Annotated in this window: 152 protein-coding genes, 1 tRNA gene, 1 rRNA gene and 1 pseudogene; 47 read left to right on the top strand and 108 right to left on the bottom strand. The window is 36.7% G+C overall.

Translation table 11 applies throughout. The features are described 5' to 3' along the window. Positions 1-206: 206 nt before the first annotated feature. The 3 genes from DHU68_RS12005 to DHU68_RS11995 form a co-directional block, all read right to left on the bottom strand. Positions 207-623: a DUF5606 domain-containing protein gene (locus DHU68_RS12005; RefSeq protein ID WP_108823229.1), complete on the bottom strand. Its 417-nt coding sequence runs from the start codon at positions 621-623 to the stop codon at positions 207-209. A gap of 120 nt (positions 624-743) precedes the next feature. After that, positions 744-1,676, bottom strand: a complete 933-nt coding sequence (locus DHU68_RS12000) for a bifunctional methionine sulfoxide reductase B/A protein (RefSeq protein WP_108823228.1) — start codon at positions 1,674-1,676, stop codon at positions 744-746. Further along, positions 1,669-2,010: a hypothetical protein gene (locus DHU68_RS11995; protein WP_108823227.1), complete on the bottom strand. Its 342-nt coding sequence runs from the start codon at positions 2,008-2,010 to the stop codon at positions 1,669-1,671. The genes DHU68_RS12000 and DHU68_RS11995 overlap by 8 nt, the downstream gene beginning before the upstream one ends. 120 nt (positions 2,011-2,130) lie before the next feature. On the opposite strand from DHU68_RS11995, the gene DHU68_RS11990 reads away from it, so the two are divergent. Continuing rightward, positions 2,131-3,390, top strand: a complete 1,260-nt coding sequence (locus DHU68_RS11990) for a DNA recombination protein RmuC (RefSeq protein ID WP_108823226.1) — start codon at positions 2,131-2,133, stop codon at positions 3,388-3,390. Between the two features lie 202 nt (positions 3,391-3,592). Here the strand turns inward: DHU68_RS11990 and DHU68_RS11985 are convergent, their stop codons facing one another. Together DHU68_RS11985 and DHU68_RS11980 are read right to left on the bottom strand one after the other, a co-directional pair. Then, positions 3,593-4,138 (bottom strand): RsmD family RNA methyltransferase, encoded by a 546-nt coding sequence (locus DHU68_RS11985; protein ID WP_108823225.1) that lies wholly within the window; start codon positions 4,136-4,138, stop codon positions 3,593-3,595. Beyond that, complete coding sequence (locus tag DHU68_RS11980) at positions 4,135-4,944, bottom strand: DUF3822 family protein (RefSeq protein ID WP_108823224.1); 810 nt, start codon at positions 4,942-4,944, stop codon at positions 4,135-4,137. Before DHU68_RS11980 ends, DHU68_RS11985 begins: the two co-directional genes overlap by 4 nt. An 87-nt stretch (positions 4,945-5,031) precedes the next feature. Here DHU68_RS11980 and DHU68_RS11975 point away from each other — a divergent pair, with 87 nt between their 5' ends. Together DHU68_RS11975 and DHU68_RS11970 are read left to right on the top strand one after the other, a co-directional pair. Next, positions 5,032-6,444 (top strand): ATP-dependent RecD-like DNA helicase, encoded by a 1,413-nt coding sequence (locus tag DHU68_RS11975; protein WP_108823223.1) that lies wholly within the window; start codon positions 5,032-5,034, stop codon positions 6,442-6,444. A 174-nt stretch (positions 6,445-6,618) separates the two neighbouring features. Beyond that, a complete protein-coding gene (locus DHU68_RS11970; RefSeq protein WP_108823222.1) occupies positions 6,619-7,593 on the top strand; it encodes a family 43 glycosylhydrolase in 975 nt (324 codons plus the stop codon). Positions 7,594-7,700: 107 nt separating this feature from the next. On the opposite strand, the gene DHU68_RS11965 is transcribed toward DHU68_RS11970, so the two are convergent. The 8 genes from DHU68_RS11965 to tig form a co-directional block, all read right to left on the bottom strand. Next, the gene (locus tag DHU68_RS11965) at positions 7,701-8,723 is read right to left on the bottom strand and encodes a M20/M25/M40 family metallo-hydrolase (RefSeq protein ID WP_108823221.1); all 1,023 of its coding nucleotides are present in this window, start codon (positions 8,721-8,723) and stop codon (positions 7,701-7,703) included. Between the two features lie 135 nt (positions 8,724-8,858). Next, positions 8,859-10,460 carry a S41 family peptidase gene (locus DHU68_RS11960; RefSeq protein WP_108823220.1) on the bottom strand — a complete coding sequence of 534 codons (1,602 nt, stop codon included), beginning with the start codon at positions 10,458-10,460 and terminating at the stop codon, positions 8,859-8,861. A 53-nt stretch (positions 10,461-10,513) separates the two neighbouring features. Continuing rightward, on the bottom strand, positions 10,514-10,975 hold the full coding sequence (gene coaD, locus DHU68_RS11955) for a pantetheine-phosphate adenylyltransferase (protein WP_108823219.1): 462 nt from the start codon (positions 10,973-10,975) through the stop codon (positions 10,514-10,516). A gap of 2 nt (positions 10,976-10,977) precedes the next feature. Further along, complete coding sequence (gene recQ / locus DHU68_RS11950; RefSeq protein ID WP_108823218.1) at positions 10,978-13,173, bottom strand: DNA helicase RecQ; 2,196 nt, start codon at positions 13,171-13,173, stop codon at positions 10,978-10,980. A gap of 93 nt (positions 13,174-13,266) precedes the next feature. After that, positions 13,267-14,511 (bottom strand): ATP-dependent Clp protease ATP-binding subunit ClpX, encoded by a 1,245-nt coding sequence (gene clpX, locus DHU68_RS11945; protein ID WP_108823217.1) that lies wholly within the window; start codon positions 14,509-14,511, stop codon positions 13,267-13,269. A gap of 66 nt (positions 14,512-14,577) precedes the next feature. Beyond that, a complete protein-coding gene (gene clpP, locus DHU68_RS11940) occupies positions 14,578-15,246 on the bottom strand; it encodes an ATP-dependent Clp endopeptidase proteolytic subunit ClpP (protein WP_108823216.1) in 669 nt (222 codons plus the stop codon). A 205-nt stretch (positions 15,247-15,451) separates the two neighbouring features. After that, complete coding sequence (locus DHU68_RS11935) at positions 15,452-16,915, bottom strand: VWA domain-containing protein (protein WP_108823215.1); 1,464 nt, start codon at positions 16,913-16,915, stop codon at positions 15,452-15,454. 156 nt (positions 16,916-17,071) lie between these two features. Continuing rightward, positions 17,072-18,451: a trigger factor gene (tig, locus tag DHU68_RS11930; protein ID WP_108823214.1), complete on the bottom strand. Its 1,380-nt coding sequence runs from the start codon at positions 18,449-18,451 to the stop codon at positions 17,072-17,074. A 422-nt stretch (positions 18,452-18,873) separates the two neighbouring features. Here tig and DHU68_RS11925 point away from each other — a divergent pair, with 422 nt between their 5' ends. Then, complete coding sequence (locus DHU68_RS11925) at positions 18,874-19,575, top strand: Crp/Fnr family transcriptional regulator (protein ID WP_108823213.1); 702 nt, start codon at positions 18,874-18,876, stop codon at positions 19,573-19,575. Further along, positions 19,572-21,080 (top strand): GH3 auxin-responsive promoter family protein, encoded by a 1,509-nt coding sequence (locus tag DHU68_RS11920; protein ID WP_108823212.1) that lies wholly within the window; start codon positions 19,572-19,574, stop codon positions 21,078-21,080. Before DHU68_RS11925 ends, DHU68_RS11920 begins: the two co-directional genes overlap by 4 nt. 71 nt (positions 21,081-21,151) lie before the next feature. On the opposite strand, the gene DHU68_RS11915 is transcribed toward DHU68_RS11920, so the two are convergent. The 6 genes from DHU68_RS11915 to DHU68_RS11890 all read right to left on the bottom strand — a co-directional run bounded on the left by DHU68_RS11915 (position 21,152) and on the right by DHU68_RS11890 (position 30,634). After that, complete coding sequence (locus DHU68_RS11915; RefSeq protein WP_108823211.1) at positions 21,152-24,577, bottom strand: DUF1080 domain-containing protein; 3,426 nt, start codon at positions 24,575-24,577, stop codon at positions 21,152-21,154. Between the two features lie 20 nt (positions 24,578-24,597). Then, a complete protein-coding gene (locus DHU68_RS11910; protein WP_108823210.1) occupies positions 24,598-25,851 on the bottom strand; it encodes a Gfo/Idh/MocA family oxidoreductase in 1,254 nt (417 codons plus the stop codon). Between the two features lie 504 nt (positions 25,852-26,355). Then, positions 26,356-27,081 (bottom strand): 6-phosphogluconolactonase, encoded by a 726-nt coding sequence (pgl, locus tag DHU68_RS11905; RefSeq protein ID WP_108823209.1) that lies wholly within the window; start codon positions 27,079-27,081, stop codon positions 26,356-26,358. Next, complete coding sequence (gene zwf, locus DHU68_RS11900) at positions 27,078-28,610, bottom strand: glucose-6-phosphate dehydrogenase (RefSeq protein ID WP_108823208.1); 1,533 nt, start codon at positions 28,608-28,610, stop codon at positions 27,078-27,080. Before zwf ends, pgl begins: the two co-directional genes overlap by 4 nt. An 88-nt stretch (positions 28,611-28,698) precedes the next feature. After that, complete coding sequence (gnd, locus tag DHU68_RS11895; protein ID WP_108823207.1) at positions 28,699-29,595, bottom strand: phosphogluconate dehydrogenase (NAD(+)-dependent, decarboxylating); 897 nt, start codon at positions 29,593-29,595, stop codon at positions 28,699-28,701. A 256-nt stretch (positions 29,596-29,851) separates the two neighbouring features. Further along, positions 29,852-30,634, bottom strand: coding sequence for a hypothetical protein (locus DHU68_RS11890; RefSeq protein WP_160111127.1), 783 nt, complete (start codon positions 30,632-30,634; stop codon positions 29,852-29,854). Between the two features lie 150 nt (positions 30,635-30,784). Between DHU68_RS11890 and DHU68_RS11885 the strand changes: the two genes are divergently transcribed. Further along, the gene (locus tag DHU68_RS11885; RefSeq protein WP_108823205.1) at positions 30,785-32,164 is read left to right on the top strand and encodes an APC family permease; all 1,380 of its coding nucleotides are present in this window, start codon (positions 30,785-30,787) and stop codon (positions 32,162-32,164) included. A gap of 79 nt (positions 32,165-32,243) precedes the next feature. Here the strand turns inward: DHU68_RS11885 and rplI are convergent, their stop codons facing one another. Genes rplI through rpsF form a run of 3 tightly spaced genes read right to left on the bottom strand, consistent with a single transcriptional unit; the run spans position 32,244 to position 33,332 of the window. Further along, positions 32,244-32,687 carry a 50S ribosomal protein L9 gene (gene rplI, locus DHU68_RS11880; RefSeq protein ID WP_108823204.1) on the bottom strand — a complete coding sequence of 148 codons (444 nt, stop codon included), beginning with the start codon at positions 32,685-32,687 and terminating at the stop codon, positions 32,244-32,246. Between the two features lie 18 nt (positions 32,688-32,705). Continuing rightward, on the bottom strand, positions 32,706-32,972 hold the full coding sequence (gene rpsR / locus DHU68_RS11875) for a 30S ribosomal protein S18 (RefSeq protein WP_006798740.1): 267 nt from the start codon (positions 32,970-32,972) through the stop codon (positions 32,706-32,708). 3 nt (positions 32,973-32,975) lie between these two features. Continuing rightward, positions 32,976-33,332, bottom strand: a complete 357-nt coding sequence (gene rpsF / locus DHU68_RS11870; RefSeq protein ID WP_108823203.1) for a 30S ribosomal protein S6 — start codon at positions 33,330-33,332, stop codon at positions 32,976-32,978. A gap of 152 nt (positions 33,333-33,484) precedes the next feature. Between rpsF and DHU68_RS11865 the strand changes: the two genes are divergently transcribed. After that, positions 33,485-33,955 carry a MarR family winged helix-turn-helix transcriptional regulator gene (locus tag DHU68_RS11865; RefSeq protein ID WP_108823202.1) on the top strand — a complete coding sequence of 157 codons (471 nt, stop codon included), beginning with the start codon at positions 33,485-33,487 and terminating at the stop codon, positions 33,953-33,955. On the opposite strand, the gene DHU68_RS11860 is transcribed toward DHU68_RS11865, so the two are convergent. From DHU68_RS11860 to DHU68_RS11845, 4 genes are all read right to left on the bottom strand, one after another. Beyond that, positions 33,956-35,002: a hypothetical protein gene (locus tag DHU68_RS11860; RefSeq protein ID WP_255412497.1), complete on the bottom strand. Its 1,047-nt coding sequence runs from the start codon at positions 35,000-35,002 to the stop codon at positions 33,956-33,958. It abuts the gene before it with no gap. Then, positions 34,986-36,395: a choice-of-anchor Q domain-containing protein gene (locus DHU68_RS11855; protein ID WP_255412496.1), complete on the bottom strand. Its 1,410-nt coding sequence runs from the start codon at positions 36,393-36,395 to the stop codon at positions 34,986-34,988. Before DHU68_RS11855 ends, DHU68_RS11860 begins: the two co-directional genes overlap by 17 nt. An 11-nt stretch (positions 36,396-36,406) precedes the next feature. Continuing rightward, positions 36,407-37,138 (bottom strand): DsbA family protein, encoded by a 732-nt coding sequence (locus tag DHU68_RS11850; protein ID WP_108823201.1) that lies wholly within the window; start codon positions 37,136-37,138, stop codon positions 36,407-36,409. 148 nt (positions 37,139-37,286) lie between these two features. Continuing rightward, positions 37,287-38,744: an aminoacyl-histidine dipeptidase gene (locus DHU68_RS11845; RefSeq protein WP_108823200.1), complete on the bottom strand. Its 1,458-nt coding sequence runs from the start codon at positions 38,742-38,744 to the stop codon at positions 37,287-37,289. A gap of 215 nt (positions 38,745-38,959) precedes the next feature. Between DHU68_RS11845 and DHU68_RS11840 the strand changes: the two genes are divergently transcribed. The 3 genes from DHU68_RS11840 to upp all read left to right on the top strand — a co-directional run bounded on the left by DHU68_RS11840 (position 38,960) and on the right by upp (position 41,153). After that, the gene (locus tag DHU68_RS11840) at positions 38,960-39,577 is read left to right on the top strand and encodes an OmpH family outer membrane protein (RefSeq protein ID WP_108823199.1); all 618 of its coding nucleotides are present in this window, start codon (positions 38,960-38,962) and stop codon (positions 39,575-39,577) included. Between the two features lie 112 nt (positions 39,578-39,689). After that, positions 39,690-40,433 carry a shikimate dehydrogenase gene (locus DHU68_RS11835; RefSeq protein WP_108823198.1) on the top strand — a complete coding sequence of 248 codons (744 nt, stop codon included), beginning with the start codon at positions 39,690-39,692 and terminating at the stop codon, positions 40,431-40,433. Between the two features lie 63 nt (positions 40,434-40,496). Beyond that, a complete protein-coding gene (gene upp, locus DHU68_RS11830; RefSeq protein WP_108823197.1) occupies positions 40,497-41,153 on the top strand; it encodes a uracil phosphoribosyltransferase in 657 nt (218 codons plus the stop codon). A 75-nt stretch (positions 41,154-41,228) separates the two neighbouring features. Here the strand turns inward: upp and DHU68_RS11825 are convergent, their stop codons facing one another. From DHU68_RS11825 to lon, 6 genes are all read right to left on the bottom strand, one after another. Beyond that, on the bottom strand, positions 41,229-41,459 hold the full coding sequence (locus tag DHU68_RS11825) for a DUF4834 family protein (protein ID WP_108823196.1): 231 nt from the start codon (positions 41,457-41,459) through the stop codon (positions 41,229-41,231). A gap of 103 nt (positions 41,460-41,562) precedes the next feature. Continuing rightward, positions 41,563-42,147, bottom strand: coding sequence for a manganese efflux pump MntP family protein (locus DHU68_RS11820; RefSeq protein WP_108823195.1), 585 nt, complete (start codon positions 42,145-42,147; stop codon positions 41,563-41,565). After that, positions 42,138-42,656: a nitroreductase family protein gene (locus tag DHU68_RS11815; RefSeq protein ID WP_108823194.1), complete on the bottom strand. Its 519-nt coding sequence runs from the start codon at positions 42,654-42,656 to the stop codon at positions 42,138-42,140. Before DHU68_RS11815 ends, DHU68_RS11820 begins: the two co-directional genes overlap by 10 nt. Positions 42,657-42,716: 60 nt before the next feature. Continuing rightward, on the bottom strand, positions 42,717-43,670 hold the full coding sequence (locus DHU68_RS11810; protein ID WP_108823193.1) for a glycosyltransferase family 2 protein: 954 nt from the start codon (positions 43,668-43,670) through the stop codon (positions 42,717-42,719). Positions 43,671-43,673: 3 nt separating this feature from the next. Continuing rightward, positions 43,674-44,201 (bottom strand): DUF4199 domain-containing protein, encoded by a 528-nt coding sequence (locus DHU68_RS11805; protein WP_108823192.1) that lies wholly within the window; start codon positions 44,199-44,201, stop codon positions 43,674-43,676. A 76-nt stretch (positions 44,202-44,277) separates the two neighbouring features. Then, positions 44,278-46,758, bottom strand: coding sequence for an endopeptidase La (gene lon, locus DHU68_RS11800; protein ID WP_108823191.1), 2,481 nt, complete (start codon positions 46,756-46,758; stop codon positions 44,278-44,280). Between the two features lie 155 nt (positions 46,759-46,913). Here lon and DHU68_RS11795 point away from each other — a divergent pair, with 155 nt between their 5' ends. Then, positions 46,914-47,627, top strand: coding sequence for a tRNA1(Val) (adenine(37)-N6)-methyltransferase (locus DHU68_RS11795; protein WP_108823190.1), 714 nt, complete (start codon positions 46,914-46,916; stop codon positions 47,625-47,627). 98 nt (positions 47,628-47,725) lie between these two features. On the opposite strand, the gene DHU68_RS11790 is transcribed toward DHU68_RS11795, so the two are convergent. The 3 genes from DHU68_RS11790 to panC form a co-directional block, all read right to left on the bottom strand. Beyond that, on the bottom strand, positions 47,726-49,051 hold the full coding sequence (locus DHU68_RS11790; RefSeq protein WP_185117511.1) for an MATE family efflux transporter: 1,326 nt from the start codon (positions 49,049-49,051) through the stop codon (positions 47,726-47,728). Between the two features lie 61 nt (positions 49,052-49,112). Continuing rightward, positions 49,113-49,463, bottom strand: coding sequence for an aspartate 1-decarboxylase (gene panD / locus DHU68_RS11785; RefSeq protein ID WP_108823189.1), 351 nt, complete (start codon positions 49,461-49,463; stop codon positions 49,113-49,115). Positions 49,464-49,487: 24 nt separating this feature from the next. Then, on the bottom strand, positions 49,488-50,336 hold the full coding sequence (panC, locus tag DHU68_RS11780; protein WP_108823188.1) for a pantoate--beta-alanine ligase: 849 nt from the start codon (positions 50,334-50,336) through the stop codon (positions 49,488-49,490). 228 nt (positions 50,337-50,564) lie between these two features. Here panC and DHU68_RS11775 point away from each other — a divergent pair, with 228 nt between their 5' ends. The 5 genes from DHU68_RS11775 to DHU68_RS11755 all read left to right on the top strand — a co-directional run bounded on the left by DHU68_RS11775 (position 50,565) and on the right by DHU68_RS11755 (position 56,559). Then, on the top strand, positions 50,565-51,371 hold the full coding sequence (locus DHU68_RS11775) for a glycogen/starch synthase (RefSeq protein WP_108823187.1): 807 nt from the start codon (positions 50,565-50,567) through the stop codon (positions 51,369-51,371). 96 nt (positions 51,372-51,467) lie between these two features. Beyond that, positions 51,468-52,847, top strand: a complete 1,380-nt coding sequence (locus tag DHU68_RS11770) for a DUF4270 domain-containing protein (protein ID WP_108823186.1) — start codon at positions 51,468-51,470, stop codon at positions 52,845-52,847. Positions 52,848-52,856: 9 nt separating this feature from the next. Next, positions 52,857-53,237 carry a hypothetical protein gene (locus DHU68_RS11765; protein ID WP_108823185.1) on the top strand — a complete coding sequence of 127 codons (381 nt, stop codon included), beginning with the start codon at positions 52,857-52,859 and terminating at the stop codon, positions 53,235-53,237. A 214-nt stretch (positions 53,238-53,451) separates the two neighbouring features. Further along, positions 53,452-55,740 carry a TonB-dependent receptor gene (locus tag DHU68_RS11760; RefSeq protein ID WP_108823184.1) on the top strand — a complete coding sequence of 763 codons (2,289 nt, stop codon included), beginning with the start codon at positions 53,452-53,454 and terminating at the stop codon, positions 55,738-55,740. A 171-nt stretch (positions 55,741-55,911) separates the two neighbouring features. Beyond that, the gene (locus DHU68_RS11755) at positions 55,912-56,559 is read left to right on the top strand and encodes a LysE family translocator (protein WP_108823183.1); all 648 of its coding nucleotides are present in this window, start codon (positions 55,912-55,914) and stop codon (positions 56,557-56,559) included. 8 nt (positions 56,560-56,567) lie between these two features. Here DHU68_RS11755 and DHU68_RS11750 read toward each other — a convergent pair whose 3' ends face one another. The 32 genes and pseudogenes from DHU68_RS11750 to DHU68_RS11600 all read right to left on the bottom strand — a co-directional run bounded on the left by DHU68_RS11750 (position 56,568) and on the right by DHU68_RS11600 (position 92,694). Then, on the bottom strand, positions 56,568-57,935 hold the full coding sequence (locus DHU68_RS11750; RefSeq protein WP_255412495.1) for a DUF6056 family protein: 1,368 nt from the start codon (positions 57,933-57,935) through the stop codon (positions 56,568-56,570). 93 nt (positions 57,936-58,028) lie between these two features. Beyond that, a complete protein-coding gene (gene asnS, locus DHU68_RS11745) occupies positions 58,029-59,426 on the bottom strand; it encodes an asparagine--tRNA ligase (RefSeq protein WP_108823182.1) in 1,398 nt (465 codons plus the stop codon). Between the two features lie 74 nt (positions 59,427-59,500). Next, positions 59,501-60,859 carry a pseudouridine synthase gene (locus DHU68_RS11740; RefSeq protein ID WP_108823181.1) on the bottom strand — a complete coding sequence of 453 codons (1,359 nt, stop codon included), beginning with the start codon at positions 60,857-60,859 and terminating at the stop codon, positions 59,501-59,503. Positions 60,860-60,919: 60 nt separating this feature from the next. Further along, the gene (gene purB, locus DHU68_RS11735) at positions 60,920-62,263 is read right to left on the bottom strand and encodes an adenylosuccinate lyase (RefSeq protein WP_108823180.1); all 1,344 of its coding nucleotides are present in this window, start codon (positions 62,261-62,263) and stop codon (positions 60,920-60,922) included. Between the two features lie 150 nt (positions 62,264-62,413). Then, positions 62,414-63,520: a DegT/DnrJ/EryC1/StrS aminotransferase family protein gene (locus tag DHU68_RS11730; protein WP_108823179.1), complete on the bottom strand. Its 1,107-nt coding sequence runs from the start codon at positions 63,518-63,520 to the stop codon at positions 62,414-62,416. A 6-nt stretch (positions 63,521-63,526) separates the two neighbouring features. After that, positions 63,527-65,188, bottom strand: coding sequence for a DNA repair protein RecN (gene recN, locus DHU68_RS11725; RefSeq protein ID WP_108823178.1), 1,662 nt, complete (start codon positions 65,186-65,188; stop codon positions 63,527-63,529). 15 nt (positions 65,189-65,203) lie between these two features. After that, complete coding sequence (locus tag DHU68_RS11720) at positions 65,204-66,403, bottom strand: metallophosphoesterase (RefSeq protein ID WP_108823177.1); 1,200 nt, start codon at positions 66,401-66,403, stop codon at positions 65,204-65,206. A 2-nt stretch (positions 66,404-66,405) separates the two neighbouring features. After that, positions 66,406-67,542: a metallophosphoesterase gene (locus DHU68_RS11715; RefSeq protein WP_108823176.1), complete on the bottom strand. Its 1,137-nt coding sequence runs from the start codon at positions 67,540-67,542 to the stop codon at positions 66,406-66,408. Between the two features lie 127 nt (positions 67,543-67,669). Then, positions 67,670-68,353, bottom strand: coding sequence for a zinc metallopeptidase (locus DHU68_RS11710; RefSeq protein WP_108823175.1), 684 nt, complete (start codon positions 68,351-68,353; stop codon positions 67,670-67,672). Positions 68,354-68,446: 93 nt separating this feature from the next. Continuing rightward, positions 68,447-69,712 (bottom strand): adenylosuccinate synthase, encoded by a 1,266-nt coding sequence (locus DHU68_RS11705; protein WP_108823174.1) that lies wholly within the window; start codon positions 69,710-69,712, stop codon positions 68,447-68,449. Further along, complete coding sequence (locus DHU68_RS11700) at positions 69,709-70,218, bottom strand: Fur family transcriptional regulator (RefSeq protein WP_108823173.1); 510 nt, start codon at positions 70,216-70,218, stop codon at positions 69,709-69,711. Before DHU68_RS11700 ends, DHU68_RS11705 begins: the two co-directional genes overlap by 4 nt. Positions 70,219-70,348: 130 nt before the next feature. Next, positions 70,349-71,104, bottom strand: coding sequence for a NigD-like protein (locus DHU68_RS11695; RefSeq protein WP_108823172.1), 756 nt, complete (start codon positions 71,102-71,104; stop codon positions 70,349-70,351). A gap of 115 nt (positions 71,105-71,219) precedes the next feature. Continuing rightward, positions 71,220-71,654, bottom strand: coding sequence for a nucleoside deaminase (locus tag DHU68_RS11690; protein ID WP_185117513.1), 435 nt, complete (start codon positions 71,652-71,654; stop codon positions 71,220-71,222). A gap of 8 nt (positions 71,655-71,662) precedes the next feature. Then, on the bottom strand, positions 71,663-71,878 hold the full coding sequence (locus DHU68_RS11685; protein WP_108823170.1) for a hypothetical protein: 216 nt from the start codon (positions 71,876-71,878) through the stop codon (positions 71,663-71,665). A 70-nt stretch (positions 71,879-71,948) separates the two neighbouring features. After that, positions 71,949-73,028 carry a DNA polymerase IV gene (dinB, locus tag DHU68_RS11680; RefSeq protein WP_108823169.1) on the bottom strand — a complete coding sequence of 360 codons (1,080 nt, stop codon included), beginning with the start codon at positions 73,026-73,028 and terminating at the stop codon, positions 71,949-71,951. Between the two features lie 83 nt (positions 73,029-73,111). Then, positions 73,112-73,939 carry a glutamate racemase gene (murI, locus tag DHU68_RS11675; protein ID WP_108823240.1) on the bottom strand — a complete coding sequence of 276 codons (828 nt, stop codon included), beginning with the start codon at positions 73,937-73,939 and terminating at the stop codon, positions 73,112-73,114. A 69-nt stretch (positions 73,940-74,008) separates the two neighbouring features. Further along, positions 74,009-74,530, bottom strand: a complete 522-nt coding sequence (locus DHU68_RS11670) for an OmpH family outer membrane protein (RefSeq protein ID WP_108823168.1) — start codon at positions 74,528-74,530, stop codon at positions 74,009-74,011. Between the two features lie 203 nt (positions 74,531-74,733). Next, complete coding sequence (gene infB / locus DHU68_RS11665; RefSeq protein ID WP_108823167.1) at positions 74,734-77,601, bottom strand: translation initiation factor IF-2; 2,868 nt, start codon at positions 77,599-77,601, stop codon at positions 74,734-74,736. Between the two features lie 126 nt (positions 77,602-77,727). After that, positions 77,728-78,984, bottom strand: a complete 1,257-nt coding sequence (gene nusA, locus DHU68_RS11660) for a transcription termination factor NusA (protein WP_108823166.1) — start codon at positions 78,982-78,984, stop codon at positions 77,728-77,730. A gap of 5 nt (positions 78,985-78,989) precedes the next feature. Then, positions 78,990-79,457, bottom strand: coding sequence for a ribosome assembly cofactor RimP (gene rimP, locus DHU68_RS11655; RefSeq protein ID WP_108823165.1), 468 nt, complete (start codon positions 79,455-79,457; stop codon positions 78,990-78,992). Between the two features lie 147 nt (positions 79,458-79,604). Beyond that, on the bottom strand, positions 79,605-81,863 hold the full coding sequence (locus tag DHU68_RS11650) for a bifunctional (p)ppGpp synthetase/guanosine-3',5'-bis(diphosphate) 3'-pyrophosphohydrolase (RefSeq protein WP_108823164.1): 2,259 nt from the start codon (positions 81,861-81,863) through the stop codon (positions 79,605-79,607). A 93-nt stretch (positions 81,864-81,956) separates the two neighbouring features. Beyond that, positions 81,957-82,616, bottom strand: a complete 660-nt coding sequence (locus DHU68_RS14470) for a LysM peptidoglycan-binding domain-containing protein (protein ID WP_369831342.1) — start codon at positions 82,614-82,616, stop codon at positions 81,957-81,959. A 30-nt stretch (positions 82,617-82,646) separates the two neighbouring features. After that, a pseudogene (locus tag DHU68_RS14465) lies at positions 82,647-83,861 on the bottom strand (transglycosylase SLT domain-containing protein); the annotation flags it as partial. A gap of 40 nt (positions 83,862-83,901) precedes the next feature. Then, on the bottom strand, positions 83,902-84,618 hold the full coding sequence (locus tag DHU68_RS11640) for a DUF5683 domain-containing protein (RefSeq protein WP_108823163.1): 717 nt from the start codon (positions 84,616-84,618) through the stop codon (positions 83,902-83,904). Positions 84,619-84,645: 27 nt separating this feature from the next. Continuing rightward, positions 84,646-85,554, bottom strand: a complete 909-nt coding sequence (locus tag DHU68_RS11635; RefSeq protein WP_108823162.1) for a ParB/RepB/Spo0J family partition protein — start codon at positions 85,552-85,554, stop codon at positions 84,646-84,648. A 35-nt stretch (positions 85,555-85,589) separates the two neighbouring features. Further along, a complete protein-coding gene (locus tag DHU68_RS11630) occupies positions 85,590-86,354 on the bottom strand; it encodes a ParA family protein (RefSeq protein ID WP_108823161.1) in 765 nt (254 codons plus the stop codon). A 136-nt stretch (positions 86,355-86,490) separates the two neighbouring features. Further along, entirely contained in the window at positions 86,491-87,648 is a 1,158-nt protein-coding gene (locus DHU68_RS11625; RefSeq protein WP_108823160.1) for a glycosyltransferase, read from the bottom strand. A gap of 13 nt (positions 87,649-87,661) precedes the next feature. Continuing rightward, on the bottom strand, positions 87,662-88,621 hold the full coding sequence (gene hemH, locus DHU68_RS11620) for a ferrochelatase (RefSeq protein WP_108823159.1): 960 nt from the start codon (positions 88,619-88,621) through the stop codon (positions 87,662-87,664). A gap of 91 nt (positions 88,622-88,712) precedes the next feature. Continuing rightward, complete coding sequence (locus tag DHU68_RS11615; RefSeq protein ID WP_108823158.1) at positions 88,713-89,687, bottom strand: type I phosphomannose isomerase catalytic subunit; 975 nt, start codon at positions 89,685-89,687, stop codon at positions 88,713-88,715. Positions 89,688-89,805: 118 nt separating this feature from the next. Beyond that, on the bottom strand, positions 89,806-91,812 hold the full coding sequence (locus tag DHU68_RS11610; RefSeq protein ID WP_108823157.1) for an alpha amylase C-terminal domain-containing protein: 2,007 nt from the start codon (positions 91,810-91,812) through the stop codon (positions 89,806-89,808). A gap of 20 nt (positions 91,813-91,832) precedes the next feature. Next, entirely contained in the window at positions 91,833-92,282 is a 450-nt protein-coding gene (locus DHU68_RS11605) for a YhcH/YjgK/YiaL family protein (RefSeq protein WP_108823156.1), read from the bottom strand. A 1-nt stretch (position 92,283) separates the two neighbouring features. Then, positions 92,284-92,694, bottom strand: coding sequence for a hypothetical protein (locus tag DHU68_RS11600; RefSeq protein WP_160111126.1), 411 nt, complete (start codon positions 92,692-92,694; stop codon positions 92,284-92,286). Positions 92,695-92,847: 153 nt separating this feature from the next. Between DHU68_RS11600 and DHU68_RS11595 the strand changes: the two genes are divergently transcribed. From DHU68_RS11595 to DHU68_RS11575, 5 genes are all read left to right on the top strand, one after another. After that, on the top strand, positions 92,848-94,995 hold the full coding sequence (locus tag DHU68_RS11595) for a M3 family metallopeptidase (RefSeq protein WP_108823154.1): 2,148 nt from the start codon (positions 92,848-92,850) through the stop codon (positions 94,993-94,995). A 54-nt stretch (positions 94,996-95,049) separates the two neighbouring features. Next, positions 95,050-95,616 carry an elongation factor P gene (efp, locus tag DHU68_RS11590; RefSeq protein WP_108823153.1) on the top strand — a complete coding sequence of 189 codons (567 nt, stop codon included), beginning with the start codon at positions 95,050-95,052 and terminating at the stop codon, positions 95,614-95,616. A 58-nt stretch (positions 95,617-95,674) separates the two neighbouring features. Beyond that, complete coding sequence (gene radC, locus DHU68_RS11585; RefSeq protein ID WP_108823152.1) at positions 95,675-96,373, top strand: DNA repair protein RadC; 699 nt, start codon at positions 95,675-95,677, stop codon at positions 96,371-96,373. Positions 96,374-96,483: 110 nt separating this feature from the next. Next, a complete protein-coding gene (locus tag DHU68_RS11580) occupies positions 96,484-96,798 on the top strand; it encodes a metal-sulfur cluster assembly factor (protein WP_108823151.1) in 315 nt (104 codons plus the stop codon). Between the two features lie 15 nt (positions 96,799-96,813). After that, positions 96,814-97,623 (top strand): UDP-2,3-diacylglucosamine diphosphatase, encoded by an 810-nt coding sequence (locus tag DHU68_RS11575; protein ID WP_108823150.1) that lies wholly within the window; start codon positions 96,814-96,816, stop codon positions 97,621-97,623. A gap of 54 nt (positions 97,624-97,677) precedes the next feature. Here the strand turns inward: DHU68_RS11575 and DHU68_RS11570 are convergent, their stop codons facing one another. Further along, positions 97,678-98,169 (bottom strand): outer membrane protein, encoded by a 492-nt coding sequence (locus DHU68_RS11570; protein WP_108823149.1) that lies wholly within the window; start codon positions 98,167-98,169, stop codon positions 97,678-97,680. A gap of 192 nt (positions 98,170-98,361) precedes the next feature. Here DHU68_RS11570 and DHU68_RS11565 point away from each other — a divergent pair, with 192 nt between their 5' ends. From DHU68_RS11565 to DHU68_RS11550, 4 genes are all read left to right on the top strand, one after another. Continuing rightward, the gene (locus DHU68_RS11565; protein ID WP_185117512.1) at positions 98,362-98,703 is read left to right on the top strand and encodes a CidA/LrgA family protein; all 342 of its coding nucleotides are present in this window, start codon (positions 98,362-98,364) and stop codon (positions 98,701-98,703) included. After that, positions 98,700-99,401 carry an LrgB family protein gene (locus DHU68_RS11560; protein WP_108823148.1) on the top strand — a complete coding sequence of 234 codons (702 nt, stop codon included), beginning with the start codon at positions 98,700-98,702 and terminating at the stop codon, positions 99,399-99,401. The genes DHU68_RS11565 and DHU68_RS11560 overlap by 4 nt, the downstream gene beginning before the upstream one ends. A gap of 91 nt (positions 99,402-99,492) precedes the next feature. Beyond that, positions 99,493-101,370 carry an ABC-F family ATP-binding cassette domain-containing protein gene (locus tag DHU68_RS11555; RefSeq protein ID WP_108823147.1) on the top strand — a complete coding sequence of 626 codons (1,878 nt, stop codon included), beginning with the start codon at positions 99,493-99,495 and terminating at the stop codon, positions 101,368-101,370. 129 nt (positions 101,371-101,499) lie between these two features. Beyond that, positions 101,500-102,675: an MFS transporter gene (locus tag DHU68_RS11550; RefSeq protein WP_108823146.1), complete on the top strand. Its 1,176-nt coding sequence runs from the start codon at positions 101,500-101,502 to the stop codon at positions 102,673-102,675. 167 nt (positions 102,676-102,842) lie between these two features. Here the strand turns inward: DHU68_RS11550 and rplT are convergent, their stop codons facing one another. The 13 genes from rplT to DHU68_RS11485 form a co-directional block, all read right to left on the bottom strand. Further along, a complete protein-coding gene (gene rplT / locus DHU68_RS11545; RefSeq protein WP_101689799.1) occupies positions 102,843-103,187 on the bottom strand; it encodes a 50S ribosomal protein L20 in 345 nt (114 codons plus the stop codon). A 103-nt stretch (positions 103,188-103,290) separates the two neighbouring features. Further along, positions 103,291-103,488, bottom strand: a complete 198-nt coding sequence (rpmI, locus tag DHU68_RS11540) for a 50S ribosomal protein L35 (RefSeq protein WP_108823145.1) — start codon at positions 103,486-103,488, stop codon at positions 103,291-103,293. 51 nt (positions 103,489-103,539) lie between these two features. Beyond that, on the bottom strand, positions 103,540-104,166 hold the full coding sequence (gene infC, locus DHU68_RS11535; RefSeq protein WP_108823144.1) for a translation initiation factor IF-3: 627 nt from the start codon (positions 104,164-104,166) through the stop codon (positions 103,540-103,542). 83 nt (positions 104,167-104,249) lie between these two features. Further along, positions 104,250-106,196 carry a threonine--tRNA ligase gene (gene thrS / locus DHU68_RS11530; protein WP_108823143.1) on the bottom strand — a complete coding sequence of 649 codons (1,947 nt, stop codon included), beginning with the start codon at positions 106,194-106,196 and terminating at the stop codon, positions 104,250-104,252. A 190-nt stretch (positions 106,197-106,386) separates the two neighbouring features. Continuing rightward, positions 106,387-108,393: a tetratricopeptide repeat protein gene (locus tag DHU68_RS11525; RefSeq protein WP_108823142.1), complete on the bottom strand. Its 2,007-nt coding sequence runs from the start codon at positions 108,391-108,393 to the stop codon at positions 106,387-106,389. Positions 108,394-108,539: 146 nt separating this feature from the next. After that, positions 108,540-110,978 carry a tyrosine-protein kinase family protein gene (locus DHU68_RS11520; RefSeq protein WP_108823141.1) on the bottom strand — a complete coding sequence of 813 codons (2,439 nt, stop codon included), beginning with the start codon at positions 110,976-110,978 and terminating at the stop codon, positions 108,540-108,542. Positions 110,979-110,997: 19 nt separating this feature from the next. Then, positions 110,998-111,738: a polysaccharide biosynthesis/export family protein gene (locus tag DHU68_RS11515; protein WP_108823140.1), complete on the bottom strand. Its 741-nt coding sequence runs from the start codon at positions 111,736-111,738 to the stop codon at positions 110,998-111,000. A 2-nt stretch (positions 111,739-111,740) separates the two neighbouring features. Beyond that, positions 111,741-112,553, bottom strand: a complete 813-nt coding sequence (locus tag DHU68_RS11510) for a polysaccharide biosynthesis/export family protein (protein WP_108823237.1) — start codon at positions 112,551-112,553, stop codon at positions 111,741-111,743. Between the two features lie 16 nt (positions 112,554-112,569). Beyond that, positions 112,570-113,133: a peptide deformylase gene (gene def, locus DHU68_RS11505; protein ID WP_108823139.1), complete on the bottom strand. Its 564-nt coding sequence runs from the start codon at positions 113,131-113,133 to the stop codon at positions 112,570-112,572. Positions 113,134-113,141: 8 nt separating this feature from the next. Beyond that, positions 113,142-113,567, bottom strand: a complete 426-nt coding sequence (ruvX, locus tag DHU68_RS11500; protein ID WP_108823138.1) for a Holliday junction resolvase RuvX — start codon at positions 113,565-113,567, stop codon at positions 113,142-113,144. A 159-nt stretch (positions 113,568-113,726) separates the two neighbouring features. Further along, on the bottom strand, positions 113,727-114,503 hold the full coding sequence (gene lptB / locus DHU68_RS11495; RefSeq protein WP_369831341.1) for an LPS export ABC transporter ATP-binding protein: 777 nt from the start codon (positions 114,501-114,503) through the stop codon (positions 113,727-113,729). A gap of 27 nt (positions 114,504-114,530) precedes the next feature. Then, complete coding sequence (locus tag DHU68_RS11490; RefSeq protein ID WP_108823235.1) at positions 114,531-115,550, bottom strand: branched-chain amino acid aminotransferase; 1,020 nt, start codon at positions 115,548-115,550, stop codon at positions 114,531-114,533. A gap of 128 nt (positions 115,551-115,678) precedes the next feature. Further along, entirely contained in the window at positions 115,679-116,293 is a 615-nt protein-coding gene (locus tag DHU68_RS11485; RefSeq protein ID WP_255412494.1) for a peptide deformylase, read from the bottom strand. Between the two features lie 158 nt (positions 116,294-116,451). On the opposite strand from DHU68_RS11485, the gene DHU68_RS11480 reads away from it, so the two are divergent. Genes DHU68_RS11480 through DHU68_RS11470 form a run of 3 tightly spaced genes read left to right on the top strand, consistent with a single transcriptional unit; the run spans position 116,452 to position 118,462 of the window. Continuing rightward, positions 116,452-116,943 (top strand): RNA polymerase sigma factor, encoded by a 492-nt coding sequence (locus DHU68_RS11480; protein ID WP_108823233.1) that lies wholly within the window; start codon positions 116,452-116,454, stop codon positions 116,941-116,943. Positions 116,944-116,948: 5 nt separating this feature from the next. Further along, positions 116,949-117,512 carry a hypothetical protein gene (locus DHU68_RS11475; RefSeq protein WP_108823137.1) on the top strand — a complete coding sequence of 188 codons (564 nt, stop codon included), beginning with the start codon at positions 116,949-116,951 and terminating at the stop codon, positions 117,510-117,512. Between the two features lie 20 nt (positions 117,513-117,532). Then, positions 117,533-118,462: a TraB/GumN family protein gene (locus DHU68_RS11470; protein WP_108823136.1), complete on the top strand. Its 930-nt coding sequence runs from the start codon at positions 117,533-117,535 to the stop codon at positions 118,460-118,462. Positions 118,463-118,464: 2 nt separating this feature from the next. Here the strand turns inward: DHU68_RS11470 and DHU68_RS11465 are convergent, their stop codons facing one another. From DHU68_RS11465 to DHU68_RS11445, 5 genes are all read right to left on the bottom strand, one after another. Then, positions 118,465-118,854: a DUF2752 domain-containing protein gene (locus tag DHU68_RS11465; RefSeq protein ID WP_185117510.1), complete on the bottom strand. Its 390-nt coding sequence runs from the start codon at positions 118,852-118,854 to the stop codon at positions 118,465-118,467. A gap of 10 nt (positions 118,855-118,864) precedes the next feature. Beyond that, positions 118,865-119,404, bottom strand: coding sequence for a GYF domain-containing protein (locus DHU68_RS11460; protein WP_108823135.1), 540 nt, complete (start codon positions 119,402-119,404; stop codon positions 118,865-118,867). Between the two features lie 18 nt (positions 119,405-119,422). After that, positions 119,423-121,792 carry a transglycosylase domain-containing protein gene (locus tag DHU68_RS11455; RefSeq protein ID WP_108823134.1) on the bottom strand — a complete coding sequence of 790 codons (2,370 nt, stop codon included), beginning with the start codon at positions 121,790-121,792 and terminating at the stop codon, positions 119,423-119,425. 103 nt (positions 121,793-121,895) lie between these two features. Continuing rightward, entirely contained in the window at positions 121,896-124,337 is a 2,442-nt protein-coding gene (gene priA, locus DHU68_RS11450) for a primosomal protein N' (protein ID WP_108823133.1), read from the bottom strand. Positions 124,338-124,345: 8 nt separating this feature from the next. Beyond that, positions 124,346-124,957: a porin family protein gene (locus tag DHU68_RS11445; protein ID WP_108823132.1), complete on the bottom strand. Its 612-nt coding sequence runs from the start codon at positions 124,955-124,957 to the stop codon at positions 124,346-124,348. A 158-nt stretch (positions 124,958-125,115) separates the two neighbouring features. Between DHU68_RS11445 and DHU68_RS11440 the strand changes: the two genes are divergently transcribed. After that, positions 125,116-125,397, top strand: coding sequence for a hypothetical protein (locus DHU68_RS11440; protein ID WP_255412493.1), 282 nt, complete (start codon positions 125,116-125,118; stop codon positions 125,395-125,397). 253 nt (positions 125,398-125,650) lie between these two features. Here DHU68_RS11440 and DHU68_RS11435 read toward each other — a convergent pair whose 3' ends face one another. Beyond that, complete coding sequence (locus DHU68_RS11435; RefSeq protein WP_108823131.1) at positions 125,651-125,959, bottom strand: hypothetical protein; 309 nt, start codon at positions 125,957-125,959, stop codon at positions 125,651-125,653. A gap of 175 nt (positions 125,960-126,134) precedes the next feature. On the opposite strand from DHU68_RS11435, the gene DHU68_RS11430 reads away from it, so the two are divergent. Then, entirely contained in the window at positions 126,135-126,398 is a 264-nt protein-coding gene (locus DHU68_RS11430; protein ID WP_108823130.1) for a hypothetical protein, read from the top strand. Positions 126,399-126,854: 456 nt separating this feature from the next. Continuing rightward, on the top strand, positions 126,855-127,262 hold the full coding sequence (locus DHU68_RS11420; protein ID WP_108823128.1) for a hypothetical protein: 408 nt from the start codon (positions 126,855-126,857) through the stop codon (positions 127,260-127,262). Between the two features lie 236 nt (positions 127,263-127,498). On the opposite strand, the gene DHU68_RS11415 is transcribed toward DHU68_RS11420, so the two are convergent. Together DHU68_RS11415 and DHU68_RS11410 are read right to left on the bottom strand one after the other, a co-directional pair. Next, entirely contained in the window at positions 127,499-127,702 is a 204-nt protein-coding gene (locus DHU68_RS11415; protein ID WP_108823127.1) for a hypothetical protein, read from the bottom strand. 157 nt (positions 127,703-127,859) lie between these two features. Next, positions 127,860-127,931 (bottom strand) — tRNA-Arg (locus DHU68_RS11410). 220 nt (positions 127,932-128,151) lie between these two features. On the opposite strand from DHU68_RS11410, the gene DHU68_RS11405 reads away from it, so the two are divergent. The 5 genes from DHU68_RS11405 to DHU68_RS11385 all read left to right on the top strand — a co-directional run bounded on the left by DHU68_RS11405 (position 128,152) and on the right by DHU68_RS11385 (position 134,952). Beyond that, complete coding sequence (locus DHU68_RS11405; protein ID WP_108823126.1) at positions 128,152-128,733, top strand: DUF3109 family protein; 582 nt, start codon at positions 128,152-128,154, stop codon at positions 128,731-128,733. A 46-nt stretch (positions 128,734-128,779) separates the two neighbouring features. After that, positions 128,780-129,301 (top strand): NUDIX domain-containing protein, encoded by a 522-nt coding sequence (locus DHU68_RS11400; RefSeq protein WP_108823125.1) that lies wholly within the window; start codon positions 128,780-128,782, stop codon positions 129,299-129,301. Then, complete coding sequence (locus DHU68_RS11395) at positions 129,298-132,294, top strand: tetratricopeptide repeat protein (RefSeq protein WP_108823124.1); 2,997 nt, start codon at positions 129,298-129,300, stop codon at positions 132,292-132,294. The genes DHU68_RS11400 and DHU68_RS11395 overlap by 4 nt, the downstream gene beginning before the upstream one ends. Positions 132,295-132,326: 32 nt before the next feature. Then, a complete protein-coding gene (locus DHU68_RS11390) occupies positions 132,327-134,090 on the top strand; it encodes a hypothetical protein (RefSeq protein WP_255412492.1) in 1,764 nt (587 codons plus the stop codon). An 88-nt stretch (positions 134,091-134,178) separates the two neighbouring features. After that, complete coding sequence (locus DHU68_RS11385) at positions 134,179-134,952, top strand: 4Fe-4S binding protein (protein WP_108823122.1); 774 nt, start codon at positions 134,179-134,181, stop codon at positions 134,950-134,952. Between the two features lie 54 nt (positions 134,953-135,006). On the opposite strand, the gene DHU68_RS11380 is transcribed toward DHU68_RS11385, so the two are convergent. Both DHU68_RS11380 and DHU68_RS11375 read right to left on the bottom strand, forming a co-directional pair. Next, complete coding sequence (locus tag DHU68_RS11380) at positions 135,007-135,675, bottom strand: HD domain-containing protein (RefSeq protein WP_108823121.1); 669 nt, start codon at positions 135,673-135,675, stop codon at positions 135,007-135,009. Between the two features lie 96 nt (positions 135,676-135,771). Beyond that, positions 135,772-137,412: a fumarate hydratase gene (locus tag DHU68_RS11375; RefSeq protein ID WP_108823231.1), complete on the bottom strand. Its 1,641-nt coding sequence runs from the start codon at positions 137,410-137,412 to the stop codon at positions 135,772-135,774. A 215-nt stretch (positions 137,413-137,627) separates the two neighbouring features. On the opposite strand from DHU68_RS11375, the gene DHU68_RS11370 reads away from it, so the two are divergent. After that, the gene (locus tag DHU68_RS11370; protein ID WP_108823120.1) at positions 137,628-138,734 is read left to right on the top strand and encodes a hypothetical protein; all 1,107 of its coding nucleotides are present in this window, start codon (positions 137,628-137,630) and stop codon (positions 138,732-138,734) included. A 12-nt stretch (positions 138,735-138,746) separates the two neighbouring features. On the opposite strand, the gene purN is transcribed toward DHU68_RS11370, so the two are convergent. After that, positions 138,747-139,310 carry a phosphoribosylglycinamide formyltransferase gene (gene purN, locus DHU68_RS11365; protein WP_108823119.1) on the bottom strand — a complete coding sequence of 188 codons (564 nt, stop codon included), beginning with the start codon at positions 139,308-139,310 and terminating at the stop codon, positions 138,747-138,749. Between the two features lie 153 nt (positions 139,311-139,463). Here purN and DHU68_RS11360 point away from each other — a divergent pair, with 153 nt between their 5' ends. Genes DHU68_RS11360 through rnc form a run of 3 tightly spaced genes read left to right on the top strand, consistent with a single transcriptional unit; the run spans position 139,464 to position 141,850 of the window. Further along, entirely contained in the window at positions 139,464-139,700 is a 237-nt protein-coding gene (locus tag DHU68_RS11360; RefSeq protein WP_108823118.1) for an acyl carrier protein, read from the top strand. 21 nt (positions 139,701-139,721) lie between these two features. Continuing rightward, a complete protein-coding gene (fabF, locus tag DHU68_RS11355; protein WP_108823117.1) occupies positions 139,722-140,984 on the top strand; it encodes a beta-ketoacyl-ACP synthase II in 1,263 nt (420 codons plus the stop codon). An 8-nt stretch (positions 140,985-140,992) separates the two neighbouring features. Then, positions 140,993-141,850: a ribonuclease III gene (rnc, locus tag DHU68_RS11350; protein ID WP_108823116.1), complete on the top strand. Its 858-nt coding sequence runs from the start codon at positions 140,993-140,995 to the stop codon at positions 141,848-141,850. Positions 141,851-141,893: 43 nt separating this feature from the next. Here rnc and DHU68_RS11345 read toward each other — a convergent pair whose 3' ends face one another. The 12 genes from DHU68_RS11345 to DHU68_RS11290 form a co-directional block, all read right to left on the bottom strand. Continuing rightward, entirely contained in the window at positions 141,894-143,567 is a 1,674-nt protein-coding gene (locus DHU68_RS11345) for a nucleoside kinase (RefSeq protein ID WP_108823115.1), read from the bottom strand. 137 nt (positions 143,568-143,704) lie between these two features. Further along, complete coding sequence (gene asnA, locus DHU68_RS11340; protein ID WP_108823114.1) at positions 143,705-144,742, bottom strand: aspartate--ammonia ligase; 1,038 nt, start codon at positions 144,740-144,742, stop codon at positions 143,705-143,707. Between the two features lie 200 nt (positions 144,743-144,942). Further along, positions 144,943-145,404: a copper resistance protein NlpE gene (locus DHU68_RS11335; protein WP_108823113.1), complete on the bottom strand. Its 462-nt coding sequence runs from the start codon at positions 145,402-145,404 to the stop codon at positions 144,943-144,945. Next, on the bottom strand, positions 145,401-145,733 hold the full coding sequence (locus tag DHU68_RS11330; RefSeq protein ID WP_108823112.1) for a heavy-metal-associated domain-containing protein: 333 nt from the start codon (positions 145,731-145,733) through the stop codon (positions 145,401-145,403). Before DHU68_RS11330 ends, DHU68_RS11335 begins: the two co-directional genes overlap by 4 nt. A gap of 262 nt (positions 145,734-145,995) precedes the next feature. After that, positions 145,996-148,848: an aminomethyl-transferring glycine dehydrogenase gene (gcvP, locus tag DHU68_RS11325; protein WP_108823111.1), complete on the bottom strand. Its 2,853-nt coding sequence runs from the start codon at positions 148,846-148,848 to the stop codon at positions 145,996-145,998. Between the two features lie 15 nt (positions 148,849-148,863). Then, complete coding sequence (locus tag DHU68_RS11320; RefSeq protein WP_108823110.1) at positions 148,864-149,508, bottom strand: MBL fold metallo-hydrolase; 645 nt, start codon at positions 149,506-149,508, stop codon at positions 148,864-148,866. A 177-nt stretch (positions 149,509-149,685) separates the two neighbouring features. Continuing rightward, positions 149,686-150,327, bottom strand: a complete 642-nt coding sequence (locus DHU68_RS11315) for an NAD(P)-dependent oxidoreductase (protein ID WP_108823109.1) — start codon at positions 150,325-150,327, stop codon at positions 149,686-149,688. A gap of 53 nt (positions 150,328-150,380) precedes the next feature. Continuing rightward, positions 150,381-151,001 (bottom strand): 16S rRNA (guanine(527)-N(7))-methyltransferase RsmG, encoded by a 621-nt coding sequence (rsmG, locus tag DHU68_RS11310; RefSeq protein ID WP_108823108.1) that lies wholly within the window; start codon positions 150,999-151,001, stop codon positions 150,381-150,383. Position 151,002: 1 nt separating this feature from the next. Continuing rightward, positions 151,003-151,848 (bottom strand): RsiV family protein, encoded by an 846-nt coding sequence (locus DHU68_RS11305; RefSeq protein WP_108823107.1) that lies wholly within the window; start codon positions 151,846-151,848, stop codon positions 151,003-151,005. A gap of 184 nt (positions 151,849-152,032) precedes the next feature. Further along, complete coding sequence (fabG, locus tag DHU68_RS11300) at positions 152,033-152,779, bottom strand: 3-oxoacyl-[acyl-carrier-protein] reductase (protein WP_108823106.1); 747 nt, start codon at positions 152,777-152,779, stop codon at positions 152,033-152,035. 24 nt (positions 152,780-152,803) lie between these two features. Continuing rightward, complete coding sequence (locus tag DHU68_RS11295; protein ID WP_108823105.1) at positions 152,804-153,394, bottom strand: TetR/AcrR family transcriptional regulator; 591 nt, start codon at positions 153,392-153,394, stop codon at positions 152,804-152,806. Positions 153,395-153,507: 113 nt separating this feature from the next. Beyond that, complete coding sequence (locus tag DHU68_RS11290) at positions 153,508-154,494, bottom strand: family 43 glycosylhydrolase (RefSeq protein ID WP_108823104.1); 987 nt, start codon at positions 154,492-154,494, stop codon at positions 153,508-153,510. A 150-nt stretch (positions 154,495-154,644) separates the two neighbouring features. Between DHU68_RS11290 and DHU68_RS11285 the strand changes: the two genes are divergently transcribed. The 3 genes from DHU68_RS11285 to DHU68_RS11275 all read left to right on the top strand — a co-directional run bounded on the left by DHU68_RS11285 (position 154,645) and on the right by DHU68_RS11275 (position 159,190). Then, on the top strand, positions 154,645-156,255 hold the full coding sequence (locus DHU68_RS11285) for a CTP synthase (protein WP_108823103.1): 1,611 nt from the start codon (positions 154,645-154,647) through the stop codon (positions 156,253-156,255). Positions 156,256-156,297: 42 nt separating this feature from the next. Further along, positions 156,298-158,238 carry a membrane protein insertase YidC gene (yidC, locus tag DHU68_RS11280; RefSeq protein WP_108823102.1) on the top strand — a complete coding sequence of 647 codons (1,941 nt, stop codon included), beginning with the start codon at positions 156,298-156,300 and terminating at the stop codon, positions 158,236-158,238. Between the two features lie 91 nt (positions 158,239-158,329). Continuing rightward, positions 158,330-159,190 carry a beta-1,6-N-acetylglucosaminyltransferase gene (locus DHU68_RS11275; RefSeq protein ID WP_108823101.1) on the top strand — a complete coding sequence of 287 codons (861 nt, stop codon included), beginning with the start codon at positions 158,330-158,332 and terminating at the stop codon, positions 159,188-159,190. Here the strand turns inward: DHU68_RS11275 and DHU68_RS11270 are convergent. Together DHU68_RS11270 and DHU68_RS11265 are read right to left on the bottom strand one after the other, a co-directional pair. Continuing rightward, entirely contained in the window at positions 159,185-159,565 is a 381-nt protein-coding gene (locus DHU68_RS11270; protein ID WP_108823100.1) for a 2-amino-4-hydroxy-6-hydroxymethyldihydropteridine diphosphokinase, read from the bottom strand. The genes DHU68_RS11275 and DHU68_RS11270 overlap by 6 nt on opposite strands. 70 nt (positions 159,566-159,635) lie before the next feature. Beyond that, positions 159,636-160,748 carry a glycoside hydrolase family protein gene (locus tag DHU68_RS11265; protein ID WP_108823099.1) on the bottom strand — a complete coding sequence of 371 codons (1,113 nt, stop codon included), beginning with the start codon at positions 160,746-160,748 and terminating at the stop codon, positions 159,636-159,638. Between the two features lie 102 nt (positions 160,749-160,850). Between DHU68_RS11265 and kdsB the strand changes: the two genes are divergently transcribed. Then, positions 160,851-161,597 carry a 3-deoxy-manno-octulosonate cytidylyltransferase gene (gene kdsB / locus DHU68_RS11260; protein WP_108823098.1) on the top strand — a complete coding sequence of 249 codons (747 nt, stop codon included), beginning with the start codon at positions 160,851-160,853 and terminating at the stop codon, positions 161,595-161,597. 9 nt (positions 161,598-161,606) lie between these two features. Here the strand turns inward: kdsB and DHU68_RS11255 are convergent, their stop codons facing one another. Beyond that, positions 161,607-162,728: a glycosylase gene (locus DHU68_RS11255; protein ID WP_108823230.1), complete on the bottom strand. Its 1,122-nt coding sequence runs from the start codon at positions 162,726-162,728 to the stop codon at positions 161,607-161,609. Positions 162,729-162,911: 183 nt separating this feature from the next. Between DHU68_RS11255 and DHU68_RS11250 the strand changes: the two genes are divergently transcribed. The 3 genes from DHU68_RS11250 (at position 162,912) to DHU68_RS11240 (ending at position 169,165) form a co-directional block, all read left to right on the top strand. Continuing rightward, positions 162,912-163,559 carry a TetR/AcrR family transcriptional regulator gene (locus tag DHU68_RS11250; protein WP_108823097.1) on the top strand — a complete coding sequence of 216 codons (648 nt, stop codon included), beginning with the start codon at positions 162,912-162,914 and terminating at the stop codon, positions 163,557-163,559. A gap of 20 nt (positions 163,560-163,579) precedes the next feature. Then, positions 163,580-167,803 carry an acyl-CoA dehydratase activase-related protein gene (locus tag DHU68_RS11245; RefSeq protein WP_255412491.1) on the top strand — a complete coding sequence of 1,408 codons (4,224 nt, stop codon included), beginning with the start codon at positions 163,580-163,582 and terminating at the stop codon, positions 167,801-167,803. A gap of 171 nt (positions 167,804-167,974) precedes the next feature. Continuing rightward, on the top strand, positions 167,975-169,165 hold the full coding sequence (locus tag DHU68_RS11240) for an aspartyl protease family protein (RefSeq protein WP_108823095.1): 1,191 nt from the start codon (positions 167,975-167,977) through the stop codon (positions 169,163-169,165). Between the two features lie 249 nt (positions 169,166-169,414). Here DHU68_RS11240 and rrf read toward each other — a convergent pair. Beyond that, positions 169,415-169,525: ribosomal RNA gene (gene rrf / locus DHU68_RS11235) — 5S ribosomal RNA — on the bottom strand. Between the last annotated feature and the right edge of the window lie 14 nt (positions 169,526-169,539).

The following is a 169,539-nucleotide window of genomic DNA, read 5'->3' as shown; positions in this document are numbered from 1 at the left end:
TTGCAAACTTCCTGACAAACATGATCGCCGCTATTGCTGCATACAGTTTCCTCCCTAAGAAACCTTCGATCAAATACTACACGGAAAAGACAAATCAACTTGCTTTTTATTAATCGAACTCAGGTTAATAGAGTACAAATAAAAAGAGTGGAGACCTCCCCACTCTTCTATTATATATTTTAATTATTAATAAAGATTAATAACCTTTATTCAGCAGCTTGCTCCTCTTCTTTCAACTCTTGTTCAAAGTCGATAGCAGCATCTACTAAGAGATTGTACCAAGATATAATCTTTTTTATATCTGTAGGGTAAACACGCTCTTTATCAAAGTTCGGCAGAACCTCTTCAAAATATTTTCGATATTCATCAGGCTTTGCTGTTGTAGAAACAGATGCTTTTGCTCCATTTTCTTTTTGCTTCATTGCCACAAAAATATCTTTCAAAGGAGCATCATCCTCTTCTGTGTATATAGAAATATCACCAAGTGATACTACTTTATCTCTAGCATGAATAGGCATTTTCTTTTTATCTACTAAAGACTCCACTATTACCATATTTTTTCCGCTGGAAATTAACTTGTACAATCCAGGTTTACCAGAAACTGATAAGATTGTTTTTAACATAATAATCTTAATTTAATTTATATATCTTAATTTATATTAGTCAACCGACAAAAATAATGCTAAAGCCCCAAATATGATAATTTGAGGCTTTAAAAATTCTATATATTCTTACATAAATAATTAAAATATCTTTCGATATGCATGACAATATGGTTTAGTACCCTTATGCTCATAATATTGCTGATGATAATCCTCTGCTTTCCAAAATACAGATACCGGTTTCAATAGTGTAGCAACTTTGTAGCCTTTAACCTCTAATATGTCAATATACTTCGCTGCTACCTCTTTTTCTTGTTCATCCGAATAAAATATACAAGAAAGGTACTGCGGTCCTATATCTGGCCCTTGACCGTTTGTTTGAGTAAAATCATGAGTCTCAAAAAATAATTTCACCAGATCTTCATAAGTTGTTTTAGATGTGTCATACTCAACCTCTGTTGTTTCTAGATGTCCTGTATTTTTCTGACAAACCTGCTCATAAGTAGGAGAATCGACATGCCCTCCCATAAAACCGACTGCTGTGTGCTTAACACCATCGGCTTTCATAAAGAAATATTCTGTTCCCCAAAAACACCCAGAGGCGAAATATGCTTTTTTTATCATCTTATTCTGTTTTGGTATAAATTTTAAAGATATCGAGTTTACACAATGTCGGGTATTCTTCACAGTAAAACCTTCATTTAGGAATACATGTCCTAAATGAGCACCACAATTCGCACATACTATTTCAGTGCGGAGACCATCAGCATCTGGCAATCTTTTAACAGCACCTTCTATTTCATCATCAAAAGCTGGCCAACCGCAATGAGAATCGAATTTATCAGAGGAATTATATAGAGGAGTATCACATCTTTTACAGACATATATACCCTCTCGTTTATTATTCACATATTCCCCCTTGTAAGGAGTTTCTGTCCCTCTATGAAGAATAACAAATTCTTCTTCAGGAGTCAATTTATTATATTTCATATCTCCATTCTCTATTTTATTTTGTCCGTGTACACATGAAGTAGCACACAGAACGATTAATAATATGTATATAAATTTAGTCATTCTTCTTTTTGTAATAACGAACGAATGCAAATAATTTCCTTTTTCTCAGATAAGAAAGATTATACATATTTGCATATGCCTCACGCTCAAATGAGATATTTTCATATGCTCTTATTCTGTTTCGATATTGGACGAGCCTAATAAGCCATTCCAGAATATAGAACAGATAGAAGAGAATAATCAACATCTCCAGCATTTGACGGGTATGAATAATCTCGTGATTAATCTCCTCTTTGCTCAACACTCCATAATCTTTACGTACAATTATTACACCTAGCAGGTTAATTGCCGCAAAATCTTTAGGAGGGAAATATTTATTATATAAAATTTTCATAACTATATTCTTGAAACAAATTTATTCTCACAGCCGATTGTTCACAAGTATTTAAAGGCAAATTTTGTTAAAGCTTATATTTTAAATAACTTTCCACTATCTTTTTTAAAACAACTAAATATGGAATTAATATATGCTGTGGTAATCCTCATTCTAGCTATTATTGTCATTTTTGTTCTACAGAAAAACAGTAAAAAACAAGAATCGGACTTAAAAATTGAGATTAATAAATTAACGGAAGAAAAAGATCTATTACTGAAAGAACAGATTGAAAACATCCGCGAAATATCTCAAACTAAGGCCTTACTACAATCGAAGGAGGAACAGTTGCGCATTCAACAAGAGGAGTTACTAAACACACGTAATCAATTAAATAAAGATTTTCAGGTTTTGGCCAACCAGATACTCGAAGAGAAGACTCTACGCTTCACCGATGTCAACAGAGCTAATATGGAGGCAATCTTGAAACCTTTGAATGAAAAACTGGTCGAATTTAAAACCAAGGTTGAAGAAACCTACGATAAAGAGTCGAAACAACGCTTTTCTTTAGAAGAAAGAATCAAGGATCTGGTTGCTCTTAACAATCAGATTAGCGAAGATGCAAATAATCTGACCAAAGCTCTGAAAGGGAATAATAAAGTTCAAGGTAACTGGGGTGAAATGATCTTGGAATCAATACTCGAAAAGTCGGGACTAAAAAAAGGAGAAGAATATTTTGCACAAGAATTTATCACTGACGAAAATGGGAACCGTGTAAAGAATGAGCAGCAAAATTATATGCAACCCGATGTTGTTGTCGTCTATCCGGGAGGTAGAAAAATAGTAATCGACTCAAAGGTTTCTTTAAGCGCCTATGTAAAATATGTAGAATCGGAGACTGACGATATAAAAACAATTGCAGAGAAAGAACATATCACATCGATAAAACAGCACATCGATGAACTCAGCCGTAAGTCGTACCAAGACTATGTAGAATCTCTCGATTTCGTCATGATGTTTATCCCTAACGAACCTGCATATATACTAGCTATGCAATTGGACTCAACCCTCTGGGATTATGCTTACCGCAAGCGTATCCTCTTAATAAGTCCGACAAATCTTATTGCTTCACTTAAGGTAGTCGCCGATCTTTGGAAACGTGAGTATCAAAGTAGAAATGCAATAGAAATAGCTAAACGAGGTGCTGCCTTATACGACAAATTTGCAGGATTTGTAGAAACGCTTCAAGATGTAGGTAAGAATATAGAGAGAAGCCAGAAAGCATATGACAAAGCCTTTTCTCAATTGAAAGAGGGAAACGGGAACCTGATACGTCAAGCTGAAATGCTGAAAGAACTAGGGGTTAAAGCTCAAAAAGAATTACCAGAAAGTGATCTTTAGTTAAAAAATGCAAATTCACCAAAGAAAATCGCCAAAACATGTTTTATAACATAAAAATTTACTTATCTTTGTAGTGTGTTTTTCATGGTATTAGATTTAAGGTTAACAATGAAGATTGGTTGTCGGGATGACAACCTTTTCTTTTTTATAGACCTTCCTGTTTTATATAAGTCAGACATAAGACAAAAAAGTAGGACTATGCCTACTCTTCTCCATTTCTAAATATCGTAAAATTCACACTTCCATAAACTCGCTTGCTTTCAAATAATGGTAAATGCGAAAAATCATAATCCTTGGAATGTTCTAATATAAATATTGCTCCTTTGCTCAATAAATTTTTCTCAAAAACCAAACGAGGAACATCTTCGAAATTCTTTAAATCATAAGGAGGATCGGCAAAAATAAGATCAAAGCTATCTTTACTATTTTCCAGATATGTAAAAACATCCATTTTCAACAGACTCATTTCTGAGCCTATTTTCAGATCACCTTTAGTTTTTTCTATAAACTGAGTATGATTAAAATTCTTTTCCACACAAACTACACGAGGACATCCTCGTGATACTAACTCAAAGCTTATTCCGCCTGTACCCCCAAATATATCAAGAGCTGTAGTTTCTTCCCAGTCTATCATATTATTCAATACATTGAACAAGTTTTCTTTTGCAAAGTCGGTTGTAGGACGAGCCTTAAAGCTTTTAGGTGGGTCGAATCTTCTTCCCTTAAATTTTCCACTTACTATTCTCATAATGATAACGTCAACAAATCTAAAGGAGCTTTTTTAGCGTCATCGCTCCACGATGTTATTTCACCTGCCCATGTCAGGTTTTCTATTTTATTAATATATAATTGAGCCCTTGCCATAACCAACCTATTCGCCTCGCCAAGAATATACAACGTATCTTCTTGCTGGCTGAAACTGCATTGCTCCCACAGTTTCAGTAGAAAATAAACCTGATCGGCGGCATTCTCATTTTCGTAAGAAAGACTATGAATGAGTTTTGAGTCTGAAAAACAGAATACATCCATCATATTTTCGCGAAAAGAAACAAACATTCTTGATTTACTCTTCAAAAATTTCGCTCTCTTATCAATCCAGTTGATCAATAGATTGGAATGATGATAATAATTAGGAGCAAACAAACTTCTCGATAAAAAGTCTAGCAAATCTTTATCTACTTTGTAAGAGACCACAACATCTTGACTATCTATCAATCCTGACATTGTATAATCAGCTTTATTGAAATGAGTGAAATTATAAAGCTCTGTAGTTTCTTTTTTATCGAAAAGGGAAGCTGGTATTATATCGTGATCTTTGCTTACAAAGACAACATTTGTTTGTTTAAATTCCTGAGTAAGAAAATTCAACTCAAAAATAATTCGCTGTACATTACCAAGCAGATTGTCTTCTGAAGAAAAAGTTGTTTCTCGCAAACAGTAATTTTTCACATTCTCAGGATCGGTAATAGAAAACATAAAGCCATCCGATTTGATACGAATAGACAGTATATATTTTTCAGAATGTTCGAGATCTATACTTTCCGGTAGAAACATATTATCAATTTTATTTCTACAAAGTTAGAAAAAGATATTTTTATCCACTACTTTTGATATTCAATTCACCATTCTACCCTTTTTAGCATGATAAGTAATTTCTTTAGAGATAAAGTAAAAGACAATTTTCCTTTCGAACTGACACAAGAACAAGATTCTGCTTTAGAAAAGATTGTTGATTTTTTATTTCTACAAAAAGAAGAAACTATTTTTCTGCTTCGTGGATATGCTGGTACGGGAAAATCTTCTCTACTGGGAGCTTTGGTGAAAACAATGACCGAATTTAAACAGAAAACTGTTTTATTAGCTCCTACTGGACGAGCTGCTAAAGTTTTCTCTTCCTATGCCAATCATCCGGCTTATACCATTCATAAGAAAATATACAGACAACAGCGATATGTTGGAGACTTTGGCAGCTTTGGCATTATGGACAATCTACATAAGGATACTTTGTTTATTGTTGACGAAGCCTCCATGATCAGCAACAATGGCTACGATTCATCCATATTCGGTACAGGAAGATTGCTTGACGATTTGATTCATTATGTATACTCCGGCGAGAATTGCAGACTGTTGCTTATTGGTGATACAGCTCAGCTTCCGCCTGTGGGTGAAGAAGAAAGTCCGGCATTACAAACCTATACGCTCGAAGGCTATGGATTGGATGTCTGGGAGGCTATGCTATCTCAGATAGTTCGTCAAGCAGAAAGTTCAGGTATTCTGTATAATGCGACAAACATAAGGAATGCTCTAAAAAAAGGGAAAACAGAAGCCTATCCTAAATTGAAACTCAATAAATTTACAGATATAATCAGGATTACGGGCGAAGATCTCATTGATGAAATAAATTCAGCCTACAGTAACGATGGGCTTGAAAATACAATGATTATTTCTCGTTCCAACAAGCGTTCTAATCTTTATAATCAAGGTATACGTAACCGAATCCTTTATAGAGAAGAAGAACTTTCGAGTGGGGATATGCTAATGATCACCAAGAACAATTATTTCTGGACAGAAAACATTGAGGGTATCGACTTCCTTGCGAATGGTGAAATTGTTGAAGTCTTACGTGTAAGAGGTGAGCAAGAATTATACGGATTCAGATTTAGAGATGTATTGGTAAAAAGTATAGACTATGATATAGAGTTGGAAATCAAAATTCTCATGGATACACTTTATTCCGACACAACAGGTCTTAGCCGCGAACGATCCGAAGAATTATTCATGAATATCTTAGAAGACTATGCCGATATTTCGACTAAAGCGGGCAAGATGAAGAGAATGAAAGTCGATCCGTTTTACAACGCTGTACAGGTAAAATTTGCCTATGCCATCACATGTCATAAGGCGCAGGGCGGTGAGTGGCAGAATGTATTTCTTGATCTTGGTTATATATCAGAAGAACATTTAGGTATAAATTTTTACAGGTGGCTTTATACTGCTATCACTCGCGCAAGTGGAAAACTCTATCTGGTAAATCTACCTGATGAATTTGTTTAAAACGACCCTCTTACAATAAAAACTGGTCAACTAATAGTAATAAACAACCAATCGTAACAAAGTAGCCTTTCTTTATAAAAAGATATATAGCTATTTAACTTTTATCTATTAACTTTGAATTAATTAGAATTAATCATTGTTTTCTAAAACTGATAAAATTAGACTTTTAATATCATGAATCAATTAAAACTATTTATCTCTTTAGTGCTTCTTTGCTCATCTTTTTCTCTTCTGGCACAGAATTATAATAACCCTATAATCCCTAGAAGCCTACCAGACCCGACAATAATTAAAGCAAAAGGTGGATTCTTTTATCTGTATGCAACTGAGGATATAAGAAATACTCCCATTTACAAATCAAAGAATCTTGTAGATTGGGAATTTGTAGGAACTGCTTTTACGAACGAGACCCGTCCTACATTCGAGCCTAAGGGTGGACTTTGGGCTCCTGATATAAGTTATATCAATGGTAAATATGTATTACATTACTCCATGTCCGTTTGGGGTGGAGAATGGACATGTGGAATTGGGGCTGCCGTTGCAGACAAGCCGGAAGGTCCGTTTGTTGATAAAGGTAAATTATTTAATAGTACCGATATAGATGTACAGAACTCTATTGATCAATTTTATATAGAAGATAAAGGAAAGAAATATCTATTCTGGGGAAGCTTTCGCGGCATATACGCCATCGAGTTAAGCAAAGATGGCTTGTCGGTAAAACCTGAAGCCGAAAAAAAAAGAATTGCAGGTACAGCATTTGAGGGAACCTACATTCATAAGCGAGAAAAATATTACTACTTTTTTGCATCTGTCGGTAGCTGCTGCGAAGGTGTAAATAGTACTTATAAACTTGTTGTCGGTCGTTCTAAGTCTTTATTTGGACCTTATTACGATAAAGAAGGGAAAGACATGATGGACAATGGTTATTCGATTGTAATAGGACCTAACTCTCGTTTCGTTGGCAATGGACACTGTTCTGAAATTGTACAAGACAAAAAAGGCAACGATTGGATATTCTACCATGGAGTAGACGTAGAAAACCCTAAGGGGAGAGTATTGCTGATGGATCAGGTAAAATGGGACAAAGAGGGATGGCCATATGTAGAAGGTGATTCCCCTTCGCTGTCCACTCCAAAACCTGTATTTTAAATAATACCAATATTTAAAATAAAGCCACCTCTTAGATTTTTTAAGAGGTGGCTTTATTTATTATCAAAATTATTTGGTTTCAGTTCTAGAATTCAAGTTCAGATTGACTATTCTGAAACTGAATTACCTACTCCTATCTGTTGAACAATGATTGCTACTGCTTTTAAACAAGATTCTAAAATTCGTTTGTCAATATTATTAATGTCATCGCATGCTTGATGATAACAAGGCGCAAAACTTAAAATTTCCCCTCCGTCTCCCGTTGACTCTGTTGTTTCTTTAACAACGGTGATTCCTATTGTTGGTATTTGCGCAAAGAAAGGTCCTGTATCCGAATTCATAGCAAAAGTAAGATCTTCAACAACCTCAACATTTAATTGGGCAAAAGCGTCTTTGGTTAACTGTTCCAACTTTTCAGAACCTGGAGCAAACTTCATCGCTCCATAAAATGCCTTAAGCATATCTATCGACTCGGGCTCAACTCCATTTTTCACAGCCTCATCTAATACGCCTTGCACTGTGGAACCATCTGTGTCTGATATTTGAATTTCTCCATCTGTAGATGCAACCATATCTACATTCAGGTATGCAGCAATCTGCTTTCTTTCATCTTCACTCAATGCATTATAATAAGCTGCCGATCCCTCAACTCCTGTCTCTTCAGAGTCCCAAAAAGCGAATCTCAATGTTTTATCAGGTACTATCCCCGCCTTTTGTATCACTTCTATAATTTCGAGCAAAATTGCAACTCCACTCGCATTATCATTAATACCTGGTCCAAACACCACAGAGTCATAGTGAGCTCCAATCAACACTATATCTCCGTCGCGCTTACCCTTTATCTCTACAGTGAGATTACTTCCTTGAGCCCCTGACCTATTTGTGAAATTGTGTGCAACAGGAGACAAGCCTAGGTTTGTAAGAAATTCTACAATATAGTTCTTACTGGCAATTCCTCCAGGTGTACCTACAGCCCTATTTGAATTATTTTCTTTCCCTATTTTATCAAATGATTCTAAATGGTTCCAAACCGAATCATAATTAACAAGGTCTATTAATTTTTCTTGTTTTTTATTACAGGCCGTAAGGGATAATAAAATGATCGTAAAGAAAAGTATCTTTTTTATCATCGTTATATGTTTTTATTATTTGTTATATATATAACCTCATTCCTTTTATATTGTTCAGTCTGAACTAAAGGGTTTATTATTGCAACAAAAAAGGTGTACTTTAACTAGTACACCTTTTTTGTTATCTAATATTCTTTATTCGTTTTTTCTTTTGCTTAACAATCGTTCATAGAGCTTATCATCTTTTATTATTTCATAAGCTTTCTTAAACGCATCACTATCTTCGTTCAAAATACGAACAAGAGTTTCCATATCGTAAACATCTCGTGCAATAAGAGCTTTTAATTGAAGGTTTATATTCGGTTTTGACTTTTCAAATTCATCTTCCTTGTATTCCAGTTTCTCTTCTGCTATAGCCTCTTTTACCCTACTCAAAAGATCATCTGAAACAACAAAGTTCTTAAAGAACAATTCTTTGTCTGGATATTTAGCTAAAACTTCATCTCTGCGATTGTCTATTTCACTATAAGCAACCTTATTCAACACCCCTCTCATCACCATGTTTCTGAACAAAGGGGTATAAGATGAGGTATCTGCCGGAATAAAATAATCGGGCATTATACCACCCCCTCCATAAACAATTCTTTGTTTAACCATAGTTTTATATTTCAAAGAGTCTGGAAAATGAATACTGTCTGCATGCATCATTTCCCCTTTATTATATCTCTCTAAAACATCCATATTATAAGATTTGAGATCTCCATTTGTATAAGGCTTCTGGATAGAACGACCTGTCGGCGTATAATAACGTGCAACAGTCAAGCGAATCATCGATTCGTCTGGTAGTGGGACTGGTCTCTGAACAAGACCTTTTCCAAAGCTACGACGACCTACAATCACACCTCTATCCCAGTCTTGAACAGCTCCGGAAAGAATTTCGCTAGCCGATGCCGAACCTTCATTGATAAGAATAACAAGTTTTCCTTTCTCGAACAATCCTTTTTCTGTAGATCTCCATTCTTGCTTCGATTGTCGTCTTCCTTCTGTATAAACAATAAGCTTTCCTTTATCTAAGAATTCATCTGCAAGATCAATTGCCGGATCCATATAGCCACCACCATTGTACTCAAGATCTAATATAAGATTCTTCATTCCTGTTTTCTGTAACTTTAACAAAGCTTCTTTAAACTCCTTGGATGTTGTTGCTCCAAATCGTATCACTCTTATATAGCCAGTGTTAGCATCTACCATATAAGATGCATCTATACTATAAACTGGAATTTTTGCTCGTGTTATCCTAAAATCCAATAGATCGGAAACCCCTTTACGCAATACCTTTACATCAACTTTAGTTCCTTTCGGCCCTTTTAGCTGAGACATCACATATTTAGTGGATCTTTTCACTCCGGCAATCAAAGAGTCATTTACATAAATAATCTTATCTCCTGCCTTAAGTCCAACTTTTTCGGATGGTCCTCCTGCAATCGTCTCTATCACATAAAGTGTATCGGTTAGCATATTGAATGAAATACCAATCCCGTCGAAGTTGCCTTCTAAGGGTTCGTTCATTTCCCGAACTTCATCGGCACTTATATATGTAGAGTGTGGATCCAGTTTTTCTAACAAAGATTTCACAGCATCTTCAGCCAGCTTAGCATCATCCACTTTATCTACATAGAAGTTCTCAATTACAGCCATTGTTGTAGCTACTTTTTTCGACCCTTCACTCATTTTGAACTGAGCCGAAAGGGATAGTGCTACAAAAAAGCAGCAAAGGAGTATAATGTTCTTTTTCATCTTTACTTGGTTTCTTCTGTATATTTTATAAAGTTTTTGAAATGTTGATGAAGTTATTTCTTTAGTACCATTCCTTCAGGAACGAACTGACTAACATCATGTCCAAAACGCAAAAGCTCGCGCACAATAGTAGAACTAATATGTGTCAGTTCTGGTTCAGTAAATAGAATAAAAGTTTCTATCCCTGATATTTTTCTATTGATATCTGCTATCGTTTTTTCGTACTCAAAATCATTTACCGAACGAATACCTCTGACTATAAATTTAGCATCTACTGTTTTTGCAAAATCGACTGTGAGATTATCATAATATTTTACAGAAACACGAGGATCCTCTTTATATAGATTTTCAATCATCTCAATACGATCCTCTAATGAAAAATAACTCTTTTTAGCATCGTTCTTCCCAATTGCAATAACGATCTCATCAACTAATTCGAGAGATCGTTTTACCATTGAATGATGCCCTATTGTGAAGGGATCAAAAGTTCCTGGAAATATTGCTTTTCTATTCATCCTTAATTTGCCATATCAGAAATAAATTTAATACGTACTAAACGAATTTCATCTTCAGAGTATTCTCCTAATTCATTTATAGCCGCTTCTAAATCATCTGATTCTGCTTCTTGGAAATATTCAAAAATATCGTCTAGGTGATCTTCATCAATCACTTCGCGAAGGAAATAATCAATATTTATTTTTGTACCTGAAAATACAATTGCTTCAACTTCTGTCAATAGTTCATGGAATTCAATTCCTTTTGACTCTGCCAAATCATCAAGAGCGACCTTTCTATCAATAGCCTGAACAATAGCCACTTTCATCTTAGATTTATTGGCAACTGTACGAACTCTTAAGTCCTCAGGGCGTTCTATTTCATTTTCTTCTACGTGCTTCTTTATTATTTGCAGGAATTCTTCTCCATATCGTTTTGCTTTTCCTGCTCCTACACCTGGGATATTCTGCAATTCATCCATTGTGATAGGATAAATGGTAGCCATTGCTTCTAACGAAGGGTCTTGGAAGATTACATATGGCGGCACATTATTATGTTTGGCCATTTTTTTACGCAAATCTTTCATTATAGAGAATAAAACCGGATCTACCGCCGATCCACCTCCGCCACCTTTAACTACTACATCGTCTAAACCTTCGTCATCAGCCATGTCTTCATCATCACTTGTTGTGATTTTAAATGAAACTGGTTTTTTCAGAAAACTCTTGCCTTTCTTTGTAACTTTCAATAAACCATAGTTTTCTATGTCTTTATCAAAATAGCCTGCAATCAGAGCTTGACGGATAACAGCATTCCATGTTTCATCGTCAGCATCATCTCCTGAGCCAAACACTTCAAGATCCTGGTGTCCATAGGTCTCTATCTCAGATGTTTCTTTACCTCTTAGGACATTAATAACATAGTCTGTTTTAAATTTTTCTTTCAACGCAACGACAGCTTCAATCGCTGTCAACAATAATTCTTTAGCTTCCACTTGTTTCTTAGGGTTTACACAATTGTCACAGTTACCACAACTTTTCTCTTTATATTCTTCACCAAAATAGTGAAGTAGTACTTTCTTTCGGCATAGAGCTGTTTCAGCATACGCAGCTGTTTCCAGAAGCAATAATTTGCCAATTTCCTGCTCTGCTACCGGTTTGCCCTGCATGAATTTTTCTAACTTCTGAAGATCCTTAAAGGAATAGAAAGCAATACAGTTCCCTTCTCCCCCATCCCTTCCGGCACGTCCTGTTTCCTGATAGTAACCTTCAAGGCTTTTAGGCATGTCGTAATGGATAACGTATCTTACATCCGGTTTGTCAATTCCCATACCAAAGGCTATCGTTGCTACAATTACATCAACTTTTTCCATCAGGAAAGCATCCTGATTTGCTGAGCGTGTCGAAGCATCTAAACCTGCATGGTAAGGCAGTGCATTTATATTGTTAGTTTGCAATATTTCAGCAAATTCTTCTACTTTCTTACGACTTAGACAGTATATAATTCCCGACTTATGTCCTTGGGTTTTAATATATTTTATAATATCCTTATCTACATTGTTCGTTTTAGGACGAATCTCATAATATAGGTTCTCTCTATTAAATGAAGCCTTGAATACATCTGCATCTGTCATTCCCAAGTTCTTCTGTATATCTAGTTGAACTTTAGGTGTCGCTGTCGCAGTGAGTGCGATCAGAGGGTGTTTCCCTATTTCGGATACAATAGGGCGTATTCGTCTGTATTCTGGTCTAAAGTCATGTCCCCATTCGGATATACAATGAGCTTCATCTATTGCATAGAACGAAATCTTGATCTGACGCAGAAAATCTATATTCTCCACTTTTGTCAAAGATTCTGGTGCAACATAGAGCAATTTTGTTTTGCCAGACAAAATATCAGTTTTCACTTGTTCTATAGCGACTTTATTTAATGAAGAATTTAAGAAGTGAGCGACTCCATCATCTTCACTAAAATTACGCATAGCATCTACCTGATTTTTCATTAATGCTATAAGAGGAGAAACAACAACGGCTGTTCCCTCCATCAGTAATGCTGGTAGCTGATAACACAGAGATTTTCCTCCTCCTGTCGGCATAAGGACGAAGGTATCTCTACCATCCAAAACATTCTGAATTACAGCTTCTTGATTCCCCTTAAAGCCATCAAATCCAAAATGTTTTTTTAAAGCGGTTGTTAATATTTCGTTTTTATTAACCATATTAAAAATAGGTCTATTACTTGTTACGAAGATAAAATGCTAATTCTGAAACTCCAACTCAAAATAGACTATTTTTTATTAAAAAGCAAACTTTCATTGAGAATTTCTCAGTTTAATCACTTCTGATTTTTCAAGCTGCTCTACTGCATATGGTTTGGTAATATGCAATTTTTCTTGCTTTGTAGAAGGTATATTGAACATTGCATCCATCATTATAGTCTCTACAATAGAACGCAACCCTCTAGCTCCTAATTTATACTCTACTGCTTTATCTACAATATATTCATAGACGTCATCATCGAAAGTCAGATCAACATTATCCATCTTGAATAATTTTACATACTGCTTGATTATTGAGTTCTTAGGTTCCGTTAATATTCTTCTCAAAGCACTTGGGTCAAGTGCATCCAAATATGTCAAAATAGGTAAACGACCTATAATCTCAGGGATCAGTCCAAAAGACTTCAAGTCTTGAGGTGCCACATATTGTAGCAAATTGTTTTTATCTATTTTCGCTTTATTATTCGAAGAAGCATACCCAACGACTGTAGTATTCAAGCGCTGAGCTATTTTTCTCTCAATTCCATCAAACGCTCCGCCACATACAAAAAGTATATTTTTTGTATCTACTGCTATCATCTTCTGATCGGGATGTTTACGCCCTCCTTGAGGTGGAACATTTACAACCGATCCTTCGAGCAGCTTCAATAAGCCTTGCTGTACTCCTTCTCCACTTACATCGCGAGTTATAGATGGGTTATCACTCTTACGAGCAATTTTATCTATTTCATCAATAAAAACAATTCCTCTTTCGGCTGCTGCTACATCATAATCTGAAGCTTGCAGAAGTCTGGTCAGAATACTTTCAATATCCTCTCCTACATACCCAGCCTCGGTAAGAACAGTAGCATCAACAATAGCAAAAGGGACTTTTAATAGTTTTGCAATAGTACGAGCTAACAAGGTTTTACCTGTACCTGTAGGGCCTACTAATATAATATTGGACTTCTCTATTTCAATATCGTCTTCTTTCTCTTGCAATATACGCTTGTAGTGATTATAAACAGCTACAGATAGATAACGCTTTGCACTATCCTGCCCAATGATATAACCATCAAGGTATTCTTTTATTTGTCGGGGATCAGGCAACTGATTTCTATCAATACCTGCAACTGATTTCTTTTTAGCTTCGAAGCTTTCTTTTACAATTTGATATGCTTGTTCAGCACAGCTATCGCATATATCAGCAGACAATCCAGAGATAAGCATATTCACCTCTTTCTCATTTCGTCCACAGAAGCTGCAACTGCTACTTGAATTCGTTTCTTTCTTTGCCATAAACTTAGCGATGGGCTAACAGTTTAGATTTCACCATCTATACTTTAGCCCAATACTTATATATTCTTATTTATTTTTCACTAAAACTTCATCAACCATACCATATTCTTTTGCTTCGGCTGATGTCATCCAATAGTCGCGGTCAGAATCTAGAGCAACCTTGTCAAATGGCTGGCCAGAGTGTTCAGAGATTATCGTATAAAGTTCTTTCTTTACTTTACCAATTTCTCTTGCAGTAATTTCAATATCCGAAGCTTGACCTTGAGCACCTCCTAATGGTTGGTGAATCATCACACGCGAATGTTTCAATGCAAAACGCTTACCTTTTTCTCCAGCTACTAACAATACTGCAGCCATTGATGCTGCAATACCTGTACAGATAGTAGATACATCACTGTTTATGAATTGCATTGTATCATATATACCATACCCTGCATATACGGATCCTCCAGGGGAGTTAATATAGATTGATATATCTTTGCCCGAATCGGCTGAATCAAGGTACAGAAGTTGCGCTTGAATTACATTTGCAGTATAGTCATCCACTTGTGTTCCAAGAAAGATAATACGATCCATCATCAGACGAGAGAACACATCCATTTGCGCCACATTTAACTGACGTTCCTCTATAATAGTTGGCGATATATAGCTGCTGGTAATATCGATATACTTATCCAAAGCCAAACCATTCATTCCTAAATGTTTGGTTGCATATTTCTTAAATTCATTATTCATAACATTCCTCTTTTAGTTTAATAAAGTAATATCACTTTATAACAAACAATTATCGTGCCACTAAACTGGCATAAAAAAAAGGCTAATATAAGCCTCTTTTCTAACTGAACAAAGTTATAAATAAAAAACAAATAGAACAGTCAACATTTCTATTTATTTTTTATGAAATAAATCTATAACTCAGGTATTTTACTATTCCATGCCCTTATTTTAGTTTATTGACTAATTCAATAAAGCCTTTCCTATATCCATAGGGGTCGAAAGAAGTAGCTTGACCAGAAAGATCTAATACCATTTGCATATCGGCATTACCTTTATATTCGGACTCTCTCAGAATAAGACCATAGGCTGTTACTGCCGCAGCAAATCTCATATTTTCGCTCGACTTATCAATATCTAGCACATTCGAAGCTAACGTTGTTGATAACGGGCGACTAATCTCTTCATCGGCTTTCTTATAACGAGCATCATAGCTCCCCAAGGCTATTATCGTATTCTTTTCCAAGACTGTAGCAGGTATAATCTCATACATAGCTGTGATTGTTTGTCCTACACCAATCTCGCCTGCATCTTTTTCGTCATCTTCGAAATCTTGATTTTCTAAAAGTCTGTTCTCATAACCGATCAGTCGATAAGACTTTACCGCATCCTCATTAAACGTCAACTGAAGTTTCACATCTTTCGCTACAGCATAGAACTTCGACCTTTCGTTAACAAAGACTTTTTCTATTTGCTCAGCATTATCAATATATTCATATGTGCCATTTCCTTTATTTGCGATCTGCTCAGCCATATGATCATTCAAATTTCCTCCTCCTACACCTAATACAGTAATGAAGATCCCTTCATCTTTCTTACTTTCTACGAGCTCGATCAGCTCTTTCACAGAAGAAGGACCAGTATTAAAATCTCCATCAGAGCCCAATATTATTCTATTATTTCCTCCTTCTATAAAATTTTCTTTAGCAATTTCATAAGCTTTGGATATTCCATCATGACCAGCAGTGGAGCCACCTGCACCCAATTCATTAATAGCATTTTGAATTACTTCTTTCTGATCAGCAGAGGTTGAATTAAGCAAGACTCGTGCACGACCCGCATAAATCACTATAGCAACCTTATCATTATCTTTTAGGTTGTCGACCATAGTTTTGAAACCTGTCTTTAAAATTCCTAATTTATCAGGAGAGTTCATAGACCCGGACACATCTATAAGAAACACATAATTACTTGGCGGCAACAGATCTTCTATGATCGTTTTCCCTTTTACCCCTACGCGCAATAGTAGATGTTTGTCATTCCAAGGACACCTTGCCACTTCACTATTCAATGAAATAGATTCTTCTTGCGGCGGCTCCGCATAGTCGAATGTGAAGTAATTAATAAACTCTTCTATTCTTACTGATTCCTTTGGTGGACGTTGTCCTAAATTTACATATCTGCGCATATTAGCATACGCTGCACCATCTGCATCTATAGAAAATGTAGATATCGGTTTTTCAGAAACGTCCTGAAATGGATTTTCTTCATATTCCATATATTTTTCACCATAGACACCTGATTGAGGCATGGATTCCCACCCTCCGACATCATCCACACCTGTAGTACTACAGCCTACAATAACCCACACTAAAGGGATTATCCAAATAGCTTTAATCGTTTTTTTCATAGCTTGTAAGTTTTGTGATTTATAATTACTTAGGCTTATATAAATATAGATGCATATAGAATCAATAAAGTTGCAAAATACGAATAATTAACTGGTTGAAACAAAAAAAAGCAGAGGATTGTTCCTCTGCTTTCTCTATTTATTATATAGAATAAATTATTCTTCTACAGCCTCTCCTTCTTTTTCGAAGAATTTACGGAATTCGTCAAGAGACACTACTTTTTCTTCTAGTCCCATCTTAGACTTCAATGCATCAATAATCTTATTTTCCATTGCTCTATCTAATAGATTGCGAGCATTTTCTTTATTCTTAAGCATATCGTTTGCATAGTTCTCTACCATTTCGTCAGGAAGATTCATCATTCCATATTGAGCAAACTGAGCTTTTGCTGCTTGCATTGCGATAGTTTTCATATCTTCATTTTCAATTTGCAGCTCGAAATCTTTCGCAATTTGTTCTTTTATTAAATGGAATTTTAAATCTGCTATGATTTTTGGATACTCTGCGTCAAGAGTCTCTGCTGTTCTTTCTTCTCCGGTTGTCATCAACCATCTTTTCAAGAAAGCATCAGGGAACTGCAAGTCACCAACTTTATTTTCAAGAACTTCTTTTGCGTCCAACAAGAATTTATAATCACTATCAGGTGCAAACTGATCCTCGATAGTTTCTCTTACCCTTGCTTTGAATTCTCCTTCATCTTTCACATTTCCTTCTCCGAATACTTTGTCGAAAAGTTCTTGGTCTAGATCTGCTTCTTTATAGCGTGTGATCTCTGTAATCTCGAAGTTAAACTCAGGAGCAATAGCTTCTACCGCATCTTTTTCAATATGTAGCAATGATGCAATTTCAGCTTCATTTCCTTCATAGGCTTTTCCTGGGTTGAACACAATCACATCTCCAGCTTTAGCTCCTACAAATTTAGCTTGCTCTTCTTTATCTTTCATATATGAAGGCATTACAATCCCTGCTTCAACAGAGATGCCACCTTCTTTTACTTTGCCATCTTCAAGTTCAACTATAAGCCCTTTGATAAGATCTGTTTCTTTAGCTCCTTCTTCTACTTTTTCATACTTACCATAATTAGCTTTGTATGATTCGATTTGTTTATCAACAAGTTCTTCGTCAACATTTATTTTATAGTAGTCAACTTTATCTTTATCCGACAATTCTAATTTAATTTCCGGAGATAGTGCTATGTCAAAAAAGAAGTCATAATCTCCTTCGATCGTAAAATCTATCGGTTGTTGTTTTTCTTCGTTAGCAAGAGGTTCTCCAAGTACGTTCAATTTGTTTTCTTGAATATAATTGTAAAGACCTTCTCCTACCATTTTGTTTATCTCTTCTGCTAAGATGGATTTACCATACATTTTCTTCACCATTCCTACAGGCACTGTACCGGGACGAAATCCAGGAACATTAGCTTTCTTGCGAAAAGCTTTTATTGCATTGTCTAATTTTTCTTGATAGTCAGCCTTAGCAACTGAAATTTGTATAATAGCATTTACACTATCAACATTTGTAAGAGATATATTCATCTTAATGAATTTATATTAATTATTTACTAGTTCTATTTTTCGAAAAACATATTGTAAAAAATATGCTCCCAGTTTTGGTGGTGCAAAAATAGTCTTATTATTGCAATATTCAAAGGGAATTTTAAAAAGTTTACTCTTTAAACACATCAAAGCAACAACTCTTTAACACTTTAGCACAAGGCTTTATAAGATCTCTTATATTTCTTTACCATCAATACCAATTCAAAAAAACTAAATCCATTGAGTTTGTTTCAATTCAAACAATAATAGATAAATTCAGTTTCTAAAAATTGAATACTATATGGACAACAATCAATATTTGTGAATATTACATGTTACATAACATGTTTTATCCTTTTTTTTACTAACTTTGTTTTCAAATGAATTTAGAATAACACTGGTTACACAATCAAGTTTTTTAAATGGTAAAGAATAGCAGTAGTGTTGTAAACTTATCAGTAAGTATCCCCGAGATTTGGGAACTCTTAAATGATGAAGAGCGAGATATCATTTCTTCCAATACAAAAGTTCTTGATTTCAAAAAAAATGAGATCATATACAGTGAAGAAGAGACTTCGACGGAACTCATGTGTTTATTGAAAGGGAAAGTAAAAATCTACAAAGATGGAGTCGGAGGTCGCAGTCAAATTATAAGAATGATACGTCCTACTCAATATTTCGGCTATAGAGCTTACTTTGCTACAGAACCATATGTGACAGCAGCAGCAGCCTTTGAGTCTTCAACTGTATGTTTCATACCTATGGCTATTATTGAAAAAATAGTGAATCAGAATCCTAAATTAGGCATGTTTTTCATTCGTGAATTGTCCGTAGATCTCGGAATAGCCGATGAACGAGTGGTTAATCTAACCCAAAAACATATACGAGGTAGATTAGCAGAATCTCTTATATTCTTGATCGAAAACTACGGGTTAGAAGAAGATGGTGCTACAATTAGCATCTACTTATCGCGTGAAGATCTAGCCAACTTATCTAATATGACTACTTCTAATGCGATACGCACTTTATCAACCTTTGTTGATGAACATATCATAACTTTAGACGGACGAAAAATAAAAATCATTGACGAAGAAAAGCTACGAAGAATTAGCAAAATAGGATGATAACTAAGATTGCTCATAGATATCTAGACTTTAAATACAAAGAGGTAGACAAATTTATTCAACACCCAGTTGACTCACAAAAAAAAATCTTTGACTATTTAATCAAAAATGGCTCCAATACACTCATAGGCCAGGAATACAATTTTTCTGTCATTAAGAATTTTGACGATTTTAGAAAAAATGTTCCTGTTTTTCACTACGAAGACCTACGCTCTTATCTAGACAAAATCATTATAGATAAACAACAGAATGTACTTTGGAACAAACCTGTAAAATGGTTTGCCATGTCTTCCGGTACCACTGAAGATAAAAGTAAGTATATTCCTGTAACAGAAGAGTCTTTGACCCAAGGGCATTATAAATGTGGAGAGCAGATGCTTGCCATTTACGGAAGAACAAATGAAAGAGCAAAGTTCTTTTTCGGGAAAACGCTCGTCTTAGGAGGAAGTAAACAGATCAATAATATCGGAGATGGTGTATTTACGGGAGACATTTCAGCCATCCTTATCAAAAATTTATATTTCTGGGCAAAGTTCAGCCGTACACCAGAAAGCATTTCACTACTACCCGATTGGGAGGTAAAACTACAAGCCTTAACTGATTATGCTATCAAACATGATGTTCGAGCCTTTATGGGAGTGCCTTCTTGGTTATTAGTATTGTTGAAAAAGATAAAAAATGATACAGGTAAAGAGCTAACTGATATTTGGCCAAACTTAGAAGTCTTTTTTCATGGAGGGGTAAGCTTCACTCCCTTCGAAGAGCAATACAAAAGAATCATCCCAAAGTCTGATATGTGGTATTGGGAAACATACAATGCTTCAGAAGGATTCTTTGGCGTACAGTATTCTAACGAATCCAAAGACCTGCTATTAATGCTTGATAGTGGTATCTATTACGAGTTTATCCCGATGAGTGAGTGGGACAGCGAGAAGCCTCGAACACTAACTTTGGACGAAATAGAAACAAATCAGAACTATGCCATTGTAATTACTACAAATGGAGGTTTGTGGCGTTATGTGATTGGTGATACAATTGAATTTACATCTACAGCTCCATACCTCTTTAGAATAACGGGAAGGACTAAGAATTTCATTAATGCATTTGGCGAAGAACTGATCATAGACAATGCCGAAAAAGCTCTTGCCGAAGCTTGTAAAGAAACAGGTGCAATAATTGCCGAATACACTGCAGCTCCTGTATATTTTGGCGACAACAATACTGGTGCTCACGAATGGTTTATAGAATTCGTTACAGAGCCCGATAATTTAGAACACTTCGTTTCTGTACTAGATAACAACTTAAAGAAAGTCAATTCGGACTATGAAGCTAAACGTTCTTACAATTTATCTCTCGGACTTCCTATCATAAGAAATCTGCCGAAAGGAATATTTAATGAATGGATGAAATCTATTGGCAAACTCGGTGGGCAGAATAAAGTGCCTCGTTTGGCAAATAATAGAGATTATGTAAATAGGCTTTCTGATTTTCTTAAAGACAAATAAGCTTTCTAGAAACAATTCATAGGAATAAAAAAGGAGAACATTTAAATGTTCTCCTTTTTTTTAGCATTTATTTATTTTTTCAACTCTTTAATTCTAATGTTTTTGAATTTAACTGGAGATCCATGCCCCAAGAATCCAATATGTCCTTTTTCGTTGAACAATCCTGAATGTTCTCGTTTATCGCGAGTACCATTTTCAGTAGCTTCTCTGATGTTACCATCAAGAATAACAGTACCATTTAGAGTTATTTTGATATTATCTCCATTAGCAACTACTTCTTGATAATTCCATTCTCCTACTGGTTTCAGATATCCTCTTTTAGCAGGAATGATTCCATAAACCGAACCATGATATTGATGCTCTGCTAATTTTGAATATACAGGAGCTTCATTATCTAATATTTGTAATTCCATACCAACATAAGCAGCATCACCCTCCATTGGAGTTCTGATACCTAAACCGTTATTAGCTCCTGGTGTTAATTGGAATTCAAAACGAAGAACAAAGTTACCAAATTCGTCTTTAGTATAAAGGTTCCCTCCATGTCCTCCTTTTGGATCTAAAGAAATACAGCCATCTTCGATAGCATAGTCTACAGTATTTCCTGTCCAATGATGCATGTTAGTTCCATCAAAAAGAATTCTATAGCCTTCCTTTTTCTCCTCAGCAGACAACTCGAATGGTTCTACACTCTTCAGTTCTTTCACATAGATATTTCGATAATACACTTTGCTTCCATGAGCCTGTAACTCAATTTGCTCTTCGGCAAAGATAGGAAGAGAACGATCCCAGAAGTTTTCTAGAATAACATTATCAACTACCAATTCTCCATTTAGTTTAACAGTCACTCTATCTCCAATCATCTTGATGTAGAATGTATTCCATTCGCCCAGCTTATTATCTGCTACTTTCAGAGGCTTCGATGCATTCTTTGTATTATTATATAAACCTCCTGACCCAACTTGTGCTCCGACATCTACTCTAGATGTATCCCATATTTGCACCTGAGGTGTTCCTCTCAAATAAATACCGGCATCTGCTTCCGGTCCTGCAGGATCAAGATTCCAGTCTATATACATCTCAATATCTCTATATTTCTTATCAGTACAGATATTATCATATCCTTTGCCATCAAAAATAAGGTATCCGTTCTCTACTTTCCAGTCTTTTCCCATTTGAGCATCAGCAGCAACTTGTTTTTTTGCCAATTCTGAAGCTTTCATTTTAGATCTGGTTATTGGATTTTCTACCAATCCTTTCCAACCGGTAAGATCTTTCCCATTGAAAAGAGAAACAAATCCTTCTTCTTCAGGCATCTCATTTAAATGCTTACGGATAGCTTCTTTTTGATAAGATGCATCAGGATTATCTAAAACCTCTATCACCTTATTCAACAAAGTTCTTACATCACTACCTGTAAATTGCTTATTATTTAGAGCTATATTCATAACAGCTCCTGCTGCAGCCTGTTGAATCGCAGGTTGAGACAGATATTCTCCGGCAAGAACCATTCCCAAGAATGAATTTGTTTGACCCAAATGTTTCAATATCTCATTCTTTTGTTTGTCTGTTTTAGCAATTTCGATAGCATTGGTTAATAGCAATCTGCGATTTTCTCCAGTCAACTTAGTATTTGACGCTAATTGTATATAACGATCTAAAGCACGATCAAAATAAGCAGAAGACGATGAGTCTTTACAAAGCTTATATAAAATATCTGCAACTTCATTGCCATCCCACTCAAGCAGAGCCAGGAAGGCATCATCTTTCATCTTACCTGTAGTCTGACCAAATAGACCAGTTATAGCGTCTAATGCTTTTGGTGTTTTAGTTGATACTAATATTGAGTAATAAAGAGATTGCTTGTTTGCCGGAGCTTTACCCATTTGTTGGGTGATCATCGCAAATTGTGTATCTCTATCAACGTTTTTCATTGCTGATTTAATGGCTTGCTGAATAGCCGGAACATTTTCAGCTTGGGTATTTTCAAGCAGGTTATACAAAGTAGGTAGTTCGTTTTCAGACACTACATCTTTCAATGCTGTATATGCTGCTTTCTTAACCTCATTTGATCCTGATTTAGTTTGATCTATTACAAGCGAAACATTATCAGAAGATTTACGGTTTGCTAAAAGTTTTAAACTCGCAATTTTACCTGCATCTGATGCAGAAGAGATTGAAGCAACTACCGATGGTGCTATATTTCCCGCTGTTGTATATAGTAAATTTTCACCTAAAAGAATAGATTCTTCATCTGCTCTAGTCAATAAACCTGCCAAAGCAGAAATAGCTTGATCTCCACCTATTCTTGCTAACAAGCTAGCTGCTGAAGTTTTCAATTCGGCATTATTACTTGAAAGTTCAGGAATAAAATCACCAACATTCAGATTTTTTATTAAAGACAGTTTTACAATATCTGCACTTTCCTGACCTAACCAATTTAGTATATCTATTTTTACTTCCGGTTTTGCTTTTTGATATACCTTCATTAATCCTGCATAGAAAGATTCATTTGCATAATCAGAAGCATAGTTTAAAGCAGCATAACGATAGTCCTTATCTTTATCTTTTAATGCATTCTCTGTTAGCTTTAACACATCGGCAGGTTTAGCAGCCATTAAAATTTCTAAAGCCGCTTCTTTAACATTAACCCTTCCTGACTTATCTGCTTTCTTCATCAGGTCAGAAGCTGCTTTTTCTACTTTTTTAGTATTTCCCTGCAATAATACACGCTTCAAAAGAGCTATATACGCCTCTGTTATACCTGTTTTTTCCATTGTATAATCTACAGCCTTTGCTGCATTAGAAAGCTCTTTTATTGAATTTTTGCTTCCACAACGACTTAATGCATAAAATACAACTTTGCGCATATCTTCACTACCAGAAGTCAATAGAGGCTTCAGTAGATTTTCTGCTTCAGGAACTTGCATATCACCGATCGCTTCTATTATATCCATCTTCGATTTATCGTTAGATACTGAAGAAAGAGAACTCAAAAGAGCTTTAGCTGCATTATCTGTAGCAATAGCTGATAATGCACGAGCCGCAGGACCACTCAACGATTCATCATTCAGATAAGAAGATAATGCATCAACAGCTTCATTCTTAGCCACTATTTCGAGCTGGCGAATAATAAAGGCTTTAACCTCTCTATCCGACACTTGAGATAACGATTTTATATAAGCTTCTGATGTTGTAAGACGGTCACGTTCCATCCCATCAGCAGCCACAGTATACGACAATCCACTAAGAGCATATCGTATAGATGCCGTATTCCCTTGCTTCTGAGATTCAAACATATTTACAAGCTGCAAGACTCCTTCTTCTCCGGTAGAGATCAGATCTTTCATCATTGCATTATACTGCGTTTGCTTCTTTGACGGCATTTGAGCCAAAACATCGGCTACAATAGTTTTAGCTGTCCTATTTGCCGGAGATTGAGCATTGATAGCCAAGCAAAACAAAGAGGCTAAAATGACCAAATATATTTTTTTCATGAGATTTTCTTTTTAGATGATTAGATATTCCAAGGTGAACGCATCGGTTGATCCAACAAACGATTAGCTGCTTCATCATTAACAAATTCCAATTTCACAGGATCGAACTCGAGAGTTCTGTTTAAGCGTAAAGCAACAAGTCCCATATTTACAATAGTCGATGAGCGGAAGCCATTTTCTTCATTTAATGCAAATTTTCTACGAGTACGTACACTTTCCAAAAAGTCTGTTACTTGTGGTGCTGGTTCTGGATAATCTGCTAATTTCTTTTCCCAATCAGGAATATCACATACAAAGTTTTTATAAACATTACCTTTAGGTCCAGCAATGTAAGGTGTATTTGGATCGCCATAATCTTCTCCCCATAATACGATCTGACAACCATCATCATAAGTATATGTAATAGATCTCCATGTGCCTACAGCATCTGGATGTTGCTGAGGTGCATCAACTTCAACTTTCACTGGGCTTGTATTATCTTTGCCTAACATGTATTGAACCGGATCTATATAGTGTTGTCCCATATCTCCAAGTCCTCCTCCATCGTAATCCCAATATCCACGGAAATTTTGATGAACTCTGTGAGAATTGTATGGCTTATAAGGAGCTGGTCCTAACCACATATTATAATCTAATTCTTCAGGGATGGACTCTGTAGTTAGATTCTCTTTTCCTACCCAGAAGAATTTCCAATCGAAACCTGTATGTCTACTTATCGTTACCTTCAATGGCCAACCCAACATACCGCTATCCACTAATTTTTTCAAAGGTTTAACCGGAGTCCCCAATCCATAAAAGTTATCTGTAAAACGGAACCATGTATTCAATCTAAACATACGTCCATATTGTTTCACAGCTTCCATCACACGCTTTCCTTCACCTATAGTACGTGTCATAGGTTTTTCGCACCAGATATCTTTACCTGCTTTAGCTGCCTCTACTGACATTATTCCATGCCAATGTGGAGGAGTTGCTATATGCACAATGTCTACATTTTTATCTAAAATCAGATCGCGGAAATCATGATAAGCAGCTATCTTATCAGTAACTAAGCGTTTCCCTAATTCCAAGTGTTTCTTGTCGACATCACAAACTGCAACTAATCTTGTTCCTGCATAATTTAGATGTCCTCTTCCCATACCACCTGTACCTATTATACCCTTAGTCAATTGGTCACTTGGTGCCAAATAACCGTTTCCTAAGACATGGCGAGGGACAATTGTGAGAGCAGCTGCTCCTAGCACAGAACTTCTCAAAAATTTTCTTCTATTCATGATATATTATTTAAGATTTGGCATTATTTTTTATAGCAATAATAAGCATTGCTATTTGAAGTGTTAAAGTTAATACATAAAATGAAACAATAAGAGTATTGTCTATTCTTTTTTTTGAATAGTTATAGAAACGAGTTCGCTATATTAATATATAGATATTTATACCAAGTGAGTTATTGTAGATTAAAAGATATAGCGTCTAAAAGGAGAATAAAAACAGTTTTTTAACATTTCGACCGCTTAATACAAACTTAAAGGAAATTTATCTTTAATATAAAAAAGAAAAGGTTGTCATCCCGACAACCAATCTTCATTGTTAACCTTAAATCTAATACCATGAAAAACACAGTACAAAGATAAGCGAATTTTTATGTTATAAAACATATTTAGGTGGTTTTCTTTAATAAATTTACATTTTTTAACCAATAATTCCATTCAAAAAATAAATCTCTATAGTTTTTAACACTATAGAGATTTATTACAGCTAAATTATAATTAGATCCTTTATAGCATACTCGCTGCTTCTTTATCTAAAAACCAATATAAATATCCTTTCTTAGGATTTACTTTTGCAGCTGGATACTTGTCTAAGAATTCTTTTCTGTTCTTTATTATATCACGAACTTTCTCAGCTTTTCCTTTTCCTGTAACTAAGAAGACCACATGCTGCGAATTATTAACTACACGTCCACTAATACTTACTCGCTCCATATGTGAGTCGGGATGTTCTGCGACAATACAAGATTCCTTACTATCCCAAAGTTCTATTTGGTGAGGGAAAACAGAAACAGTATGCCCATCATCTCCAAGTCCAAGCATTACAATCTCGAAACTAGGAATTTCTTGACGTTGCATAAGCTTAACACTTAAAACCTTACTATACCATAGAGCTTCTTCCTCAGACTCATTTTCTCCATGAATACGATAGATGTTACGCTTCGTTATTTCCGGCACTTTATCAAACAGATGCTTTTTGGTCATACCGAAGTTACTCATTTCATCTTCAGGAGGAACACATCTTTCATCACCCCAAAAGAAAAACACCCTATCCCAATCGATTGATTCTCTACAGTTTTCAGCCCAATAGTCAAAAACAACCTTAGGTGTTGTGCCACCCGAAAGAGAAATATTCACCTGTGGGTAAACATCAAGTACTTTCTTTAAGAATGCAGTAAACCCTTCGCTTAATTCGTGCGTACTGTCGTAAACATTAATTTCTTCTTTTATCATAATTCACAGTATATTCCGTCATCCGATAAATTCTTGCAAGGATAACGCCATGTTAGATTTTTTTCTTCTATCAAAGCATCTGCTGATTCTGGCCCCCACGAACCTGCCGGATATCCATGTAGAGGTGCATCAGGATTATTATCCCAAAAGTCTAACAAAGGCTGTACAAACTTCCAAGTAGCCTCTAAAGCATCACCACGAATATATAAGGTAGAGTCACCGACCATACAGTCTAACAACAAACGCTCATAAGCCTCTGGAAGGTAAGTATCTTGCAGTTGCGAATAATGAAAATCCATATTTACATTTTTCACAACATAACCTCCACCCGGCACCTTCATCTTTGTCTTCAATAATATACCTTCATCAGGCTGTATACGAATCACCAATTGGTTTTCATCGTTCATATCCACAGTTTCAGGAAAAAGCTTTTGTGGAGCTGGTCTGAAGTGAATAACAACTTCAGAAACGCGTGTAGGAAGCCTTTTACCTGTACGTATATAGAATGGAACATCAGCCCAACGCCAGTTATCAACAAATAACTTCATAGCAACATAGGTCTCCGTTCTTGAATCCGGATCAACATCTTTCTCTTCACGATACCCCTTTATGTATTTGCCTTTAACATTAGAAGCAGTATATTGCCCACGAAGAACATTTTTAAATAGGTCTTCATTAGACATAGGTCGCAACGCTTGGAATACTTTCAGCTTCTCATTACGAATAGATTCTGAATCAATAGCCATTGGCGGCTCCATAGCAACTAACGCTAGCAACTGCAACAAATGATTTTGAAGCATATCGCGTAAAGCTCCGGAATGGTCATAATACCCTCCTCTATTTTCAACACCTATGCTTTCAGCTGCTGTAATCTCTACATGATGAACATAGTTCCGATTCCACAAAGGCTCGTATATCCCATTCGCAAAACGAGTTACCAATAAGTTCTGAACAGTTTCTTTTCCTAAATAGTGATCGATGCGATAAATTTGCTCCTCATCATAATCTTTCAGTAACGAGGCATTTAAATCTATAGCTGATTGCAAGTCTACGCCAAATGGTTTCTCGATAATAATTCGTTTAAAATTATCATTTTGAAAATTAAGACCTTGAGCTGCTAAATATTTAGGGATCACCGGATACATAGCCGGGGGTGTAGACAGGTAGAAAATATAATTCCTTTCTGTTCCCTCTTCTGCATCCATTTGCTTTAACCTTTCTGCTAATTTGCTATACTCTCCTTCCTGATCTGTATTCAATGACAGATAGTGTAGTTTCTTAGAAAATAGTTCTAGATCCTCATCTGATATATTCTTTGCAGTAGCAAATTGCTTTATGCCATCTATCATCTTTACACGAAAAGTTTCATCCGTAAAAGAACTGCGTGCAACACCCAAAACTGCGAAGTTATCAGGTAAAGAATTTTGTTTATACAGATTAAACACAGCAGGAATAAGCTTCCTGTATGTAAGATCACCAGAAGCTCCGAATATAATCAGAGCCTGGTTCTTTATTTTTTTTGATTTCATCAATTCCTCCTATCCTCTCCAAACAAAGGGAGGTTAATTGTTCAACTTCTATTTACTTTACTTATAACTAAATGTAAAACCCAGAAGTTTATCCTTTTTTAATTTCGTGACCACCAAATTGATTTCTCATAGCAGCCAATAATTTCATTGCATATGAACTTTCTTGTCTAGACTCGAAACGAGTAAATAATGATGCAGTAATAACGTGAGCAGGTACATCAAAGTCAATAGCAGTTTGCACTGTCCAACGACCTTCGCCACTATCTGCTACATAATCCTTAATACCATCAAGCTCTTCATTACCTTCAAGGGCGTTGCCGATTAATTCCAATAGCCATGAGCGCACAACCGATCCTTGCATCCAAACACGTGATATTTTTTCCAAATCAACGTTATAAGGTGAGCTTTTCATTATTTCAAAACCTTCGGCATAAGCTTGCATCATACCATATTCGATACCATTATGCACCATTTTCACCATATGACCAGCACCGCTTTCACCACAACGCATATAACCATCCTCTGGAGCTAAGCTTTTAAAGATTGGCTCAGCAAAGTCACAAGCTTCTTTATCTCCTCCATACATTAGGCAGTAGCCGTTTTGAAGTCCCCAAACTCCGCCACTAGTACCACAATCAAGATAATGAATTCCTTTTTCTTTAACTTTTTTACCCCTCTCTACAGTTTCTCTCCAATAACTATTACCTCCATCTACAATTATATCATCCGGATTAAGCAAAGTAAGAAGTTCCGCTATATTATCTTCCACTGGTTTACCTGCAGGAACCATTAACCAAACTAGCTTACGTCCCTCTAACTTAGATACTAGATCTTGCAAACTAGAAGCAGGAATAGCACCTTTAGCTGCTGCTTCATCAACTTCTTTTTGAGTCAAGTTATAAACTACTACTTCGTGACCGAAGTTTAAAAGGCGTTCTACCATTCTGCCGCCCATTTTACCTAATCCAACAAATCCGATTTTCATATTATTTTATTTTGTATTTATCTATTAAACAAGTTCGTCTCCGAAAAGATTTATTCCCCATCCTTTTCGCAACGACTAAGTTACAATTATTTTATCTTTTTAAGTTAAATTCGGGACAAAAACAACACATACAAAAGCTCTATACATTGATAAACAGCCTACTAATCCCCTATTATTAAATATAGATTTATTCTATACAAACAACAGATATATATTTATAATTTATACAAAGAAACGCTATAGTTTATTACATCTATCAAAAATCGTCTTTAGTTATATTTATTGTACAAATTTCAACACCATCCTGATCGTTGTATTTATAACTAAAAATAACACCTGCATCTAACATACTCATTATATCTCTATCACCTCTAACCCCATTAACCAATTCCTTTTTCATATTAGAAGTAAAATTGGAGTCAATATCTGATTTCTTCATCGATAACGTATATTCATAAAATAATGTTTTCGGGGAGACAAAACTACAATTCTGCAATGTCGTAATCTCATCTATCGACATTGGTAAAGCCTGCTGCACACCTGCAGCTGTACTTTTCAACAGCAGACCCAGATCCTCCTCACCCATAGAAGAAACGAGTTCTTTATTTTCCTCATTCACTTCCGCATTATAATCATCTGGAGTAATTTCAACATTACCAAAAAGCTTTCCTGATTCATCTCGGTACGAATACACAAATACCACTCCAGCCTTTCTCACAAGCTCCATCTCTTTATTCGCTTGAATTGCATATACCAAACTAGGTTTAGTCATACGTGTAAAATCATCCAGACTAAACATAGCACCATCAATAAAAGAAATGGTGACATACGTAACAAATCTCATCTTGTCTTCTACCTTGCAGCTATCTAAACGAGTTACTTGATCTAATTGTATAGGACATTGCTCGTTCAACTTCTTAGCTTCAGCTTCCAGCAACTTAGTTACGACAGTATCTTTCGCATCTTTACAATGTGTCAGGCTCAATAAGGTAATCAAAGAAACCAAAAGAATAAAAAAACTTTGTCTGTGAGTTTTCATAAAATCTATGTTTAAGTTATTAGTAAACGACCATTCTATATAGAGAATAAAATTAGTACAATAATTTACATCCTGAAACAACATCTCAATCTTTATTTATAATCTACAAAAGATTAGCTACTTTTGTCCGTCATTAAAAAAAACACAAAATTGAACTCAGAAAATTCATCTCTGAAACAAGATATCGGACTAATCACAGCTATCAGTATAGTTGTAGGAAACATGATAGGATCGGGCATATACGGTCTACCCTCAGCTTTAGCAAAAGTAGCAACACCATCTATTACAATCTTAGCTTGGATATCGGTCGCTATAGGAGCTATCATCATAGCCTTAAGCTATGGCAATTTAAGTCGAGCAATACCTAAAGCCGGTGGGCCGGTAGTATATGCAGAAGCCGCCTTGGGTAATTTCAGCGGCTATACCGTCAGCCTAATATGGTGGGTGGGTGCAGCAATAGGAAATGCTGCAATAGTCGATCTTATGTTTACAACACTCGCAGAACTGACACCTGGATTAAACACCCCTATTTACAGACTGGCAACGACATTACTCTTTTTATGGTTCTTTACCTACATCAATATAATAGGGGTGAAATTTGCAGGATGGGTAAGCATAACATCCAACATCCTTAAATTCATCGTCTTCGCATTGGTTATATTTGTTGCTATCCCCTATTTCAATCTAGACATACTAGTCAGCGATCAAATTCCTACTGCACTAGCAGACAAACAAGACGTCAGCTTCTTCACAATGTTTGCTGCTGCAATTGCTCTGTTATTTTGGGCATTCACCGGTCTGGAAAGTTCAACTATGGCGGGAGGCGAAATAAAGAATCCCGAAAAGAATATCCATCGCAGTATCATTTTTGGCTTATTGATTGTTGCTATCATATATATACTACTCAACATATCTCTTTTTGCTCTGGTTCCTCAATCAGAATTAGCACAATCTGATTCACCTTTTGCCGACGCCATCAATAATGGGCTAGGAGGTAACTATGGAAAGATCATTATCAACTTCATTATTATGGTATCATTAATCGGCACCCTTGCTGGTTGGATCCTAGTCACAGCACGAAGTGTATATGCCGCCAGCAAAGACAAATTCTTCATTCAGGCCTTTTCTAAATTACACCCAAAATATTCTACACCACATATAGCTCTTATTATTTCAGGGATTATCACCACTATATTCCTTATACTCAATTTTTACTCCGAGGTTTCGGGTAACCAAAAGATGTTATCTCACTTTGTTAATATCACCACTGTTGCAGCATTCATCAACTTACCCACCTATGTTATCACAGTAATAGCAGAATATATACTAGTAAGAAAAGGGAAATTAAAATCTTCTAAACTAAACAATATACGAATAATCCTTGCCCTTATAATTTCTCTTGTCTTTTTATATTTCGGATGGATAGGCTCTATTGTACCTTCAATCTATTGGATCATATCAGGAATACTTCTTGCTATAGGAATGCTTTGCTATCCTATGTTTATAAAGAAGCTAAAAGATAAAAAATAAAGAAATTCTTATATTCCGATATATAAAAAAGAGCCGCTAATCAGATTAGCGGCTCTTTCTATATTTCAACAGATGTTTCTTATTCTGAAACTACCTCAAATGGTATTTCAACTGAAACTTCTTTGTGAAGTTTAGCGATAGCTTTAAAGCTTCCTACTTCTTTTACAGCTTCTTTGATTACGATGATTTTTCTATCAACATTGTAACCTAATTTTTCAAGAGCTTCTGCTATTTGAATATTAGTTACAGAACCAAAGATTGTTCCTGTAGAACTTGTTTTTGCTCCAATAGTTAGAGAAACTCCTTCTAATTTAGCAGCCAATTCTTCAGCATCTTTCTTGATTTTTTCAAGTTTGTGAGCACGTTGTTTTAGGTTTTCTGCTAAAACTTTCTTTGCCGACTCAGACGCTATAATAGCTTTTCCTTGAGGGATAAGGTAGTTACGACCATAACCAGATTTAACTGTTACGATATCATCCTTATATCCTAAGTTTAATATATCTTCTTTTAATATAACTTGCATATCTTTTCCTCCTTGTTTTTATTTCATTAAGTCTGTTACATAAGGAAGCAAAGCCAAATGGCGTGCTCTTTTAACTGCTTGTGCAACACGACGTTGGAATTTAAGAGATGTTCCTGTGATACGACGAGGAAGAATTTTTCCTTGTTCGTTCAAGAATTTCTTCAAAAACTCAGGATCTTTATAATCGATATACTTAATACCATTCTTTTTGAAACGGCAGTATTTTTTCTTTTTGACATCAACTGAAGGCGGAGTCAAATATCTGATTTCTGATTGTTGTGCCATAGTCTAGTTCTCCTTTACTTCTTCTTTTTTAGATGATTTTAATTTTCTTCTCTTCTGCGCATACTCGTGAGCGAACTTATCTTGACGGAATGTCAAGAAACGGATTACACGCTCATCGCGGCGGAAGTTAAGCTCTAACTTAGCGATAACAGCCGGATCAGCTTCAAACTCTAAAAATGCATAAAAACCAGTAGATTTCTTCTGAATTGGGTAAGCCAATTTGCGAAGTCCCCAGTTCTCTTCATTCACTATTTGAGCACCTTCCGCAGTCAAAATAGCTTTGAATTTTTCTACCGCTTCCTTCATCTGAACATCAGATAAAACGGGAGTCAAAATGAAAACGGTTTCGTAATTGTTCATAAATAAATTAATTAAAAATTAAACATGTCATTTTTACAAATGAGCCGCAAAGATACACTTTTTTCATTATAGTACAAAAGCCAAAGCATTAAAAATCTTTGATAAAGAAACTTCTTTTTACTATTTTTGTAATAAAATACTATACTTGCAACATGAATACAGAAGAGATACTAAGCCTTGATTATGATCTGAATCTTATTTTCCCTATTATAAACGGAAAAGTTTCTATGGCTATTAACCGTATGATGTATCGAAATTTCAAAAAAGAAGGACTAGATATAACCCCCGAACAATGGACTGTATTAGCTTTTCTGTGGAAAGAAGACGGCGTTACACAACAAACGCTATGTAACTCTACCTTCAAGGACAAACCAAGTATGACTCGTCTGATAGACAATCTCTCGAAACAAAAATTAGTATACAGAAGTGCTTCGACTAGCGATAGACGTTCTAATTATGTACATCTTACGGAACTAGGAAGATCAATAAAAGACAAGGCAAATAAAGCTGTATCAGAAACAATGGAAGCCGCATTGAAAGGGATTGACGAGGAGGGGCTTAAACAAGTAAGAACTCTTCTGGCAGCTGTATTTGGGAATATACAAAGTGCATTGGAGAAATAGTCACTCCAAAATATCAAGATCTAAATAAATAGGGAGGTGATCACTAAAACCTCCTAAATACCTCCACCCCGAATAAGAACGAAAAGGTTTAAAACCACCATACTTCTTATTATCTTCACTTAACATGAAATCGACAGAATAAACGTAAGCTTTTTTATTTTTTACACGTATTTTAGAATTGGGCATCAATAATCGGCCATTGACTATGAACTGATCTACAAAATTCCATTTACCTCTATATTTATAAGTACCTATACTTTTTATCTTTTCTCTAGAGGCTGTATAAAATAAATTATACAAATCATCTTTGAATATTTCAACATTTGCCTCGCCAGCTTTTAGGATATCTTTTAGGCTTACATCCGTTGGATAATCATTAAAATCTCCCATGATAATTATATTCGTTCCTTTACGCACCTTATGTAAACTATCCACTTTTTCTCTTAACAAAGTCGCGCATTTAATCCTATAAGGACGCGATCGCTTGATACCCTCACGACGAGAAGGGAAATGACATACAAAAACATCTAACAAACATCCATTTACAAGTTGACCCGTTATATGTAAAATATCACGAGTCGTTTTCAGAGTATCTATAATTGGTGTATAAAATTTCTTGCTCAGTATTTTTATCTGATCTCGTTGATACAAAAGTGCAGTATTAGAGCCGCGAAAATCCTTCGAATCGGTAATTATATATTCGTATTTGTGTTTTCGGAGTGCCGTTTTCCTTGTCAAATCGTTCAATACTGAATCATTCTCTACTTCGGACAAGCCTACAATCGCCGGGGGATATCCTTCGTCAATTGACAATATTGTACGGGCTAAATTATGTTGTTTCTGCCAATAACGATATGGAGTCCATCTTAATTTTCCATTAGGAGCAAAATCATCATCATCGGTCAAAGGGTTGTCTTTTACATCATACAGGTTCTCCACATTGTAAAACACGACTCGAAATCTTTCCTGAGCTATCAGATTTAGGTTAAGAAGCGGGAAAGACAAAAGAATAAACAAACAACTGATATATTTATTGATGCCATTCATAGCAACCTATATCCGGATTGGCATCTTGTAACCGAGAATAACCTTTTATATCCATTGGCACAGATGCTGAATAGACATTATTCCCCTTATCAATTGCCGGAGAATTTTGTTGCAACTCAAAGCTATATGAATATACTTTATCTTTATTTAAATTATCAAAAAGAGGGTCTTGATTCCATATATTACCAGCGAATGATGCTCCTTCTTGTAGCTTACCCTTAATCAAACAATTATCAAATCGAAATTTAAGTAAAGCACTGCCTGTTTTTTCAACAGACACCTCATCCGACATATCACCATATACTATCGTATTCAAAAAATCGCACTTCGACAAAGGTGAATCATCCCCCGATGGAGTCTGATTACGCAAAACGACTGCCGCCGATCGACGAGCACCCCATTCATAATAATTTGCTATTGTACAATGCAAAAAAGAGTATTTACCTCCTTCAAGAATCAATGTTCCATTTTTAGCGTTCGTAAACAAACAATTCACGACCTCCAGATTGCTATTCTTTGAATATACACCATAGTCCAAACTATTGAAAACTATTGTATTTTTCAACTCTGCTTTTTTCCCCTCCGGGTTTGAAGCATGAAAAGTTATACCTCTTACTGCATTCCTTATATGAACATTCTCAAAGCTATTACCATAACTACTCGTATGAACAACAATACCTCCCCATTGCCCGGGAACATTATTATAGGGAATATCTCCTTCGATGTTATCAAACCTATCTCCTCTGAAAACAATCGGCTCTTCTACTATTCCTTTCGCCAAGATTGTTCCATGTATAGAGATAGCAGCATCCTTATTTAAATAAAATACTGCCCCTTGTTCTATAGTCAACTTTGCTCCTTTTGCTACAGTCACTGTGTCATAAACTAAGATCGGCTTTAGGCTTGTAATAAGCGTATCCTCTGTTATTGTTTTTTTCTTCCATATAAAAACATCCTGCCCTACTGCCTCCAAATAAAGATATTGTGCATTTCCGTTGGTCACGAACCGAATAGAGTCTCGAATCACAAGAGGATTTTTAGAGTCATAAGGATTAACAGTCACTTCGATGAAACCGAATAAACTATCTCTCTTCAATATTTCTACGTTTGTCAGCTTAACACCTTTCTCCCCATCAATATTCATTCTGAATCCACTTTTTTCCGGATTCATCAACTCTATCGTTTCGATAAGCAAAGATTTATCGTTTCGGTTATATATTTTAAACTTTTTAGTAGCAGACCCGATAGTTGTAAAAATAGTATCAAAACTAATTTTTTCAGATGAAAAATTTAAAGTTAGATTTTGATCTGAAGAAAAGTCATCATCTTCTGCACATGAATAGAATGCAAGAACTGACAATATCAAGAACACAGAGAATAGCTTTTTTTTCACGTTCTTATTATTTAGCTACAAACACCATCGATAGAACAAGACTGCCCGCTAATAATCTCTCCATCATTCTTCCCCGAAAACTCTCCATTTTGCTCCCATTCTTCGTAGGATTTATTCAAAACTTTCAGATAGTCTTCTATCGCAATAGATCCTTCTACCATTTCTTTATTATTAAAAACATAAAATGGTATATATTCCAAATTAAGAGTATTCTCGCTATACTCTATATCTTGCTTTATTTCATCCAAGTATTTATCACTATCAAGCAAAGAAATAATATCTTCCTCTTTCAGTCCGACAGAAACACCCAATCGAACGAGAGTATCTCTATTGCTTACATCAAGTCCCTTTATAAAATATGCTTCAAACAACACTTCCTCCGTTTCTGTTGCTAACGACTGTTCTTTAGCCAGCTTAACCAACCTTAAAGCATCGGAAGTATTCGCCACCACTAGATTTTCGAAATCATAGTTCAACCCAACCTCTTTCGCTATACTTTCCGTTTTTGCCATTGTTGCTTTAGCCTCATCTACAGAAACGCCATACTTTTCAGAAAAATAGTTATACATACCTTTCCTATAAGGCTCTTTTGGCAATTCGGGATCCAGTTCATAACTATGCCATACTAGCTCTACCTTATCTCTATTCGGAAATTGAGACAACGCTTTTTCTAATTTCCGTTTTCCTATGTAACAAAACGGACAGGCAATATCTGACCAAATTTCTATCTTCATTTTTTCCATGACTATAACTTTTAGACTAACAAATATACATTGATTAATTGGTAAGATCACATGACATTATAAATAATTGACATCTAGCAATAAAGAAAGAAGGTCGTGAAAAGAATATCTCCTTTCACAACCTTCTTCTTATGCAAAATCGATCTTTTTATTTAGCGGGGATACTTTTTAATGTATCCAGTAAGAAATCCCACCATTTTTCAACCGAAGGAATATGGACTTTCTCTACCGGAGAGTGAGCATCGCGAATAGTCGGACCACATGATATCATATCCAGATGCGGATATTTTTCAAGAAATAAACCACACTCCAACCCTGCATGTATAGCCATTACTTCAGGCTCTTTTCCAAATAGTTTTTTATACGACTCTTTTGCCACAGCTAACACTTTTGATTCAGGATTAGGCTTCCAACCCGGATAACCTGCAGAGTGAACAACCTCCGCCTTAGCTAGCGTAAATACAGCATTTACAATATTTCCAGCATCATCTTTAAGCGAATTTGTAGAACTACGTTGGCTTGTAGTAATTACGATCGTATTATTCTCTTTCATTTTTACGGAAGCCAGATTCGTTGAAGTCTCCACCAAATCAGGTATATCAAAGCTCATAGCTAAAACTCCATGAGGACATGCATAAAGACTATCCAGTAGGTTATTTACAGTTTCTTTATCTATTACTGATTCTGGAGTATCAGTAGAACCTAATACTATATCCAGATTTGGGTCTACAACTTTCAGTTCAGCCTGAATATCCGGTAGCAAGGTATTTAACTCAACTATAACATTTTCCTTCAAGCCATATGGCACTCCTGCCACAGCAAAGGCCTCTCTAGCGATTGCATTATGAAGATTTCCTCCATCTATCTGAGCAAGCATTAGATCATATTTTCTATTCAATGCCCATAGATAACGATTCAATATCTTATTCGCATTACCAAGACCTTTATGAATATCTGCTCCAGAGTGTCCTCCACTCAAGCCTTTAACTTGTACCTTGAACCAGAAATAGTTCGAAGGGACAGCTTCTTTCTTATAAGAGAATGTAGCAGTTGTGATTTTTCCTCCGGCACATCCAATATAAATTTCTCCTTCCTCTTCTGTATCTAGATTGATAAGAACATCTCCATGTAGAAAATCCTTACCCAATGCATACGCACCTGTCAAACCTGTTTCTTCATCTACTGTAAACAAACACTCTAGCTTACCATGCTCTATTGTATCTGAAGCCAATATAGCTAAAGCAGCAGCAACGCCAATACCATTATCTGCTCCCAGCGTAGTATTATTGGCCATCAGCCACTCTCCATTGATAACAGTTTCTATTGGGTCTGTATCAAAATTATGATTAGTTCCTGCATTCTTCTCAGCAACCATATCTACATGCCCTTGTAAAATTACAGTCGGAAGGTTTTCATATCCTTTTGTAGCAGCTTTAGTTATTACTACATTCCCAGCCTCATCTTTTCTTGCTTCCAAACCATGTTCTTTCGCAAAGCTTAGTAAATAAGCAATTACTTTCTCTTCCTTTTTAGATGGACGAGGGATTTGAGTCAACTCATAAAAATAATTCCAAACAGCATTTGGCTTAAGTTCTTTTATTGTCATCTGTTTATTTTTTTAATAAAAACTCTGTTTTCCTTTAATAAGCTATAAAATTAGGGAGATAACGTATAAAAAGAAATATTTTTACATCTTTTAAAGGTTTTAAAGTAGCATTCTTTTAACATAAAGATATATCTTTGCCAAGTCGTTTTAAAAAAGCTTTTTATACTTTTGCAAAACACACTCAGAACTTAGAGGTTAACTAAAAACATTTATAAATGAAGAATATTTCTTACATTATCAACGGTGTGCTAGCAGTAGCAATCATTGTTCTTTTCATTTTGTTCTTTACATCGAACAAGAACAGCACCCCTCAAACAACGACAACTTTGGCTTTTTCTGAAGGGGATTCAACCAGTGTACTACCTATTGCTTATGTCAATGTAGACACTCTTCTTACTCATTACAATTTTTACAAAGATTCTTTCGAGGAACTTGCTGCTGAAGAGAAAAAAATAACAGCAACTGCAGAGCAAAAGAAAAGACAACTAGAAAGCGAATACAATACATTCAACCAAAAGCTTCAAAAAAATGCATTCTTGAGCCAAGAACAATTTGACTCGGAAGCAAATCGTATCCGCAATCTTGAAGCAAATATTCAAAACAGCCTTCAAAAGCTGCAAGCTGACATTATGCAAAAGCAAGCAAAAATGAATACTCAGATTTTCGATTCTATAAGAGTTAATCTGAATGACTACAACAAAAAAGCCAACTATCAAATTATATTCAGCAATACTGGATTTGATAATATACTTGTAGCAAAAGACTCGTATGACATTACCAAAACAATTGTCGATAAGATGAACTCTCGCTACAAAAAAGAGCAGGCTAAATAAGATTTGACCAAACAATATAGAAAAAGATAATCCGATAGGGGTTATCTTTTTTTTTGAGTAATCAATCAAGATTTTGAATAAGAATCTTATTTTTACAAAAAAGATAATTACTATGGATATATATGGTATTGTGGGCAATCCTTTAGCTCAATCTTTCTCTCCTCGTTTTTTTAACGAAAAATTCAAAACAGAGAATATCAATGCGGAATATTTAAAATTTGAAATTGCTGACATTTCTTTATTTCCGAAAATCATCAGTTCTAATCCTAACTTGAAAGGACTAAATGTAACAATCCCATACAAAGAAAAAATCATCCCTTTTCTAGATGAATTAGAACCTCAAGCTAAAGAAATAGGAGCTATAAACGTTATAAAAGTTTCTAACAAAGGAGGTAAGACCAAACTTATAGGATTCAATTCTGACTTGGTTGGGTTTCAAAACTCTATATCTCCTCTTATCAACAAGACTATCCACAAGCGAGCTTTGATACTAGGTACAGGAGGTGCATCAAAAGCTGTAGCTAAAGGGTTAGAAAATCTAAATATCATCTATAAGTTTGTTTCTCGCACACCTCAAGAAGGACAATTATCATATGATGAATTGAACAAAGATACATTTGACCAATACTCTATCATTGTAAATGCTTCCCCAATAGGAACCTATCCAAAAGTAGAAGAGGCACCCTCTATCCCCTACCAATATATAAACCATAACCATCTATTGTACGATTTGGTTTACAACCCTGCGGAAACCATGTTCCTCAGTTTGGGCAAGAAACAGGGTGCAACGACAAAAAATGGAGCTGAAATGCTAAAACTTCAGGCACTAGCCGCTTGGGAAATATGGAACATGTGATTTTTTTCTATTCTAAGCCTAGAGATTTAAAAGAATTCTATTAATTTTGACCCAAAATTCCATATGAAAATTATCAACTTTTCTGAACAGAACACGGTACTAAATCGTTTTGTCAGCGAATTACGTGATGTAGAGATACAAAAGGACAGCATGCGCTTTAGACGCAACATTGAGAGAATTGGAGAGATAATGGCTTATGAGATAAGCAAGACTCTCAATTATTTCCCCGTTGAGACTCAAACTCCTCTTGGTACATCTGTTACCAATGTTCCTTCAGACCCTATCGTTATTGCAACCATTCTTAGAGCAGGATTGGTATACCACCATGGTTTTCTAAATTGCTTCGACAATGCAGAAAATGCTTTTGTTTCGGCATACAGGAAATACAAAGAAAATCATCAAAGCTTTCATATTCACATTGAATATATAGCTTCGCCTAGAATAGAAGACAAGGTTCTCATACTCACTGACCCTATGTTAGCAACGGGAGGAAGCATGGAGCTATCTTATCAGGCTCTTCTGACTAAAGGAACTCCTAAACACATACATATTGCTACAGTTATTGCAAGCCAACAAGCGATTGAGTATTGCAAAGAGAATTTCCCTAAAGACAATACAACTATATGGGCAGCTGCAATAGACCCGAAACTGGATGAATCCGCTTATATCGTACCAGGATTAGGTGATGCAGGAGACTTAGCTTATGGCGAGAAAGAATAATAAGACTCAATTATTTAATAGAAAAAGGGTTCGACTTTAATCGAACCCTTTTTCTATATATATCACTTTAGCTACCTACTCTTTTATTTCTTCATACGAAACATATTCACCTTCTTCCTTCGAAAATATCTTTTGTGAAGATTCCGAAGCTTGATTATACTGTTTATAATCTCCTGATGCGTTTCTTGACTTTGCAGAGTAGGAAGATCTACCAAAGAACAAAGAAGACACCCCTCTCACCAATGATAAAATCAAAGTTAAGACCAAGATAAAAACAGCTAATATAAAGAATAATATAAATGACATTTGACACTTTTTATTTTAATGTTCACCTGCAAATATAACATAGACCTGCTAGATATGTTTTTTTATTTATTTTATTTAACATGACTTTGTTATAATAAAGAAACTAGAGCAAAGCAAAAATATTTATATCTGATATAGTATGTTCTATTAATATACTGCAACCTATAAAGATTAAGATTATTCCTCCTGTCAAATTAATACCTAAATTATACCTCTCACCTATTTTGCTTCCAAAGATAATCCCCATAGAAGCTATAATGAAAGTTACAAAACCTATAATCACAGCCGGAAATAAAACATTAGAGTCCATCAAAGACATAGAAAGACCTACTGCTGTTGCATCCAGACTTGTAGCAATAGCTAAACCTAACATCACCTTAAAACATAAAGGATTGAATGGAGAACATTCTTCTTCCCCCTTCAAACAGGAAAAAAGGACACGTGCTCCCAAGAAAAAGAAGATTGAGAAAGCAATCCAATGGTCATATTGCCCTATATATTCTACAAATGTTGTCCCAACCGACCAACCAAAAACGGTCAAGCTCATTTGCATTAAAGCTAACAATCCTGCTATTTTTAAAACATTTACGGGTTGATGATTTCCCAATATAGCTCCGCTGGTAAGCGCAATTATTAGACTATCCATTGACAAACCGATGGCCAATACAAAAATTTGAATTATATCCATTCAGTTAGATCTGACAATGATTTACGTTTCTTTTCCGGAATCAAATTTTTCGCCTCATCAATATAGCCCAAAGGGAAAATAGCAATGGGGTCTTGATGCTCTGGCAATCGAAGAGCTTGTTTCAGAATATTAGGATTGAAATTACATACCCAACAAGTTCCCAAGCCGATTTCTGCCGCTGCAAGACAAATATGTTCTGCTGCTATTGCAGCGTCAATATCGCCAAAGTCTTTATCGTCAGAGTTTGTCCTCTTCCACGATTCGGAAGAATCTTTACAAACTACAATATGCATGGGTGCAGTCTTAAACCACTCTCTATCGTAAGCTTTATAAATTCCTTTTACTCTTTCCGGGCTTGTGATTACAATAAATCGCCACGGTTGAAAATTATTTGCTGAAGGTGCAAGACGTGCACACTCTAAAACATATTCTACTTTTTCTTTTTCTACCGGTTGAGGCAGATAAGCTCTTACCGAATAGCGACTTTCGATGAGTTTTTTTAGTGTCATATTTGTTATAATTACGAGCTATAAAAAATACCGACATAATAAAATACCGGTATCTTTTTTCTACAGTTCTTCTGTTATCTTATAATCATTTCTGTTAGTTGAATTTCGGGATATAATTTCTCCCAAAAAACCAACAAGAAACAACTGTGTTCCTAGAATCATCATTATCAATGATATGTAAAAATATGGAGAATTTGTAACCAAAGGGTGTGGCACTCCCTGGCTTATAGCATATAACTTATTAGCTCCAACAACTATAACAGCTATAAAACCGAGCATAAACATTACTGTGCCCCAAAAGCCAAAAAAGTGCATCGGTTTGCGTCCGAAAACGGATAAAAACCAAAGTGTAAGCAAATCTAAATACCCATTTACAAAACGACTTAGCCCTGCAAATTTACTCTTTCCATACTTACGAGCCTGATGATGTACAACCTTCTCTCCTATCTTATTAAAGCCTGCTATTTTTGCCAAATAGGGGATATAACGATGCATATCGTTGTATATCTCTATACTTTTTACAACTTCTTTTTTATAAGACTTCAAACCACAATTAAAATCATGCAATTTTACTCCTGAAACCTTTCGAGCTGTTGCATTGAACAATTTAGTCGGTATTGTTTTTGATAGCGGATCATAACGTTTCTTTTTCCATCCTGACACCATATCATAGCCATCTTCGACAATCATCTTATAAAGCTCAGGTATTTCGTCTGGACTATCCTGCAAATCAGCATCCATAGTTATTACCACATCTCCCTCAGCTTTTTCGAAAGCACAATGAAGTGCTGGTGATTTACCATAATTTCGCCTAAAACGAATCGCTTTTATTGTTTCCGGATATTTCTCTTTCAAATCTGCAATAATATCCCACGAATGGTCTGTACTGCCATCGTCTACAAATATTACTTCATAAGAGAAATTATTCTCTTCCATCACACGCCTGATCCAAGCATGAAGTTCCGGTAGAGATTCTTCCTCGTTCAATAAAGGTATGACTACAGATATATTCATGAGCTACGAATTATTTTTTTTCACCAACAAGGCCATTGGTGTACCTATTATAAATCCTAACATTATATTCCCACAAAATGTAGAAATTATATATAGAATACTATTGCTGACCATCGATAGAGCAGATGCTTTTACATCTGGCGGATATGGGAATGATTCTATAAGTTTTATAAGACTTGGCTCAATTTTAGTTGCATAATAAGAGGGGTCTAAAACCTGAAAATGGAAATAAATCATTCCTCCTTCAAATATGGATGCAAAAAAACAGAGCAATACGACAAAAAGGAAACCTCTTATTTTATTATTAATTTTACTTACATCCTCATTTATGTATTTTATGTAAAAAATGTAGATAAGCAAAAATGTTCCTACATTCATTAAATAGTATAAATAAATAAAATGAACCCAGTAAGCAACAACAATATAGACCAAATATTTTATCGCCCAAAATATCCCCAGAAAAATTCCGTAATGCATCGCATACTTCAGCGGCGAGGTGTCTTTTACATTCAAATCCATATTATTCGTCATTGCGATACAAATTTAAGAATTTTGTTGTAAACAAATAAATGCAAGCCATCAGACTTGCACTTATTTTTCAACTTTATCAATTAGTCTTTACTTCTTCTTTTACGGTTAAATCCAGAGGATGCTTAACCTTTTCTTTCAACAAAGCGATATCTAACACTTCTTTTATATCCTCCACATAGTGGAAAGTCAATCCTTTCAAGTATAAAGATTTAATTTCGTCGATATCCTTTTTATTCTCCTTGCAAAGAATAATTTCTTTTATTCCTGCCCGTTTAGCTGCTAAAATTTTCTCTCTTATACCTCCTACAGGTAACACTTTCCCTCTTAATGTAATTTCACCCGTCATCGCAAGATTTGCTCTAACCTTACGTTGAGTAAACGCAGAGGTCATTGCTGTTACCATTGTAATTCCCGCAGATGGGCCATCCTTAGGGATAGCACCTTCGGGCACATGCACATGGATATTCCAATTATCAAAAACCTTCTCGTCTATACCTAAAGTATCGTAATGAGAATGTAAATATTCCAGAGCCAGCATTGCAGACTCCTTCATCACATCACCCAAATTTCCGGTCAGAGTAAGTTTTCCTCCCTTACCTTTGCTTAGAGATGTTTCGATGAAAAGAATTTCTCCTCCAACCGAAGTCCACGCTAAACCAGTAACAACCCCGGCATAATCGTTACCTTGATACTGATCGCGATTATATTCTATTGCTCCAAGATATTCATGCAGGTCTGATGGATCAATCGTATTCTTATACTCCTCTTCTGAAGCTACTTTACGAGCGACCTTACGCATCAATTTTGCAATCTTTTTATCCAGTTCACGAACTCCAGATTCACGCGTATAGTTTTCTACTATTTTCTCTATTGTCTTCTTTGGAATATTGATCACATCCTTAGCCAAGCCATGATTTTCTAATTGTTTCGGAATCAAGTGACGCTTAGCAATCTCAACTTTTTCTTCAATAATATATCCACTAACATCGATCAGCTCCATACGATCAAGCAACGGTTGAGATATTGTAGACTGATTGTTTGCTGTCGCAATAAACATCACTTTAGATAGGTCGTAGTCAACATTCAGGTAATTATCGTGGAAAGCAAAATTTTGTTCAGGATCTAAAACCTCTAACAATGCGGAAGCCGGATCTCCTTTAAAATCATTTCCTATTTTATCAATCTCATCCAAGACAAACACCGGATTTGAAGAACCTGCCTTCAATATATTTTGAATAATACGTCCCGGCATTGCTCCTATATACGTACGACGGTGTCCTCGTATTTCCGACTCATCATGCAATCCTCCGAAGGATACCCTTACATAGTTACGGTTCAGAGCCTTTGCTATGGATTTACCTAACGATGTTTTACCTACTCCCGGAGGACCATACAAACAGATAATTGGAGATTTTAAATCACCTTTTAACTTCAGAACTGCCAAATGCTCGATAATACGTTCTTTTACCTTTTCAAGTCCGAAGTGATCTTGATCAAGCACACGCTGAGCATTCTTCAGGTTGAAATTATCCTTAGTATATTCACCCCATGGTAAGTCAAGCAATGTTTCTATATATGTATATTGAGTCGAATAATCGGGAGATTGTGGGTGTAAGCGTTCCAATTTTGCAATCTCTTTTTCGAAAGCTTTAGCAACATCCTTACCCCATTTCTTTTTAGCTGCCCGCTGCTTAAACTCATCAATATCGGCTTGTTGAGGATTTCCTCCCAACTCTTCCTGAATTGTTTTCAACTGCTGCTGCAAGAAATATTCTTTTTGCTGTTGATTTAATTCCTCGCGAGTTTTCATCTGGATATTTAATTTCATCTCCATCATTTGTGTCTCGCGATTAAGAATTACCAACAGGCGGTAAGCTCTTTCTTTCTCATCATCAATCTCAAGCAGAGCTTGCTTATCTGCCCCTGGAACAGGAAGGTTGGCACAACAATAGTTCACCAGCAAAGATGAAACTACATCTGACCTTAGACGCTGAATAAATTCCTTAGGCGGTTCGCCATACATTCTCAACATCTGAATCATCAGATCTCTGATAGAGTCAAGTAATGCTTTATATTCAGTATCTGTTTTTAGGATAGGCACCGATTCCCTTATATTATAACGTCCTTTCAAGAAAGGCTCCTCTTGGGTCAATTCTGTCAGTTCAAACCGTTGTTTCCCTTGAAAGATAACGGTCACATTTTGATCGTCCGGTAATTCTATAACACGTATTATTTGTGCAATAACCCCCATTGGATATAAATCTTTCAATTCCGGATCTTCATTTGCTGCGTCCTTTTGGCAGACAAGCCCGACATATTTTCCTTTTTGACGGTTTACGGCCTTTATCAGCTTCATAGATTTCTCCCTTGCTACAGAAATGGGCATACTTGTCCCTGGAAATATAACTGTATTGCGTAAAGGAAGAATAGCTAATTCTTCTTTCAGGTTCTTTTCATCAATATAGCAATCTCCATCATCGAAATCATTCGATATTATTGATATAACAGGCTCATTGCCTTCTTCTATGTCGAGTAAATCTCTTTTCTTATTGAACATATCTTTTATATTTTCTCCTTATTGAATCTATATCCTAAGCCAAAAGGGCTGTAAAAATACAGAATTAATAACTAACTTTGCCTAAATGTATAACAAATTTTGTGCCAGTTTAATAGCAAGTCAAACTCTAAACTTTTATCCCCTCAATATATCCTATGCCGAATCCATACTTCGAATTCAAGCAATTTACGGTTTATCATGATCAGTGTGCGATGAAAGTGGGAACCGATGGGGTTCTACTTGGAGCCTGGACTAAAGTTGATTCCGCATCAACAGCCTTGGACATTGGGACAGGAACAGGTCTTATCTCATTAATGCTAGCGCAACGAAATGGGGACATCAATATAGATGCGATTGACATAGATCATGATGCAATCAAACAAGCGACAGAGAATATGAATAGCTCCCCCTTTAATTCACAAATTCACTGCTACAATCTATCTCTGCAAGACTTCGCCAAGCTAAAAAGCAGAGAGTATGATCTCATCGTTTCAAACCCTCCTTTTTTTAATCAATCACTAAAGTCTCCTAAACAAAATAGAACACTAGCTCGTCACACAGATAGTTTGTTTATTGAAGAGTTAATAGAGCTATCATCTTCTTTACTCAAGGATAAAGGACGACTTTCATTAATCTACCCACACGAGAGCAAAGATCTTATTTTAAGTATTACCAGAACAAATAATCTGTTCCCCTCTAGAATTACAGAAGTTCTACCCACCCCTACCTCCAGCCCAAAGCGCATCCTAATCGAACTATCGAGAGAAGAATTCCCTATCGAAACAAAACAGTTGGTTGTAGAACTGGAAAGGCATAAATATTCTCCTGATTTTATAGAATTAGTAAAAGATTATTATCTAAAGCTATAATTCGTTATAATACCCAGCCTTCTAAAATTTCAGTAATCAAAAAAAAGAAGAGGAAGAATTTACACCCTCCCTCTTTGCATATTATATTTTCCTATAAATCAGATTATCTTATTCTGCCACTTAGCCCTAGTTAAATAAACGACAGACATAATTAACAATGGTCCCCAATAGAAATACTCTACTGTCCAACACCAAGACAAGGACAACTGTTTATACATTACAATCCAGACCATTGCCCCGACATAAAAGATAAGAGTAATAACTTCCAATATCAAAGCGACTTTAGTGTTGCCCGTCCCAGAGATAGCATTAAAAACAACTATACTTAAAGACGTTATTGGTAAAGAAAAGAGCAACACAATCAACGGACTTACAGTATCAGCTACTAGAGACAATTGATCTTGTGGCGCAATAAATGAGATCCAAAACTCAGGTGAAATCAATGTTGCTATCACCATAAAAACAACAATCCCCAAGTTCAACAAAGCTATCTTCCGCACCAACTTCAAAACCATTTTAGCATTACCTGCTCCGATAGCATTACCCACTAATGTATTCGCCGTTGTAGCTAAAGCATTCATCGGTATAAAATACACCATATAAAAACTTCTCACCAAGTTCGTTATTTTCAAAGCATCTTCGGAATGCTGTTCGATAGCCATAAAAAATATAAACCATGTAGACATGGATATTAAATATTGTACCATCGTAAAAGATGATATATTCAATATTCTGCTAATGAGTTTAGGGCTAAAATTAATTTTAGCAAAACCATACTTCTTCAAATCTACTGTAATAAAGGTGTATATAAGGAAAAACAACACTGAAGCCACTTCTGAAAGCACAGCGGCAATAGCAGCACCTTCTATCCCCATTTTAGGAAATCCAAAGTTCCCAAAAATCAGCACATAATCTCCTATTATATTTACCAAAGCCATGGTCACAGCATTAAACGTAAGCACCTTTGTCTTAGCAATACCTACATAGAATGCTCGAAACATCACATTTATAACAGCAAAAAAGAATCCATAGATACGCCAGGAAAGGTATTTCTCTGTAGCTGCAAATATTTCAGGGGATTTCATAAATCCCGACAAAACATTTTCCATCAAAAAAGACGAAAGGAAAAACAGCACCAATGCAAATAACTGAAGAAACAGAGCCCCTTGGATTACTATACTTCCTATTTCGCCATACTTCTTCTCTCCGTTTCGGCGGCTAATAATTATCTGTCCTCCGATACTAAAGCCAAAGCAGATAGTAAAAATGGCTATGTAATAAATCCCTGCTAACCCAGAAGCACTTTGCTCAACTCCTCCTACAAATTTGAGAAAGAAAGTACCCGTCAACTGCACTACATTTTGAGCAAGCAATCCCAACATAATAGGAAAACTTACTTTCCATATATCTTTATATGAATACATAAATTAGATTTTGCTTTTAGCTGAGCAGCAATTAAATCCAAGAAAAGATAAAACCAACTTATTAAATTAGTTTATTTGTTTTAGTATCAGGGAAAGCAACCCATGGCTTGAAAACTTTAGCCTCCTCAAAATCCATTTGTGCATATGACATAATAATAACAATATCTCCGGGTTGAACTTTACGGGCAGCTGCTCCATTCAGGCATATTGCACCTGAACCACGCTCACCTTTAATCACATATGTCTCGATACGCTCTCCATTGTTATTATTAACGATTTGTACTTTTTCACCTTCAATCAGGTTTACAGCATCCATCAAATCTTCGTCAATAGTAATACTCCCTATATAATTTAAGTTGGCTTCAGTTACCGTTACACGATGCAACTTTGATTTTACAACTTCTATTATCATATTTTCTTTATCTAAATAATTTAGCTATTTCGCTATATAAATTATATTATCAATTAATCGCACCTCTCCACAATATACAGCGATGCATCCTACAATATACTTTGACTCCGTCCAATTGCTGATAGGCTGCAAAGTATAACCATCCACTATTTCACAATACTCGATCTCTAACTCTGGCACGGCATTAATCAGCTTACCAACTTTCTCGATCACCTCTGACACTGATAATTTTTCGATCCAATTGCGACTTTCGAATAATACTCTCGATATATTTACAGCAGCTTCTTTTTGTTCTGAAGTTAATCGCTCGTTACGGCTACTCATGGCCAGTCCGGATGATTCTCGAACAATAGGCATGGGTACGATTTGGACAGGAAGACCCAACTGCTTCACCATCTCTCTTATAATTGCCAACTGTTGAAAATCTTTTTCTCCAAAATAGGCCTTATCGGGCTTCACAATATCGAACAAACGGCTAACAACCTGAGCAACACCATTGAAATGACCTGGGCGACGTACCCCTTCCATTACTTTATCTAGTTGCCCGAAATCGAACTGTCGTTGATCTGGTTCAGGGTAGATTTCTTCTACTGACGGAGCAAAAACAATATTCGCTCCTACTTTTTCAAGACTATTACTATCTCTATCTAAAGTCCTTGGGTATTTTTCCAAGTCTTCTTTATTATTAAACTGCGTTGGGTTAACAAAGATGCTAACTACACAAACGTCGTTATCTTTGACGCACTGCTTAACCAAAGAGAAATGTCCCTGATGCAAAGCGCCCATTGTTGGCACAAAACCAATAGTTTTCCCTTGTTGTTTCAAGGAGATCAAAATCTCTTGTAATTCCTTGACTGTCTTTATTAAGTTCATTATATCTATTAAGAAAGAGGATACAAAGCAAATAAATAATTATGGAATGGCGAAAGAAACCCCCATTTATATTTAAACAATTCAGCGAAAATTAAGTTAAATATCTAAGCGAAAAGGGGCTTCACATTTTCTCTATGTGGATTTGTAAGGCAAATGTTGCAAAAAAGAAGTTTTTTTTTTATTATCTTTGTATTTCAAATCAAAAGCTGGAGGAAAAGAAAAGATTAAATGGACACTAAGAAGATTTTATACATCACGCAGGAGATCACTCCTTATTTACCAGAGTCACCAATCGCTACAAATTGCAGATATTTACCACAAGCAATCCAAGAAAAGGGTCAAGAGATTAGAACGTTCATGCCTAAATTTGGCAGCATAAACGAAAGACGTAACCAACTACATGAAGTAATACGTCTATCAGGAATGAATTTGATTATCAACGATACTGACCACCCCCTAATCATAAAAGTAGCTTCGATACAAGCTGCTCGCATGCAGATATACTTCATAGACAACGATGATTATTTCAAACGAAAAAACACTATAACGAACGATGAAGGCATTGAATTTGAAGACAATGATGAACGTAGTGTTTTCTATGTAAGAGGAGTACTTGAAACAATAAAGAAACTTCGTTGGATCCCAGATATCATTGATTGCCACGGATGGATGACAGCCTTAACCGGACTGTACATCAAGAAGGCATATGCTGATGACCCTTGTTTTAAGAACTCGAAAGTGGTGTATTCCTTATACAATGACGACTTCAAACAGCCATTCAATGATAATTTTGCCGAAAAGCTCATATCGAATGGTATTCAAAGTAAAGATGTTGCAGACTTAAAAGGAGCTATCAACTACGAAACTCTCTCCAACTTTGCAATCAAGTACGCAGATGGAGTTATACAGAGTGAACAAAATACAAATAGCAATATTTTGGACTTTGCTAAAAAATCAGGCAAAAACTTCCTTCCTTATCAAGGAAATGTAGAAGAATCTGTGGATGCTATCAATAATTTTTACGAGAATCTTTAAAGTATCTAAAATAAAAGAAGAAAAATGCTGTTTAATTTCTAGAGAACAGCATTTTTTTAGATATTTGAGCCCAAATTAGTTTAACATCAAATTTGAATGAAAATTAAAACATTATTGATTCAGGCAATTGCCATTTTGACAATCGCGTTAACAGCCTGTGATGACGACCTTAATCAAATAGGAAACAGTATACAGCCTGATGGTGATAAGATATTTATAGGTACAGATACCGTTTTTGTAACAGCCAAAACTGTATCATTCAAGGACTCTATTTACTCTCGTACAGTATTCGGACTACTAGGAGAATACATAGATCCTGTTTTCGGAAAAGTAAAATCTGACTACATGAGTGAATTTTACTGTCCTGAAAATATCAAATTTGAAGACGGGACCTTTTCTATTGACTCGATATATCTAAAAACGGAATTTATTTATTTCACAGGAGACTCTGTTGCTCCAGTGGGAATGTCTGTATATGGAATAAAGAATCCACTGAAAGCTTTTTTCTTTACGAGTGTTGACCCTCAAAAATATATTGGAGATAATCCTATTTTGTATGGTCAAAAGGTATTTTCTATACAAGATCTTCCTGACTCAACAGTTAGCTCTGTTAGATATAGATACATTAAGACTAAACTAGACATGGAACTAGCTAATAGTTTCTACAACGAATGGAAAACAAACCCAAGCACATTTAAGAGTCAAGAGGATTTCAACAAATTCTTTAAAGGATTATACATAACAACTAACTTTGGATCCGGTACACTTATCAATACCAATTCTACTGAGATAGTCATACACTACCGTAATTTCGTAAGAAACGTAGCCAATACTGCCGACTCTGTTGTTTTCTCAACATTCAAGCTTCCTATAACCAATGAGGTTGTTCAAATGAATCATATAAAGAATGATATTCCAGAAGAATTATACGATCACAATGAGACAAAAACATATTTAAAGACTCCAGCCGGAGTATATACTGAGATTACAATTCCATTAAAATCGATCGTAGAAAAAGGAGATAAAGAATATGGTAAAGACCATACGATAAATGCAGCTAACTTCAAGATGATCGGTTTTACTGAAGAAGAAGAGAAATCAGGATTAGGTAGAGCTTCTAGCTTGCTGCTCGTTAATAAAGACTCTCTGACAAATTTCTTTTACAACAAAAAGAAACCGGATAATAAAACCAGCTTTGTTATCACAAGATCTTCAACGAACTCTTATGACTTCGGAAATATTTCAACGATTATAAATCATTATGCAGATTATTATAGAGACAAGGAAGAAATTCCTGATCTGAACTATTTAATAATCCCTGTAAGCACGTCATATACTACAGTTAACAACCAATCTGTATTAACAGGTATTTACAACCAAATGTATCCGACATCAACTATATTCAGAACCGATCCGGGAAATATGAAAATGGCTGTTATATACAGTAAATACAACAATAAAAATAAGACTGAATAAGCGAAAGCAATGTCTGCGAAAAGGATTCAAAACACAGCTAAAATACTCCTGCTGCTATATGTAGGATATTTTAGCTGTGTTTCTCTTTTTACGCATACACATATTTATAATGGGATTGTATATATACACTCTCACCCCTATAAAAATTGGGCAAAAGATAAAAACGAAAGCAAGCGCTCTCCTTTTGACACTCATGAGCATACTGCATCTACATTCTTCACCCTGAACCAACTTTCAAACATAGGTTCATTAGAAGCCACTAAAACATATGTGGTAGGTAATAACTCACCTATCATCTCTACGTTTACGGAACAGCTCTATCTACAGGATATCATTAGACCTGTTATTTGTACATCGCAACATCGAGCCCCTCCTTTCTTTTTCATATAATAATATTTTATCCTCAGACTTAGGCTTAGCCTAGAACTGAGCACATCTAAATGTATACTTAATATCATAAGGAGAAATTGTATACATAAAAGAAAACCCTATTTGATTCCAACTTAGCGTTTTATCAACAGATAAGATTATATCAATAAACTTCTTCTGCTTGATAATAACTTGGGAATCATAGGAATTATTAAATTATTAAATATTATCACACATGAAAAAGATTATTATTTTATCATTCTATATATTATGCTTCATAGGAGCATCCGCAAACGATCCTCAAAAACTCACATTAAGAGGGCAAATTACAGATAAGGGAACAAAAGAACTTCTTGCCGGCGTTATCGTCCTAATAGGAGAAAACGAATATGTTACAACCACTGATGAAAATGGAGATTTTGAATTAAAAAATATTCCTTTTGGAACATATACAATCAAAACCCAGTACATCGGATATAAGGTAACAGAGCAAGAAATAACAGTTGGCTTCAATCAGCCAGATAGAATAAACCTATCAATAAGTCCACAAGAACATCTCTTAAGTGAAATTCTAATAACAAGCTCAGCTAGAGATTTAAACAGAAAGATGTCTCCTATTGTAGTCAACCAATTGACAACTAAAACTTTCGAGGCGACCAATTCAAACTCCTTAGCACAAGGGCTTAACTACATGCCGGGATTGAGAGTGGAAACAAATTGTCAAAATTGTGGCACACAAGAGCTTCGGATCAATGGACTAGAGGGGCAATACTCACAAATATTAATCGATGGGCTACCTGTATTCACATCTCTGTCTAAGATGTATGGTTTAGAGCAACTTCCGACAAACATGATAGAGCAGGTAGAAGTAGTCAGAGGAGGAGGATCTGTTTTATACGGGGCAAACGCAATCGGGGGTATCGTCAATATTATAACAAAAGAGCCGGAAGAGAATTCTTACCAATTAAAATATAATTTATCTTTAATTGATGGAGAATCTGCTGACAATATAATTTCGTTAAACACTTCTTTCGTAGATAAAGAAAAAAAGTCTGGAGTTTCCCTATTCGGCAATATACGGAATCGCAATCCATGGGATGCAAACGATGATGGTTTTTCCGAAATAGGTAAAAATAGAGCTTCCTCTGTCGGTTTCAGAGCATACACAAAACCTAGCGTAAAGGATAAATTGTCCTTAGAATACCATTATATTTCGGAATACAGACGAGGTGGGGACAACATGAAACGCCCTCCACACGAGGCAATGATAGCAGAAACTACTGATTATAAGATTCATTCGGGAAGCGCTGGTTATACACACTTCAGTAACGACAACAAGCAGAAATTAACTATTAATATTTCTGCACAGAATACAGGAAGGGATAGTTACTACGGAGCAGGTATGGACTTAAACGGATATGGGAACACCTCCGAGATTTCCTTTGCCGGAACTGCTAGATATGAAATAAACATGGATAAACTATTGTTCATGCCCGCTAAACTAACATTTGGACTTTCTCAAGATTATACCAACCTAGAAGACTCTATTCACAACAGAAGTATAAAACAAAAGATAAGCGTAAGTAGCTTGTATATACAAAATGAATGGAGAGACGACAACCTATCGTTCATCGTTGGATTAAGAGGAGATAAACATAACAAATTAAAGAATATCAACATTATTCCTAGAAGTAGTATTAGATACAGAATAGGAGAAAATATGAATCTTAGAGCCGCCTACTCGATGGGATACAGAGCCCCTGAAATTATAGCAGCAGATTTAGATATCCCGGTTATTGACGGGAAAGCAACACTCACTGAATTAGGAAAAGGATTAAAACGGGAACTCTCAAACTCGATAAATGGAGGAATAGACTATAGTTTTTACAATGAAAATATCTACTCTTATTTCCTTATAGAAGGGTTTTACACAAGAATCAATAGAGCTTTTATTACAGAAGAAAGTGGAGAGGATTCATATGGGAATATAATAATGACTCGCAAAAATGGTAAAGGAGCATATGTATATGGTATAAATCTAGAAACAACGATACAACCTATCGACTGGATAGAGATACAAGGAGGTTTTACCTGGCAGAAAAGCCAATATAAGGAAGCTGTGAAATGGTCGGCAGAGGCCTATATTAAACCAGAGAAAAGAATGCTCCGCTCTCCTAACACTTATGGTTTTCTATCAGCAACAGCCACACCAAACGAAAAATATTCTATATCTCTATCAAATGTATACACGGGATCTATGTTAGTTCCTCATTTTGCGGGAGCAGAGAACATTACGAAAGATGTTACAGTTAAAACAAAAAGCTTTCTAGATACAACACTAAAATTATCTTATTTCTTCAACATAAATTCATCAAACAAAATTGAGATAAATGGAGGCGTCCAAAATATTTTTAATCAGATTCAAAAAGATTATGACAGAGGGGCAAATAGAGACTCAGAATATATTTATGGTCCCTCCTTACCCAGAACATTTTTTATAGGACTGAAAATAAGCTCCATATAACATTATACAAGGTCTTACTTATCTTGTAGGGACTAGAAAGACCTTGGTTTTAATATTAAAAAAGATACATATTAAATATTTTGGTCGTATCTTTGCAATAATAGGCAACTTGTTCAGGGCTACACTCCCTAATTTTTATTCATAAAAATTGGTTGCCGAAATATTTTATTAATGGTTAGTATCATTATAACTGGTTTGTTTATTGGGTTTTTATCTTCGGCACCTATGGGACCGGTAGGAATGCTCTGTATTCAACGAACATTAAATGACGGAAAAAGAAATGGACTAATAACTGGCCTTGGAGCAGTTGCCGGCGATATGATTATCGCATTACTGGCGATTATTGCTGCACTAGGGTTAGGTTTTAGTACCGAATTTATACAACAACACGAAGGTCCACTTAAGGTAATAGGGAGTATTGTCCTTATCGTATTCGGATATGTAGTATTTAATAAAAACCCATCCAAAAACCTGAAGAAGCTAAAAGAAAATTCTAGTTCATACTGGACAGTCTTTGTTTCTTCTCTTCTCCTTACAATATCCAACATCGCTACTTTATTCCTTTACATTGCATTATTCGCCCGATTCAACGTCATCGACTCTACCAAACCATTTGGCTACGATCTTCTTTCTGTTCTATTTATTGGAGTAGGAGCTCTTCTATGGTGGCTTCTAATCACTTATATAGTTAACAAACTAAGAAATAAATTCAATGTAAGAGGATTGAAGATTTTCAATAAAATTATTGGCGCCCTACTTATTTCGCTAGGAATAGCGGGAATCATTACTGGAAGCCTGATGGGAATAAATATCTTCTAAAGTAAAAACTATTTAAGTTCTATCTCTATTCCATAAAACGAACTCATAGCTTTAGCCGAATACGGGTCTTCTCCATGAATATAAATTCCTCCATCGAACCTGTCAAACTCGCAAGAACTTATACCATCCCGCTTAGCTTGTTCAATACGCGCCTCTCTTTCTACTACAATATGTTGATAAGCAATTATTTCTTTAGAAGCTAGATAGAAAGTAAAAACAAAACTAATGAGGCCTATAAGTAAAAACAAAGCACGCAATTGTCTCACCAGCGTCTCCTTAAAATTTAGATTATAGTATAAGATACCCGCACCTATAATAAGAAATGTTATAACCCCAAACAAAGCTCTACGAGGAAAAGTTGGAGACAACAACATCGCATAAACAGCAGCAATTGCTGCAATATAATATATAAGTGAAAGACTAAGAACAGAAGCTCGTCTAGATCCCTTTTTATAAAAATGATTATAAAGTACAAGCATTACAGCAGCTAACAGTATTGCTGCTCCCCCATAATAGAAAAAGGTTAGAGTATAATTAAACAGGCGGTATCCAAACACATATAGGTTCAAAGAGGAAGCCTCTCCTGCCCTCTCAAAATTTCCCGGAGCAAGTATCATTACTAAAAACCCGATCAAACCACCTACAATTCCACTTATTGCCCATAAAGGAATACTCCACCCTTGTTTTCTATAATAATAGAAGAAAAGTAAAGCTATTAAAACCATTGCGCCAGCTGTATTTTCATTTGTCCATCCGGCTATTATCCCCCATAAAAGAATGGCTGTGCAATAAAAAAGTGTTATTAATTGACTTTTACTATCGCCGTTATACATACGATAGGGTAATAAAAACAATAACACAAAAGTAGTACCCCACAAGTAATTAGCTGATCCTGTGATCCATAATGCCGTATCTCCAAAAACTGGTTGCAGAAACCATACAGCCAGACCAATTAGGACAAATAATGATAAGCTTGCTTTACCTCTCCCTTTACAATGCCAATAAATTAAGCTTATGAATAAAATATAGACAGTAGCATTCAGTATATCGGCTAAATAAGATGGAAGCAGCAACAATAGCTGAGCTATAAAATGGACAACACTACGTCCACCCCATAGATAATAATGATTTTTTTGAGATTGAATAATATCTGATACAGAAGTTATTTCCCCGGTTTCTCCATATATATAGAGATAGGTAATATCATCAGAAATCAGAGGTGTAGATATATTCAGGAACAAGACTACAGCGAAGCTTACTAGAATAACACCTATCCAAAGGATAGCATACAACTTTCTATTCGACCTTACAGCATCGCTATATGAATCTATTTTATAAAATATTGCTTTCGCAGACTTAGTAATGCATTCAAACATATTAAAGAATATGATATTGCTTATTTTTACAAAAGTAGTAAAAAAAGAGAAGCAGCAAGTATACCTGCTGCTTCCCTATTATTTTTCAGTTAATTAAAACTCTGCATTATTCGGTGTACGAGGAAAAGGTATCACATCTCGTATATTAGCCATACCTGTAATAAATAGGATCAAACGCTCAAAACCAAGACCAAAACCAGAATGTGGAGCTGTTCCAAACTTGCGGGTATCAAGATACCACCAGATTGGATCTGTATTCATATTCAGCTCTTTAGTACGTTGTACCAATTTATCATAATCGACTTCACGCTCTGAACCTCCAATAATCTCTCCAATTTTAGGGAATAAGACATCCATTCCTCTTACAGTCTTTCCGTCTTCATTCTGCTTCATGTAGAAAGATTTGATTTCTTTAGGATAGTCTGTCAATATTACCGGACGCTTGAAGTGTTTTTCAACTAAATAACGTTCGTGTTCAGACTGTAAATCAGCACCCCAATACACAGGGAATTCAAACTTATGTCCGCTCTTTTCTAATATTTCTACACCTTCGGTATAAGTCAAACGAACAAAGTCATTTGCAATAACAAAGTTAAGACGATCTATCAGTTCTTTATCGAAGTGCTCGTTCAAGAATCCGATATCATCCTTACAATATTCTAGTGCATAACGGATAAGGTACTTCAAGAAGTCCTCAGCCAAATCCATATTGTCATTATTATCGTTGAAAGCGACTTCCGGTTCTATCATCCAGAATTCAGCAAGGTGACGAGGAGTATTTGAATTTTCGGCTCTGAATGTAGGTCCAAAAGTATAAATAGCGCCTAAAGCCATTGCTCCTAATTCACCCTCCAATTGACCCGATACAGTCAAGTTAGTTTGAGCTCCGAAGAAATCTTCCGAATAGTCCACTTTTCCATCTTCAATACGAGGCACATTATTGACATCCAAAGTAGTCACCTGAAACATAGAACCAGCACCCTCAGCATCAGATCCTGTTATGATTGGCGTGTGGAAATAGAAAAATCCTTTATCATTAAAATACTTATGGATAGCATATGACATATGATGACGTATGCGGAAAATTGCACCAAATGTATTTGTGCGAGGACGCAAATAGGCTATTTCTCTCAAAAACTCAAGAGAGTGTCCTTTCTTTTGCAAAGGATATGTAGCCGGATCAGCAGTACCATACACTTCTATTGCATCAGCCTGTATTTCTGCATTTTGTCCTTTTCCTTGCGACTCAACCAATGTTCCAACAACATGAATACATGCTCCGGTAGAGATAGGTTTAAAAAATTCTTCACCAAACTTTGCTACATCTGCTACGATCTGCATATTATGGATTGTCGAGCCATCATTCAAATGAATAAAATTCACATATTTATTACCTCGAATAGTACGCACCCATCCTTTTACATCTACTGTAGCCCCAAATTCAGGCTCTTTAAATAAATCTACAATTTTCGTTCTACGAATACTTTCCATTGGTTTTTCAATTATAAGCAAAAATTATGAACTATATCTTTTTTAGATATAGTCCATAATTGTAATTTATATTCTTATTCAAATGCTCCCATACGAAGCATGTTAACTTCTTTTTCTGTCAGATAGCGCCATTTACCTCTAAGGACATTCTTTTTAGTAAGTCCGGCAAAATAGACACGATCTAATTTCATTACCTGATAACCCAGTTTCTCAAAAATACGACGTACAATACGATTACGTCCTGAGTGGATCTCAATACCGATCACATTCAATTCGTCTTCTGACTGATATGCAATTGAATCGGCATGTATTTCTCCATCGTCTAACTCTATACCATCGGCAATAGCCTGCATGTCTTCAATTGCCACATCACGATCTAATGTTACTTGGTATATTTTTTTCTTCTTAAATTTAGGATGCATCAGTTTTGAAGCTAAGTCTCCATCATTTGTAAGCAAAAGTACACCAGTTGTATTTCTATCAAGACGTCCTACTGGATAAATACGCTCTGGACAAGCATTTTTCACTAAGTCCATCACTGTTAATCTGTTTTGAGGATCATCTGATGTTGTTACACAATTTTTAGGTTTGTTAAGCAATACATAAACTTTGCTTTCCAAACGTACCGGTTGATCGTTAAAAGTCACCAAGTCACCTCTCGTCACTTTGGCTCCTAGTTCATTAACCACTACACCATTCACTTTAACTACACCTGAAGTTATATATGTATCCGCTTCTCTACGAGAACATACACCTGCATTCGCTAAATATTTATTCAATCTTAGCGGTGTACTTGGGTCTATATTTTCTTTATACTTTACAGGTTTCACCAATCGCTTTACGCCACTAGCTCCAGATCTTTGAGATCCACCACCTTTATTATAGCCACCTTCAGAAGAACGACGATTATCATATCCACCGCTTCTATTGTAACCTCCTTCAGAAGAGCGACGATTATCATATCCACCGCTTCTATTGTAACCTCCTTCAGAAGAGCGACGATTATCATATCCTCCACTCCTATTGTAGCCTCCTTCGGAAGAACGACGATTATTGTATCCGCCGCCACCTCTATTATTATTGGATGAGTAAGAATTCCCTCCTCTTTCTCCATAAGAGTTTCCGTTTCTATTTCCTGAATAATCACTTCTTCCTCCTGTAGCTCTATTCCCAGAGTTTCCGTATGAAGGTCTTCGTTCACTATCGTCTCCTCTGTCATAAGACCTCGAAGGCCCGTAAGAAGAATCACTTTGTCTGTCTCCTCCACTACTTCTGTATGGGTTTCTCTCATTCGCTGAGCGATCTGTGTCAAAAGTCTGTTTACGTAAGTCTCCTACACGTGCACGTTTTTTCTTTACGCCTCCATCTGCTTTGTTCTCTGAAGAAGAGTTGCCATCTCGGTTTTCTTTTTCATTTCCGTTTTCTGTCACCATTTTTTCTTTGTTTAAAAGTAAAATCTAAATTGATTTATTTAATAACCTCACGGTTACTACTTACACACCTGTATATGAATGTGGTGTAATAAGCTTTAACTCGTTTTTCACGGCATCACTAACATTTAATCCTTCTATAAAGTTCGCTATCGACTCTGCCGTTATCGCTTCATTCGTTCTAGTCAATTCTTTTAATGCTTCATAAGGTTTTGGATACCCTTCGCGACGCAAAATAGTTTGAATTCCTTCTGCAACAACAGGCCAACAGTTTTCTAAATCATTAAATAATGCCTCCTTGTTTAACAATAATTTATCTAACCCTTTTAGTGTACTTTGAATTGCTATCACAATATGTCCCATTGGTACACCTACGTTACGCAACACGGTTGAATCCGTCAAATCTCGCTGTAAACGAGAGATTGGTAGCTTAGATGATAAATGCTCCAATATTGCATTTGCTATTCCAAGATTTCCTTCAGCATTTTCGAAATCTATCGGATTTACCTTATGAGGCATGGCCGATGATCCGATTTCGCCTGCTTTAATTTTTTGTTTAAAATATTCCATCGATATGTATTGCCAGAAGTCTCTGTTCAGGTCAATCATTATCGTATCAATACGTTTTAGCGCATCAAATACCGCTGCTAAATTATCATAGTTCGATATTTGAGTAGTCCACTCTTCTCTTACAAGTCCTAATTTTTCGGACACAAATTTATTTCCAAAATCTCTCCAGTTATATGAAGGATAAGCTACATTATGAGCATTGTAATTCCCTGTAGCTCCTCCAAATTTTGCTGATATTGGAGTTGATTTCAACAATTGCAATTGCCCTTCAAGGCGGCTAACGAACACCATAATTTCTTTACCCAAACGAGTAGGAGAAGCCGGTTGTCCGTGTGTTTTTGCCAACATTGCAATATCTTTCCATTCTTCGGCATACGCCTTAAGCTTAGCTATCAATTCTTCTAACATTGGATAATACACCTCATTCAGTGCATCTTTCAGAGAAAGAGGAATCGATGTGTTATTTATGTCCTGAGAAGTTAATCCGAAATGGATAAACTCTTTATATTTTTCTAGACCAAGCTCATCGAATTTTTCTTTCACAAAATATTCAACAGCTTTTACGTCATGATTTGTCACTTTTTCTGTTTCCTTTATTTTTAGAGCATCAGCTTCCGAAAAGTTCTCTACAATTTTCTGTAATTTAGGAAATACAGATTGATCTATGTCGTTCAATTGAGGCAAAGGCAATTCACATAAAGCGATAAAATACTCTACTTCAACTAACACACGATATTTAATCAATGCATACTCAGAAAAATAATCCGCTAATTTTTCAGTCTTACTGCGATAACGTCCATCTATAGGTGAAATAGATGTTAATGGAGTCAAAATCATTTATTGCTAGAAATTTTGTGTTTTTATATTTTCAAATACTACTATATTTTCAATATCACTATTTACTCATCTTTAGACTGCAAAGATACAACAAATAACATACATAGAAGGTTTACTGTTACTAAAAAAACGTATTTTTATTCCTTCTTTTTAGATATTTTTCCAATTATTTATTAGGTTACATATTTCAGAGACTTCACTATCTGTTAAAGAGGGATAAAGCGGAATACTCAACACCTCATCTTGCAACTTTTCGGCAATAGGATATAACTGATCGGCACACTCCAAATAAGCCTTTTGCTTATGTATTGCTGAAGGATAATGAATCTGAGTTTGGACTCCGTTATTTTTCAAATAGGATTCAAGTCCTGCCCTATTTTTTGTTCTGATAACATACAAATGAAAAACATGACTATCGGGCAAACTTATCGAAGACAAAAGAATATCTTCATGGTATATATTAGCCGAATAATAGGCTGCAATTGCTTTTCTTCTCTTATTGTCTTCTTCTAAATATTTCAGTTTTACAGACAATATAGCAGCTTGCATTTCATCTAAACGAGAATTTAACCCTTTATAGGTGTGTATATACTTCTCATTTGAGCCATAATTTGAAAGGGCTTTTACGATAGAGTGTAAACTTTCGTCATTTGTCACTACTGCTCCGGCATCACCCAACCCTCCCAGATTCTTGACTGGATAAAAACTAAAAGCTGCCGCATCAGCCAAATTCCCTGTTCGTCGCCCGTTATAAACAGCACCATGCGCCTGAGCTGCATCTTCAATCAGTTTCAGACCATACTCTTCAGCTATCTCCTTTAGCTCTTCTATTGGAGCTACTTGCCCATAAAGGTGAACCGCTATTATAGCTTTTGTTTTGTCAGATATTTTCTCTCTTACCGAAGCAGGATCAATATTAAAAGAATCTAGATCACAGTCTGCAAAAATAGGAGTTAATCCACATTGAGACACCGCTAAAGCCGTTGCAATGAAAGTATTTACCGGCAAAACAACTTCATCACCTTCCTGCATCGCTCCCTGCTCCATATATGACATCAGTATAAGACGAATAGCATCCAAACCATTCCCAACCCCAATACAATACTTTGCACCACAATACGCAGCAAACTCTTTCTCGAAACGTTCCTTTTCCTCTCCAAGTATATACCAACCTGAATCTATTACACGATTGACAGCCTCCTTTATCTCATCAGCATATCTATCGTTTTCTCTTTTTAGATTTAGAAAAGGAATCATCTTATTTTACTTTACACCGAGTAATTCTTTGGCATTCTGAATAGCGGCTTCTGTCACAGTTGAGCCACTCAGCATGCGTGCAATTTCATCCAACCGCTGCTCCATTGTCAACTGAGTCAGATTGGTTTTAGTTGCATCTTCCTCGTCAACTTTATATACTTTATAATGCTCTTTACCTTTAGATGCGATTTGAGGCAAATGCGTAATTGCTATCACTTGCATTTTTTGCCCAAAATCAACCATCACTTCTCCCATTTTATCCGCAATTTCGCCAGAGACACCAGTATCAATCTCGTCAAAGATAATTGTAGGAAGTGCTGTTGCTCCAGCAATCATAGATTTAATACAGAGCATCAGACGAGAGATTTCTCCCCCCGAAGCTATACTTGCTACCGGCTGTAATGGAACATTCTTATTGGCTGAAAATAAGAATAACAATTCATCTTTTCCATACACACCAAGTTCATTACTCGTTGTTATTTTACATTCGAATCGAACATTAGGCATTCCAAGGTAAGCAACCTTTGCTATTAATTCTTTCTCTAAGTTAGGAATTATCTTTCTTCTGCTTTTAGTTAACTGATCTGCTAAACCTTCTGCTAACTCATATCTTTTGTCAACTTCTTTTTCTAACTCCTCTAATTGCTGATCAGATAAATCAATTTTCCCTATTTTCTCAGAAAGTTCTTCAAAAACTTCTAACAACTCAACAATTGAAGAAGCCCTATGTTTCTTTTGAAGGGTATAAAGCTGATCAAGCCGCCCTTCTATTTCAGATAAACGTTCCGGATTAAACTCAACATCATTTGCATAACGTTCGACTTCTGCCGACAAATCCTTCATATCTAAATAAGCAGATTCGAGACGACTAACCATCTCCTCCGACTTAGGAAATACGCGTATCAAAGAGTTCGCACTATTCAAACTTTCTTTCAATGCAGAAACAATACCTCTATCATCTTCTGACAAGAAGTTATATATCTTGTATAAATTAGACTTTATTTCTTCCGAATTATTCAATAAATCTAGCTCCTCTTCCAACTCTTCCTGTTCTCCTTCGCGAAGAGAAGCCTCTTGTAAAGCCTCAAATTGAAAGCGTAAATAATCTTCTTCTTCTTTACTTTTTGCAATGTACTCTTTCAGTTCCTCTAACCTAAATTCGGCTTCCTTGTATTCACTATACGCCCTTTTATATTTTGACAACAATTCTTTATTTCCTGCCAATGCATCTACAATCTGCATTTGGAAACGAGTATCATTTAACAACAGGTTTTGATGTTGCGAATGAACATCTATCAACTGACTTCCAAGTTCTTTCAGATCATTCACGCCAACAGGAGAATCATTTATAAATGCTCTTGATTTACCAGAAGACAATACTTCTCTACGCAGTATACAACTATCTGTATCATACTCTATACCCCTATCCTCACAAAAAGACTTGAGATCATAGGCAGATATATCGAAAGAACCCTCGATTATACATTTTGATTCTCCTTGTTTTACAGATTTCACATCTGCTCGTTGCCCAAGGATCAATGACAAGGCTCCCAATATTATTGACTTCCCTGCTCCTGTTTCACCTGTGATAACAGAAAAACCCGATTCAAAGTCTATTTCAAGACTGTCGATCAAAGCATAATTTTTAATATAAAGCGATTTTAGCATAGCTAAAGTTAATCATCATTTTTTAAAATTCACATTCAGAACTACGATTTCAGATATGGTTCCAATACGATATTGAGGCCCGGCTAAACCCAGACCCGATGAAACGTACACATGAGTTTCTCCTTTTTTCTTATAGCCAAAAGGCAACTCATACATAAATTTAGGCTTCATATCATAAGGTATAATTCCGGTATTATATATCATCGAGGATGTAGCCATCAATACATTATTAGGGAAAAACTGGCCATTATGTGTATGCCCATACAATGCTATATCAGCTCCAGCCTCTTCCTCTTCCTCTAATCGGTGCGGCTCATGATTCATTACAATAACGGGATACCTTTTATCTACATTCTGCATCAATTCAGATAAAGGTTTGCGGGTTTTACACTGATCATCTTCCCTACCAACAAGATAGAAAGCATTATCAATCATCACTGTTGTATCACGCAAAACATTCAGGTTCGCTTTTTCACTCAACCATAATATTTTTTCATCTTTACTTTCCCCTAGCTCAATATACTCATGATTACCTGTGGATGCATAAACCCCATAAGGAGCTTTTAGCCGATGAAATTCTGTTTCCATCTGTTGCTCGTATAATGAACGTATATCGTAATCGATAATATCTCCTACCAATAAAATAAGATCCGGCTTTTGCTCCATGATCTTATCTACATACATTGATACAACACTCTTATCAATTAAGTACCCTGCATGTATATCCGTAGCTACAACAATCTTCAGATTTTCAATACCTCCTGCTTCTTTCTCAACAGTCAAATTCTTTTCTGTGACAACCGGATGACGAAATCTATAATTTCCATAAGCCATCACTGAGCAGACAAGCAATAGTGATGAGCAAAAGTAAACCAATCTAGTTTTCTTAGCCCTCAGATCGAATGAGAGTGGAAATATCTTTTTCTTTCGATCTATATATTTGAACAAATCATACACCAACAACAAAGAGGTCATATAAATAGCAAAGACCATCCAAGATGTACCTATCCATGCAAAATCATGCAGAGCATCAAAAGGCAATAACCCTGTACTCGACATAAAAAAGCCTATAAAATAAATCATTAGCTCTATTATATAAACAGAGGCATAAGGTATTTTTATATATTTCTTGTCGGGTAATCCTTGCCACCCTCTCCAATAGATATAGGCGCTAAGGAATATCTGAACAAATATTGCATTTAAGAAAACTCTCATTCCTATTTATTTATATCAATAACAATGTATTCCGACTGAGTACCTATGCGGAATTTTCCACCCCACAGTCCTATACCCGAACTTACATATATATTGGTATTTCCTTTTTTCAAGAAACCATGATCAACTTCATACAGTATCCTAGTAACTAAAGATATTGGCCAAATCTGGCCTTGGTGCGTATGCCCTGACAACTGAAGGTCTACTCCATTTATTTCAGCCTCTTCTAAATTGTATGGTTGGTGGTCAAGTACAAATATCGGTTTAGTCTTATCTAACCCTTCAACTAAATCTTTCAAGGCTTTTCGCTTAGAGTTTATTCTATCGTCTCGCCCTACCAGATAGAAGCTACTGTCTATAAGAATAGATTCATCGCGCAGAACCCGAACACCCGTTTTATTTAAAAATTCTAGACTTTCTTTCAGACCACTTATATATTCATGATTTCCAAGACATGTATAGATACCGAAAGGAGCTTTAATCTTTTTGAAACTCTCTGCAAAATTTTCCTCATTCAGCGGACGAACACTATTATCTATGATATCACCGGCAATAAGAACAATATCCGGATTTTCTTTATTTATAATCTCTACCCATTCTTCAAACTCCTTTTTACCAATAGCATAACCTAGATGCAGGTCACTCATTGCCACAATGCGTAATGATTTTGACTGAATAGAGTCCCCCATCGTCTTTGTGAGTTGAATTGGCAGTTCAACTCTCACCTTCCATTGATATTTAAGGAATCCGCAAAGCATCAAAAGAGCTATGAAGCCAACCATAAAAGCAAAACCAACCCAGTTATCTTTAGTATAGCGAGTTATTGCATCACTAGGCATAAAGTGTAGGAAATTATTGGCCAAGCCGAATAAATCCTTTACAATCATTACGAGCAAGAAGTATATAGAAATAAAGAACCAACCAGTCCCTATCTTATACAACATAGAGGAGAGCCATAAAGGCAAAGAATCTCCAAACATGAAGGAGACTACAAAAGAAGCTACTGCAACAACTGCAAACGAAATAAGAATAACTTGTCCGACTGTGGTTGGCGGCATTGCTATCCAGATATGATGAAATATATAAAAATTAGCTAATAAATAAAGAACAATAATTACAATTAGCACTATCAACGACATTCTTTTTATCTTTAGTAAATATCTATTTTACAGCAGGAACAAAGATACAGATTCTTGTTAATTAAAAATATTCTAAAACAAAAAAGAGTAGCACAAAAGGCTACTCTCTCCTTATACTTTAATCGTTTTAATCGCGACGTCCACTTAGAGCAATCATTACATAATAGATCAATGTAGCCAACGAGCCGATAGCTGCGATAACATATGTATAAGCAGCCCATTTCAGAGCATCTTTAGCCATATCATGATTACTAACATTAGTAATACCTGCTGTGTTCAACCACACCAAAGCTCTACTAGTTGCATTTACCTCTACTGGCAATGTAACAAAGCTAAAGATTGTAGTCATTGCAAACAATGCTATCCCTATCCAAATTAGAGCAGGAAATGTCTGAATCATAAATATTCCGGCAAGAAGAACCCACATCACCCATTTAGAAGCAAAACTTACAACCGGAACTAAAGCTGAACGCATTTTTAATGGTCCATAAGCATAAGCATGCTGAACGGCATGCCCACACTCGTGAGCTGCTACAGCTGCTGCCGCAACACTATTGCTAGAGAATACACCTTCACTAAGATTCACCGTTTTATTTGCCGGATTGTAATGGTCTGTCAACATTCCGGGAGTAGAAGTTACTTTCACGTCATAAATATTATTATCGTGAAGCATTTTCAGAGCCACATCCCTTCCCGTCATTCCACTATCCAGAGGAACTCGCGAATATTTTTCGAATTTACTTTTGAGTACTTGTGAAACAATCATTCCACCTACTCCAATCACAATCAATAAAATCCAACCTATAAACATATAATCAATTTAAATATTTATTCTATTCCTAAGTAAATAAACAAAAAATATGCCAATAAGTTGTATTGGCATATCTTAATTTATTAAAAACTCCTATTTTCTAACAATAGTTTGATCTCTGTCAGGACCAGTTGAGACAATTTTTATTGGAACGCCCAATTCAGCCTCTAAGAAGGACACATAATCATTAAATTCTTGAGGAAATTCTTCTTCATTCCTCATTTTTGTCATATCTGTCTGCCAACCTTTCATTTCAATATAGATCGGCTTAATATTATCATCTATTTCGAATGGAAATTCTGTCACACGCTCGCCATCAATTTCATAAGCTACGCAAGCCTTGATTGTCTCAAAGGTATCCAGCACATCACTTTTCATCATAATCAATTGCGTCACTCCATCTACCATTATAGCATAACGTAGAGCAACTAGATCAATCCAACCACAACGACGAGGACGCCCTGTTACAGAACCAAATTCGAACCCAAATTTACGCAGTTTATCTCCTACCTCATCAAAGAGCTCTGTAGGGAAAGGACCACTACCTACGCGGGTACAATAAGCCTTAAATATTCCAAATACTTCTCCAACTTCTTTAGGAGCAATACCTAAGCCCGTACAAGCTCCGGCAGCAATTGTATTTGACGATGTAACAAATGGATAAGACCCAAAATCAATATCTAGCATTGTACCTTGCGCACCTTCTGCCAATATCATTTTGTCTTCTTTTATTGCTTTGTTGATATAGTGTTCGCTATCAATAAAAGTAAATTCTTTTAACTTAGCAATACCTTCGAACCATTCTTTTTCAATCTCAGCTAAGGCACTGATATCGTAGCCGTATTGCTCTAAGATTCGTAAGTGTTTTGATTTGGCTGCATTGTATTTTTCGTCAAAACGATGTAAAATATCTCCTACACGTAAACCATTACGACTGATTTTGTCTGTATATGTAGGTCCTATACCTTTTCCGGTAGTACCAATCTTCGAATCTCCTTTGGCTGCTTCATAACACGCATCAAGCAAACGGTGAGTTGGCAATATAAGGTGAGCCTTCTTTGAGATCAACAAGCGTTTTGTCAGTTCATGCCCCGAAGCTTCGAGAGACTCTATTTCTCCTTTAAATAAAGCCGGATCAAGAACAACTCCATTGCCTATGATATTTATTTTATTTCCTTGAAAAATTCCTGAAGGAACAGAGCGAAGCACATACTTTTTCCCTTCAAACTCCAAGGTATGACCTGCATTTGGTCCTCCCTGGAAACGAGCTACCACTTCATATTTTGGAGTTAATACATCGACAATTTTGCCTTTGCCTTCATCACCCCACTGCAACCCTAATAATACGTCTACTTTCATTTCTTTTTAATACGTGTATTTTTGTTCTCTATAACTTTATTTTTCTTTTCTTCTGCATTTTTGGCTCGCAAACATTTGCTGCATATTCCATAGATATACATACTATAGTAACTTACCTTAAATCGCTGTAATTTCTTTTGTTGAGCCGGAGTAAAAAGATTCCCATTTTTATGCTCTTTTACTTCCCCACAACTTAGACAAATCAGATGGTCATGATTTTCATTTCCATACGCACGTTCATACTGAGAGACATTGGCTCCAAACTGATGTTTTACAACCAACCCACAATCGAGTAGTAATTCAATCGTATTGTAAAGCGTTGCACGACTAACTCTAAAAGAAGACTGTTTCATTGAATTATACAGAGAATCCATTTCGAAATGTCCTCGTGTAGAGTATATATGATCCAGTACAGCATAACGTTCCGGAGTCTTACGGTGTTTATTTAACTCCAGGTAATCCGTAAACTTAGCTTTGACCTGATCTTTCAGTTTTGAATTATCCATGTATATAAAATCTCATCTGAACAAAAATACATCTTTTTTAAAGAATAAAGGGCATCTATAGCTGAGAAAAATAAAAACAAAAAAGAGAACTCTCACGAGCTCTCTTTTTCAAAGGAAATCAAAAAGAATATTAATAAATATTCAGGTTAGTATCGTTGTTCTTATTCACTTTTCCAACACTTGCTTTAGTATCTGTTTTTTTGAGATCATATTCGATCTTCTTCGACCTAGTTTCTCCCGAAAAGTCTGTCCATGAAATCTCAAACTCAACTTTATCGCGTCCGTCAATAACAAAAGGAGTCAAATCAAAACTTACATATCCTTCTGCCGGATAATGAGCTGGATCATCTTTCTGATTGTGACGGAATTCAAGCTTAATCACATCATCATTCACTCCCAGATCTTCTTTTGCAGATACAAGATTTATCATATGAGCTTCTTTTCCGGCTGCATTGTATCCAAATGAAATATTCAGATAACCGCCACCTTCTCTTATCGAATAAACCTTTATTTTATCATAACCGATACTGTCTTGCTTCTGAACATCTTCAGGTGCTATATATATAGGTTTTTTAGTTAAAATATCAAAGAAATCATAGAGTTTTATTACTTGATCATAACCTTCTTTTTTTTCATCCAAAAGGCTATAATAAACAATAGCTCTTTCATATTTTGGCTTCAATGAAATATGTTGAGGAGATCCAATCCATAACTTATCCCCGTTATCAAGGGTAAAATCATATTTACCATCCTCCAGCTCATTTATAGTTACAAAATCAAACCAATCAGCGTAATCATCATTATCATCGTCTAAACAGGAACTAAAACTTACAGCTAATGCACCAATGATTATCAATGTCAGAATATGTTTCAAATAATCTTTCATAATCAATTATTCTATATTTTAAATGTTTTTATTATTACTCTCACTATATATGATGCAAAACGAATTCCACAAGTTGCATCACCTGTGAAAAATTTTTAGAAAAGTAAATTTGGAATTATCTTTTTTGCTTAAAAAACTCCTTTAGAAGCGAAGAACACTCATTTTCTAGCACTCCTGAAACGATTGTTGTTTTAGGATGCAAAATTGTAGGACTAAATTTCGAATAGCCTTTTTTATCATCTTTTGCTCCATAAACAATTTTTGTTATTTGTGACCAAAGCAACCCTCCTGCACACATTGGACATGGCTCAAGAGTTACATACAAAGAACATTCTGTCAGGTACTTACCCCCCAACACATTTGCAGCAGCAGTTATTGCCTGCATTTCAGCATGTGCTGTTACATCATTTAAGGCTTCGGTCAGATTATGAGCGCGCGCAATTATTCTATTTTGACATACAATTACTGCACCAATAGGCACCTCGTTCTTGTCGAATGCCAATTGAGCCTCTTTCAATGCCTGACGCATATAGTATTCATCATTCAGAATATCCATAATCATCTACGCATTTCATTTTCTCCAAAAAGTGTAGGATAGTCCTGATCGAGATTTTTGAGAATATGCGAAATCAATGTCTCACGACACCAACGAGAACGATTCTCAATCTTATATTTTTTCATATAAGATGAGATCAGCGCATATTCCTCTTCATTGAGAGAAAACATTAAATGTTTCGTTCTACTGCTTTGAGTTCCTCTCTTTTTCTGCTTCATTACAACAAAAGTAAGGACTTATCTGAATATCTGAAAGGATTTAGAGTAGAATATTCCTCTTAGTCTGCCACTAATTCTCATTACCATCGAAATTGATACGCAATTGAATTGCATCTAACCATAAAGAGTCTTCCTCGTTATTCTTTAAACCCAAACCAATAAGCCTAACCTTAGGAGATATATCAACATTTCTCAATAGTTCATAGCCTTCCTTATAGAACTGATCATAGTCTTCGACTGGAGTTGCAAATGTCTTACTTCTTGTTATCACTTTAAAGTCGGCATACTTCACTTTTAAGGTTATTGTGCGTCCTTTAAACTTTTTCTTAGCGATATCAGCAAAAGCATCTTTCGCCACAGCATCTAGTTCTAAAGCTAACTCTTCCAAGCTATCAATATCCCGTTCAAATGTATTTTCTGAACTGATAGATTTTCTTATTCGTTCCGATTCAACAGGGCGATCATCTACCCCTCTTGCATTCTGATAATAGATATGACCAGCCTTTCCAAAGTAACGCACGAGTTCTTCTTCACTATGTTGTTTTAGATCAAGCCCTGTTTTTATCCCCAAGTTATGCATTTGTTTGGCTGTCACTTTCCCCACCCCGAAGAATTGTTCTATAGCTAAAGATTCTACAAAACGTTCTGCATCTTTAGGCTTAACTACAAACAAGCCATTCGGCTTATTATAATCAGATGCTATTTTGGCTAAAAATTTATTAAAAGAAACTCCCGCTGAAGCGGTCAAAGAAGTTTTATCGTAGATTTTTTGTTTAATTTCTCTTGCTATTTGGGTAGCCGAAGCTATATTCATGTGATTTACTGTCACATCAAGAAAGGCTTCATCCAAAGATAAAGGTTCTACCAAGTCTGTATATTCATGAAATACCTCCATTATCTGTCTCGATACAGACCTGTACACTTCGAAACGTGCTGGAGCAAATATCAGATACGGGCATTTACGCATAGCCGTTTTTGAGGCCATCGCCGAACGCACACCATAGCGTCTGGCTTCGTAGCTTGCTGCCGCGACAACACCTCTAGGTCCGGAATGACCGACAGCAAGAGGCTTTCCTCTATAATGAGGATTATCTCGCTGTTCAATTGATGCATAAAAAGCATCCATGTCTATATGAATTATCTTACGCACAGATTTGATTTTCGGTTAAAGATAAGGAGATCTCGCTGTCTGAATTTTATAAAAGAATTCAACACATGAAAAGAAATAGAGAATTAGTCAAGATTTATACGTTCTACTTCGACTTCTTTATTTAAAAAGATAGTCGCAGCTTCTGTGAATTTTTGTACAGATTCGGTTGTATAGTATTTTGTTTGTCCTTCTTTTAGGCATCCTTCATTCATCTCAGGATGACGATAAAGGTAATCTTTCAAACTTTCGCCAACATATTTCCCTTGTGGCAAAGCTGTAACCCCTTCTGGCAAGAACGCATTTATTTTATCCAACAGTAGAGGATAATGAGTACACCCTAAGATAAGAGTATCTATTTGAGGGTCTTTAAGCAAGATATTATCTATATTTTTTCTTACAAAATAATCAGCTCCCAGACTATCATATTCTTTATTTTCAACCAAAGGCACCCACATAGGACAAGCTTCGCTCGTTACAACAATATCCGGGAAGAGCTTATTTACTTCTATAGGATAGGATTCGGACTGAACAGTTCCAATAGTACCTAAAACCCCTATATGGCGCGACTTTGTTATATTCCCCACAACTTCGGCTGTCGGGCGAATAACCCCCAATACTCGTTTAGAAGGATTAATCTGAGGTAAATCATTTTGCTGAATTGTCCGTAAAGCTTTGGCTGATGCTGTATTGCAAGCCAGAATAACCAGATTGCACCCCATACCAAATAGGGCTTCAACAGCTTGGCGAGTAAATTCATACACAATATCGAAAGACCGAGATCCATACGGAGCTCGAGAGTTATCACCAAGATAGCAGTAACTATATTCTGGCATTAGCTTCTGAATTTCGGACAAGATTGTTAATCCTCCATAACCTGAATCAAAAATTCCAATTGGGCCTGGTACTAACATTGTATCGTGCATTTAAACAAAAAATGCTCCCTTTAATCAGAAGCATTTTCAAGTTCAATATATAATTATTTATTGTACTCCTAATTTTTGCTTCACCAAAGCATTTGCATTTGTAGCATTTGGTGTAACGAATGCTATAGTTGGATTAGCTAAATCGTAGATACAAACAAAACCATTCTCTATACCAACCTGATAAATAGCATCTTTCACTCTCTGACGCAAAGGTTCAATTAATACCTTTTCTTGATTATCAATATCCTCTTGCGCTATTTTCATAAACTCATTAATCGCTTTCTCCAGTTCATAAAGCTCTTGCATACGACGATTACGAATACTCTCCGCCATCGAAGTTTGATAAGAAATAAAATCTGAGTATTTCTTATTATAGTCATTCTGCATCACTTGCAGTTCATCCTTATACTTCCTACTTAGCTCTTCTATTGTCTTCGACGCTTCTACTTTTTCGGGAACAGCTTCTAACAATTCATTTGTATTAACAAATGCAATTTGCTCCATAGTTTGAGCAACAGCTTTACCTATAGAGAAAGAAGAAAAAATCAGTACTGATATTAAAATTATTCTTTTCATCATGTGAATCGTTGTTTTGCAGTAAATACGATTTATATTATCTGACGAAGAAGTATCTAACCTTTAAAACCTGTTGACAGTTGTGTGTTTCGGTGGCATGGTTAGTACCACCGACTTCAAGGCAAGACAAGCTTGTCAACAACTATCAATTGGTTTTTATTTAGGTTATTTCATAATGCTTTGCAAAGATAAGCAATTATTTGAACTTACAACGTTTTCTTCACTTCTATTTCTTCGAATGGTTCAATAACGTCTCCTACTTTGATATCATTGTAGTTGTGAATATTCAAACCACATTCGTATCCGGCCGAAACTTCTTTTACATCATCCTTGAAGCGTTTTAGAGACCCAAGTTCTCCCGAGTAAATCACGATACCATCTCTGATAAGTCGTATCTTATTAGCTCTCTTAAGCTTACCCTCCTTAACCATACATCCGGCAACCGTACCTACTTTGGTTATTTTGAATACTTCTCTTACTTCTACGTATCCGGTTTGAACCTCTTTGATTTCTGGAGATAACATACCTTCCATAGCAGATTTCACCTCTTCAATTGCATCGTAGATAATCGAGTATAGACGTATCTCAACTCCATCCTTATCTGCTGCTCTACGAGCAGCCTGTGAAGGACGCACCTGGAATCCTATAATAATGGCATTAGAAGCTGCTGCTAGAGTAATATCCGATTCGGATATTTGGCCGACAGCTTTATGAATAACATTAACTTGAATCTCTTCAGTAGATAATGTAATCAAAGAGTCAGAGAGAGCTTCTACTGAACCATCTACATCTCCTTTTACAATTACATTCAACTGTTGGAAGTTTCCGATAGCAATACGACGACCAATATCGTCAAGAGTAAGTATTTTTTGGGTACGAAGCCCTTGTTCACGTTGCAACTGCTCTCTTTTCGTCGCAATTTCTCTAGCCTCCTGTTCTGTCTCTAACACATGGAATACATCCCCAGCCTGAGGTGCGCCATTAAGACCTAAAACCAATGCCGGCGATGAAGGTGGAGCCTCATCAACACTCGCATTACGCTCATTGAACATTGCTTTCACACGTCCGAAGTAAGTTCCTGCAAGAAGAATGTCTCCTTTTTTAAGAGTACCATTTTCAACCAAAACTGTTGATAAATAACCACGTCCTTTATCTAATGAAGATTCGATCACAGATCCTGTCGCTCTTCTATTTGGATTTGCTTTCAACTCAAGCAATTCTGCCTCAAGCAAAACTTTTTCTAACAATTCATCTACACCAATACCTTGTTTCGCAGAAATATCTTGAGACTGGTATTTACCCCCCCATTCTTCCACAAGGTAATTCATACCTGCTAGTGTCTCTTTTATTTTTTCCGGGTTTGCTGAAGGCTTATCAATTTTATTGATTGCAAACACAATCGGAACTCCTGCTGCTGCGGCATGATTTATCGCCTCTACTGTCTGTGGCATAACATTATCATCTGCGGCAACAATAATAATAGCAACGTCTGTTGCTTTAGCTCCACGAGCACGCATTGCAGTAAAGGCCTCGTGACCAGGAGTATCTAAGAAGGTTATACGACGACCTGATTTCAATTTCACGTTATATGCTCCAATGTGCTGAGTAATACCTCCAGCTTCACCTGCAATAACATTTGTTTGACGAACTGCATCAAGGAGAGATGTCTTACCGTGGTCTACGTGTCCCATTACTGTTACAATCGGCGCACGTGGCACCAAATCCTCTTCGGCATCCTCTTCTTCATTTATAGCTTCAACAACCTCAGCACTTACATACTCTGTCTTAAAGCCAAATTCTTCTGCTACAATATTAATTGTTTCAGCATCGAGACGCTGATTGATAGAAACCATTAGTCCGATAGACATCAACGTTGAGATAACCTTGATAACTGGCACATCCATCATGTTAGCCAAATCATTTGCCGTAACAAACTCTGTTATTTTAAGAGTCAAGTTCTCTCTTTCAAGTTGTTCTAGTTCTTCTTGTTGTTTTTGAGAAACAGCTTCACGTTTTTCTCTTCTATATTTAGCTCCTTTATTTTTTCCACCTTTGCTAGTAAGACGAGCTAAGGTTTCTTTTATTTGCTTTTGAACATCTTCTTCGTTTACAGCCTGCTTAATAACTGGTTTACGAAGATTATGTCTTATCTTATCACCACCCTTATTCTGTCCTTGAGGCACACCTTTTTCAATATCAACCTTGCCTCGTTTGATACGACTACGTTTCTTTTTAGAAGCATCATCGCCTTCATCACTAGCTTTCTTTTTCTTCTCTTCGTCTGTCTCTTTTTTCAATAGACGAACAGTGCTTTCTTTTACTTTCTTCTGATCTTGTTGCTCTTTGTCCTGACGTTCTTTCCTTTTTTCGGCTTTTGTCTTTTTAGTAGGACGCGTTTTATCATTAATTGAGCTTAGGTCAATTGTACCTTTTACAACGATGTTTGATTTCAAAGTTGCTTTATTCAATCGGAAAACCTCATTTTCATTTTCGCCTTTCACTTCATCTGATGTCTCTGCTACTTCATTCAATGCTTCAACATCCTCTATATCCTGTACTTCAGGCTTTACCACTTTTGGTTTTTCTTCTTTTACTTCTTCTACCAACACAGGTTTCTCTATTACTTCTTCTTTAACAGTTTCCACTTCCGGCAAAGGAAGGACTTCTTCTATAGGCGAAACTGGTTCTATTTTTTCAGGTTCGGGTTCTTTAACTACTTCCTTCTTAGGTTTATTTAAAGCATCCAAATCTATTTTGTCTATAATCTGCACATGAGGCTTTATGTCTTCCGGAACAACAGTCTCGATTTCTTTCACATCTACTGGTTCTGGAACAACAGTCTCTTCCGCTTCTTGTTCTTTAAGTTTCTCCTTATGTTTTTCTTTTCTACGATCAAGCAGATCATTCAAATCAGCGGCTGATCCGAATTCTTTTACTAATAGTTCATGTTGTGCACTGTCAACTTTTGTGTTTGGATTTGACTCAACATCAAAGCCTTTCTTATGTAAAAACTCAACCAAACTGCTGATTCCTACATTTAAATCTTTGGATATTTTTATTAATCTTATAGACATATATTTATTTTAATTCTAAAAATGAACAGTGACTTTGTAATATTAATCGTTCTCTGCGTTGACAGCTACTTAGCCATGTGCTTTCATTGCAAAAATATTAAGAAATCGGAGAATAAGCAAATAATACTATTCTTCGTCCTCAAACTCAACTCGTAAAATTGCTAATATTTCATCCACTGTATCTTCTTCAAGATCGGCCTCCTGAATTAACTTATCTCTATCCATGGCTAAAACATTTTTAGCTGTAACACAACCAATTTTCTTCAATTGGTCGATCACCCAGCCATCAATTTCGTCACGGAATTCATCCAAATAGATATCTTCCTCATCGAAATCATCTATATCACGATATACATCAATTGTATATCCTGTAAGCATACTAGCGAGCTTAATATTAAACCCTCCTTTTCCAATAGCAAGAGAGACCTCTTCCGGACGCAACAGTACTTCAGCGCGCTTTTCTTCCTCATTAAGCTTTACTGACGTAATTTTAGCTGGGCTTAGAGCACGTTGTATATACAGGCTCATATTGGACGTATAGTTGATGATATCAATGTTCTCGTTACGTAGTTCGCGAACGATACCATGTATACGAGATCCTTTCATGCCCACGCAAGCTCCCACCGGATCGATACGTTCATCATAAGATTCTACTGCCACCTTAGCTCTTTCTCCCGGTATACGGGCAATTTTCTTTATAGTTATCAATCCATCATTTATCTCCGGAACTTCTATCTCCAGCAATCGTTCTAGGAAAACAGGAGATGTTCTTGATAATATAATTTTAGGATTATTATTTTTATTTTCTACTCTTTCTACAACAGCTCTAACATGCTCCCCTTTACGGAAGAAATCACTTGGAATCTGTTCCGTTTTAGGTAGAAGCAACTCTTCTTTTTCGTCATCTAAAAGTAATATCTCTTTTTTCCAAATTTGATATACTTCTCCAGATACAATATCTCCTACTTTTTCTTTATAATGATTATATAGGCTTTCTTTTTGAAGCTCTAAAATCTTAGACGTTAGAGTCTGTCTTAAATTCAAAATCGCACGACGTCCAAAATCCTCGAAGAAAACCTCATCGGTTACATCCTCGCCTACTTCAAAATCCTCATCTATCTTTTTTGCTTCCGTCAATGATATTTGCGTATTCTCATCTTCAAGCTCATCATCCTCTACAATAACCCTATTACGCCAGATTTCTAAATCTCCTTTATCAGGATTAATAATAACATCATAATTATCATTTGACCCGAATAATTTCGCTATTACATTGCGAAATGAATCTTCAAGAACACTGATCATTGTCATTCTATCTATACTTTTCAACTCTTTGAATTCAGAGAATGTATCGATCAAATTAATAACTTCTTTCTTAGCCATAACAGTTATTTAAATCGTATTAAATATTTTGTATATTTCACTTCATCATATGCGAACGAAAGATCCTCTTCCATCGCTATTTTCTTTTTAGCACCCTCAGGCTTCACCATCTTTGTTACAGTCACTGTAAATCCATTATCATCAGATAATTTCAATATTCCTGAGAGTTTTTGTCCGGTCTTAGTTAAAACTTCAACTTCGTTCCCTTCATTTTTCTTATATTGACGGGGAATTTTCAATGGAGATGTCAAACCTACCGAACCAACTTCCAATTCGAAATCTTCTTCATCTCTGTTCAGTTTCGATTCAATATATCTACTTAAAGCGATACAATCATCGATAGCGACACCTTCATCACTATCAATTTCTACCACTATTACATTCCCTGGATTGATAATAACATCTACAAGAAACATTGTTGTCCCTTGTAAAAATTCATCCGTCACCTCTTTTATAAACTCTTTTTCTATCATCAAAGTCTTAAGCTATGAACAACAAAGAGGAAGCCTCCAGCCTCCTCTCCCTCTATATTCGTTTACAAAAGTAGTAAAAAATATCTTTTGTCGCAAACAAAGTCAATAATTATACACTTATTTCCAATTTATTATCATCAAACGAACCTAAACTGTACTTTGTTTACGGTTTACGGTTTTAACACCCTTTATCTTAGCTATACGCGAACATAAGGTCTGCAAATCATTCACATCATGCACATAAACCGTAATACGTCCATCAAATATGCCATCATTAGATTCTATGCTCATCCCTTTTATATTCAAAGATCCCGCTGTAATAACCTTTGTTATATCATTCAGCATTCCCATCCTGTCAATACCCGCCACAGTAATCGTTGTAACAAACGGGAACTGAGTATAACTTCCCCATTCCAGATTTATTATTTTATCTCCATGACTTGCTTTCAACTTCAATCCGACAGGACAATGGATACTATGCACTTCAACCTCATTATCCTCCCTTAAAAAGCCAAAAACCTTATCTCCAGGAATAGGATTACAGCACGGAGGCATTACAAAGTTCTTGTTAAAAGAATCTTCTTCTAGAATGTATGTTTTTTTAGGATTTATTTTTTCATACTCCATCGGCGGCTTCTCTGCTTTATCTTTATCAGATTTTTTCACTGCTTGAAACGCCTGCTTCATGTACTTAAGGAGGACATTATCCGGATTTTGTTTTTTTAAAGCTAAAAGTTTTTCTATCTTTTGAGGAAGTGCGATCTCTTCACTTCCTATTGCATAATACAAATCCTCCTTATTCGGTTTCTGATAGTAATCCAACATTCGATCTAGAATAGCCGGTGTCATCTCAACATCCCCTTCGCTCAAGATCCGCTCCAAGAGCTCCTCTCCTTTTTTCGCCACCTCACGTCTGAGTTTCCTGAGCGCATATTCTATTTTAGTCCTAGCTTTTGCTGTGGTAACCACCCCTAACCATTCTGGCTTAGGTGTCTGGCTTTTAGACGTCAGAATCTCCACCTGATCTCCACTATTCAATTTCTCACTCAGCGGGACCAATTTATGATTTACCTTTGCTCCAATACAATGATCTCCTATATCGGAATGCAGATCATAAGCGAAGTCCAAAGCTGTAGCACCCTGAGCAAGTGTACGAATCTCACCTTTTGGTGTAAACACAAATATTTCCTGAGAATATAGATTAAGTTTTATAGTGTCAAGAAAATCCATGGCATTTGGGCTTGGACTTTCCAATATTTCCTGAATTGTTTTCAGCCACTTATCTAGTTCCGTATCCTCCTCGATTCTTCCTTCTTTATATTTCCAATGTGCCGCAAAACCTTTTTCGGCAATATCATCCATTCGTCGACTTCTAATCTGGACCTCTATCCATTGCCCGTCAGGTCCCATCACTGTAAGGTGCAATGCTTGATACCCATTCGCCTTAGGACGACTCACCCAGTCCCGAATTCGATCAGGACGCAACTTATATATATCTGTAATTACTGAATAGATATCCCAACAACGCTTCTTCTCATCTACTCCAGCCTCATTTTCAAAAATTATACGGACAGCAAAAATATCATATATCTCTTCAAAAGGCACACTCTTAGCTTGCATCTTATTCCAAACAGAATAAATAGACTTTTCTCGTGCCCTAATCTCGTATTTAAAGCCTTGTTCATTTAATTTTTCGATAACCGGCTCAGCAAAATGTTGATATATATCAGCCCGTACACGATGAGTAGATTGAAGCTTTTGTTTTATACTTTCGTATTCTTCCGGATTCTCCCACTTAAAACTCAATTCCTCCAATTCCGTCTTTATAGCAAATAAGCCTAAACGATGAGCTAAAGGGGCATAGATATACATTGTCTCCCCAGAAATCTTATATTGCTTAGCTGGAGCCATCGAACCAAGGGTTCGCATATTATGCAATCTATCTGCAATTTTTACAAGTATAACCCGAATATCATCAGACATGGTCAACAGGAGCTTACGGAAATTCTCCGCTTGAGCAGAGACATCCTCCCCAAACATTCCGCTTGAAATCTTAGTCAATCCATCGACAATCTGTGCTATTTTCTCGCCAAATAGAGCTTTGATATCATCAACCGTATATTCTGTATCTTCAACTACATCATGAAGCAATGCAGCACAAATAGAAGTAGATCCCAAACCTATTTCGCCGCAAACAATACGTGCTACAGCAATAGGATGAGATATATAAAGCTCCCCAGAGCGGCGACGTACTCCCTTGTGAGCTTCTTTAGCAAGCATAAACGCTTTAGTAATTATATCTACTTTTCGTCTATGATTTGTTTTAAGGTAATCATCTATCAGAGCATTAAACTCTTGCTCGATTAACAGTTCTTCTTCCGTAGTTGGAGTTTTATCTTTAGCCATAATATCTTGCAAAACTTCAAAAATAACAAATCAATTTATATAAAGGAACACCTATCCCTTATAAAATTGATCTATTAAACTTAGTTATCAACACTAATCCTTACCTGCAAACGTTTCGCGCCTTCTTGATTTATCTTCTTTTTCTACAATAGCACCATCTTTTGAGTCTGGCAAATAGATAAGCAAGCGTTGACCAACCTTTGCCATATTTACCGACAGCTTATTCCACGTTATAATATCATCTTTAGACACATTATAACGGGTTGCTATCTGGGATATGGTCTCTCCTATCTTTACTTTATGATAAATAATCTTTGTTTCATCAGAAGCACCTCTGTGTATTTCTTCATCTGTCGAATCCGTCGAAGCTATTCTTATCAGAGGTAAAGAGGATTCGTCTCGCTCCATTTTTGCCAAATATTGATCGATCAGATCTGCACAATAAGTAGAATCAATCAACACGACTGACAACTGAGGTTCTTCGAGTTTGATAGCCTGCTGAATTTCCTCATATACAATCTTTTCTATCTTCAGTTGCTTCCCAGCTATCAACTTATTAGACTTAACGTTATTTTGCTGCTTCAATTCTGCAATTGTAGTATTATTTTTTTTCGCAATACTAGCCCAAGTATCGCCTCTCTTTATCTTATAATAAGATGTCACAACTTTAGGAACCGTTACTGTCCTTGTTAAACCCGATGAAGAAACTACAATTGTATCTGAAATTGCATTAGAGGCTTCTGATGCTAACAATTCAGTAGAAGAGTTATTTTCATTATCTGGTTTATATATCCTCAATCGTCTTCCTACTGATAGCTTATTAGAGGAAAGATTATTCCATTCCTTTATCTGTGAAGATGTTACTCCATATTGTCCCGCCAATTTAGCAAAAGTATCACCTCTCTTCACTCTGTGAGTTAATGTTTTACTACCCAACGGAGCTCCTTCGACAACTTTTAAACCTGCTACTTTACGATGAGTCAACAATTCATCTCTACGATATGCATAAATCTCCTGTTCTTTTTCTATAAATGCAGTTAATTGTTTAGCAGGCAAGCTCAATGTGTATCCTTTAAAGTCTCCAGGTATAACATTCGTTTTGAAATGAGGGTTATAACTTTTAATCTCTTCTACCGGAATATTCAAAACAGATGCTATCTGATCAAAGTGTACAGATTTATTTACAACAATAGAGTCCATGTAGAAAGGCCTCTTAGTCTCTGAAGGGGTTATATTATGCTCTCTATAATAATTCATTATATAAGTTGCTGCAATAAAAATTGGCACATACCCTCTTGTTTCTCTTGGCAAATGAGGATATATAGCCCAATAATCTGTTTGCCCTCCACTGCGCGCAATAGCTCTATTTACACGACCTATACCACAATTGTACGCTGCAATTACTAAATTCCAGTCGTTATATTCTGCATATAAGTCTTTTATAAACTTAGCTGCAGCCTCTGTCGATTTATAAACATCAAAACGTTCATCAACAAGACTATTCACCTCTAACCCGTACATCTTACCCGTAACTGCCATAAACTGCCACAATCCTGATGCACCTACTCTGGATCGAGCTACAGGTCTCAATGCTGATTCTATAATAGGCAAATATTTTAATTCTATAGGAAGGCCTTCTCTATCTAATACTTCCTCGAATATAGGAAAATAATATTGAGCTTCTCCCAACATGAAGCTAACCTGATTCTTCCGTGTTGTTGCATACTTTTCAATCTCATTCTTAACAGCCTGATTGAAAACCAACTCCATCTTGGTAGGCAAAGAATGCAAACGTTTGATATAAACAGAATCGTGATACAAAACACTTTCATCCGAATAAGGATTCAACCCACTTAGATCAATCTCCTTATTAGATAAAAGCAGATCGTAATTTTGTTGTACTTCGGGAGGAGTATCAATATCAAATTCTCCTCCATTTTGAGCGGATAGAGAAGTTGTAAGACAAGCAAACAGCCCTACAAATATTAGTTTTCTCAACATAAATATTTTATTTTCGCTTCGGGTATCACCCGAATATTTAAAAGACAATGTTGCATTGAACCCCTACAGATATTTTCGATCCGGGAGATGGTCCCCACACAACAGGCATAACTCTCATGGATAAATCCGGAGAGACCTCAAAGTCATACAATTGAGCATCAACATATGCATCAACCATACACAACGCATATACACCAACAGCTACGATAATAGCCAGATCTCTATTTCTTCTAAAAAAATCTTTTTTCCTTCTTAATGCATCCTGAAGCTTTTCTTTACCTCCATAGATATTATTATTCAAATCATCGCCCGGCTGTAGAAAGTCCATATATGCTCCATTCTGTACATTTAAGACAGCATCTCTATATGCATTTTTATAATCGCCATAAACCCGTCCATTCCACGTGATGGCATAAACAATACCCAAAGCTCCACCATAAATAATAGGCAATTTCCAATATTTACGATTATAAGCTTGTCCTAGTCCCGGAAAGATGGCAGATAATAAAACAGCTTTTGTAGAGTTCGGCTTAAACTCGGCCTCACCAAATGCCAAAGCACTCTTATCCAGCACAATAGCCTCCGTCTCTATAAGAGGAACAATTGTATCGGACTTAACAACTCTATCATTTGCTGCATCTACTTTTCTATTGACTGAAGTCGTTGAGTCAACCGACAGAGGCTCCTGTGCATTTAATGAAAACATCAAGCTCCCCAATACATGCAACAGACAAATTACTCCCCCTCTACTCATATATGATAATACGGACAATATTCTTTTTTATTTTTTCAGTTGATCTAATATTGCAATAATCTTTTCAAGTTCTTCTTCCGTTTTGAATGGAATACTGATTTTTCCTTTCCCCTGATCATTACATGTTAACTGAACCTTTGTATTGAAAAATTTAGATAAATGATTTTTCAAGATATCAAATTCCTCTGGGGTTGCTTTTTTAACTCCTGTTTTTTTAACAGCTTCTACGACTTTCTCTTCTTTGAGTAAATCTTCTAGCTTTTCTCCTTTAGCTATTGCACGAACATATTCTTCAACTTTACGAACCGAAAGCCCTTCTTCTAGTATCAGTTCATAAACCTCAAGTTGAGCTGCGGCATCTTCAAGCGCCACCAAAGTACGAGCATGAGCCATATCAATCTTCTTATCTCTGATTCCCATCTGTATTTCAGCAGGCAGTTTCAAAAGGCGAAGATAATTGGCTATTGTAGTTCTTTTCTTTCCTACTCTCTCACTCAGTTTTTCTTGAGTAAGGTCATAAGTCTCTATTAATTTTTGATAAGCAAGTGCTATTTCTATCGAGTTCAGATCTTCGCGTTGAATATTTTCTATCAACGCCATCTCCATTACAGTTTCGTCTTCGGCAGTTTTCACATAAGCCGGAATAGATGTTAAACCTGCAATCTGAGATGCTCTGTATCGTCTTTCCCCTGCTATAATTTGATATGAATCGTCTTCTACCTTTCGCAGTGTAATAGGTTGAATCACCCCTATCTGGCGAATAGATGCTGCTAACTCTTCCAACAATTCTTCGTCAAAGACATGTCTTGGCTGATCAGGGTTTGCATGTATTTTAGACAACTCTATTTCATTAATAGAAGATGACCCTTCAGTCTTTACCTCATCAATTGTAATAAGAGCATCAAGCCCTCTACCCAAAACCATTTTTTTACTCATATCAACTCGTTAAGTATTAAATCAGAAAAGCAAAGTTAAGAATTTTTCTCGATAAGTTCTTTTGCCAATTGCATATGATTTACAGCTCCTTTAGATGCCGCATCGTAAACCAATACAGGTTGGGCAAAACTTTGAGATTCGCTTAACTTCACATTACGCTGAATTACAGTTGTAAATACCAAATCCTGGAAGTGGCTTTTTACTTCTTCATATATTTGGTTTGCAAGACGCAGACGTGCATCATACATAGTTAGTAAAAATCCTTCTATCTCAAGAGCCGGATTTAGCTTGTTTTTTATTATCTTGATCGTATTCAACAGTTTGCTTATACCTTCCAATGCAAAATATTCGCACTGAACAGGAATTATAATAGAATCTGCAGCAGTAAGAGCATTTACTGTTATCAGCCCTAAAGAGGGAGAACAGTCAATCAATATATAGTCATAGTCTTCTTTTAGAGAGACCAGAACCGTAGACAGTTGTTTTTCTCTATTTTCGACATTCAACATTTCCAGCTCTGCCCCAACTAGATTAATATGAGATGGAATTATATCCAGACGTTCTATTTCTGTTTTCACAATTGCCTCTTTAGGCAAAGCAGATCCTATCAAACATTCGTAAACCGTCTTGTTTACCTTTTTTATATCTACTCCTAATCCGGATGAAGCATTTGCTTGAGGGTCGGCATCTACTACCAACACTTTTTTTTCCAATGCTGCCAAAGAAGCTGCCAAATTTATTGTTGTAGTTGTTTTACCTACACCTCCCTTTTGATTAGCTAATGCAATAATTTTACCCATAGAATATTATAATGTATTTTGACGACAAATTAAAGAATAAAAAATAGGATATGGAAGTTAAATATATGTAACAGTTTGTTTCTTGTTGAAAAGTCTATGTTATTGTTAATAAGTCAAAACATGACAATAAAGACCTCTAAACCTCTAAAATTCGTTCTACATGAGACAACCAGCCATTATAATCAAAACGGGCTACTGCTCTATCCAGATCGGCACTATACTTTACTGACAAAGATGCATCATCAAGCACAGCCTTCATTCCTTCATAAACACCTTCCGAACTATTGGGCACCAAAATTCCATATTGACCGTTGGCTACAATATCGCGAGGGCCGCCACAATCTGTCGTAATAACAGGAGTTTTCAATGCCATAGATTCCAACAAGGATAGAGAAAAGCTTTCTCTTTCGGACACACATAAAGACCATTTACTTTGAAGAACATAAGGGAACGGATTATCTAATCTTCCTTTAGGGATAATAAGATCTTCAATGCCTTTATTTATCAATTCATTCTTCATATCGGCACTATCTGTCCCTTCACCTATTAGGTATACTTCGAAAGCATACCCTTCGTTTTTCAATCTACAGACTACATTAAATAATCTATCTATTCGTTTCTCTGCAGACAAACGAGTTATCAGAACAAAAGTTGTAATTGATTGAGGAACATCTTCGATAGGCGCTTTCGACAATTCAACAACCCTTGTCAAGTCTATCGCATTATAAAGTACTTCAACGCTATTAGGAGCTTGCTTTCCATCATGCAAGACAGACAAATAGGCTTCCTTTGCCGCATCGGAGACACAAATTACTTTATCAAAACAATCGTACGATCTTTGAACTATTTTGATATGCTTCTTATTCAACCATACAGCAAACCTCTCTTTCAAAGATCGTATCTCGTATTTCCGTTTATAAAGAATATTATGAATCCAAAGAATTTTGGCCAGCTTCATTTTACTGAACATGCGAGCATAGAATGTTTCCTTAAAGCAAAAAATTTCATCATAATCTGACTCCTTTAACCCTTTACTGTTTACAAAGTATACAGGAAAGAAAATCATCAGATTTTGCTCTATTTTTCGTCGGATATAGGATTCTTTTCCTGTAAAAAGATATTTGACATGAATAGATGGAGACAGCTTTCTTAACAAAATATCCTCTTCCGACTGCTCAGGTAGCAAAAGCGTTAACTCACATTCTTTTTTCTCTAAATGATTCAACAAGTCTACTAGAAGTTTTTCTGTACCTCCCATTGCCAAGCTATCATTAAAGAATAAGATTCGTTTCATATCCTTAAAAGGTTTAAGACACTATTTTTGCGACAGATTCTACCCAATAGTCTTCACTATTTAAACAAGGCACAAAAGAGAAATTCTTTCCTCCTTTTTTCAGAAATAACTCTTTTGCTACAATATTTATATCGTATAGGGTTTCTAAGTTGTCTGCTGCAAAACCAGGGGCTACAACTACAACTTTACCTAGTCCTTCTTCTGCTAACTCCTTAATAGTTTCATCCAACGATGGAGTCAACCATTTACTACCCATAGCTGAATGGTAAACCAATCTTGTTCTCTTGACATCGACATTTAGCTCTTTCAACAAAAGACGAATCGTTTCTTTGGTCTGAAATACATAATCGAACTCCTTCCCTTTGTTCCAGCCGGCTTCTACATGCGAAAGAGGTAGACTATGGAAAGTAAAGACAAGCTTATCAAATCCCTCTTGTAGATAAGGGCGAATACTAGTAGCTAATGATTTTATATATTCGGGATCATCAAAGTATGGCTCAATAAATTTTATTCTGAAAGGATAAGGACGTTTCATAAAGACATTAGCCACCTCGTCTAGTGCAGTCTTATAAGATGATTCTGCATATTGAGGAAATAATGGCAATACAACCACTTCGTGCAAACGATCGTTTTTCGCCATCAAACGTTCCAATGCCAATTGTACACTAGGTTCTCCATACCTCATTGCGACTTCTACCGGCATATCGGTAAGAGCTTCAAGTTTCTGAGCCAAAAGTCTTGCCTGTACCAACAACGGAGAGTCGTATTTCCCTTCTCCCCATATCATTCTATAATGATTAGCCGAGCCAAATTGACGAAACGGACCTATTATTCCTTTCACCAATATGGGACGAAACCAGTCCGCTACAGTCATCACATAAGGATCAGAAAGCATAGATTCGATAAAGAATCGAACATCTGCCCTCTCGTTTGTTTTTGGACTTCCTGTGTTTACTAATAAAACTCCCCTCATCGTTAAAGAAACGAACACCACCAAATTCTATTCATAAAAAGAAATTGGTGGTTCCGTTATATTTAGATTAAATTTCTATTTTCCCCTCAATTCACACATATGTTTCAAGAAGTAACACATCACCCTCCGGCGCTATAAATACATTTTCGGTATCTGCGGGGATAAGAACAGTTTCTCCTTGTTTGATATGTAAATCGTTCCCTTTATTATCTCTTATGTTACATGAGCCACCCATGCAGATATAAGCCACAAAAGAGTCGATAGCAGAATAATCTCTTGTTACACCTTTTGTCAGCTCTAACAGATTAGTAGTGAAGTAACGGCACGACTTCAATTCTACCGGTTGATTCTCTTTTCTTTCATAAGATGTTTGATAATCATCATACAACTTAAAATCAATTGCATCTTTCGCTAACTCTGTATGCAATTCACGCGGATTCCCATTCGCATCTGTACGATTATAGTCATAGATACGATATGTAATATTCGATGTTTGTTGTATTTCGGCTATAAATGTACCAGCACCTATAGCATGCACACGACCTGCAGGAAGGAAGAAAACATCTCCTTTTTTCACATCGTGTTTAGCCAGAAAGTCTACAAATGTATTGTTTTCTATGCTTTCGACATACGATTCTGGAGTCATTTGCTTCTCGAAGCCTGAATAAAGAAATGCTCCGGGTGCAGCATTTATCACATACCACATTTCTGTTTTACCAAACGAATTATGTCTTTTCTTAGCCAATTCATCATCCGGATGTACTTGTATTGATAAATTATCACGAGCATCTATAAATTTAATCAGCAAAGGGAATGTTGTTCCGAAAGTTTCAAAATTTTTCTTTCCCAAAAGCTGTTCTTTATAAGTAGCGATAACATCAGTCAGGTCCTTATTCTCCAATTCTCCGTTAGCTACAACAGAAACATTTCCTTCAACACTTGATATTTCCCAGCTCTCTCCAACTCCTTCTTCTTCGGGTGTAATCCCTTTAAACTTACATATATCGTTCCCTCCCCAAATAATAGACTTTAGGATGGGTTTAAACTTTAATGGATATAAATTCATTTTATTTATATTTTACTTTATTAAATAGAAAATTATGATGCAAAAATAATCAAAAATTTTCAGCTTACTGTCATCCTAACGATAAACGAAGCAATTGAAAAACTCATTTTAACAAAGACTAATCTTCTTTTTTCAACACGAATGCTATACGCGCTGGAATATATAGCTTCAACCAGCCTTTCCCGTCTTTAGCATATAGCTTATCTTCTTGGGTAAAATGCTCAACAGAATTGTCAACCAATGCATTTCCTCCATATGCGGCGTCATCCGAATTCAGAACTACTTTGTATTTCCCTTGAGGCGCAAGAAAACCGTAATCTGTAAATGATTTATTAGGGCTAAAATTGAATACAAATATTAAATCCCCCCGCTGATAAGCCAAGATCTGATCGTCATCTTTATCCCACAGTTTTACAACAGGGGTTTTCTCAAAATGTTTCACAGAGGAAATCAATCCTAACATATCCCGATCAAAATCACCCAAATAGTGATATTTCAAATCTTTATTATCTGCAAGCCACCACTGTCTGCGGGCATAAATATAAGACCAACCATTCCCTTCGCGAGGAAAATCTACCCATTCGGGGTGTCCAAATTCATTCCCCATAAAGTTTAGATATCCTCCATTTATAGTTGAGACTGTAGCTAATCGTATCATCTTATGCAAAGCGATTCCTCGTTCTGTAGCATAAGAACTACCATAATGCTTCGACATATACCAATACATATCAGCATCTATCAGACGGAATACAATTGTTTTATCTCCTACCAAAGCTTGATCGTGGCTTTCAGCATAAGAGATTGTTTTTTCATCTTCACGGCGATTCGTCAATTCCCAGAAAATACCGCTAGGATGCCAATCCTCATCCCTTCTCTCTTTTATTATTTTTATCCAATAGTCAGGGATATTCATTGCCATACGATAATCGAACCCGTAACCTCCGTCTTTTATTTTAGCTGCAAGTCCAGGCATACCACTCACTTCTTCAGCAATCGTGATTGCTTGAGACTTCACTTCATGAATTAGTTTATTAGCCAATGTCAGATAAGCAATTGCATCACCATCTTCATTACCATTGTAGTAATCAGCATAACCCGTAAAACTATCTCCTAGTCCATGACTATAATAGATCATAGACGTTACTCCATCGAAACGAAAACCGTCGAATTTAAATTCTTCGAGCCAATATTTACAATTCGACAGCAAGAAGTGCAAGACTTCATCACGTCCATAATTAAAGTTCAAAGAATCCCATGCCGGATGCTCTCTTCTTTCGCCTTCATGAAAATATTGAGAGTAAGATCCGTCAAATCGACCTAATCCTTCCAACTCATTTTTCACTGCATGCGAATGAACAATATCCATTATAACCGTCAATCCTAAAGCATGAGCATCGTCAATCAGATGTTTTAACTCATCAGGTGTACCAAAGCGCGAAGATGGAGCAAAAAAGCTGGAAACATGGTATCCAAAAGATCCATAGTAAGGATGCTCCTGTATAGCCATTATTTGAATCGCATTATACCCATCTTCTTTGATACGAGGAAGAATATTCACACGAAATTCTTCATATGTTCCCACACGTTCTTCCTCCACAGCCATCCCGATATGACACTCATATATCAACAGAGGATCTGTCTTGGGTTTAAACGTTTTCTTCTTAAATTGGTATGGCTCATCCGGCTCCCAAACCTGAGCACTGAATATATGAGTATTTGAGTCCTGTACCACACGAGTAGCCCATGCTGGGATACGCTCTCCTTCTCCTCCATCCCAGATAACGTTGAGCTTATATAAATCACCATGTTTAATTTTCTTCAAAGGAACTTTCAATTCCCATTCTCCATTATCGATTGGATACAGTTTAAATTCTTCCGTTCGTTGCCAACCATTAAAATCACCGACCATATATATGGCTGTAGCATTAGGTGCCCATTCACGAAACACCCACGACTTACTCGTCTTATGCAAACCAAAATATAAATAACCTGAGGCAAACTCAGAAAGAGTTTTTTCTCCATCATTGGTTAATTCTTTTTCTTTCTTTATTGCATAATTATACCTTCCTTCTATTGCATCTGCATAAGGTTTCAACCAAGGATCGTTTTTTATTAATTTAAGCATAGTAATAGATTATAGTGATTTTATTTCTTCCTTATTTTGATTACAACTTTTCTCACTGTTCCGTTTCCGATACATGGCGCATGTCCATCCTGTGGAAAAAAGACAACAAAATTTCCCGGAGCGACTGAAATCAACGAGGTATATTCATCCTTAAAAAATTGAATGTCTCTTTTTGGGTCAAACACCTCATCTTCTTGCACAAGTTCGGCTCTGAATTTCCATCCAAAGACCTCAGTACAACTGACGGGAAGTTGTATATCAATATATTCATTATGCACTTCGATAGGAGCTTCCGCCTGAGTTCTCATATCACTATCACTAATAATAGCAAACAGATCATCTCCCTTCAACTCTATTTTTCCAAGTGACGCATCTTTAAAGTTTGTCGATTTTATATAATCAAAAGCATCCTTAAACAAAGGATGCAATTCGTAGTATTTCTCAGCATTGCTTAAGCTATCCAGAATCATATCAGTTATTTTTATACTCCTCAGGAGTTACCACAATTGTTGTTTGATTTTTATTTACTTCGTCGGTATAGTAATAGCGCAACGTTACTTCATTTTCCCGAAGATATTTCATTGCCGGATTAGTTCTTATAATACTTATGATTATAGGCTTAAAACTTGCCTTAAACTTATCAGCATCGAGAATCAATCCTTCATTTACTACTGTATGATAATAACTGTAATTCTTATTCGGATGTGCTGCACAACTATCTAATCGAGTCCACTCATCCAACATTTTCGGACATTCAGCATTCGCCTCTTTGGCTATCTTCTTTAATTGGCTATCGACATCGCCTGCACAGCTAACAAAAGCTGCGACACATACGAGTAAAATCAAATATACAAAAGATTTCCTTTTTAATATTTTATTCATTTTTCTGTAGTTAGCTTTTACAAGTTTAATGAATTTAATCCACTTTTTAGTTAATTTCTTCATTTTTTCCTCCCTCCCACTGGCAATTAGTTTCAGCCTCACATAATTTTATCTATTTTTGCACAAAAACCAATATTTTATAAATAATAGTATATGAAGAAGTTTCTACTTGTTTTAAGTTTATTTATCATGATTTATTCTTGTGACAATACAAGCAATAAGAATTCAGACAATCCGCTTTTGGCTGAATTCAATACGCCTAATGGAGTTCCTCCATTCGACATTATAAAAGCTGAGCATTTTCTTCCTGCTTATGAAGAAGCAATGAAGATTCATAATGCCGAAATAGAAGCTATAGTAAACAACAACGAGGCTCCTACTTTCGAGAACACAATTGTAGCTTTAGATCACTCGGGACGTATGATGGGAAAAGTGGGTGCTGTATTATCTGTTATGACCGGCACTATGTCCGACTCTACATTCCAAGCAATAGAAAAAGAAATCACACCTAAACGCACAGAGCATTACGACAATATCAACTTCAACGTTGCTCTATTCGATCGTATCAAGCAGGTTCATGATGACAGTGCAAGTGTAGCGAACCTTACAACTGAGCAAAAAATACTTCTAAAAGAAACATACAAAGGATTTGTGCGTTCTGGTATTTTACTTGACGAAGCAAAACAAGCTCGTCTTCGTGAGATCAATAAAGAATTAAGCTCAGCGTCTTTAGCTTTCAACCAAAACTTATTGAAAGAGACAGACAACTACCAACTGATAATTGACAAAAAAGAAGACCTTTCCGGTCTGCCTGAAGATGTGATCGCAGCAGCAGCTAAAGCCGCTAAAGATAACAAAATGGAAGGCAAATGGTTATTTGGTCTAGGGAAAACTAGTTGGGAGCCATTCTTACAGTATGCTGACAATCGTGATTTGCGCGAAAAACTTTACAAAGCGATGTACATGCGTGCAAACAACGACAATGAATACGACAACAAAGAGAACATCAAAAAGATTGTTGCTCTAAGACTTGAAAAAGCGAATCTTCTTGGCTATAAGACCCACGCTGATTATGTACTAGAAGAAACAATGGCTAAAACTCCTGAGAATGTGATGAGCCTTCTTAACAACATATGGAGCTATGCACTACCTCAGGCAAAAAAGGAGCGTGATGAATTACAAGCTATAGCAAAAAAAGAAGGTCACAATATCAAAATTGAATCTTGGGACTGGTGGTATTATGCTGAAAAGCTACGTAAAGAGAAATATGCTCTTGACGAAGAAGCTCTAAAACCATACTTCCAAGCAGATAATGTACGCAACGGAGTCTTCACTGTAGCAAACAAACTATACGGCATCACCTTTAAACAAAGAACAGACATCCCTGTATATCAACAAGATGTAAAAGCATATGAGGTAAATGATGCAGATGGTTCTCTTATCGGGATCATCTATTTCGACGACTTTGCGCGTGCAGGAAAACGCCCGGGAGCATGGATGAGCAGCTTCCGCAAACAAGAAGTATTTAACGGCGAATTTGTACATCCGCTAATCTATAATGTAGGAAACTATAACCCTCCTGCCAACGGAAAGCCAGCTCTACTAACATTAGACCAAGTAGAAACTATGTTCCACGAGTTTGGGCATGGTCTTCACGGTCTTCTTTCTAAATGTACTTACTACGGTCTTTCAGGCACTTCTGTTGCTCGCGACTTCGTAGAGCTTCCATCTCAGGTTATGGAACATTGGGCGTTCGAACCTGAAGTATTAAAAGAATATGCGAAACATTACGAAACAGGCGAAGTTATACCTGAAGAGCTTATCAAAAAAATACAGAACGCAGGTTACTTCAACCAAGGGTTTATGACTACTGAGCTTGTTGCTGCTGCTATTCTTGACATGAAATGGTATACAATGTCGTCTTCTCAAAACTTTGACCCTAAAAGCACAGAAAGCCTTAAACAACTTGACGTAAACAAATTTGAGGCTGATGCAATGAACCAAATAGGTTTAATTTCAGAAATTATCCCAAGATATAAGAGTACTTACTTCCAACATGTATTTAGTGGTGGTTATTCTTCAGGATACTATAGCTACCTATGGTCAGAAGTTCTGGACTCGGATGCATACCAAGCTTTTGTAGAAAAAGGAAACATCTTCGATCAAGAGACAGCTAAAGCTTTCCGCGAAAATGTTCTTTCTAAAGGAGGCACAGATGAACCAATGACTCTTTATAAGAAATTTAGAGGAGCAGAGCCTAATCCTATTTATCTACTAAAAAACAGAGGTTTTGTAAAATAAGTAGTTTTATTATCTTTGCAATTCTAAAAATTAACCAATAAAACAGAAAATACAATGGCAACTACTGCAGATATAAGAAACGGGATGTGCATCGACATAGATGGACAATACTTCGTTATCGTAGAATTTCTACACGTTAAACCAGGAAAAGGTGCGGCTTTTGTTCGCACAAAAATGAGAAGTGTAACAACTGGCCGTATCCTTGAAAGAACATTCAATGCGGGTGTAAAACTAGACGAAGTTCGTATCGAAAGACGCCCTTACCAATACCTTTATCAGGATGATATGGGATACAACTTCATGAATACTGAAACTTTCGAACAAGTTTCTATCCCTGGAGAAACGATCTCAGGTGTAGCTTTCCTTAAAGAAGGCGACATGGTTGAAGTACAAGTACACGCTGAAACAGAAACGATCCTAACTGCAGAAATGCCTCAAAACGTAATACTAGAGATTACGTATACCGAACCAGGTATTAAAGGCGACACTGCTACTAACACATTGAAACCTGCGACAGTAGAAACTGGAGCTGAAGTACGTGTTCCTCTTTTCATCAACGAAGGTGACAAAGTGAAGATCAACACAGCTGACGGTTCGTATGTGGAAAGAGTGAAAAGCTAATTAAAACTTTTCTATATATCATAAAAGAGGTATATCTTTGGGTATACCTCTTTTTTTTATGGAAAACAAACTAAAACTAAACATCAAAGATTGGGCTATAGAAGATCGCCCAAGAGAGAAAATGCTCTTAAAAGGAGTTACTGCTCTATCTGATGCAGAACTACTAGGAATACTTATCGGTTCGGGCAACAAAAAAGAAACCGCAGTAGAACTAGCTCAACGGATATTACACAGCGTTTCGAACAACTTAAATACTCTAGGCAAACTAGACATCAAGCACCTGATAAAAAACTTCAATGGAATTGGAGAAGCGAAAGCCATAACCATCGCTGCTGCATTAGAACTAGGACGGCGACGAAAGTTATCCGAGATTGCAACACAGCCACAAATAACATCCAGTGATGATGTTTATCAACTATTCCATCCTATACTAGCAGATTTAAAACACGAAGAAGTTTGGCTTCTTCTACTCAATAAAGCCAATAGAGTTATAAAGAAAATACAACTCAGCAAAGGAGGTATTGCCGGTACCGTTATCGACATACGAATGATAATGAAAGAAGCGATTGAATCCTTATCCTCTGCAATAATTCTTTGTCACAATCACCCTTCGGGCAACACCAATCCAAGCAGAGAAGATGACCAAATAACGCTAAAAATGAAAGAAGCCGGTGAGATTATGGATGTAAAATTGCTCGATCATCTTATTATCTGCGACGACTCATATTATAGCTATTTGGATAAAGGTCGACTATAGCAAGCCCGATTCATCTTTTTTCACTATTTTTGCAGCAATAATATGATATGTTATCAAAACTAACAGACCCATATTATTGTTATAGTCCGTAAACGATTAGAATTATAATTATGAGTGATTTATTAGAATTGGAAGGTAAGATCGTAACCATGATAAAAACGGTATACGATCCCGAAATACCTGTTAATATATTCGACCTTGGTCTTATTTACGAGATCGATGTCGATGATGAGAAAAATGTAACCATAACAATGACATTGACTGCCCCTAACTGTCCGGCAGCTGACTTCATTATGGAAGATGTAAGATACAAAGTTGAATCTGTACCCGGAGTAAATAATGTAATCGTAAATCTTACATTCGAACCTGAATGGAACAAAGATATGCTTAGCGAAGAAGCTAAACTCGAATTAGGATTCCTTTAAACTAAAGTATTTGAAGTGGGGAAAAAAATCTATTTTCTTTCAGATGTGCATCTTGGTTCTGCATATCATAAAAAAAACATCGATAAGCATCAGGTAATTGCTCTTCCTAACATCAAGATGAATAAAAGCGAGGTGTACCCTCAACATGATGTTGAAAGAAAACTTTGCCGTTGGCTTGACATGGCGAAACAAGATGCCGAAGCCATCTATTTGCTTGGTGATATTTTCGATTACTGGTTCGAATACAAAAATGTGGTTCCGCGCGGTTTTGTTCGTGTATTAGGGAAAATAGCAGAAATAACAGATTCTGGGATAGAAGTACACTTCTTCATTGGCAATCATGATATTTGGGTTACCGATTACCTACAAAAAGAGTGCGGCATGACAGTTCACTTAGGACCTCTTGTCCGCGACTTTAGTGGCAAGAAGTTTTTCTTGGCTCATGGAGATGGTCTAGGAGATGAATCTATATCTTTCAAGTTATTGAGAAGTATATTTCACAGCAAACTTTGTCGTATTCCTTACGCAGCCATACATCCTCGCTGGACTGTAGGATTTGCTCAATGGTGGTCAAACCATAACCGCACTGCTCATGAGAATCCTCCTTATTTTGGCGAAGATAAAGAACATCTGGTACTGTTTGCCAAGCAACAGCTCAAAACTGCACCAAACATCAATTACTTTGTTTTTGGTCACCGCCACATTATGTTAGATTTGATGCTTTCAGCAAGTTCACGCATTGTCATATTAGGAGATTGGATAGACTATTTCTCCTATGGCGTATTTGATGGAGAGAATTTTACCCTCGAAATATTTGAAGAATAAAAAAAGAGCCGCTTATAACTAAGCGGCTCTTTTCATATATTGATTCTCTATTTATTAGAATCTTATTCCGTAACCGAAACCTACTGTAAAGTGATCTAAATCACTGAAAGTATATTTCATTTCAAGATTTAAGAAACTAGAGCTGCTAAGATTGTATTCAAAGCCTCCTCCTAAGTTAAATCCCCAATCTGTAGCACCTTTACCTACTCCATCAGGAAGATCTCCTGTATAACGATTGTTTAGCATAGACAAACCAGCTAAAGGATAAATATTAAGCTGAGATTCTAGAGGAAATACATAGTGGAAGTTTACGTTAGCATCGAATCCTAATACTTTATTTTTAGGGAACATCAACATTACATCTGGAGCTAAACGAAAATTGTTCGCAATATTGTAACGTCCTTCTACTCCAATCATAAAACGACCTGGATCTGATTGATAACCTGCTTGGAAAACTGCGGCTTTTTCACCTTTACCAAGCCCTGATTGTGCGTGTAGTCCTAAAGAAAAAACAGCTAATAAAACAGCTAAAATTACTTTTTTCATACTTAAAAAATTTATGTTAATAAAAAAATTATAGACGAATGAACTTAACATTCTTTAAATCTATAACCGCAAAAGTATAATAAAGTTCATGAATAATAAAATTAACTTTCAAAAAAAGCTCTCTCCTAAACAAATACCGATAACTAATAGTACCTTTGCCCCTGAGTTAATTAGATGGTTATTAATATGAAAATGATAAAAGGTGTCTTTATCATTCTTCTATTTTATTTTTTGGGAGAGGCTATCAGTTTTTTTATAAAAGGCTTCATTCCCGGAAATATTATAGGAATGATTCTGCTTTTTCTCTCTCTCTACTTCAAAATTTTTGATTCAGACAAAGTAAAAGATGTAGCAACTGCGTTCACTCGCAATATGGCTATTTTCTTTATTCCAGCCGGAGCCGGGCTTCTAGGCTCTTACGGACTTATCAGCCAATTCTGGATGTCTATACTTATCGTATGCTCCATCAGCACTGTATTAGTTATTGCGGTAGTAGCTTTAATTCAACAAAAGATGGAGGGCAATAAAAAATGAAAGCTTTATTTGAGTCTACAGAATTTATATTACTGCTCATCTTCGGAAGCTATCTATTAGGTCAATGGATATTCAAGAAGACAAGAATACCTCTATTGCATCCTCTTATTATAGCAATCGGTATTATTATAGTTTTTCTTAAGATAGCAGACATAAGCTACGAAACCTTTGATGAGGGGAGCCGATTTGTAAGCTTTATGCTCGGACCTTCTGTTGTCGCCTTGGGATATGTACTATACGAACAGTTGGATTATCTAAAAGGCAATGTTTTATCTATTCTTACCTCAATCTTCATAGGAAGTATAGTAGGAATTCTAAGCGTCATCATCCTTGCCCGAATTACCGGGGCAGATGAAGTTCTCATTTACAGCCTGGAACCAAAATCAGTAACATCTCCAATAGCTATGAGTATATCTCAACAGTCAGGAGGCAATGTTTCATTAACAGCAATAATTGTTTTATTCTGTGGTATTTTCGGCAGCATCATTGGTCCGCCGGTACTACGTTTATTAGGTATAAAAAGCAGTGTAGCCAAAGGTTTGGCGATGGGAGCTTCGGCACATGGTATAGGTACAGCAAAAGCTATGGAAATGGGAATGATAGAAGGGGCACTTAGTGGACTAGCTATAGGACTGATGGGGGTTATGACAGCTCTTTTAATCCCAATCATCCACCAATTATTCGGTTTAGCATCATAAAGAAAAGCCTTACTGCTATATTGAAGAAGATTCATATTAGAAGAATTCTAAAAATGGCAGCATTTGACTACCTTTGCGTAAAACAATTTATATGGCATCAATACTACAAGTAGATCTTCTTACCAAGAGTTTTGGCGACCTTGTCTTATTCAAGGATATATCATTTGGCATAGCCGAAGGAGAACGTATAGGTCTAATCGCTAAAAACGGATCAGGAAAAACAACCCTTTTGAACATACTTGTAGGAAAAGAACCTCACGATAGTGGTTCAGTCGTATTTCGCAAAGACTTGCGTATTGCCTATCTAGAGCAAGATCCTATATATCCCGAGAATCTTACAGTCCTTCAAGCCTGCTTCCATTCGGGAAATGAGATAACTGATCTGATAGCCGAATACGAACAGGTTATAAATTCTAAGGACCAGTCAGGCTTAGAAAATATCCTTCAACGAATGGATATACTGCAAGCATGGGACTACGAACATAAAGCTAAGCAAATCTTGGCTCAGTTAAAGATCAAGAACTTTGATCAGAAAATCGGCGAATTATCAGGAGGTCAATTAAAACGTGTTGCTCTGGCAAACGTCTTAATTACAGAGCCGGATCTTATTATTCTCGACGAGCCTACTAACCACCTCGATCTGGATATGGTAGAATGGCTCGAAGGACACCTACAACAATCAAGACTAAGTCTTTTGATGGTTACTCACGACCGCTATTTCTTAGACCGAGTATGCAACGAGATCATAGAAATAGATCAGCAACAATTATACAGATACAAAGGGAACTACTCTTACTATCTTGAAAAAAGAGACGAAAGAGTCAGTGCCCAAAACTCAGAAATAGATAGAGCCAACAACCTTCTCCGCAAAGAGTTGGATTGGATGCGCCGTCAGCCACAAGCCAGAGGGACAAAAGCAAAATCTCGCATCGATGCTTTTTACGACTTGGAAAAGAAAGCACAACAAGCGAGAGATGCAGGCAATGTACAACTACAGATGAAAGGCTCGTATATTGGCAACAAAATATTCGAAGCGAAGCATATCTACAAATCTTTTGATGATATCAAGATTCTTGAAGACTTCAACTATATATTTGCCCGCTACGAGAAGCTTGGAATTGTTGGCAACAACGGGACAGGAAAATCTACTTTTATAAAAATGCTGATGGGAGAAGTTGCTCCCGATAAAGGTGAATTCGACATAGGCGAAACTGTAAAATTTGGTTATTACAGTCAGGATGGACTTAAGTTCGACGACCAAATGAAAGTGATCGATGTAGTACAAAACATAGCAGAGGTCATCGACTTAGGGAATGGGAGCAAACTAACCGCTTCGCAATTCCTACAGCATTTTCTATTTGCACCCGAAAAACAGCACAGCTTTGTCTATAAACTTTCGGGAGGAGAAAGGCGTCGTCTCTACCTCTGTACGGTACTCATAGCCAATCCGAACTTCTTAGTTCTTGATGAGCCGACAAATGATTTGGATATCGTTACATTAAATATTTTAGAGGAATACCTACAACAGTTCAAAGGTTGCGTTATAGTCGTATCGCACGACCGTTACTTTATGGACAAAACGGTTGACCACCTCTTAGCCTTCCAAGGGGATGCGCGAATAAAAGATTTCCCAGGCAACTATACACAATACAGAGAGTGGAAAGAAATCCAGGACTCTTTGGAAAAAGAGAAACAACAAGCATCTAAACCCAAAGAAGAGAAACAACCTATAGTTCCAACAAAACCTCAAGAAAAGAAGAAATTGTCCTTCAAAGAAAAACGTGAGTTTGAAGAGCTGGACGAGTTAATTCCAAAACTAGAAGAAGAGAAAAACAACTTGGAGGTAGAGATGTCAAGCGGGACTTTATCTTCTGACGAATTAATCAGCAAATCGAACCGCATTAGCGAACTGATAGATGAAATAGACGAGAAGACATTGAGATGGATGGAACTTAGCGAACTAATATAAACTATACATCCTCTCTATACTTTTTTTGATTCTCACACAAACTCTTTCCTTTTAAGAGTGTTTAATAGATGACTTTGAATTTAAGATGATAGAATCTTGAGTCAAAAGACTAATGATAATAATGTATAAATGGAAGCTGTAATCAAACCCAAACTTTGGTCTGCAAGTTACCTAAATGTCTGTTTAGCGAACTTTCTGATGGCATGTTCTTTCAATTTATTAATGCCATCCATCCCGTTATATGTCACCGAACAGATGGGCATTCCACAATCACGCACCGGAATTGTGTTAGCATCATACGCTATCGCACTGATGTTTGTTCGCCCATTCTCTGGCTACATGGTAGATATCTTCTCTCGCAAGAAAATATTACTTATTGCATTTACCTGTTATGTACTCACTTTCTTTGGATACTTTTGGGCAACAACAGTAATGCTTTTTGTCTTCGTACGTTTTCTGCATGGTATCACATGGGGACTGTCCACCGTTTCGTCCAGCACACTTGCCATTGACGTCGTTCCATCCGAAAGACGTGCCGAAGGGATTGGATATTACGGAACATTCATGAATGTAGCAATGGCAATAGGACCATTCTTCGCTATACATATATACAACCACTATGGTTTCGACATCCTTCTTTGGTGTGCTATCGTTATGGGGATACTGGGTATCATAGCCGTATCGCTCATCAAAGCACCTGAGAGACCAAAGGTAGAACGACAGAAGATCTCCCTAGACCGTTTCTTTTTACTTAGAGGGTGGCCAATATTTCTCAATCAGCTGTTACCATGCTTTGCCTGGGGCACAATAGGCCCTTTTGTAGCCCAATACGGCAAAGAGATCGGTATTCCTAACGCAGGTATCTTTTTCTTATTCTGGGCAGGAGGGATCATTATATCACGTGTATTTGCAGGGAAGTTGGTAGATAGAGGCAAGATACATGAAGTCAATGTTTCTGCAATGGCAATCGTTACCGCAGCTTTTTTTGTATTTGCTTCTATACATAACATATATGCATTCTGCCTATCGGGATTATTTATTGGCATTGGCTTTGGAATGATGTTCCCTGCCCTGCAAACTCTCTATATCAACCTTGCAGAGAACAACCAAAGAGGAACAGCAAACTCTACTTACCTCATTGGATTCGATTTCGGATTGGCTCTAGGGATGCTAGGAGGAGGATATATCACAGGGTTTATGTCTTTCGAGGCATTATACTTATTCTCTGCAGTACTGTGCTTCGTCAGCATTATGATATATTGGTATGTATCAAGGATAGTATATGAGAGAAAGAGACTAAGATAAATTACAGGTCAAATAGGTATTCCAGAAGCTCGCAACCCATACAATAAGCTCTTAATCAACGTATTATACCCGAATCCTTGAAAAACTAAACATCTGACTATCAAGCATATGTAAAAACAAAAAAGCAATCTCGAATGAGATTGCTTTTTTATATCATAAAAGGTGAATTATTTCACTTTGTTTACGATTGCTTTGAATGCTTCTGGATGATTAACAGCTAGGTCAGCTAGAACCTTACGGTTAATTTCGATTCCATTTTTGTGAAGAGCACCCATTAGGCGAGAATAAGACATACCTTCTAGGCGAGCTGCTGCATTGATACGTTGAATCCACAATGCGCGGAAGTTACGTTTTTTAGCACGACGGTCGCGGAATGCGTAGGTAAGACCTTTTTCCCATGTGTTTTTAGCTACTGTCCACACGTTTTTACGTGCTCCATAGTAACCTCTTGTTAATTTTAATACTTTTTTTCTGCGGTTGCGTGACGCAACATGATTGACTGATCTTGGCATAATTTACAATGTTTTGAATGATAGCGGTTTTCTTGTTTCAAAAACTCTTTGCTGCATACATCCGGTTAATAAATCTTTTTAAAAACTTGCTTTAGAAACTCAATTATTTCATTGCTAATAATTTCTTAACAGCATTTTCATCTACTTTATGCACAAGACCTGCATGAGTTAGATTTCTTTTCTGTTTTTTAGTTTTCTTAGTCAAGATGTGACTTTTGAAAGCATGTTTTCTTTTGATTTTTCCTGATCCGGTAAGGGCAAACCTCTTTTTGGCACCGGAATTAGTCTTTTGTTTTGGCATCTCAGTTAATTAATTAATTTTATTTACTAAACGAATAATTATATAAGTTGATTATTCTTCTTCTTTAGTCTCCTTTTCTTCAACAACTTTTTTCTCTACCTCTTTCTTTCCCTCTTCTTTAGGTTTAGCAGGTGCTTTTGTTGGTTGTTTTTTAGGAGAAAGCATCATGATCATTTTCTTACCTTCCAATTGAGGCAACTGATCTACTTTAGCTAAATCTTCTAATTCTGTAGCAAAACGCAACAATAGAACTTCTCCTTGATCTTTAAACAAGATTGAACGACCTTTAAAGAAAACGAATGCTTTCACTTTCGATCCTTCTTCCAGGAAGCTTTTTGCATGTTTAAGTTTGAAGTTGAAGTCATGGTCGTCCGTCTGAGGTCCGAAACGAATCTCTTTCACTACCACTTTTACAGATTTTGCTTTAGCTTCTTTCTGCTTTTTCTTTTGTTGATAAAGAAATTTCTGATAATCCATTATTTTGCAAACAGGGGGCACAGCAGTTGGTGAAATCTCCACCAAATCAAGCTCAAGTTCATCTGCCATTCGTAGGGCTTCTTGTACAGTGTATACACCTTGTTCTACATTGTCACCTACCAGGCGAATCTCTCTAGCACGGATATTTCCGTTAATACGATGTAAATCTTCTTTCTTTTGATTAAATCTGTTATTCCTCATTCAAAAACTGATTAGAATCTTTCTTTATCTTTTTATTATTTTATAATATTAATTATCAAGCATATAAACACGAACACTTAGGATTATTGCTCCCATGCATTCATCATTCTCTCTATTTCTTCATTCAATTGGGCAGCAAAGTTAGTAAATTTCATTGAACCTTTATCACCTTCACCCTGTTTTCTTACAGAAACTTCTTCAGTTTCTGCTTCTTTCTCTCCAACTACGAGCAAATATGGGATTCTCTTCAACTCATTATCACGAATTTTGCGGCCAATTTTTTCGTTACGGTCATCTACCTGAGAACTAATACCTTTTTGCTTCAAGTAACCTGATACTCGATAAGCATAGTCATTGAATTTCTCACTGATAGGTAACACAACTACCTGATCCGGAGCTAGCCACAACGGGAATTTTCCGGCTGTGTGTTCGATCAGTACAGCGATGAAACGCTCCATTGACCCGAATGGCGCACGGTGAATCATTACAGGACGGTGTTTTTGGTTATCCGCTCCGGTATATTCCAATTCGAAACGCTCAGGAAGGTTGTAATCTACCTGAATTGTACCTAATTGCCAGCGACGCCCAAGAGCATCTTTGACCATAAAGTCTAGTTTAGGGCCATAGAAAGCTGCTTCACCAAGCTCTACTTTAGCCGGCAAGCCTTTTTCTTGGCAAGCTTCGATAATAGCACGCTCAGCTTTTTCCCAGTTTTCGTCGCTACCTATATATTTTTCTTTATTCTCTGGATCTCTCAACGAGATTTGAGCTTCAAATTTTTCAAAGTCCAATGCCTTGAAAATAATGAACACAATATCCATTACTTTAAGGAATTCTTCTTTCAACTGCTCAGGTGTACAGAAAATATGCGCATCGTCTTGAGTAAACCCGCGCACACGAGTCAGACCATGAAGTTCGCCACTTTGTTCGTAACGGTAAACAGTTCCGAATTCAGCCAGACGCAAAGGCAAATCTTTGTATGAGCGAGGTACTACCTTGTAAATCTCACAGTGGTGAGGGCAGTTCATCGGTTTCAACAGATACTCTTCTCCTTCTTCCGGTGTATGGATAGGCTGGAATGAGTCCTTACCATATTTTGCATAGTGACCCGAAGTTACATAAAGCAGTTTGCTACCAATATGCGGAGTCATTACTTGCTCATACTCGAATCTTTTTTGGATCTTCTTCAAGAAATCTTCCAGTTTCAGTCTCAATTGAGTTCCACGAGGCAACCATAGAGGCAAACCTTTTCCTACATTTTCGGAAAAAGCAAACAGCTCTAATTCTTTACCAATCTTACGGTGGTCGCGCTTCTTGGCTTCTTCTAACAAATGAAGATACTCATCCAACATTTTTTTCTTAGGGAATGTGATTCCATAAAGACGAGTCAATTGCTTACGCGTTTCGTCACCACGCCAGTATGCGCCGGCAGCACTCAATATCTTAACCGCCTTGATATAAGACGTATTTGGTAAGTGAGGTCCACGGCACAAGTCTGTAAACACACCTTGTGTATAAGTTGTAATAGTTCCGTCTTCAAGATCGTTGATCAGTTCTACTTTATAATTTTCGGCACGATCGCCAAACATCTTTATAGCATCAGCTTTCGTTATGCTTTGACGTTTGATCTCCTCCTTATTAGCGATCAGCTCCATCATTTTGGCTTCAATCTTAGGGAAATCAGAATCTTTAACCGGCGTATCACCGAAATCTATATCGTAGTAAAATCCGTTTTCGATAGCCGGACCTATACCAAATTTAGCATGTGGGTAAAGTATTTGAACAGCCTCGGCCATCAAGTGAGCCGAAGAGTGCCAATAGGCATGCTTAGCATCATCGTCTTCCCATTTCAAAAGTTCAATGGTAGCATCTTGCTCTAACGGCCTCGTCAGATCCCAAACATCACCATTAACTTTAGCGGCAAGCACATCCTGAGCCAAACGCGAACTAATACTTTCTGCAATCTGTAAAGATGTTGTTCCTTTTGCGAACTCGCGAACGGAACCATCTGGAAAAGTTACTTTAATCATCTTTTTTGATATTTAGTTACATAGCTTCTACAAACAAGCTATTTATTCAACTTGCAAAAATAAGTATTTTTTACAGATAAAATCATACTTAGTCTTTCTTTTAAGTATTCGACCTTATCAAAAAATATAATAAAAATGCTCTTTTGAAAAACAGATTCAAAAGAGCATTTACTATTCATTACCTTAAACTTTATTCTGTCATTCTTTTTATAATGCTATATGCACCTACAATACCCATTTCACCAGCTTTTCTCATATCGTCCAAAGCTCTGTTCTTATCCTTAATATGGAAACGACTCAGACCTCTATTGTAATAAGCTTCGGCAAAACCGGGATCGCGACGAATAGCTTCGCTATAATCCAAAATAGCTGCTCTGAAGTCATTTTGCTTATACCTAACATCAGCCCTGTTATAATAGGCATAAACAAAGTCTGGGTTCAGCTCGATCACCTTGTTATAACAGTTAATAATAAGCTCAAACTCTTTTTTACCATGGTCGAGCAGAACTGTAGATGGCAGTTTTGTTTCTTTTTTTACTCCCCCCAAATTGGACAATTCTGTTTGTTCTGATTTCTTTTCATACTCTAGCACATTTTCATTCAGTTCTAATTGTTTCGTACAAACAACTGCCAGATTGAAATATGCCAATGTGAATTTAGGATTGAGTTCTATCGCTTTTTTGAAATCTTCGATCGAGCTGGAAAAATCTTGCACAAGCATATAATCCATTGCTCGAGCAAAATACAAATCGGCATTATTCGGTCTTTCTGCAATTTCTTTTGATAAATTTTCTATCGAAGTAAAATGCTCCTCGGCTTGCAATTCATTCAACGAGGCTTCTTTGTTAGCCAATCTCAACTTTTTAGTCAAGACATTTTTCTTGTTCAATGCATCCACCAGAGGGCTATAATAAACAAAACCTCTAAGGTCTGATTGCTTTTCATAATATGTAACTATAAAACGAGGTTCTAGAGCCAAATCAACTTGTTTATTCTGAATACGACCACGCGTATTGCTTCCATATTTATTCTTCTCTTCAACTGTTTTATCTGCAACAACTAGCAAATTAAACTTATCAAGGTCACTATCCGATTTTTCTCTGGTCTTATTTTTCGTTTCAGCATCAGTATCGTCTCCTTTTCCTTCTGCCAATTCTCTATTTTTGCGAGCCTCTTCATTTCTCGCGTAATTAAAGTCACGCTCGGCGCCTTTCAAATCGTTTTGTCTGTGTTTAATTTCAGCTCTAGCCATAAAGCCGTGATAAAATTCCGGATATTCAGCCAGCACGGTATTCAGATCTTCGAGCGCACCCTTGTAGTCGCCAATATTACTCTTAAGCAATGATCTGTTATAGTACGCTATATAGTTCTTTGGTTCGGCCTGAATTACAACATCAAAGTCTTCTATAGCTCTATTATCGTCTCCTACCTGAGAGCGAAGAAGTCCTCGATTGAATCGTGCAATTATATTATTCCCATCCAACTCTATTACTTTGTCATAGTCGCTCATAGCCCCTCTAAGATCATTCTTCGAATAGCGCACCAGCCCTCTATTGATATAATTACCTTCATACAACGGATCGATACGAATAGCTTCATCAAAATCACCCAAAGCTTTATCCAAATCTTGCTTATAGTAATGTAACAAACCTCTCATCGCATAAGGATGAGATAGATATTTATCTATTTTTATTGCTTCATCATAATTTGCAAAAGCCTGTATTGTATCTCCTTTCTCTTGATACATTGCCCCTCGCATCATATACCCTTCGGTATATTTAGGATATATTTCCAATAAACGATTTAGATATTTCTCAGCGTCTTCATATTCTTTTTTCTGTATATTGACTACCCCCAAATTAACCAATGTAAATTTATCATTTGGAGAATTATCCAATGATACCAAGTAATCGGCCAAAGCCCCGTCATAATCTCCCTGATTTTGGCGAGCATCGGCTCTGAGCTGATGTACTCTGGTCATAAAAGGATTTCTATCAAGGGCTAAAGTACAATCATCCTCCGCTCCCTTAAAATCATCCAGATAATATTTTGCTATTGCTCTATAGTAATAGGGTTCTGCCAAGAACGGTTTGACTTTAATCACTTGATTAAAGTATTGTATAGACAAAACATAGTCTTCGAAGTAAAGGGCATTGCGTCCGATAAGAGTTACTCTTTCAGTATTTATCTGAGACATTGAACTTAACGCACAACAAAGGGCAAATATGAGGACTACGATCTTTTTCACCAAGGTATAAATTAAGTGTTGATTGGCAAATATATAAATAATACATTAAGAAAATAAGAGAGGCCTGACAGACCTCTCTTATTTTAATATATTTTTTAATTTTCAAAATAATCATCATGGTAGTAAGAGTTCTTCTTCAGATAATATGTTTTATCCCCATAGTATCGGGATGTGCCATAATAACCTTCTCTACCTTTCACATCATTAAAGACTAGGGCTATATTTTCTACACCATCATATTTCAGCTGATTGATTACACTCTTAAAGAATGACTTGCTCGTTTTCGCTCTTCTCACAACAAACAACGTAGTATCTACAAGCTCTGATAAGATATAGGCATCAGACACCAATCCGACCGGGCTACAATCTATTACAACATAGTCATACATTTCTTGCAAATGCTCTAAAACCTGACGCGTTTTATCTGTCTTGATTAACTCACTCGGATTTGGCGGTAGTGTCCCTGCAGGAATAACATCAAAACCATAATCGGGATGAGTAATGATAATATCCTCTAATGTTACCTGACCAATTAGGTAATTAGAAATACCTTTATGCGTATCCATCTGCAATGTTTTAGAAACAGAAGGACGTCTTAAGTCTAAGTCTACTATAATTACTTTCTTACCCGTCAGTTGATAAACCGAGGCTATATTTGTTGCTATAAAAGTCTTTCCATCAGCAGGTTCGGTAGAAGTAACCAATACAGTAATCTTATCTTCCCGCTGAGCCATATACCCAATACGAACACGCATATTCCTGAACGCCTCGGCAAAACTGGATTTTGGATAATTCTTGACCAGAACGACTCCATTTGCCAACTTCTTAGAAACGTTTTCAATAGTCCCGATAACAGGCAACCCTGAAAGCTTTTCGCATTCTTCCTTTGTTGTTATAGAAAAATTAAATACTTCTTCTTTTAATACAACAAAAACCAGAGGTATGATTAAGCCAATAATAAAGTAATTCATGTAGTTTTTACTCAACTGTCCGCCATTTATTCCCATACGAATAATACGAGGTGCTTCATAAATCTCATTATCAGGCTCATTCGACGCTTTTTGTATTTCGGCTTCTCTCTTTCTTTGTGTCAAGTATTGATGATACATTTCATGGAAACGGTACTCTCGTTGAAACTTAATCAAGTCTCGTTCTTGAGGAGGAAGATTATCCATCTTTTTTTGTACCACATTATATTTTCTTATCAGTGCATCTTTCTGATCCTGAAGTCGTATTTGCATCAATTGAACTTCCTTTGCTATACTTATTCTATAATCAGTAAGAATATCTACAGTTTTATAATACAATGGATTCTTGTCTCCAAGGTTCTTATACTTATTAAGAACCTCATTGTATTTTTCGATCAATTCGCTTAGTCTTCTATTATTAATATTTAAGCTAGCCGGATCAACAATCTCCATTGTTTGTTCATTATCTATTGACTCTTTCACCATTTGAGACAACAACATAATAGACCTGTCTTTTACCGACAGAGCGTCAATCTCACGTTCGGCACTATCCATTTCTATTCTCAAAGAAGGCGATGCAACTTCATAAACACCTGTTGCTTTTTGTAAATTTTCTAAATTGTGACGAGATAAATCTAACGAGTCTGTTATAAGCTTTAATTCTTTAGCCAAGAAATTGATAGTCAGATCTGCTTGTTTGTTTTTCAAAAACAAGTTATAATCCTGAAATTCATCCAACAAACAAGTCATATAATCTTTATCCCTACCAGGATCGGCTCCAGTCATCGAGATAGATAAAATCGTAGAGTTTGATCGATACAGACGAGAACTAACTCGTCCATTATACATAGAGATCAGATCTCTATCAGATAAGAATCTAAAGTTGAAAAAACTTATATCTTTTCTAAACTGTTTCGTCTCTGGCAAAAATTTCCCTCTTTTTTCTAATCTCAGTTTAAAAAGTTCATTTTCATAAACCTCTCCGTAAGGTATAATCATTTTCACACCTACTTCACCTTCTGCATTTTTCTTATAGCTTACTTCGCATCTATCTTCGTCAAGATAGCTTACAGTATAAGTATATTGATATGCCTCGGGCTTTATATCTTGTTCCAGAGAGTCTATTACAACTTCTACCGGACTATCAGTATACATACTCAGCCTTTTAAGTTTAGAGCCCAAGAAGAACGTTTCGAAATAGTAATCTACATGCATCTTATTAGGCAATCGCTGAACTGTACGTTCTGTCAATCCGTAAGAAGAAAGCACAATTTGCTGGTTCTCTGTATTTCGGAGAAGTACATTTGTTGGTACAGCTCCTGCCACGACACTAGACCTTCCTGCTGGTTCCAAAATAATCATAGATTCTGTAACAGAGTAAGGAACCCATTTTTTATTCTCCAAGAAGGCTAATCCTAAACAAATTGCAACTGATATTACAAATAGATACCAATACTTCAATATTCGATAAAACCAAAGTACAAAGTCGAACGAAATATTCGTCTTCGATTTTATATTCTCAAAGTACGGATCTGATTCTACCGCTTTTTTATTGTCAACACTCATAAATCAATAAATATTTGTGCTAAAATCTATACAACACTGAATACAAGAAGAAAGTTAAAGGACCCGACAACATAGATGTAAACGAGGCCAATGACTCTACATTAAAAAACGCGTTCTTATTGGTTGGAAAGTAAATATAATCGTTAGGTTTTATATAGTAAAATTCCGATTGTATCACATCTTGAGTTCTTAAATCAAACTCCATCTGTTTGGTAGTACCATCTTCATTTTTTCTTAAAATCTTCACTTTCGACAAGTCCATTTTTCCTGTCGTTTGCTGAGCTAGAGATAACGCCTGATATATAGTCATATTTTCCTTATAGACAGGATATGTACCTCTACGATCTTCTGCATATATAAAGAAGTTATTATTGCCCATCGTTACTTTTACCTGTACATCTTTTATCGATTCCTGCATCATCTTTTGCAAGATATCCTCAGCTTGCTGAACAGTATAGCCTGCAATTTTAGCCTTACCGAAGAAAGGCAGAATTACAGTACTATCCTCATAAATACGATACATTTTCAATGCGTTCTGATCAGTAGACAATACTGTATTGAATGTATTTACCAACTCGGAATCACTAGACGAGATAGCACAGGTAATCATATCACCTATATCTAATTTATACTCTTCGAACGATTTTAATGGATATTGTGTATTAAGAGCTTGCATATAATTAACCTCCTCGCTGGTAATACATGAAGACATGAAATACAGAGGGGCAATACACAACAACAAATAGTATAATTTCTTCATAGTTAGAAAATTCTTAACACAACGACAACAAGACTTGCCACAGACAGTAATACTCCCACAACCCCAGCAATAGAGGTTGTTGATCCTATAAACTTCTTCGATGTTTGAGGTATATATATAACATCATTTGGCTGAATATAATAATATTCGGTATCAATGATATCTTTACTGCGCAAATCAAACGTTTTCGATACAGAACCGGTATCTGTTTGTCGTATAACTGTTACCTTTGATCGATCTCCATACGGACCTATATTTCCGGCAATAGCAAGCGCCTGAAGTATTGTCATAGACGTATTAGGCATTGTTACTCTGCTAGCCCCAGCTTCACCAAGCACACTAAAATATCTGTTAGCCAGACTGACTTCAGCGGTTGTACCTTCACTCAATTCATCCAGCTTTTGACTTATCAGGTTTCTGGCTTCCAACATAGTCAGACCTTGCACATACAGCTTGCCTATATAGGGGAAAGTTATTGTTCCGTCAGCATATACAGAAACGGGTCTGATACCTCCCATATTTTCAAGACCACGACTCTGACTTCCGACATTCACTCCCGTCGATTCGTTCAGTCCCTGACGCGTAAAACGAGGCACATAACCAGAGAACATTCTGGCGGTTTCATTATCCCAGGCATACACAGCTATACTAAGCTGATCTCCCGGAATGATTTTATATTCTTCTGGCTTTATTGTCAACTCAGGGTATTTCAGTTCTATGTCCTGCAATAAGTTTGTGTGCTTATTAGTTATACAAGAACTACTGAGTACAGAAATGCAAAGTAAGAGTCCGAATAGTTTTATCAAGTTTTTCATAAATGTGTTACATTCATTATCGTCTACCTTCAACAGCTTTGACTCTGTAATGGCAATTCACTCTGCCTTTTATCATGCTATTGAGTTTGTTCTTAATCATCTGCTTACGGATTCCCGATATTTTATCAATAAACAATTTCCCTTCTATATGATCATACTCGTGCTGAATACAGCGGGCAAAGAAATCGCTATAAACTTCATCATGAGAAACAAAATTTTCGTCTAAATATTGTATACGGATAGTTTCTTCTCTTTCCACTGCCTCATTTATACCAGGAATACTCAGACAACCTTCATCCATTTTCACTATCTCTCCTGTATATTCTACAATTTTAGGATTGATAAAAACCTTCTTGAAATCGGCATATTTCGGATCATCTTCGGCCAAAGGCTCTAAATCGATCACAAAAAGACGAATATCTAATCCTACCTGTGGCGCAGCTAATCCTACTCCATCGGCATTATACATTGTCTCAAACATATCATCGATAAGTTTCTTCAGGTTTGGATATTCAGGGGTGATATCTACAGCCACTTTTCTCAACACAGGCTGTCCATATAGGTATATCGGTAAAATCATATATATTTTTATTTGTTTTGTAATCTTAGACTTTCCATGTAACTCTGCAAAATAATAACAGCACTTACTTCATCAACCAAGGCTTTGTTTTGCCGGTCTTTCTTTTTCAGTCCTGCTTCTAATATAGTTCGTTGTGCTAAGGATGACGTAAAACGTTCATCGTATAATTCTACAGGGATTTGTGGATAAATAGCTCGAAGTTTCTTTACAAACGGACGAATATGTTTCATATTCTCCGAATATTCATTATTCATCTGTTTGGGAAGTCCTACTATAAACCGATCAACTTCTTCTTTTTCCAGATACTTCTTCAGGTAATCCAACAGAGTATGTGTAGGAACTGTTGCCAAACCATTCGCTATAATCCTAAGAGAATCAGTCACGGCTAAGCCTGTCCGCTTGGTTCCATAATCTATTGCCAAAAATCGCCCCATATTAAAACGACAAAGTTAGAAAAAATATTTATCCCCACTTAATTATAAGTTGTAAATACTACAAAATAAACACTTTTATTCATTTTTACATAGTATCATAATAAAAAAAACAGATGAAAAACTTTTGCTTTCCATCTGTCTATTGTATTTGCATTTATTTCAATCCATCAAATGTTCGAAAGACCTGCGCTTCAACTCAAAGTCTCTACCCAGATATTTCTCCCTCACAATCTCATTCGAAGCCAATTCTTCTGCTGTACCCTGAAACAAGACTTTCCCTTCGAACAACAGATATGCTCTATCGGTAATACTCAAAGTTTCATCCACATTATGATCTGTAATCAGAATACCAATATTTTTATATTTCAATTTGGCTACAATCTCTTGAATATCCTGCACAGCGATAGGGTCTACTCCGGCAAAAGGCTCATCCAGCATAATAAACTTTGGATCGATAGCCAGACATCGGGCAATTTCGGAACGGCGACGCTCCCCCCCCGACAAGCGGTCTCCAAGATTCTTCCTTACTTTATGCAAACCAAATTCATCAATAAGACTTTCTAGTTTCTCCTTCTGATATTCGGCTGATGTATTAGTCATTTGAAGCACCGATCGGATATTATCTTCAACCGTCATTTTTCTAAAGATAGATGCTTCCTGAGCCAGATAACCTATACCATGCTGGGCTCGTTTATAAACAGGAAACTTGGTTATTTCCTTATCATTCAAGAATATTTTCCCCTCATTAGGAACAACAAGCCCTACTGTCATATAGAAAGTAGTAGTCTTGCCGGCTCCGTTAGGTCCTAGCAATCCAACAATCTCACCTTGTTTCACATCTATAGAGACATGATTTACAACAGTTCTCGACTTGTATTTTTTCACCAAATCCTCGGTGCGCAGCACCATTCTTTCTTCTTTCTGCACTTGATCCATAACTCCTCTACGGGGCTTCGATTTTTATTATTCCAGAACAGTAACCCAACCATACGTATCGGGTTCATCTCCTAACTGAATAGCTCTTAATTTATTATAAAGTTTTGTACTGATTGGGCCGGCATTGCCATCTTTTGAAATCACATACGATTTATTTTCGTCAATATCGTCTACTTTCAAAATAGGGCTAATAACAGCCGCTGTACCCACCTGACCTGCTTCTTCAAATGTAGCTAATTCCTCTTCAGCTACTTGCCTACGCTCTACTTTCAATCCCATATCTTCAGCCAACTGCATCAAACTTCGGTTTGTTATAGAAGGTAGAATTGACGAAGACAGAGGTGTTATATATGTATTATTTTTTATTCCAAAGAAATTAGCGGGGCCGCATTCGTCCAAGTATTTTTTTTCTTTTGCATCTAGATACAACACTGCCGAATATCCCATTTCGTGCGCTTTATGTCCAGCAACCAGACTTGCCGCATAGTTTCCTCCTATTTTAATAGTTCCTGTACCTAGTGGAGCAGCACGGTCGTACCCTCTCAATATAGCTACCGGAGTTGGTTTAAAGCCTTCTTTAAAGTAAGGCCCCACTGGAGTAACAAACACCAAGAACAAATATTCTGCTGATGGCTTCACTCCTACTTGCGGACTCATCCCTAGCAACAACGGACGGATATATAACGAAGCCCCACTACCATATGGCGGAATAAAGCGTTCGTTCATTTTAACAGCTTTAATAACTGTTTCTTCAAAAACTTCTACCGGAAGCTCTGCCATCATAATACCTTGGCAAGAAGAAATCATTCTCAGGGCATTATCACGCATTCTGAAAATTCGAATTTTCCCGTCTTTACCTCTGAAAGCCTTAAGCCCTTCAAAAGCCTCTTGCCCGTAGTGCAGACAAGTAGCAGCCATATGAATGTCAATTTGCTCAGATGTAGTTTCTGCAGGAGCACTCCATTTACCATCTTTGTAATAACTTCTCACGTTGTAATCTGTCTTCATATATCCGAAAGACAAATTAGCCCAGTCAATTTCATTCATGTCAGTAAAAGTTTTATCAGTCAATTATAATTGCTTGTATTATCAAAACAAAAGTACGATTTTCGGCGACACATCTACTATTTTTCAAGGCTTTATGTCATAAAAATGTAAAAATATTTGCAAAAAGACTATTCTTCGTACAGTTTATCAGTAAACAATACTCCTTGCAAATGGTCGAACTCGTGCTGAAAGATAACACCCGTAAAATCTCCGCCACGAGATTCTCCCCTCAGTGTTTCTTTTATCAGATTGCCTTTTTCGTTATAGTATTCTACTGTTATTTCGGGATAACGCTTTGTGTTTCCCGATTTATCAGGCACAGAAAGACATCCATCATTTTCGAAACAGATAATAGTATCCGACACTGATACAATCTTCGGATTTATAGCCACTTCAACTGGTCTATCTGGTTTATCCAAACGCATAAACAAAAACAAGTTGCGATGAATACCTACCTGCACGGCTGCAATCCCTACGCCCGACTCTTCAGCCATCGTCATCTTCAATCGCTCGATAAAATACTGCCAGTCTTTATCTTCAGCTATCTTTTCCGGATTTTCTATATCAATACTTTTCTTTCTCAGCACTAAAGAATCTTCTTTATTATCAACAGAAAGAACTCTAAACGACACATCTACGGCATCGCTATAGGTCAATTCTTTTTCTTCTTTGGTCATATTCATTATCGTATTACAAGCCGATAAGCCAACTAGCAATATCAGCAAACTTATTATTTTATTCACAATATAAACTTATTAGATTGTTGTACAAAAATACGAAATATAAGCGGGAATCAATCAACCATAAAGAGAGAGAAAAGTTGCTTAAACTAAAAATTCTTCTAAAATTTGTGATTATAAGACAAATCCTGCGACATATAAATAAAACACATAAAATAAAAATGACATTACGCAAAGAGAGTGACGCACAATTCTTAGATATGATACGCCAGAATGAGGGTATTATATTCAAAGTTGCCTCTTTTTACGTAGATAAGGAGAACCCTATCAGCGATTTATATCAGGAAATAGTTCTGAACTTATGGAAAGCCTACCCATCCTTCAGGGGTGAAAGTAAATACTCGACGTGGATATACCGGATTGCCCTAAACACATGTGTATCTTTTTACAGGAGAGGCAAGAAAAACATTCCCTATGTGGATATTACGATGGACATTCCTGAAATTACAGAAAGCAATGATCAGATACAAGAATTGTACAGACTAATTGGTCGACTCGGAAAAATAGAAAGAGCCTTGGTTCTTCTCTATCTGGACGATAAATCATACAAGGAAATTGCTGACATCACGGGACTATCGGTCACAAATGTGGCTACAAAACTGAGCAGAATAAAAGAAAAATTAAGATTTATGTCAAACAACGATAATAACTAATCTATATGGATTTAGACAATATAAAAAAAGCTTGGCAAGAGACCAACATAAGCCCTTCGATTGACGAACAAAAAATTGAAAAAATGTTATCGAATGAAGGGCATAGTGCTTTCAATAGCCTGCTCAAATACGAGAAGCTAGGAAGAACCTTAATGATTATATGCTTACTTATAGCATATCCTGTTTTTTCGAATCATTTATCTGTTTTTATTATCTATACGGTTAGTGTTATCTTAGGCTTTTTCTGGCAATTATACAAAGTAAGAAAGTTGAAAGAAATAGATATAGCACACCAAAGCATAACTCAAATCTCAAATCAGGTATATTGGTATAGAAAGATAATTTTCAAGGAATTTGTGATTGGCATTATATGGTTTGTTGGGCTGGTTATGCTTTTAGGATATTTGGAATTTTCTGATAAATCAATACGACCTACAGCTTTTATCATTGCGATGTCCATCGCCTTTATCGGAGTTATTATCACATATAAACTTCTTTATTGGAACAACATCAAGAAACTAGAAGAAGCAATAAAGGAAGTAGAAGAGTTTGAAAAAGAAAATATTTAATTTAATACATACTTAGCTTTATGAAATTAACAAAAACGCTTATTATCACATTTATGCTTGCATCATTTTCTGTGCTGGCAATAGCACAGAGCAGCAGCAAATATACCGGCGCACTGCTATGGAAAATATCCGGCAACGGACTAAGCAAACCATCTTATATACTAGGTACACACCATCTCACACATGTTAGCTTTGTGGATAGTATTCCCGGGCTTAAAAAAGTGATAGAAGATACAGAGCAAACAGTCGGCGAACTTCTTATGGCTGACCAGATGGCAATGCAAGCGAAGTTGCAACAAGCTTCGATAATGCCTGCCGACAAACCTTATTCTTCTATTTTGACTACTGAAGAGTACAGACTGCTGGACGAAGGGCTTAAAGACCTTTATAATGGACAGGCTGGAATGGAGCAATTTCAAGGCTTCAAACCGGGCATGATCTCTATGCTGTATTCTATCACTCTATACACTAAAGTATTCCCTACATTCAACCCTATGTCACACGAAGCAATTGACGCTTATGTACAACGCATAGCTTCCGAAAAAGGGAAATCTCTTTTAGGATTAGAAACCGTAGAAGATCAAATCTATGCTTTATTCGATGCCGAACCCATAGAAAGTCAAGCTAAAAGCTTAGTTTGTGCGACAAACCTGAAAAATAAAGATTATATGATAAAATCTGTAAAGCAATTGGATAATTACTACAGAGCTAAAAATCTAACAGAGATGTATAATCTTGCTTTCAACAACCCTGATGATCCTTGTAAGATGTCGAAAACATATGAGAATGCAATCAACAAAGATCGCAACAACAAGTGGCTGGAGAAACTCCCTCAGATAATGAAAGAGAAATCGTCTCTTATCGCTGTAGGAGCTTTACACCTTGCAGGTGAAGAAGGCCTGCTTTATCAATTGGCGAAAAAAGGATACAGAGTAGAGGCCATTAAATAAAATCAGAAAAGATTGCGGCCAATCCAGAACAATACGATAATTATCAACACTACTATTATAGCTGTTCTATTATAGAATAGCTGTTTCACTCGGGGGCATTTTTCTTTGCCCCCGAAGTATTCTATATATACTCCGAGTATGGCATAAGGAATTGCCACAACCAGCAATGGATTGCTACGCAAAGCTTCTGTAAATCTGAAATGCAGTAAATGATGTATAGCCCGCTGCGAACCACATCCGGGACAATCAAGCCCTGTCAGATAATGAAATGGGCACTGAGGAAAGAATTGTGAATCTTCGGGACTAAACAAATAAAAAATAAGCCCACCTATGATCAGCACAAAAGCAATAGCGCCAAATCTCCGCCAATAATATTTCCTTTCAGATGCCAAATTATATTATTTATCCAAGCGAAACAGCAAGCATATTAAAGAAAAAGAAAATCATATAGCATACAGGCAAGAAAAGAATACCAAGCAATGCCCAGTTGCGAGCCAGATCAGACGTTCTTAAAGACTCGGCATACCTGCCTTCTGAATAAAGCTTTTCTACCTTCGATGCATTATATATCCCTACAACACTGATAGGAGAACAACATAGAATAGACAACACCACAGACTCCGTCATCCAGTTCTTTGGCATTGGAGGAATACTGTTCTGACCTTCCTTTTGCTCTGACTTAAAACCAGAATCCAGATTAATCGGTCTTGACAAATCAGGTTCGTTTATTTCAATGGGTTCTACTTTTTCGGGACGAGGTACCGATGCCTTTGGGTCAAAAAGGAAGGATAACGCTTCTACATCCTCAGCCTTCATCCAATCGGGCATCCCTGACTGCCAAACCATTGTTTCACGACGTATCCCTAGCTGCTGCAACCTTTCAGGTTCGAAAGGTCCACATTGCTGCTTTGTCACATCATTTATATAGTAGAATTTAGACATTCAGAGAAGAGGTAAGGCTTATTTAAACATTTTATCTATTTCCACCTCATTGGTAGCTTCGGGCAATGTATTTTTCACCTCATCGCAAACACTATATCCCGGAACAGTCTCAAACTGTTCACTCTGACTGTATCCTAATTCCGGGTTAGCATATACTTTCTTCATAAACAAGCCAAATATAGGCAGAGCCGTACTTGCCCCTTGCCCATCGGCTGTTCTGTCGAAGTGGATAGGGTAATCTTCTCCCCCAACCCAAGTAGCAGCAGAAAGACTTGGAGTGAAGCCAACAAACCACCCATCAGAGTTGTCGTTGGTTGTTCCGGTCTTACCTCCCATCGGAGCAGTCAATCCATAAATTCTTCTTACACGGCTACCTGTTCCCCCATCGATAACTCCTCTAAGCATATCTATCATTTTCACATATGCACCCGGACTAAAGACCTCATTATGCATTGGTAAGAATACATCATCGGCTATTACATTTCCGTACGAATCTTCGATGCGAGTCACATAACGAGCATTGGCACGTACCCCTTTGTTAGCAAAAGCTGTATATGCAGCTGTCATTTCGGCTACCGAAACTTCAGGAGTTCCCAATGCCATAGAAATAACAGGATCTATCCTTCCTGTCAACCCGAAAGAATACAACATTTGTCGGAATGTATATGGAGAAGTCTTGCCCATCAAATAAGCGGTCACCCAGTTATCTGATGCTTGCAAACCCCATTTTATAGTTACCATCTCACCTACTCGCTGAGCATTAGAGTTTTTAGGACGGTATTCGCGTCCGTTCTCATCGTATTGAACTTGTTCTACATGAAGCATTTCATCGCACGGAGTGAAACCTTCTTCCATAGCCAAAGTGTACAAGAATGGTTTGATTGTGGAACCTACCTGACGGCGCCCCTGTGTAGCCATATCGTATTTAAAATACTTATAATCGATACCTCCTACATAGGCCTTTACATGCCCGGTATGCACGTCCATAGCCATAAAACCAGAACGCAAAATTCCTTTATGGTATCTGATAGAATCGAGAGGCGTCATCGTGGTGTCTATTTCTCCTTTCCAAGAAAAGACAGTCATTTTAGCCGGCTGCTGAAAAACTTTGTAGATTTCTTCATCAGACATTCCTTCTTTCTTATGATTACGATATCTGTCTGTGATCTTCATCGCTCTCTTTAGCAAAGCATCCACATCCTTACTAAATGCTCTGGCATAAGGAGCATAACTGCGTCCTTTCTTCTCTTTATCAAATTTAGGTTGCACCTCTTTACTCATATGCTCAGTCATAGCTTCTTCGGCATATTGTTGCATACGAGAATCGATTGTAGTATATATCTTAAGTCCATCTGTTCCTAAATTGTAATTAGATCCATCAGGTTTCTTGTTTTTATTACACCACCCATACAATGCATCGTTTTCCCAACTAACAGAGTCTCTGGCATATTGATCTGTCTGCCACGACAAATAGTTTTTCTTTTCCGGTTTTTTTGCCCCCATTATTATTCTCAGATATTCTCTGAAATATGGAGCAAGCCCTTCTATATGGCTAGATCTTTTGAAATCAAGTTCTAAAGGTAACTGTCTTAACGAGTCGCGTTGTGCTGAAGTTATATATCCATATTTCTCCATCTGCGCAAACACGATATTACGACGCTGCATTGTCAACTCTGGTCTTGTTCTAGGGTTGTACAAAGATGAATTATTACACATACCCACAAGTAGAGCTGCTTCTTCTATCTTTAAATTTCTCGGTTCTTTATTAAAATAAACACGAGAGGCAGATTCTATACCTACAGCATTGTAACCAAAGTCATATTTATTTAGATAGAGATTTATAATTTCATCTTTTGTGTAATATCTCTCCAGCTTAACAGCAATAACCCATTCTATCGGTTTTTGTAGCACTCTCTCCATAACATTTTCTGCTCGGGGAGAATATAATTGTTTTGCCAATTGCTGAGATATTGTACTACCCCCGCTTACTTTTTGCCCGGTCAGTGTTTTAAACACGGCACGCCCAAGACCTCTCACATCGATTCCGGAGTGAGAATAAAAACGGGCATCCTCGGTAGCTACAAGTCCCTCAACTAAATAATCAGGTAATTCGTCAAAATCTGAATATATTCTATTGTTTTTATCTTGAGAAAAAGTGCCTAAGAAAACACCATCAGAAGAATATACCTGAGAGGCATATTTATCGATTGGGTTTTGCAAATCCTCTATCGGAGGAAGGTAACCTATATAGCCTGCATTGATAAGTCCGAAAAGTGTAGCTATTGACAGTATAACACATGCAAAAGCAATCCACATTCCTTTTACTATTTTCTTTGAAACTGAGCTTGATAGCAGGTTTTTCTTTTTTGATTTCGCTTCTTTATTCATATTTTATAAAGAGATATAAGTCTTTGAACTGGCAAATTTACGCAAAACGTTTCAATTTGAGAGATAAAAAAACTTAAATACATAAATGACTCACTTTTACAGATTACACAGGATCAACGTCATAATACAGCAATATTGATTTAAACGCAGGATCGGAAGAGATAAGATTCTGATAATACTCAATTGTTTCCCGCACTTTTCGGATAGATGCATTATTCTCTATTTTGAGAAGTATGTTTCGAATATACAAAGACTGAACGCGAGAAACAGGAGGTTTACCCGGGCCTAAGACCCTATCGCCAAGACTCTGTTTCAATGACTGAGTAAATCGCAAAGCCGCGGCCTCAACTTGTCGCTCATCCCTGCTTCTTAAAACTATATTTATTAGACGATAGTATGGTGGATAACGAAACAGATGTCTCTCTTCCAACTGCATTTTATAGAAGGATGCATAATCATTTCGCTTCACGAAATTTATTATAGCATGAGACGGATGCGACGTTTGTAGGACAACCAGCCCCCTCTTGTTTTTTCTTCCGGCACGTCCACTAACCTGTGTCATCAGCTGATAGGCTTTTTCGTATGCTCTGAAATCGGGGTAATTCAACAAATTATCTGCATTGAGGACTCCCACGACCGATACATTGTCGAAATCGAGTCCTTTTGTTACCATTTGTGTACCAATCAGAAGTTCTGTTTCTCCGTCTTCAAACTTGGATATAATATTTTCATATGCTTTTTTCCCTCTTGTTGTATCCAGATCCATACGAGCGACAGACACATCTGGAAATATTTCCAACACCTCTTCTTCTACCCGCTCTGTTCCATACCCTAGAGTATCTAAGGTAGGCGTCTGGCATTCGGGACATTCAGAAGGAACTGAATAGGTAGCGCCACAATAGTGACAAACCATCATTCGCTGCCCTTTATGATAAGTCAGACTAACATCGCAATGCAAACAACGGGGAACCCATGAACAGGTCTTGCATTCGAGCATAGAAGAAAAGCCCCGTCGGTTTTGAAACAAGATAACCTGTTCCTTTTTAGACAGTGCGGTTTCCACTTTTTGTATCAAAGGAGGAGACAAAAAAGTTTTCATTTGCTTCTTGCGTCTCAACTCTTTTATATTCACTACCTCAACTTGAGGAAGCTCTATATTTTCATATCTTTTCGTCAGTTCTACCAAACCATAACGTCCTTCTTGAGCATTATAGTATGTTTCGATAGAAGGTGTAGCCGTACCCAGCAATACTTTTGCACTCTGCATACCGGCTAACACTATTGAGGCATTTCGTGCATTGTAACGTGGTGCAGGGTCTTGCTGTTTGTACGAACTTTCGTGCTCTTCATCAACAATCACTAAGCCTAAATTGCGAAAAGGAAGAAAAACTGCCGATCGAGCACCTAAAATCACCTGCACGCTATCGTCCAAAAGTAGCTTGTTCCAAGTTTCGGCACGCTCGTTATCATTAAACTTTGAATGATAAACAGCCAGTTTGTTTCCGAAAACAGATTTTAAGCGATTGGTAATTTGTGCAGTCAGAGCAATCTCCGGCAATAAGTACAGCACTTGTTTTCCGGTACTGATAATTTCTTTTATGAGCTGAATATATATTTCAGTCTTACCACTCGATGTAACCCCATACAACAAAGTCACATCTTTCGTCTCGAAAGATTTCTGAATCTTATTATATGCCTCTTGCTGATATTCATTCAATTCGTGAGCAGAATCAATATTTGTTTCTCCATAATCGAACCGGCTGATTTCATAATCATACAGATGCAGAATATCTTTTTTCACAAGCTCTGCTAAAACAGAAGAAGAAGTTTCTGCCTTTTCAAGCAACTGCTTCTTTTTTACAACATCTGTATTTTCGGATATATAAAGAAAAACTGTCAACAGATGTTGCTGCTTCTTCGCTCTCGATAAATCATCCAATATAGCATTCAGCTCCTCATCAGAATAACTCCTTGCCAAGCGCACAGCCGACAAAGTTTTGGCAGAATAGCTATTTTCAATATTCTCATTGATAAAAGCGGCACCCTTATCTACAAGCGACTTCACTACAGGAATCACATTCGACAATTTCGCCTGCTTCTCTAATTCCGAAATACTCGACCCTTTGGATGAGGACAGAAGATAGAAAACGTTTTTTTCTTTCTCCGACAAGGGCTCTTCCCCTTCGAATGATGAATTAAGAAAAACATATGTTTCGCTTTCCAACTTTAAAGCCGAGGGAAGGGCAGCACGATACACTTCGCCCAAAGAGCACATATAATAAAAAGAGACCCACTCCCAGAAGTCTAACTGAGAACGGGTAACTATAGGATAATCTTCCAAAGTAGACAAAACATCCTTGATGGAAGACAATAATTCTTTCGGCTGGTAAAGTTTTACAACAATCGCTGTATAGAATTTCTTCTTTCCAAACTGTACAATAACTCGGCTTCCCTCAGAAATAGTATTCTGAAATTCGGTAGGGATGCTATAAGTATAAAGTCCAGCTAAAGGAAGAGGTAATACAACGTCTGCGTATAGTTTCATTTAATTTCTCAGAACAAATAAGCTAAACCAACACTCCATGTTTGGCGACCCACCTTCATATAATCTTCAGGTGCTCCATCGAATGTATCGGTTAATTTATAACGGTAATTCATCCCCAACTCAAGATGCTTAATTAAGCTAAAACCTGCACCAAAGACAAGTCCGGTTTGAAATTCTTTTTGCTTATAAGTATTGCCACTGATAGTCAACTCACCTCCATTGAAGCCATAGTTTCCATATGCTCCAGCAGTAAAATACATGCCTACAATACCAAATAGGGAAATACGTTGCTTCACGCTAATAGGTACACTTACATACTCCAAGTCTTCAATAGCCCCGGTAGCTAACGGGTCATTATTCTCTACTTTATAACTTTTATTCCCATAATACACTCCGGTTTCTACACCAAATCCGGTTAAAGGGATATTTATCTCCAACACACCTCCTACCTGAAAGCCTATACGATTGCCAACCTTCAATATATCGGAGTTCACTTTATGGTCTGCTACATCTATTCCAGCCTTTAATCCACCTCTTACTATTTGTGCTTGAACAGAACCTACACCAGACACAAACAGCAATAAAATAACAGAGAACAAAAGGACATAAATTCTTTTCATAATTAAACGTTTTTGTTGATGTTATATCATATAAACAGCTAGGATACAATTTGGGTTTTAAAACATCAAAGATAGCACTAAAAAACAGTTGTATTTTTATGAAATATTTATTTTTATTTATATTTTTGTTAAACTTAAACAAAACACAACCCTATACAATGAAAAGACTATTGTTCTTATTTTCTATTTGCATATTGTTATCCTCATGTGCTACAATTTTTACAAATTCGAGACAGAGCATTACATTCTCTGGACCGGAAGGGACAAAAATATACGATGCTGATAGCAATGTAAAATTGGCCGAAATCGGGAGCGATGGGACAGCAACAGCTAGAATAAAAAAGAAGGCTACAAGACTCAGCCATTTCTTCTTGAATCAGGCTTTAATGCAACTACGCTGTGGAATATTTTGTTTTGGCCAGGCTTCCTTGTCGATTTAGGAACCGGACAAATCAACAAATATGACAATACAACAATAAGTCTTGATTTGGAGGAAATCAAAGAGTAGACACACTAATATATTATTAAGGGAAACCTCTTTTACGAGGATTGCAGGTCTTGCCTTTCAAATAAAAGGCTGCCGATGCAGACTCCCTTTAATACAGACAATACACTTCAGAACCCTGCAAAGAAACTACCTTTGCGGGGTTCACTTTTTCTGCAAACAAAATATATCCGATAATATAAAAAAGACTAGTAAGCTTCCGTATTAAATCGCCACTCTTTATTTATATGATCGTAGACAATCATAAATTCGACAACAGAGGGCAAGCGATAACTCTTATCTTTAGCCATGAGCGCATCCCTACGCATTTGTAACATCGACACTTCATCATTCCACTCCGATATTCTTTCATGAATTTCATTCATCACTTTCATATCCGATCTCGAAATAGCCAGATTAATATCTTCTACCAAGGCTAAGATTTTATTCTCTTTATATTTTGCCACTATAGCATTATATGAGGACATATACTCCTTAATAATTTGATCTCTATTCATAACGTAAAGCTTAAGGTTATCCCTAAAATTAACAAATATCAGAGGAACTCGCAATAAAAATCAAAAAAAACACTCAATTAAATAACTTTAGATTAAATAAAACTGAAATAAAGGCACAGCAATCAGTCAGAAAATGGTATATTTGTTAGACTACAACAATAAAAAATGATATGATATGAATATTACAGACTTACAATTGAAGAAAATTGCCGAAGCTGGCGGATTAAAAGATGCAAATGATCTTAGCTTTAAAGGTGCTGACAATTATTTCGAATTAGGCAGATACAACGTTAGCAGCGATTGGGAACCTGTCTTATCTCTTCGCATTACAGTCGGTGGTTGTGTAGATACTGTAGAGTTTAAAACAGAACTAACTACTTTCGACAAAAAGGCTGCACGACGAGAAATGGAGAATCTGGGATTGATCGAAAGATTGTAAAAAATAAAGGTAGAGGTGAAAAGTTTTTTCACCTCTAATTTTATACCGCTATTCTAAACGAATAATACTTGCTTGCGAACAATATTAAAAGTTAATCTACTCCTTCTAGTTGTAGCTTTATTTTTCATCATTATTGAATGGAACAATGTTTTTCTGTATTTCAAGTGCTTTAGAGACCCTGGAGGCAGAGAATATTTTTTACAGGGAAGTTCTTTAGAAGAAATTATCACTATTGGTTATAAAGAAACTCTTTGGAGAATAGCCTTAATTGCCATATCAATTCTTATTTTAATAACGATTAATATTATTATTCTTTATAAAAATAGAATCTCAAGAACAGACAAAGGCAAAAAGAACACAGACCCGATTAAACTCCATCTCAAGTAACTCCTAACACGAGACCAATCATGTAAAACTCTGCTTTGGGGAGTTCATCTATTTTAGGAAAAACCTGTTATGAAATATCTATATTATTCGCTATACATATTCTTTGTAAAAATTATTCGTGTGCAACAGTTTTGGTCACCTATTATTAGCATAACAGGTGTAATGGCTTTTTTAATCATTTCATTATGTTTTTCGGTGGTTAATGCATATGAATATGATATGCGGCATAAATATCCTATGTATAGCGTCTTAATACCAATTTCGCTATTTATAATCTTAGACAAAATTCTTTACAACTATTATAAAACAAGAGAAGCTAAGCTATTAAAAGAAATGGAGAGTAAACCCTTGTGGGTAAAAATCACCAGCATACTAGGTTCACTCCTTTTTATTGTTTTGGTAGTAAAATTATGGATGTTTGACGGAATGAGTGATCTATATCAGTTAGTCAAACAACATTTATTTCAGAATAAATGAGAATACACTCAGTCTTGCTTTTTACATCGGGATGTGTATCTATAATTAAATATTTTGTAGAGTACGCTAAGAAAAAGAAATGGGAAGCATAGCCTAAGTATTAAAAATTTAAACAAAAAAAAGCCGCATCACCTGCGGCTTTCCTTATAGTACAGTCGAGAATCAAAACCAGAATATTATCCAAGAGAATGGCTCTTATTATGATACTATTGACAAACAAATTAACAACGGAAACATCAACATGTAGAAATATCCTCTTCATTATCTTTATCTTGCTCTTCCTCTTCTTCTCCAATATTCACATCTTCACGAAAAGCGTGTAAATGCTCCGACTCTGATTTTTTCATATCACTACTCAACCCTGCAATTTTCTTCATTGGAGCCCCTAATCGAGTATCCAAGCCTTCATTTTTTTTCAATTTATCTTTATCCGCAGTCATAGAATTAATGATTAATTTATGAATTTCTCTCAAAACTAAAACAACATTTTAAAGATAATTGTTTGATATACTGATCAATTATGACATAATTTTAACTTAACATTAGTTATCCTTAGCAGAAAAACAAGGAAAGCCGCATCATCTGCGGCTTTCTTTGTAGCACAGCCGGGAATCGAACCCGAATCTAAAGTTTAGGAAACTTCTATTCTATCCATTGAACTACTGCGCCAACATATTTACTCATTCTCTGTTTGGAGGAATACTCTGCAAAAGTAAATGAATTTGTGCGATCTGGCAAATCAAAAAATTACTATTTAATCACCTTATACAAACAAGCAAATACAAAGAGATCATAAAAGCAAGCCAACTTATTTATCAAGTGGATAGAAAAATGTATCTTTATAGCGATTTTTTGAAAAGTTTTCAAACTAAAAGACACAAAGACATAAATGTTTCAAATCGAAGATACGATAGTCGCAGCAGATATTATTGAAGAAAATTTCCTGTGCGACCTATCTGCCTGCAAAGGCGAATGCTGTGTAGAGGGAGAATCTGGAGCACCTCTAGAGGATAAGGAAGTCAAAATAATAGAAGATCTTTTACCCCACGTTTGGGACGATCTTTCGCCCGAAGCCCAAGCCGTAATCAAAGAACAAGGTGTAGCCTACAAGGATTACGATGGCGAAATGGTCACATCCATAGTCAATGGTAAAGACTGTGTATTCACATATTACGACGAAAAAGGGATATGCAAATGCGCCATAGAAAAAGCCTACAGAGAAGGTAAGGTCAATTTCTACAAACCTATATCATGCCATCTCTACCCAATCCGTCTGCAACGATACAAAAATTTTACGGCGGTTAACTATCACCGCTGGAGTGTATGCAAAGCGGCTGTGGCTCTTGGCAACAAGAACGGATTGAAAGTTTATCAGTTTCTCAAAGAACCCTTGATTCGCAAGTTCGGAGAAGAGTGGTATAAAGAATTATCTTTTATTGCCGAAGAATATAATAAAGTAGAGAAACAATAAATAAACATCAAAAACTGTTTATTATTTATATACAATAAAAAAATCAATGCATCCTTTATCTCAATTTAAATATTGCCCAAAGTGTGGATCGAACGATTTCAAAGAGAACGATTTTAAATCGAATAAGTGCGGAAATTGTGGATTCACTTACTATTTCAATATTAGTTCTTCCACCATCGCCCTTATACTCAACGAGGAAAAGGAACTACTGGTTGCCACCCGGGCACACGAACCCGTCAAAGGCACTTTAGACCTTCCCGGAGGCTTTGTCGACATGGACGAAAACGGAGAAGAAGCCGTAATCAGAGAGGTTAAGGAAGAAACCGGGCTTGAGGTTGATAGCCTCAACTATTTATTTTCTATCCCTAATCGGTATATGTACTCCAATTTTGAGATCCAAACATTAGATTTAGTTTATTTATGCAACGTGAAAGATACATCCAACCTGAGAGCAGATGATGATGTATCGAACCTACAATTTATAAAAATAGCAGATTTGCAACCCGATCTTTTCGGTTTGGCATCAGTCAAAGAAGTTGTTAAGACAATACAAAAAATGGAAATATGAAAAAACTACTTGTAGCTTTAGGCGTAGTGTTTAGCGTACAATTCGCTTACGCGCAAAAGTCCGTGTACACGGAACTCCCTGATAGGCTTTTTACGCAAGGTAAAGAGATGTTCAAGGACAACAATTACGTAGGGAGTATGAATACTCTAGAGGAATTCAAGAAAAAGTCTAAGAAGAATAAACTTTGGAGCGAAGCTGATTTCATGATTGTTGCTTCCATGTATAAACTAGGAAACGAAAATGCAGCTGAACTTCTAAAAGAATATTTAGAAGAATATCCGGAAACTTACCACCGCAACCAAGTATGTTTCTACATCGGAACAACCCATTTTGTAGAGAAAGATTGGGACAAAACACTTTACTGGTTTTCTCAATCCGACATGGATTACCTTACTCCATCGGAGCAAGAAGATTTTAGCTACAGAGCAGCTTATGCAAATCTACAAGTAGGCAGCAAAGATGAAGCTAAACGCTATTTTGGATTACTGAGTCGCAATAGTAAAAAATATGCTGAACCGGCATCTTACTACCTAGCTTATATCAATTTCCAAGATGGAGAATATGACAAAGCCATCCCTACTTTCCGTAAATTGAAAGGAAAACAAGAATACAAAGAGAATGCAACTTTCTTCCTTATGCAGGCTGCTTATCTGCAAGGAGACCTGAACGAAACAGTTTCTCAAGGAAGAGATTATCTAGCTTCATATCCCAATAGCGCAAATACGGCAGAAGTTTACCGTTTGCTCGGAAACAGCTATTACCGTTCGGGAGACACTCAGAATGCGATAAACAATTACAGTCAGTATGTTGAGAGAACTGATTCTCCTTTCCGCGAAGATATGTACCAATTAGCAGAAGCATATTACAGAACGAACGACTTCCGCAACGCTGTGGATGCGTTGAAAAACGTGGCTTCCACTTCCGATCTTCTTGGTCAGGCAGGTTATATGCTACTCGGACAATCGTATCTGAAAGTAAATGAAACAAGAAATGCCATCATGGCTTTCGACGCTGCTGCAAGAGCTGAGTTTGACCGTACAATCAGCGAGGAAGCTCTATACAATTACGTTATGCTTATGAATCAGGATGGGGGGTCGGCTTTTGGACAAGCAATCACAGCTTCGCAACGCTTCCTGACCGAATATCCGAATTCTAAACATACGAATGAAGTAAACGAAGTTTTAGCAACTACATTACTTTCTACAAAAAATTATAATACAGCATTAACGGCTATCAATTCTATAAAATCTCCGGGAAAACAAATTCTTGATGCAAAACAAGTTATCCTATTCCAAATTGGTGTACAAGAGTTTATTGATGGAAGATATGATAAAGCTGCCGAGCATTTCAATACAACGATCAATATGGGAGACTACAACAGAGAGGCTCGCAACGAATCGTATTTTTGGAGAGGAGAAACATTTTATCGCAAAGGCGATTACCGCTCTGCCGGAAGAGATTATGCTACATTTGTAGGTCAAGCTTCTTCGAGAAACAAAAACTATCCTTTAGCATTATACAATCTGGCTTATACAAACTACCAGACCGGAGATTACAATTCTGCATTGAATAATTTCAGAAAATATGTTTCGGCAGAAACAAACAAACAATCTCCAAGTTATCCGGATGCACTAAACCGCATCGGAGACTGCTTCTTATACAACCGTAACTTCAGCCAAGCTGAATCATATTATTCACAGGCTGCAAATGCCAACCCTGGAAATGCGGATTACTCCGAATTCCAAAAAGCATTTGTTCTTGGACTGCAACGTAACTATGGCGGTAAAATAGCTGCACTAAACAGCATGATGAACAAGTATCCGAACTCTCAATATTACGATGATGCATTGTTCGAAAAAAGCCGTGCATTAATAATGCAAGACAAAGAGCGTGAAGCAATAGAAGTTCTTGAAAAACTATTGAAAGACTTCCCTAAATCGAACTTAGCTCAAAAAGCGGGTGTGCAATTAGGTCAATCTTATTTCAACCTAAACAACTCTCAAAAATCAATTGCTGCTTACAAGCAAGTAATCAATAATTATCCGAATACGGACGAAGCTCGTACAGCAATACAAAGTTTAGAGGGAGTATATAAAGATGTGAACGATATCGATTCGTATGCTGCATATGTTAACTCACTTGGTAAAGGAACTATCCTTTCTGCTACAAGACAGGATTCGTTAACTTATCTGGCTGCAGAGAATGTTTACATCAAAGGAAATAAAGCGCAGTCAAAAGGTTCATTTGAGAAATACCTGCAAGCATACCCTAAAGGGGTCTTCTCTAGCGATGCTCATTACTACCTAGGAAGCATGGCATTCGATGCCAAAGACTTCGACTCTGCATTGAGCCATTTCAGAGAAGTTATCAACTCTAACAACCCTAAATACATTGACGATGCGCTGATTTTCGCTTCGGGTATTGAATTCGATCGCAAAAATTATCAGGCGGCTTACGCGGCTTACGATCATCTAAGTATGGTTGCAGCAAATGCTGACAATCGTAATGTAGGTCGTTTAGGTATGCTGAGATGTGCTTACCTGATGAAGAAAGACAACGAAGTGGTTGAGGCAGCAAATAAACTGTTGGAAGACAAAAAACTTTCGTCTGATGTAAGCAAAGAGGCACACTTCTACAGAGGTCAATCGTTGAAGAATCTGAACCAAACAGATAAGGCAATCGCAGATCTGCAAATTGTAGCAAAAGACACTCGTTCGGCATTTGGAGCAGAGTCTCAATATTTGTTAGCTGACATGTACTTCCAAGCTAAATCATACGACAAGGCAGAAAGCCAAGTTCTTAGCTTCATGAAAGAGGGAACTCCTCATCAATATTGGATGGCGAGAGCTGTTATCGTTCTGGCTGATGTTTATGCGGCTAAAGGCGACAACTTCCAAGCCCGTCAGTATCTTGAAAGCTTACAGGCAAACTATAAAGGATCTGAGACCGATATCAAAGATATGATTTCTACACGTCTGAGCACCTTGAAGTAATTTTACTCATGAACCTAAAAAAAGAGAAAACAATGAATACTTTATATAAATCAATCCTTATAGCTGGGTTAGGCATGGTAAGTTTAGCTGCAATGGCGCAAAAAGACTCAACCCTTACTCGTCAGGTATTACTCGAAAGAGAATATAACCCTACAATGCTGGATGCTTCGAAAATAAATACAACACCTTCTATCTTCACACCGGAGGTAAAGGCTAAACAATTCAATTTTGTAAGCTCGGCACCACAGCTAAATATTACCAGTAATCAATTAGGCAAAGTTTCCTCCGGAGATATCAACACCACAGTAGACTTCAGCAAAAAACGCGGCTACTTGGATATAGGCGGAGGTACACATGCAAATATCGAAGGTGCAGCCGGTGTCAGAATTATTAATTCTGCAACTGACAGACTAGACCTATTTGCTACACACTCTTCTACTAATGGTATGATAGACTATATTGATGGTAAAAAATACTTGGAAGAGGATGTTAAGGCTAAATATTCAGCCACGAATGTAAACTTGAAATATCAACATTTCTTCGAGCCATCGATCTTATCTTTCGATGCTTCGTTCTTCAATACTGCATATAACTATTATGGCAACAGCTTTATCATGGCCGGAGCTTCCGATGTATTGCCTTTCGATATTGATTCGAAACAGAATGTAGATGTTATCAGCATAGGCGCAGGATTGAAGTCGAGTCTGAAAAATGAAGGAGAACTTAAATATGACGGGAACATCAGATACCAAAGCTTCAAAAGTAAATTTGGTCCTGTCACTAAAGAGTTTGCGCCCAAAGGTGGACAATTGGATTTAGACCTTAATTTCTATGCAGACCTGGATGCAGATAAAGTGGTAGGAGTAAAAGGAAATTTCATGAATCATTCTTTTGGGAACGAAGAGCTATTCGAAGAAGCTTTTCATAATCTTACTACTATAACAGGAACACCTTATATCAAGCTTCAAGGTTCTACATGGAATGTTGACTTAGGCGTTAATGTAAGCGGTATATTTGACATTAAGAAGAAGCTTCATTTCTCTCCTAACGTGAAAGCTGATGTTAGCATCTATGATGTAAACGTACTTTACTTCGAAGCTACCGGAGGGGTTAACAACAATACCTATCTTGACATTCTGCAAGAAAATCGCTACATGACACCTGAGACGCGTGTTGAGTATTCTAAAACATTATTTGATCTTAAGGCAGGATTCAAATCGGGTGTTATCAGTGGTTTTGAGTTTGACCTGTTTGCCGGATACAAAAAGACAGACAATGACCATCTATACTTAAGAAGCTATACCGAAACGTGGAGCAATGTTAGCATACCTACTTATGCTGATATTTCTACAGGGCATATAGGAGGATTAATAAAGACGAATCTTATCCCTCGTACCGACTTGTATGCAAAAATAGTTAGCTACTTCTATACTGTTAAATATGATAACGAGCATATGCTTCCTTCGGGAGAACTCCTTAGTGAGAAAAAAGCTTGGGGACTTCCTTCTTTTGTAGCAGAATTTAATGCAGACATCAGACCAATTGACAAGCTTATTCTATCATTAAATTATACTTATGCAGGAGGTCGCAAAACATATGCACAGACTACTGAAAGCAACTCTATGGTTAGCATGAAAGATGTGAATGAACTAAGTGTAAAAGGAACATATCAAGTAACAAACTGGCTGTCGGTTTATGCCAAAGCCAATAACATATTGAACCAAAAATATGAGTTACAATATGGCTACCCTCTACAAGGCTTTAATGCTTTAGGCGGATTGAGTTTCAAATTCTAAAAGCAACCCTTTATATAGCAAAGCTTCCGGAGTTAGTATCCGGAAGCTTTTTTTTGTACCTTTAAAGGAATAAACGAAAGGAACTATCATGAAAGAAGTACACTTGGTCTACTACAGTCCGGCTCTATCTACACGCAAGATTATGCGTTCTATCGGGAAAGAGTTTAACACAACAATAAAGGAACACGATATTACACAAGGCATAGCTGCTCCTTTATCTTTCACAAAAGAAGACACTGTCATTTTTGGAGTGCCTGTTTATTCGGGTAGAGTACCAGCAATGGCTGTAGACTATCTACAACAAATAAAAGGAGAGTCAACACCAGCCATACTCGTATGCGTGTATGGAAACAGAGAATACGAAGACACCCTATTAGAACTTAAAAACATCTGCCAAGGGAATGGTTTTATCCCTTTTGCTGCCGGAGCCTTTATTGCTCAACATTCTATTTTCTCAAATGTAGCTAAGGATCGTCCTGACGAAAAAGACAAACTAAAAATTGCTGATTTTGTGAAAAAGAGCATAAAAAAATATCAATCGCTTGATTCTAATTCATCTTCATTAGAAGTAAAAGGAAATTATCCTTACAGAGAAGTCTCGAAGATTCCTTTAACCCCGAAAGGTGATAAACAATGTGACAATTGTGGTACTTGTGTAAAGATGTGCCCTACGCACGCCATCACCGAAGACAATCCTAAAAAGACGGACAAAGATTTATGTATTTCCTGTGCCAGATGTATTGCTGTTTGTCCTCAACATTCCCGAAAATTCAGAGGACTGATTTATTCAATCGCACGTCGTAAATTTGAATCTAAACTAGCAGGGGTAAGGAAAGATCCTGAGTTCTTCTTTATATCATAAAAAAGCAAAAAGCACCGAAAGAATACTTTCGGTGCTTTTTGCTTTTATAAATAACTACAATAAAACCGTTCCATTTGCATTGAGCTGAAATTTCAGATCAAAGAATTCTGCTGCTCTACGAGACAACTTCATTCGCCCTAAGAATATTTCAAAATAGTCCATTATAGCACTCACATTCGTATCTACTGTCAAGAACAGCGTCAATGTTTTCTCTTCCTTATCTAAAACTAATTCCGATTTTTCCACTGCATAATTTACCCTGTCGTGTATGTCAGTATGAATATCTGCATTTCGGCGAACGCGGCTACGACGAACATCTGTTTTATCTGCGAGAATTAAAGCCGCCGCAACAGCATTTACAGGATAAGCCGTAGCTTCGTCATGATTTCCTATTGCTGTAATAATAGTTGCCGTGTCTTTCGGATCCATACCCATTTTGTCGAGAATACGAAAAGCCATCACTGCACCACTCTGTGCATGATCGGCACGATTGATAACATTCCCTATATCGTGCATATAGGCTGCTATTTTTGCTAGCTCCACCTCATGATCACTATAACCAAGATCGTGGAGTAAACTTCCGGCTACTTCTGCACATTTAGTCACATGAGCAAAGCTATGCTCAGTAAAACCCATTACCCGAAGCGACTCATCAGCCTGCTTGATATATGTTCTTATCTCTTTCGAGTTTTTAATATCTTCAAATGTAATTTTATTAGTCATGCTGTCTTTTTTATTCAATATAAAGTTCAAATATACAAAAAAGGTCTATCAGAATTTTCCCGATAGACCTTTTCTATATATGATATTACCTGTGACTTAACACATAGAACAATTCACTGGTTTCAGTTGCTGGAAGAAATCATTTCCTTTATCATCTACAAGGATAAATGCAGGGAAGTCTACCACTTCTATTTTCCAGATGGCCTCCATACCCAATTCCGGATATTCAAGACACTCAAGGCTCTTAATACTATTTTGAGCTAGTATTGCAGCAGGACCTCCAATGCTTCCTAAATAGAAGCCACCATGTTTGTGACAGGCATCTGTCACTTGCTGGCTACGGTTTCCTTTAGCAATCATGATCAAGCTACCTCCATTCGATTGGAACGAATCTACATACGAATCCATACGACCAGCTGTGGTCGGTCCCATCGATCCACTTGCATAACCTTCCGGAGTCTTAGCCGGACCTGCATAATAGATTGGATGATCTTTGATGTATTGAGGAAGTCCTTCACCATTATCAATTCTCTCTTGCAATTTAGCATGTGCAATATCGCGACCTACGATAATAGTTCCTGTCAAAGACAGACGAGTAGATACCGAATATTTAGTCAATTCTGCCAGTATTTCTTTCATCGGACGGTTCAAGTCGATTTTCACTCCACCTGCTTCTCCTGCTTGTTGATATTCTGCAGGAATTAAACGAGCCGGATTATCTTCCATTTTTTCTAACCAGATACCATCTTTGTTTATCTTCCCTTTGATATTTCTGTCTGCCGAACAAGAGACTCCCATTCCTACAGGACAAGAAGCACCGTGGCGAGGCAGACGGATAACACGAATATCGTGAGCAAAATATTTACCTCCAAATTGCGCACCAAGTCCTAATTGCTCAGCCGCTTTCTGAAGCTTAGCTTCCATTTCTAAGTCACGGAAAGCTCTCCCCCCCTCGCTACCGGTAGTAGGAAGGTTGTCATAATATTTTGTCGAAGCTAATTTTACTGTTTTCAGGTTTGTTTCAGCAGAAGTACCACCAACAACAAATGCTATATGATATGGAGGACAAGCCGCTGTTCCCAAAGATTTCATTTTATCAATCAAGAAAGACTCTAATTTTCCAGGGTTTAGCAAAGCTTTAGTTTCCTGGTACAAGTATGTTTTGTTTGCTGAACCTCCACCTTTAGCGACGAATAAAAATTTATATTCATTTCCTTGAACGGCATAAAGATCTATTTGAGCAGGAAGATTTGTTCCTGTATTGATTTCCTTATACATATCAAGAGGTGCATTTTGAGAATAGCGTAGGTTGTCTTCTGTAAATGTATTGTATACACCTTTTGACAAGGCCTCTTCATCGCTTCCTTTAGTCCACACTCCCTGACCTTTCTTTCCTACAACGATTGCTGTTCCTGTATCTTGACAGAATGGAAGAATACCTCTTGCCGAGATTTCTGCATTGCGCAAGAAAGTTAATGCTACAAATTTATCGTTGTCACTAGCTTCCGGATCGGACAATATTTTAGCTACTTGTTGTTGATGCTCCGGACGAAGCAAAAACTCTACATTATGGAATGCATGCTGAGCTAGCAAGGTTAAAGCTTCCGGTTCTACTTTTAGGATTTCTTGTCCTTCAAAGTTTGTTGTCGAGACATAATCTTTAGACAAAAGATAATACTCGGTAGTATCTTTCCCCATTTGGAAAGTTTCTTCATACTTAAATGGAGGTGTTGCCATATTTAATTTTTTATAGTTGATTTGATAGTCACAAATGTAACAAATATATGCAACCTTTTCAAGCATAACACATCTATAAAACATGAAAAAGATCGTTGTTTTATGCTAATTTTCATATACACAAATACCTTTTTCAAAAAATCTTGTATCTTTGCTAATTATAAGTAATTTAGGCTTATTATTGTGAGACAACTATTATTTAACAACAAACACAAATGAGTGCAAACAAGTATATAATTTTATTTTCGTTCTTACTCCTATTACCCCTTTGCGTAAAGGCTCAACGCTTTAAGTCTGTAACAGAAAGACAAGCCGAACAGATAGGTAAAAGACATTATATTACCACATCCAATGATACAACTTTGGTGGTAAACTTTATTAGCACAGGACTGAATTCGCCTGAGACCGAGTTCCTAAGACTCGATAGATCTCATAGTGCTTTAGACTCTCTTTTTCATCAGAAGCTAGATTATACTTCAGAAGAGGCTATGCTAGACATGAATGCTCTTATTCAAGACCTTCAGCGTGAAAAGAAACAGCTTAAAGGAAACAATGACGGTTTATCCTTCCGTTTGGCAAGTAAAAACAGAGATTTGAGACAAAAAGAAATTGAAGCAAAGAAACTTGTGGATGCAGTAAGAGTAAAACCCAAAGAAGATCTATCTACAGAGGAACTCGCGGCTCTATACCTTAAATATGGAGAAAAGCCCACCTATTATATAAATGGTGTTGAGGTCGATCAATCAATCGTCAATCAACTGCGCCCATCTGATGTTATCAAAGAGGATCGTAGAGTAAAGGAAACCCTATCGGGCAACCCTAATGGAGAGATATGGATCACTGCTACAGAAGACGGACTTAACAGAATAAAACTTCCGAAGTATCAAAAAACGACACCTCAAAACAATGATTTAGGTTCATACATCCATGAGATCAAAAGAGTTCAACGCGAAAAAGAGATTAAAGAACTTAAATCAATCCCTGTAATTAAGCGAGAGACCTCCGACAGCGGAGAATATATAGATGTACGAATTACCTCTCAAAAAGATCAAGATAGAGAAGGTAATGCCGTATACAGCGGGGGAACAAAGGTTCTTAAACGTGTAGTGACAAATCCGGCTGAAGAAGCTCCTAATGAAGTCACTATAATAGAGGCAGCTCCATCTGAGCGTAACTCAATTCCCGTAGTCAGAAAAAGAGAGCAATCTAACGAAATAAAAGAAGAAACATCTACCAAAAAGGATGAGACTCCTAAAAGATCGGTGAGACGCATTAAAGAAAAGGAAGCCAGCCAGTACAAAGACAGCGTAGAAGAAATATAATAATATACCTTATTACTTAAGCAATCGTTCTATAACGATAGGGAAGTGCATATACTCTAGTGTATGCACTTTTTTTGCCACATCTTCAAAGGTGTCACTTTCTGCCACATCACAAGTTGCTTGAAATATGATAGCTCCTTCGTCGTAATTTTCATTTACATAATGTATCGTTATGCCCGATTGTGTTTCTCCAGCTTCAACGACAGCCTTATGCACCGCATCGCCATACATACCCTTCCCCCCAAACTTAGGCAGCAATGCTGGATGTATATTTATAATCTTGTTTGGATATGCGTCTAACAAATTGTGAGGAACTTTCAATAAAAAACCTGCAAGAACGATAAAGTCAATATTTCTTTCCTTTAATAAATCAAGCACTTTATCTGTTGTTTCAAACTCCTGTTTTGAAAAAATAACAGACTCAATATCCATTTTTTTCGCACGTTCGTGTACAAAAGCATCCTTTTTGTTCGATACAATTAAAGAGATTTTTACATCTGCACTGTTTTTGAAGAAGTTTGCTATATTCTCAGCATTAGTTCCTGATCCTGAAGCAAATATTGCAATATTTTTCATTCTTTGGGGAAGATTTTTATGCACACAAACAAAATAAATGTGCAATTTTAACTATTTTATGGACTAAATATTTGTTTAATATAGATAAAAAACCGTTACTTTGCAGCGACAAAATTATAAATAAAATTTTATTATCAATTAAAACTAAAAATTATGTCAGAAGTAGCAGCTAAAGTGAAAGCAATTATTGTTGATAAGTTAGGCGTAGAAGAATCTGAAGTAACAGAAACAGCTAGCTTTACAAACGACCTAGGAGCAGATTCACTTGATACAGTAGAATTAATCATGGAATTTGAAAAAGAATTTGGTATTTCTATTCCAGATGATCAAACTGAAAAAATCGCTACAGTAGGAGACGCTGTCTCTTATATTGAAGCAAATGCAAAATAATTTTATTTCCTATAATTACTTATGGAATTAAAAAGAGTAGTAGTAACAGGTCTAGGTTCGGTAACACCTATTGGCAACGATGTAGAAACTACATGGAAGAATGCCTTAGCAGGAGTAAGCGGGGCTGGACCTATTACTCATTTTGACGCGTCTAAATTCAAAACTCAATTCGCATGCGAAGTAAAAGACTTCGATTCGTCTAAATATCTGGACAGAAAAGAAGCCCGCAAATGCGATAGATACGCATTACTAGCTATAGCCTCTTCTGAAGAAGCTATTGCTGACTCAAAACTAGACTTTGACAAACTAAACCGAGATAGAATAGGAGTCATTTTCTCAGCAGGTATTGGTGGTATTAAAACTTTTGAAGAAGAAGTTGCATATTACTTTACTCATCAGGAAATGGGTCCAAAATTCAACCCTTTCTTTATCCCCAAAATGATATCTGATATAGCTGCCGGCCATATCTCTATCAAACACGGGCTGAGAGGACCAAACTTTGGAACAGTATCGGCCTGCGCCTCATCAACTCATAGTGCAATTACAGCATTTGACCAAATTCGTTTGGGCAAAGCTGACCTTATTGTTGTTGGTGGAGCTGAAGCTGCTATCACCGAATCAGGTGTAGGAGGCTTCAACGCAATGACTGCCCTATCGACTCGCAACGACTCCCCTGAAACAGCATCTCGCCCGTTCAGCGCTAGTCGCGACGGATTTGTAATCGGAGAGGGTGCAGCTTGTCTAATCTTCGAAGAACTTGAGCATGCTTTGGCTCGTGGAGCTAAAATTTATGCCGAAGTTGTAGGAGGAGGAATGTCTGCAGATGCTTACCATCTAACAGCATCTCATCCCGAAGGTCTAGGAGCAAAACTTGTAATGCGCAACGCTCTTGAAGACGCAAAAATGGATGTAACGGAACTAGACTACATTAATGTACATGGTACATCAACCCCTGTAGGAGATCCATCCGAAATCAAAGCAATCAAAGAAGTATTTGGTGAACATGCATACAACTTAAACATCAGTTCAACTAAATCTATGACAGGTCACCTTTTAGGTGCAGCTGGAGCATTAGAGACTATGTTTAGTATACTTGCAGTACAAAATGACATTGTACCTCCAACTATTAACTTTACAGAGGGAGACGAAGATCCTGAAATTGACTACAAATTAAATCTAACATTTAATAAAGCTCAACAAAGGACTGTAAACGCCGCTCTGTCAAATACATTCGGTTTTGGAGGACATAACGCATGTGTTATCGTTAAAAAGTTCCAGAAATAAGTCACACCGTGCTTAAGAAGATATATAGAAGTGTAAGACTTCTCCCTAAAAGAGGGAAGGAGCCTTACACTTCTTTTTATAAGATCTTCGGTTTTTACCCATACAATATAACGCTCTACGAGCAAGCTCTTCGCCACAAATCATCTTCGATAAAACTAAAAGATGGAAGATGGATAAACAACGAACGGCTAGAATTTCTTGGCGACGCCATATTAGATGCCACTGTAGCTGATATCGTTTTCAAAGAATTTGAATACAAAAAAGAAGGCTTCCTTACGACTGTACGTTCAAAGATTGTACAAAGAGAGACTTTAAACAAACTAGCTTTGGAGCTAGGTATTGACCGCTTCGTAAAGGCTTCGACCAAAAATAATACGCACAACACACACATGTACGGCAATGCTCTCGAAGCATTGATTGGCGCCATATACCTTGATCAAGGTTATCGAGTTACCAAAAAGTTTGTTTACGAACGTCTGATTCAGCAATACCTCAATATAGACTCTGTTGCAGAACTTGAAGTCAATTACAAATCAAGACTTATAGAGTGGAGCCAAAAGCAAAAAATATCTGTTAGTTTCGACCTTATAGACAGCTATGTAAACGAAGACAATACTCCAGTTTTCAAAACAGCTGTTGTCATTGTAGGAGAACAAGCCGGTATTGGCACAGGTTATTCAAAAAAAGAATCGCAACAAAAGGCAGCAAAAGAAGCTTTTGACAAAATACAAAACGAAAGCGATTTTCTCAATCACATACTTAAACAACACGAACAAGAGCAAAAAATGCATGACGACTTATACACAAAGCATGCAGAAAAAGATATTCAGCCAACTTCTCAAATAGAAGAAAATCATAAGCAATAAAAAAAGCCATCTCGACCGAGATAGCTTTATTTGTCCTTTATAGTTAGTATTTAAAACTGCTTCCACCTAAGAATTCTCTCAACAATGAAGTCGGAGGTAATTCTCTATCATTTATATTATTAAAATAACGCAAGAATTTCAACAAACGATGTGCTTCCTCATATTCAGGAACATTATTTGGAACCTGTGCTAAAATAGGTTCTGCATAACTTCTGATAGCTGCAAATTCATACATCATTGCCGAATTAAACATTTCATCAGCATTCTCCTGATAAGGAAATATCCATTTATCTTCACCAGCCCTCACACTTTTCCAGCGAGACAATGTATCTATTGCTGAATAATTGCGATAACGATAATCCCTAATGAGCCTTCTCAACAAACGATTATCTGTTGTTGGAATCCAGTTATGATTATCTAGTGAGATAGCAGTCAGAGCCGACACATAAACTCTAAACTTTTGGTGATCAGGTATTACTGCCGTCAACTCAGGATTCAAGCCATGAATTCCTTCAATAATTAAGATTGATTTTTCTTCTAGCTTTAGCTTCTTGCCTTTATACTCGCGCTTACCAGTAGCAAAATTAAATGATGGAAGCTCTATTTCTTCTCCAGCTAATAATTTTTCTAGATCCTCATTAAACTTGGCAATATCCAATGCATATAACGACTCGAAGTCATAGTCTCCATTTTCATCCAAAGGAGTCAGATCTCTATCGACAAAATAGTCATCGAGTGACAGACCGATAGGCTTTATCAGATTAACCATCAATTGCACTTCCAACCTCATACGGAATGTTGTTTTTCCCGAAGAAGAAGGACCTGAGATTAGAACAATTCGAACTCCTTTTCCTTTATTTGTTTTGGAGGCAATCTTTTCGGCAATCTTTGTAATGTGTTTCTCTTGATAGGCTTCAGACACTTTGATTACATCAGACATCAATCCTTGCTGATTAGCTTTATTCATATCCCCTACATTGCTAAGACCAGTAATATCAAGGAACTTCAAATGCTCATCAAAGGCATCATACATTTTGTCTTGTTTAATAACCGGCTCAAGTTCCACCGGGTTGCTACGATTAGGCACCCTAAGCAACAAACCGTCTTTGTACAACTCCAACCCCCAGATATCAATATAACCGGAAGAAGGAACTAAACATCCATAAAAATAATCTACAGAGTCTCCGAAACGGTAATATTGAGAATATAATTCTCCATAAGTTTCTAACAAGAGCGCTTTATCTTCAAAGCCTCTTTCTCTAAACATCTTTACAACTCTCGTCGTCTCTTCTTCGACACGATAAAAAGGTAAATCTGCATCAATATATTCCTGTATTTTTTCTTTTATCCGATCAACTCCTTTTTGATCAATCTCTCGAATGCCCTTTATTGAACAATAATAGCCTAACGAGATAGGATGTTCGATCAATAACTGAGCATGAGGAAACACCTCATCCACAGCCTTAGCAAACAAGAAACATAAAGAACGTACATATGCCCTCATCCCTGTCGACTCTGTAGTTTCAATAAACGAAAGCGTTTTATTATGATAGACCCTATATTCAAGAGGCTCCACTTTATTATTGACCCTAGCTGCAACAATCTTAAATTTAGGCTGAATAGCTAATTCTTCTAGTATTTCAATCAAAGAGATTCCGGCCGGGAACTCCTTATATTCTTTTATATCTGCACAGTAAATAGTAACTTTACCTCCCATAAACAATTATTTTTATGTTTTACTAAAAAGTAAAGGACGCTTAAAGTAAGCATCCTTTATTTGATAAAGTTAATAAACTTTATTTAGTCTATAAAATAGATTCACGCCATACTATCTGCGCAAAGCTATCTTTTATCTTATATCAGAGGCATTCCGTTCTTCTCTGCCTCCAATCGCATCTCTTGTGGCCATATGGCAGCCTGAATTTCTCCGATGTGTCCTTTACGCAAATAGAACATACATAGACGAGACTGACCTATTCCCCCACCTATCGACTGAGGTAGCTCTCCTGCTAGCAATCGCTTATGAAAATAAAGCTCTTGACGAGACTCTTGACCCGATATCCTCAATTGCTCCAACAAAGCCTCTCTATCAACACGAATCCCCATTGATGATAATTCCACCGATCGTTGCAACACAGGGTTCCACACAATAAGATCGCCATTCAACCCTCGATACCCATTCTCGGTTTCAGTAATCCAATCATCATAATCCGGAGCTCTGCCATCATGAGGCTCACCACTACTCAATTTACATCCAATACCAATAATAAATACTGCACCAAATTCTTTGGCTGCACTATCTTCTCTTTCTTTGGCTGTTAATCCCGGGTAACGTTGCAATAGTTCCTCTGCATGAAGAAATGTAATCTCTTCGGGCAATACCGGAGTTATTACGGGGAATGCTTCGTATACCAGATATTCAGTTCTCACCATCGCTGAATAAATCCGATTCACAACCTTTTTAAGGAACTCAACATTACGGTCTTTTGGGGTCATCACTCGTTCCCAATCCCATTGATCAACATATAAGGAATGTAGATTTCCGAGTTCCTCATCGGCTCTGATGGCATTCATATCTGTATAGATACCATAGCCTTCATTAATATAATAATCAGCCAAAGTCAAACGCTTCCATTTAGCGAGCGAATGTACAATTTCAGCCGAGGCATCCTGCATATCTTTTATCGGAAAATTGACAGCCCTCTCCACACCATTCAAATCGTCATTTATTCCCATTCCTTTCAAGACGAATAATGGAGCAGTAACTCTACGCAATTTCAGCTCTGAGGATAGATTTTGTTGAAAAAAATCTTTTATACGCTTAATCCCCATTTCTGTTTGCTGAAGATCAAGTAAGGCTTGATACCCAGCGGGCTTAATCAAATAACTCATTAACTATATATTTAATATTTTAAAATCATTTTAAATACAAATGTAAGCAAATTAAATCAATATGAAAGAATAATTTGACTTTGTTTTTACAATATGACATACTAAATATACTAAAAATGTATAAAAAATACACCTATGCATATAAAAAACCTCTTATTATCCTGAGGAATAATAAGAGGTTCCCTATGAAATATAAGAATTTACTTATTCAAAATATAATGTTCTGCCAAATCTCCAGTAATACGTTTACCTTCCATATCTAGCATGATCAAAGTATTCTCTCCAACAAAGAATTGATCCGGCTCTCTTTCTGTTCCAAAAAGAGTTATTGTGTTACCGGCCTTATTCCATTCATACTTTCCCTTATACTCGGATTTGCTGTCTTTTTTACCTTCAAACTCCATTGTTTTTACATAAGTACTATCCGAAAGAGTAATTACTACATTTATGCCCGGAGCATCCGCAGCAGGGATTTTCCCTGTATAGGTTCCTTGGTAATCTAAAGAGACACGAGCGCTATGACCATCATCAATTCCCTCTGCTATAGCTTCAAATTCACTAACAGAAGCTTGCTCCTCCACTTGTTCTTCTTTTACTTTTTGACCTCCTACACAACTAATGAGGAAAAACACCGATGCTATTGCAATTAAAAATTGTTTCATTTCTTATCTTCTTTTTTAGGTTCATCTTTATGGACTTTAGCTTCATAGCCTAGTTTTTCAATTGCTTTCTGAAGTTTATCTACTGTTGTTTGACTTTTTTTGTATTCTATTTCAACAGTTTTCTTCTCCAAATCAACTTTCATATCTGTCACTCCCTTTTCAAACGCAATATTTTTCTCTATGCGTTTTTGACAGTTTTCGCATGTCATAGACACATCAAAAACAACCGTCTCCCTATCGTTCTTCGGCTTCTTATCTTGAGCAAAAACAGCAATAGCTGCTCCTGCAAATACTAAAACCAACGTAATTACTAAAATTTTAAGATTCATAGTTTTTCTATTTTGTGTTCACTAAATAAAACAATCAACCAACAGAATAGTTGACTAATTACAATTTCAAGGAACAAATTTATCATTAAAAAGCCTAATATTTTATTATTTTATTAATTCTTTTAGCATTTCCGTCTATTGAGGTTCATTCTTTTTCTTACAATAAGACAATAGTAATTAAGATAGAACACCTCCATATATATTATCAGCAGCTATTTTCAGATAGCTGCTGATAGTATAAAAGAATATTTTCAATAAATATTTATCCCATATCACACAAGCATGTGATTAGATTTCTATCGCCAAAGGCATTATCTACACGTGCGACATTTATCCAGAATTTATTATTCTTAACAAATTCGAGTGGATAAATAGCTTTCGAACGAGGATAAGCATGATTCCACTCATCGGCACATGCTTCATATTCCGGATGAGGAGCATTTACTAAAACGTTATCTTCCTTCGAATACGCGCCATTCTCTACCTCCTTGATTTCTTCCCAAATCTGATTCATTGTATCCACAAAGCGATTTAATTCAGCAAGACTCTCACTTTCGGTAGGTTCAATCATTAACGTACCATGTACGGGGAAAGATAAGGTTGGAGCATGGTAACCGTAGTCCATTAGGCGTTTAGCTATATCAGTTTCAGTTATACCCGAAGCATCTTTTACATTTCTGCATTCAAGGATAAGTTCATGTCCGACTCTACCCGAAGTTCCTCTATACACAACTCCATAGGTATCTTTCAAACACTCTGCCAGATAGTTGGCACTTAGAATCGCAATCTTGGTTGCACGTGTCAGACCGTCTGCACCCATCATGCGGATATAGCCATAAGTTATAGGAAGAATACCTGCACTACCATATGGAGATGAAGCTACTGTATTCAATGTACTGCCATCCAGTTCTGGATGATGAGGTAAGAATGGAACTAAATGCTCTGCAACGCAAATAGGACCTTCTCCCGGACCACCACCTCCATGAGGGATAGCAAATGTTTTATGAAGGTTTAGGTGACACACGTCAGCTCCGATAAAACCTGGATTTGTAAGACCAACCTGTGCATTCATATTCGCACCGTCCATATACACCTGACCTCCAAAATCGTGTACAACTTGACACATCTCTCTAATATCTTTTTCAAAAATACCATGAGTTGATGGGTAAGTGATCATACATCCGGCAAGATTATCCTTATGCAATTCCGCTTTAGCTTTCATATCATCTAAGATCACATTACCATGATCGTCACATGCAATAGTCACTGTTTCGTATCCTGCCTGTATAGCCGAAGCAGGATTTGTTCCGTGCGCCGAAGCAGGAATCAATATAATATTGCGATGTCCTTGCCCTATACTATCCTGATATTTGCGAATTGTCATCAATCCGGCATATTCACCTGCTGCACCTGAATTAGGTTGGAAGCTAACACCTGCAAAACCGGTGATCTCTTTCAAGTATTCTCCTAATTCGGTAATCAGCTCCTGATAACCTTGCGTTTGCGACTCTGGTGCAAACGGATGTATATTCTGAAATCCTCCTAACGAAAGAGGTATCATTTCCGATGCTGCATTCAGCTTCATTGTACATGATCCCAAAGAAATCATAGAATGAGCAAGCGAAATATCTTTTCTATCCAAGCGTTTGATATAACGCATCAGCTCAGTCTCGGTATGATAAGAATTAAATACTTCGTGTTGTAAATATTCACTCTTACGGATAAACTTATCTCCGATTGTCATCTTTTCGGGAAGATCATCAATCATATATACTTTCATACGATTTACAGAAAGAGAGAATACAGCTAGCAATTCGTGAGCTTTATACTCTGTTATTGTTTCGTCTATACTGATTCCAACTTCTCCTGTTTCGAAATAACGAAGATTAATATCTCTCATCTCAGCTTGGAAACGAAGAGCCTCTTGCGTCACACCTTCTGGAAGCGCAACTTTCAAAGTATCGAAATACTGATCATTTAAGACTGTATATCCTAATTCTTTAAGCTCGTCAGCAACAAGAGCAGTTGCTGAATGAATTCGTTTTGCTATTTCCTTCAATCCTTTTGGCCCATGATAGACAGCGTAGAAACTAGCCATAGTAGCCAATAAGGCTTGAGCCGTACAGATATTTGATGTTGCTTTCTCACGCTTGATATGCTGTTCGCGAGTTTGCAATGCCATGCGATAAGCAGGTTTACCGTATGCATCTTTAGATACACCGATGATACGCCCCGGAACATTTCTCTTGTTTTCTTCTTTCGTTGCAAAGAATCCGGCAGAAGGACCTCCGTAAAACATAGGGATACCAAAACGTTGACTGCTACCAAAAGCAATATCCGCTCCCCATTCACCTGGAGGAACTAACAATGTAAGCGCCATCAAGTCTGTAGCTACTGCAACTTTACAGTCGGCATCTTTTGCTTTTTGAGTAAACTCTGTATAATCAAGAATGGTTCCATTTGAATTTGGATATTGTATAATTGCTCCGAAGAAACCATCTTTCAGATCAATTGTTTTATAATCTCCAACAACAACCGTTATGCCTTGAGGAGCCATTCGGGTATTGATTACTGCCAGTGTTTGAGGGAAAATATTTTCATCTACAAACAATTTATTCACATTACCCTTTACCTGATCGCGAGAACGCAAAGCATACATCATAGTACCGGCCTCAGCTCCGGCTGTTGCTTCATCTAATAAAGAGCAGTTTGCCAAAGACAGACCTGTAAGTTCACTTACCACAGTCTGAAAATTCATCAAGGCCTCAAGGCGTCCTTGCGATATTTCGGCCTGATATGGGGTATAAGAAGTATACCACACCGGATTTTCAAACACATTGCGAATTATAGGAGCCGGAGCAATGGTATCGTACCACCCCATACCAATATAAGATGCACAGATACGATTTTTGGAAGCCATTAAGGCCATTTCTTCAGCATATTCATGCTCACTCAATGCTTCGGGCAACCTTATTCCGTTCTCTAGTCTGATATTTTGAGGGATTGTTTGCTCTATCAACTCATCTAACGACTTGACACCGATTTTATCAAGCATCAATTTTTCATCTTCTTCGCTAATGCCTATATGGCGTTTGTGAAATTTCTCTGTTTTCATGTGTTTCCCTATAGTTTATTGTAAATAAAAATTAGTTTTCATTTCCTCTCTTATTGTTGTTAATGGACCATGTCCCGAATAAACAACTGTATCTCCCGGCAAGTTCAGTAATTTCTTTTTTATACCTGTGATCAACTGCTCGTGATTACCGCCCACAAGATCTGTACGACCAACACTACCCCTGAAAAGAACATCCCCTACAAATACACAACCCGCTTCTTCGTTATAAAAAACAATGCTCCCGGGAGAGTGCCCCGGAATTTCGAATACAACAAGGCGTTGATTTCCAAATGTAACAACATCATTTTCCTTCAAGTATTTTCCAATTTTAGGAATAGCGACATTGCCCATCTTACCAAAACCAAACATTTCTAGCTGCGATGGCATTTGAGCCAACAAAAACTCATCAGCCTGATTTGCTTCTGTTTCCAACTTGAACTGATCGTATATAAAAGCATTTCCGAATACATGATCGAAATGCAAGTGAGTATTTAATAAATGTTTTACAACAAGATCGTTGTCTAAAATAAAATGCAGCAAAAGTTCTTTTTCGTCGGGGAATAAACAGCCCGGATCGATTATTACACACTCTTTTGTTTCATCATATGCTACATATGTATTTTCGCTAATTGGGTTAAATTCAAATATTTTGACCTTCATATATTTTTTAATGACTATCTGTTAATAACAAGTATAAAGATATATATTTATCTGATGCGAAACTAGTCATTTTTCTTCTTAAGTTTTGTTATAAATACACAAAAAGACAGCATGAATTCCCTCCATACTGTCTTCTATATAAAACATTATAATACCTTATAGATTTAAACTAAAAAGTCAATAGCCTACAGTAAATCTTCGTCGCGAATAATTAGATTTTTCTATTTCATCAACTATTGCAACAGCAGCATCCTGAACCGATATTTTAGATTCTCCGTCATTGTCGAAAACAGGACTTTCAGTGCCCAAACGATATTGCCCTGTTCTAGTTCCCGGAAACATATCTAAAGCTGGGGAGAAAAACGTCCAGTTTAATTCAGCCTCATTTTTTAACATATTCAGATAATCTCTTGCTGCTGTAGCCCCGGCTTTGAATTGCTCCGGGAAATCGGGTCCATCTACTATCTGGACTCCATCGATAAACAAGCTTCCGCCACCACCTACAACAATAAGACGATTCACACCCGACTGTTTCACTGCTTTTTGGATAGCTTCCGATCCTTTCAAAAAATCGTTATACAAATTAGGATTAGACCATCCTGCATTATATGCACTTACTACGACATCATTCCCTTTAAGGGCTTCAGCCAAAGCATCAACATTCGTAATATCGGCAGAGACTACATGTAGTTTTTCGTTTTTTAAAGGGATTTTATTCACATCGCGTGCGATAGCTGTTACCTCATAATTCCTACTCAATAGTTCTTCCAACAAATGCGAACCAACAAAGCCTGTCGCTCCGATTAAAGCTACTTTCATACGCTAATTATTTAATGGTTTAAATAATTAGAACAAGCTACAAGAGGTATTGTTTAGAGTAAAACGTAAACGATCTTTTTTGTCTTAAAGAATTCTTCTTCGAAATACATAGAGAGGTCATCCGCTTCTGCCGCCTTTTTAAACGGACGAAGTTCTCCTTCCAGATTTCCTCCTTTAAGGCAGATCAAACCATTAGGGAGCGCATTGCGATTTTCTTTAGAGATATTTTTTCGAACAATTTTTACGAGGTCAGGCAATGGCATCACTGCTCTGCTGACCACAAAATCAAATTTTTCTTTAACCTCTTCTGCTCTACAATGGCGAAACTGAATGTTTTTCAGACCGATTGCGTTAGAAACCTCCGTCGCCACTCTGACTTTTTTACCTATACTATCTACCAGTAAAAACTCACATTGCGGAAACAATATGGCTAAAGGCACTCCAGGGAAACCTCCTCCCGTTCCCACATCCATTATCTGTGTTCCATCCGCAAACTGTATGAGTTTTGCGATAGACAAGGAATGAAGAACATGATGAGTATAAAGATTTTCAATGTCCTTTCTTGAAATAACATTTATTTTTGAATTCCAGTCGAGGTATAAATCATACAAAGCTGCAAATTGTTGTTTTTGCAGCTCTGTTATATCGGGGAAATATTTTAATAGTATATCCATTTTATAGTCCTGCCAAATTAGAGATTGGCGAATCTTCTCTTAACATTGATTTGATTTCAGCATAAGGAATAAACACCCTTATTTCTAATGTAAAGATAGAATAATCTCCGGGATTGAATACATAAGTGATCCCTTTATCGTCGACAAAAAAGTTATTATTAGATGTTAAATCCTCTACACCTATATATCCGTAAGCGACAAGATCTTCTACATTCGTTACATTATTTTGTCTCATTATCTTACTCACAAGCAACGTATTCAGAGCATCCTTGTAATTTGGCAAGAAAATATCTTTTTCGTTTACAGTGTTTCCTGTCTCCAAATCTACCACAATATTCCTAGAGAATTTAGATGAGTTTGCACCACCTTTATCATCTGTCGATACCATTTGATAAGAGATAAGTCCTCCTTTGCTATATTTCAACTCACTATTCAAGGTTTTGCGATAAGAGAAATAATCTTCAGCCTCTCCTGATTTTTCCCATTCAGGAAATTGCTCCTCAACATCACGCTTGTAATGATCGATATAATCTACTACATACTTGTCGACAGCCTCCCGCGGATTCATTTTCTCATATCTTTCATCTTCCAACAATACATAGTTCAATTCGCTTTGTACTGCTGCCAATATTTCTTTATCGCTATACTCTGTAGGATAAACATAATGTATATCAAGAGAGCAGAAAGGCTTGGTACTGTCATTATCGATATGATAAACTTCCGAAACAGAAATTGTGTCATAGACTATATCATTCGATTCGTCGGCTTTTTTCTTATCTGTTTTGCAAGAAAAAAAAGCGAAGAACAGAAGAATAGTCAGACTGAGAAGAGTGGCTTTTATTTTCATAATACATCTCTTTAACTAATACAAATATACTATGAAAATAGAGGAATACAAGTTTTAATTACCTAAAATTACCTGCGCTAGCACGCTAAAACACACAACAAGGAAGTTATCACTCTAATAGAAAATAAAAAAGCAAGATTTTTCAACCTTGCTTTCTATATTATTCCTAATAAAGTGATATATATTACATATTCATTCCACCACAAACCGGAATAGCCTGACCTGTTACATAAGAAGAAAGATCTGAACCTAAGAATACTGCCACATTAGCAACATCTTCTGGAGTTCCTCCACGACGTAACGGGATTTGCTCTGCCCATTTTTTCTTCACATCATCAGGTAATACTCCAGTCATCTCTGTGATGATAAATCCGGGACAAATACAGTTTGCACGAACATTTCTTGAACCTAGCTCTTTGGCGATAGATTTAGCAAGACCAATCATACCAGCTTTAGACGCCGAGTAGTTTGTTTGACCGGCATTACCGGAAAGTCCTACTACAGAACTCATATTGATAATGTTTCCGCTTTTTTGTTTCATAAACACAGGAGTTAGTGCATGAATGAAATTAAAAGCAGACTTTAGGTTTACATTGATTACCATATCCCATTGTTGCTCAGTCATACGCATCATCAGTCCATCGCGAGTAATACCTGCATTATTGATAAGGATATCTACTTTTCCGAAATCGTTTACGATTGCCTCTACAACTTTATGTGTATCGTCAAAGTCAGCCGCATTAGAAGCATAAGCTTTAACTTTCACTCCAAACTTTGCTATTTCAGCCTCTGTAGCCTTAGCGTTATCGTCGATAGCTAAATCTGTGAATGCGATATTAGCTCCTTGTTCTGCATATTTCAGGGCAATTGCTTTACCAATACCACGTGCAGCTCCTGTAATAATAGCGGTTTTACCTTCTAGTAATTTCATAATTTTTATACATTAAGTTTGCAATTATTTTTTCTTTTTTATTCCCTCAAATATCAGGTAAGCAATATTCTCACGTTGCGACTCTGTCTTAAGACTCTCCGCCCTGATTTGCCCCCGTATATAAGGTACCTCTAATCCTTTTAGTGCATGATGAAGAATTTCGGCAGTAGCTTGCGTATCGGGCATTTCAAAAACTCCCTGCTCTACTCCCTTGTTCAAAATATCTTTCAAGACCTGAATTTCTTTCAAGTCAAATGCTTTTCTCACATTTTGCACCCGCCATATATCTCTAAAGAAGTCAGCTTTCAACGTACCATTTCGTGCCACTACATTTTTTATAGCATCGAAACGCGTGTAAAAGAACAACATTAATTTTTCGTCGGCGGGAAGATTCTTGTTAGCCACTGTTTGCAAGGCATGAAACATTTGATCGAGCTCTGTTTCGAGCACAGCCTGATAAACCTCATTCTTGTTATTGAAATATGTATACAACGTACGTCGCCCCTTATGAGAAGCTACCGCTATATCATTCATGGTCGTATTTTCCACTCCCAATCTTGCGAATAATTGGCGAGCGACATCAATTAGTATATTTCTCGTCTTGTTTATGGCCATACAATAGAAAATGCACACATATATTCCAAGTGTGCAAATTTAGTATAAAAATATTGAAACTATATAGATTTTATAGTGTTTTTGCATATAACAAGCAGTTCCGGCACGAATATTTACTTTAGATAAGGGTCACTTCCCTCCCAGAATACTTCCTGTTGAGAAATAAACCAAGTCCTACCTCTGTCATCATTCCCTTGATAGAATAGATAGGTTCGCCCTGTTGTAGCATCCTTGAATATATGAGGATGCCCCGACTCACAATAATTCCAGGTTCCTTTATCTCCATTCGGCAAGAATGGCTTATTAGATAACCTCTCCCACTTTACTCCATCTTTACTTTTTGCCACACCTATCTGTTGCGGATCGTTATTATACGCTCCGGCATAAAACATTACCAATTCATCCCCTACTTGCACTACCGACGCACCCTCTACACATTTTCCTTCCCACGGGTATTTGGGCTCTAGGATGGCTTTATCACAAGCTTGCTCCCAATCGTCTTTATTAAAATTTGTTGAGACTGGCGCAGTAGCAACTCCTTGAATCTGTATTTCATAATCGGGGGTACGGCTCGCAAAGTAAAGAAAATATTGATCTTTAAATAAAATCACTTCTGCATCTATTGCTCTGCCACAATTCCAGTCTCCGGTAGGCGAGAATATAGGGTTTGTCTCATTGCGCTTAAAATTAATTCCATCTATAGAATAAGCATGACAAATCGCATCAGTTCGTCCGTTTCCATATGTCTGATAAAACAAATGAATCGTATCATTCCGCACCAAAGCACCCGGTGCGCACAGTCCCTTAGCTTCATATTCGGCAGCAGGTTTTATATCCCCGACTACCTCCCAGTCTATCAGGTTTTCGCTTCGGGAAATACCTATATTCCAACCGCTATTTGCAACTCCCTCTTTAGGAGGAACAGAATAATACATAAGGTAAGCACCATCAAAATTCACTACATGCGGATCTTTAGAAAACGGACGTCCTACACGGGTTGTATCCGCAAACATCATTCGATTTTGAGCATTACAATGAAACGAAGAATAGCATAAAAAACTATTCAGTATAAGAAAACAATAAATGATTTTATCTTTCATTCATCAATAGATTTTAGGTAAGAGTAAAACAAAGATAAAAAATAAAGAGATTTTAACCCAACTACTTACATAGACAATCAAAAAACATAAATATTTTTCGTACTTTTGTGCTTTCTTTTTGGAATCTAAAAAAATTAAATACGTAAAAACGTGGCTAATACTAAGTATATTTTTGTTACAGGAGGAGTTATTTCTTCTCTGGGAAAGGGAATCATTGCCTCATCGTTAGGCAAATTGTTGCAGGCAAGAGGTTATAAAGTTACAATTCAAAAACTGGATCCGTATATCAATATCGACCCGGGAACTCTAAACCCTTACGAGCATGGCGAATGCTATGTTACTGTTGACGGACACGAAGCCGACCTAGACTTAGGCCATTATGAGCGTTTCCTGAACCAGCCAACGCATAAAGATAACAATATAACAACTGGGCGTATCTATCAAAACGTTATAAACAAAGAACGTAAAGGAGATTATCTTGGAAAGACTGTTCAGATTGTACCTCACATCACAGATGAGATCAAGCGCAATATCAAGATGCTTGGAACGAAATATGATTATGATTTCGTTATTACTGAAATAGGAGGAACAGTGGGAGACATAGAATCTCTTCCTTTTATCGAAAGCGTTCGTCAATTGCGTTGGGAACTTGGTAAAAACTGCCTATGTGTACACCTTACTTATGTACCTTACATAGCAGCTGCTAAAGAAGTAAAAACAAAACCAACTCAACACTCTGTAAAACAACTACAATCGGAAGGTTTACAACCGGACATACTAGTTCTTCGTACAGAACAGCCTTTGAATAAAGATATCTTACGCAAGGTTGCATTGTTCTGTAATGTAGAAGTTGATGCTGTAATACAATCGGTAGATGTACCTACGATATACGAAGTTCCGTTAAACATGCAGGCTCAGAACATGGATGAGACCATCCTTCGTAAACTGGGCATGCCAATAGGAGAAAAGCCGGAAATGAAAAACTGGCGCGACTTCTTAGACAAAAAGGCGCAAGCTAAAGATACTGTTCGCATCGGCTTGGTTGGAAAATATGTTGAACTTCCTGATGCATACAAATCAATCAACGAATCATTGCTGCAAGCAGCTATATATAACGGTCAGAAACTGGATCTGCAATTTATCCTTTCGGACAAGTTAACTGCCGAAAATGTAGAAAGCACTCTTTCTTCAATGGATGGCATACTTATTGCTCCTGGATTTGGACAAAGAGGTCTTGAAGGAAAATTACATGCATTGAAATATGCGCGTGAAAAAGATGTTCCTACTTTTGGAATTTGCCTAGGTATGCAATGCATGGTTATTGAATATGCTCGCAATGTCTTGGGACTTGAAGAGGCAAATTCGACTGAAATGAATCCTCATACACCATTTAAAGTAATAGACTTGATGGAAGAACAAAAGAATATTACCAATATGGGAGGAACAATGCGCTTAGGTGCTTACAAATGTGAGCTTGAAAAAGACTCGCTTGTATACAAAGCCTATGGTAAAAAAATGATAGAAGAACGTCATCGCCACCGTTTCGAATTCAACAGCGATTACAAAGAAGATTTCGAAAAACATGGCATGAAGTGTACAGGTATTAATCCTGACATGGAACTGGTTGAGGTTGTAGAAGTACCTCAAAACAAATGGTATTTAGGTGTACAATTCCATCCGGAATACAACAGTACTGTTGTTAATCCTAATCCATTATTTTTAAGCTTCATCAAGGCTGTAGTAGACAGCAAAAAGAAATAATAATAGTAAGAAAGGACATAACTAATTAAGACAAAGCAATAAATGGACAAGAATATGATCACCGGGTTTGTGCTGATAGCGGCAGTAATCATTGGATTCACGCTACTTAACAAGCCTTCGGAAGAAGAAATTGCCCGCCAAAAAGAGCAATTCAGAAAAGATTCTATTGAATACGCTCAAACTCAACAACAGGCCAGAGACTTTACCAACGAGAAGTTAGCAGAGGAGAAAAAGGAAAGCGATTCGCTTGACAGTTTTTTTGCTACTACTCAGCCAACAGACTCTCTAGTAAGGAGTACTACAGATTCTTTACCTGCTGTAAACAATAAGAATGAAGAGCTCATTACCCTTGAAAACAATAAAGTAAAAGTAACACTTTCGACCAAGGGTGGTAAAATGGTAAGTGCTCAGCTGAAAAACTATAAACGTTACGACGGAGACTCTCTTTATATTTTCAATAATGATGGAGACTTTGCTCTTCTTTTAACGAACAAGCAGAACAAAATACTAAGCACAAGCGATCTTATCTTTACTCCTACAAAGACACAAGACAAGAACTCGCTTATTATGCGATTTGCTTATTCAGACAATCAGTTCATTGAATTCATTTACAAGCTGACTGACGATGACTACTTGTTGAAGTATGACATCAACATGGTAGGGCTTCACCCAATGCTAGACAGAGACAAGGCTGATATATTTGAAATACATTGGGCTCACAAGATGCGTCGTCAAGAGAAAAGCTTCAAGAATGAGCAACGCTACTCTCATATCTATTACAAATACTTAAATGACGATGTAAACGAGCTTAGTTCGGATAAAAATGAACAAGTAGAACTAAAAGAACCTACTAAATGGGTTGCATTTAAAAACCAGTTCTTTGCTCCTATACTTATAGCTGATGAAAAAATAGACATCGCATTATTAGATTCTCGCGTACTTCAAACAAACGAAAACAGCGAATATTTAAAAACATGTGATGCAAGACTATTCGTTCCGGGAAAAGTTGATATGAACTCAGGTTCTATTTCGACAGGTTTCTCATTCTACCTTGGACCAATGGATCTTTCTACACTAGAGCGTTATGATGATGCAATAAATAACAGTAGCCAGAAGTTAGATCTTGGACAATTAGTTCCACTAGGTTGGACTATATTCAGATGGGTGAATCAATTATTTGTTGTTCCTATCTTTAACTTCCTTAGCGACACAGGAATGTCTATGGGACTTGTAATCTTCTTACTGACTCTTATCGTTAAGATTGTTATTGCTCCATTGACATATAAATCATTCCTTTCTTCTGCAAAAATGCGTGTTCTTCGCCCGCAAGTAGAAGAGATCAATGCTAAATTTCCTAAGCAGGAACAAGCAATGGAAAAACAACAAGCTACAATGGCGCTGTATAGTAAAGTCGGGGTAAATCCGCTGAGTGGCTGTTTCCCTATGCTTCTACAGATGCCTATATTGATTGCTTTATTCCAGTTTTTCCCTAATGCAATCGAACTTCGTCAACAAAGCTTCTTGTGGGCAACAGACCTTTCCACATATGATGCTATCGTAGAATGGACAACACCTATTCCGCTAATCGGGATGACTCATATCAGTTTATTCTGTATTCTGATGACCATCACCAATATTGTTTATACAAAATTCAATATGGAGATGACCAATACAGGACAACAGCAAATGCCTGGTATGAAATGGATGATGTACCTGATGCCTGTAATATTCCTATTCTTATTGAATGATTATCCTTCCGGATTGACATATTACTATTTCTTATCATTGTTGATCACAATTCTATTAACTATTGCTTTCCGCTTCATTATAGATGAAAAGAAAGTATTAGCCAGACTAGAAGCAAACAAAGCTAAACCTAAAAAGAAATCAGGGTTTATGGCTCGCTTGGAGGAAGCACAACGCATCCAACAACAGCAATTGAAAGACAAGAACAAGACAAATAGTACAAAAAGAAAAAGATAAGACTTAAATTAAATATGATATAAAAAAGGTTATTCTCGCAGGATAACCTTTTTTATTTACATTTGTATTTGAATGAACTATTTCCGTTGATATGAATATTTGTTATCTGATTTTAGCTCACAACAACTTCGACCACCTAAACCGTATGATTGATAGCCTCAATGATTCGGATGAAAATTCCTTTTATATTCATATTGACAAAAAAGTGAGCCAATACACTATTCAGGCTCAAGACAACATTCATATAATCCCCACTCGCATAGATATAAACTGGGGCGGCTATACGATGATAGAAGCAACACTTGCCTTGATAGAATATGCCATAGAGAGCTCACCTAAGGCTGACTATTACATACTCATCAGCGGTGTGGATTATCCCATAAGAAAGAAGTCTTTTTTATTAGAGCAGCTAGAAAAAGGAAAAGAATATATTGATATTGCACCCGTACCTGCGCCATTCAAGCCTATCCTACGTTACGAGTATTTTTATTTCGACTACAATCGTCGAAACCTTAAGCCTTATAACCCACTATTCTTAACAGAAGTTTTGCTGAAGAAACTGAAGATAAAAAGAAAAGCTCCTTTCAAGCTATACGCTGGTACGCAATGGTTTGCGCTGACAAATAAATGTATCCAGTACATCCTTAAAATAGTGGAAGAAGATAAAAGGTATGAGCAATTCTTTAAACATACTCTTGTGCCTGACGAAGCCTTTTTTCAAACTATTATAGGTAATTCGCCTTTCATGGAACATACTGCTGCAAGCCTGACATACACAGACTGGGAAGTGGAAAACCCTCCTGCCATAATAGAAGAGAGACACATTGAGTTTCTCAAAAAAACGATTGAATTTAACGATGAATATAGGCAACGATTCCCTTATTTTGCTCGAAAATTCGACAACAACAGCAAGGAGATTACAGAAAAGATAAAAAAAGAACTTTGGCTATAGTAAAGCTTCCTCTAAACTAGGCAACAGATCGGACACATAACTACGTGATATATCCGTAGGTTTCACCACTTCTTCGTTCCAGACAATCAGATCTACATCTATCTTTACTATCCCTTTTTCTTTATCTCCATTGCTTCGCCCGATTTCTTTTTCTATCGATTTCAAAAGAGATACAACTTCATCCTTTTCTTTATCAGTATAAATGAAAGCTAACTGATTAAGAAAATCCGATTTATAAGAATTTCCATAAGGAACAGTCATAGATGTTTTAGAATAAGCAATAAATAGGAACTGCTTCTCCAATAGCTGATGACAAAGATCCAGGTTACGATCTCGGTCTTCATTTGTTCCTATGCTGAGTAAAGCTTTATTCATAATTCATGCAAATATACATCTCATTTTCTAAATAGAGAGGTATAGATACAGAACTTATAGCATAAGAATATTATTTTTTCAGAGGGATTACCATATTCCATGTTTTCTCAAAATTCCATGGGCTAGGTCCTATACCTGTAGCTGCAAAAAGATGCGTTGGCTCACCATCCTCAAATAAAAGGAACGGACGCTCAAAATTTGCTTGAAGTATCTCTCTCCCATCATTCCATTTCACTTTGCGAGAATAAGCCTTCACCAGATCAGATAACTTCCAGTCTATACCATTCTCTGATGTAGCATGTATTCCTCCTCCATCTTCTCCACAAATATGACCAAAACGATCTTTCATAATCAGTTCGTAATACTTACCATTATGCCAAACGAAAGGATCTTCCACATCGTTGTCTTTATTGTCGGCAGTATCGAAACGAAATATAGGATCATCCGACAGACGCCTGTATTCTCCCAGAGGATCATCAGCTTCTGCCACACCTAACAGTAGAGGAGGAGCTGAATTAACAGGCGAAGATTTATACATAAGGAGAATCTTTCCGGTAATAGGATTAACCACCGGAGAAGGATTAGTTGTTATTGTAGCATCCCATTTTCCGGGGCGAGGTTCTATTACCGGTTTATCAGACCGATGCCAAGGGCCATAGAGCGAATCAGACCACGCAACCCCTATTCGTTTATTCATCCATGCCCGCTCAAACCAATCATCTTGCCATACTGTGCCAGCTGTTGGAACTGGGAAATCATATGTTGTCCCGAAATAATATAGATCGTATTTTCCTTTGAAATAAATTACTCTCGGATTGTGAGTGACTAGTCCGTCAAAAAAAGCAGCACCTCTTACGGGTAAAGCTACATCCGAAAACTGATACGGCCCTTCGGGTGTATCAGATACAGCATGTACTACCTGAGAATTGGAAACCCAACCCTGAAATCCTATCGCTTTCTCCCATCTATCGGCAAACATATGGTATTTACCATCATCCCCTTTTATCACCGAAGAGCCCCATACCCAGTAATCTCCCATTTCAAAGCCTGCACCAACAGGAGCAGGAAGCAATTTATCAATAAATGCACCTGAGGTATTATTGGCGAATATCTTGTTCGACTGAGATACAGCAAGCGTACCCAATGCCAATTGTTTGATAAAAGCTCGACGAGAAGTATGCATATTCTGATTTTTAAGGTATTCTTATAAAAATAGAGATAGATTCTTAGCTAGTAAAATTTAAATGGTTTTATTTTCTAAATTTGTAAAAAATAATACTCCGTTATGAAATTTATAGCTATCATACCTGCACGTTATGCATCTACCCGATTCCCGGGAAAACCACTGGCCGACATGAATGGCAAACCGATGATACAACGTGTTTACGAACAAGTAAAAAAAGCCATTGACGATGTGTGGGTGGCAACTGACGATACCCGAATTTTTGATACTGTTCTTGCGTTTGGAGGGAAAGCCGTTATGACTTCTCCTGATCACAAAAGCGGAACAGACCGCATCCAAGAGGCATATTCTACAATAAACGAGCCTTTTGATGTTATTATAAATGTACAAGGGGATGAACCATTCATACAGCCGGAACAAATAGAAGCGCTCAAAGACTGTTTCGACAGCAAAGATGTACAATTGGCAACATTGGTAAAACCATTCAAGAAAGAAGATGGCTTCGATGTGTTGTTCAATCCTAATTCTCCTAAAGTGGTGATAAATAAGAAAAATGAAGCCATCTATTTCAGCCGCTCCGTTGTTCCTTATATTCGGGATGTACACCATACGGAATGGCTCGACAAACATACCTTTTATAAACACATTGGCATGTACGCATATCGATATGATGTATTGAAAGAAATAACTCAACTTCCACAATCTTCGTTAGAAAAAGCAGAATCGCTTGAACAGCTTCGCTGGATAGAAAACGGATACAAAATTCGCGTAGGCTACACCAATGTAGAAACAATAGGAATCGACACTCCCGAAGACATGGAGAAAGCACTACAACATTTTCAAGCGTAACAGTAAAAACTATTCAGGGAATATCAATCTACTCTTTCCTAAATCCCGGGATGTAGCAAGAGCAATAGTGCGCTCTTCTACTCCATTATTATATGCTACTGCATTGTAAAAATGGTATACAACTCCATCGTGTTTGATCACGCATGGTTTATGAGCAAATGTATTATCATAATCTTCCGATGGCGAGATTAAATCTTCTCCTTCCCATACTGTCCAATTCTTTAAATCATATGAGCAAGCGAAACGTTCAAAAGCCTGAGGCTTCCAAAATGCTCCGAAATAAAACATTACCCAAAGATCATCCATTTTCGTTATATAAGCATCTCCACTAATACCTGATTTATGATCAATTACAGGCTCGTCTCCATATCGTTTCCAAGTAACCATATCATCAGATACAGCCAAAGCAATACGCTCAGCCACCTGATGACCTGAACTTTCATCTTCCTTATTTTTTGCGTTGTAAAACATCACAAAGGGATATTCCAAAGTCTTATCTTTATCATATATTATTGAGCTTTTATAGATGGTATAATTATCGTACCATCGAGCATCGCTGTCCGAAGGCAGCATTACCGGTTCTTTCATCCGATTCCATTCTTTAGCCATTGTGAGATTATCCGTATTGGCAATACCTATTCCTAATATTCCAGCTTCATAGCCTTCTGTTGCCCCACCAAGGTAAGACATCCAATATTTGTTATCATATTTATTAACCTCATATGTTCCGCCCCAAGTAAAATCTTGCAAGGCAATATATCCTGCTTTTTGATTAGCATCCCAAGTATTTTCTGTAAATGACATTAATTTCCCCTGACTCGTCCAATCCAGCAAGTTATCACTTATAGCCAAAAGAGTTTCATAACCTCTTCCATCAAATACGATATAAGTCATGTACCATTTATCCCCAACTTTGAAAATGCTAGGGCTATCTACCATTTTAGAACTGTTTTCCGGAAGCAGAACTAAGCCATATTTATAAGGTGTTTTTATTTCTTCATAAACCTTATTCATCACTTCATCGGATACTATTATTGGCTTTGACTCACTATTTTTTTTCTTACAGCCTAAGAAGAAAAGGATACAAACCAGAATAAAAAATGTAGAACAACTACAGTTACTATTTTTCATTTTCATCAATCTTAAGGTTATGCTTATTTTCCAAAGTATTAATATGACAGGATAAGGGCTATCAACAAATTTAATAAAAAAGCAAACTTAACCAACATATATAAAGTCTTATAAGTTGTTTAAACACTTGTTTAATAAAAAAAACTTTTTTACTTTTACCTTTTAAACAAGCGTTTAGAACAGATGTTTAACAGAGAAGAATGCACAGAAGTAAAAGAAAGAATTCTCAACGAAGCCCGAGAACTCTTTATCAAGAACGGATACAAAGGGACTAGCGTAAGAGATATAGCCAAAGCTTCGGGAACGAACGTAGCAATGGTAAACTACTATTTTCAGTCTAAATACAATCTTTTTGAAATTGTATTCGAAGAGACTCTGGATGTTTTTACGAAAAGAATATTCGAAACAATTTCATCAGACCTCCCTTTTTTGGAATTAATAGAATCTTGGATTCATACCTACTATGAACTCCTATTCGAATACCCTCAAATAGCAACATTCATATTAAATGAAGTTAGCCTGAATCCCGAGGGACTGACAAACAGAATAAAGAAAAGAAATCCATACAATGCTTTTACTAAAATAGAAGAGCGTATGGAAGAAGCTATCCAAAAAGGAATAATAAGAGAGACTCCTGCTGCCGACTTTTTACTGAATGTACTATCAATGTGTATGTTCCCTTTTATGTTTGGTAAAATGGCTATGACACTGATGGAAATACCTCAGTCTTTATACAATGAATTGATATCGAATCATGAAAAATACGTCATCGAGTTCACTCTCAATGCATTAAAACCTATAGATTACACAACTACATCACATAATAAATAATGGTTAAACTACAATACAGAATGGGAATAGACGTGGGATCTACCACAGTCAAACTTATCATCGTAGATGAGCAAGCCCAAATATTATATAAGGCATATACAAGACATCAAGCTAATATACAGCAAACGTTGGTTACCGAACTTAAAAAAGCGTCGGAGAAATTTCCTGATGCAACATTTAAAATAAACATATCCGGATCGGCCGGAATGGGTATAGGAGAGCGTGTTGGTATTTCTTTTGTTCAGGAAGTAGTAGCAGCAGTAGAAGTAGTCAAGAATGTATATCCGGAAGCTCACACTCTTATTGATCTGGGTGGAGAAGATGCGAAAATGGTTTTCTTCAGCGAAGGGCGCCACCCTGATATAAGAATGAATGGTAGCTGTGCTGGTGGTACAGGTGCTTTCATCGATCAGATGGCGAGCCTGATGAATATTACTGTTGACGAACTGGGAGTTCAAGCTCTTAGTTATGAAAAGATTCTACCTATCGCTTCGCGCTGTGGAGTATTTGCCAAAACAGATGTACAGAACCTTATTAGCCGGAATATACCAGTTGCTGACATATCTGCATCCATACTGCATGCCGTAGCCTTACAGTCGGTAACAACTCTGGCACGCGGATGCGATATCATTCCTAAAGTTATCTGTATTGGAGGACCTCTAACTTTTATCCCGGCACTGAGAAATGCTTTCCGCGATGTACTTAATATACAAGATGAAGATCTTATTGTTCCCGAAAACGGGGAGTTCTTTCCTGCTTGGGGCGCAGCATTATATAAAAGGGAAGTTGAGACAGCTATTGACTTATCAACATTAATTGATAAACTGTCAGAATCGACCACTTCCAATCATAGCGATGCTCTTGAGCCTCTATTCAAAGATGAACTTGAATATATAGAGTGGGATGCGAACAGAAATATAAAACAACTACAGTTTAAATCACTGGGCGAGGATAAATATATTGAGTGCTTCTTAGGTATAGACTCCGGATCTACAACATCGAAGATTGTAGTGATGGATACTGACGCGAATATTATCTATAAGTTTTACGGAAACAACGAAGGTAATCCGCTGAAAAAAGTGATGGAAGGGCTTTCTGTATTCTTCAAAGAAGCCGAAGAAAAAGGAGTTACAGTCAAATTCCTTTCTTCAGCTGCTACAGGATACGGAGAAGATCTTATGAAATCGGCCTTAGGACTTGATTATGGCATTGTAGAAACAATTGCTCACCTATCAGGAGCACAGTATGTAGACCCGAACGTTTCTTTCGTTCTTGATATTGGTGGACAAGATATGAAGTCCATTTTTATAAACAATAGCATTATATCTAATATTGAGCTAAATGAAGCTTGCTCGGCCGGCTGCGGATCTTTCTTACAAAACTTCGCCTCTAATCTGAACATGAGTCTTGCCGATTTTACCAAAGCGGCTTGTTTAGCTAAATATCCGAGTGACTTGGGGTCTCGCTGTACAGTTTTCATGAATTCTAAGGTAAAACAATCTTTAAGGGAGAATGCCGGGAATGATGATATAGCAGCCGGATTGGCTTATTCTGTAGTAAAGAATTGTCTCTTTAAAGTACTTAAAATATCCAATCTTAAACTACTTGGAGAGCATATCGTCGTACAAGGAGGAACATTCCGAAACGATGCTGTCTATCGGGCATTGGAAATGCTTTCGGGCAAGAAGGTAAGTTCTACCGACCATCCTGAGCTGATGGGTGCTTTAGGTGCTGCCCTGTATTCACAGCGTTTGTGGGAAAAAGGAAATAAAGAGACTTCTTTCTCTGGTAAGGAATCGCTCTTCGATTTAAGTACAATTGATACACGAGAGCTGATTTGCAAAGGCTGTACAAATCTTTGCTCGGTTCTCCGTTTCAAGTTCAATAATGGCAATATTAGCTATGCAGGTAATAAATGCGAAAAAGTTTTTTTCAATAAAAATACAGAACGAAAAGAGGGCTATAATGCCTTTGATACGAAAAACGATATTCTTTTCAACAGACCTGTAAGAGCCGAAAACATTGAGAAAGGAAAAACAATCGGCATACCTCGTGTATTGAATATGTTCGATAATTATCCTTTTTGGCATACGCTATTGACCGAATGCGGTTTTAATGTAAGATTATCACCCGAATCAACTTTCCCTCTCTATCAAAAAGGAGTAGGAGGTGTGATGTCTGATAATATCTGTTTCCCTGCGAAACTTGTTCACGGACATATTCTGGCTCTTATCGAACAAAAAGTAGATCGAATATTTTATCCGATCGTACCAAAAGAAGAAAAAGAGTTTGGACAATCTTCTAATTCTTTCAACTGTCCTGTAGTAAGTGGATACCCTGACGTTATCAGAAGTTCTATCGATCCGGAAATTCGTCATGGCATACCGTATGACAAACCGGTTATTACTTTCAGCAGCGATAAGGCTTTATATAAAGGATGTTTCGACTACCTATCCAGATTAGGGGTTTCCAAATCTGTTTTCGAAATTGCTTTTGAGAAAGCATTAAAAACTAAAGATTCGCTGAAACACGAATTATACGATTTCCAGAAAGAATTATTGGATAATGCTGTCAAGTCTGGCGAATATCTTTTCGTTGTAGCAGGAAGACCTTATCATACCGACCCTCTTATCCATCAGAAAGTGGGACAAATATTATCAGATTTGGGAGTAACAGTTTTGACTGATGACGTATTCCGAAAACCTGAAAGTCAAGGCTTCGGCAAACTCAATATTATTTCTCAATGGTCTTATCCTAACCGTGTAGTACAAGCAGCAATGGAGGTAGCCAAACTTCCTCAGAACATTCAACTGATACAATTAAATTCTTTTGGTTGCGGACCCGACTCTTTCTTTATGGACGAGACACGTGATATATTAAAAGCAAGCGGCAAAAATATCACCGTATTGAGGATAGATGAAATTGCCAGCCCCGGATCTATACGCTTGCGCCTTCGTTCGTTGGTAGAATCCTTGAAAGCGGTTAAAGATATTGACACTACTGAAAATGGTAGTTATTCTGGCTATTCTGTCCCTTACAAGAAGGCTAAGGATGGCAATAAAACAATATTGATTCCGTGGCTTTGCGACTTTATTTCGCCTTTTGCCCCAGCCTTAGGAGAGTTGCTAGGTCTGAAAGTAGAAAACCTTCCTAAATCGGATAAAATATCTGCAGACCTAGGTTTGATGTACGGGAACAATGAAGTATGTTATCCTTCTACCCTTGTTTTAGGTGATATAATAAAAACATTAGAATCGGGACAATACGATGTTAAAGATGTTGTATTGGCTATTACTCAAACCGGAGGTCAATGTCGCGCCACAAACTATATTGCCCAGATCAAAAATGGACTTATAAATGCGGGCTTTAACGACATACCCGTCATTGCTTTAAGCTCTGGAGAAACATACCAGAATGGAGAAAGTGAATTCTCTCTCGAATGGAAAAAGATAGCAAAGCTTGCTATTCCTCTTGTACTTTATGGAGATGGTTTACAACAAATGCACAGCGCTATATCAGTCAGAGAGAAAAAAGAAGGAGCTTCTTTAGACTTATTTAATTTCTATATAGAAAGAGGAATAGATGCCGCACGTGCAAATAATCCGAAGATCCTTTTCAAGCTGCTAAAAGAAGCAGTAGAAGACTTTAACAATATTCTTATTTACGACAAAAAATATTCTAAAGTCGGTCTGATTGGAGAAATATTTGTGAAGTATAATAATTATGCTCAGGCTAATATCTCAGAATGGTTGCGCTCTCAAAATGTAGAAGTATCTACTCCTCCTTTATTAGATTTCCTTATGCAGTTCTTTGTTAACAGCAAGGTAAATACCGATAATGGATTAGATCAGGAGAGTATTTTCTCTAAAACTTTAAAGCCTCTTATTTGGTGGTATATCAACGGTAAGGTCAAGAAAGCAGAAAAGATTCTGAGTAAATTCAAATTCTATGAGGCATCGGAATCCATATATGCCAAGGCAGAAGCGGCATCCGAAGTATTAAGCCTTTCTAATCAATTTGGAGAAGGCTGGTTGATTCCGGGAGAGATTGCTCACTACGCAAGAAAAGGAGTTAATAAGGTGGTTTGTTTACAGCCATTCGGATGTATTGCCAATCACATTGTGGCTAAAGGTGTAGAAAAAAGAATTAAAGAAATTTATCCAAACATGAATATTCTTTATCTTGATATAGATGGAGGTATAGCTGAAGTAAACTTGCAGAATCGTTTACACTTCATGATATAAATATCCGTTCAAATAAAATAATAAAAGCGGCTAGGATTAATCTTAGCCGCTTTTATTTTCGATAAACAAGCTTAATTATGTCTTTTACATACATTAAGATAATAGGAAACAGAATTTACTTACTATATTTAAAAGCCTGAATAAACCAGACTAACCATTATTATCTATATTATGCAAAAACTACGACTCCCTTACAAGCAAATACTTACATGTTTATTTATAGTTTTCAGTTCTTCTTGTACAAAAAAGAATGATAATAATACGATTCCATTCGAAAAAGATGGCTGTTTTTATATTAAGGCTGTACTAAATGATAGCATTGAGGGACGCTTCGTTTTCGATACCGGAGCAGATGGACTATATCTGGATAGTACTTTTTTAAATAAACACAAATCTCTAGCAATACTTGCCTCTGAAACAGTGAGAATGCGAGGTGCAGGAAGTACAGATTACAAAGAGATTTCTCTATTGAAAGATTCTATAAAAGTAACTATAAGCGATAGCTATATTCATACTTTCACAGATATCCCCATTTTTAAATTAACAGATATCAATGGCGATGATATTGCGGGTATTATAGGAAATGAATTCATAAAAAATCAGGTGTTATGTGTTGATAATGAAAATTTGACACTATCTATCACTCCTTCTGTAAATAAAAAGGATTATAATATAGAAATTCCATTCGAATACGATGATGGACGAATATATTTTCCTCTTAAAATATGGCTAACTGAAAACACAATGGTTGAACCTAGACTGCTGATGGACTTAGGTTGCGGAGAGTCTGTCATATTCAACACACCTTTTTATAAGACAATAAAAGGAAATATTGAAAATAGTATAACATATACTATTCTCCACGGCGGTGCATTAGGAGGTAATTCTAATGGTGGAGAATTTAGAGCTTCTTCGATGAGCATAGGTGAGTGTAGCTTACATAATCCTCTTTTATCATATTCTATAGATACTTTAGGAGCATTTTCAAAGACTGAGTATGATGGGCTATTAGGCAATCAAGTGCTGGATCGATTCAACTATGCCATTGATTATAAAAACAATAGGCTATATCTATCACAGAACAACAAGTATAAAGAACCGTTCAATTCTACCCTCACAGGTTTTTATGCCATGAAGAGGAGTGATTTTGCTACTGTCGAATCAATTTATTATCAATCTGAAGCACATCAAAATGGACTTCAGTTAGGAGATACAATTATTAAGATTAATAATAAAGATATTGGAGGACTTACTGATAGTGAATTTTATAATATACTAAGAAATAGAGATAAAGTTATATTAACGATAACCAGAAATGAAAAAGAATCAAAGATCTCCTTTACTCCAAAATATCTTTTATAGCACAGAAGTATAAACACCTGTATACCAAGATATTGCGCTACAAGTTTGGATTGTACACAAAATATTAGCTATCAATATATTAGCATCAACAAAAACATTATATTTCCCTTTTTGACCTGAAAAAAGTCTTTGTGTTTGTGTAGATAGTAGTAGAATTAGGATAGAGTCTATCTATGGTGTGGTAGTGGTTGGTATATATACAAAAAAAAGTAGCGTCCTCTAGTTAAACTAAAAGACGCTACTGATCTAAAACGGCGGTTACCTACTCTCCCACAAATATGCAGTACCATCGGCACGACTGAGCTTAACTTCTCTGTTCGGAATGGGAAGAGGTGGATCCTCAGTGTTATAACCACCTTAATTTCTTGCTGTTG

The organism is Dysgonomonas sp. Marseille-P4361, assembly GCF_900343125.1.
Lineage (GTDB): Bacteria > Bacteroidota > Bacteroidia > Bacteroidales > Dysgonomonadaceae > Dysgonomonas.
Note: the sequence above shows the minus strand (reverse complement) of the source record. Positions and strands in the feature narration are given on the sequence as shown.

What these genes read in the sequence shown, in the direction of transcription:
- DHU68_RS12005 (WP_108823229.1), bottom strand. Translation starts at nt 623, where the DNA reads ATGTTAAAAACAATCTTATCAGTTTCTGGTAAACCTGGATTGTACAAG.
- DHU68_RS12000 (WP_108823228.1), bottom strand. Translation starts at nt 1,676, where the DNA reads ATGACTAAATTTATATACATATTATTAATCGTTCTGTGTGCTACTTCA.
- DHU68_RS11995 (WP_108823227.1), bottom strand. Translation starts at nt 2,010, where the DNA reads ATGAAAATTTTATATAATAAATATTTCCCTCCTAAAGATTTTGCGGCA.
- DHU68_RS11990 (WP_108823226.1), top strand. Translation starts at nt 2,131, where the DNA reads ATGGAATTAATATATGCTGTGGTAATCCTCATTCTAGCTATTATTGTC.
- DHU68_RS11985 (WP_108823225.1), bottom strand. Translation starts at nt 4,138, where the DNA reads ATGAGAATAGTAAGTGGAAAATTTAAGGGAAGAAGATTCGACCCACCT.
- DHU68_RS11980 (WP_108823224.1), bottom strand. Translation starts at nt 4,944, where the DNA reads ATGTTTCTACCGGAAAGTATAGATCTCGAACATTCTGAAAAATATATA.
- DHU68_RS11975 (WP_108823223.1), top strand. Translation starts at nt 5,032, where the DNA reads ATGATAAGTAATTTCTTTAGAGATAAAGTAAAAGACAATTTTCCTTTC.
- DHU68_RS11970 (WP_108823222.1), top strand. Translation starts at nt 6,619, where the DNA reads ATGAATCAATTAAAACTATTTATCTCTTTAGTGCTTCTTTGCTCATCT.
- DHU68_RS11965 (WP_108823221.1), bottom strand. Translation starts at nt 8,723, where the DNA reads ATGATAAAAAAGATACTTTTCTTTACGATCATTTTATTATCCCTTACG.
- DHU68_RS11960 (WP_108823220.1), bottom strand. Translation starts at nt 10,460, where the DNA reads ATGAAAAAGAACATTATACTCCTTTGCTGCTTTTTTGTAGCACTATCC.
- coaD (WP_108823219.1), bottom strand. Translation starts at nt 10,975, where the DNA reads ATGAATAGAAAAGCAATATTTCCAGGAACTTTTGATCCCTTCACAATA.
- recQ (WP_108823218.1), bottom strand. Translation starts at nt 13,173, where the DNA reads ATGGTTAATAAAAACGAAATATTAACAACCGCTTTAAAAAAACATTTT.
- clpX (WP_108823217.1), bottom strand. Translation starts at nt 14,511, where the DNA reads ATGGCAAAGAAAGAAACGAATTCAAGTAGCAGTTGCAGCTTCTGTGGA.
- clpP (WP_108823216.1), bottom strand. Translation starts at nt 15,246, where the DNA reads ATGAATAATGAATTTAAGAAATATGCAACCAAACATTTAGGAATGAAT.
- DHU68_RS11935 (WP_108823215.1), bottom strand. Translation starts at nt 16,915, where the DNA reads ATGAAAAAAACGATTAAAGCTATTTGGATAATCCCTTTAGTGTGGGTT.
- tig (WP_108823214.1), bottom strand. Translation starts at nt 18,451, where the DNA reads ATGAATATATCTCTTACAAATGTTGATAGTGTAAATGCTATTATACAA.
- DHU68_RS11925 (WP_108823213.1), top strand. Translation starts at nt 18,874, where the DNA reads ATGGTAAAGAATAGCAGTAGTGTTGTAAACTTATCAGTAAGTATCCCC.
- DHU68_RS11920 (WP_108823212.1), top strand. Translation starts at nt 19,572, where the DNA reads ATGATAACTAAGATTGCTCATAGATATCTAGACTTTAAATACAAAGAG.
- DHU68_RS11915 (WP_108823211.1), bottom strand. Translation starts at nt 24,577, where the DNA reads ATGAAAAAAATATATTTGGTCATTTTAGCCTCTTTGTTTTGCTTGGCT.
- DHU68_RS11910 (WP_108823210.1), bottom strand. Translation starts at nt 25,851, where the DNA reads ATGAATAGAAGAAAATTTTTGAGAAGTTCTGTGCTAGGAGCAGCTGCT.
- pgl (WP_108823209.1), bottom strand. Translation starts at nt 27,081, where the DNA reads ATGATAAAAGAAGAAATTAATGTTTACGACAGTACGCACGAATTAAGC.
- zwf (WP_108823208.1), bottom strand. Translation starts at nt 28,610, where the DNA reads ATGAAATCAAAAAAAATAAAGAACCAGGCTCTGATTATATTCGGAGCT.
- gnd (WP_108823207.1), bottom strand. Translation starts at nt 29,595, where the DNA reads ATGAAAATCGGATTTGTTGGATTAGGTAAAATGGGCGGCAGAATGGTA.
- DHU68_RS11890 (WP_160111127.1), bottom strand. Translation starts at nt 30,634, where the DNA reads ATGAAAACTCACAGACAAAGTTTTTTTATTCTTTTGGTTTCTTTGATT.
- rplI (WP_108823204.1), bottom strand. Translation starts at nt 32,687, where the DNA reads ATGCAAGTTATATTAAAAGAAGATATATTAAACTTAGGATATAAGGAT.
- rpsR (WP_006798740.1), bottom strand. Translation starts at nt 32,972, where the DNA reads ATGGCACAACAATCAGAAATCAGATATTTGACTCCGCCTTCAGTTGAT.
- rpsF (WP_108823203.1), bottom strand. Translation starts at nt 33,332, where the DNA reads ATGAACAATTACGAAACCGTTTTCATTTTGACTCCCGTTTTATCTGAT.
- DHU68_RS11865 (WP_108823202.1), top strand. Translation starts at nt 33,485, where the DNA reads ATGAATACAGAAGAGATACTAAGCCTTGATTATGATCTGAATCTTATT.
- DHU68_RS11860 (WP_255412497.1), bottom strand. Translation starts at nt 35,002, where the DNA reads ATGAATGGCATCAATAAATATATCAGTTGTTTGTTTATTCTTTTGTCT.
- DHU68_RS11850 (WP_108823201.1), bottom strand. Translation starts at nt 37,138, where the DNA reads ATGGAAAAAATGAAGATAGAAATTTGGTCAGATATTGCCTGTCCGTTT.
- DHU68_RS11845 (WP_108823200.1), bottom strand. Translation starts at nt 38,744, where the DNA reads ATGACAATAAAAGAACTTAAGCCAAATGCTGTTTGGAATTATTTTTAT.
- DHU68_RS11840 (WP_108823199.1), top strand. Translation starts at nt 38,960, where the DNA reads ATGAAGAATATTTCTTACATTATCAACGGTGTGCTAGCAGTAGCAATC.
- DHU68_RS11835 (WP_108823198.1), top strand. Translation starts at nt 39,690, where the DNA reads ATGGATATATATGGTATTGTGGGCAATCCTTTAGCTCAATCTTTCTCT.
- upp (WP_108823197.1), top strand. Translation starts at nt 40,497, where the DNA reads ATGAAAATTATCAACTTTTCTGAACAGAACACGGTACTAAATCGTTTT.
- DHU68_RS11825 (WP_108823196.1), bottom strand. Translation starts at nt 41,459, where the DNA reads ATGTCATTTATATTATTCTTTATATTAGCTGTTTTTATCTTGGTCTTA.
- DHU68_RS11820 (WP_108823195.1), bottom strand. Translation starts at nt 42,147, where the DNA reads ATGGATATAATTCAAATTTTTGTATTGGCCATCGGTTTGTCAATGGAT.
- DHU68_RS11815 (WP_108823194.1), bottom strand. Translation starts at nt 42,656, where the DNA reads ATGACACTAAAAAAACTCATCGAAAGTCGCTATTCGGTAAGAGCTTAT.
- DHU68_RS11810 (WP_108823193.1), bottom strand. Translation starts at nt 43,670, where the DNA reads ATGAATATATCTGTAGTCATACCTTTATTGAACGAGGAAGAATCTCTA.
- DHU68_RS11805 (WP_108823192.1), bottom strand. Translation starts at nt 44,201, where the DNA reads ATGACGAATAATATGGATTTGAATGTAAAAGACACCTCGCCGCTGAAG.
- lon (WP_108823191.1), bottom strand. Translation starts at nt 46,758, where the DNA reads ATGTTCAATAAGAAAAGAGATTTACTCGACATAGAAGAAGGCAATGAG.
- DHU68_RS11795 (WP_108823190.1), top strand. Translation starts at nt 46,914, where the DNA reads ATGCCGAATCCATACTTCGAATTCAAGCAATTTACGGTTTATCATGAT.
- DHU68_RS11790 (WP_185117511.1), bottom strand. Translation starts at nt 49,051, where the DNA reads ATGTATTCATATAAAGATATATGGAAAGTAAGTTTTCCTATTATGTTG.
- panD (WP_108823189.1), bottom strand. Translation starts at nt 49,463, where the DNA reads ATGATAATAGAAGTTGTAAAATCAAAGTTGCATCGTGTAACGGTAACT.
- panC (WP_108823188.1), bottom strand. Translation starts at nt 50,336, where the DNA reads ATGAACTTAATAAAGACAGTCAAGGAATTACAAGAGATTTTGATCTCC.
- DHU68_RS11775 (WP_108823187.1), top strand. Translation starts at nt 50,565, where the DNA reads ATGGACACTAAGAAGATTTTATACATCACGCAGGAGATCACTCCTTAT.
- DHU68_RS11770 (WP_108823186.1), top strand. Translation starts at nt 51,468, where the DNA reads ATGAAAATTAAAACATTATTGATTCAGGCAATTGCCATTTTGACAATC.
- DHU68_RS11765 (WP_108823185.1), top strand. Translation starts at nt 52,857, where the DNA reads ATGTCTGCGAAAAGGATTCAAAACACAGCTAAAATACTCCTGCTGCTA.
- DHU68_RS11760 (WP_108823184.1), top strand. Translation starts at nt 53,452, where the DNA reads ATGAAAAAGATTATTATTTTATCATTCTATATATTATGCTTCATAGGA.
- DHU68_RS11755 (WP_108823183.1), top strand. Translation starts at nt 55,912, where the DNA reads ATGGTTAGTATCATTATAACTGGTTTGTTTATTGGGTTTTTATCTTCG.
- DHU68_RS11750 (WP_255412495.1), bottom strand. Translation starts at nt 57,935, where the DNA reads ATGTTTGAATGCATTACTAAGTCTGCGAAAGCAATATTTTATAAAATA.
- asnS (WP_108823182.1), bottom strand. Translation starts at nt 59,426, where the DNA reads ATGGAAAGTATTCGTAGAACGAAAATTGTAGATTTATTTAAAGAGCCT.
- DHU68_RS11740 (WP_108823181.1), bottom strand. Translation starts at nt 60,859, where the DNA reads ATGGTGACAGAAAACGGAAATGAAAAAGAAAACCGAGATGGCAACTCT.
- purB (WP_108823180.1), bottom strand. Translation starts at nt 62,263, where the DNA reads ATGATTTTGACTCCATTAACATCTATTTCACCTATAGATGGACGTTAT.
- DHU68_RS11730 (WP_108823179.1), bottom strand. Translation starts at nt 63,520, where the DNA reads ATGATTCCTTTTCTAAATCTAAAAAGAGAAAACGATAGATATGCTGAT.
- recN (WP_108823178.1), bottom strand. Translation starts at nt 65,188, where the DNA reads ATGCTAAAATCGCTTTATATTAAAAATTATGCTTTGATCGACAGTCTT.
- DHU68_RS11720 (WP_108823177.1), bottom strand. Translation starts at nt 66,403, where the DNA reads ATGAGAGTTTTCTTAAATGCAATATTTGTTCAGATATTCCTTAGCGCC.
- DHU68_RS11715 (WP_108823176.1), bottom strand. Translation starts at nt 67,542, where the DNA reads ATGTCGTTGATAGTGCTAATTGTAATTATTGTTCTTTATTTATTAGCT.
- DHU68_RS11710 (WP_108823175.1), bottom strand. Translation starts at nt 68,353, where the DNA reads ATGTTTATAGGTTGGATTTTATTGATTGTGATTGGAGTAGGTGGAATG.
- DHU68_RS11705 (WP_108823174.1), bottom strand. Translation starts at nt 69,712, where the DNA reads ATGAAAGTAGACGTATTATTAGGGTTGCAGTGGGGTGATGAAGGCAAA.
- DHU68_RS11700 (WP_108823173.1), bottom strand. Translation starts at nt 70,218, where the DNA reads ATGGATAATTCAAAACTGAAAGATCAGGTCAAAGCTAAGTTTACGGAT.
- DHU68_RS11695 (WP_108823172.1), bottom strand. Translation starts at nt 71,104, where the DNA reads ATGAAAGATTATTTGAAACATATTCTGACATTGATAATCATTGGTGCA.
- DHU68_RS11685 (WP_108823170.1), bottom strand. Translation starts at nt 71,878, where the DNA reads ATGAAGCAGAAAAAGAGAGGAACTCAAAGCAGTAGAACGAAACATTTA.
- murI (WP_108823240.1), bottom strand. Translation starts at nt 73,939, where the DNA reads ATGTTAGTACCAGGCCCAATTGGAATTTTTGATTCAGGTTATGGAGGA.
- DHU68_RS11670 (WP_108823168.1), bottom strand. Translation starts at nt 74,530, where the DNA reads ATGATGAAAAGAATAATTTTAATATCAGTACTGATTTTTTCTTCTTTC.
- infB (WP_108823167.1), bottom strand. Translation starts at nt 77,601, where the DNA reads ATGTCTATAAGATTAATAAAAATATCCAAAGATTTAAATGTAGGAATC.
- nusA (WP_108823166.1), bottom strand. Translation starts at nt 78,984, where the DNA reads ATGGCTAAGAAAGAAGTTATTAATTTGATCGATACATTCTCTGAATTC.
- rimP (WP_108823165.1), bottom strand. Translation starts at nt 79,457, where the DNA reads ATGATAGAAAAAGAGTTTATAAAAGAGGTGACGGATGAATTTTTACAA.
- DHU68_RS11650 (WP_108823164.1), bottom strand. Translation starts at nt 81,863, where the DNA reads ATGGCTAAAGATAAAACTCCAACTACGGAAGAAGAACTGTTAATCGAG.
- DHU68_RS11640 (WP_108823163.1), bottom strand. Translation starts at nt 84,618, where the DNA reads ATGAGTAGAGGGGGAGTAATTTGTCTGTTGCATGTATTGGGGAGCTTG.
- DHU68_RS11635 (WP_108823162.1), bottom strand. Translation starts at nt 85,554, where the DNA reads ATGAGTAAAAAAATGGTTTTGGGTAGAGGGCTTGATGCTCTTATTACA.
- DHU68_RS11630 (WP_108823161.1), bottom strand. Translation starts at nt 86,354, where the DNA reads ATGGGTAAAATTATTGCATTAGCTAATCAAAAGGGAGGTGTAGGTAAA.
- DHU68_RS11625 (WP_108823160.1), bottom strand. Translation starts at nt 87,648, where the DNA reads ATGAAACGAATCTTATTCTTTAATGATAGCTTGGCAATGGGAGGTACA.
- hemH (WP_108823159.1), bottom strand. Translation starts at nt 88,621, where the DNA reads ATGAGGGGAGTTTTATTAGTAAACACAGGAAGTCCAAAAACAAACGAG.
- DHU68_RS11615 (WP_108823158.1), bottom strand. Translation starts at nt 89,687, where the DNA reads ATGAATTTATATCCATTAAAGTTTAAACCCATCCTAAAGTCTATTATT.
- DHU68_RS11610 (WP_108823157.1), bottom strand. Translation starts at nt 91,812, where the DNA reads ATGCTTAAATTAATAAAAAACGATCCTTGGTTGAAACCTTATGCAGAT.
- DHU68_RS11605 (WP_108823156.1), bottom strand. Translation starts at nt 92,282, where the DNA reads ATGATTCTGGATAGCTTAAGCAATGCTGAGAAATACTACGAATTGCAT.
- DHU68_RS11600 (WP_160111126.1), bottom strand. Translation starts at nt 92,694, where the DNA reads ATGAATAAAATATTAAAAAGGAAATCTTTTGTATATTTGATTTTACTC.
- DHU68_RS11595 (WP_108823154.1), top strand. Translation starts at nt 92,848, where the DNA reads ATGAAGAAGTTTCTACTTGTTTTAAGTTTATTTATCATGATTTATTCT.
- efp (WP_108823153.1), top strand. Translation starts at nt 95,050, where the DNA reads ATGGCAACTACTGCAGATATAAGAAACGGGATGTGCATCGACATAGAT.
- radC (WP_108823152.1), top strand. Translation starts at nt 95,675, where the DNA reads ATGGAAAACAAACTAAAACTAAACATCAAAGATTGGGCTATAGAAGAT.
- DHU68_RS11580 (WP_108823151.1), top strand. Translation starts at nt 96,484, where the DNA reads ATGAGTGATTTATTAGAATTGGAAGGTAAGATCGTAACCATGATAAAA.
- DHU68_RS11570 (WP_108823149.1), bottom strand. Translation starts at nt 98,169, where the DNA reads ATGAAAAAAGTAATTTTAGCTGTTTTATTAGCTGTTTTTTCTTTAGGA.
- DHU68_RS11565 (WP_185117512.1), top strand. Translation starts at nt 98,362, where the DNA reads ATGATAAAAGGTGTCTTTATCATTCTTCTATTTTATTTTTTGGGAGAG.
- DHU68_RS11560 (WP_108823148.1), top strand. Translation starts at nt 98,700, where the DNA reads ATGAAAGCTTTATTTGAGTCTACAGAATTTATATTACTGCTCATCTTC.
- DHU68_RS11555 (WP_108823147.1), top strand. Translation starts at nt 99,493, where the DNA reads ATGGCATCAATACTACAAGTAGATCTTCTTACCAAGAGTTTTGGCGAC.
- DHU68_RS11550 (WP_108823146.1), top strand. Translation starts at nt 101,500, where the DNA reads ATGGAAGCTGTAATCAAACCCAAACTTTGGTCTGCAAGTTACCTAAAT.
- rplT (WP_101689799.1), bottom strand. Translation starts at nt 103,187, where the DNA reads ATGCCAAGATCAGTCAATCATGTTGCGTCACGCAACCGCAGAAAAAAA.
- rpmI (WP_108823145.1), bottom strand. Translation starts at nt 103,488, where the DNA reads ATGCCAAAACAAAAGACTAATTCCGGTGCCAAAAAGAGGTTTGCCCTT.
- infC (WP_108823144.1), bottom strand. Translation starts at nt 104,166, where the DNA reads ATGAGGAATAACAGATTTAATCAAAAGAAAGAAGATTTACATCGTATT.
- thrS (WP_108823143.1), bottom strand. Translation starts at nt 106,196, where the DNA reads ATGATTAAAGTAACTTTTCCAGATGGTTCCGTTCGCGAGTTCGCAAAA.
- DHU68_RS11525 (WP_108823142.1), bottom strand. Translation starts at nt 108,393, where the DNA reads ATGTCTCAGATAAATACTGAAAGAGTAACTCTTATCGGACGCAATGCC.
- DHU68_RS11520 (WP_108823141.1), bottom strand. Translation starts at nt 110,978, where the DNA reads ATGAGTGTTGACAATAAAAAAGCGGTAGAATCAGATCCGTACTTTGAG.
- DHU68_RS11515 (WP_108823140.1), bottom strand. Translation starts at nt 111,738, where the DNA reads ATGAAGAAATTATACTATTTGTTGTTGTGTATTGCCCCTCTGTATTTC.
- DHU68_RS11510 (WP_108823237.1), bottom strand. Translation starts at nt 112,553, where the DNA reads ATGAAAAACTTGATAAAACTATTCGGACTCTTACTTTGCATTTCTGTA.
- def (WP_108823139.1), bottom strand. Translation starts at nt 113,133, where the DNA reads ATGATTTTACCGATATACCTATATGGACAGCCTGTGTTGAGAAAAGTG.
- ruvX (WP_108823138.1), bottom strand. Translation starts at nt 113,567, where the DNA reads ATGGGGCGATTTTTGGCAATAGATTATGGAACCAAGCGGACAGGCTTA.
- lptB (WP_369831341.1), bottom strand. Translation starts at nt 114,503, where the DNA reads ATGGATCAAGTGCAGAAAGAAGAAAGAATGGTGCTGCGCACCGAGGAT.
- DHU68_RS11490 (WP_108823235.1), bottom strand. Translation starts at nt 115,550, where the DNA reads ATGAATGAAATTGACTGGGCTAATTTGTCTTTCGGATATATGAAGACA.
- DHU68_RS11480 (WP_108823233.1), top strand. Translation starts at nt 116,452, where the DNA reads ATGACATTACGCAAAGAGAGTGACGCACAATTCTTAGATATGATACGC.
- DHU68_RS11475 (WP_108823137.1), top strand. Translation starts at nt 116,949, where the DNA reads ATGGATTTAGACAATATAAAAAAAGCTTGGCAAGAGACCAACATAAGC.
- DHU68_RS11470 (WP_108823136.1), top strand. Translation starts at nt 117,533, where the DNA reads ATGAAATTAACAAAAACGCTTATTATCACATTTATGCTTGCATCATTT.
- DHU68_RS11460 (WP_108823135.1), bottom strand. Translation starts at nt 119,404, where the DNA reads ATGTCTAAATTCTACTATATAAATGATGTGACAAAGCAGCAATGTGGA.
- DHU68_RS11455 (WP_108823134.1), bottom strand. Translation starts at nt 121,792, where the DNA reads ATGAATAAAGAAGCGAAATCAAAAAAGAAAAACCTGCTATCAAGCTCA.
- priA (WP_108823133.1), bottom strand. Translation starts at nt 124,337, where the DNA reads ATGAAACTATACGCAGACGTTGTATTACCTCTTCCTTTAGCTGGACTT.
- DHU68_RS11445 (WP_108823132.1), bottom strand. Translation starts at nt 124,957, where the DNA reads ATGAAAAGAATTTATGTCCTTTTGTTCTCTGTTATTTTATTGCTGTTT.
- DHU68_RS11440 (WP_255412493.1), top strand. Translation starts at nt 125,116, where the DNA reads ATGAAAAGACTATTGTTCTTATTTTCTATTTGCATATTGTTATCCTCA.
- DHU68_RS11435 (WP_108823131.1), bottom strand. Translation starts at nt 125,959, where the DNA reads ATGAATAGAGATCAAATTATTAAGGAGTATATGTCCTCATATAATGCT.
- DHU68_RS11430 (WP_108823130.1), top strand. Translation starts at nt 126,135, where the DNA reads ATGAATATTACAGACTTACAATTGAAGAAAATTGCCGAAGCTGGCGGA.
- DHU68_RS11420 (WP_108823128.1), top strand. Translation starts at nt 126,855, where the DNA reads ATGAAATATCTATATTATTCGCTATACATATTCTTTGTAAAAATTATT.
- DHU68_RS11415 (WP_108823127.1), bottom strand. Translation starts at nt 127,702, where the DNA reads ATGACTGCGGATAAAGATAAATTGAAAAAAAATGAAGGCTTGGATACT.
- DHU68_RS11405 (WP_108823126.1), top strand. Translation starts at nt 128,152, where the DNA reads ATGTTTCAAATCGAAGATACGATAGTCGCAGCAGATATTATTGAAGAA.
- DHU68_RS11400 (WP_108823125.1), top strand. Translation starts at nt 128,780, where the DNA reads ATGCATCCTTTATCTCAATTTAAATATTGCCCAAAGTGTGGATCGAAC.
- DHU68_RS11395 (WP_108823124.1), top strand. Translation starts at nt 129,298, where the DNA reads ATGAAAAAACTACTTGTAGCTTTAGGCGTAGTGTTTAGCGTACAATTC.
- DHU68_RS11390 (WP_255412492.1), top strand. Translation starts at nt 132,327, where the DNA reads ATGAATACTTTATATAAATCAATCCTTATAGCTGGGTTAGGCATGGTA.
- DHU68_RS11385 (WP_108823122.1), top strand. Translation starts at nt 134,179, where the DNA reads ATGAAAGAAGTACACTTGGTCTACTACAGTCCGGCTCTATCTACACGC.
- DHU68_RS11380 (WP_108823121.1), bottom strand. Translation starts at nt 135,675, where the DNA reads ATGACTAATAAAATTACATTTGAAGATATTAAAAACTCGAAAGAGATA.
- DHU68_RS11375 (WP_108823231.1), bottom strand. Translation starts at nt 137,412, where the DNA reads ATGGCAACACCTCCATTTAAGTATGAAGAAACTTTCCAAATGGGGAAA.
- DHU68_RS11370 (WP_108823120.1), top strand. Translation starts at nt 137,628, where the DNA reads ATGAGTGCAAACAAGTATATAATTTTATTTTCGTTCTTACTCCTATTA.
- purN (WP_108823119.1), bottom strand. Translation starts at nt 139,310, where the DNA reads ATGAAAAATATTGCAATATTTGCTTCAGGATCAGGAACTAATGCTGAG.
- DHU68_RS11360 (WP_108823118.1), top strand. Translation starts at nt 139,464, where the DNA reads ATGTCAGAAGTAGCAGCTAAAGTGAAAGCAATTATTGTTGATAAGTTA.
- fabF (WP_108823117.1), top strand. Translation starts at nt 139,722, where the DNA reads ATGGAATTAAAAAGAGTAGTAGTAACAGGTCTAGGTTCGGTAACACCT.
- DHU68_RS11345 (WP_108823115.1), bottom strand. Translation starts at nt 143,567, where the DNA reads ATGGGAGGTAAAGTTACTATTTACTGTGCAGATATAAAAGAATATAAG.
- asnA (WP_108823114.1), bottom strand. Translation starts at nt 144,742, where the DNA reads ATGAGTTATTTGATTAAGCCCGCTGGGTATCAAGCCTTACTTGATCTT.
- DHU68_RS11335 (WP_108823113.1), bottom strand. Translation starts at nt 145,404, where the DNA reads ATGAAACAATTTTTAATTGCAATAGCATCGGTGTTTTTCCTCATTAGT.
- DHU68_RS11330 (WP_108823112.1), bottom strand. Translation starts at nt 145,733, where the DNA reads ATGAATCTTAAAATTTTAGTAATTACGTTGGTTTTAGTATTTGCAGGA.
- gcvP (WP_108823111.1), bottom strand. Translation starts at nt 148,848, where the DNA reads ATGAAAACAGAGAAATTTCACAAACGCCATATAGGCATTAGCGAAGAA.
- DHU68_RS11320 (WP_108823110.1), bottom strand. Translation starts at nt 149,508, where the DNA reads ATGAAGGTCAAAATATTTGAATTTAACCCAATTAGCGAAAATACATAT.
- DHU68_RS11315 (WP_108823109.1), bottom strand. Translation starts at nt 150,327, where the DNA reads ATGAAAGTAGCTTTAATCGGAGCGACAGGCTTTGTTGGTTCGCATTTG.
- rsmG (WP_108823108.1), bottom strand. Translation starts at nt 151,001, where the DNA reads ATGGATATACTATTAAAATATTTCCCCGATATAACAGAGCTGCAAAAA.
- DHU68_RS11305 (WP_108823107.1), bottom strand. Translation starts at nt 151,848, where the DNA reads ATGAAAATAAAAGCCACTCTTCTCAGTCTGACTATTCTTCTGTTCTTC.
- fabG (WP_108823106.1), bottom strand. Translation starts at nt 152,779, where the DNA reads ATGAAATTACTAGAAGGTAAAACCGCTATTATTACAGGAGCTGCACGT.
- DHU68_RS11295 (WP_108823105.1), bottom strand. Translation starts at nt 153,394, where the DNA reads ATGGCCATAAACAAGACGAGAAATATACTAATTGATGTCGCTCGCCAA.
- DHU68_RS11290 (WP_108823104.1), bottom strand. Translation starts at nt 154,494, where the DNA reads ATGAAAGATAAAATCATTTATTGTTTTCTTATACTGAATAGTTTTTTA.
- yidC (WP_108823102.1), top strand. Translation starts at nt 156,298, where the DNA reads ATGGACAAGAATATGATCACCGGGTTTGTGCTGATAGCGGCAGTAATC.
- DHU68_RS11275 (WP_108823101.1), top strand. Translation starts at nt 158,330, where the DNA reads ATGAATATTTGTTATCTGATTTTAGCTCACAACAACTTCGACCACCTA.
- DHU68_RS11270 (WP_108823100.1), bottom strand. Translation starts at nt 159,565, where the DNA reads ATGAATAAAGCTTTACTCAGCATAGGAACAAATGAAGACCGAGATCGT.
- DHU68_RS11265 (WP_108823099.1), bottom strand. Translation starts at nt 160,748, where the DNA reads ATGCATACTTCTCGTCGAGCTTTTATCAAACAATTGGCATTGGGTACG.
- kdsB (WP_108823098.1), top strand. Translation starts at nt 160,851, where the DNA reads ATGAAATTTATAGCTATCATACCTGCACGTTATGCATCTACCCGATTC.
- DHU68_RS11255 (WP_108823230.1), bottom strand. Translation starts at nt 162,728, where the DNA reads ATGAAAAATAGTAACTGTAGTTGTTCTACATTTTTTATTCTGGTTTGT.
- DHU68_RS11250 (WP_108823097.1), top strand. Translation starts at nt 162,912, where the DNA reads ATGTTTAACAGAGAAGAATGCACAGAAGTAAAAGAAAGAATTCTCAAC.
- DHU68_RS11245 (WP_255412491.1), top strand. Translation starts at nt 163,580, where the DNA reads ATGGGAATAGACGTGGGATCTACCACAGTCAAACTTATCATCGTAGAT.
- DHU68_RS11240 (WP_108823095.1), top strand. Translation starts at nt 167,975, where the DNA reads ATGCAAAAACTACGACTCCCTTACAAGCAAATACTTACATGTTTATTT.